We start from the raw sequence: 230,686 nt of genomic DNA on the forward strand, positions 1-230,686 counted from the left end.
TTATAAAAGAAATATATCAGCATTTAGGTTACAAACCTATGATTCATATCCTAAACACTTCTGGCGTTGTTAATTACCCACAAGCTCAGTTTGATATGGTTCGTATAGGCATCGGCTTGTATGGTTTTGGAAACAACGAATATGAAACTTCTCAATTAAAAAATACCCATACCTTAAAATCTATTATATCGCAAATACATATAGTTCAGCCTGGTGAAACTGTTGGTTACAGTAGGGCTTTTGTTGCTAGTAAACTAACTCGTAGCGCAACTATTCCTATCGGACATGCAGATGGTATTTCGCGAAAACTAGGAAATAAAGAAGGCTTTGTATTTATCAATAATCAACCTGCTCCTATCATCGGAAATGTTTGTATGGATATGATTATGGTTGATGTTACAAAAATTGACTGTAAAGAAGGTGATGAAGTTATTATTTTTAACCATCAAAAACACATTCAATATATTGCTCATAAGTGCGAAACCATTTCGTATGAAATACTTACAGCAATATCTCAACGTATAAAAAGATTGGTTAAAAGCTAAATTTTATTTACTTTTCCACTCAATTAACTATTAAAACTCAAAAATATGGGAATGCTTAAAGAATTTAAAGAGTTTGCAATGAAAGGTAACTTAGTCGACATTGCTGTTGGTTTTGTTATGGGTGCAGCTTTTAAACAAGTAGTAACTTCTTTTACTGGCGGTATAGTATCTCCTTTAATTGGCTTATTATTTAATGCCGATTTTAAAGATTTAAAATACATTGCTAAAGAAGGTATAGCAGACGAAGCCGGAAAAATAACAGGTCAAGTTGCTATTTTATATGGTGAGTTTCTAACCAATGTTATCGACTTTATTATCGTAGCTTTTGTAATGTTTATGGTGGTAAAAGCGATAAACGCAATGAAAAAGAAGGAAGAACCAACTCCTGCTGCTCCAAAAGGACCGAGTCAGGAAGATTTATTAGGCGAAATTAGAGATTTGCTAAAAAACAAATAACAGCTAATTACAAATACAAAAAATCCGGTAAAATTAAATTTACCGGATTTTTTTATTTTAAATGTGTTTCCCTTTTTCCCAACCATGTTTTCCTAAATATTGATCTCCGCTTTCTACGGCTCCTTCTTCGATCGAAGTTCCCATAGAGTCGTTCCACCTATTTAAATATCCGAAGAGAGAAATAACACCTAACATTTCTACAATCTCTCCTTCATCCCAATATTTATACAATTCGGTTTTTATCTTATCATCAACCATATTCGGAACCATAGAAGCAGCTAATGAAAAATCTAACGCAGCTCGTTCTGCTTCAGAAAAAGCAGTGTGTGTTTTATATTCCCAAATATTATCTAACTGCTCTTGTTCTGCCCCGTAACGTTCAGCAGCTCTAATAGCATGCGCTTGGCAATACCTACAACCTGTAGCGTTACTAGAAACCCAAGCAATCATTCTTTTTAAAGCTGATGTTACCTTGCCTTCATTTGCCATAACTGCTTTATTTAAGTTGATAAAAGCTTTTGAAATGGCAGGACGTCTTTGCATTGTTAAAACCGAATTCGGACAAAACCCAAGTGTTTCATTAAAAAATTCGGCTAATTCTTTTGTTTCTTTATCATGATCGGCAGATAATGGTGTTACTAATGGCATATGTTTTATTTTTTGATGATTTTTTACTGTAGTTTTGTAAAAGAGCGCAACATCTCGTTGCTTCTTTTTTAAATTTGCATACGCAATAAACAAAAAAATAATCAAATTATGGCATCACATACAGTTACAACAGTTTGGAAAGAAAATATGCAATTCGAAACTGATAATCCAAGCGGACACAAAGTTTTAATTGATACTTCTGAAGAAAACGGAGGAAACAATTCTGGTTTAGGACCAAAGGCAATGATGTTATCTTCGTTAGCAGGTTGCTCTGGCTTAGATGTAGTTTCTTTACTAAATAAAATGAGAACTTCTGTCGCCGATTTTAAAATGGACGTTACTGGCGAGTTAACAGAAGAACATCCTAAGTATTATAATAAAGTTTCGGTTGATTATCATTTTTACGGAACAGATTTAGATGAAGAAAAAATTAATAAAGCAGTAAAATTATCAGTAGATAAATATTGTGGTGTTATGGAAATGTTTAGAAAATTTGCGGAGATAAAAACTACAAATCACTTTCATAAGCAATAAATATTCGCTTTAATTTATAATCTTTACGTGATTCTGAATTTATTTCATAATCAAATACTTACAATAAACAACTGAGGATTAATTCATGTAATCCTTTCGTTTTAAATTAAAAATATGCGTTGGACTTTAAAACCAGCACCCGATTCTAAAAAAGTAAATCAATTAGCTAAAGAATTATCTGTCGATAAAACTTTGGCTAAAATTCTTGTGCAACGAAATATTGACACTTTTGATAAAGCAAAACAGTTTTTTAGACCTTCATTAAACGATTTACACGATCCGTTCTTAATGAAAGACATGCAAATAGCGGTTGAACGAATTGAAAAAGCAATTGCCAACAACGAAAATATTTTAGTTTTTGGCGATTATGATGTTGACGGAACCACTGCCGTTTCTTTAATGTCGTCTTATTTAAAAACAATTCACCCAAATATTGCCACTTATATTCCCGATAGATACGCCGAAGGTTATGGTGTTTCCTACATGGGAATTGACTTTGCACAAGACAATGATTTCTCGTTAATTATTGCTTTAGATTGCGGAATAAAAGCTATCGATAAGGTTGCGTATGCGTCTAAAAAAAATATCGATTTTATTATTTGTGATCACCATAAACCAGGAGTAGAACTTCCAAAAGCTGTTGCCATTTTAAATCCGAAGCAAGTAGATTGTTCGTATCCGTATGATGAATTATGTGGTTGCGGAGTTGGTTTTAAATTGATTCAAGCATTGGCATCAAAAAGAAATCAAACTATTGATGATTTAGTAGGTTATTTAGATTTGGTAGCCACCGCAATTGCAGCAGATATCGTTCCGATGACGGGCGAAAACAGAACGCTAGCTTATTGGGGTTTGCAGGTAATTAATTCGCAGCCAAGAAACGGAATTAAAGCAATTATTCATCAATTAGATAAAAAAGTATTAACCATTACCGATGTTGTTTTTATTATCGCTCCGCGGATAAATGCTGCGGGTAGAATGAAGCACGGTAATCATGCTGTTGAACTCTTAACTGAAATGGATTTTGAGGCTGCTGTTGATTTTGCCTCCTCTATAGAAAAATACAATTCAGACAGAAAAGAACTCGATAAAAAAATTACGCAAGAAGCCTTACTTCAAATTGAAAAAAACGAAGAAACTGAAAAATTTACTTCTGTTGTTTTTGATGAAAGTTGGCACAAAGGTGTTATCGGGATTGTAGCTTCTCGCTTAATAGAAACTTATTACAGACCAACCTTAGTTTTTACTAAAAGTGGCGATAAATTAGCTGCTTCTGCTAGATCGGTAAAAGGGTTTGATGTATATAATGCGCTAGAACAATGTGCGGAGTTTATTGAACAATTTGGTGGCCATAAATATGCCGCGGGCTTAACTTTATTGCCCGAACAATATGAAGGTTTTAAAAATAAATTTGAAGAAGTAGTTGCAGCAACTATCGATAAAGATTTATTGATTCCTGAAATTAGTATCGATGCTGAATTAGATTTATCTGAAATTTCTCCAAAATTTTATAGAATATTACAGCAAATGGCGCCTTTTGGTCCGTTAAATATGAAACCTACTTTTTCAACCTCATCAGTTAGAGATAATGGCTACGGAAAACAAGTTGGAGCAGATAAAACACATTTAAAACTAAATATTATTTACGGTTCAGATAAAAGAACATACAATGCTATTGGTTTTAATTTAGGTAAAAAATTAGCTGTTGTTCAGAATGAATTTGATATTGTTTATGCATTAGATGAAAATACTTGGAACGGTAATACTACAATTCAATTAATGCTAAAAGATTTAAAATAATTTATTTAGAATTATTCTAAATAAATTATATATTTGTTTCCATAATACGATTGAATATGGAAAATATTATTAAAATATACGACAACAAAATTGGTGTTTCATTTTGCTGGAAAGACACAAGTACTAATTTAATTCAGATTATATTTCGAGATACAGGCTTTCATTTAAATGAAAACGAAATTGAAAGTTTTTTAGAGAAAGTAGTTGATTCAAAAAGTCAAAAAAATTGCCCTACCTGCATCGAAGGAGAAAATTGCAAATCTATTTTATTACAAACACCCTCTAACAAAGTAAGCATGGCTGTATCAATGGTAGAATTATCTCAAATAGATGATTTACTTAAGGGAACGTTGTTTCAAATACGCATGAACAACTATCTAGATGATTTGTGTAAAAATTAAAACTATTTTTTAATTTAATTTTTCTTTTATCAAATACATATAAACGGGATAATGATCGCTATAACCACCCGTATATTTTCCGTAAGAGAAACTACGAAAAGGGTATCCTTTATAGCGTCCTTTTTTCTCGGTTAAAAACTGTTTATTAAAAATTGCTGCTTTAAACATTTTAAAAGAAGAATACTCTTTTTTCCCTTTATCTAACAACGATGAAGTTATTACAATTTGGTCAAACAAATTAATATTATCACGATACATTAAAGTATTAAATCCGCGACGAAACATGTTTTCATACGGGTTGTAAAGATCATCTTTTGTAACATCACTCTTTTTCGCTTTAGTTTTTAAAACCGTTTTAAAACTCGAATTTATAGGATCATCATTAAAATCACCAAGAACTAATATCTTCGGGTTCGGATCGTTTTCTTTAATGTTTTTAATAATCTGAGTTACTTTATAAGCTGCTTTTTCTCGTAATGGTCTACTTTTTTTCTCACCGCCTCTTCGCGATGGCCAATGATTTACGATTACATGAATTAATTCATCATCTAAATAACCAGAAACCCATAAGATATCTCGCGTATACACCTTTTTATTTTCCTTATAGATATTCGGGTTAAATACTTCGAAGTGAATTGGTTTAAAATATTTTTTTTGATATAATAAAGCAACATCAATACCTCTTTTATCAGGAGAATCGAAATGGATAATTCCGTAATCTTTGTTTTTTAATTTATCAGTATCTATTAAATCTTCTAATACTTTTTTATTCTCAACTTCAGCAACACCAATAATAGCGGGACTCGTTTTTGTTTTTTCTGAACCAAGTTGTGATATAACATCAGATAATTTTTCTAATTTATCTTTATATACTTCCTCCCTGTTTTCTTTAATTTCCATCATCGGGCTGGCTTCATCATTCTTCTCAACATCATCAACGGTGTCAAAAAGATTTTCAAGATTATAAAAACCAATCGTCCTTATTTTATATGTTTTTTGTGCATATGAAGATGCTGTAATAAGTACTATAAATATAAGAGTTGCTACTTTTTTCATTTTACAATATTTGTTGGTAAAAGTAAAACAAATTCTATACCTAAAAATAGTATCCGAAGAAAAAAAACCTAAATATTGATTTAAAATAAAAACATTAACTTTATATAAAATGCTATAATAAAGATAGTTACCCTATTTTTTAACTAAAATTCTATGAAAAAAATCACAATAACAATGTTGTTGGTGCTTTGTAGTTTGTTTGCTATGAATGCTCAAAACAATGTAAAAGGAACCGTAATTAATAGTAACTCAGAAGAACCCCTAAAAAATGTTTTAGTAAATGTAAAAGGTATTAATACTTATAGTTCAACCAATGTTACTGGCACTTTTTTATTAAATAACCTACCTGAAGGAAAGCAAGTTGTAATTGTTTCCTTAAAAGGATTTGTAACTCAAAGTTTCCCTGTTAATCTGGCTGGGTCTACCATCGATTTAGGCACTATATTAATGTATGAAGCCATTTCTGAATACCAAGACTTAAGTATTATTACGCTTACTGATGATGAACTAAATGATGAATCTAACAGTGCTGATAATATTTCTGGCTTGCTACAATCATCGAAAGACACCTATTTACGTGCTGCAGCTTTTGAATGGAGTTCCTCCTTTTACAGAATTAAAGGACTGGATTCTGATAACGGAAAAATACTAATTAACGGAATTGAAATGAACAAGCTCTACAACGGTCGTCCACAATGGAGTAATTGGGGTGGTTTAAATGACGCTTTAAGAAATCAGGAGTTTAGTAACGGTTTAGCACCTTCTAATTTTACTTTTGGAGGAGTTTTAGGAGCTACAAATATGAATACGCGTGCTTCGGAATATAGAAAAGGGGCAAGAGTATCCTATGTTTCATCTAACAGGAGTTACTCTCACCGTTTAATGGCGATGTATGCAACTGGACTCATAAAAAACGGTTGGGCGTTTACAGGTTCTGTAAGTAAAAGGTATGCCGATGAAGGTTTTACAGAAGGGGCTTCTTATAATGCATTCTCGATGTTTCTCTCTATTGAAAAACAACTTAACGAAAAACATAGCTTAAATATTACCGCTATTAAAGCTGAAAATAATAGAGGTAAATCTGCCGCAAATACCCAAGAAGTTTATGATATTAAGGGAATTAAATACAATCCTTATTGGGGATATCAAAATGGAAAAATCAGAAATTCCCGTATAAAAAGAGTCGACGAACCCATAATTATGTTAAATCATTATTGGAATATAAGTGATAAAACTACTTTAAATACAGGTATTACTTATCAGTTTGGTGAAATAGGTAATAGTAGAATTGATTTTAATGGCGGTAGTGATCCTAGCCCAACTTATTACAGAAAATTGCCTAATTTTTTTCTAAACGATTCCTACGGTCCCGATTATGAAAATGCCTATAAAGCCTTAACCAATTTTCAAAACGACGGACAATTAAATTGGCTCGATTTATATATCGCTAATGAAAATAGAGGCGACAATGGTTTGTTTGTTTTATATGAAGATCGTAATGACGATAAACAAATAAGTATGAACACTATTTTAAATTCTCAGTTAACCGAAAACATTACTTTAAGTGGTAATTTAGAGTACAAAACATTGGCTTCAGAAAATTTTGCTAGTGTAATAGATTTATTGGGCGCTACTGGCTATTTAGATATTAATAAGTTTGGTAATCCGCTTGAAGATGATTTTCAAAACGATTTATTAAATCCTAATAGCATCGCAAAAAAAGGAGATCGATTTAAATATAACTACAAATTAACATCGAGTGTTTACGGTGGTTTTGCGCAATTATTATTTAAGTACAATAAAATAGATTACCACATTAGTGCTTCTGTAAATAACACCACACACCAAAGAGAAGGCCTCTATAAAAACGGAATTTTCCCTGGTGATGATTCTAATTCTGAAATACCTAATTCTTTTGGGAAATCTAAAAAATTATCCTTTTTAGGTTATGGCGTTAAAGGAGGACTAACCTATAAAGTTACCGGTCGGCATTTAATCGATTTTAACGCAGGCTATATTAGCAAAGCGCCTTTTATTCGTAATTCTTTTGCCAACTCAAGATCTAACAACTTAACTGTTGCTGATGTAAGTAGCTTATTGAATGAAAAAATGATGTCTTTTGATGCTAGCTATATTTTAAGAACACCTTTTGTAATGGCAAAATTATCAGGGTATTTCACAAAAATACAAGATGCTACAGATATTGCTTTTTATTTTACGGGTGCAGACAACCTTTTTATCCAAGAAATTGTAACAGGAATCGCTAAAAAACACTTTGGTGCAGAATTAGGTATCGAAGCACAAGTATTATCTACATTTAAATTAAAAGCTGCAGCTAACGTCGGGCAATATACGTATGATAATAATCCTAATATATCATTGGCTTCAGAAATTAGTACCGAATCTAATAATGCTGGATTTGATGAAAGAGGAATAAAAGATTACGGCACAGCAAATCTTAAAAATTATAAAATAGCTTCAGGACCACAAACAGCCTATTCCTTTGGTTTTGAATATCGAGATCCTGATTATTGGTTTGTAAGTGTAACGGGAAATTATTTAGACAATGCTTATGTTGATCCTTCCCCTATAAAAAGAACAACTTCTTTTATTTCTGATGATGGCCAGCTTTTCCCAAATTTCGATCCCGATGTAGCGCGACAATTATTAACTCAAGAAAAATTTGATGGTTATTTCACCTTAAATGCTATTGGCGGTAAAACCTGGCGGATTGGCAAAAACAAATACATAGGCTTCTTTGCTAGTGCAAGTAATTTACTTAATAAAGAATATAAAACTGGAGGATACGAGCAAGGACGAACTGCTAATTACGGATTAGAAAGTGAAGATAACGCAAACGGAACTCCAAATTTTGGCAGTAAATATTGGTACGCTAGAGGTGCTACCTATTTCTTAAACGTTAATTATAGATTCTAAAAAACATTGAAAATGAAAAATATATTTAAATTCGGAGCAATACTTTTTATCTTCTTCTCTTTTTATGCATGTGTAGAAGATGGCGATTTTACGATCCCTACATTGGGAGACGATAAAGAATATACAACTATAAAATCGTTAACAGAAATTGCTGATTTATACCAAGGCAGCTTAGTTGATTTTGAAGAAGGCATTACAACCTTCGGATATGTGGTTTCTAATGATAAAGAAGGTAATTTTTATAAAAGTATTATTATTCAAGACTCACCAGAAAATCCATCCATAGGATTTGAAGTTTTAATAGATGATTTTAACTTAAATGCAAGATATACTGTAGGTCGAAAAATTTTCATCAAATTAAAAGGCTTGTTTTTAAACAGAAAGAACGGAGCTTATCAAATCGGCGCTCAAAACACTTTTCGAAATGGCGTTACTCAAATCGGGCCAAACGATTATGTTTATTTTATTGATAGGTCTTCTGAAATTGCAACTGTTATTCCAACCGAATTAAAAACAACTCAATTAACAGACGCACATATTAATACCTTAATAAAAATTAACAACCTACAATCAGAAACACAAGGATTAACCTACGCGAATTCTTCTAATACCGATCCTGTAGATAGAATTTTTACTAGCTGTGATTCTTTCGAAACAATAACATTAACAACAAGTGGTTTTGCTGATTTTAAAGCGTTGCCTATTCCAGATAAAAAAGGAAGCATAACTGCTATTTTAAGTAAATTAGAAAATGATTATCAACTATTTATTAGAGGTACAAATGATGTTGATTTAACAGAAGAATATGGCTGTTATCAAAATCCAACAGAAACATCTTTAACTGATATTAAAGCGTTGTTTACTGGAAGTGAAACTACGATTACTCAAAATTCAAAAATAAAAGTAATTGTTACTTCCGATCTCTCTAAAGGAAACATTTCTAATCAAAATGCTTTTGTACAGGACAATTCGGCCGGCATATCGTTAAACTTTAGCGATACACACAATTTAAACTTAGGGGATGAAATAGAAATTGCAGTAGGCGGATTAAAGCTAAATGAAAATAACGGATTACTACAATTAAACTTAGCTAGTTCAAATATATTAACTACTGTAAGTGGCACTTTACCTACACCTGAAATAATTAGTTTTTCTCAAGCATTATCGGGCGACTACGAAAGCAAATTGGTGCAAATTGAAGACGTTCAGTTTAAAGATATTACAAAAGTGTATGTTGGTGCCAATACGTTAACCTCGGATTGTGCGAATGAACTAAAAATACTTCCCGTTAAACCAGAAGCTATATTTTCTAACGACCAAGTAAGCGATAAAAAAGGAACAATTACAGGTGTTATGACACAAGCAAACGGAGTTTATCTATACATTAGAGATGAAACTGATGTAAACTTTACTGAAACCTATGCTTGTACTCCTACCGGCGGAGGTGGTTCTGGCAATGATTTGTTTTTTTCTGAATATGCAGAAGGTTCTAGTAATAATAAGTACATAGAAATATATAACGGAACTGGTGTATCGGTAGATTTATCAACTTATAAAATTGAGTTGTATGGTAACGGTGCTGTTACAGCTACTAGAAATTTAGATTTAAGTACACTTCCAAATACAACTTTAGCTAACGGCGAAATATTGGTCATATATAATGCTAGCGCGAATGATGTTATTAAAAATGAAGGTGATTTTGCCTCTGGTGTTATTTTTTTTAATGGTGATGATGCTATTGCACTATTAAAAAATGATATGATAATAGATGTTGTTGGTAAAATTGGTGAAGATCCCGGAGTTGGTTGGGAAGTTGCAGGTACTACTGAAGCAACTAAAGATCATACCTTAATTAGAAAATCAGCCATTATAAAAGGAAATACCGATTGGACAGTAAGCGTAGGTACAAATACTTCTAATTCGGAATGGGAAGTTAAAGACAAAGATGATTTTTCATCCGTAGGAAATCGATAAATTATTTCTTTATGAAGAACCGAGTTTTATGAGCTCGGTTTTTTTACGCATATTTACCCTATAAATAGCATATATGTCGTCAAACAGCAGAATTACTAGGGCTTTTAATCAAGCTAAAAAACTACTTTTAAATCAGGATTCTAAATATATCTTATTTTCCGATTGTCATAGAGGAGACAATAGCTTTGCTGATGATTTTTCTCACAACCGCAAGGTTTTTCATTATGCTTTGTCACAGTATTTAGAAAAAGACTTTACTTATATCGAACTAGGTGATGGAGATGAATTATGGGAAAACAAATTTGTAAATATTTTTAAGGCTAATAAAGACGTGTATCTTCTTTTAAAGCAATTTCATGATAAAAATCGACTACATTTAATATGGGGAAATCACGATATGGATTATCGAAACCCAAAAAAAGTATGTAAAAACTTAAATTACTATTATGATGTTACCGATGGTAAAGAAAAAGAGTTCATGATAAATATTTCTTTTTCTGAAGCGATTAAATTAGAGCAAGAAAACGGGAAATCTATTTTTCTTTTACACGGCCATCAAGCAGATTGGTTTAATTACACTTTTTGGAAATTAAGTAGGTTTTTAGTGAGAATTTTATGGCGTCCGTTACAACTAATAGGCATAGATGATCCAACAAGTCCTGCTCAAAATTTTAAAGAGTTTATAAAAGTCGAAAGCCGTCTTGAAAAGTGGATAAAAGCAAATAAAAATCAAATGATGGTTACAGGTCATACACATCGACCAAGGTTTCCTTCTGAAAACGAATTACCTCACTTTAATGATGGTAGCTGTGTGCATCCTCGCTGCATTACAGGTCTTGAAATACAAAGTAATGAAATTACTCTTATTAAATGGCACGTTGTTACAAAGGAAGATGGAACAATGCGAATTACTCGTACTATCTTAGAAGGACCAAAACCTCTGTCTTTATTTATTTAAGTTTATATAACAGTTTATTAAAACGTTCTTAATATTAAAATAAACATCAATGAATACTTTTGATAAATATTATCATGAGAAGTAAAGCCATTAGATAACTATTAGTTTTTGTCAACTATTTTATTAGGCTAACTGCCTCTTTACGAGGCAGTTTTTCTAACTTAACATCCTATTAACAATAAATTAACATTAGTGTTGGTTATTTGCAGCGACAAAAACTAATAAATAACAACTAATGAATCTTAAAACTGCACTTACAATTGTAAGTATGTCTGTGCTATCCTATACATACGCACAGCAAACAAATGCTCCTAAATTCGGTAAAGGATTATTTAACTTAGTAGGACAAGACAGTACTTGGGCTATGAATATTAGCGCTAGAATGCAATTTTTAGGTACTCACCAATGGGATTCTAATAGTGACGGGCTTTCTAACCCAGAAACTTCATTTTTAGTACGAAGAGCTCGTTTAAAATTTAGCGGTTTTGCGTATTCTCCTAAATTAAAATACAAATTAGAACTAGGCTTAACGAATAGAGATATTGGTGGTGCTTCAGAATTTACAAACAATGCTCCTAGGTATATTTTAGATGCCGTTATAAAATGGAATTTTCACGAAAACTTCGAATTATGGGTAGGGCAAACTAAACTACCAGGAAACAGAGAACGAGTAATTTCTTCAGGTAACCTTCAAATGGTAGATAGATCTTTATTGAATAGTAGATTTAATATCGATAGAGATATGGGCTTACAATTAAGACACCATTTTAATATATCTGATAATTTTATTGTTCGTGAAGCTTTATCAATTGCGCAAGGTGAAGGAAGAAATGTAACTACAGGAAATCTTGGAGGTCACGAATATACAGCCCGAATAGAATTTTTACCTTTTGGTAACTTTACAAGTAAGGGTGATTATAAGGGAAGTGATTTAAAAAAGGAACAAACACCAAAATTAGCCATTGGTACTAGTTATGATTTTAACAATAATGCTGTTAAAAACAGAAGTAATCAGGGTTCTTACATGAAAAATGATACTGGCTTTTATCAAACAAATATTACCACCCTTTTTGTAGACGCGATGTTTAAATATAAAGGATTTTCTTTTATGGTAGAATACGCATATAGAGATGCTAAAGACCCTATCGCAAAAAATTCTGATGGAACTTTAACAGGAGACGTTGTGCAAGTTGGTAACGGATTAAACCTACAAACAGGTTATTTATTAGGTAAAAGCTGGGAAGTTTCTGGCCGTTTTACAAACATCAACTTAGATAAAGAAATAACAAATAAATCAAGAGAAAATCAATACACTTTAGGATTATCAAAATACATTGTGGGGCATAAATTAAAAGTACAAACCGATGTAAGTTACTTAGAATTAGTTGGTGGCACTAATGAATTAATGTATCGTTTGCAAGTTGATATTCACTTTTAAAAAAAATAACGTAAACCTAACATGAACACTAGAATAGTGTTTGTAGATTTGCAAAAAATTAAAAAACAATAAAATGGGAGATCCATATATTTTAATGCTTGTTGCCTTAGCTATTTTAGCTGTTGTAGATTTAGTTGTTGGTGTTAGTAATGACGCTGTTAACTTCTTAAACTCGGCTATTGGTTCTAAAGCAATTAAGGTTAGAAACATTATGATTATTGCGAGTGTAGGTGTGTTCTTTGGAGCCATTACCTCTAGTGGAATGATGGAAGTTGCGCGTAAAGGTATTTTTAATCCAAATATGTTTATGTTTCAAGACATCATGTTCATATTTATGGCAGTAATGATTACTGATATTTTATTATTAGATATCTTTAACTCATTAGGTATGCCAACCTCTACCACAGTTTCAATTGTATTTGAATTATTAGGAGCTGCTGTTTGTATCTCTTTAATTAAGATCTCTTCTAGTGATACGCAATCAATTTCAGATATTTGGAATTATATTAATCATAAAAAAGCAATTCAAATTATAAACGGAATACTACTCTCTGTAGTAGTTGCGTTCTCTGTAGGTGCACTCGTTCAGTTTGTATCTAGATTAATTTATTCTTTTAATTTCGAAAAAAGAGCTACTTATATCAATGCTTTATTTGGTGGCTTTGCTATTACAGCAATTACATATTTTATTATTATAAAAGGAATGAAAGGAACTCCTTTTTATAAAGATATTAAACACTTAATTGAAGGAAATACATTATTAATTATTGCAGGTAGTTTTGTTGCTTGGAGTTTAATTTCTCAAGTATTAATAAGTGTTTTTAAAGTAAATGTTTTAAAATTAATTATTGGGGTTGGTACATTCTCTTTAGCAATGGCCTTTTCTGGTAACGATTTAGTAAATTTTGTTGGTGTACCAATTGCTGCATGGAATTCTTACCAAGCATGGGAAGTATCAGGTGTTTCTGCCGATGCTTTTTCTATGGGTATTTTAGCTAAAAAGGTACCTTCAAATGTTTATTTATTATTATTCGCAGGTGCTATTATGGTAGTTACCTTATGGACTTCTAGTAAAGCCCAGAACGTAATTAAAACAGGTATTGATTTATCTAGACAAGGTGAAGGACATGAAAAATTTCAACCAAATCCTTTATCTAGAATCGTAGTAAGAACTGCCATGGGAATTAATGTTGGTATTCGTAAAGTTTTCCCTGCAAAAACATTGGCTTTTGTAGATGCTAAATTTCAGAAACCTGTAATTGAATTACCAAAAGACAAAACCTATGAAATGCCTGCTTTCGATTTAGTAAGAGCAGCCGTTAACTTAATTGTTGCTGGTATCTTAATATCTATTGCAACATCTATGAAATTGCCTTTATCAACAACTTATGTAACGTTTATGGTTGCTATGGGTACCTCTTTAGCAGATAGAGCTTGGGGACGTGAAAGCGCTGTTTATAGAGTAGCTGGTGTAATTAATGTTATTGGTGGATGGTTTTTAACTGCCTTAACGGCATTTTTAGCTTCTGCAGTAGTAGCTTACTTAATTAGCTTTAACATGGTTATGATTCCTGTTTTATTATTAGTGGTTGCACTTTTAATAGGAAGAAATACATTAATCCATAGAAAAAAATCAAAAGAAGTTAAAAAACAAATGCATTTCGAAAGAGCTGAATTAATTACGATTAATGGAGTTATTGAAGAAAGTGCAGATCATATTGCAGAAGTTGCAACGCGTGTAAATAAATTATACACAAGTGTTGTTAACGATTTAGCTAATCATGATTTAAATAAATTACGTAAAACAGATAAACACGTAGGAAAGTTAAATGATGAAATTGACGGCTTAAAAGATGGCGTTTTCTACTTTATTAAATCTTTAGATGATACTTCGGTACAAGCAAGTAGATTTTATATTTTAGTTTTAGGATACTTACAAGATGTAGCACAATCTATTAGTTATATATCTAGAGCAAGTTTTAAGCACGTAAATAACAATCATAAGAATTTAAAGAAAGGTCAGTTAAAAGATTTAAAACATATTGACAACACACTTTCTAAATTGTTAGATGATATTAGTAGTACTTTCGAAAACAGAAGTTTTGATAATTTAACACCTATTATTAACGAAAAGAAAGAGTTATTAAAAGATGTTGCTACTTCTATCGAAAAACAAGTTGCTCGTATTAGAACAGACGAAACAAGCCCTAAAAACACTACTTTATACTTTAGTGTACTAATTGAAACACAAGATTTAGTTTCGGCTCTTATGAGTTTACTAGAAACTTATGAAGAGTTTCATATAAGTAGTAAAAATGCGTAACATTACTTAACAAAACAAAACCCCAAGTGAAATTCACTTGGGGTTTTTTATTTATAATAATTAATTTACTTTTTCATTGGGCGCATTAATCCTTCTTGTGCTACTGAAGCTATTAACTTACCTTCTCTCGTATAAATATTACCACAAGCAAAGCCACGTGCACCAAAGGTATTCGGGCTCTCTATAGAGAATAACATCCAATCGTTAAAATCAAAATCACGGTAAAACCACATTGAGTGATCTAAACTTGCCATTTGAGTATTGCCAAAATTAGCAACGCTCGCATTTGGATTTAAACAGGCTGTTAAAATATTGTAATCAGATATATACGTAAGAATTTGCTGTTTTAACGCTAAAGATAAATCAACAGGATCACCTTTTAGTCGAAACCATACATCTACAAACGGTTGTACATCCTTTTTTTCTAGAGGATTTACAATTTCAACAGGTTTAAACTCTATTGGTCGCTCCACACTTAAAAAAGCTTTTAACTTTTTAGGTAAAAAATCGCCAAACTGAACTAACATATCCGTCCAACTAAATAACTCTTCTGGTTGTTTTATATGCTTTTTAATAGGTATTTGATGCTCATGTCCTTCCTCTTCCTTATGAAAAGAACACGATAAAATAAAAATATTTTTATCATTTTGATGCGCCGTTACTCTACGCGTAGAAAAACTACCTCCGTCACGAATAACCTGTACATTATAGGTTATGGGCAAATCTAAATCTCCTGCTTCTAAAAAATAAGAATGTAACGAGTGTAAAATTCTATTGTTTGATATAGTTCTATAAGCTGCATTTAAAGATTGCGCTAAAACTTGACCTCCAAATACATTCGGACTTCCAATATCTTTACTAACGCCGTTAAAGTTATTATTACCTAAATCTTCTAAGGTTAGTATGTTTAATAATTCTTGAGTATTTTTCATTATTACAAATTAACTTATGCTATTAATTTTTTATTTTTAAACGGATGTTTTTGTTTGAACTCTGATGGTTGAATTCGCTTTAAAAACAAACTTAAAATACGGTTTGGTATTGTCTTCTTATGACGCAAATAAATAGTTAAACTTTCTGGAATGGCACCAACCGAACTTTTTATTTCACTCGCTGTTCTTCCGAAATTTATTGTTTTTACTTTCTTTTGTATCCCTAAAGCTATATAATCATATAACATACGCTGATATATTGCGTACTCTCTATTGTGTACATAATCTATACCTACAAAATGAGCATCTAACGATTCTTGATTAAAAATACCTGATAAAAAACCTACCAACTTATCTTCTAACCAATATGCTTTTAAAAAATAAGCATCCCCTAAATTATCTTTCAACGATTTATAGGTTTGTAAATTAAAATCCCCTAAATTAAAACTCGATTTTGCTGATACAGTTTTGTAAAGAGCTGTCATTTCTGGCAATAAATCTTTAAGTCTACTCGCTGTAATATTCTCTACCTGTAAGACTGCACTAAGCTTTAGAGCTTTTCTTGCTTTTACTCTAAACTTTGTTTTTAAAGCAGCTAAATAATCATCTAAACTATACCAATCACTCTCTAAATGTAACACCATATTAGGTTCTACATTAAATGAATTATAACCTTCTTCATAAAGTTTATTGGTTATGAATAATGATTCATTTTCAAAATCTTTTAACATAAATGCATCTACATCATTTATCGAATTCGATAAATCCACTACAGCTTTAGCAATTCTAGCTAAAATTAACTTCTTATTTTGATTTTTACTGATAAAAATTCCATGTTCGCCACTAACAAAAGTGTTTCCACAAGTAAGTACTTTAAACACTTTTTCTGGTGTTATAACTCGTAGTTTTCTTCCCAAACACTTTACCCATTCTACAACAGATTGCATTTCATTCTGAACACTATCTAAATAAAAATCGACTATTTGAATTGTTGCCAAAGCAATTGCTTCATCATTATCATTAAACAAAACAATATAAGCGAATTGTATTTTCGGATTATTTTGTTGCAATGCTTTTAAATACTGCGGATGGAAATACAAATTATGTGTACAATTTAACTGTTGCCAAACATCATTTGATATTTCACTAACCGTATTAAAATATGTAACCTTTAAAGTATGTTTATTGCAAGATGAAAAAACCAAATTCCCTTTTATTTTGGGTCTAAATTACTAAAAGTTTATGTAAACGTAATTATACAACTCCGTTATTCCAAACTGGCACTTTTAATATTTTACTTATTTTCATCATATCACTTAAAATATACATCTTATCTCCATGGTTTAGTAAATTGAATCGATCTCCTTTATTTGTTATCAAATTTAACTCATATGAAAAATATCCGCTTGAAGAACTGCCTCCCGACGAAAACTTTTCTAATACCTGCAAAGCATATACTTGCTGATATTGCAAAGTTTCACCGCCAATAATAATTTTTCTTTTTCGAACATGTATAAATACTTTAGGAGAAAACACAAATAATAAAACCAACCCTATTAATAAAAAAGGTCCTCCAGAAGTAAAAAACAACTTTCCTCCTTTCATAAAAGTAAGAGGAATATCATAAACTTGATAGTATTCGTAAAATGAAATTACTACATAATTTAAGCCCATTAAGAAAAAACTCCAAGCAAATACTTTGGTTAACGAGCTAGCCGTTATTTTGTAACCTTGTGCTGTTTTTTTTAAAACTTCGCTTGCAAAATTACTCGCAGAATTCTCTAGAGCTCCCCAAGATATTTTTTGCCCAATTACATCAGTTGTTGGATCTTCAAAAACAAAATCTACTTGTTTATTTTTTGGTGAAGTTTTCTTTTTATTAGATATATAATTTGTTGCAACCATACCAACACCCATAAATACTAAAACAACAAGCATTCCACCTGTTTTATAGAACATAAATTTCTCACCACCATAAACCTTTGTATGAATTGGCACTGTGATTTCTAATTTTTGAAGTAAATGTTTCCCTTTTGAGCTTAGTTTTTCTGATTGCTTTAAAGAATCTAAAGTATGAATATCTTTTTGAAGTGTAATCTGGTGATTATTATATCGCTCATAGTTTTTTTCAATTTCTGGTATTACCACAAAAAACACAACACCGAAAGGAATTAATAAAAAAAGCCAGAAGCTTTTAAAAGGTAATTTTTTCATATTCTTTTTATTACAAATTTGCGTTTTTTTTTGATTTTTAACCAAAAAAACACCCTTATTTATTTACAATAAACAAGGGTATTAATTATATAATTGATAAAAAACTATCCTACAATATTAATAATTTTTCCTGGTACAATAATTACCTTTTTAGGCTCTTGCCCTTTTAATTGTGCAATTGTACGTTCATCTGCCATTACTATTTTTTCGATTTCATCTTTACTTAAATCTAAAGACAACTCTAGCGTAAAACGCATTTTTCCGTTAAAAGAAACTGGGTACGTTTTAGAACTTTCTACTAAATGAGAAGCTTCAAACTTAGGGAAATCAATAGTTGCTATTGAACCTTCATGTCCTAACTGACTCCATAACTCTTCTGCGATATGCGGTGCATACGGTGAAATTAATGCTAATAAAGGCTCTAAAATTGCACGTTTATTACACTTTAAAGCAGTTAATTCATTTACTGCAATCATAAAGGTAGAAACCGATGTGTTAAATGAGAAATTCTCAATATCTTCTTCTACTTTTTTAATTGTTTTATGTAAAACTTTTAACTCCTCTTTCGTTGGTTCAGCATCAGTAACAAGTACTCCTTCTTCGCCAATATATAATTTCCATAATTTCTTTAAGAAAGAATATACGCCTGAAATACCTGAAGTTTTCCAAGGTTTTGTTTGTTCTAAAGGCCCTAAAAACATTTCGAATAAACGCAATGCATCTGCACCAAATTCTTCACAAATTAAATCTGGATTAACAACATTGTATTTAGATTTAGACATTTTCTCAACCTCTCTATGACACACAAATTGTTTGTCTCTTCCAAAAACAAACTCTGCTGTTTCAAATTCGCTTCTCCAAGCTTTTAACTTCTCTATATTTACGTTTACATCTCCTTCAAGCGTGCTTACATCAATATGAATAGGTCTGTAAGATAAAGTACCTTCGTTTTCTTCAGTAAGACCTGCTTCTCTTAATTTTTTATCTAAACGAGTCCATAACTTATCGTCTGCGGCTATTTCTTGTATTTGATTTTCTCCTTGAAAATAATCAGATGATATATATAAGTTATTCTTTTTTCCGTCAAACAATGCTTCATAAACAAGTGCTGAAGTTCCTAAAATCATTCCTTGGTTGATTAGCTTTTTTGCAAACTCATCAACAGGAACAACTCCTTTATCAAATAAGAATTTTTGCCAAAAACGAGCATATAGTAAGTGCCCTGTTGCATGCTCAGAACCACCAATATATAAATCTACTTGTTGCCAATAATCAGCAGCTTCTTTGCTTACAAATTCACCGTCGTTAGTAGCATCCATATAACGGTTAAAATACCATGAGCTACCTGCCCAACCTGGCATTGTATTTAGCTCTAACGGATATACTGTTTTATTTTTTAACTTATCATTCGATACAACTTTCTTTGCGCGAGAATCCCAAGCCCATTCTGTAGCGTTTCCTAAAGGCGGTTTCCCATCTTCTGTAGGTAAATACTTTTCTACTTCTGGCAAAACGATTGGTAAGTGCTTAGCATCAATCATTTGTGGCATTCCGTCTTTATAATACACCGGAAAAGGTTCTCCCCAATAACGCTGACGGCTAAATACTGCATCGCGTAAACGGTAGTTTATTTTACCAAAACCAAAACCTTTTTGTTCCATTTCATAAATCGCTAATTTCATCGCTTTTTTGTACGATAAACCATTTAAGAAATCAGAATTTGCAATTTTAGTTCCTTCTTTATCTGCATGTGCAGCTTCAGAAATATCTACATTCTCAAAAACATTAGGAATCTCTAATTCGAATTTCTTTGCGAAATCATAATCACGCTGATCTCCACAAGGAACCGCCATAACAGCACCTGTACCGTAGTTTGCTAACACGTAATCTCCAATCCAAATTGGTATTTGTTTTCCGGTAAACGGATGTAAAGCATACGCACCTGTAAAAACTCCTGAAATTGTTTTTACATCTGCCATTCGTTCTCTTTCAGAACGTTTTGCAGTTGCTTTAATATAATCGTAAACCGCTTTTTGTTGCCCTTCGCTTGTAATTTTAGCTACTAATTCGTGCTCTGGAGCTAGGGTCATAAATGAGACTCCGTAAATAGTATCAGGTCTCGTTGTAAAAACATCGATTTTATAATCGTTTGCTATTGCTGTTTCTACTACCTCAACAGTTGTTTTTTCTATAGGTTTTGCAAACTGAATCGTGTTATTAATTTTAGATACCGCACCTAAAACATTTTCTAACACCTCATCATTTGTAAAACGCACTACATGAAATCCTTCACTTGTAAAATAAGCATCTCTTTTTGCTTCGTCTTCTTTACCAGAAAACTCCACAATTATATTTTTTGCTAAGCATACATAATCTACTAAAAATGTACCAATGGTATATTTTTTCCTGAATTTTGCAGCTCCTTTTTTATTTTTTAATTCATTCCAAAGTACTTCTTCAGCCTTCGAAAGGTTTAAACGCATTTCTTTTAACGCCTCTAGCTCTTTATAAGATAAACGTACGCCAGCTTCTGGAGCTTCTAAAGCATCTACCTTAAAAGTTACCATAGCTCCTTGCGAACGACCAATCCAATTTGTTTGGCTATCTTTTAAAGGTTGCGGCCAATCAATTGTTTCTAATCCGTCTAACAAACGTTGTGCATATGCAGAAATTCGCATAGACCATTGGGTCATTTTCTTACGCTCTACAGGGTGACCACCGCGTTCTGAAACTCCATTTATTATCTCGTCGTTTGCTAATACCGTTCCTAATTCAGGACACCAGTTTACTTCGGTATCCGACAAATAGGTTAAACGATATTGTAACAAAATTGCTTCTTGTTCTGTTGTTGAAAAGGCTTTCCATTCATCTGCAGAAAAAATAGTAATATCTTCTTCTGAAACAGCATTTACAGTTGCATTTCCTGATTTTTTAAATACCGAAATTAATGTTTTAACATCTTCTGCTTTATCAGAATCTTTGTTGTACCAAGAGTTAAAAAGCTGAATAAAAACCCACTGTGTCCACTTATAATATTCTGGATTAGAAGTACGTACTTCACGAGACCAATCGAAAGAAAAACCAATAGTATCTAACTGTCTTCTATATGTTGTAATATTTTCTTCAGTAGTTTTTGCAGGATGTTGTCCTGTTTGAATTGCATATTGTTCTGCTGGTAAACCAAAAGAATCATACCCTTGTGGATGCAATACATTAAATCCTTTATGACGCTTGTAACGTGCATAAATATCTGATGCAATATATCCTAAAGGATGCCCAACATGTAAACCTGCTCCTGACGGATAAGGGAACATATCTAAGACATAGTATTTAGGTTTCTCCGATTCATTACTGGCTTTAAATGTTTGGTTGTCTGCCCAAAATTGTTGCCATTTCTTTTCTATCTCTTGATGATTATATTGCATTTTGTCTCTTTTTAAGAAGTTGCAAATTTACGGTTATTTTAAATACTATTTTTATTTCTTTTTATCTATAAAAATGGAGTTTATTAAAAACAAAATAGGCTTAGAAATCATATGATTTCTAAGCCTATTTATGAGAAATATTTTTATTTATTTTAAACAATCCTTATAATTAGAATTTCTTTTATATAAGGTATCAGCTAATTCATCATCTTTAAAGAATTTAATAATATTATTATCACATGAAAACTCTACATTATAAGTGTAAACATTCCCAAAATAAAAATCCATGGTTAACAAATTTTCTTCAGCCATATAATTCGCAGAAGATGTTGTGCTTCCTTCATGCCAAACACCTTCACTTTTGTAGGAATTAAATCGTTTCCCTTTAGAAAACGTATACATTACATTTGGCTCATTATCTCCATTTTCACTGAGCCATTCGCCACTTTCTAAGAATTCTATTTTTTCTTGAATCGATAATTCATCTGGCATATTTTCTGAAGAGTCATTGCAACTCACCAATAAACCGATTACCATTAAAACTACAATAAAAATGTTTAATTTACTTTTCATAGAATTTATATTTAAACTTAATTATAAACTTAATGAATTTCAATAGATTACACAAAAATATTAATTTTTAAAAGAATTATCCTTTAACTGGTACAGACACAATTATGTCTCCCCAACCTATAAACATTGTAGCGTCATTATCTTTACCATCAAAAGCAATTGAAAAAGCTTCAATCGATTTTTCTGATTTAGATTTTGATGCCATTACGCGAACCACATCTTCACCTTCGTTATAAAAGTAAGAACCCCATACATTTTTAGCTGTGCTTAAAATAACTGTCCATTCTTTATCTCCTGGCATTGTAAATAATGTATAAGTTCCTGCTTTTACATCTTTTCCTCCAAATTTTACATCTTTATAAAACGTAATTTCTGGCGCTTCATTTGCACCTGTTCTCCACACTTTTCCTGCAGGAGCTAACTTAGCCACATTTCTTCCTTTTAATTGTGGACGACTATATGTTATTTTCACTAATTTATCTGATACTCTATAGCTACTTGGGTATGATGCAGCATCCATAGGGCTTTTATCTAACCCTTTAAATTCTTGCGCCATTGCTTCTGTAGAGAATAATACAGCGACCATTAACATTGCTAATACTAAAATTCTTTTTTTCATTTTTTACTTAATTTTAAGTTAGTTTATCTTTTATTAGTCATCAAAACTACAAATCCTTACATAAAGTTACTATTAATAATAGTACATAAATTCTAAAATACCAAAGGTATTCGTAGTTACAGTATCTAAAATTACATTGAATACTGTAAACCTAAAGTGATTGTTTGTTTTTGCTCTAACTGAATTCCGTTTAAATCTTGATAAATTGGCAATGCATATTCAGCACCAAAACGAACATTTCTTAAAGATCCTTTAAAAGCATAAATATTAAAACCTAATCCAGTATTTATATAATTACCCCCTGAATTTTCAGTATTTGCTGTAGTAACCATCATAGGTGTTAAATTTGGATTTTCACCATTTGTTTTAGCTACAGATAAGATTTCCATTCGTACCGAAATACTAAGCCAATCGGTTGTTTTTACTGCAAACCAAGAATTTAAACTGTAACGGTTTCCTAAAGAATAATCGTATTCATTGCTGCCAAAACGATACGTAGCTTTTAATTGAGAACCCCAAGAAACATGATTAGTTTGACCTAAATATGTCAAACCTAAATCCATATCATAAGTTCCGCTACCAACTTGCATTGGATAAGGCAATATTATTTCATTTGGAGAAGACATTGGTGTTTGATCTGTAGCTTCTAAATTTCCTGTTGGAATAGAAAAATTTACCAAACCATGTAAAGATTGACGGTTCTTGTTAATGAATTTATATAAGACTCCTAATTTTACATCTCCAAAACCAGATGATGCTGTTGAAAATTTAGTTTTCATCCCCATCATTCTCATCTGTAAATCCATATCATTAGTAATATAGTTTGCCATGGCCATTAAAGTTATTTTATCCGTTGGCGCATACATAATACCTAACATATGCATGTTCATTGGCATACTTAAAGGTGTTACCATATAACCAGCATCATGAGCTGCATCATTAGTAATAGTAGTACCATTTTGCTCTAATCCTTTCATGTACATATTCATGTATCGGTAAGAAAACATTAAATCTCCTTTCTTATGATAATGATCTCCCATTACACTAATTGGGGCATGCCCATCTGGTCTACTAGATTTCCACTCGTTATTTTGTGATGTTATTTTTTGCGCGTTTACTACTTGAAATAAGAACATAAAAATTCCTATAAAGATGATTTTTGATAATTTCATCAGTTTATTTTTTTTAAAATTTTACACTATTGTTTTATACAGTTTAGTTTTAAACTGTATTCTTAATTATCTGTATGTAAAATTTAAAAATTTGGTGGATGAAAAATAGCTATTGAAAATAGGAAAGAATAATTTTTTGTATAAAAATATGTTTTTTTTACATATTTATTATAGCTGTTTTTTGCGTTTACAGAAAGTAACTCTACAAAACCAATTGGATAATCTTTTATAACAATACTTAATGATTTAAAATCATCTTCTTGTTGCTGTTCTATCTTTTGCATTAATTGACATTTACCATTACATTGAAGCGCTGGTTTGTCTTTATTAATACATAATACTTTTGATATATAATCATAATTTACGGCATACTCAACAAACGGTGCAATTGGCCTAAGCATAGCAACCATGTAAAGTAGAATAAAAAAATAAACGCTTATTTTTTGCAGCAAAACTTATTCTTAAAATAGATGAGACAAAGATAGCTTAACTATCTTTTTTAAAGAAAAAAATCACATTAAATATTATTTTAATTTATTCTAAATAAAGTATTATATTTGCATCGAATTACACAAGTTATGATCATATTTTATATTGAAAATAAAAAGGCGATTCCTGTTGTTTCGATGCAACAAGAAGCTGTATGCTCTTCTGTTTGCACATCAAATTGTATAAAACCAAAAAATAAGTGTTGTAATAAATACCAAAAAAAAGGCATCAACTGTAAGCGATGCCCTTTAACTTTTAATATTAAAATAGCTTCTTAATTACGCTACTTTTAATAAGAAATAACTCTTTTTTCCGCGTTGTAATAACACGTATTTATCAGCTATTAAATCTTTTACTGTAATTGTAAAATCTTCTTTTACTTTCTCTTTATTTACCGAAACAGCATTTTCTTTTAACGCTCTTTTTGCATCTCCGTTAGATTTTAAAAAGCTAGTTTTTCCTGACAATGCATCAATCATTGATAGACCTTCTGAGATATCTTTTTTAGAAACTTCCGCTTGCGGCACACCATCAAAAACGTCTAAAAATGTTTGCTCATCTAAACCTTTTAAATCTTCTGAGGTAGATTTTCCGAATAAAATATTAGATGCTGCAATTGCTTTTTCTAACTCGTCTTTAGAGTGAACGAATGTTGTAACCTCTTCTGCTAATTTTCTTTGAAGTGCTCTTTCGTGAGGAGCTTCTTTATGAGTTGCTATTAATTCCTTAACACTTACTTCATCTAAAAATGTAAATATTTTAATATATTTTTCTGCATCTTCATCCGAAGTATTTAACCAAAATTGGTAGAATTTATATACTGATGTTTTAGCTGCATCTAACCATATATTTCCTCCTTCTGATTTTCCAAACTTCGATCCGTCTGCTTTTGTAATTAACGGACAAGTCATTGCATACGCCTTTGCTTCTTCGCCTACATTCATTCTACGCACTAACTCTGTACCTGTAGTTATGTTACCCCATTGATCTGAACCACCCATTTGTAATAAACAGTTGTGATTTTTATACAAATGGTAAAAATCGTATCCTTGAATTAATTGGTATGTAAATTCTGTAAAACTCATTCCGCTATTAGAATCTCCAGAAATACGTTTCTTTACAGAGTCTTTAGCCATCATATAATTTACCGTAATACGTTTACCAACGTCTCTTGCAAATTCTATGAATGAAAAATCTTTCATCCAATCGTAATTATTTACCAACAAAGGAGCATTTGTTTTATCGCTCTCAAAATTTAAAAAACGCGCTAAAGTTCTTTTAATTCCGTCTACATTTTTAGCTAACGCCTCTTCATTTAATAAATTACGCTCGTCTGATTTTCCTGACGGATCACCAATCATTCCTGTAGCTCCTCCTACTAAAGCAACTGGTTTATGCCCTGCTTTTTCAAGATGTACAAGTAATATAATAGGTACTAAACTACCAATGTGTAATGAATCAGAGGTTGGATCAAAACCAATATATGCCGCCGTCATTTCTTTTTGCAATTGCTCTTCTGTCCCTGGCATCATGTCGTGAATCATTCCACGCCAACGTAATTCTTCTACTAAATTTTTGGTCATTTTTATGAGTTTTAAAGAGACAAAGATACATTTATCGTTCAAAAAATTCTATTTTCGTTATATGATTTTAGTTACAGGAGGAACAGGATTGGTAGGATCACATTTATTATATCATTTAACGCAAGAAAATGATACAATACGTGCTATTTATAGAACGGAAAAAAAGAAAGAACACGTCAAAAAAATATTTTCTTATTATACAAATGATATTGAACTCTTCTTTACTAAAATAGAATGGGTTAAGGCTGATATTACTGATATACCGTCTTTAGAACCTGTTTTTAAAAACATAAGCAAAGTATATCATTGTGCTGCATTGGTTTCTTTTAATCCGAAAGATTATAGACAAATGCGTCAAGTAAATATTGAAGGTACTGCCAATATGATTAATCTTTCTATTGATGGCAATGTTGATGAATTCTGTTTCGTGAGTTCGATTGCTGCCGTTGGAAGCTCTATTAATGAAAAACCAATTGACGAAGAAAATGAATGGTCTGACGAAGACAATAATAGTGGTTATTCTATTACAAAATATGGTGCCGAAATGGAAGTTTGGCGAGGTAGCCAAGAAGGATTAAATGTTGTTATTATAAATCCGGGAGTAATATTAGGAAGTGGCTTTTGGAATGAAGGACCTGGTAAGTTATTTACAAAAATAAACAATGGGTTAAAGTTTTATACTGAAGGGGTTACTGGATTCGTCGGCGTTAAAGATGTTGTAAAAACAATGGCTTTATTAATGAACTCTGATGTTAAAAATGAACGCTTTGTTTTAGTTTCAGAGAATAAGTCGTTTAAAGATGTTTTAGTTGCTATAGCTGATGGATTGCACAAAAAAAGACCCTATATAAAAATTGGAGAAATTACAACTGGTATATTATGGAGAATTGATTGGTTATTAACTTTACTTACTAGAAAAGAAGCTTTATTGACTAAGAACTCAGCAAAATCTTCACACACTAAATCATTTTATTCTTCAAAAAAGATAGAAAAAGAAACAGGTTTCGAATTCGAATTAATTGACAATGTAATTAATAGTGTCTGTGAAAAATTTAACGCTTAAATTACTTAACTGCTTTCGGGTTCTTTACTGGTTTTTGTAATTTTTGGTTTTTATCACTTAGTTTTAAAGATAACTCTTCGTTTAATATTTTCTTTTTTCTAGGCAATGAATCTTTTTTGATTTTTTTAAATCTGTAAAAACTCTCTAGAGAATCTAAATTAGTTTTCACTTCTTTTAAAATCTCTGCATACTCTTCAGATAAAGAGGTGTAATATAGGTTAGAACTTTTAAAACGCGTACTATCTATTTTATATTTACGATACACTAACCCTACATAATTTTTTTCTTTTTTCAAGAATTTATTCTTCACATTTTTAGCAGAAGATGCTATGTACATATCTGTCAACAAAGTAACCATCGAATCTTTCGGAATTAAATCTTTAGGTGCTTTATAAAACGTGTTACTTGTACATGAAACAAATAACGTAAAGAGCGCTATGTAGAAAAATTTTTTCATCTATTTTTTAAATTCTAATCGTTTTCCTTTGGTTTCTTCATCAAAAACACCGTTTACAAACATTAAGTTTCCGTTTACAAAAGTATGTGTTATTTTATGTGAAAACTCAACGCCTTCAAAAGGAGACCATCCGCATTTATATAATATATTTTCTTTGGTAACCGTCCAATTATCATTCGTATCTATCAATACTAAATCAGCAAAATATCCCTCTTTAATAAATCCGCGATTTTCTACTTTAAATAATTTTGCAGGATTATGACACATTTTTTCAACTGCTTTTTCAATTGATAAAACTCCTTCTTTTACTTTTTCTAAAACGGCAGGAATCGCGTGTTGCACTAATGGACCACCACTTGGTGCTTTCATATACACATTATCTTTTTCTTGTAAAGTATGAGGTGCATGATCGGTAGCAATTACATCAATTCGATCATCTAATAACGCTTTCCATAAACCATCTTTATCTTTTTGAGATTTAACAGCAGGGTTCCACTTAATATGCGTCCCTTTTTTGTCGTAATCCTTATCTGTAAACCATAAATGGTGTATACAAACCTCGGCAGTAATTTTCTTTTCTTCTAACGGAATATCATTTCTAAATAAATGCGTTTCTTTTTCTGTTGATAAATGAAAAACATGCAACCTTGCCCCAGTTTTCTTAGCCAATTCAATAGCTCTTGAAGAAGATAAGTAACAAGCCTCTTCACTTCTAATAACTGGGTGGTATTTTAACGGAATATCATCGCCATATTTAGCTTTATATTCTTTCGTATTTTTTCTAATCGTTGCTTCGTCTTCACAATGTACAGAAATTAACATATCTGTTGATGAGAATATTTTCTCTAAAACTTCTTCATTATCAACTAACATATTTCCTGTTGATGAACCTAAGAACAACTTAATTCCAGCTACATTTCTAGGGTTTGTTTTTAACAACTCATCTAAATTATCGTTTGTTCCACCAAACATAAACGAATAGTTCGCATAAGATGTTTTTGAAGCAATCTTAAATTTGTCTTCTAATAATTGTTGAGTCGTTGCTTGCGGTACCGTATTGGGCATTTCTATAAAAGATGTAATTCCACCCGCAATTGCTGCCTTACTTTCGGTTGCTATATTTGCTTTATGAGTTAAACCTGGCTCTCGAAAATGCACTTGATCATCAATCATACCCGGAATTAAATATTTACCTGTAGCATCAATAACTTCTACATTTGAAGTTGTCGAAATTTCTACTGAAATTTCTTTTATATAATTTCCTTCAATTAAAACATCACCTTTAAAAACCTTGTTTTCGTTAACGATGTTTGCATTTTTAATTAAATATGATTTCATAATTATTTTGGTAAACCTTTTAATCTCATTTTTATAACTCCGAATACTGCTTCTTTTATAATACCAGAACTTAGTTTCGATTCTCCTAAAATCCTATCAGTAAATATAACTGAAACTTCTTTTATATTAAATTGATGCTTCCATGCCTTAAATTTCATTTCTATTTGAAAGGCATATCCTATAAATTTAATTTTATCTAATTTAATAGTTTCTAAAACTTTTCTTTTATAACAAACAAAACCAGCTGTAGTATCGTGAATTGGCATTCTTGTAATTAATCGCACATATTTTGATGCGAAATAAGACAGTAAAACTCTACTCATTGGCCAGTTAACAACATTTACTCCAACAGAATAGCGAGAACCTACAGAAACATCTGCACCATGAATTGCACAAGAATTGTATAACTTAATTAAATCGTTTGGGTTGTGCGAAAAATCAGCATCCATTTCAATTATAAACTCGTAACCTTTATTTATAGCCCATTTAAACCCATGAATATATGCTGTTCCTAATCCGTTTTTGCCTGTTCTTTTTTCAATATAAAGTCTATTCGGATATTCTTTTTGCAGTTGCTCTACTATAGCGGCTGTGCCATCAGGAGAGTTATCATCAACAACTAAAATATCAAACTCTTTTTCTTGCTTAAAGGTTGCTTGTATTATCGCCGCTATGTTTTCTTTTTCGTTATAAGTAGGAATTATAACTAAAGCGTCTGATTTCATGTAATTTTCATCTAAATCTAAGCAAATATACACTAAATTATCACTAATTTTGTGTTAATTAAAAGCATTAAAAAAATACATTTGCAAGCAATTGAACGTCTTATATCTAATAATAATTGGATTACTTTAGTAATTATATTTGCGGTAATTTTATTAGTAATAATGAAATCACTTAAACCAAATAAGTTATTAGGATATGCCCTTGCGCCCTTTACGCCTGGTTTTTTTAAAAAAAAAATAGAAAAAAACGCTTCTTTTTACACTCCTTTTTCTTTAACACTTTTCTTTTTCTCTGCAATTGTAATTTCTTTATTTTTATTTTTAATAATAATTTCTACCACGAGCAATCATAAATTTTTAAGTTATTTAGTAGTACTAATTTTTACTGTTTTTTACTTTGCTTTTAAATACTTTTTAGACTTTTTATTAGCTAACATAATGGGGATCAATACCATTGCTAAATATTTCATTCATATAAAATCAGGTTATTTAAACAGTATTGCTTTATGGTTGTTTCCTGCTTTAATACTCTATTTATTTAGTTTTAACAACCGCGCGTTTCTATTAACTGTTTTTGGTATCTTATTTATTTTCAGGGCTTTTTTAATCATTAAAAACAACAAAAAAATAGTTATACGTAAGTTCTTTTATTTTATTTTGTACTTTTGCACCCTTGAAATAGCACCGCTATTAATTGTTTATAAAATAACAACGACTACGTAAAGAGAAAAATATATGAAAGTGAAAACTATTTTAGTCTCTCAACCTGCTCCTAAGACGGAAACGTCTCCTTACTTTGACTTAGCTGAAAAACAAAAAGTGAAAATTGATTTTCGCTCTTTTATTCACGTTGAAGGTATTGATGGAAAAGAAGTTAGATCTCAAAAAATTGACTTAAACAACTATACTGCAATTATTTTAACAAGCAGGAATGCTGTAGATCATTTTTTCAGAATTGCTGAAGAAATGCGTTTTACTGTTCCCGACTCTATGAAATACTTTTGTCAATCAGAAGCTGTTGCTTATTATTTACAAAAATATGTAGTGTACAGAAAACGTAAAATTTATGTTGGTACTAGAACTTTCCCTGAACTAACTAAATTGATAAAAAAGCATAAAGACGAGAAGTTTTTATTACCTTCTTCGGATAAATTAAAACCTTTAATTCCTGAGGAGTTAGATAAATTAGGTGTTGATTGGAAACGTGCAGATTTATATAGAACTGTAGTTAGTGATTTATCTGATTTAGAAGATGTTTTTTATGACATCTTAGTCTTCTTTAGCCCTTCGGGGATTGATAGTTTATTTGAAAACTTTCCAGACTTCAAACAAAACGAAACAAGAATAGCTGTTTTTGGTAACACAACTATTAAAGCTGTTGAAGATAGAGGTTTACGTGTAGATATTGCTGCACCAACACCCGAAACGCCTTCAATGACAATGGCTTTAGATAAGTATATTAAAGATTTTAATAAAAAGTAACAACTACTTTTATTCACATAAAAAAACCCATCAAAATAAAATTTGATGGGTTTTTTATTTGCAACAGTAAGTACAAAGTAGGTAAAACGTCTAAGCCATAGTATTTAAAAATTTAACTCAATGATTTTACTACTCTTGTTTATTGCTGCTTGTTTTTTAGCATATAGTAATGGTGCAAATGATAATTTTAAAGGTGTTGCAACCTTATTTGGCTCCGGAACTACGAATTACAAGAAAGCAATTAATTGGGCTACAATTACTACTTTTTCAGGTTCTATTGCTGCTATTTTTTTAGCAGAAGAACTCGTTAAAAACTTCTCAGGAAAAGGTTTAGTTCCTAACGAGTTAATACAAACACCTATTTTTGCAATTTCAATTGCCCTAGGGGCTGCTTTAACTGTTTTTTCAGCAACCAAAATTGGTATGCCAATTTCTACTACTCACAGTTTGGTTGGCGGTTTATTTGGTGCCGGCGTAATGGCTGTTGGTACTGAATTCAATTTCAACAAACTTGGTAGTACTTTTCTAATGCCTTTAATTGTAAGTCCGCTTATAGCTGCAATTTTAAGTTTACTTGCTTATCTATTATTTAAGTTTTTACGAAAAAAAGCACCCTCTTTAAATAAAGAAAATCCAACCTTATTCACGATTAACTTTTCTAAACTTTTAGATTCTTTACACTATTTAAGTTCTGGTGTTGTAAGTTTTGCTAGAGGATTAAATGACACGCCTAAAATTGTTGGTTTACTAATAATCATTAATACTATTGATATTAAATGGAGTATGATCTCTGTTGCCATTATAATGGCACTAGGGGGTTTATTAAATGCAAAGAAAGTAGGAGAAACAATGAGTAAAAAAATCACAAAAATGAATCCTAGTCAAGGTCTTACAGCAAATATGATTACCGGTTTACTGGTAACTACCGCCAGTGTTCATGGCTTACCTGTTTCAACAACACATGTCTCTGTAGGTTCTTTATTTGGTATTGGTACAGTTACCAAAAAAGCAAATTATAAAGTAATCGGGAAAATTATTTTATCTTGGGTACTTACTTTACCTATTGCTGCATTTATGAGTGCGATTATTTTTAAAGTATTAGAAACAATAGCGTAAAAATCATTACTTTTATTTCATATATTTTAAAACAATCTTATTTTATATTTGATGGATAAATACCTCAAAATCATAAAAAATTCTTATTCCGATTATTGGAATTACCTCAAACAATCTGTATTTATGGAATTGAATTGGGAAAATTACTTTTACGGATTAATTACAATCTCCTTGGTTGTTTGGATCCTTGAAATGGTTTTTCCTTGGCGTAAAAATCAAGCAATATTTAGAAAAGATTTTTGGCAAGATGTATTCTATATGTTCTTCAATTTTTTCTTATTAAACCTAATTGTTTTAATTGCTTTATCTAATTCAGCCGCACAAATTTTTAACGACTTCTTAGGGTTTTTTGACTTATCTATAACAAGTTTTCAACTTTTTAACGTCAACGAATTTCCTTTTTGGCTTAGAATTTTCACCTTTTTTATTATTATTGATTTTGTACAATGGTTTACACATACACTATTACACAAGTATGAGTTTTTATGGAACTTTCATAAGGTACATCATTCTGTAAAAGAAATGGGATTTGCTGCGCATCTAAGATATCACTGGATGGAGCCCGTTGTTTATAATTCAATGAAATATATTCCGTTGGCTATAATGGGTGGATTCACGGCACAAGATGTTGCCTTGGTTCATTTTTTCAACATTACTATTGGCCATTTAAATCATGCTAACATTAATTGGGATTATGGTTTTTTAAAATATATTCTAAACAATCCGAAAATGCATATTTGGCACCATGCTAAAGAACTTCCCAAAGAAAGAAGTAAAGGTGTAAACTTCGGGATTACATTAAGCATTTGGGATTATATTTTTAAAACAAACTACATTCCTCATTCTGGTAGAGATATTGAAATTGGTTTTGATGGAGATGAGTATTTTCCTAAAAGTTTTATTGGGCAAGAAATATACCCTTTAAGTAAAAAGTAATTCGTTTAGTTGTAATTTATTGAGCATATAATTCTTTTAACAACCTTTCTGCTGGTTTATTTTGAGGTGTAAACCTATTATTATCTTCTCCTCCAACTTCATTGTGTTTATGAAACCATTTCCACACAAATCCGCCAGCAAACCATTCTTCTTTCCAAAATTGATTATAAATAGCTTCTGTTGCATTTCTTTGCGCTTCTAAATTTACTTTCTCTACTACTCTGTTAGATTCCCACGGTTTTATTCCGTTATAATCAACACTTCTGTAGCCATATTCTGTAAATAAAACAGGCTTGTTAACCTGTTCTCTAACACTTATAATTTCTTTTTTATGTACTTGCCAACCCTTTTCAAAATCTTGTGTAGTTGCAGATTTTTTATCACTTAACGGAAAATAAGCATCAATACCAATATAATCTAATTGCGCCCAAAAAGAAACTCTTTTATATTCATCCCAATTTGCAGCATAGGTAAGTTTACCGCTATAAACAGCTCTAATATTTTTAATTAATTGCAACCAAAAAGCAGGTCTGTTTTGAACAAAACGCTCTAATTCTGTTCCGATACAAAAAATATCAGCTTTTAAATTCTGCGCTGTTTTTGCATATGTTAAAATAAATTCTGAATACGAATCTTCTAAAATCTTCCAATTTTCTTCTGATTCCATTTTTATATTCCCTGTAAACTCACCCTTCCAAACCCATATTTGCGGTTTTATCATCAATTTTACATTGTTTTTCTCAAATTCTTTTCCATATTGCAGGATTCCTTTTTCAGTTTCGCCAAACCACTGTCTATTGGTATTATGAATTATTTTTGGAGATGACAAATCTTTAATAAATCCAAAAGGCATTAAAGCCACGTAATTAGCTGAAACGTTTAAAACAGGAGTAACATGTTCATTGGTGATTTTATCTGGAGAAGCCACAAAACTAAGTCCGTTTATTTTTTTTATTTGACTTTTACAAGACAAGCATAAAAGACATATTATAAAAAATTTAACTACTTTCATAACTCCTAAATTAGTGTTTTTTTAAACAATTAACATCTTTAGAGGCCAATTATTAGTTTTTTTAAAACCACATATTAGAATTCTTACCGTATTTAAACTCATTCTAAATTAATTCAACCTATTAAGTTATTAACTTTAACCTCGACCAAACTGCAAATCAACTTTTATGGAACACGTTGTTATTATTGGTAATGGAATTTCTGGTGTTACAGCTGCAAGGCACATTAGAAAATTATCAGATAAAAAAATTACCATTGTTTCTGCGGAAACAGATTACTTTTTTTCTCGAACTGCTTTAATGTATGTATACATGGGGCACATGAAGTTTGAACATACACAACCTTACGAGTCTTGGTTTTGGAAAAAAAACAACATTGACCTTAAAAGAGGATTTGTTACAGAAATAAATTCTGCTAATAAAGAACTTGAATTTAAAGACGGTGAAAAACTTTCTTATGACAAATTAATTATAGCAACCGGTTCTAAACCTAATAAATTTGGTTGGCCTGGCCAAGATTTAGATGGTGTTATGGGAATGTATCACAAACAAGATTTAGAAAAACTTGAAAAATATGCCCCCAATAATAAAGCATGCAAAAGAGCTGTAATTGTTGGTGGTGGATTAATTGGTATTGAGCTTGCCGAAATGTTACATAGTAGAAACATACCTGTAACGTTTTTAGTTCGTGAAAAGAGTTTTTGGAACGGTGTTTTACCTTCCGAAGAATCAGAAATGATTAATAAAGAAATTTTAGACAATCATATAGATTTGCGTTTAGGTACTAACTTAAAAGAAATTAAATCTGATGAAAACGGACAAGTAAAATCGATTATAATTGCAGAAACTAATGAAGAAATTGAGTGTAATGTTGTTGGTTTAACCGCAGGGGTTTCTCCTAACGTTGATTTTTTAAAATCTTCTGAAATAGAAATTGATAGAGGCGTAAAAGTAAATCGCTTTTTAGAAACCAATATTAAAGATATATATGCGATAGGTGATTGTGCAGAACAACATTTAGCTATTGGCCAACGAAGAGTAATAGAAGCCGTTTGGTATACTGGAAGAATGATGGGCGAAACAGTGGCCCAAACTATTTGCGGAAATAAAATGGCTTACAAACCGGGCCATTGGTTTAACTCTGCTAAATTTATAGATATAGAATACCAAACCTACGGTTGGGTTTGGGCGCAACCAAAAGAAAATGAAGCCCGCTTTTATTGGGAACATGAAGATGGTAAAAAATGTATTCATATAAATTATGATAAAAATACACACAGGTTTATTGGCATAAATAACTTCGGAATTAGAATGCGTCACGAGTTTTTTGATAAAATATTAAACGAAAAACGATCTATAGAATATGTATTAGAGCATTTATCTGATGCCAATTTCGATCCTGAATTTTACAAACTACACGAGCCAGCAATAATTGCCAAATTCAACAAAGAAAACAACACTAATATTCAGCTGAAAAAGAAAAGTTGGAAACGAATTTTTAGTAAAGCATAAAAATATGAAAATAGTAAAACAATCAGGTTTAATCATTTTTTTAGTAGGATTAGCCATCTTTATAGGAACTATTTTCACAGGTTCTTTCAGTTTAACAAAAGGAGAATTAGATACTTTTTTAAAAGAACAAAATTATAAAAGTACCGTTATAGCTGACGAATTAACAAAGGCTGTTGTAACCTCAGAAGATTTAAATATCTTTCAGTTTTCGAGTCGTGTTATACAAGCTTATGAAAACTCTAATAATTATTATGATGCCCTTATAGCAAAATACGACGCTGAAAAGAATTGGGACAAAAAAGGGGCCCAATTTCAATATAAAATCTCCGGAAAACTGCATAGTTTAAGTTTTACACTTGCTAAAAAATCAGGAAAAGGGTTTGCTGTTGAAAACACAGGTTTAGCATGGTTTTTAACTTTTGGCTTGGGTATTCTTGGAGCTTTGTTATTTATAGTTCCTGATGTTATTATACTAGGAAAGCCAGGAATAAAAAACAATGGAATATTTTTAAATGCAGCTACCAATCGTGGTTGGATAGGTTGGTTTGCTTTTGTCTTTTTGGTTACTTTTTATGTGCTACTTTATTTTTATCCTGATTTTATTGTAAACTGGGTTTATTTGGTAGATCCTATTAGCCAATCTATTAGTAATAATCCGGCAAGTCAATGGTTTTTATATGGTTTTTTATATTGTGTAGTTATGACTGTTATGGCAGTAAGAATGTACATAAAATACCGTCATAATAAATATCAAATTTTAAGAACTACTTCTGTTTTATTCTTTCAAATTGTATTTGCTTTTTTAATTCCTGAGGTTTTAGTTCGTTTCGAAAAACCTTGGTATGATTTTAAAAATGCCTTTCCTTTAGATTATGATTTCTTTTTTAAATGGAACTTAGATGAACTTCTTTCTAGTGGCGGTTTTGGTTTATTTATTTTAGTATGGGGAATTGTTTTAACTATTGTAGTGGTACCAGTAATGGTATATTTCTTCGGGAAAAGATGGTACTGTTCTTGGGTATGTGGTTGTGGTGGTTTGGCTGAAACTTTAGGGGATCCTTACAGACAACTTTCTAGTAAAACATTACTTTCTTGGAAAGTAGAGCGTATTGTAATTCACTCTGTACTTGTTTTTGTTTTAGTAATGACCGGTTTTGCCTTATATACTTTCTTTTATGGTGCCGACCAGGTTTTAGGTATTAAAACACAAACAATTCAAGATATTTATGGCTTTCTTATCGGTGCTATTTTTGCAGGTGTAATTGGAACTGGATTTTACCCGATTTTTGGTAATAGAGTTTGGTGTCGTTTTGGATGCCCGTTAGCAGCGTATTTAGGTTTTATCCAACGTTTTAAATCTCGTTTTAGAATTACAACTAACGGTGGTCAATGTATTTCTTGTGGAAACTGTTCTACGTATTGCGAACAAGGAATTGACGTAAGAGCTTATGCTCAAAAAGGAGAAAACATTGTACGATCTAGCTGTGTTGGTTGTGGTATTTGTTCTGCTGTTTGTCCTAGAGGAGTTTTAAAATTAGAAAACGGACCAGAAGAAGGAAGAATAAACCCTACGGATGTATTATTAGGTAACGATGTTGATTTAATGGAGTTAGTTAACAAGAAATAATACTCCGTTTTAATCAAATAATAAAAATATTCGACACTTTCGTTGAACATAATATAAGACATTTTTTAGCCCTTATGAGAATTCTCATAAGGGCTAAAAAATGTCTTATAGATTAATTTTCTGCAACAAACTATAATAGAATATTTTAATAAACAACCTTTTTTAAAAGAATAAAGAGTAATCATTTACTTATCAAATTAGGCATCTATTTTCATCTAAAATGATAAAAACGTCTCTAAAACAGTTTTTAAATTAAGAATTTAACAACCTGATAAGCTCTTATATTTAACACGAAGTTATATATGATTTTATAAAAATATAAGCGTTTAAAATCAACTATTACATCAGTAAACAAAACCTATATTATATGTTGTTTGTAATTCGGGATACTTATGTTATCTAATTTTTACCTTATTAAAGTTATTGATTTTTTAAATTACCTTTTCTTCTGCGCTTATATTGATACTTTTATAAATGTTTTACGCTTTCAGGCAGATAATAAAACATCAATTTTAGTAATATCTATTGTCATATAAATAAATAAAGCCACAGAAATAAATCTGTGACTTTAAATATCAAATTAACTAACACTAATTTTTATAAATTCGGTAATAATACTCTGTCTATTACGTGAACGATTCCGTTTGTAGTTTGCACATCTGGAATAACCATATTTGCTGCATCAGCACCATTTCCTGCTCCAGTAACTGTAAGAACACCATCAGTAAAAGCACCTAAAGTTAATGCGTCTCCACCAAGCGGAGTTACTGCTCCTTGATTTAATTCTGAAGTAAATTTTCCATCATTCGCTATTACGTGGTTTAAAAGTACAGCTGTTACCACATCTACAGGTAATTGACGAATATCAGATGGTTTTGTAAAAGTTAATCCTAATGCAGCACCTAAATCAACAAAAGCCTGATCTGTAGGAGCAAATACTGTAAATGAAGGGCTACCTGGCGAAGCTGAAAGTGCACCAACTAAATCCGTATAAACTACAGCCTCTACTAAGTAAGTTAATTCTGGAGCTGTAAAAACCTGAGCACTTTGAAGCGCTAAAGCTGTTTGTACAATATCTGCACCAGAAGCAATCATAACTTTATCAATTACATGAACAGTACCATTACTTGCTGAGATATCGGTTGCTAATATTTTAGAACCATTAATATAGGTATCTCCATCACGAGAAACAAAACGTCTATCAATACCAAGAGCTGATGTTGATGAAACATCTTCTGAAATATCAGCCCCTAATAAGTTTCCGTTAGAAACGTGGTATAATAATGTATTTGTTAAAAATGATTTTTGAAGAGCTCCTAAAGTTTCACTATTTAAACCCAATCTAGCGAAAGCATCGTTCGTTGGCGCAAAAACCGTATAATCTCCAGAAGGATCATTAGGATTAGAATTACTTAACACTCCTGCGACACCTCCTGCTACAGCGGCAGATTCTAAAGTACTAAAAGCTGGGTTTGTTACTGCTATATTAGCAATTGATGGTGTAATATCCTCATAACTAGATGATGATTCACATGAACTTAATGTACCAATGGCAATTGCTGACACTAGCATATATTTAAAAATAGATAAATTTTTCATAATTGTATTTCTTTTATTTATTAAAATGAGTAAACTAATCCACCATAAAAACCAGTAGATTTTCCAATGTTTCTACCAGTAAGGTAGCTATTAACTCCTGCTGTTAAACCTACACCTCCGTATAAAGGAGCATAACCATTAACACCTACTCTTGTGTAATTTACACGTGTTGCAGGGAAAAAACCTACAAAACCTTCACCTAAAATATCTACACCTTCTTTATCTGATAATTGATTAGCAACAAATGCATCTACATAAAATTTTGATGCCGCGTATCCTAACTTTAATTCAGTTATTAAAGCGTTTGGCACATTACTAGCTCTAAAACTATAACCAGCCTGACCTGTTACAAAAATCCCTGAATTCATTTTAAAAGTTGCAATTCCTAAAGCAGTAAATCTAAAAGACTCATTACCTATAGCAATAATAGATTGTAAACCTTCATTTGCACTGTAATCACCTAAAGGAGTTTCTACACCTACTGACCCAATAAAGTCTAATGAACTTTTTTCGAAATCGATAGTATGAAATTTATACTTTGCATAGATTTTTAAATCTTGCAATCCTTTTCTTTCATTTTCAAAGCCATTGTTTGCTAATTCTGCACTACTTGCATTACCTTCTGATTTAATATAAGGTACGTTTAAAACAATATTAAATTTATCTGTAACACCTATTTCTCCATAAAAAGAAATACTTGTTGTTGTTACATCATTAAATACTGGTACTCCATCGGCCTCATTAGGCACTAAAAATACTTTATCATAAGACTCGTGAGAATAAGATAAGACTAATGCGCCTTCTCCTTTTTTCTTCATAAATCCACTTACTGGGCTCTGAGCCATACAAAAAGTGGTTAACAACATGCATACTGCTGCAAGTGTTATAACTCTATTGTTTTTTTTAATTGTCATAATTATATTGTTTTATGTGTTAGTGACATAAATACATACGGAAAAAAAGTAATGTTGGTTTTCTTTTTTTTAAAAAACTTTAATTTAAAAAATTACGTACATATAATAGGTACTAGAATAAGTTACTCAATTAAAAAAATAAAGTAATTTGTTAATTAACGGTTAGCTATTCGACTATCTAATTTTAAATCAATACAAAGCAACATATAAAAACTACATTTTATGATTCTTAAATATGCCTTATCCCTTTTTTTAGTTATAACCTTAACACAAGAAGAGAAAGAATTTGTTCGAATTTTTGATGCGCAAGAAAATTTACAATCACAAGGCTGGATGTTAAACAATCAAAAGGTAGATTTTTGGACTTTTTATCACCCAAATGGTAATATTTCAAAAAAAGGACATTATAATCACGATAAAAAAACCGGATATTGGTACTTTTACAACGAAAATGAGATGTTATTAAAAGAAGGCGCTTTTACAAATGATAACGCTAACAATTGGTGGATCTTTTATACCGATAAAGGAAAGAAAAAAATTCAGTACAAAAACGGAGTCAAAGAAGGTTATGCTTTAGTTTACAAAAACAACTCTCTTGAAAAAGCAGAACGTTACTCTGAAAATGAAAAAACTGGAGAATGGACTTCTTATGTAATATTTAAGAAGGATAATCCAAATATAAAATTTTAATGAATCAATTAATTAAAGTTATTATCCCTGCTTACAACGAGCAAGATTCAATAGCAAATGTCATTAACGATATTCCATCAATTATAGATGAAATAATTGTTATCAGCAACAACTCTACAGACGCAACAGAGCTAAATGCCAAAAACGCAGGAGCTACAGTTTTAAAAGAAAACCGAAAAGGCTATGGCTATGCTTGCTTAAAGGGAATGAATTATATTGCTGAACAAAAAAACAAACCCGATATTATTGTTTTTTTAGATGGTGATTATTCTGATTATCCTGAGCAATTAATGGAACTTGTTCATCCTATTATAAACGACAACATCGATTTTGTAATTGGTGCCCGTGTAAAAGAACTAAGAGAAAATGGCTCTATGACTCCACAACAAATATTTGGTAACTGGCTAGCTACTTCATTAATGTCTTTATTTTTTGGAGCAAAATTCACAGATCTCGGTCCGTTTAGAGCTATTAAATACAACAAACTACTGGACTTAAATATGGAGGATAAAACTTATGGTTGGACGGTAGAAATGCAATTAAAAGCATTGAAACAGCAATTCACATATACAGAAATTCCTATGAAATACAGAAATAGAATAGGTGTATCTAAAGTTTCAGGTACTGTAAAAGGTAGTATATTAGCGGGCGTTAAAATATTAAGTTGGATATTTAAATACAGTTTTAAATAATGGTTGTAGAGTATATTATAATAGTGATTTATGCTATTTCGTTAATTTTAATTTTTATGTATGCTTTGGCGCAATTAAACTTATTGTTTAATTACTTAAAGGCTCAAAAAAAAGAAGATAACTCTCCTAAGTTCGATTTCTCTAAATCCTCAGAAGTTCCTTTTGTAACCATTCAATTGCCTGTATTTAACGAGTTATATGTAATGGAACGTTTGTTAACTAACATTGCAAAAATTAAATATCCGAATGAAAAATTAGAAATTCAGGTTTTAGATGATTCTACAGATGAATCAGTAATTTCTACTGCTAAGCATATTGCTCAACTTCAAGAAACCGGATTAGACATTGTACACATCCGAAGAGAAAATCGCCAAGGATTTAAAGCAGGAGCTTTAAAAGAAGGTTTGGAAGTTGCCAAAGGAGAATTCATTGTTATTTTTGATGCTGATTTTTTACCACAAGAAAATTGGTTAGAACAAACAATTCCGTATTTTAAAAACCCTGAAATTGGCGTAGTACAAACTCGCTGGGGGCATATCAATAGAAATTATTCAACATTAACTAAAATCCAAGCATTTGCCTTAGATGCTCATTTTTCTTTAGAACAAGTTGGTAGAAATAGTAAAGGTCATTTTATTAACTTTAACGGAACAGCTGGTGCATGGCGTAAAGAATGTATTTTAGATGCCGGAAACTGGGAAGGAGATACCTTAACCGAAGATATTGACTTGAGTTATAGAGCACAGCTTAAAAACTGGAAGTTTAAATATTTAGAACATGTTGAAACTCCTGCAGAACTTCCTGTTGTTATTAGTGCAGCAAGAACCCAACAATTTCGTTGGAATAAGGGTGGCGCAGAGAATTTTCAGAAAATGGGAAAACGCATTATTTTAAATAAAAACGTTTCTGCAAAAACTAAAATTCACGGACTTTTACACTTATTAAACAGCTCTATGTTTACCTGTATTTTTTTAGTTGCTGTTTTAAGTATTCCGATGTTATACATTAAAAATGAATATACTCATTTAAGACCTTTCTTTTACGTGATGAGTTTTTTCGTTTTAAGTTCTATCATATTTTTTATCTGTTATTGGTTTATGTATAAAAAAAATAACGGAGGCGGATTTAAAAATTTTATAAAATACATTGGTGCTTTCTTTACATTTTTTACCATTGTAATGGGCTTTTCTTTACACAATACCATTGCTGTTTTAGAAGGTCATTTTGGTAAGAAAAGTGAATTTGTTCGTACACCAAAATTTAATATAAAAACACTTAAAGACGGTTGGAAAAACAATAAATACGTAAGAACAAAAGTTTCTTTAAACGTAATTATTGAGGGATTATTAACATTGTATTTTATCTTTGGTATGTATAGTGCTTTTGTTGTTGGTAACCAAGATGGTGATTTCGGTTTATTTCCTTTTCATTTGATGTTAACTATCGGATTTGGATACGTTTTTTTTAAATCACTTTTTTCTAAAGCCTAATGCTTTTCTGGAAAAAATATAGCTCGCTACTACTAACTTTTATTAGTGGTATCCTTTATTTTTTATTTGCTTATTTTTTAGAAAGAACTGAATTTTCGAAGTTACTTTTTTTGTGGTTTTCTTTATTTTTGATCACCTACTTTTTATGGAAAAAAAATAAAAACAACTTTATACTTTTAGCCAGTATTTCAATTTTATTTCGATTGATCTTTCTTGTTGCTACTCCAAATTTATCACAAGATTTTTATAGATTTATTTGGGATGGAAGAATGATTTTAGAAGGATTAAATCCGTATTTATCATTACCCAAAACATTTATAGAACAACAAACATATCCTATAAACCAAGCTGTTGATTTATACAAAGGAATGGGCACAATGAACGGAAGTCATTTCACCAATTATCCACCCATAAATCAATTATGTTTTTTAATTGCGGCTATTTTCGCTAACAAAAGCATTTTAGGCAGTGTAGTTATAATGCGTGTTATTATAATTTTGGCTGATGTAGGAATACTTTACTTCGGAAAAAAACTATTAGAAAAACTAAAATTACCAATTCATAACATTTTTTTATACATTTTAAATCCGTTTATAATTATTGAGATGACGGGCAACTTGCATTTTGAACCTGTAATGTTGTTCTTTTTAGTGTGGAGTTTATACAAATTACAACAACGAAAATGGATTTGGGCTGCAATACTGCTAGCTTGTTCGGTTTCTGTAAAATTAGTTCCTTTACTGTTCTTACCATTGTTTTTACAGTGGTTTATAAGCCCTTTACACACAAATAACAAAAAAATTATTAGATGGATTGGCTTTAAATTTCGTCCAAAAGAATTACTAAAACTAATTTGTTTTTATCTGGTAGTTATAACAGTTACACTTTTATTGTTTCTTCCTTTTTACACCTCAGAATTAATTACTAACTATTCTAATTCTGTAGGGTTATGGTTTAGGAATTTCGAATTTAATGCTAGTTTGTACTATATAGCTAGAGAGATTGGGTATCTATTTAGAGGTTATAATGAAATTGCCGTAATCGGTAAAATAATGCCGATTTTAACCATTTTATTTTTAATTAGTATCACTTTTATCAGAAATAATAAAACGTTTACACAATTACTAACAGCCATGTTATTTGGCTTGTCTTTTTATTATTTTACAGCAACAACAATGCATCCTTGGTATATTGCTACACTTTTAATTTTATCACTATTTACAAAATATCGATTCCCTGTAATTTGGAGTATCGTAATTATTTTTAGTTATCAAGCATACGCAAATCAACCTTGGAAAGAAAACCTTTGGTTTGTTGCTTTAGAATATATAGTTGTATACAGTTTTTTGTACTGGGAATTATACATAAAAAAACCCACTCAATAAATTGAGTGGGAAAAATTGCTATGAAAAAGAAAAAGTAGTGGTTTTAAAGCCACTAATCAAATATAGATAACTTGTTTCTTTTAAACAAATACTTTTTAATAAAAATTAACCTTTAATTTACATTTAAGTTACACTCTTATTACTTTATTATTTTTTAATTTATATTGTTGTTTACTTTCTATACATAGCGCATCTCCATTATCATTAAATTCTAATCGATGCCCGTATTCACTAACCCAACCTATTTGCTTTGATGGATTACCAACAACCAGCGCATATGGTAACACTTGCTTTGTAACCACAGCTCCTGCACCAACGAATGCATATTCACCAATATCATTACCACAAACTATAGTTGCGTTAGCGCCAATACTAGCGCCTTTTTTAACCGTAGTTTTTAAATACTGATCTTGCCTTTTAATAGCACTTCTAGGGTTAATAACATTTGTAAAAACCATCGATGGACCTAAGAAAACATCATTTTCGCAAATAACACCTGTGTAAATAGATACATTGTTTTGAACCTTTACATTGTTTCCTAAGACTACCTTTGGTGAAACTACCACATTTTGACCTATATTACACTTATTACCAATTTTACAATTTGACATGATATGGCTAAAATGCCAAATTTTGGTTTCTGAACCTATACTACAGTTATCATCTATTACCGCTGTTTCGTGCGCAAAAAAATTTTTTGTTGTATTCATACTAACAAAAATAAAAAACTCAACCTAAATAGTTGAGTTTTTAACTTTATTCTACATTAAAAGTAATAGGTAAAGTATATTTTACTTTAACAGGAGTATTATTTTGCTTTCCTGGTGTAAATTTTGGAATTTTACGCACCACTTTATTTGTTTCTTTTTCTAATCTTTTATGTGGAGCTCTAATTTTTACATCAGATATAACACCAGATTTATCAATTATAAACTGCGTAAATATTTTATATTTCCCCGACCTTAACCCTACATCTTGTGCTAATTCTACATTAAAATAACGCTGAACATGTTGTTGAATTTTCTTCTCAAAACATTTTTTATTTTCTTCTTCGGATAAACCTTCACAACCTTTAAAAACGGGTCTGTTTTGAACGTTATTTATAGACATCGTATTTTCAACTGAAGGAATTACTGTTGGAGCTGTTTTTTTTGGAACTACAACTGTCTCTGGTTTATCATCAACTGGTATTTTTATTAATGTTTCAACAAGCTTCTCAGTGTTTTTTACAATTTTGGGTGGAGCAATTGTTTTAATAACTTGTTTCTCTACCACTTTCTTTACCTTCTTTTCGATTTTTTTAATAACAACAGGTCGCGAAAATGTAAATACGGTTTCTAATGTATCATAATTTGTAAAGATTGCTACATTTAAATCTTTCTCTGTTTCATGTTCTAATGAAACAAAAACTATAAATAATGTAAGTACTAAACCTAATTGCGTAAAAATTGATGAGAATTTTTCTAATTGTTTTCTTGGATTCTTTTTTTCTTCTTTCATAGTTCTTAGTTTTTTAAGTTAATACTATGTTAAAACCAAGAAGTGTGCCAATAAAAAAAGCAATCCAAATCGGATTGCTTTCTTTATTTTTATTTTGTAAGTTAACTTACTCTACATTAAAAGTAATAGGTAATGTATACCCTACTCTTACTGGTCTACCTCTTTGTCTACCTGGTTTCATTTTAGGAATTTTATTCGCTATACGAATAGCTTCCTTTTTTAACCTTGGGTGAGGAGCTCTTGCGTTTACACTAGTAATAGAACCATCTTTATCAATTTTAAATTGAACATAAATTCTTTTTTTACCTGGTGCTAAACCTAACTCATTTGCTAATTCTGCATCAAAATAACGCTGAACGTGCTTTCTTAATTGTTTGTTTAAACAAGCTTTCTTTTCTGCTTTTGAACCAGTACATCCTGGGTAAATTGGCACTTCTTCAATAATAGAAAAAGGTACATCCTCTACGAAAACTTCTTCTTCAACTGCCTCTTCAATGTCTTCAACTACAATTTCTTCAGATTCATCTGTTTCAGTAGATTCGATAATAGTTTCTTCAACTTCCTTCTCGTCTTCTACGATTTCAATTTTTTCTGGTGCTGGTGGTGGTGGTGTATTTGGCTTTGGCTTTGGTGGCTCTACAATAAGCTCTATTGTTTCTTCTTCAATTTCAGAAGCCATATTAGCCATTCCTAAATCTCCGTATTGCTTATCATATGTTTTGTTTTCAATTGCAACATATGTTATAAATAATGCTAAAACCAAACCTAACTGCATAAACAGTTTACTATAATTCTCTAAGTTTGACTTTGGATTTTTCTTAATTTCCATCGTAAATATTTTTTAATAGTTCGCTAATTTAATTAAATTATTTTAACTTTTACAAGCTAATTCTTTAAATAGCTATATTTTTCTTAAAAAAAGAAAGTAAACAATATAAGCTATTAAAATACCCGTCGTATTTGCTACAATATCTAAAACATCACCTGATCGGTATGTTGTTACTGTAACTTGAAGAGCTTCAATAATTATGCCGTAAATAAAGCAACAAAAAACAATACTATATTCATTGATTTTTGTTTTTTTAAAAGCTATTAAACAAATAAATGTTAAAATAAAATAAGCAAGTGCATGCTCGTATTTATCCAAATTATTTATTTGAATTGGTTGCTTTCCAATGTTTATTAAGCTAAGAATAGCAATACTAATTGCTATTAGTATTGCTATTCTTACTAAATTATCCCTTAATAAGTTCTTGATACGCTTCAGCACTTAATAAATTTGCTATTTGTGAATCATCCGATAATTTAACTTTTATCATCCATCCATCACCATAAGGATCAGAATTTACTAATTCTGGTTCGTCTTCTAAAGCTTCGTTAAACTCAATTACTTCTCCAGATAAAGGCATAAAAAGATCAGATACTGTTTTAACAGCTTCTACTGAACCAAAAACCTCTTCAATATCTAAAGATTCATCTAAAGTATCAACGTCTACATATACAATATCACCTAGCTCTCCTTGTGCAAAAGAGGTAATACCAATTGTAGCTACACCTTCTTCTATCTTAACCCATTCGTGGTCTTTCGTGTATTTTAATTCTGATGGAATGTTCATTGTACTATTTTTATTGTGTTTGTTTTAATTTCCTAAATTGTAAATAATATTTATCCCTGCATTGATTGACTGTCTTGGAAAAGTAGTTGAAACAGCATATTGAAACGTTTGATGATTGTAATAAAACGATGCTGTTAAACTGCTACTTAAATTATAATCGGCTATAAATTTTAATCCGAATAATTTTTCTCCTCCTGTTATTTGACTATTTTCTTCATCAACGCTACGTATTAAGGTTAAATTATCCCTCAAAGATACGTCAGCTCTTAGGTTTATATCTCCTTTTAATGTTTCTTTTTTTCCTGTAAATCGCGTTACAAATTTAACATCTCTAATCTTATAACCAAAACCTACAACATATTCTGTTCCTCTAATATCAGTTAAGGTATTGTTATTAAAGTTTAATGTTAAACTTCTATCTCTTCTTATTTCCCCTTTAAATGAAAATGAATTTTTCATCCTAAAATCAACTTTCATTAATGGTGAAAACTCATCTATTAAAGTTGCCGACGAAAGTAATAGTTCTGGCTGATAATTACCAGAAGTATTTGTATTTGTTGCTAAATTTGTTGAATCGTACTGTAAATTATTAGTATAGTTACCTATTGTATAAGACGATTTGTAACCATGTGATAGTGTAAAAGAAGAAAAAGTCTTTTTAAACCACTTATACTTCATAAAACCATTAAAACGCATTGTCCAATTCGGAATTGGTATATTTTTAAAAATACCTGTACTTACCGAATTTGCATCGTTACCTGAATATGCTGCAATAAAGGCTGGCAACATTGCTTGCTGACCGTTTTCTTTAAATCCGCTTACGGGTTGATCTGTAGTTGCTAACCTATTAGCAATTGTACTCCTGTTTGATAAGAAATTTTGATATAACACCTCGCTATCTGTAAAAACAGTACCCAACATAAAGTGACTAATGCTATAATTACCTGTTTCAAAAGCTTTAATGTTCGGGTCTTGCTCAAATCCTCCATTCCCATCAGAAATGATATCTAATTGCTGATTTAAATTACTTGTTTGAATCCTAGTTCCAATTAAATCTATCGTTAAATTTTTAAAAGGTTTTACAGAAACATTATAATCTAATTTTTTGAATCTTGTTTTACCATAATTCTTGTTATAATAAGGTTGATTTTCGTCAGTCTGACTTGTTCTTGTAACCAACCATCCGTTTTCGATAGCTGTATTTAAAATATCTGTTTGACTACCAAATACAAATCCTAATGAAGGTGCTGTACTACCGTCATAACTATTTCTACCTAAAAACCCTACCGATGGTTTGTATCCTTGTAATAAAGTTCCGTTGTTTTGAGTATAACTAATTTTTGCTCTCTTTACCGATGTTAATACATCATACATTCCCTTCATTACTTTATGACCAAAAGAAGCGTTCTTCTTTAATTTGGCTCTTCCTTTAGATGTTTTATCAACCCCTAAAGTTGCTGTTCCTTTTTTAACAGGTTTCTTTTTGGTTCCTTTTAGTAATAGCTTATCTAACTTTAAGGTTTTATAAAAACGACCAAAATCTATATTTGTATTTAAATTATGGGTGTTTGCATTCTGAATCATATTACCAACCACATCTACATAACTTACATTATCTCCGTTTGGTAAATCTAAATTACTTTGTGAACTCGCTTTCCAATCAAAATCTGCTGTATAACTATAATCTGCACTTAAAAAATTTAAATATGGTAACTTACTAAGTGGCAATTTATACGTTGCATTTAATTTTTGATGATAGTTATCAGGCCTACCAACAGTAAAAAATTGATCATAAATCTCTAACTCTTCATCATCTCCAAAACTATCGTAAATATAATTGTTAGTTGCATTAAAGTTTAGCTGAAGCGATTTTGTTAAATCAAATCCAATCGTATAATCCCAATTAAATAAAAACCTACGTTGCACTAATTCTGGTTGTGCTGTTAGTCCTTCAATTAAATTTCTAGATTGTTGCGAGTTATAATTTCTATTAATTCTCGAATTAAGTGCTATCGTTTTAGGTACTGGATTAAAATTAAGATCTTTTATAAATCGCAAGTATTTATTATTAAATTTTTTTGATTTTTTAAAGGGTTCTATAACAAAAGGCTTAAAGTTAAAATTATAACTTGCTCCCGCCATTACATTTTTATTTTCGAATTTTTCGATATTATAATCCTTATGAAACTCTTCATTATGAGCATATGAAGCAGAAAAATTTTCTACATCATAAAACTTTGGTGTTTTTTTGCTCTTCGGATTTTTATTCTTTTTTACATTGATAAAACTAATGCTTTTTCTTCGTGTATAGTCTTGTGCATTTTCACTGTTAGGATTTTTATCTAAAGCATCTTCTAATTCCACATCCTGAAACTGAGGATCGTATTTAGGGTCCCTAAATTCTTCACCATAGCTATAACTCATAGGTATTTGCATATTCCAATCTTGCGGCATCATTTTACCTAACTGAATATTGGTTGCAACACTATATTGTTTAATTTCCTCTATACTTCTTTGCTGAACTCTATCTTCAACATTACCAAAACCAATGGTAGACATTCTTCCTGCTAAAGACAAGTCCATTACATCGGCAAGATTTGCATCTGCATTTACAACAGCTGCCCAACCACCTTTATTATCAAAACCTACCGCACGTAATTCATTAAACCAAACCTCTACTGTTTTATCTGAATTAGATACGTTTTTAACACCCAGCATTACAGTTCTTACTTGCGCCAATGTTGGGTTTCCTTTTACTGATATTTTTAAACCATTAGAACTTGTTGCTGAAAATATATCTGTTATACTTGTTCCAACACCTGTTGGCCTTTCTATTTTTAAATTTGCTAATTCTTCTAAAGGCACTTCTAAATTATTTGCCTCAGGCCAAACATCTAAAGAGGTTGCTCTAGAGGTTGATAATGTTAATGGTTTTTCAATTTCGTAATAGTTATCATTTAAATCGGTTCCTAAACGAATTACAGCAACCATATCTCCATCTTGAGTAGCTTCTGTTGTTGGTTTTTCTGCATGTAAAAACATTCGTAGTTTTTTATACCTACGCATATCTATACTTATGTTTTTATAGATAGTTCTTACGTCATCGGCTGCTAAATCTGTTACTTTTAAAGTTACCGACTGCTCATTTTGACGTTGAATTCTGTTTGTTCCTTGTAATTCTTCTCGCTGAATTCCTGGAGGTAATTTATATCTTTCCGAATTTTGCTCTATACTTACAACACCTACCTCAAAATTATTAAGTTCTGTATTATCTAAATTTACCGGCACACCTGTATTCGGTAATGTTTTTGTATATCTACGCCAATCTCCTCTTACTAATTCTAACTCTCCGAATCGTAAAACAACTGGCATTTTAAATTGCGAAAGAAACATTCTAATAAAACGAATACTATTAAAATCGGTAATTCCGTTTATTCGCTGAGCATCTGTTACATTTCTAACCGGAATTCTAAATTGATACCAAGTAGTACTTCTTGTAGATCCGTTTGCCAAAGTAATTGGCTCATTTTTTACATCTATAATATTATTTTGTCCTAATTGTAAATCGCTTCTATTTAATGAAACCTCGTACTCAAAATAACTATTTACCGGGTTCATTGTTTGATCTTTATTAATATCTTCAACATCAGGATATGCTGTTGATGAAGTAGGAAAAGATTCGTTTGACTGACTAGCTGTTGGTGAATTTCCCTGCGTACCGTTAAAGTTTTTATAACGTGTTAAAACCGATGCATTTGTGTTTTCTATAGCACCTCCTCTAAAATATTGAAAGTTATCTCCTGCCGGATCATCTAAGGATGCGAATGCTGGGAACTTTATTCTTTCATCTTCATCCGTTAAACCGTCTAAACCAATATCTTGATTTGCACGAGCTTCGTTGCTAGAGTCAAAAGCATATAATATTGATGGATTTATTGGCGTATTTCCCCAGTTGGTTGCATTTACATTTGTTCCATCTACTTTATTTCCATCCGCAGGTAAACCATTTTCATATTGTTTTCTACCATCCTTTAAAATATCTTCAGAAACGTTTCCTAAATTTATAAATAATTTTCCTACTTGATTTCCTGGATCTTGCGGGTTTATTCCTGCCGATAATCCTTCTGCTTGTGTGATAGAGTAATTTTCATAAGGATCCATTAACCAAAACTGAATATATTCTACATTGGCTTGTTCAAAATTATTAGTTGTTAATGGTCGCATAATTCCTCCCCAACGTTCTTCTGAAGTTACTGTACTTGCATTTTCGTTGTAATTATAAGGACCTCTTTCTGAGGGATAATAAGCCAAATCTAATGTTCTAACTAAATTTTGCTGCGTAATATCTAAATCGGTGTTCGGAAATAATTCGTTGTAACGTATCTGACGAATTTCGTTTCTAGACAATTCATTTTCATCAATATTGTTAGGTCTGTTTCCACTACCATAAAATAATTGATCAATATTATACCATGCAATTTTACCTCTTTTGTAATTGTAAGATAAATCGCTTGCGCCACCATCAAAACCTTGCGATTCTGGTGTACTTGCTAAAAACCATTGTTGTGGAGAACTTAAATTAATAGGTATTTGCGAAGCCTCAAAATCATCTAAATACGAAGTTGCTGTTCCGTCTACATTAATTCCGCTTGGCGAACCTGGCAATAAATAAGCCATATCTGCTCTTACAGATACATTCGAAGGGACTTCGGTTTCTACAAACGGTAATCTGTTTGCTAATTTTGTTAAGTAAGGAACTTCAGCAGAATAATCTAAATTAAAACCTAACATTACATTATCTATAGGCTCTCCTCCAAAATTTACTTTAGGTGTAATTGGTTTTTCACTTACATTTAAGTAAGTTCCTCCTATGGTAAATTTATCCGAAAAACGATGCTCTACATCAATACCTATAAATGTTTTTCGTTGCTGACTAAATAAGGTATTACTTTCAGTCGTTGCATTAATAGGAATTCCTGATGCTTCTAAACCTGGATCTAAAATTTGTACGCGACCTAATTGATAATCTACCACATAATCTATACCTTCAACTAACTGTCGTCCTCCGGCAGTTACACGTACCGAACCTCTAGGAATATTAAACCCTCCTAAAGAAATACCTCTACTTGTTTCTGATTTAAAGTACCCTTTTAAAAAGAATTTGTCTTTATTCTGATACTCGTTTTTTGCTTGAATTTTTGTTGTTAAATACAGTTCTTCAAAAAGATATTTATCCTGATCTGAAGTGTTGGTAAGCTCATCTCTTAAATCTTCACCAAAAGGTTCTGGTTCAGGAAACAATACATATCCTCTTTCTGAATTCACAGTTATTCCGTCTACATAATCAAAAAAACCATCTCCGTTTGGCACGGCATACTCACTTTGATCTAACTTATCTAAGTTTAAAATACGCAATAATGGTTTATCTGTAATTCCAGGTGTTAGGGCTTTTTGTAACGTATTTTGTAAAGTTCCTGTTTCATCATCACGATATAAAAGTTCAAAACGAAACCCTTCACGTTGCAAAGGAAAAGCACCTAAAGCATACACGTTTTTCATCATTAATCGCCATGTAGGAAAACCTTCATCTTCATTCGTTACCGCATTTTTCCTTGTGGTATTTAAAATTTCACTACGCAATAGCTTTACCACTAAATTATCTGGGGCAACTACACCGTCGTTAGAAAATTCTCCTACTTTAAAAACAGTTTCTCCACCTGATGCTCCAACCGCAGTATATTCATAAGCAACTGCTAAAACCTCTCCATCATTTAATCTTCTGTTTAAAGATATAAAACCTAATTGCGGATGTACTCTAAATTCATTTGCTTGTAATTTTCTTGCATTTTGAAGGTACGAATAGTTAAACCCTTGACGTGCTGGCATAATATTGTTAATCGCCGCATCTACTGTAGCTACATCTCTAATACCACCTGTAGTTGTTGCTAATAATGGACTTAAGTTGTTAACTCCGTTATATGGTAACACTTTAGAGTTCGCTGAGATAGGGCTAGGAACAGTATTTACTTCATTTGGATTTACTTTGTTTGCATTATTAGATTCTCCTAAATCGGCAAGACCTACAATACTTCGATAATCAGTAACATTTTGAGTTCTATTCGTTATCCAAACTTCAACTCTTGTAATGTTTACTGGACTACTTACCAAAGGGTAGTTACTTAAGGCATCTGTATAACTCTCTCTAAAATATTGTGATAAAAAAAAGTGACGATCATTATCATAGTCAGAAGCTCTTAACTCAAACTCCTCAATAGTTGCTCCTCCTTCTGCAATAACTGTTTTAGATTGTGAATTTTGCTGTGAAAACGCTGCGGTTATATAGGTTTTACCAAACTGCAATTCTGTTTTTACACCAAATAATGCTTGTGCCCCGTTTATTAACGAGTTTTTAATTGGCATACTAATATTACCTGCTTCTATATTTCGTATAATATCGTCTTCAGTAGGCGTATATTCTAACTTAATGATGTTTTGAAAATCGAATGTAGATTGTGTATCGTAATTTGCCGTTACCGTTAATCGTTTACCAACTTTTGCTTGTAAACTTGTACTTATTTGTTGATCAAAATCAAACGTAAAACTACTCTGGTTTTCTATTGATATTTGCGGATTCTCATTGTTTTGATAAATTCCTCCGAGCTTTATATTTACCTGACCTGTTGGATTTACCTCAACACTATTACCTCCAAAAATAGACTCGAAAAACTTAGAATTTACATAATATTTAGGTAACAAGTTTTTTCTTGCTTTACTATTTCCTTTTTTTCTTGAGTTTGTTGCATCAACCTTTTCTTTAAAATAATCTTTTACATCATTTTTTAATCGATACTTGTCATACTCATCGGGAGTCATAAAAACAGGTGTTCCAATATAGTAATCGCCTATTTTCTCCACCAACATAAACTTATTTAAAGTCTTATCAAAGGTTATGGTTATCTCTGTTGGGTTGCTTAAAAAAAGAGTTCCGTTTTGGTTATTACTAAAATTATATTTTAGCGGAATAACAGTGTCTTTTTTTATAGTATTACCTTTATTACTCTGAGTGTTTTGTGAAAACGAAACAACACTTACCAGTATAGTAAGTGTTGTTAGTAATCTATTAATAATTGCTTTTTTCAACCTGTTTTATAAATTTTTTAACGCCTGTTTTATCAATGCCTCAACACTAGCATCAGGTGTTTCTTTTAATATATTCCCTATAACTTTATCTGCTTGCTTTCTTACAAAACCAAGAACTTCTAGTGCAGATAACGCTTCTTCTTTATTTGTATTGTTTTGAGCAATTGAAACTTCATCTAAATCAAAGATTTTTAGAATTTTATCTTTCAGATCTACAATAACACGCTGTGCTGTTTTTACTCCAATACCCTTAACAGACTGTATTGTTTTTACATTTTCTGAAGCAATAGCTTGTTGTATTTCTTCAGACGTCATTGACGACAACATTGTTCTTGCAATACTCGGACCTACACCTGAAACTGACGTGAGTAATCTAAAAATTTCTCTTTCAACTTTATTAAAAAACCCATACAATGTATGTGCGTCTTCACGAATAGATAAATGTGTATACAACAACACATTTTCATCATTAGGTAACGACGAATAAGTGTTTAAAGAAATATGCAATAAGTAGCCTACTCCATTACAGTCTATTACTGCATACGTAGGATTTTTCTCCACAAGTTTCCCCTTAATTTGTGTTATCATTCAGTTGAATTTCGATTTGCCTAAAATAGGCAAATTATTTAGTTTTAAAAGTCTTAGCTTTTATTTTTTAATTCTTTATTTTGAGCATCAACAACAGCTACTGCCGCCATGTTTACCATCTCATCTACACTTGCCCCTAATTGTAAAATATGAACAGGCTTACTCATTCCTAATAAAATAGGTCCGATAGATTCAACTCCATCAACCTGCTTCATTAATTTATACGTTATGTTAGCCGACTCTAAATTCGGGAATATTAAAATATTTGCTCTTTTACCATTTAATTTAGAAAAAGGGAATTCTTTTGCTAATAACTCAGGGTTTAAGGCAAAATCTGCTTGTAACTCACCATCAACAATTACATTAGGATGGTAACGATGTATATACGATACTGCTTCTCTTATTTTTACTGAACTTTCGGCTTTTGATGACCCAAAGTTAGAAAAACCTAGCATGGCAATATGTGGCTTCATTCCAAACATTTTTGCTAAGCCAGATGTTAATTGACTAATTTTTGCTAGTTCTTTAGCTGTTGGATTAATGTTAATCGTTGTATCCGCTAAAAACATTGGTCCTTGTTTGGTCAGCATCATATTTGTTGCTGCCACTCTAGTAACACCTTTTTCTTTCTCTATTAACTCTAACATTGGTTTTACAACCGATGGATATGACCTTGAATATCCTGTAATTAAAGCATCTGCTTCACCAGTATTCACCATCATTGCTGCAAAATAATTACGCTCACGCATCCATTTTTGAGCCTCTAAAAAAGAAATACCTTTACGCTGTCTTGTTTTCCAAAAAGCTTCTGCATATCTGTTTCTTCGATCTGTTTCTTCATCCGTTTTAGGATCAATAATAACAACATCTGCGTCGAATCCTAATTCTTCTTTTAATTCAAGAATAATATCCTTTCTACCTAATAAAATAGGTATCGCTATTTTCTCATCATAAACACGCTGTGCTGCTTTTAACACATCTAGATGATCTGCCTCTGCAAAAACTACTCGTTTAGGGGCTTTTTTTGCTCTGTTATGTAATAATCTTATCTCTTTACTTCCCGTTCCAGATCTATCCATTAATTCTTCACGGTATGCATCCCAATCTGTAATTGGTTCTTGCGCTACGCCCGACTCCATTGCTGCTTTTGCAATAGCTGGTGGAATTTCATAAATTAATCTCGGATCAAATGGTTTAGGTATAATGTATTCTTTTCCGAATGAAAGACTCACTTCATCATACACTATATTTACTTGTTCTGGCACTGTTTTTTTAGCCAAATCAGCTAAAGCATGTACAGCTGCCATTTTCATTTCTTCATTAATTTTAGTTGCCCTAACATCTAAAGCCCCTCTAAAAATAAATGGAAATCCAAGTACATTATTAACTTGATTAGGATTATCCGATCTACCCGTTGCCATAATAATATCATCACGAGTATCTACCGCTAATTGGTATTCTATCTCAGGATCTGGATTTGCCATTGCAAAAACAACAGGGTCTTTTGCCATCGATAATAACATCTCTGGCGTTACTACATTTCCTTTTGATAATCCTATAAAAACATCTGCATTATGCATTGCCTCCTCTAAAGTATTAATGTCTTTATCAGTTGCAAATTCTTCTTTTTGTGACGTTAAATTACCTCTATCTCTTCTAATAACGCCTTTACTATCGCACATTACTACATTTTCTCTTTTAGCACCAAGTGCTAAGTACAACCTTGTACATGAAATTGCAGCCGCTCCAGCTCCGTTTACTACGATTTTAATCTCCGATATTTTTTTATCAATAATTTCTATCGCATTTTTTAAGGCTGCTGCAGAAATAATTGCTGTTCCGTGCTGATCGTCGTGCATTACAGGAATATCTAATTCCTCCTTTAATCTTCTTTCTATCTCAAAAGCTTCAGGAGCTTTTATATCTTCTAGGTTTATTCCACCAAAAGTTGGAGCAATGGCCTTTACTGTTTCTACAAATTTATCAACATCTGTAGCATCTACTTCAATATCAAAAACATCAATATCAGCAAAAATTTTAAACAACAAACCTTTCCCTTCCATTACTGGTTTTGATGCTTCAGGACCTATATCTCCTAGACCTAAAACAGCAGTTCCGTTAGTAATAACAGCTACTAAATTACCTTTAGCGGTATATTTATAAACATTGTCTTTATCTTTAGCAATTTCTAAACAAGGCTCTGCAACTCCAGGAGAGTATGCTAACGACAAATCGTGCTGTGTAGCATATTTTTTAGTTGGTACTACTGCTATTTTTCCTGGTTTTGGCTTTGCATGGTATAACAAAGCTTCTCGCCTTTTTCTAGAATCACTCATAGATTAGTTTTATTTGTTTGAACTTACAAATATACGTTTTTGTTACTTAGTGAAAAACCTAAAACATGATTTTAGTCATGTTTTATAATCAGCCGACCGTATAAATTTGCGTACATTTTAATTTTAAATCAAATCATGAAAACACCACCTATTCAAATAATTAATGAAGAAATAAAATGGGACAAATCTCAAACAATTGTTAGCAAAACAGATTTATTTGGCACAATTCTTTACGCTAACAAAGCCTTTGTTTTAGCCAGCGAATACACTGCTATAGAATTAATGGGAGAGCCTCATAATATTATTAGACACCCAGATATGCCAAAGGTTGCTTTTAAAGCCTTATGGGAAGCTTTAAAAAAAGGGGAAAATTACCACGCTATTGTAAAAAACCTAACTAAAACTGGTAAATACTATTGGGTAATTACTGATTTTACAATTGATAAAAATGAAAAAGGGGAGCCTATCGGTTACACTGGACGAAGAAAAGCTATACCTAAAAGTGTTATTGATAAAATTGAACCACTTTATAAAACTCTTTTAGATATTGAAAAATTAAAAGGAGAAAAAATTAGTGAATTATACTTTGAAGGTTTTTTAAAAGAAGAGGTTGGTAAAAGTTATAACGAATATGTAGTTGATTTATTTAAAGAAGAATCTTTGAAAGTTTCCGAAACACAAACCGAAGTTAAAGAAAAGAGTAAAATAAAAAAAGGCCTTAACTGGTTTTTCTTTGGCGACACAGACCCTAAATAACAACTTAAAAAAGGCAAATTCTTAAAAGTATTTGCCTTTTTTAAGTTGTTATGAATCCTAATGTGATTTTTAACTAAAACTTTATATTTTAATCTTCTTATTATTCTAAATATTTACAGAAATTTGTTAAATACATTTTAAAGTTAATTTTTAGTTATGAAAAAAATATATAAAATACTCCTAACCATAATAATAACATTATTTGCTTTACTAATTTTAGCTCCGTTTTTATTTCAAGGAAAAATCATTAATCTGGTAAAGAAAACTGTAAATAATAACATTACGGCTCAGTTAGATTTTACAGATGCTAACCTAAGTTTATTAAGAGATTTTCCGAATGCCTCTTTGCAACTTTCTAATGTTTCTATTATTAATGGTAAACCTTTTAAAGGCGATACTTTACTATTTTCTAAAGAAATTAATTTAGAGCTAAGACTTACTGAATTACTTAAAAACGCATCAGAACAATTAAACATTCAATCTTTTTCTATTAATGATTCTAAAGTAAATGTTTTAGTTAACGAAATTGGTATCGCTAATTACGACATTACAAAACCGTCTGATGTAAAAGTTGATAGCACAAATGTGTCGGTATCTGATTTTGGCCTTTCTGTAAATTCTTATGAAATTAATAACGCTACAATAAAATACATTGATAAAAAAGGTAAAATAAATCTTACTTTATCTGATTTTAATCATAGCGGTAGTGGAGATTTCTCTCAAACTAACTCTGAATTAAATACCAAAACAGCGACATTAGTTTCTTTTGAAATGGATAGCGCTTCGTACTTAAAAAATCAGAAGATAGAATTAGATGCTGTCTTAGGCATGGATTTAGTAAACATGAAGTTTTCGTTTCTAAAAAACGAAGCAAAACTTAATAATTTACCTTTAATTTTTAATGGATATGTTCAAATAAACGAAAACAACCAAGATGTTGATATTAGCTTTAAAACTCCGTCATCAGACTTTAAAAACTTTTTAGGTTTAATACCCGAAGCTTATACCAAAAGTATTGAAAACGTAAAAACATCTGGTGAATTTAGCCTTTCAGGAACCGTTAAAGGTTTAGTTACTAACAACACAATTCCGCTGTTAGACATTAACTTAAAATCTAAAAACACTTCTTTTAAATATCCTGATTTACCAAAAAGTGTTCGTAATATTAATATCGATGCTCAATTAAAAAACACCACAGGTTACCTAGATAAAACTTTTGTAGTTATTAACGGCTTATCTTTTAAAATTGATGAAGATACTTTTTCTGGTAGCGGAAGTGTTGCTAATATTGTTAACAACCCAACCATAAGCGCAAAATTAAAAGGAACCTTAAATTTAGCCAACATAAACAAAGCCTATCCGGTTGATTTAAAAAGTGAGTTAAGTGGTATTTTAAAAGCCAACTTAACTACTGATTTCGATTTAAACGCAATTAAAAACGGCACCTTAAGTCGTATTAAAAATAATGGTGAAATAACAGTAAACAACTTTGTTTTTTCTTCGGATGACATTGCCAATCCACTTAAAATAAAAAGCACCAAAATAAACTTTAAACCAACAACAATTACCTTAAGCGAGTTTGATGCTACTACAGGTAAAAGTGATTTAAATGCAACAGGAGAAATTAAAAACTTATTAGGTTTTTTGCTTTCAGGTAAAAAATTACAGGGAACTTTTAATGTAAATTCAAACTCTTTATACATGAGTGATTTCATGCAAGAAACCACTACTACAGATAAAAAAGAGACGAATAAAACAGAAAAACCTACAGAATCTTTAAAGATTCCTGCTTTTTTAGATTGTAAAATTATAGCGGATGCAAAAACTGTTTATTACGATAATTTAGCTTTAAAAAACGTAAAAGGTACATTATTGATAAAGGACGAAAAAGCGACTTTACAAAATGTAAATGTTAACATATTTAAAGGTACTATTGCTTTAAACGGTGAAGTAAATACACAACAAAAAACGCCTTCTTTTAATATGGATTTAGGCATAAAATCGTTTGATATTTCTGAATCTTTTAATGGCTTAGATTTACTTAAATCAATCAGTCCGATTGCTGCTGCAATGAGCGGTAAATTAAATTCTGACATTAATTTATCTGGTAATTTAAACAACGATTTTACACCAAATTTAACCTCATTAACCGGTAAAGCTTTAGCGGAATTATTAACCACGAAAATAAATCCTAAAAAGACCAAAGCTTTAAGCTTATTAAGTGAAAAACTATCATTTATTGATTTAGATAAATTAGATTTATCTGATATAAAAGCAAACTTATCTTTCGATAACGGTCAAGTATCAGTAAAACCATTTAAACTAAAATATAAAGACATTGGTATTAACATTGGTGGTAATCATAGTTTCAATCAAAACATGAACTATAATTTAACTTTAGATGTACCTGCAAAATACTTGGGTAGTAAAGTAGAAGAGTTATTATCTAAATTAAGTGAAAAAGATCAAAATGTTACCGTACCCATTACCGCAAATATTACAGGTAGTATGTCTAATCCATCTGTAAAAACGGATTTATCTTCTTCTGTTACAAAGTTGAGTCAAAAATTAATAGAACAGCAAAAAGACAAACTAGTAAAAAATACACTTGGTAAATTATTGGGTGATAAAAAGAAAGATTCAACTAAAACTGAAGACACCAAAAAGAAAGTAAAAGATGTTTTAGGTGGTTTATTTGGCAAGAAGAAAAAAGGAGGGAATTAATTCTCAGGCAACCTTTTAGTGAATTTACAAGTCTTATATTTTAAGAATTCATTGTAAATTATTTAACAGCTTTTAAACATAGTCGAAAAATTACTTCGGCTATGTTTGTTTTTTTATTTCAACAAAACCAACTATGAAAAAAAACTACACACTATTTCTTCTATTTATTACCTCAATTTCTTTTTCTCAAGTTAAAGGGAGCGTAACCGACACAAACAACAAACCCTTATCTTTTGTTAGCGTATATTTAGAAAACTCTATTACAGGAACTACTACAAACGATAATGGAGATTATGAATTAGCCATAACAAAAAAAGGAGAACACACGCTTATTTATCAAATTTTAGGATTTAAAACAGTGAAGAAAAAAATTACTGTTTCTTCTTTTCCTTTTGTTTTAAACATTGTTCTTTCTGAAGAAGAAGTTGCGTTAGATGAAATTTTAATTTCTTCGAATGAAAACCCTGCTGATAAAATTATTAGAAATGTAATTGCTAATAAAAATAAAAACACCGATAAATTTTCTGAATATAAAGCCGATTTTTACTCTCGGGGATTATTTAAAGTAAAGGATTTACCTAAAAAATTTTTGGGGCAAGAAATTGGCGATATGGGCGGCGGTTTAGATTCTACAAGAAGTGGAATTGTATATCTTTCTGAAACAATTTCTAAAATTTCTTTTCAAAAAAAACCAGCCAATTTTAAAGAGCGTATCGTTGCTTCAAAAGTTTCGGGTAGCGATAACGGAATTAGCTTTAACCAAGCTAAAGAAGTAAATTTCAATTTTTATGAAAACTCTTTTAAATTAGCCGATGCAGAAATGATTTCACCTGTTTCTAACGGTGCTTTTGGTTATTACAACTATAAATTAGTAGGAACGCTTTATGATAAAAATAATAAATTAATTAGTAAAATAAAACTACTACCAAAGAGAAAAAACGATCGTGTTTTTAGCGGTTTTATTTATATTGTAGAAGATGATTGGGCTATTTACGGTACCGATGTTGTAGCTACAGGTGCGCAAATAAGCATGCCAATGATAGATTCTTTAAAGATTAAACAAAACTTTAATTACTCACTTAAAAACAACGCCTGGGTACCAGTTACGCAAACAATAGATTTTAAGGCTGGTATGTTTGGTTTTAATTTTAATGGTCGCTTTTCGGCAGCGTATTCAAATTATAATTTTACACCTAACTACACCAAAAAATCATTTGGTAACGAAATTTTGTCTTTTGCTGAAAATGCAACTGAAAAAGACAGTTTGTATTGGACCAAAATTCGTCCTGTTGCTTTAACCACTGAAGAAGTTTCTGACTACAAATTAAAAGACAGTATTAAAACGATACGAAAGTCTAAAAAATATTTAGATTCTATAGATACCAAACAAAATAAATTTAACCTTTTAGATGTTATAACCGGCTATTCTTATAACGACACTTATAATAAGTGGGGACTAAGTTTGTCATCTCCTATTTTCGACTTAAACTTTAATACCGTACAAGGCTGGAACTCTTCAGTTGGATTAAATTATTATAAATCTATAAATGAAAAAGGAGAGAGGTTTAATATTGGTGGTAAATTAAACTACGGACTCTCAGACAAAAAACTGAGACCAACTGGTTACTTTTCTTACAAATGGAATAATACAACCAAACCAATTTTAACACTTTCAGGAGGTGTTACAACCGCTCAATTTAATGCAAAACAACCTATTTCAAAATTATGGAATACCATTAGCTCTGTTTTATTTGAAAGAAATTACTTAAAAATATATGAGAAATCATTTGCTAAAGTATCTTTTTCAAGAGAGGTAATTAATGGTATTCGCATGTCTTCATCTTTAGAATACGCAGATAGAAAACCATTATTTAACACTACAGATTATGTAATGTTTCCGAAAAGCGATGCTAATTATACATCAAATAATCCGCAAGAGCCTACTAATTTCAACATGGGATTTACACCTAATAAAATATGGTCGTTTAATTTAGGAACTACTATTAATTTTGATCAAAAATACGTGTCTTATCCTGATGGAAAATATAATGTAAGTAGTAATAAGTATCCGTCTTTATTTATCGGTTATAATAAAAAATTTGGCGCTGATAATGCCGAATGGAATTCTGATGTAGTATACTCACAAATAACTCAAAATATATCTTTAGGTAATTGGGGGAATTTTAAATACAAGGCCAAAGGAGGCATTTTTTTAGAGAAAAAAGATATTGAGTTTATAGACTATGCCCATTTTAACGGAAATCGCTTGTTAATTGCTCCTAATGACAATTATTTAAACAACTTTTACATGTTGCCTTATTATCAGTTAAGCACGAATGATAAATACGGTGAGTTGCATGGAGAATATAATTTTAAAGGCGCTTTGCTTAGTAAAGTTCCGTTAATAAATAAATTAAATTTTCACTTGGTAACCGGTGCTAAAGCATTGTTTACAGCAGGCAACAAACCTTACTCTGAATATTCAGTTGGATTAGATAATGTTGGTGTTGGAAAATGGCGTTTTTTACGTGTAGATTTTGCTCGATCTAACTTTAACGGAAAGAATGAAAACAGAGTGCTATTCGGATTTAAATTGTAATTTTACTTTATGAAGATAAACGTATTACTTTTTGGTATTGCTACAGATTTAATAGGAAGTTCTTCTTTAACAATAGAACTTCCTATTAGCTGTAATATTACTTCTTTTAAAGAGTTACTTACAAAACAATATCCAGAGTTAAAACAAATGAGCTCATATGCCATTGCCATTAACGAAAGTTATGCAACTGATGAAACAATTATTAAAGAAAACGATATTATTGCTATTATACCGCCTGTTAGTGGTGGGTAAAGAGATTACTTCGTCGCGCCTTCTCGTAATGACGTAATAATTGTCATTGCGAACGAAACACAGTGGAGTAAAGCAATCTGTAAAATAGTAGTTCTTAACTTAAAGATTACTTCGTCATTCTTCCTCGTAATGACATATGTTCTCCTGTTTCGTCATTGCGAACGAAACGCAGTGGAGTGAAGTAATCTACAAAATAGCAATTTTTAACAAAGAGATTATTTCGTCGTGCCTTCTCGTAATGACGTAATAATTGTCATTGCGAACGAAACGCAGTGGAGTGAAGTAATCTACAAAATAGCAATTCTTAACAAAGAGATTATTTCGTCGTGCCTCCTCGTAATGACGTAATAATTGTCATTGCGAACGAAACACAGTGGGGTGAAGTAATCCATAAAATAGCAAGAGATTACTTCTTCGTTCCTCCTCGTAATGACGTAATAATTGTCATTGCGAACGAAACGCAGTGGAGTAAAGTAATCTACAAAATAGCAATTCTTAACAAAGAGATTATTTCGTCGTGCCTTCTCGTAATGACGTAATAATTGTCATTGCGAACGAAACGCAGTGGGGTGAAGCAATCCAGATTACTTCTTCGTTCCTCCTCGTAATGACGTAATAATTGTCATTGCGAACGAAACGCAGTGGAGTAAAGTAATCTACAAAATAGCAAGAGATTACTTCGTCACTCTTCCTCGTAATGACGTTATAATTGTCATTGCGAACGAAACGCAGTGGAGTGAAGCAATCTGTAACTTTAACAACAGGAATTTTTCTCGTAATGACAAATGTAAACCCTTATAACTTATAACCAATACTAAACAATAGTACTCTTGGCATTACATAGGTTTTAGTATCAGAAATTAAATAATCTGAAAAGCTATTACTTTGTTTAAAAGTAGTATCAAATAAATTCTGAGTCGTTAATTTAAACATCCAAGGACTATCTTCTTTTTGATACGATAAAACTGCATTGGCAACATTATATTCCGTGTCTATATTTTGTGCTTTATTTTGATAATTATAATGTGTATAATCAAAATTAAAAACAAATCCGTCTAAAAAATCATAATCGATATTTACATACGGCTCGTTGGTTGTAAATTTAGATGTTGAATTACTAGACGTGTATTTACCAATACTTCTTCTAAAACCAGCTTCTATTGTTGGGAATTTATCAAACAAGGTTTCTATACCAACATCAAAACCGTAATTGTTGCTTTTATTGGTTACAAAACTATTATTGATGCTTTGTTTAAAATTAGAAGCCTTATAATTACCTTCTATGTTGTATCTGATGTTTTTAATTTTCTTACGTAACGAACTTCTAACTCCCCAACTTTCATTCGGATTATCTAACATATCAATGGTTAAAAAACGATTTACACCATCAAAATTTACGGCACTTCTAAATCCTTTTACTTTTTTCGTGTAATTTGCGTTTGCAAACAACATTAAACCGCGATACAAACTAAAACGACTATAACGAATACGTGCTGAATGATACAATTCGTTTTCTAAATTAGGATTTCCTTTAAATACCGAGTTATAGGATTGTAAATAAAAGCGGTTTGCCAATTTAGAAGCGTTAGAGAAATTGGTTTTTAAATTATAATTCAACTGAATTTTCTTTGACTTGTTAAATTCAATTTTCACTAGAAAATCTGGTAAAACTACCCATTTATCTTTTTTAATTGAAGTTGATTGGTTTACACGCCAATTATAATTGTGCGCATACGCACCTTGCTTAAAAGTAAATATTCCAGTTCTGAATTTATAATGCACACCCGCAAAAAAGTCGTTGTGCTTTAAAACCGTAGTATTGTTAAATCCGTTTGATGAAAAATCGTTTTCGGTAGCATCATCTAACAATTGAAAATCGTTACTGATAAATTTTTCTTGTTGATGTGTATTTCCTATCGTTGTATAAATATGATTATCATTATTTATCACCCAAAAATCCTTAAAAACGGTGTACAAATGATGCTTTTCATTTTCATTTAACTGGTTAATTCTTAAAGAAGCTTGATTGGTATTTAAAGGCTCAATAATTGGTTTAATCCTATCTAAAAACGATTGTGAAGCATTCCAAAAAGCAGTTGGATTATTTTTATCGAACGTATAATTTGCGGTAGCTGAAAAAGTATGTTTTTCAGACTGATCTTTGTGCCATTCTATATTCTGATTTACATACCAAATATCATTTTCTTTATTTGTATTGATATTATCTAGTTGAGTATTTATAGCAGTAGTGGTTAAATTACCTCTTTCTACAGCCGATTTTTTAACCTGTGTTCGTACATACCATTGCTCTTTGTTATTGGGCGCATACTCAATATTAAACTTACCAATAGCCAATATGTTTTTTGAGTTAGTTTTACTTTCCTTTTCTTCTAAAAAAGTAGTGTATTGATTGGTTGCTTCGTTAAAACTTTGGGTATTATTATGAGAAAAAATAGCATAACCAGAAACATCTAACTTACTAGCTACGGTTTTTGTAATATTTAAAGCGCCAAAACGCTGTACGCTTTGCAAAACATCTTTGTTTTCTAAAAACTGTGAAAAATCGCCACCTCGCCAATTAAAATTACCGTTAAAAACGGCATTAACGCCACCCTGAAAATTCATATAATCTTTAAACGTAAAGGTTTTTTCGCCAATATTATTTAAGTTACTAATAAAATTAACATTTGTTTTGGGTGAGTAATAAAACAAGTTTGCGTTGGTTTTGTAAAAAGAATCATAACCAACGTTTGAACCTGCTTCAACATCACCAAAAAGAAAACGTTTTTTGTCTTCTTTTAATTTAATATTCATTGCCATTTCATCAGAATCTGAAAGACCTTTTAAAAATGAAACTTCATTGTAATTGTCTATTACCTCAACTTTATCAACCGCATCTGCAGGAATATTTTCAACACCTAACTTAGTACCACCGCCAAAAAACTTTTTACCATCTACCAACAACTTGGTTACTTTTTTACCTTGTACCGTTACACCCCCGTTTTTATCAACCTCAACACCTGGTAGTTTTTTAAGTACATTTTTAAGCTTACGTTCGCTACCATTTACAAACTTATCCGTATTGTAAATAATCGTGTCTTGCTTTACCGTTACGGGGAGCTCAATAACCACTTCATCTAACTGATTTTTGGCTTCTTTTAGCACAAAATCTTTTGTAGTGTTTGTTATTGGTGCTATTTCAAGCTCAACTTTTTCATAGCCCAAATAACTTATACTTATGGTGTATGTTTTATTTTTAGTAAGCTCTAATCGGTAACGACCTTGCTCGTCTGTAATGGCAAAACTCATGTTTTTGCTCACATCTTTAGGCTTGGCTATAATATTGGTATACGATAACGGATTTTGCAAACTATCTTTTACAGTACCTTTAAACACTACAGTTTGCGCACTACAAAAACTACTAGCAATAAAAACTAGTAACGAAAATATAATTCTTTTTAGCATTTTTATTTTCTTATATTTTAAAGAAATTTTTACTCATTTCTACATACGCTGCATTTGTCATTCGTTTTCCTTTGGTTGGTTTTTTTATAACAATTTTCTCTTTAGGATTTAAAACAATTTTTGTTGCTTTTATATTTATTCTATTGTAAGAAACCTCTAAAATTAACCCTGGCAAACCAAAATAATCAATAGGGCCAAAGCTTACTGGTATAGTTGGTGTAAACCATGCTGCTATTTTTATAAGTGGTTTATTATCTCTTACTTTTTTAACTGCAACCGCCTTAAAACATAGGTAATCTCCAATCTTTTTTGTTTCTTGAGTTATTGCCCATTTAATTGGCAGTATATCTACACGTAAAGGTTCTTCACGATTAAACTGTTTATAATAATCTTTTTTACCACTGTTTGTATAGTATATCGTATTACCTCCAGCGATTGTAGCAGTCATGTTGAAATTTTTATTAGCTTCATTCTTTAATTTGCTTTCAACGTCATACAACGATTCATTTTTAGAAAATCTTAAAACGCTGGTAACATCTTTAGTATTCTTAAACATTTTTATAAGATATTGTTCTGCGAATTTTGTTGTTTTTTCTTTTTTAAAAATAGAATCGACATATTGTTCATTATATGCTTTTAATGAAACGGTATAAAACACTTTACCTTGCAACCCACTTTGTGCTGAAAGTATGGTTGTGAATACAATACATAAAAATAATAAGAGGTGTTTTTTCATAGTTTGCTATTTCAGTAAATAACGCTACCTGTTTTCAAAAACTTTTTTGCTAATATCATCAAATTCTTTTTTAGTTACCCTTTGACCCCCACCTTCTCTTTCTTTTAATTTCAAAGAAATTTGATTCAGTTTTATTTTTTGAGCATAGAAAGTTAAACTCCCTTCTGTTAACTCAAGAATTACTCCAGGTAAACCTGAATATTGTTTTGGCCCAAACCTATATGGTAAATCTGTAGTAAACCAAGCAATTACAGGTATCGTTTTTTCACCCCATCTCCCTTTTTGCACTACCTCTGTTGTTGCTTTATAACAAATAAACTTTCCTATCTTTTTTGTTTGTTGAGCTATACTCCATATACTCTGTGGATAAACAACTTCAAAATCACTTCCAAAAGAATTCTTATGGTTTATTATTTCTGATTTTATATTATCTGTAAAAAACGTTCCTTTACCAACTTTTATCTCTGTTATATTCCTTTTTTTTCTTCCTTCGGAATTCATTTTATTATCAACATAAAAAACTGACATATTCTTGTCAAAATCTAAAAAACAAGATAAATTATCATTATTTTTTTTTAACAATTTTATTTTCTCTTTAAATCTACTAGACACTTCTTTTGATGTTTTTTCCATATCCGGAAAACTATACTCAGCAGCATAAATAATTCTATGTACTTGTGAAAAAGAAGATTGGTAAATAATCACACATAAAATCATTGTTATTATTTTTTTCATTGTTATGATATTTAAAACAAGTTTATCTATAATAGATAAACTTGTTATTGTTTTATATTAAATTAGTTTTCCATACACCAAGTAAACCATTCATGCTCCTCTTCATAACTCAATTCAAGATAATCACCTGCAAAAGTTGCGAAACCATCACATTCGTCAAATTTAGATGGTGGTAACTCCGAATAATTATTAGTATTCGCATTCACTAAACCACTTGTAGCAAATACCATTGCTACCATTAAAATTACTTTTTTTATTTTTTAAAAATTTTAAATTTGTTAATTAATTTTTACGGCTTCTTTAATATAAAAGAAGCTTACCTGTTATCTTATTTTTTTACAAATAAAACAGTTTTAACGTTAAAAAATTAAAAAGAAAAATGCGCGCAATTTATAAACATCGTTCTTCTTTTTACTAGCTAGCAAATAATAAAAAGTGATCAACTATTTTATTACATCTCAAAACTAAATCTTTGTAATTTAAAAAATGTTAACGTTTTAAGGGTTAACCCTATTTGGAATTAGGGTTAACCCTAATTTTTTGTTAAAAAAATGTTAAATAAAACAACCTTAACTACTCGTTATTAATGATTTATATTTTTAAAGGAAAACTCAAAAAAAAAAAATACTCTTTTTAAATAAAATAAAAAATTAAACATATTTTATTTTTTTGTTTGTTTTTAAACTATTAGACATAAAATAACACAAAGAAACCTGCAATTAAAATTGCAGGTTTCTTTGTGTTATTTTATGTAATTATTATTGGTTACTTTAAATACTTGCCTACAAAGAAGGTTCCGAAAGGTAAAATAGATAATAAGCAAACGATTCCGAATGTTTTACCGCTCCAGTTCAATTCGAATTTTAGCATAATTGCTATGATTATATAGGCAACAAATAGAATACCGTGCGGCATTCCGAAAAGTTTTACAAAATAAGGATCGTTCCCTAAAGCCTCTAAATACTTATAAGGCATGCCTAAAAACATTAATAGTAAATAAGAAACTCCTTCTAATAAACTTACAATCTTAAATAGATTTATCATTTGTATATTTTAAAAATTGGTTAGTAACGATACTGAAACATTGCGCCCCGGCGCAGAAACACCACTTGCAAATTCTTTATAATGTTCGTCAAACAAATTCGTAAGCTGTGTTTGTATTGTTATGTTAGCGTTTACTGTATACTTTGCAAATAAGCCAACGGTCATCCAACTTGGTGTACCATAATACTTATTAATATCTTGGGTAGCAGCCGAGTTAACAATTGGTGTTTGTTGTTGATTATCTATTCCTTCGTCTAAATTATAATCAGCGATATCTTTTTTGGCGTTAAAAACAAAATTAGCGCCTCCTTCAAACTTATTATTTGAATAATTTAATTCAAAACGACCAAATAATGGCGGAATTGAAGACATTGGTAAATTGGTATCATAGGCCTTACCTTTTGTATAGGTTAAAAACCCCGAAGTACTCCAATTATTAAATATTTTACCTTGATAACTAACTGTTGCACCTGTAATATAAGCAGTACCTTTATTTACATTTGCTACAATATTACCGTCTTCACCATCGTAAGAAACAGTATTACTACCGTTTAACTGAAAGTTTTCACGATAAATATAATTATTTAACAACGTATAATATACATTGGCACCAACTCTGAATTTTCGATTATTAAAATATTTTTGAAAACCTACTTCGGCATTGTAAGCATGTTCTGGTTTTAAAGTGATATTTGGCACAGTTACATCTCCGTTTTTTTCTCTTACTTTACCTACGTCATCAATATTTGGCGATCGAAAACCTGATGATAATACTGCATTCAACTGCAATGTTTTAACAGGTTTAAACACATAACCAATAGTAGCAGTAAGCGCTGTATTGTTTAAGCTTATATCATTACTTGGTAATTGTATAAATGTTTCATCAATCCACTTTGCATCTAGCAATGTATTTGTTAATCGAATACCTGTATTTAAGGTTGATTTAGGCGTAATATCTTGGCGATAATCTAAATACATTGCCGAACTAAAATAACTACTTCCTCCATCAGGATAACGAGATTGTACTGCAAAATCTGCATCAAAACCATCAATTTCGTTATTATTAATTCTTAACGTTTTACCGTAAGAATTAGATTTAACATCGTTGTAAGCTGCTTCAAAACCATACCCTAAATTACGTTTTTTAGCTAACGGAACTGTAAAATCACCATTTACACTAAAAACATTTACATTTTCTTCTCTGTAAGACCTTTCTAAACTTCCGAATTTTCTTTGAATACGACTTTCTTCAATATTCTGATAAGCAGTTGTAATTGTACCTTTATTTAACCATTTTTTATTTGGATTGATTTCTAATTGAGATGAAACTAACAACCTGTTTTGAGGACCGTATTGCCATTCTGCAAACTTTAAATCACCACTACCTTTAAGCTCACTTAATTTATCAAACCTTGGTACATCTGATGATGTTGAGTATTGGATATTTACTTTTAAGTCGGTTTTTTTTGATAACGGAATAAAAAATTTCTGCAAAAAATCAGTCTGACTAAAACCTGTATTTTTTTGCAAATTAACATCTTCGTTTGCTATTGGGTTCTCAGCATAATTACCATTTAAATTATCAGAATAAAAAAACGTTTTTCCCCAATCATCAAAACCATGAGAACGATTTTTACCCATTTTTAAATCACCAAAATTACTATGTGTTACACTGGTAAGCGATGCCCAATTTTTAAACTGTAATTCTGCCGATACCGAATTGGTAACTTCATTATTTACCGAACTGTAACGTAAAAAACTACTTCCTTTAATTTTATTTTCTTCAGATAATTTTGGCGTTTTTGTGTAATAATGAATTACACCACCAAGTGCATCAGAACCATAAATAACAGACGACGGCCCAAAAACAACTTCTGTTCTATCTAACAAAGTAGGGTTTACAGTTATAGAGCTTTGTAAATGTCCTTTTCTGTAAATTGCATTGTTCATTCTAACTCCATCAACAACCAATAAAACACGGTTACTTTCCATTCCTCTTAAAACAGGACTTCCACCACCAAATTGTGATTTCTGCACTTTAATTCCGGGAATTGTAGCTAATAAATCTGCTGATGTTTGCGGCGATACTTTTTGAATATCTTTTAAAGAAACCACTGCTATTTGCTCTGCAATACGGTTTGCTTTTTCTTTATTCTTAAATACAGAAACAACTATCTCATCTAATTGCTCTGATTGTTTTGATAAGAAAACTTGGTAATTATTTTGTTTTAAAACAGCTTTTTTTTCTTGAAATTTCGCATAAGATACATGTGAAAAAATAAGAATTTCGTTATCATTAAACTTCGTAATATCTACAACACCATCAATAGTACTAATTGATGATATTGTTTTGTTTTTATTAAAAACCGCAACTTCATCAATTCTCTTGCCAGTTTCGGCGTCAATTATAGTAAGGTTTTGCGAAAAAATAGCGGTAATTGTCAGTAAAAAAAATAGGGTAATAACTTGCTTCATCTGTTAACTAAACACGGTTTCTAAAATATTTAATGATCTTGGCTCTTTAAAACCCTCCAAATGTAATTCAAAATATCGAACTATAATTCTGAGAATTATTTGCCTTTCGTTTTTATTGTACGAAATTGTATTTATACTATCAAAATTTATGCCCAACAGCCTTTTAAAAAGAATTAATTCACTACCTGTAATAACAAGTTTTTCATAGGACGCATCTGTAAATCTTCCGTCTAATAAATTAAAAGTCATTTTGTTTGATTCTGAAACGTCTGGATAAAACCCTAAAAACCGCGATAAATTCAACAAAAACAGTAAATGAAAATTAGCAACAACATCGTGAGTATCTAACCAAATTAAGCTAGTTTCGATAAATTCATATAGTACTTCATTTTTTTCTTCCTCTTTAATAATAGTAGAAAGTATTTCTGATAAAAATAATACGATTGACTGCTTTATCACCGAAGTATAAATACTCTCATAAGGATGAATTACCTGAGCTTCCCTTATTGAGTTTAAAGAGTTTCTATTATTATGGTTAGCCTCAATTATTAATTGTGTTAATGGTTGAAAATAGGCTTTTTTCAACTTTCCTTTTCTCGATTTTAATACACCTCTTATCATGTAAGATCGAATACCATCTTCTAAGGTAAAACACTTAACAATTAAACTTGTATCGCTGTACTTAATAGCACTAATAACAATTGCTTTTGTTGTAATTAACGCCATTAAATTAAAGTTTTAAATAATTAATAGTATCAAAGATATTTAATAATAACTACAAAAATGATACATTCGTACAAATTTGATTCAACTTCTTATGACTTTTGAAATAGAACGAAAATTCTTGGTAATTTCTGATCAGTACAAACAAGTAGCTTATAAAAAAAGTTACATCAAGCAAGGTTTCTTAAACTCTAAAAAAGAACGCGTAGTAAGAGTTCGTATAAAAGATGATACCGGTTTTTTAACCATTAAAGGTGCTTCTAATAAAAGCGGAACTACCCGATTTGAATGGGAAAAAGAAATAGATTTAAAGGAAGCTCAAGATTTATTTAATTTATGCGAGGAAGGAATTATTGAAAAATACCGCTATTTAGTAAAGGAAAACAACCATACTTATGAAGTTGATGATTTTTTAGGTGAAAATAAAGGCTTGGTTGTTGCCGAAATAGAGTTAAAAAATGAAACCGAACAATTTTCTAAGCCAAATTGGCTAGGAAAAGAAGTAACCGGAACTGTTAAATATTACAATTCGAACTTAAGTAAAATTCCTTTTTCTAAATGGTAAAAACTATATGTATTTATAGATTGCCCAAAAATGACTAAAACTTCCCAAAAGTACAAAAACATGAAAAATAGCGTGGTTGTATGGCACTTTTTTAATTGAATATAAGATTGCCCCAATTGTGTAAAAAACACCGCCAGCTATTAAATAAAATAATCCGTCGTACGACAAATTATTCATTAACGGTTTTATTAAAAAAACAACTTGCCATCCCATTATTAAATATAATGCCGTTGATAGTTTATCGAACCTACCAGTAAAAAACAACTTCAATATAACACCCGTAAGTGCGAATAACCAAACAAAAATAAACATATACCAACCTGTTTGTCCTGGTAAAACTACTAAACAAAAAGGCGTATAACTTCCGGCTATTAAAACATAAATAGCAGCATGATCAAAAATATTAAGTTTGCGACGAAGTTTAGGTTTTTTAGCAGCGTGGTAAAAAGTAGATGCTGCATATAAAATAATTAAACTCAATCCGTAAATAACAAAACTAATTGTTTGCCAAAACTCTTGATATGTTAATGATTTTAAAACTAAAAAAGGTAAAACGATGATAGATAGTAATAGCCCAAAACCATGTGTTAACACATTTAATTTTTCCTCAGTATTACTATAACGGTGATTTAAATTCTCGCTCATTGTTTGGTCGGTTTGTGTCTTTCATATATGATTTATCATTCGCTAATTCATTATATAACAAATCAAAAGATTGTTTTTTTAAAGCATCTTTATCTTCCATTGTTAAACCCTTTGTCTCTAAAAATTTTAATTGTTTTGCTCTAAAAACACCTGGACGTCCTTTAAAGAAATCCCAAGAAAAAAAACGCTTTGCATCAAAATATAATTGTGGTACAATTGGCATTTGATATTGTATAGCTAAACTAAAGGCCCCGTTATTAAAAGGTGCTAAAACTACGTCTTCTGTTGGTACTAATCCTTCAGGGAAGATTGCAATACTTAATCCTTTATCTAATCGCTTTTTTATACGGGCATACACTTTTTTTCTACTCTCTGGGTCTTTTCTATCTACCATAACAACAGCTTTTTTATAAAAGAACCCGAAAACTGGTAATTTTACCAATTCCTTTTTCCCTACAAACAAAATCGGATTTTTACTAGATGCAATCATAATCCATGGATCTAATAAAGAAGCGTGGTTTGCAATGAATACATAACTTTTTTCACGATCAAGCTCTTGTTCTCTATCGATTTTTAATATGAAACCCATTCCGTAAATTAAAAAATACGACCACCCCCTCATTAGTTTCCAAAAAGGGCCATAGTATTTTTCATCAGACAGCAGCACCAATATAAACGGAGACATAACAATTATCGAAGTAATCATTAATAGGTAAAACCAAATGCGCCAAATTAAGCGAAGCGGGGAAAATAGGTATTTCATAACTGCGAATGTAGTAATTTCTTTTGTTTGAACAATTTTAAGCTTATTTTTGCTATCATCAAGCAGTCGTAAGCGCTGCTTATATAATTTTTCAAAACAGAATATGTCAAGAATTTTAACAGGAGTACAAAGCACAGGAACTCCGCATTTAGGTAACTTATTGGGAGCTATTTTACCAGCCATTGAAATGGCTAACGACTCTAAAAACGAAGCTTTTATCTTTATTGCAGATATGCATTCTTTAACACAAATTAAAGATGGTAACGAATTAAGAGAAAACACCTATAGTGTTGCTGCTACTTGGCTTGCATGTGGAATTGACATTAACAAAACTGTTTTTTATCGCCAAAGTGATATTCCTCAAGTTGCAGAATTGTCTTGGTACTTAAGTTGTTATTTTCCGTACCAACGTTTAACATTAGCGCACGGTTTTAAAGATAAAGCCGATCGTTTGGCTGATGTTAACAGTGGGTTATTTACATACCCGATGTTAATGGCTGCCGATATTTTATTATACGACGCAGAAATTGTACCGGTTGGAAAAGACCAGTTACAACACCTAGAAATGGCTCGTGATGTAGCTAGTAGATTAAATAATGTTGTGGGTGATACTTTAATTTTACCACAAGCTAAGATTAGCGAAAACACGAAATTAGTTCCTGGAACTGATGGTGAAAAAATGAGTAAATCTAGAAATAATTTCATCAATATTTTCTTGCCTGACAAAAAACTACGCAAGCAAATTATGGGAATTCAAACCGATAGTAAAGCACTTGAAGATCCTAAAAACCCGGATACAGATAATGTTTTTGCTTTGTATAAATTACTAGCTTCGGATGCTCAAATTACTGAAATGCGTGCAAATTACGAAGGTGGAAACTATGGTTACGGTCATGCTAAACAAGCTTTATACGAGTTGATTATCGATAAATTTGTTGACGTTCGTACAAAGTACAATCATTATATGGAAAACCGTACTGAAATTGACGAAGCTCTTGCTGTTGGTGCAGAGAAAGCGCGTACAGTTGCTACAGATGTTTTACAAAGAGTTCGTAAAAAAATAGGATACTAATCTCAAAATTTAAAAATCAGATGAAAAATTTACTTTTTATATTTTTATTCGGAATAATAGCTTGTTCACAACCAAAAGAAAAAACGTTTATAGCCGATGCTTCTTGCGGTCAATGTAAATTTGGTTTAGAAAGTCAAAACGGATGTGATTTAGCCATTAAAATTGATGATAAAGCCTATTTTGTTGATGGCGCTCATATTGATGATTTCGGTGATGCGCACGACAAGAAAATTGGCTTTTGTAATGTTGTTAGAAAAGTAGAAGTAACTGGTAAATTAGAAAATGATAGATTTAAAGCTACCGCTCTTAAAATAGTTGAGTAGTTTTCGTAGATAAATAATTGCAAAAAAATCCGAAGTAAATAGTACTTCGGATTTTTTTTATTTTGATATGTCAAGCCTTAAAATTTATGGTGCAGGATTCGGAATTAAACTATGAACCGATTCTATTTCTGCCAAAATTTCTTCTGATAAATCAATATTAATAGAGTTGATATTTTCTTTTAACTGACTCATTTTTGTAGCTCCAATAATATTACTAGTTACAAAGGGCAACTGATTTATGTATGCTAATGACAATTCAGCCAATGTTAGTCCGTGTTTTTCGGCTATTTTCAAATATTCTCTAACTGCTTTTAAAGAATCTTCGCTCATATAACGAGCTATAAACCTCGGAAACAAAGTTCCTCTTGCTCCTTCAGGCGTTTTACCATCTAAATATTTACCTGATAAAACTCCTTGTGCTAAAGGCGAATATGCTAACAAACCAATGTTTTCTCTCATAGAAACTTCACTCATACCTACTTCATAACCTCTGTGAATTAAAGAATATGAGTTTTGAATAGTACTCATTCTTGGCAAATTATGTTGCTCGGCAGTTTGCAAATACTTCATGGTTCCCCAAGGCGTTTCGTTTGATAAACCAATATGTTTTATCTTTCCTTGTTTTACTAAAGCATTCATTGTTTCTAAAATCTCTAAATGATTTTCAGCTTCTTTGGTTGCTGTTTTATACGGATAATCACGAACACCAAAACAATTTACACCACGAGAAGGCCAATGAAACTGATATAAATCGATATAATCGGTTTGTAGACGTTTTAAACTACCTTCAACCGCATCAATAATATTTTGTTTTGTAAAGCCACCAGTTCGAATGTGTTTTGTATAGTCGCCACCACCAGCAATTTTACTCGCCAATACTACTTTATCACGATTTCCGGTTTTTTTAAACCAAGAACCAATTATTTTCTCAGTTGCACCATAAGTTTCTGGCGTTGCTGGTACTGAATATAATTCGGCTGTATCCCAAAAATTTACGCCTTGCTCCAACGCATAGTCCATTTGCTCGTGTCCATCCACTTCAGTATTCTGATTTCCCCATGTCATGGTTCCTAAACAAATTTTAGAAACTTTTATATCGGTATTTGGTAGTTTAGTGTACTTCATTTTATCAATTTAATTAACAATTATTTCTCGACTGCGCTCGAAATGACATTTTATTTTAAAACCGCTTCAATTCCTGGTAATGTTTTTCCTTCTAACATTTCTAACATTGCTCCACCACCTGTAGAAACATAACTTACTTTATCTCCAAAACCAAATTGCTTTACTGCTGCTACAGAATCTCCGCCTCCTACTAAAGAAAATGCTCCGCTTTCAGTTGCTTTAGTAATAGCATTTCCTAATTCGATGGTTCCTGTTGCAAACTTTTCCAGTTCAAAAACTCCTAAAGGTCCGTTCCATAAAATAGTTTTAGATTTTGCAATTACTGCTGCAAATTTCTCAGATGTTTTTGGCCCGCAATCAAGTCCCATCCATCCATCAGGAATTTTAGTTGTATCAACTATTTGCGTATTTGCATCATTTGAAAAAGCATCAGCAATAATAGCATCTACTGGTAAATGTATTTCAGTGTTTTTTTCTTTTGCTAATTTTAAAATTGACAATGCCAATTCTAATTTATCATCTTCTACTAACGAATTACCAATGTTTCCGCCTAAAGCTTTAATAAAAGTGAAGGTCATTCCTCCACCAACAATAATATGATCTACTTTTTCAATAATATTTTCTATCACTCCAATTTTAGACGATACTTTTGCGCCTCCTAAAATTGCAGTTACTGGTTTTTCAGAATCATTTAAAACCTTGTTGATACTTTCAATTTCGGTTGCCAATAAATTTCCGAAACATTTATTTTCAGCAAAAAATTGTGCAATAACTGCTGTAGAAGCATGCGCTCTGTGTGCAGTACCAAAAGCATCATTCACATAAACATCACCTAATTTTGACAATTTTTCAGCAAAAACTACATCTCCTGCTTTTTCTTCTGGATAAAAGCGTAGGTTTTCTAATAATAAAATCTCTCCACTTTTTAAATTTGCAATCGCTTCGGTAACTTTATCTCCAATACAATCTTCAACAAACTTAACCTGAACCCCTATAACTTCTATAACTTTAGCTATAATATGACGCAATGAAAATTGATCTTCTTTTCCTTTCGGACGACCTAAATGCGACATTAACACACAACTACCGCCATCTTCTAATACTTTGATTATTGTTGACTTTGCTGCCTTAATTCGTGTAACATCAGTCACCTCTAAACTGTCGTTTAAAGGCACATTAAAATCTACTCGTATTAATGCTTTTTTATTTTCGAAATTAAAATCGTTGAGTGTTTTCATATTTTTTGTTAAAAAGTATCTTCTTTTATGTTGCTTACAAAAATAAATATTTAAATCTGATTCGTTTATACTATTTACATTTTCAAACTTATATCTTTGTTAAAGTTTATTATTTAAAATGAAAATAACTTCGATAAAGGTAACTTCAGAAAAACTAAACTTGCAAGAATGCTATGATTTTGTAGTAGATACTTCTTGTGGCGGAATCTCTGTTTTTGTTGGCACCGTAAGAGATGCTACTCAAAATAAAAGTGTTACTCATTTAGATTTTTCTACTTACAAACCAATGGCCATTAAAGAAATGCAAAAAATTGCTGAATTGGCTTTAGAAAAATTTCCTATAAAAAAAATAGCGATTCATCACGCTGAAGGTTTACTGCAAATAAAAGATGTTCCTGTAATTATTACAGTTTCTTCTCCGCACCGAAAAGCGGCTTTTGATGCTTGCCAATTTGCAATAGATACTTTAAAAGAAACTGTTCCTATCTGGAAAAAAGAATATTTTGAAGATGGTGAGGTTTGGGTAAATGCGCACCCATAAAAAATCATTACGATTATTTACAGTTTTATGCTTCTATAAATTTATATCTTCGAAATGTCAATATGTTTCTGGGTGGGAACATATTGATGATTTACAAATAAAGGTGCAAAAGGATAAAAATTTAATTTTTATCCTTTCTTTTTTATAAAAACCACACTATATGCTAATAAGGTAAATCTGCTGGTTCGATAAAATCAATTTTAGAATTATATACCTCTTTTAAAAACACTTTTATTTCATCCATAAAATCATTCAGTTTTTCTTCTGTTACTTCATTATCTGGAGTACGATAATTAGATGAAAAATTCATTTTTAAGAACCCGCTTTTTAAATTTTTAAACGAAATAATACCCGCTTCTAAATTATTAGAAAAATCAAATTTATTGTTTTGAGTATACAAAAAAGCATACAGCATAACCTGAATTGCTTTATGGTGTTTTAAATCTCTAATATTTTCAAAATCTACCACTTTTAGTTTATTGGCATCTACCATTCCGGTTTTATAATCTATAATTCTAACAACACCATTTAACTCATCAATTCTATCAACTTGTCCGTGAATTTTTATAGGAAAATCAATACCTTCAACCGTAATTTCAGCGGCTAAATTTTGTTCTGTTCCAATTATTTTTAATTGATTATTTTCATCTTTTAACAACTGTTTTTCATTTGCTAAAAAATTTTCTACAAATCGATTCGCAACTTCAAAAACTAGCCTATTTTTCCCCGTAGCAATATCTCCGTTTTTAAAATGTTCTGAGAAATAAAAAGTAACCAGTTCTTTTGTTTTCTGTTTCATGTTAATAATATCATCAACAGATAAAAACTTACCTATAAACGGTTTATATAACGCCTCTAAAGTATCATGAACCACTGTTCCCATAGTATTTGCGGCAACGGTTTCTTCTACATTTTCGAACTCATTAATTTTTAAAACTTTCTGTTTGTAAAAAGCAATCGGGTTGTATAAGTAATTGGTTAATGCTGATGGTGATATTCCTTTTTTAGCCAACTCTTGTAAGCGTTCTAAAACTTTCTCATCTTTTTGAATCTCCTTTAATTTTGTAGCCGACGTTACTACTTTCGGACTAATTATCTTCTCAGTAATGTCGTCTCGCATCATTTCTAATTGCGTAACAAAACGGCTTTTTTCTCCACTTCCAAAAACATCATGCTCTGTATTATATAAGATAAAAATATTTTTTGCTCTTTGCAATAACCTAAAAAAATGATATGAAAAAAGTGCATCTTTTTCTTTATATGTGGGCAATCCGAATTCAATTTTTACATCAAAAGGAATAAAAGTATTTTGTTGGCTACTTGCGGGTAAAACACCCTCATTTACCGATGTGATAATTACGTTTTCAAAATCTAACATTCGTGTTTCTAAAACACCCATTAATTGTAAACCTTGCAACGGTTCTCCTTGAAAAGACAAACTTTCAGACTGAATTAATTGCCTAAAAAACTGGTGCAATGTTTTTAGATTTTGCACGTAGTTAAACTCAATATGTAAATTTTGTAATTGTGTAAATGCCGTGTAAAAACGGAATAAATATTCTTTTTCTAAATCGTTGGCTGTGTCTTTTAAAACATTAATTAACTTTAGTATTCTTGATAAAAATTCTGCTATTGTAGAAAACGGATTAAAAATAAGACAAACAACTTCTTTAATTTCCTCGTCTAAAGGAGCAAGAAACTCAGCGATATTTGTTTGATTGATAAAAGTAGTATTCTCTTTAACAATCGTTGCCGAAATAATATCTGCAACATTTGTTTCAGCATCAATTTGTAATAATTTATAAATTGATGCATCTTTTACAAACCGAACAACATCTTTATGATAAAACTGTTTATCTTTTTGTTTTTGTAGTTTTTCTTGATTGTTAAATAACTGAAAAATAGCAAAAATTAAACTCGTTGTAGGAATATCTTTTAACGGATATCCCATGGTAATGTTTATTGCCTCTACGCTTTTAGGTAATGAATTTAAGGTTATTGGCAACAATGTTTCATCGGCCAATACCAAGGCTGTATTATTATGATTTGGTAATTTTGATAAAATTTCTCCCGCATGTTTTATTTGTGTAATATTTTTTGATGCTCCTATAACCTGAATATTCTTAGATTCAGAGAAATAATTTTTAATCGTTTGAATTGGGTTTTTTTCATAATATTTCCACTGCTTTTTATACTTTCTAAGAAAACTACCCGCTTGATGATTTCCTTCATAAAAAGTTTTATCAATATCCCAATAAACCTCACTATTTCCTGCAGATAAAAACTCTTGAAATAAAAATTCTTCCGCTGTATTTAGAGCATTAAATCCGATGAAAAAATATTTTTTATGTTGATTTTTACTAATAAAATTTTCAACATTCTTAGTTGCTTCACGATATAAAACACCTTGATATCCAATTTTATTTGAAATCAAAAATTGATAAAAAACAGCATAAAAATCTTCTAATTTCTCCATAAAAGAGAAATGATCTTTCATTAGCTCCGTTTCTTTAAACTCTCCTTTTACCGACCATTTTTGTAAACGATGAATATCGCGTAAATACACAAAAATATCCTTCGGATTAATTAAGTGTTGGTCAATTTCATTAAAATCTTGTAAAACAGTAAAAGCCCATGTAGAGAAAACATCAAACGTATCTGGATTTTCTTCAATATCTTTATAAATAGTATAAAAATGAAATAGCAGTTGTACTGAATCAGCTTTATTAATTTCAGAAATTTCTTCAACAAAATCGCCAATATTTAAAATTTGAGGTAAAAAACCTGCTAAAATTTTATTTTTAAATGTTTGCTTTACAAACACTCCTGCCCTTTGTGACGGCAAGACAAATACAACATTTTCAAACGATTTGGTGGTTTGTAAAATAGTATCTAAAGTTTCTGAAATAAAAGAGTTCATAGCGGTTTTTTAATCTACCCAAAGTACAATATTTATCTTATTTTTGAGAGGATAATTAACTTCATTTCTTTGCTAATGATTACAACAAACAAACTTAAAACTGCACTTATTCAGGCTGATTTAATTTGGGAAAAACCAGCTGAAAATAGAAATCATTTTAAAGAAAAAATAAACAAGCTTCCTTTAGGTATCGACTTAATAATTTTACCCGAAATGTTTAGCACTGGTTTTACTATGAACGCACAGCATTTAGCAGAAACGATGACTGGTGATACTATTATTTGGATGCAAGATGTAGCTAACAAAAAGCAAGCAGCAATTGTTGGAAGTATTATTATTAAAGAACCGTGTTTAGATGCTGATAAAGATTACAATTATTACAATCGATTACTTTTTGTACATCCTTCAGGTAAAATTGATTTTTACGACAAGAAACATTTATTTACATTGGCGAGAGAACACAAGGTGTTTTCTGCAGGAAAAAACATTGTTTTAATCCATTATAAAGATTGGAAGATTTGTCCGCTAATTTGTTATGATTTACGCTTTCCTGTTTGGGCCAGAAACACTCATAATTACGATTTACTATTGTATGTAGCTAATTGGCCTACACCAAGAATTGAAGCCTGGAATGCACTCTTAAAAGCGCGTGCTATAGAAAACATGAGTTATACAATTGGTGTAAATAGAATTGGTACTGATGCTAACGGTTATGAGTACAGCGGTAATTCCGCTACGTATGATATGTTAGGAAAATGTTTAACTAAAAATAAAGGAGAAGAAATCTCTTTAGTTATTGAGCTAGATAAAGAAATACAGTGTAAAACTCGCGATAAGTTTCGGTTTTTAGAAGATAAAGACGTATTTACTTTTCAATAAAAAAAACGTCATTGCAATAATAGAAGATTACTTCTCTTTATCGTAATGACGTTCTTTAATTATCTTTCTAAGATGGAATCATCCATTTAAAATTGAATTTGGTATCAGGAACCACAATACGTTCTGTAATACGATACATTCTATCTGGTAATTTCATTAAGTAATCACGTGCTTTCTCAGCCTCTGGAGTTAAACCTGTAATCTTATCTATCTCCCAAGTTGTATTTAGTTTTTTAATAATATCAACATAGTCAAAACCTGTGTATACCCCAACTCTTTGCGCTACTGTAGAGAAATCATCAAATAAAGTTCCTTTTGCTCCAAAAGACTCTCTTAAGTGCATTGCAGGCATTACTATTTTGTATTTCATCATGTATTGAAATGCTAACATCATTTCGCTAGGATCAATTTTAAATATCTGCTTCACAAATTCTGTATATGCTTGGTGATGACGCATTTCATCTCCTGCAATAATTCGAGACATTTTTGCCAACGCTTTGTGTCCTTTTTTCTTTGCAATTTTAGCTACGTTTAAGTGAGAAACATACGTTGCTAATTCCTGAAAACTCGTGTATATAAAGTTTTTATATGGATCGCTTGCAGTACCAATATCAAAACCATCAGTAATTAAATGTTGCGTGGTAATTTCTACCTCACGCATATTTACACGTCCTGAAAGATATAAATACTTGTTTAAAGTATCTCCATGACGATTTTCTTCCGCCGTCCAAGCACGAATCCATTTTGCCCAACCGTTATCTGGGTGTTGTGTTATTCCATCTAAATCCAACAACCAAGACTCGTAAGTTGGTAGTGCTTCTTCTGTAATTGTATCTCCTACCAATACCACCCAAAAGTCATCATCTAATTCTTTAGATAATTCTCTAATTTCTTCAACTTCAGAAATAAAAGTATCTTTTTGTGAGTTTGGTAAAAAATCTGTTGGTTGCCAAATTTTTTCCGCGGGTATTAAAAATTTTTCTACGAAACTATCGATATTCTTCTCGAGCGTTTTCATTACTTCCTTTCGGATATTTTGTACTGACATAATTTTTTATAATTTATAAGCGATTATAAAATTGATTCTTTAATCGTATTTTCTACTGTTGCCACCAATTCATTAAACGGTAAACTGTTTACCTTTATTGGCGCGTGTGTCTTAATTTTTATTGGACTTCCCAAACCTAACGGAAATTTACCATACTTGAATACTTTCCATGAATTATTTATGGTTAGTGGCACAATATAAGCTTCAGGATTGTATTTTGTAATCATTTTTAAGCCATTTATTGAGAATGACTTTGGTTTACCTGTTCTACTTCTTGTTCCTTCAGGAAAAATAACCGCAGACCATTTGTTTTTATTTATCTTTTTTGAAAAACTTGCCAACTCAGTTAATGCTTGTCTTGCATCTTTACGATCTATTAAAGCAGCGCCACCGTGTCTTAAATTAAAAGAGATACTTGGTATTCCTTTTGCTAGTTCTTTTTTAGATACAAATTTCGGAAAGTGTTTTCTAAAATGCCAAATAATTGGTGGAATATCAAAAGTACTTTGATGGTTTGAAACGAATATTAAAGTCGTGTTTTCTGGTAAATCCTGTTCATTTTCTACCTGAACACGAACTCCTAAAATCAAAAGTGATTTTATTAATACCCAATTCATAATATTTACTACATTCTGATGACCATTTTGACCGAACAATTTTAACCCTAACCATTGCAATGGTTGAAATATGATTAATAGTAAAAAAAACACCAATGCGAATATTGATGAAACGATATAACTTATGAATTTCATTTTAAAATATTTAATAGCTTACAAAAATAAAAAATCCCGCGAGAGCGGGACTATATTTTGTAATTAAAACCAATTACTCCAAGGAATTCTTGATAATATTAGTAGCAATGCGATTCCGTAAAAAATTGCAAAGGTTTTAAATTTAGCCTCACTTTTCACTTGTTTCTTATGTTTAGACCATCCGATGGTTATTAAAACAATCGCTAAGATCATCATTAATGGATGCTCTAAAGCTAAAAGTCTTACAGGAGCATCTTTCATATCTCCCAGTCCTTTTTGAAAACCTCCTATGAAATACACCAAAAACCCTAACAACAACTGAATATGTATTGTTATTAAACTAAACAACCCCAAACGGAATTCTTTATGGGTAAATTCTTTTTTTTGGACTAAACCGACAATAGCATTAATTACTGTAAAAATTAATACAACTAGTACAATATATGCCCAATAAGAGTGCAATGTTTTCATCATAATATCAATGTTTTTAATAACAGTAAATGTACTAATTTTTATGCATAAAAAAACCACCTCAAGTGAGGTGGTTTTATTTTTTTTATCAAAATATAACTTATTGCTTAACGTATTCTGCGCCTACTTTAATAACCGCTAAAGACCATACTGCATTAGAACCATTATAAATGTTATAAGAAACTATATATTTTTGCCCTTCTTCATCACTAGGGAAGTTGTTTAATAAAATTGTATTTATTTTTGCCAATCTAACAGACTCCTCAAATTCGTCTTTTCCTGATCTAACATCAAAATTGTTATATCTATCATTACCAACTAAAGCATAATCTGCAGACGTTAAAGTGTACTTAATTGTATTATCTGGAACCCAAGTGATACCATCATGACCAAATTGGATGCTTTTATTTACAGTGTTTTCATATTTTTCCCAGTCTGAACCGTTAAAAATAAAATAAACAACATAACTATTGGTTTTACCTCCACCTACATACAACTTGTACATAATAGCTTCAATATCTCCTTCTGATTTACTTTCGTATTTAAATTTATCTTGTAAAAATACAGGAATTTTCTCTAAGGCTTCATCTTCGCTTGAAAAGTTAGGGTAACTCTCACCCATCGCATTGTACTCATCATCAGTAAAACCTGTTATCATTTCCCAGACACCATTATTAAAAAGAAAACCGTTATTAAGTGTAGAAACGCTTCCTGAATAGTACTTATAAGTTAATGATACTAATAACCTGTTTGTTGGTGATGTGTATTTAGTATCTAAAAATTCTATAATATCAGAATAACTACTAAAGTTACCATATGTGTGACCTCCTGCAGCATAATCATCTGAAGTTACTTTATATACTTCTAAGCTTTTTTCATCATTTTTTTTACTATATAATTTATAAGTAACTAAAGCCGATGATTGATTCCCTAAAACAGGGTATTTACTTGTTAATAGTTCTGGAATCATTTCTTTAGCATCGTCTTCTGAACTAAAATTCCCATAAGATAAATTTAACGCGTCATAATCGTCATCTGACATTGTAAAAGCAACATCACCTACAATTGCACTTTCTTGAGCGTCAATTTCTTCATTGATATCTGCCAGTGGTTCGCATGATGCAAAAACCATTGTAAAAACTGTTAGTAATAAAAATATTTTTTTCATGATTATATTTTTTAAAATTTAACTTTTAACCCTAAACTAAATGTTCTACCTGTACCATAATAAACTGTAGCATCACTAGAAGTATGAGTAGAACCATCTCTAGCGTCTGATATATACTCAGTGTCTAAAATATTATTTAACTTTCCTGATAAGGTAGAATCAAAATCACCAATTTTAAAACCGTGAGAAAAACCTAAATCAAATAAGTGAAAATTAGGTAATTTCCATGTATCATTTCTATCAGCTGGATTTGTTCTTCCATCGATGTCCATCGTAGCATAGTTTTGCCCTGCATAGTTATAATCTACAAAGAAAGAAGTTCTTTGAGCTGGCTTATAAGCTAAACCTAGAGCCCAAGTTGTTTGAGCTGCATCAGACACTCTTAAACCGTCTGCATAAACAGTTGTTTCTCTTATTAAATTACCTCCACCATCAAAAAGTTCACCTGAAGCATCACTAGCCCATTTCCAATCTCCTAAAGAAACCATACCTGTAAGTTTTAACTGCTCGGTCATTTTATAAATAAAATCTAACTCGACTCCTTGATGTAAAGCATCTAATCCTGAAAGGTTTGCTACTGGAATTTCACCAGAAACTAGATCAGGTTGTCCTGAAACAGTTAACGATCTATCTAACCAAGAGGTTCTATAAACATTTAAATTAGCAGAAAATTTTTCGCTTCTAAATCCGTATCCAATTTCTGCTGAAAATACTTTTTCATTTACTGCATCTTCATTTATACTAACAGATTCAACATCTGTAAAAACAGTTCCTGTTAAAAAAGGAGCTCTAGAGAAGTAACCTGTATTTGCAAAAACATTATGGTTTGCATCAATATTAAAATTTGCACCTCCTTTTAAACTATAACCTAAAAAGTTAACATTATCTGAATTTCTTCCGTTCGGGTTTTTCTGATCATCTAAATAACTTGACTTATTATATCTTGTATTGGACATTGATGATGCTAAAAACAAAGATAAATCATTACTAGAGTACTCTAACTGAGAAAAATAACCATATCTTAAAACTCTACCAACATAGTCTCTATTTAAACGATCACCAACTTTTAAAGCTTGGTTAGCATTATTATCGTTGCTATAAGGGTTAATTAAAAACTGTCCTCCTAATAAATCTGCTACTTCATAATAGTGAGCTCCTTCATAATATCTCCCGTCTAAACCTCCAGAGAAAGTAAGATCTTCAGTTAAATCAGTTTTAAATGTAGATAAAACACCATACCATTTATGTGAGTTTCTTGAAGATAAAAATACATCAGAAGATCCATTAATTCCGTTTGCTTTATTTTCTGCTACAATTCTATCGAAGTCAATAGGTTGATCGACATCTCCTAACCTATAATCATCATCTTGAAATTTTGTAGAACCTCTATTGGTTCTTCTTCCACCACCACTACCGAAAGAAGAATATAAAACAGTCGTTAAAAATGTTTTATCAGAAATAATCCAATCATGATTTAACGAGATTTGTGGTTTATGATAAAAGTTAAAAGAAGTATTTTCTATTTCTCCATTTCTATATCCCCAATCTGGATTAAATCTTTTACCTCCTTGTTCCGTAGCTCTATTTTGAGCTATTGTTCTTCTATTAAATCTTTGTCCGTGCTCTTGTTGCGCTCCAAAAACTGTAAAAGAAAGCTTGTGATTATCATTAAATTTTTTAGCTACGTTTAAGAAATAATTAAACCCATCAAACCATAAACCATCTACATAACCATCACCTTTAATAGTAGCTGCAGATGCTGTAATAGCCAATCCGTTCTCCATTAAACCTGTTGATAATGTCATTCCGTATTTTTGATAACCGTCATTAGCTGTTGAAGCTCTTACCATACCTCCTTTTTCAGCGTCAGTAGATTTTGAAAGAATGTTAATTGTACCCCCAACAGAAGGAACAGCTACTTTAGAAGCACCTAAACCTCTTTGAACTTGCATTGCAGATGTAACATCTGATAAACCAGCCCAGTTAGACCAATATACGTTTCCGTTCTCCATATCATTAACAGGAACCCCATTAATCATTACGGCAACGTTCTGAGATCTAAACCCACGTAAGTTGATTCTTGAATCTCCGTACCCACCACCTGCTTTTGTCGCATATACACCTGGTGTAGATTTTAAAATTTCAGGAAACTCTTGTGTTCCTAACTTAGTTTCAATTTCAGATGCTTTAATTGTAGAAACTGCTACTGGTGTTTTTCTATCAATAGCAAATGACGTTGCTGTTACCACTATTTCGTTTAAAACGTTTGAAGGCTCTAACTCGATAGTTCCTAAATTTGTTTTTGAAGCTGAATAAGCTACTTCTTTATTGTTGTACCCTATAAAAGATAATACAACAGTACCTGAAGTAGATTTAGCGTTTAACATAAACTTACCGTCAAAATCTGTTGCCGTTCCGTTTGATGTTCCTTTAACTACAACTCCAGCTCCTGGTAATGGCTCTCCCATTTCGTCAACAACTGTACCTGTTAGTTTAGTTTGCCCTAAAACAGTAGCTGTTACAATGAACAGTGCTACTAGTAAAACATTTTTAAAATTTTTCATTTTTAATCTAATTGTTATTAAATGCGGCGCAAAGGTCTTGCTTTTATAAGTTGCTAATATTAATTTAATGTTAAGCTTTTTAACATTACCTTAACAAGGTAAGTTCAATAAAACCACATTAAAAAAAGATTTCTTAATTATTTAACATTTTTTTAGCCAGTTCCTTACCTAACTCCACTCCAAACTGATCAAAAGAATAAATATTCCATATAACACCTTGTGTAAATATTTTATGCTCATAAGTAGCGATTAACATTCCTAAAGATTTTGGTGTAAGTTTTTTTAAGAGCAGCGAATTAGTTGGTCGATTTCCTTTAAATGTCTTATAAGGCAGTAGTAAATTTATTTGATCTAATTTATTTTCAATTTTTAACTCTAAATGTATTTCTTCTTTTGTTTTACCATAAGCTAAGGCATCCATTTGAGCATAATAATTAGCCATTAATTTTTTATGTGAATCTACCAAACCATATAATGACTCTTCAAAACCAATAAAATCAGCCGGAATTAGTTTTGTTCCTTGATGCACTAATTGCATAAAAGCATGTTGCATATCTGTACCCGCTGCTCCCCAAATAATATTTCCTGTTTGATAGTTTACTGCTTCACCATTTCTATCAACACTTTTTCCATTGCTTTCCATAACAGATTGCTGCAAGTAAGAAGGAAACTTTGACAAGTGATAGCTATATGGTAAAACTGCTTCTGTCTCGCATTTAAAGAAATTATTCATCCAAACACTTAACAAAGCTAATATTACAGGAATGTTTTCTTTAAAATTAGCATCTTTATAGTGTTCGTCAACTTCTTCTGCTCCGTTTAATAATTCTTTGAAATTATCATACCCTATAGACAAACTAATAGACAGCCCTACGGTTGACCATAATGAAAACCGTCCTCCAACCCAATTCCACATTGGAAAAATATTCTTTTTGTCTATCCCGAAATTAACTGCTTCTTCAATATTAGAAGACACAGCAACAAAATGTTTAGCTACATCAAAAACAATGGCCGATTTTAAAAACCAATTTCTAATGATATTTGCATTCGTTATAGTTTCATCTGTAGTAAATGATTTTGATACAATTACAAATAAAGTGGTTTCAGGATTAAGCTTACTTAAAATTTCAAATACATGATCTCCATCTATATTAGAAACAAAATGTGTGGTTAATTTATTTTTATAAAACTGCAATGCCTCCACAACCATACGCGGACCTAAGTCAGAACCTCCTACTCCAATATTTACAACATCTGTAATTGGCTTACCTGTAAAACCTTTCCATTTCCCTGAAATAACTTTATTGCTAAAGCTTTTCATTTTTCTAAGAGCGGTTTGTATTTTGGGTCTTATATCTTTTCCATCAACTAAAAGAGGACTATTTGAGTTACTCCTTAAAGCTGTATGCAAAACAGCTCTATTTTCTGTAACATTAATTTTATCGCCCGAAAAATATTTATCAATAGCGTCTTTTAACTTAGTTTCTTCTGCTAATGAAACTAATAAATCAATTGTTTCCTGAGTAATGTGGTTTTTAGAATAATCAACTTTAAAATCACCTAAAGAAATAGAAAATTGTTCTTTTCTGTTTTTATCTTTGCGAAACAATTCTTTCAACTCATATTTTTTTGCTTCACTAAAGTGGTCGATTAACTTTTTCCACGCTTCGGTTTGAATTGGATTTATATTTTCTAAAGCCATAGTTTAATGTATCAGTAATAGTTCTTTCTCAATTAAAGGCTTAGAAATTGTATCCTTTTTAGTCAATTCAATTTTATCTAACTGCTCTTTAAGCGGCTTTATAAATTCAAAATACGCTGGTTTCATGTTCGGGTCTAAAGGTTCTGCTGATGGTAATTTTTGTTTAAAAGGATCTACTTCTTTACCGTATTTCCAAAAACGATAACAAACATGTGGCCCACTTGTATTTCCCGTCATACCTACATACCCTATAATATCTCCTTGCTTAACATAATCACCTACTTTAACGTTTCTTAGCTTCATGTGTAAATATTGCGTACTATAAGTGCTGTTATGCTTTACTTTTACATAATTTCCGTTACCACCACGTCTTGCTGATTTCACTACGGTTCCGCTAGCTGTTGTCATAATTGGAGTTCCGTATCTTGCTGCAAAATCGGTTCCTCTATGTGCACGCACCCTACCATAAAGTGCTATTTTTCTCCTTAAATTATAACGTGATGAAATACGATATTGAAACTTAATTGGTGATTTTAAAAATGCTCTTCGCAACATATTTCCTTTTTCATCATAAAATTCAGGAATCTTATTTATTGTGTCTCCAACAAACTTATAGGCATGTAAATCATCTCCTTTATGATTAAAAACCGCTGCTTTTACTTCACCATATCCTACAAAAACAGAATCGTTGATGAATTTTTCTTCATAAATTAACTTAAAACGATCTCCTTTTTGCAAACCATAAAAATCTAAAGTCCACGCATAAATATCAGCAACAGTATTTGTTAAGGTTGGTTTTAAACCTAAACTATCCATAGTAACTGATAAGCTAGAAAAAATTTCTCCTGCAATTTCTTTTTCTAGAATTTTAATTTTTTTCTTAACTCTATATGCCGATATAACAGAATCTTTAAAATTGATTACTGTAGCGTCAACTTTGTTGTGTTTATATATAAAAACTTGTGCTTTTTCAAGAGAATCTTTAGAGGTAAGTATCGTATATGCTTTACCTGAACGAACTCGTCTAACATCAAAAGTATCTTTAATTACTGTTGCTATTTCGTTTATTTTAGGATACATAACATGATGCCTGTCTAAAATAACCCCAAAACTTTCTCCACTTTTTATGGTATCGTTTATCAAATTGTAGTTATCTAAATTAAAACCAAAGGCAAAAACAGGTTTTGGCTTTTCTATTTTAATCGGAATTTTTATAGGATCTTTCTTTTCTTCTTTACAAGATAAAAAAAAACAAAAAAGAAGAAGTGGGAAAATAAATTTTTTCAAAAAAAGTGGTTTAAATTTGTGTTTATCTGCAAAAATACAAATAAAAAATATTGTTTATGACACTTTAACGATAAGTAAACTATCTATATTATTTTTTAATCAAAAACTATTTCAAAAGGATTTGCTAATCCTTTATACGCATCTAACTCCGCTCGAAGAGAACCTACAGATAATGAAGCATTTATTTTTATTGGTATTTTATTATCATCTGCAGTAATCCATACTGTTACACTTTCCTCTGCTTTAAATACTCTACCTGACTGAACGATTGGTCTAAACTTTTGCGTTTTAACTTTACCGAACTTTGTTTTTAGAGTTTCATTACCTAAAAAGCGTAATTTAAAAGGATAACTTTTATTATCAAAAAACATATCTATACTTATTTCCTCTCCCTTTTTCATTCCTTTAGTATTATAACTTCTTAAAAAGTAGAAAGTCGAAATCATATCCTGAGGTTCGTTTACTGAAATAAGTGTATCTGTTTTTTTTCTAAAATCTTCTACATATGCAGTATTATCTTCTTGATTAAATGTTATTTGTTTATTTTTCTTGTAACCGCCTTCGTTAATTTTTCTTTTAAACAAATATGGTTTACCGGTTTGAATATCAAAGTATGATTGGTAATTATCATTTACCTTAAAAAACCACTTAATCATTCCTGTGGTTTTTCCTTTTCCTGTTGCATGTAATATTTTTTTACCATTTAAAACTTCTTCTTTTACTGATAATGTAGCTTCGCCTGCTTTTAAAAAACCGCTGTAACTCATTTTAAACTTAAGCCATTCGCCATCTTTAAAAGCTACTGGTTTTTGTTGACCAAAAGTAATTATGGTAAAAAATAGTACGGAAATAAAAAATAGTTGTTTCTTCATAGTATTCAAACTTATGAAAAAAGTAAGACAATTACTGTTCCAAACTAAAAAAAGCCGCTTGATTTTAAAATTAAGCAGCTTTTTTACTATTGTTAATCAGGATTAAAATGTTCCCCAATTTTTTAGTTCTTCTTCACTCCACAAATACGGAAAAAATATTCTGCGTTGGTATTTCGGATGCATATATTTACGCCAATTACTTCCACCTGTAGCTTCTAAATCTTTATCTCCGCCACCTAAATATTTCCCCGCAGCGTTATAATGTGCCATTACCCATTTTACATTTACCGTGTAATCGTAATGACGCATTGCTTTAACTAATTCTTCATTTTTTTGAACGCCCTCTGGAAGCTGTTTAAATTTTGTAGATAAGTTACAGTCATTATAATCTTCCATAAAATCGATAAAATCCCCCATATACTTTTTCTCGAAAAGTTTAATTAAGATTGATTTATTACCTGTTTGATGATTTTTACCAGCTGCTTGCCAATACAAATGGTCGAAAGCATTTTTAAAAGACGAGTTCCTATCAATCGTATCTCTATAACGAGCATCAATTAAATTAATTAGTTCTGTTGATGCAAATTCAATTTTTCGATATTGCGCACTTTGAAATCCGCTTGCAGGCGCCAACGTATTTCTAAACTTTAAATATTGCTCTACATCCATTCCGTCTTGCATAACGGTAAACGAATTACACAACATATCAAAATACCTACTGATACGCATTAAGTGTTTTGAGAATTTATCTGCAGTAATTGCTTCTTCAGAAAGTGAAATTTGATCAATTTCCCATAACACCATTTTAAACAACAGCTCATTTACTTGATGATACATAATAAAAACCATTTCATCAGGCTCTGTTGTTCTTGGTATTTGCAATCCTAATAGTGCATCGGTTTGAATATAATCCCAATAAGTTATTGGTGTGCTATGCAACAAACCTTCTAACATTGTTTCTAACGGAACACCTAACTTTTCGTACTTATTTTCTATTGCTTTTAGCAATTCGTCTTTATTCATTTTTCTTTTTTAGAAGAGAGAAAAAAGAGTCAAGAAAAAAGACAAACCTCTCTTAACTCTTGACTCTAACCTCTTGTTTCTATATTTCTACAACGTTCCTCTTTTTTCTTGTTCTCTCTCAATAGATTCGAACAATGCTTTAAAGTTACCTGCTCCAAATCCACGAGCTCCCATTCTTTGAATAATTTCAAAAAACAAGGTTGGCCTGTCTTCTACTGGCTTTGTAAAAATTTGCAATAAATACCCTTCTTCATCTGCATCAATCATAATACCTAAAGACTTTAACTTTTCGATATCTTCGTTTAACTCATGACTAAACTCTTCTAACCTTCCAGGAACTGACTTGTAGTATTCGTCTGGTGGTGTTGATAAAAACTCTACTCCATTGGCTCTTAATTGCGATACTGTTTTTAAAATATCATCAGTCGCCACAGCAATATGTTGTACCCCTGCACCTTCGTAAAAATCTAAATATTCTTCTATCTGAGAACGCTTTGCTGCTTTCGCTGGTTCGTTAATAGGGAATTTAATACGGCCATTTCCGTTAGACATTACTTTACTCATTAATGCCGAATATTCTGTGTGAATTTGCTTATCATCAAAAGATAAAAAGTTTTCAAACCCCATAACATCTTCATACCATTTTACCCAAACATCCATTTGGTTCCAACCAACATTACCAACCATATGATCGATAAATTTTAAACCTGCACTTGGCGGATTGTAGTCTGATTCCCATTTTTGAAAACCTGGTAAGAATGCACCGTTGTAGTTTTTACGCTCTACAAACATGTGCACCGTTTCACCGTACGTATAAATTCCTGCCCTTACAACTTCACCATGTTCATCTGTTTCTACAGTAGGTTCCATATAGGATTTTGCGCCTCTTGATGTTGTTTCCTCGTATGCTTTTCTTGCATCTTCTACCCAAAGAGCTACAATTTTTACACCATCACCATGTTTTACAATATGGTCGTTTATTGGCGATTTACTATTTAACGGAGTTGTTAGCATCAACTTAATTTTGTCTTGTGTTAACACATAACTCACAGAATCTGTTGACCCTGTTTCTAATCCGCGATATGCGTGTGATTGGAATCCGAATGCTGTTTTATAAAAATGTGCTGCTTGTTTCGCATTACCTACGTAAAACTCAACGTAATCGGTGCCTAGTAATGGAAGGAAATCTTGTGCTCCTTCAAATATTTTTTCTAAACCGTATTCTACTGATTTTATATCTTTTTTGCTCATGTTTATGTTTTATAGAAAAGAGAGAAGAGATGCAAGAAAAAAGACTTTTACAGCTTATTTTGAAAGCCCATTGTCATCTTTTGAAATTCTTGAATTTTTACTTCAATCTTTGTTAATTGTTCTTTATTTATATAATTTCTATTGCACGCTATTATTAATTTTGTTTCAAGTTCGAAAGAAGAACCAAGAGAAATATCAATAAAATGTGAAAAAGATTTATCTGTTCTTGATGAACCTTCTGCAATATTACTTGGAATAGAAATAGAACATCTATTAATTTGTGATACTAATCCAAATTTTTCTTCCTTTGGAAAAGAATTAGTGATTTTAAAAACATCATCTACAATATCAATTCCGATTTTCCAAATCTTTAAATTCTTGTACTTATGTCTTTTTCTATCGCTCAATTCCTCTATTCTTTTTTCTAATTTCTTTTATCTTTTTTACTCCAACCAAGATTTATAATAGTCTTCATCGGCAATTTTCATTGCTTCTTCAGTAACTTGTAAAGGTTTAAATGTATCTACCATTACTGCTAATTCTTCGGTTTTTGTATGCCCGATACTGCGCTCGGTTGCTCCTGGGTGCGGACCATGAGGTATACCTGCCGGGTGCAGTGAAATATGACCTTGATCGATATCATTTCTGCTCATAAAATCACCATCTACATAATACAAAACTTCATCTGAATCGATATTACTGTGGTTGTATGGAGCAGGAATTGAATCTGGATGGTAATCGTACAAGCGAGGTACAAAACTACAAATTACAAATGCGTTTGTTTCGAATGTTTGGTGCACTGGTGGCGGTTGATGAATACGACCTGTTATTGGCTCGAAATCGTGAATTGAAAAAGCATACGGAAAATTATAGCCGTCGTAACCAACCACATCAAAAGGATGTGAAGCATAGACCATTTCTATAATTTCTCCTTGCTTTTTTACTTTGATTAAGAAATCGCCTAACTCGTTATAAGTTTCTAATTCTTCTGGTCTTCTTAAATCGCGTTCACAAAATGGTGAATGTTCTAAAAGTTGCCCAAAGTAGTTTCTGTAACGTTTTGGAGTGTAAACCGGACTGTAAGATTCTACTATGAAAAGTCGGTTATTTTCATCATCAAAATCTAATTTATAGATAATCCCACGTGGAATTACTAAATAATCTCCGTATTTAAAATCGATATTTCCAAGGTGTGTTCTTAGTTTACCGGTTCCTTTATGGATGAAAATTACCTCATCAGCATCGGTGTTTTTATAAAAATAATCGGTTGTAGATTTTTTTGGCGCCGATAAAATTATATTACAATCTGAATTCGTTAAAACAACCTTTCTGCTTTCTAAATAATCGTTTTCTGGCTTTACTTGAAATCCACGAAAACGATACGATTGAATATTATTTGCTTTCGCTATTTTGGGTGCAACAGAGTATTGCTTGCGAATTTCTTTGACCATTGTAGGTCTGTGTTCGTGATATGAATTAGTAGACATTCCGTCGAAACCAATCGTACCAAACAATTGTTCGTAATACAAACTTCCGTCTTCTTTACGAAATTGTGTATGTCTTTTGGGTGGAATATTTCCTAACTTATGATAAAAAGGCATATTGCTTAATAGTTTAATAAATTAATATAATAATGTAACAAATAAATATTGCTACATTTTAACATTGATAGATTATTCCATTAATTATTCGGGATTGCGTTTTATCAAAAATTTTAAATGTGATAGTAAGTCTAAATACATTGTTAGAACTTTTAGTTGCTTGTTCTACAAATATACAGAAAGTTTCAGTTATTATTTAACTTTCAGGTGCTAGTTCAACCTCTAAACCATCAAGTGCTGGAGTTATTGCTAGTTGACAGCCTAAACGGCTATTATCTTCTACATAAAAAGCTTCTGCTAACATTGCATCTTCATCATCGCCCATTTCTGGCAATTCATGTGCTGATTTTATATAACATTGACAAGAAGCACACATTGCCATTCCACCACAAATTCCAATTGTTCCTTCTGGCGCTAATTCGTACGAACGTACAACCTCCATTAAATTCATTGCCATATCTGTTGGCGCTTGAATTTCGTGTAAAACACCTTCTCTATCAGTTATTTTTAGGGTGATATCTTGTTCCATATTACAAATTCATTTTTTTACGTAATGTTTTTGCTCGTTTATCCTCTCCATCATGCGTCCAACCTGGTGAGTTGAAAATATAATTTAACTTGTCAGAAAATTTACGAGCTCTTTTTACATCTTTTAAAATTGCCGAATATTCGTGTGTTGCAACTTTTATTGGATTATACGTTTCAATATTTACTGTTAAACCGTAAACGGGATGTTCTATATCTTTTAATTCTTCAGAAAAAGTACCAAAAATACGATCCCAAATAATTAAAACTCCAGCATGATTACAATCTAAATAACGAATGTTAGATGCATGATGTACTCTATGATGCGAAGGTGTGTTAAAAATAAATTCAATCGGTTTTGGTAGTTTATCTACCAATTCGGTATGAACAAAAAATTGATAAATTAAACTTACAGACATCATTACAAAAATCATTAATGGATCGATACCTAATAAAGGAATCCATATCCAAAAGAAAAATTTATGAATACGCTCACCAACTCCTTGACGCAGAGCTGTACCTAAATTCATGTGTATTGATGAATGATGCGGCACGTGACCTGCCCAAAACAAACGGACTTCATGGTTTAAGCGATGAAACCAGTAATAGGCAAAATCATCTGCAAAAAACAGCAATATCCACACCCACCATTGTCGTTGTACAATGTCTTTTAACGGACTTAACTCATGTAAATAGAAGAAAACAACAAAAGCTATTATCTTAGGAAAAAACTCTACAATTGCAGAGAAAACCATCATTAAGATTGATATCCCTGTGTCTTTTGCATTGTATTTTTCTTTTGATATTTTATACTCTACCAACATCGAAATTAAAAATATTGGCAATGCAAAATACAAGAGTTTATCTTGTGATAATTGTTCTATGTAATCTATTAACGTCAAATTTTATCTATTTATAAGCCAGCTAAAGTTAGTTAAAATACTACTCTATTTTTTTAACTACTGCTTTCGGAGCTTCTTTACGTGTACCATCAAAACCATCTATCCCACCAACTGTAGTATATTTCATTACGTATTTTTTATCCGGAAAAATACGCTGAAAAGCACTTTGACACATTAACGTTGCTTCGTGAAAACCACAAAGAATCAACTTTAATTTACCTGGATATGTGTTTACATCGCCAATCGCATAAATACCAGGAATATTCGTTTGATAATCTAATGCATTATTTACTTTAATGGCATTTTTTTCAATTTCTAACCCCCAATTTGCAATAGGTCCTAGTTTTGGTGATAATCCAAAAAGCGGAATAAAATGATCACATTTTAACGTGTATTGCTCTTTATCTTTTTGTTCGATTAAAACACCTTCAACATTATTTTCACCAACGATTCCTTTAACCTCAGCTGGTGTAACTAAATTAATTTTACCGGCATCTTTTAATTCCTGTACTTTATCAACAGAATCTAACGCTCCTCGGAATTCATTTCTACGGTGCACTAAAGTTACAGATTTAGCTATATCTGTTAAGAAAATAGACCAATCTAATGCCGAATCTCCACCTCCTGCAATAACCACATCTTTATCTCGGTAAAGCTCTGGCTCTTTAATCATGTACTCAACTCCCTTATCTTCATAATCTGCAATACCAGGAATTGGAGGCTTACGTGGCTCAAAACTTCCTAAACCACCTGCAATTGCTACTACAGGTGCTTGGTGTTTTGTACCTTTATTAGTGGTTACTATAAAATTACCATCTTCTTGTTTTTCTATTGTCTCAGCGCGTTCTCCTAAGGTAAATCCTGGTTCAAATTGTTTAATTTGTTCCATTAATTTATCGGTTAAATCGCCTGCCAAAATCTCTGGATACGCTGGTATATCGTAAATAGGTTTTTTAGGGTAAATTTCTGAACATTGCCCTCCTTGTTGTGGCAATGCATCAATTAAGTGACAACGTAATTTTAATAATCCTGCTTCAAATACGGTGAACAATCCTGTTGGACCTGCTCCTATAATTAGTATATCTGTTTGTATCATTTTAATGACAAGAATTTTCTTTTTTATACTGATATTCCTGTCTTTTTTTGAAGACAGGAATATATGCGTTAGTGATTGAGCGGCTTGTTTGAGCTCTTTTTAAAAATATTTTTCTATTTTTAAAAAAGCGAGTAGCGAAAGCGCGCTCGAACGCCCAAAAATAATAAGTTTGTAGTTATTAAAACCTGATAAAAATCAAGTTTTAAGCTACATTAATTACTTCTTCTATTGATGGAACATATTTTTTTATAGTTGCCTCAACGCCGTTTTTTAACGTCATTTGATTTACTGTACAGCCACTACAAGCTCCTTCTAACTGAACTTTTACTTTATTATTTTCGATAGATAATAACTTAATGTTTCCTCCGTCACTTATTAAAAAAGGACGAATTTCTTCTAAAGCTTTTTCTACGTTATCTTTTATTTCTGTTGCTGTCATAATCTTTTAACTATTTAGTACTACAACCGCTCATTGTAGTAATACGAACTACTTCGGTAGCTGGCAAATTAGCATTTCTTTTTAATAATTGAGAAACCATTTCTTTGGTTACATCTGTAAATGCTTTTTGTAAAGGGCTGTTTTCTTGTAATGCCACTGGATGACCTACATCACCTGCTTCACGAATACTTTGCACTAATGGTATTTCACCTAAGAAACTAGTTTCGATATCTTCCGCTAAATTCTTAGCACCACCTTTACCAAAAATGTAATATTTATTTTCTGGTAATTCTTCTGGTGTAAAATACGCCATGTTTTCTACGATACCTAATACTGGTACATTAATACTTTCTTGCTTAAACATTGCAACACCTTTTTTAGCATCAGCTAAAGCAATGTTTTGCGGTGTACTTACCACTACAGCTCCGTTAATTGGTACTGCTTGTACGATTGATAAATGCACATCTCCTGTTCCTGGAGGTAAGTCGATCAATAAGAAATCTAATTCTCCCCAATCTGCATCAAAAATTAATTGATTTAACGCTTTTGAAGCCATTGGCCCACGCCAAATTACTGCTTGGTTAGGGTCTGTAAAGAAACCTAGAGATAATAATTTTACGCCGTAATTTTCAACAGGTTTCATTTTAGAACGTCCGTCAACTTTTACTGCTAATGGTTTTTCCTTCTCTACATCAAACATTAAATGTTGAGATGGTCCGTAAACATCAGCATCTAAAACACCAACTTTAAAGCCCATTTTAGCTAAAGACACTGCCATGTTAGAGGTAATTGTAGATTTACCTACACCTCCTTTACCAGACGCTATTGCAATAATATTTTGAATATTAGGAATTGATTTTCCTTTTATTTCATTCGGATTTTCTTTCTCCTTTACCTCAACTTTTACATTCACCTTTACATCGATTGCTTTATCAACGTGCTCGTGAATTGCTTTCGTAATTTCTACTTCTGCCTTCTTTTTAGCTTGTAAAGATGGGTTTGAAATTGTTACATCAACAATAACTTCGTTACCAAAAGTAACGATGTTTTTTATGTTTTCGTTTTCAACTAAACTCTTACCTTCTCCTGGTGCAGTTATAGTTTCTAACGCTTTGTATATATCTTGTTTTTTAAAACTCATTAGAGTGTTTAATTAAATTAATTAATACCTAACTGCAAAGATACGTTTTAGACGTCAGAAAATAAAGAGAGTTAGATTGTGATTATTTATGAAGTGATAATTCTATTTTATGGCATATTTTTAATCCAAAAAAACGAAGATAAACGCCTTTATTTAGAAGCTAAAGGTCTTCTTCAGGTCGCAGTTCGTTTATCGGATTCCAAAAAACAGTTTTAAAATCTTGTATCTGATTTTCAAATACAACAATACCTTCATTTTCTAAAAGCTGTTGCATTAAGTTTGTACCATCGAAATGTTGTTTCCCTGTAAGTAGGCCTATTCGGTTTACTACTCTATGAGCTGGTATGTTTTTAGAATGAGAATTATTCATTGCCCAACCAACCATTCTTGCAGATCTTGCAGCACCTAAATAAGTTGCAATAGCACCATAGCTAGTTACTCTTCCGTATGGAATTAGCTTTGTAACTTCGTAAACTCTTTCGAAAAAATTTTGATTTTTACTCACCGAGTAAAATTAGTAATTTAATTTAAATCGGATATAAGTAATTGGCTTCCCTACTTCTAAATATTGTTTTTCATAGAAAGTTTGGGTAGAAGTTACCTCTTCTGGTGCGCCTTCGTTTTTATACACATTATGATTTGCGTGTATAATCTCATGACCTTCACCATGCAACAAACCTAAAGTATAACCGTGCATAAATTCGCTATCGGTTTTTAGGTTCATGATTCCGTCTTCTTTTAAAATATGGTGATATCTTTTTAAGAATGCTGTATTGGTCATTCTATGCTTTGTACGTTGATATTTTATTTGTGGATCTGGGAATGTTATCCAAATTTCATCAACTTCATTTTTAGCAAAAATGTAATCTACCAACTCTATTTGTGTTCTAATAAAGGCAACATTTTGCATGTCGTTTTCTATTGCGGTTTTTGCACCACGCCAAAAACGAGCTCCTTTAATATCAATACCAATAAAATTTTTATCTGGGTTTTTCTCTGCCAAAGCAATAGTATACTCCCCTTTACCACATCCCAACTCTAAAATAATTGGATTGTCGTTTTTAAAAAAAGTATGCCATTTTCCTTTTAAAGAAAAATCACCAACTACTTCTTCTCTTGTAGGCTGAAGTACGTTAGCAAACGTTTCATTTTCTTTGAAACGTTTTAATTTATTTTTGCTTCCCAATGTGTATCTAAATTAAGCTTTATCTTCAGTTCCTTCTTTTAAGAAAGTTGCCGATTGCCACATCCAGTATCCAAATAAAACGATTAACACCAATACAAATAGCCAGTTTACAGCATTTGATGTCCACCATCCATAATCTCCTTTAGCAACTTCTAGTCGCAACCATTTGAATGGAATTAAAATGTATTGAAATAAATCTCCAATTAATCTAAAAATATTTAATCCTAACATAACTTGATTATCTTTACGTTTGCAAAAGTATAAAAAGAAACCATGTTAGCCAATTTTTTCGGTAAATCAAAACCTGTAAATTTCATAGTGCTGTTTGCGCTGTTTTTAATTTACTTTTCTTTCAGTTTATTTTCTAAAGAATTATCTCTTAATCTCTTTAAAGAATTGCTTGGGTTTATTGTTGTTTTTTCTATTTTCAACTTTATTCTTGCTAAAAATCAATTAACATTCGATAATTCTTTTGCTTTTTTATTTTTCGTAATACTTATCGGATTTTTTCCTGATGTAATAATTATTAATAGTACGTTTTACGCATGCTTAACTGTTTTGCTGTTTTTACGTAAGGTGTATAGTTTAAAATCACAAAAAAACATTCTGCATAAATTATTTGATGGGGGTTTATGGCTAGGTGTTTCTTTTTTAATAGAGCCTTACACGGCTTTATTTTCCGTACTTCTATACATATCTATATATCTGCATCAACAATATACTTACCAAACACTTTTAACGCCTTTAATAGGTTTTGGAAGCGTGGTGTTTTTATTTTTTACCTATTGTTTTTGGTATGATAAGTTGACTGACTTCTACCTTCTTTTCGATTGGAGTATTCACTACGACTTTAACTTATACTTAAGTACCAAGTATTTATTTCAGAATACATTTATTACTTCTTTGGTTATTACTGCGGTTGTTTTAAAAAGCCCTAAGACATTAGCAATACTTAATACTTTTAGGAAAAACTGGATTTTAACTATTATTCACCTAATAATTTCTCTACTAATTATCCTTTTAATGAGCAACAAAGCGAGTAGTGAATTATTATTCGTGTTTTTTCCTGTAGCGGTAATATTAGCAAACGGACTAGAATTATATCAACATAAATGGATTGCCAATGTATTGTTGTTGTTGTTTTTAGCTATATCGATTATCACAAACTTTATATAAGGCTACATTTTAGCTCCAAAAGCCAAATCACCTGCATCTCCTAAACCAGGAACAATATATCCTTTGTCATTTAATTCAGCATCGATATCTGCAATCCATAAATTGGTGTCTTCAGGAAAAAATTCCTCAATATACGCTACACCTTCTGCTGAACCAATTACCGATACTATCTCAATTTTTTTTGGTGTTCCGTGTTTTTTAATTGCTTCATAAACCGCCACAATCGATCTACCTGTAGCTAACATAGGGTCAACTAACAATAATGTTTTACCATCTATTGATGGAGAGGCGAAATATTCTACAATAATATCAAACTCTTCATCATTATTCGGGTGATGGCGGTAAGCTGAAATAAAAGCATTTTCTGCATCATCAAAATAGTTTAGCAATCCATTATGTAAAGTCAATCCCGCTCGAAGAATTGAGCACAAAACTACATCGTTAACTGGAGTTTCTATAGACATTGCACCTAAAGGTGTTTTAATCTCTTTGTTTTCAAAAGATAATTCTTTACTTAATTCATATCCCAAAATCTCGCCAATTCGCTCAATATTTCTACGAAAACGCAGAGAATCTTTCTGAACATCTACATTTCTTATTTCTGCTAAAAATTTATTTAAAATAGATTTCTCTGTGGCTAGGTGATGAATTTTCATAAGTATCTTTTTTACATTGCAAAGTAACAGAAAATATTTAGCCTTTAATAAATTTCTTTAAAGAAGCTATTAATTCATCCTTATCCTCTATGTGACTCATATGACCTCCAGATAATTTTATTAAAGATGTTTTTGTTCGCTTAGCCTCTTTAATAATCGAATTAAAATGTGTTACAGGGTCATTTTCACCAGCAATTATAAGCCTTTTAGGAATAGTTTGTAAAACAGCTTCTTTATTTTCTCTTAGTTGCATTCCTTTTGTTGCGGCAATATACCCTTGTACAGAAGTTTGTAATGCTTCTTTTTTTATCTGTGCTATTTCTGAAGTAAAAATCGCTTTAGTTTCAGTTAAAAATAAATTTGAGATAGACATTCTTACCAAATTACTATAATTCTTTTTGGCCATTTCACCTACTCTAGTACGCAACTCTTTTCGCTCTTCAGAATCTGCTTGTGCAGATGAATTTAACAAACACAATCCCTTTATGTTTTTTAAATATTTTTCTGCAAATGCTAGAGAAACATACCCTCCCATTGAATGACCAATTATATAAAATTTTCTGAGGCGTAAAAAATTTAAAACTTCTTTCACTGCTTCTGCCATATCGTTCATCGTATGAACATACCCTATACAGTCTGATTTTCCATGACCCAAAAGATCAATACAAATTACTCTATTTGTTTTAGATAACTCTTTTACTACGCTACTCCACATAGTCGCGTTTTCTAAAAAACCATGAAGCAAAACTATCGTAGTTCCTTTTCCAACATCTAAATATGCTATTTTACTATTTTTATAACTGATAAAGTTCTGCATCCTGCAAAAATATGTATCTTTCGCTTGTATTTTTATAAAATTATGTTAAGCTCTCCATTTTCTATATTAGATAATAAAACTGAAAAAATAGTCACCTTTTTTTTGGCCATTATGACTATTTGTATTGGATATGCTATGCTAAGCATTGATTATTTTTTAATTAATGATATTTGTGAAAACGGAATTATATCTTTTGAGTTAGCCAAAGATATTCGCATATCTCAAGCTATTCTAAATTCTTGGGATGCAAATGCAAAAATTAATGCAGGTATAAGTTTAGGTCTCGATTTTTTATTCTTAACTATTTATCCAGCCTTAATAGCGTTGTTAATTCATAAACTCAATAAAATACTTTGGCACGGAAAACCATTTTATTTAGTTGGACTTGTCTTATTGTTTTCTCAATTTTTTACCGCCCTTTTTGATGCTATTGAAAATATAGGATTAATACATATATTATTAGGTAGTACTGATAAAAATTTAGCTTTAATGGCTTACTACTTTGCTACTATAAAATTTACACTAATTATTGTTGCTCTTTTATACTTATTTATAAATTTTATCATCTATATAATTACAAACACAAATAAGAATGAATAAAACTAAAGATATATACATCACCGGTTTCGCCTTGTTTTCTATGTTTTTTGGAGCAGGAAACTTAATTTTACCTCCTTTTTTAGGTAAAAATTCGGGCGATTTATGGAGCTGGGTTACAATTGGTTTTTTTATTACCGCAGTATTCATTCCTATATTAGGAATTTTAGCACACGCCAAATTACAAGGTACTATGTATGACTTTGGTAAAAAAGTTTCCCCTACCTTTAGCCTTATATATTGTTTTGTTATCTATACAATTTGCATTGCGTTACCAGCGCCAAGAACTGCTTCGGTTACTCATGAAATGGCTATTGCTCCTTATTTTAATAATGTTAGCTCTTTAATCACCAGTAGTATTTATTTTGGATTTGTTTTTTTGTTTGCCATGAACCGATCTAAAATACTAAATCTTATAGGTAAGTTTTTAACTCCGCTTATAATATGCATGTTACTTTCTATTATTTTTATTGGAATTTTTACTGCTCCAGATGCCATAAACACAAGTACTCTTAAAACACCTTTTGTTGATGGATTGTTAGAAGGCTATCAAACTTTCGATGCCATTGCTTCGATAGTAGTAGGTGGTGTTTTGGTTATCTCTATGAATTTTAACAAAGAAGCAACTTTTAACTACAAAAAAGAACTGATAACTAAAGCTGGTTTTATTGCTGGTTTAGGACTCTTAATTATTTATGCAGGCCTTATTTATAATGGAGTTTTGTTTAGCTCAACTTTTCCTGAAGAAGCTAATAGAACAGAAATTTTAAAATCATTAAGCAACCAAACTTTAGGTAATATAGGTAGTATTTTCTTAAGTGTTTTAGTTGCCTTAGCTTGCTTTACTACTGCTGTAGGAATTATTACTGGTACTGCTGATTATTTTAAAGGAATTAGTAACAACTCTCAAAAAGTGTTTACAATTACCGCGGTAATTGGATGTATTCTTGGCGTTTTAGTTGGTCAGTTTGATGTAACTTATATTATAAACATTGCGCTACCTGCATTGATGTTTATCTACCCAATAACAATTATTTTAATTATTTTAAATGTAATTTCAAGTAGATACACATCAAGTTTCGTTTTTAAAGTCGCTGTGATCGTTACATTTCTATTCAGTATCCCTGATTTTTTAGGATTCATTATTCCGGGTGCATACTTAACAACTATCAAAAACTATATTCCTTTAGCTAATCATAGTTTAGGTTGGGCTATACCAGCCTGTATAAGTTTTATTTTAGCTAATATTATACAAACAAAAAAGCTTGCATAACGCAAGCTTTTTAATCATTTTATTTCAGTTTTACACTAAAATCTATATCCTACATTAATACCAACTCTTGGCACTACAGAGCGCGATTCTGAAGAAAACATATTTCTTCCTAAACCTGCATGAACATCAATAACAAAACCTCCTGATGACACATATTTAGAACCAAAAGCAATACCTAAAGCTCCGTCTGTATATTCTTTATACTGTTTTATTGTGCTACCTTCTACTTCAATTTCTTTTTCGCCTGTATTAATCCCCATAAAAACTTCACCAAAATAATTCCAATTAGTATTATTTGTAAAATAATGACGAAAATAAGGTGTAATCATTAGCTCTTCATTGTATCTAAAATCCGATGATTTTTTCTCAAAATTAAACAAGGCAGAAATACCTATAGATGATTGCTCACTAGTATAATATTCGTAAGAAACCTCTACTGTTTTTAATGCCAGAGCATCTAATATATCTACTTTTACCTCTTGTTGTGCTTGTGCAAATGAGCTGATAAAGATAACAGCTATTAAAAATGCTTTTTTCATATTTATATTTTAAATCAATTATAGATGTAGGTTACATCATCAATTACAATACCACAAACATACATTAATTGCCTAAAGTGTTACAAATAAAAAATATATTATTTATTGATTAAGAACAATTGCAATCCGTACTACAACCTTTGTTATTTTTTTTAATAAAAAACTTTTTCACTAAAAAAAACACTGCTAAACCTACTGCGATATACGTAATAATTTCTTGCATTAACTTAAAGTTTGATATGCTATAAATGCCGTTAAATATGCCAATGCTCCCATACCTATAAGTTGTATTATTGGCCATTTCCAACTTTTCGTTTCTCTCTTTACTATGGCTAAAGTTGCCATACATTGCATTGCAAATGCATAAAACAACAACAAAGATATTCCGGTAGCAAAATTGTATCGTTTTTCACCTGTTTCACGGTTTATTTCAGCCGCCATCTTTTGTTTAATTGTCGAAATATTTTCATCATCGTTTTCAACACTATAAATTGTTGCTAACGTACCTATAAAGACTTCTCTTGCAGCAAATGAAGCTATTAAACCAATTCCTATTTTCCAATCGTAACCTAATGGTTTCACGGCAGGTTCTATTGCTTTACCAGCAATACCTATATAAGAATTTTCTAGTTTAGCGGATGCTATTTTTTGCGATAATTCAGCTGCTGATAATTGTTGATTTGCAACATTCTCTATTACATTTTTCTCTGCGTTCTCAAAGGCTGATGGCCCGTTCGAAGCTAAAAACCATAATACAATTGAGATGGCTAAAATTATTTTTCCGGCTCCGAAAACAAAGGCTTTCGTTTTTTCTAACACATCAAAAAATACATTTTTTGCTGAAGGCAGCTTGTAATTAGGCATTTCTACTACGAAAAACGAAGTGTTGTTTATTTTTAATGTTTTATGTAAAATGTAAGCACCTATTATTGCTGCTGCAAACCCTATAAAATATAACCCTAATAATGTTAATCCTTGTAAACTTAATATTCCGAATATTTTGGTATCTGGAATAATCAGGGCTATTAAAATAGCATATACAGGTAAACGTGCCGAACAGGTTGTAAAAGGCGTTACTAAAATGGTTATTAAGCGCTCTTTCCAACTAGAAATAGTTCGTGTTGCCATTATTGCGGGTATTGCACATGCAGTACCAGAAATTAACGGAATTACACTTTTACCGCTCATTCCAAAACGACGCATAATTTTATCCATCAAAAAAACAACTCTGCTCATGTAACCTGTTTCTTCTAGAATGGCAATAAATAAAAACAGAATGGCTATTTGCGGAATAAAAATAACAACACCACCTATTCCCGGAATAATTCCCTCCGTTAATAAATCGGTAAACATACCGGCTGGTAAGTTTGTTTTAGTTAAATCAGCAATATTTGCAAATAAGCCGTCTATTAAATCCATTGGTGTTGATGCCCAATCGAAAACTGATTGAAAAATCAACAATAATAATCCGAAGAAAATAATATAACCGAATATTTTGTGTGTAAAAACACGATCTAACTTTGCACGTAAATCTGTTGCTTTAGAGGCATCAACTTTATATGTTTTATTTAAAATCGAATTTATTTTCTGATATCGATAAATTGTTTCTTTATGCTGATATTTTTTTTGCTTAACACCTGCGTCGTTAAAAAATAGTAACTGCTCTTTTTCTTTATCAGAAAGCAAAGAAATATGCTGCTTTGTAAGCATCATCCATAATTCATATGATGAAAAATTTGGACTTATTTTTTCTAGCTCACTAAAATAAGCTGCATCTATTTTAGTAGAAATCTCATTAAAATTAGAGTGTGGTTTTAATACGCTATAATTCTCAATTTCTTTTTTTACGTCGTTTATTCCTTCGTTTTTTCTAGCAGATATTAAAACTACTTTTGTGTGTAGTTCTTTTTCTAAACTCTCAATATCTATTAAAATACCTTTACGCAGCATTTGATCTGCCATATTTAAGGCTAAAATCGTGGGTATTTCTAAATCTTGAATTTGAGAAAAGAGTAATAAATTTCGCTTTAAATTCTCTACATCTGCAACCACTACAATTACATCTGGCTTTTCATCTTCCTGAGAACTTAAGAGAGTTTTTAAAACAATACTTTCATCAATAGAGGTTGGATTAATGCTGTACGTTCCTGGTAAATCGGTAATAATTGCGGTATTTTTACCTGATAACTTACAAGTTCCTTGTTTTTTATCTACCGTTACACCAGGATAATTACCAACTTTTTGGTTTAAACCCGTTAATTGGTTAAATAATGATGTTTTTCCCGTGTTTGGATTTCCAACCAAAGCTACTTTAATACGCTTATCCATCAATTATATTTTGGTAATTACAATTTTGCTTGCCGTTTCTTTTCGTATTGCCAAGTGACTGCCGTTTACACAAATGTATAACGGATCTTTAAAAGGAGCTATCTGCAACAACTCTACTTCTGTTCCTGGTAAGCAACCCATTTCTAATAATTTTAAAGGAATAACATCTAAACATTGTTCAGATATAATACCTCTTTCTCCTAGCTGTAAATTTGCGATTGAATTCAAATGAGACGTATAAATTGGGTCACAAATATACTAAAATAGAACCGTTCTAAACAATTAGCCTCAAACAATCTGTTCTTTCTTTTTATTGGTTGTTCTCTATATTTGAAATCTTATATTTGTTGCATGACTTTCGATAAAATTATAGGACAGGAACATATTAAAAAGCATTTACAGCAATCGGCTGAGAATAACCGAATTCCGCATGCGCAACTTTTTGTTGGTAAAGAAGGTTCTGGTACTTTGCCAATGGCAATTGCTTATGCTCAATTTTTATTATGTAAATCATCAAGCAACGAAGAAGCTTGTAATATAAAATGCAATAAATTACAACACCCTGATTTACATTTTGCCTTTCCTGTAACCACAAACGATGCTGTAAAAAAACACCCTGTTAGCAATTTGTTTTTAAATGATTGGAGAAGTTTTATAGAAACGCAACCTTACGGAAGCATTTTCGACTGGTCTAAACATATTGGTGTAGAAAATAAACAAGGTCAAATAGGTGTTGATGAAGCCTTAGATATTGTTAAAAAGCTACAATTAAAATCTTACGAAGGTGGTTTTAAAGTGATGATTATTTGGATGGCTGAAAAAATGAACATTGCAGCTTCTAATAAATTATTAAAATTGATTGAAGAACCGCCAAACAAAACCATTTTCTTATTAATTACTGAAGATGAAGAGCAAATTATAAACACCATAAAATCTCGCTGTCAAGCATTAAATTTCCCTTCTTTAAGTGATGCCGATATTGCTAATACTCTAGTTAAAAACGAGAATGTTGCAGAAAATGAAGCTATAAAAATAGCGCATCAATCTGAAGGGAATTACAACAAAGCATTACGTATATTAAACAACAACTCTAATGATTTAATTTTTGAAGAATGGTTTATTACATGGATTCGTGCTGCCTTTAAAGCCAAAGGAAATGCTGCTGTAATTCAGGATTTAATAAAATGGTCTGAAGCTATTGCTAAATCGGGTAGAGAAACACAAAAACAATTTTTACAATATTGTTTGCAGTTTTTTAGGCAAGCCTTGCTATTAAATTACGGAACACCAGACTTAGTTTTCCTAGAAACAAAATCTGCTAATTTTCAATTAGAAAAATTTGCACCTTTTATACACAGTGCAAATATTTTAGTTATTGAAAAGGAGGTAAGTGATGCTCAATATCACATTGAAAGAAACGGGAATGCTAAAATAATCTTATTAGATTTATCAATTAAATTAACTCGCCTTTTACACAGTAAAGAAGACAAAATTAAATCTTGATTATGAAAATAAAACTAGCAGCTATTATAAGCTTTGGAATACTTTTTGTAAGTTGTAATCAACATAAAAAAACTACTTTAAGTAATTACCTAGTTGGTAATTGGGAAACCACTTATTTAAAAATTAAAATGATTACCGTAAACAAAACTGATAGTACTTCTGTTTTTGAAGATGATTTTAACAAACCCAATTCAGGTAAGGCGCAATCATCTTACAAAAAAGACGGAACATTTTCTGCATGGTTTAAACAACCTAACGGAGAAAAATTAGACCAGACTAATGGTAAATGGAAGATGAAAAAAGATAGTTTATTTATTGATTATTTTTATATGGGTAAACAAGTACAGGCTTGGTATAAAATACAACAAATAGAAAATGGTTTTAAAGGAACATCAATATACGATTGGGATAATGATGGTCAAGCCGACGACACCTTAATTATGAATACTAAAAGAATAAAATAATAAATTTGCTAAATATTAAAAATATATCACTACGAATTAGAATCTTTTTATCAATGATACTTTTAGTATTGTTGGCCTCTATTTTAATTATTAGTGTTACCATATTTCAATATGGCGAGCAGACAGATGATTATAACAAACTACGTTTTAACAGAAAAGAAAGTGCTACCAAGCACGATATTGAAATCGAATTAAAGCGCAAGACAACCTACCCTATTACCACAAATAATTTAGCTAAAATTTTTCAATATCGTATTTATGATATTGCATATGTTCATAAACTTACCGTATCTATGTATGATATGGATGGTAACTTATTAAAATCATCCATTCCTTATAACTTTGATAAAAAAGAAGGTGAAAATTTACCTAGAGAAACAATAAAGAGCCTTGCTAATAATTCTGATCATAGGCATTCAGATGAAGATTATCAAGAGGGTGTTACATTTCAGTCATCGTATACTTATATCACGGATTCTCGATTTAAACGAATTGGGATTTTAAAACTACAAATAGCCCAAGATAACGAAGAACAAAAACATGAATTACGGGAGTTTATATCTCGTTTACTACTCGTATACTTACTAATGTTTATTATAGCCATTGCATTAGCTTACTTTTTATCTAGTTACATCACAAGGTCTATTCAAACAATTTCTAAAAAAATTAAAGAAACTCGTTTAAATCAACGGAATGAAAAAATTACGTTAAACTCTGCTAGTTCAGAAATAAACTCTTTAATTGATTCTTACAATAATATGATTGATCAGTTAGAAGAAAGTGCTGTAAAACTTGCTAAAAGTGAACGTGAACAAGCTTGGAGAGAAATGGCCAAACAAGTAGCACATGAAATAAAAAATCCGCTTACACCAATGCGTCTTTCAGTTCAAAGCTTCGAAAGAAGGTTTAACCCAGAAGATCCGACCATAAAAGAAAAATTATCTGAATACAGTGAAACACTAATTCAACAAATTGATGTAATGAGCTCTATTGCTTCTGCTTTTTCAGACTTTGCAAAAATGCCTACACAACGTCGCGAAAGGTTAGATGTCGTTGATATTGTTAAACATTCTTTAGATATTTTCTCTGAAGATTACATACATTACATTCCGCAAGAAACCGAACTATTTGCTAATTTAGATAAGACTCAATTAATTAGAATTTTAACTAATTTAATAAAAAATGCAACGCAGGCAATTACAGAAAATACAGCTACTCCTAGAATTGAAGTAAAGGTAACTTCTGAAGGGAATAATGTTAAAATTACTGTTTCCGATAACGGAAAAGGAATCATAGAACAAAATAAAGAATTAATTTTCGAGCCTAAGTTTACCACCAAAACAAGCGGAATGGGCTTAGGTTTAGCCATGATAAAAAATATAATTGAAGCATATGACGGCTCTATCAGTTTCACCTCAACAGAAAACATAGGAACCGTTTTTACAGTTATTTTACCTAAAAATTAAAAATTTACGCCTAGAGAATTTTCGCCAGGCCTTAAAAAACTCAATCAAATGAATTTCGAAAACATCTTAGTGTCTATCACTAACCAATTAGCAACAATTACTATTAACAGACCAAAAAAGTTAAATGCTTTAAATAGCGCTACAATTGAAGAGTTAAGTACAGCTTTTGAAGACTTAGAAGATGATGCAAATGTAAAAACAATTATTATTACTGGAAGTGGTGAAAAGGCATTTGTAGCTGGGGCAGATATTTCTGAATTTGCAAACTTCTCTGTAGAAGAAGGTGGTAGATTAGCTAGATTAGGACAAGAGTCGTTATTTAATCTCGTAGAAAACTTATCAACTCCTGTAATTGCAGCTGTAAATGGTTTTGCTCTTGGTGGCGGATTAGAATTAGCAATGGCTTGTCATTTTAGAGTAGCATCAGACAGTGCTAAAATGGGCCTACCTGAAGTATCTTTAGGTGTAATTCCTGGTTATGGTGGTACACAACGTTTACCTCAATTAGTTGGTAAAGGAAAAGCAATGGAATTAATTATGACAGCAGGAATGATATCTGCCGAAGATGCTAAACAATGGGGATTAGTAAATCATGTTGTTTCTTTAGAAGAATTAATACCTTTAGCAGAAAAACTAGCTGGTAAAATAATGCGCAATTCTTCTGTAGCAATTAGCGCAGCAATTAGAGCCGTAAATGACAACTTTAAAGACGGTGTAAATGGTTATGAAACAGAAATAGCTGAGTTTGGTGATTCTTTTGGAACAGAAGATTTTAAAGAAGGAACAACCGCTTTTTTAGAAAAAAGAAAACCAAATTTTCCTGGATAATAATTTATGGCACCTAAAAAAACTCTTCTTTTTTTTCTTTTTTTATTAACTATTAATCTTTCTGCACAAGAGATTAATAAAGATACTTATAAAGAAAAAATACTTAGTTTTTCGAATATCTTAGAAACTGAAAGTGAAGCAAGAAATCAGGTTGTTATAATTCAAAAAATGCTAAACCTGTCTAAAAAGAATAAAGATACTTTTCAGACAATTAGATTACTACATCAAATGGGACGGAAGTCTCAATTCCTTAACGAATATCATGTTTCAATAAAATCTTTTGAAAAAGAATTAGTATTATTTAACGCTTATAATTTAAGTAAACAAGAAAAAGAGATTATAGATTCTTTAAAAATTACACCTATCGAAATAATAGTTCAGCTAGGTAATAGTTATGCTGCTGTTGGTGAAACGAAAACGGCTTTAGCTTTTTATTCTAAAAGTGAACTTATTGCTAGTCAAGAAAATTTACAGTTTTACAAAGCTGTTATTCCTGTGCTTATTGGGGCTATGAATTATTCTGCAGGAGATTACAAGAAAGCTTTATTAAACTATAAAAAAGGATTAAATAGATTACAAACTACAACGGAAATTGATGAACGAAACAGAAATTTTAATAGTGCAATAACCATAACAAGTATTAGCGATACCTACATAAAACTTAAAAATATAGATTCTGCAAAATTAGTATTAAAAAAAGCTATCAAACAAGGATTAGATACACTTAATAATTTTATTCGGATAGGTTTTTATAGTCAAAATGCTAAAATTTTAATTGAAGAAAAAAAATATTCTGAGGCTTTAAATAAAATTAAGCAACTAAGTATTTTAAGCCACAAACATGACCCTAATTCTGGAAACTATTATTATTACAAAGAATTAACAGCAGCTTATACTGGATTAAAAAAATACGACTCAGCTATTGCTGTTATGGAAAAAGGGATTGAAATTGGATTAACAAAAACTAAAGAATTTTATTTAGTTGATGATTATAAAACTCTTGCAAAGACTTACAAGAAATCTGGCAATATTAAAAAATCAAATGAATATTTCGAGAAATATGTTTTGAACCAAACAGCATTAGAAAAAAACAAAAAAAACATTATAAATTCTTTTCATAATAAAGAGTTATCTAGTTTAGAATCTGAAAAAGAAAATCAAAAAAAAACAACTAAATATTTAATGATTACAAGTAGTAGTATTATTTTGTTACTTGTTTTATACTTACTTCGTTTATCTAGCAGAAAGAAAAAAGATTCTGATCGTTTTATTAAATTAATAAACAAGATAAACTCACTAGAGCAACAACAAAAAATAATAGATACAAAAGATAAAATTTTAGAGGAAAAATTATCTATAGATATTAATAAGGAAACATTTAATGAAATTTTAGCCGGATTACATAAAATAGAAGAACAACACTATTATTTAAAACAAGAATGTAATTCATATAACATTGCAAGAAAAATAAAAACAAATACCTCTTATTTATCTAAAGTTATAAACACACATTATCAGAAGAATTTTAATACTTATATAAATGATCTCAGGATAAACTATGTGCTATTAAAACTAAAGAAAGATTCTAAATTTAGAGCCTATGCTGTTCAATCTATCTCTGAAGAAATAGGTTATAAAAGCACAGACTCATTTACCAAATATTTTAGAAAAAGAACAGGGCTGCTACCTTCTGTTTATATTAAAAAATTGAACTCTATTAACTAAATAATTTTACTAATATATATATGAAGCCCTAAATTTATAAATTTAGGGCTTCATATATATAACAATTCATTAAAGACAAAAAAACAACCAAAAGCCTTGTTAACAAAGAGTTAAAATATTTTTTTTAACACCCTAATTTTCTAAAACTAGGTTTACTTTTCTTTTATAAAGGTATATTATGTATAATATTTGTTTCAGGAAATTAATCCTAATAAATAAATCAGAAGCATGGAAAAATTAACGAAAACAATAGTAAGAGCAACTTTATTTTTATGTCTTGGCGGGTTATTTGGTTATACAGTTACAACTACAATAAAAAGCATAGATAAATCAAGTGATATTATAGAGGTATTAAAAGACAATTGCGATTGTAAGGAAGTAAACCAAATTATATATGCAAAAGGAATTCAGGTTGGTAAAAACGGATTAAGTACTGAAAAAGGAGAATATCAACTAATTGACTGTAAGTTTGAATCAATAAAAAAAGAAACGGGAAAAATTCAAAACCTATTAAAATCAAAGATTAAAGGTTATGAGAATATTGATTTATTAGAACTAGAATTCGTAAACGGACAAAAAACTGAAACTGTAGTTATTAAGGATGGTATAATTCAATAAAAATATTATGATATCAATAATAACAAAAATAGTCATAAAGAGTATAATTATAATTGTTACTTTCTTAGCTGTAATATTTTAATAAAATATCTCATTATTTACAAAGCTTAGATATAATTTTTTCATATTCATTTAATATTAAAAACCTTAAAACCTAAACAATAAAAAAGCATCTAGAAATCTAGATGCTTTTTTAACAATTTAGGGGATTGTTATAGTTAATAAAGGGGAATTACTAACTCTTAAAACAAATATATATTATTTTCAAACACTCACAACTTATATTGCGGTTTTTTTATTTAAAATAAAAAATAAATAAACTATTCTTAAATAAACCACTATTTAACACCATTAAACTCATCGTAAAACTGTTGTAAAAAACCTTTCATATAAAAATGTCTTTCCTTAGCAATTTTTTTACCAGTTTCCGTATTCATCTTATCTTTTAAAAGTAATAACTTTTCATAAAAATGATTAATTGTTGGTGCTGTAGATTTTTTATACTCTTCTTTTGTCATATTTAAATTCGGAGCTATTTCTGGATCATATAAAGCTCTATTTTTAAATCCTCCATAATTAAAGCAACGTGCAATTCCAATCGCTCCAATCGCATCTAACCTATCTGCATCCTGAATAACACTTAGTTCTGGTGAGCTAAATTTTTCTCCGTTCGTCAAACTTGTTTTAAAAGAAATATAATTAATAATATTTTCTATATGTATAATAATCTCTTCAGTAACTTGCTCGCTTTCTAAAAAATCTCGTGCCAACTTTGGCCCAACAGTTTCATCTCCGTCATAAAACTTAGCGTCGGCAATATCGTGTAATAAAGCACCTAGCGATACAATAAATTTATCAACATCTTCATCAGCGGCTATTAATAAAGCGTTTTTATACACCCGCTCTATATGAAACCAATCATGTCCTCCTTCTGCTCCTTGTAATGTTTCTTTTACAAATGCTATAGTATTTGTAATTATTTGTTCTTTATTCATTCTTCAAAAATAAAAACCCTGTACTAATTAGCACAGGATTGTATACATATAAAATTACATTTTAAACTGTAATCGATTTTTTAATCAAGTTATTAGCAACTAAATATTCAGCTATTTGTACCGTATTAGTTGCAGCTCCTTTACGAAGGTTATCAGAAACAACCCAAAGATTTAAGGTGTTGTCTTGAGATTCATCTCTACGAATCCTTCCTACAAAAACTTCATCTTTATTGTGTGCTGTTATTGGCATTGGATATAAGTTATTCGCTACGTCATCTTGCACTATAATTCCGGCAGTATTATTTAAGATTTCACGAACTTCCTTTAAATCGAAATCATTTTTAAACTGTACGTTTACAGCTTCTGAATGCCCTCCTGCAGTAGGAATTCTAACCGCAGTTGCAGTAACAGAAAAAGAATCATCTCGTAAAATTTTCTTTGGCTCTTTTACCAATTTCATTTCTTCTTTGGTGTATCCGTTTTCTAAAAAAACGTCGCAATGCGGTAAAGCATTTCTTCCTATTTTATGAGGATACGCCATTTCACCGTCAATACCAGCCTCTTCGTTGGCTAATTGTTGTACTGCTTTTATACCGGTTCCTGAAACAGATTGATAGGTAGAAATTACCACACGCTTCATCTTGTATTTTTTATGCAAAGGCGCTAATGCCATTACTAGCTGAATCGTGGAACAGTTAGGGTTTGCAATAATTTTATCTTCGGACGTTAGCACATCTCCGTTAATTTCTGGAACCACTAATTTTTTGGTTGAATCCATTCTCCAAGTAGAAGAGTTATCAATTACCGTGGTACCAATTTCTGCAAACTTTGGTGCCCAAATTAAAGAAGTTTCGCCTCCTGCAGAAAACAATGCCAAATCTGGCTTCATTTTAACGGCTGTTTCTAAACCAACAACAGTATATTCAGTTCCTTTAAAATCAATTTTATTACCAACTGAACGTTCAGAAGCAACAGGAATTAATTCTGTTACGCCAAAGTTACGTTCTGCTAATATTTGTAACATTACATTACCTACCATTCCGGTGGCACCAACAACTGCTACTCTCATTTTTTATTATTTAGTTCTGTTAATCTATAATGATACAAAGGTTTAAAAAAATTGAATTAGTTGTATCTGTTTTTATTGATATTTTTAGTTAAAGTTCAAAAAACATCAAATTAAAGTAAAAAGTGTGGTTTTAAACAAAAAAAATCAAAAAAGAAGTACATTTGCAAAGATTTTATAAAAATCAACAAATATTTTGACTAACTAAAAAAAGTATAGCATGCAACTGTACAATAAGTTAAGCGCAAAAGAACGCGCTGCATTAATTGACGAAGCCGGTAAGGATCGTTTAACAATTTCTTTCTATCAATATTTTAAGATAGAAAATCCACAATTATTTAGAGATAAATTATTCCTAGAATGGAATGATTTAGAGGTTCTTGGTAGAACATACGTTTCTTACGAAGGAATTAACGCCCAAATGTCTGTTCCCGCTGATAATTTCTTACAACTTAAAGAACAATTAGATGCTATTTCTTTTTTAAAAGATATTAGATTAAATGTTGCAGTTGAACACGATAACAAATCATTTTTAAAATTAAAAGTAAAGGTTCGTAACAAGATTGTAGCCGATGGTTTAAATGATGATACTTTTGATGTTACCGATAAAGGTGTGCATTTAAATGCGAAAGAGTTTAATGAAATGTTAGCCAACCCAAACACTGTTTGTGTTGATATGCGTAATCATTACGAAAGTGAAATTGGGCATTTTAATGGCGCAATTACACCTGATGTAGATACTTTTCGAGATTCTTTAGATATTATTGAAGAAGATTTAAAAAACAATAAAGAAGATAAAAATTTATTGATGTATTGTACTGGCGGAATTCGTTGTGAAAAAGCTTCTGCTTATTACAAACACAAAGGTTTTAAAAACGTTTTTCAGTTAGAAGGTGGAATTATAGAATATACGCGTCAGGTAAAAGATGAAGGTATTGAGAATAAATTTATTGGTAAAAACTTCGTTTTCGATCACCGAAGAGCGGAGCGAATTACAGACGATGTAGTTTCTAATTGTCATCAATGTGGTAAAGCTTGCGATGAACATACTAACTGCGCAAACGAAGGTTGTCATTTATTATTTATTCAGTGTGATGAATGTGCAGAAAGAACAGAAAACACATGTTCTTCTGATTGTCAAGAAATTATTCAACTATCATACGAAGAACAAAAAGAATTACGAAAAGGCACACATGCCAGTAATAAAATATTTAAAAAAGGGCGATCTGAAGTTCTTAAATTTAAAAAGTAAATCAATTTAAAAGCACTCTTTCGAGTGCTTTTTCTTTTTAAATGCCTAATTTTATATTCTAATTTAGCATCCTAAAAATGTCTCTTCAACCACCATATCGTAAAATTATTCATGTAGACATGGATGCCTTTTATGCTTCGGTTGAGCAATTAGATAATCCTGACTTAAGAAATAAACCTCTTGCTGTTGGTGGTAATGAAATACGCGGTGTGGTTTCAGCTGCTAGCTACGAAGCTCGAAAATTTGGCGTTAGATCTGCTATGAGTGGTTTTCTCGCTAAAAAAAAATGCCCTCATTTAATATTTGTTCCCCCTAGGTTTGATCGTTACAAGGAAATATCTTCTAAGATTAGAGCAATTTTTTATGATTATACCGATTTGGTTGAACCTCTTTCTTTAGATGAAGCTTATTTAGATGTTACCGAAAATAAAAAAAGTAATTTATCGGCTAGTTTAATTGCCGAAGAAATTCGTGAACGTATTTGGAACGAACTCGAGTTAAGAGCATCCGCAGGAATATCAATTAATAAATTTGTAGCTAAAATTGCTTCTGACATTAACAAACCTAATGGTCAGAAAACTATTAATCCTGATGATGTTATTCCCTTTTTAGAACAGCTGTCTGTCAATAAATTTTACGGCGTAGGTAAAGTTACCGCTGCTAAAATGCATAATTTAGGTATTTTTAAAGGGCTAGATTTAAAGAAAAAAACACTAGAAGAACTTACTCTTTTATTTGGCAAATCTGGACTACATTATTATAATATTGTAAGAGGAATTCATAATAGTGAGGTAAAGCCAAATAGGATTCGAAAATCAGTTGCAGCAGAAACTACTTTTAATGAAAATTTATCTTCGGAAATTTTTATGCTACAACCTCTCGAAAAAATAGCAGATGAGTTAGAACGAAGAATGAAAAAATCGAATACAAAAGGAAAAACGATTACTTTAAAGATAAAGTACAGTGATTTTACACAACAAACTAGAAGTAAAACTACTGATAATTATATTCAGGATAAACAAGATTTTTATCCTATTATTAAAAAACTATTATATCAAGAATCTTTAAAAAACTCTGTTCGGTTACTTGGTATTTCTTTTAGCAACCTAAATACCGAAATAAAAGAAGCAATATGGGTACAATTAAAGTTTGATTTTTAAATTAAAGGTAGTTTTAAAGATACTTTTGTTCCTTTAACATTACCACTTTCATCAAGTAAATCGACATAAACTAATGAATAATCGTTTTGAAACTGAGAAGAGAAATTCATTAATCTTTCTTTCGTTAAATCAATGCCTATTGATTTTCTATTTAACGTTTTGTTACTTTTAATTCTAAAAGCTTCTTTACGACCAATTCCATTATCAACTATATCTATTTGAACAAATTCATCAGATATTTTCTCAACAGATAATACAACTTTTTTATCTCCCTTTTTTGAAGAAAGTCCATGCCAAATAGCGTTTTCTAAAAATGGCTGTAAAATTAATGGCGGTATTTTAATAACTTCTAAGTTAACAATTGAGCTTATTTTTTCTTCATATACTATTGCATTTGAAAAACGAATATTTTCAATACTCATATATAAAGTCATTGTTTTAAGTTCTTCTGCAAGGTTAACTTCTTTTACCGTACTAGATTCCAGAATACTTCTAATTAACTTTGAGAATTTATTTAAATATCGAACTGCATTTTTTTGTTCGTTATTTATAATATATAGTTTAATAGAATTCAACGCATTAAACACAAAATGAGGATTCATTTGTATTCTTAAAGCATCTTGCTCTAAAAGTAATATTTGTTTATCATTTTTTAACAAACGTTGTCTGTATATCGAGTATAATAAAACTCCAAATAAAGCAATCGATACCAGCGCGATAATTAAAATATTACGATTTCTTAGCAGTTTTAATTTAGTAATTTCATTTTCTTTTGCTAAGTCTTTTATTTTATTAGTATTTACTTCGCTATCATACCTATCTATAAGACTATTTACATACCTAACATTTTTATTGTTGTAAGTTCTTCTTTCTACATCTATAGATTTATGATAGTATTCTAAGGCTTTTTTATAATTCTCTTTTTTTTGATTTAACTCAGATAAGTGTGCATATGATAAAGTTAAGCTTGAAAGAATATTATTTTCTAAGCCTATTTTAAGTGCCCTTTCTAAATAGTCTTCAGCATCCTCATCTTTATTTAATTTTATTGAAACCCAACCATATGTATTGTAAACTTCAGACAAGTAATATCTATTACTTATTTCTTCTGCAGAAGCAACAACCTCTGCAATGTATTGGTATGCTTCATTATATTTTCCTTTTTGAATTAAAACATCAGCGATACTATTATGGCAAATTACTTTTCCTAATTTATCATTATTTAAGGTGTTATATCTTAAAGACTTTTGGTAATTTTCTAAAGCTAAATCTAAATCGCCAATATTTTTATAAGCGTATCCAATATTTTGATGATTAATTGCTAAACCTCTTTTATCATCTAAGCTATCCTGAATAAGAATAGATTGGTTAAACTTTTCTAAAGCTCTTCCATATTGTTTTAAAGCCAAATAAATATTCCCAATACTATTTATAGTAATACTATTACTCTTTTTAATATCTTCATTTGGACTTTCTATTTGAGTAACAATCTCTAAAGCTGCTTGATGGTTGTTTAATGCAGATCTAATTTTATCTTGACGCCTGTAAACAACCCCTAACTGATTTAATATTACGATTTCAGCCTCTTTACTTTCTATTTCTTTAGCGAGTCTTAGCGCCTCGTTATAGCTTTCTACTGCCTTATCATACTCTGTAATATTTCTAAATAAACGCCCTTCTACTTTTTTTGCAAATATTTCTCCTATTACATAATTACTCTTTTTGCTTTCCTCTAAAAGATTTTTTATCTGATTATCAGTAAACCTAGCTCTTTTAAAATGCTGTTGGAGTTTAAAGTAACTAGTTTCTTTTTTCAATAAAGCGCCAGTGATTAAACTGTCAACGTTATTTTGTGATAGGCAGGTGATAGTAGTTAAAAAGAATAAGATTGTTACAAGGAAGAATTTCATTTTTAAAATTTTTCTAGAAAATCAGATTTTCTCTGACGTGAAACTGGTATTTTATGATTGTCCTCTAAAACCACATAACCATCCGACCTTAAAAATTCTTTAATCTTGTTTAAGTTGATAATAAATGAATTATGTATTCTAAAAAAATGTTCTTCTGGGAGTAATAAATTAATCTCTTTTAACTTTTTTGTTATTACAATTTTTTTATTGTTGACTGTATGAATAGAACAATAATTACCGTCAGATTCAACAAATAAAATTTCCGATTCTTCTAAAAAAATTAATTTACCATCGGTATTTATTGTTATTTTTCTTTTTTTGAATTTTTTATTAAAGTTTGTTAGTATTTGCTCGAATTTTTCGTGGTTATTATTTTTAACATGATGACTTTTAACTCTGTTTAATGTTTCCTCTAAATCATCAGAATCTACAGGTTTAAGCAAATAATCGATCGCTTCATTTTTTAAAGCCTTTATTGCATACTCATTATAAGCTGTTGTAATTACAATTGCAAAATCTTTTTTATCTAATCTATCAAGTAATTGAAAACCATCCATTGTTGGCATTTCAATATCTAAAAAAAGACAATCGATGGCATTACTATTAATATATTTAATAGCCTCTTCTGCCTCCGTAAAGGTTTCTATAACCTCTAAATCAGTATCAAAATTAGACAATTCCCAAGTAAGTCCCTGTATAGCTTTAGGCTCGTCATCAACAATTACAGCTTTTAACATATAGTAGTATTTCTATCAAATGTAACTGATATTAATGTAATAATAAAACGTTAAAAATGAAGAAACGATCTAAAGAACATAAAAAATTACCTAAAAAAACAATACAAAAACCATCTACACACAAATTAAGACCATTTACACATTAGTAACTTTTTAAAATATATTTACGCCATATATTTGTTATATAATACACAAGGGAATCGTATTGATAAATTGGGGGATTAATCAATAAGAAATTAAAAAAACAAGCATTACTTTATAGTAGTGTTTTTTTTTGCATTAAATTTAATTTCGTTTTAAAACATAAAAAAGCTCAAACAACAAGTGTTTGAGCTTTAATTTATTAAATCAAAAATTTCTTAAGCCTCGAAAGGAACTATAGAAACGTATGACCTGTTGTCTCTTTTCTTTCTGAATTCAACTACACCATCAACTCTAGCATGTAAAGTATGATCTTTTCCCATGTAAACATTTTCACCTGGGTTGTGAGTTGTTCCTCTTTGACGAACAATAATGTTTCCTGCAATTGCAGCTTGTCCTCCAAAAATCTTTACTCCTAGTCGTTTCGATTCTGATTCTCTACCGTTCTTCGAACTACCGACACCTTTTTTATGAGCCATCTCTCTAAGTTTTTAAAGTTAATTATTTGCTTAACGCTTCAATTAATTCTGCTTTCTTTAAAGAAGTATATCCTGAGATACCTTTTTCTTTAGCTAAAGCTTTTAATTCAGCAACAGTCATTGAACTTAAGTCCTTAGATTCAGCTTTTGCCTCAACCTTAGGAGTTTCTTTTTTAGTTACTGTTTTTTTAGCACCAGATGCAGCAATTCCTTCGATTTGAATCTCAGTTAAATACTGTCTGTGTCCGTTTTTCTTCTTGTAACCTTTTCTTCTTTTCTTCTTGAAAACGATTACTTTATCACCTTTTAAGTGACGTAATACCTTTGCAGTTACTCCTGCACCTGTTATAGCTGGGGCGCCAATAGTTACGTTCCCTTTGTCTTCAATTAGCATTACATTATCAAAAATTACTTCTGATCCTTCTGCGTCTTGTAAACGGTGTACGAATACCTTTTGGTCTTTTGCTACTTTAAATTGCTGCCCTGCTATCTCTACGATTGCGTACATACTTTTTGTTTTGCGTTATACTTATTTTACACTTTCTTAGTGAAAATGCGGATGCAAATATACATTTTTTACAACAAACAAGCTTTAATTCAGTAAATTAATATTCAGTTTGTAAAAAAATAATTTATTCTACCTTTTTTAATGTAACGAATATCCTAATTTCACGTCACATATAATAAAATCAGTTAAAACTAAAATTTTATCAATGAAAAAAAGTATTATAACTCTTAGTGCTGCTTTGTTTATTGGCTTTGCTGCTAATGCACAAAAAGTAGCCTTTGAAGAGTACGATTTAAGTAATGGAATGCATGTGATTTTACATCAAGATAAATCTGCACCTGTAGTAACAACAGCTGTAATGTATCATGTTGGAGCAAAAGATGAACAGCCAGATAGAACAGGTATGGCTCATTTTTTCGAACACTTATTATTTGAAGGAACTAAAAACATTAAAAAAGGAGATTGGTTTAAAATTGTTTCTTCTAACGGAGGTAAAAACAATGCAAATACAACCGATGATAGAACATATTACTACGAAGTCTTTCCTTCTAATAATTTAGAGTTAGGTTTATGGATGGAATCTGAACGTTTATTACACCCGGTTATTAATCAAGGTGGAGTTGATACTCAAAATGAAGTTGTAAAAGAAGAAAAAAGATTACGTGTAGATAATCAGCCTTACGGTAGCTTTTTAGAGAACGTTAAAAAGAACATCTTTAAAAAACACCCTTATAAAGGAACTACTATTGGAAAAATGAAACATTTAGATGACGCTACTTTAGCTGAATTCTTAGCGTTCAATAAAAAATTCTACGTTCCTAATAATGCAACTTTAGTTGTTGCTGGTGATATTGATATTAAAACAACCAAGAGAATGGTACAAGATTATTTTGGCCCAATTCCTAAGGGTGCAGAAATAACCAGAACCTTCTTAAAAGAAGATCCTATTACTAAGCAAATAAACGCAAAGGCATACGATGCTAACATTCAAATACCTGCTATAGTTAATGCCTACAGAACTCCATCTATGAAAACAAGAGATGCTAGAGTTTTAGATATGATTTCTACTTATTTAAGCGATGGTAAAAGCTCTGTTTTATATAAAAAATTAGTAGATACTAAAAAAATGGCATTACAAGTTGGAGCTTTCAGTTCTAACCAAGAAGATTACGGAACCTATATTGTTTATGGTCTTCCTTTAGGAAAAACATCTTTAACTGATTTAACTAAAGAAATTGATGAAGAGATTGCAAAGATTCAAACGAATTTAATTTCTGAAAAGGCATATCAAAAATTACAAAACAAATTCGAAAACAATTTTGTGAATGCGAACGCTAGTGTTGAAGGAATTGCGAATTCATTAGCTCGCTACAATGTTTTATATGGTGATACTAATTTAATTAACACAGAAATTGACATTTACCGTTCAATTACCCGTGAAGAAATTAAAGAAGTTGCTAAAAAATATTTAAATCCTAATCAACGATTAGTTTTAGAATATTTACCAAAAAAGAAATAAATCAAAAGACAATAATATATTATGAAGACAAAAATAGTATCACTTATCGCAATTTTAGCAATGTCTTTTGCTACAACTGCACAGATAGATAGAAGCGTACAACCCAAGCCAGGACCAGCACCAAAAGTACAGTTAGGTAAAGTTGATAAATTCACATTGCCAAACGGGCTACAGGTTATAATGGTTGAAAACCATAAATTACCAAGAGCTTCTGCAAGTTTAACTATTGATAACAAAGCTGTTGTTGAAGGAAACAAAGCAGGTTTATCTGGTATGATGGGAAGCTTATTAGGCCGCGGAACTACAAATATTACAAAAGATGAATTTAACGAAAAGGTAGATTATCTTGGTGCTCGTGTTAACTTTTTTAGTTCTGGAGCTGCTGCTGCATCATTAAAAAAATACTTTCCTGAAGTATTAGGGTTAATGGCAGACGGAGTTAAGAACTCTCAGTTTACCCAAGAAGAATTCGACAAAGAGGTTAAAGTTACTTTAGACGGATTAAAATCAAATGAAAAAAGTGTAACAGCAATCGCAAGAAGAGCTGAAGGTGCTTTAATTTATGGTAAAAATCACCCTTTTGGTGAATTTACAACCAAAGAATCTATCGGTAACATTTCACTTACAGATGTTCAGAATAATTTTAATACCTACTACAAACCAAATAATGCTTACTTAGTAATTGTTGGAGATATTGATCCTTCAGAAACTAAAAAAATGGTAACAAAACTATTTGGTGACTGGAAAAAAGGAAATGTACCTGCGGTTGCTTTTTCTAAGCCAGAAAACGTAAATACTACCGAAATTAACTTTATCAACATGTCTAATGCAGTACAATCAGAAATTGTAGTTGCAAATAACATCGATTTAAAATTAGGTGATAAAGATTATTATGCTGCTTTATTAGCAAACAGTATTTTAGGTGGTGGCGGAACTGCTCGTTTATTCATGAATTTACGTGAAGATAAAGGGTATACTTATGGTTCTTATTCTAGTGTTAGACAAAGTAGAGATGCTGCAACATTTAGAGCAACAGCAAGTGTTCGTAATGCTGTAACAGATAGCTCTGTTGTAGAAATACAAAAAGAAATCAACAAAATTCGTTATCAAAAAGTATCTGCTGAAGAATTAAAAAATGCAAAAGCTAAATATGTTGGTAATTTTGTAATGGAGGTTCAAAAGCCTGCAACTGCTGCTCGTTATGCTTTAAACATTGCACTTTATAACTTACCTGCAGATTTTTATGAAAACTACTTAAAAAATATTAACGCTGTAACTTTAGACGATGTTCAAAATGCAGCAATTAAATATTTTAGAGGTGATAAAGCGCGTATTATAATTACTGGTAAAGGAATTGAAGTTTTAAAGAATTTAGAAAAAAATTCTGATTATAAAATCAACTATTTCGATACTGAAGGAAACCCTACTACTAAGCCAGCAATGACTCTACCTATTCCTGCAGGAATGACTTCTGCAAATGTTGTAAATAAATATTTTACTGCAATTGGAGGGAAAGACAAAGTTAAGGCTGTTAAAACAGTAACTATAGTTTCTAACGCAACAATTCAAGGAACTCCGTTAGCGATGACTGTTAAAGCTGCTGCACCAAACAAAACGTCTCAGTCAATTGCTGTGATGGGTAATGTAATGCAGAAATCTGTTTTTGACGGAACTAAAGGATATTCTGAAGCTAGAGGTCAGAAAACAGCTATGACGCCAGAGCAAGTTGAAAAAGCAAAAAATAGTAATGCTCTTTTTAGTGATTTAAAATACACTGCAGGTAAATTATTAAGAGTAGAACCAATAGAGGGTAAAAATGCTATTGTTTTAAAATATAATGACACTGAGGTTTATTATGATATGACTTCTGGATTAAAAGTAAAAGAAGTTAAAACAGTAAAAACTCCAGATGGTAAAGAAACTAAAGTACCAACTGTGTTTTCTGACTATAAAGAAGTAAACGGAATTAAATTCCCACATTCAATTGGATTAAAATCAGGACCAATGAATTTAAACTTCGTAGTAAAAGAAATAAAAATTAACGAAGGTGTTTCTGATGCTGATTTTCAGTAAATAGAAAAACGTTAAAATAAGTAAGAGAGCCAAAGCGAAAGTTTTGGCTCTTTTTTATTTTGATCTATTTGTAATCCAAACCCCAAATAAGATAACTCCACCAGCAAGCAATTGAGTTACACTTAATTGCTCTCCGTCTATAATTCCCCAAATTACCGCTATAATCGGAATTAAATAAGTTACCGAAGAAGCAAAAATTGGTGAAGAAATATGCACTAAATCATTAAATATCACCTTTGCAATTGCTGTTCCTAAAATTGATAAAACAATTATATATAATAACGCTGGCTTAGTTTCAGAGTTTAATTCAAATTCAGTGAAAAAACCTGTCCAACCTAATATTATTAAAACAGGAATTATTACTATTAAAAAATGCCCTGTAGTAATAGTAAGTCCGTCTAAATCATGTAAATGTTTCTTTATAATATTTACATTAAACGCATAACCTACTGAAGAAATAATTGGCAACAAAGCATACCAATAATTCTGATTTGGATTTAAGTCTGCTCCTTTTAAAATTAAAATTATCGTTCCAACCAAGCCTATAAAAATTCCTATAAACTGCCTTTTCTTAAAGGCAAAACCAAACACTAAAGCACCAATAATAAAAGTATTAAATGGTGTTAGTGAATTTAATATTGATGCTATTGAACTATCGATTCCTTTAATTGCGTAGGCAAACAAAAATGCCGGAAAAAAGGTACCGACTAAAGTACTTATGAAGACATATTTCCAATGTCTCTTTTTTATTTTTCGTAAACTTTTAAAACCAACTATAATCACAAAAATAGCAGCAAAAAAAGTTCGTAAAGCAGCCACATGTATAGGCGATATACTTATTAATGCTTTTTTCATTAAAATAAAAGAACTTCCCCAGACTAGTGAAAGAACTACTAAATAGAACCATTTTCGTTGTTGATTATTCATTACCAATTCATTTAAGCACAAAATTCGTTTATTAATATCTATAAATTTGATTTTATTAATAACTTTGCTAAATAACTCAATAAATTAAAATGATGAAAATTCAAAAAATAATATTCGCTTTAACTCTTGTTAGTTTTTTAGCCGTTGGATGCAAAAACGAAGCAAAGAAAGATGACGCTACTAAAGAAGAAAAAACTGAAGTTACTGCAAATACAAAAGAGCTTTCTTTAAGTATTTCAGGAATGACTTGCGAAATAGGATGTGCTAAAAAAATAGCATCTGATTTATCTAAAAAAGAAGGTGTATTAGAAGCTAACGTAGTATTTAACGATAGTATTGCTAACGTAAAATATGATGCAAACATTACTAATAAAGCCGATTTAATTGCTTTTGTTGAAGGGATTGGTAGTGGTGATATGTACAAAGCTTCAGAAACAAGTAAAAAAGAATGCAAAGAAGGTTGTACTATGACTTGTTGCGCTAAAAAAGACACAGAAAAGAAAACCTGTGATGCTGACTGTAAAAAAGAATGCTGTACAAAAGGTGATGCTGAGAAGAAAGCATAAATTTTATCTTAAAAATAAAAATCAAGCTTCTCTTTTGAGGGGCTTTTTTTATGCGTTTATATTATCTTTGTAAAAACATTTCTTCTGATGAAAAAACATTTTCCTCTCATAGTAAAAATTTCGTTAATTGCTGTATACCTTATTTTTTTAGCAGGATCTGTAGTTCGTATGACAGGATCCGGAATGGGCTGCCCAGATTGGCCAAAATGTTTCGGATATTACATTCCGCCAACTTCTGAAGAGCAAATTACTTGGCAACCCAATACTACATATGAAGAGGGAATGATAATCGTTAAAAACGAGGTTTTATTCGTTGCTGAGAATGATTTAAAAACAACAACAGAGTTTAACAATAATAACTGGGTAAAATATACCAAACACAGCTACGCAAAATTCAATAAATTTCATACTTGGACAGAGTACATTAACCGATTAGCTTCTGCTTTGGCTGGAATTCCGTTTTTGTTTTTAATTTTCGTTTCCACCAAATTCTGGAGAGAAAAGAAAATTATTACCCTTTTATCATTCGGAGCTTTCTTTTTAATGCTTTTTGAAGCCTGGCTAGGTAAAACTGTGGTAGATTCTAACTTAAAACCTACTATTATTACCATTCACATGGTTGGTGGTTTAGTTATTGTTGGCTTGCTATTATGGTTACTATTTATAGTTTCTAAAAAGCCGTTAGATGCTACTCAAAATAGTAAACCTACTGCATACAATTCGCTTTTTAATAAATTGTTAATCATTTCAGTAGTATTTTCTTTAGTTCAAATTGCACTAGGAACTCAAGTTCGTCAGTTTATTGATGAGCAAGTCAAATTATTCGGATTCGACAACAAGCAATATAGTTTGCTAAACCCTAGTTTTAAATTTTACTTTCACCGTTCATTTACAATTGCGATTGTATTAGTAAACATGGGGATATTTTACTTAAATCAAATTAAAAACTTAGGGTACAAATTGGTAAACTGGATTGTGTTTTTGATTTTTCTAGAAACAATGACAGGTATTTTAATGTATTATGCTGATTTTCCTATCGGAACGCAAGCAATACATTTACTTTCTGGAGCTATTTTATTCGGATTACAATTTTACTTATTACTACAAAATAGAAGTGTAAAAGAATAAGTTTATGGTAACAAAACTTCATGAAATTTCTAGCCCCGATTGTAGCATTTGTTTGAGCTCCCCGCAGAGAGCGAGTGCGGAAAGCGGGAAATAGCTTCAACAAAAATTAATCCTCCCACTCTAAGGTTTCCAACATATGAATCATATCTTTTTTGATATATTCAACTGCTGGTAAAATAGAATCGTAATTAGGTTTTGTATAAAAAAACAGCGATCCTTTTAAAAAATGACTTGTACTGTCAGTAACATGAAATTGAATTTGTGAGGCCGCATTTCCTGAGATTTCACACATTTTACCATATATTTTTTTATCGGTATCTGCATAATCTCTCCATGAAATATGATCGGCTTTTACGGTATGTTCTAGCACTAATTTTTCAGCTTCAACCAACAATTCTTTTAAATTATCATTTACAGGTCGGTACGTAATATCTACCGAAGCCTTTAATTTAGGATATTGAATTTTTAACCAATTTTGCGGCAAAGTTTTAACAGTCGCATTTTTAGCAATATCAAAACGGTAAGGTCTTGTTTTATTCAACTTGTTATATCCTTTTTCTGGATATTCAAGACTTAAATAACCTTTAGGTTTTGGTAAACTTTCTTCACCACAACTTAATAATAACATTGCTGATATCAACAATAAAAATTTATGCATTTCGTGTTGCTTTTACTTGTTTTATACGCTTCTTATCTAACGCCTCTATAGTAAACGTATAAATGTTAAAGATTATTTTCTCACCCTTTTTAGGAAACTTACCAGACACTTCTAAAATAAAACCTGCTATGGTTTCACTTTCTCCTTTTAGTTCTTCAAACTTCTCTTCATCATCATCTTCTAATACGCGACAAAAATCTTTGATGGTTGTTTTACCTTCAAAAATATAATTATTTTCATCTATTTTCGAATATGACAAATCTTCATCATCAAATTCGTCATTTATATCTCCTACAATTTCTTCTATAACATCTTCTAAGGTTACAATTCCGCTTGTTCCGCCATATTCATCTACAACAATTGCTAAGTGTTTTTTCATTTCTTGAAACTCGCTTAACAAATCATCTAATTTTTTGTTTTCTGGTATAAAAAAAGCTTCGCGTAATAGTTTTTGCCACTGAAAACTCTTCTTATTTAAATATGCTAATAGATCTTTTGCATATAAAACACCTTTAATATTGTCTATATTTTCGTGATAAACAGGAATTCTTGAATACCCGTTTTTTAAAATCATCTTTAAAACCTCTTCATACGAAGTATCGTCTGCAATTGCACAAACATCGGTTCTTGGTTTCATAATTTGTACTGTTTCTGTATTACCAAAACTTACAATTCCTTCTAATATTTTTTGTTCTTCCTTTGTTGTAGCTCCGCTTGATGTTAATTCTAAAGCTTGTGATAAACGCTCTACAGAAAGGTTATTATTCTTGTTTCCAAGCTTATTTTCTACAATACTGGTTAGCTTTATAAGAGGCGTACTTAAAGGCGTTAAAAGAATATTTAAAACCTGAATAGGCTTCGCCATAAAACTAGCAAATTGCATCGATTTTCTGGTCGCATATACTTTTGGCAAAACTTCCCCAAACAATAGAATTAAAAAGGTTACTAAAACAACTTCTATTAAAAACTTTATTCCACCAGAAAGTCCGCTAAAAAAAACCTCACCTAAGGAGGCAAATATTAGTACAATAAGAATATTTATAAAATTGTTTGTTATTAAGATTGTTCCTAATAATTTCTTCGGATCCTCTAGAAGCGACACAACGGTACTTTGTCCTTTTGATGAAGATGAAAGTTCGTCTATTTGAGTTTGTGATATTGAAAAAAAAGCCACTTCGGTTCCTGAAACCAAAGCTGAGCAAACTAATAAAAAAAGTAATGCAAAACAGTTTATTGTGGTTAACCAATTAATGGTTGATAAGATTAAAAACAAGGAGTTGGGTTCGGTATCCAATTTTTATAATTTAAGTAAACTAGAATGGTAAATCATCATTATCTGCTGGTGCTACATTAGGTACAGCATTATTTTTTTGCGGTATTTCTGTATTAGAACCTCCGTTAGTTAGGTCTTTTTTTGTTGACAGAAAGGTCATTTCTTGTACCTGAATTTCTGTAGCATAACGTTTTTGTCCGTCTGCTTCATACTGACGCGTTTTAATTCGTCCTTCGCAATACACTTTATCTCCTTTTGTTAAATATTTTTCACAAATTTCTGCTAGTTTATTACGTACAACAATATTATGCCATTCTACATTGGTGACTTTCTCGCCTGTTTGGCGATTTGTATACGTTTCGTTTGTTGCCAATGGAAAACGACCAATAGCATTACCGCCTTCAAAATAATGCATTTTTACGGCATCACCTAAATGACCTATTAAAATAACTTTATTAATTGTACCTGCCATAACTTAGTTGTATAAAATCAAATATACAAAATTTACTATTTGTTATCTGAAAATTCGTTTAAAAACTTATCAATCAAAACAGGCACCGGATATTGCTTAATGTCTTGCCATAAAATAGTTTTCTCTTCGGAATTTGAAATTTTAACAATCCAAAATTTTGTAAATAAATGCTGATGTGATAATTTATGAACAATATCTTCTTTATTAAATAAAGACAACAACGTTTCTTGAGGGAAAAGAGTTAAAAACTGTTCATTATCAACAAGTGCTGTTTCAGCTATTGGCTCTTTTGTTTCAATTAACGGAAATTGATACATTCCTTGCCAAATACCTTTACCTATTCTTTGCTCGATAATTGTTTTTTTATCATCTGTAACAACTACCAAGAAATTAAAATAACGCTTTTTTATTTTGATTTTCTTCTCTTTTACTGGAAGTTCTTTAATTTGCTTTTTAGCCAACGCAATACAGCTTTCAGATAACGGACAAGAATCACATAGCGGATTTTGTGGTTTGCACTGCGTTGCTCCGAAATCCATTATAGCCTGATTATAAGTTCCTGGCTGAGAAACATCAATTAATGTTTGTGCTAATTCTTTAAACTCCTTTATTCCTTTTAATGAGTTTATTGGCGTGCTGATTCCGTAATAACGCGCCAAAACTCGGTACACATTTCCATCAACAACTGCCACAGATTCATCATAACAAACAGAGGCTATTGCAGAGGCTGTATAATCTCCAATTCCTTTTAATTTTAAGAGCTCTTTATAGTTTTTTGGAAAAACTCCGTTAAGTTCATTTGCAATGTATTTTGCGGTAAAATGTAGGTTTCTTGCCCTTGAATAATACCCTAAACCTTGCCACAATTTAAGCACCTTGCTTTCATCAGCCTTTGCCAAGTCAAACACTGTTTCAAACTCTGTTGTAAAGGTCGTAAAATATGGCAATCCTTGTGCTACTCGTGTTTGTTGTAACATAATTTCACTTAACCAAACCAAGTAAGGGTCTTTAGTTTTACGCCAAGGCAAATCTCTTTTGTTTTTTAAATACCAGTAAATAAGTTGGTTAGCAAATATCATTTATGTAAATTGAGCCAGCGAAAGTACTCTATTTTATTTACATTTTTTTATTCTTATTATTTTCGGAATAGATTAATTATCATATATTTGCACCCTCATTTTTAAAAATAAATTCAAAATATATATAGAATGACAAAAGCAGATATCGTATCTAAAATTTCAGATAAGAGTGGAATTGAAAAAGCAGATGTTTTAGCAACTGTTGAGGCGTTTATGGACGAGGTAAAGGATGCATTAGAGAGCGGAGATAATGTATATTTAAGAGGTTTTGGTAGTTTTATCATCAAAACTAGGGCAGAAAAAACTGGTAGAAATATTTCAAAAAATACGACTATTAAGATTCCTGCACACAACATACCTGCTTTTAAACCATCAAAAGTGTTTACAGAAGGTGTGAAAACTAAAGTTTCTGTAAAAGAATAAAATTATTAATCAGAGGTCTTTAACTTCTAAAGACTTTATAAAACATTTAAAATTATGCCAAGCGGTAAAAAAAGAAAAAGAGCTAAGATCTCTACACACAAAAGAAAGAAAAGAGCAAGAGCAAATCGTCACAAGAAAAAGTAAGCTAACGCTTACTTTTTCGTTGCTTTTATAAGCTTATTAAGTTCATTGACATTAAGGTTTAAACACCTTAAAATGGTATAAAAATTATACCTGTTTACAAATTTTAATCCGTCTTCGTAAAAATTATTACGTTGGCACAAAACTATATTCAGAATGAAAACAGAATTAATAATTCGTTCAAATTCTTCTGATATTGATTTCGCCTTACTAAGAGATGGTAGACTTATTGAATTAAACAAAGAAACAAGCGATAATAAATTTTCAGTCGGAGATGTTTTTCTAGCAAAAATAGGAAAAGTGATGACTGGTTTAAACGCCGCTTTTGTAAATGTTGGTTACCCTAAAGATGGTTTTTTACACTATCATGATTTAGGGCCACAAGTACAATCTTTAAACAAATTCATTAAGAAGGTAAGCACAGGTAATTATAAAGAATTCACTTTAAAAAACTTTCGCTCTGAGAATGATATCAATAAAGACGGGAGTATTAATGATGTACTAAAATCAGGTCAAAATTTATTAGTACAAATTGTAAAAGAACCAATATCTACCAAAGGTCCGCGTATTAGCTCGGAACTATCAATAGCTGGTAGGTTTTTAGTTTTAGTTCCTTTTTCTAACAGAGTATCTGTATCTCAGAAAATAGCAGATCCAAAAGAAAAAGAACGTTTAAAAAAATTAGCAAAAAGCATCAAACCAAAAGGGTTTGGGCTTATTTTACGTACTGTTGCCCAGAATAAAAAGGTAGCAGAACTAGATAAAGATTTACAAAATTCACTTGAACGTTGGGAGAAAATGTGTAATAGCATCGCTAACAAAAACACGCCAACAAAAATATTAAGTGAGTTAAACAGAGCATCTTCTATTTTAAGAGATGTAATGAATGATTCTTTTACAAGTATTGTAACCAACGATAAAGATTTAATGGTTGAGATTAAAGAGTATTTACAAGAAATATCTCCTGAAAAGGAAAGTATTGTAAAACTTCATAAATCTGACACTCCAATTTTCGAAAAATTCGGTATTGAACGTCAGATAAAAACATCGTTTGGTAAAACAGTTTCTATGAGCAAAGGTGCGTATTTAGTTATTGAACACACCGAAGCTTTACATGTTATTGATGTAAATAGTGGTAATCGCTCAAACAAAGCTTTAAGCCAAGAAGAAACTGCTTTAGAAGTTAACTTAATTTCTGCTACAGAAATAGCACGACAGTTACAACTGCGTGATATGGGTGGAATTATAGTGGTTGACTTTATTGATATGAAGAGTACTGAAAATAGACAGAAGTTATATCAGCATTTAAAAGATGCAATGTCATTAGATCGTACAAAACACAAAATTTTACCTCCGAGTAAATTTGGTTTAGTACAGATTACAAGACAACGTGTACGACCTGAATTAGAAATAAAAACACGTGAACCAAACCCGAATAAAAACGGAGAAGTTGAGGCTCCTATTGTTTTAATAGATAAAATAGAAGCTGAATTAGAACGCATATTAAATAGCGGTAAAGACTACAAGGAAATTACATTAAATACACATCCTTTTATAGCTGCTTATTTAACTAAAGGCGTAAACTCTATTCGTTTTAAGTGGTATGTTCAACACAAAAAGTGGATTAAAATATTACCTAGAGATGCATACCAATACTTACAGTATAAATTCTTTTTGAAAAAAAAGGACAAGTAAGTAAGGCAATCTTATTATGAAATAAAAACCCGTTTCTTTCGAAACGGGTTTTTTTATGCGCTAAAACCAAAAACCTAAATTAAATAACCAGTATTTTTCTTTATGATCTGGCGACCATGTATATTTTAATTCTACTGGACCTAAAAAAGTTTCAACACTATACCCTAAAGCATAGCCCGATTTGGTGTTTTTAAACAGATTTGGGTCAGAAAAAACATCTTCATCTACTCTAGCGTAATTGGCAATAAAAGAAGCATAATGCTTCTCTATAACCTGATACCTAAAATTAAACTCTGATTTTAAAAAAGACTGATCACTTAAAACCCCTGTTTCATATCCATAAAAGGGTTTAAAATTATTAATATAGTTTTGGTTATAACCTCCCAAACGATAATTAAACATTAAAGATGTTTTATCACCCAAAGTATAACCTGCTTGTGATGTATATTGAAATGTAAGTTTATTGTAAAAAGTGGTTGCGAAACCTAATGTTCCACCTGCTTGAGAAAATTGCTGAAAAGGTTCGCTATCTGGCACTAATCTTGATAATTTATCATTTCTATCTGACCAAACAAACCACTTTAAACCAACGTCTGCATAAAAACCTTTTGTAGGAAACATCTCTTTATTATAAGTATCTAACTTTAAAAAGGCATATGTATTTATATAATTACTATCATCAAAAAATGTTTCCTGACCGTTACTTAATACATTACTAGATTTTATTTCTATCTTCTTTTGTTCAACACCTACGCCTATTGCAAACTTTTTATCCATTGTTGTTTGCAAAAAAAACGAGTTTGTAAAATCGGCATACCTCACATTTATTAAATCAGCATCATACAGAAAATCGTTGTTAAATGTATTGTATCTAGATTTTACACCATAGCTTGGTAATAAGCCATTATCTATAAAATACTGGAAATCATACCTTATTTTATCTCCTATTCCTACGTCTAGAGATAACTCATCATTTTGAGTTAGTAATTTTTTGTGATTATAATTTAATAACACAGCCGACTTATATAACAAATCGTAATGCAATCCGAATCTCAAATAAGATTCTACATCATCTTCTTTTACTACTAATTCAAGTTTTTTTCCTTCAAATGATTTTCTGAAATGATAATCTATTCTTTTAAAATTTTTAGAAGCTGTTAGTGTATTTATTTTTCTTGAAATATCACTATATGAAATACTATCACCCTCCTTTAACTGCAGTTTACCTAAAATATAATTATTTGTGTATTTTTTATTTCCCTTTATAATAATTCTATCTACTAAAAATTTATTTTTTTTAACTTCTATTTTTTTAGGTTTCTTTTTATTGTATTGAAGTTTAGAGATGCTATCAAAAACATTCTTAAAAGTTTTAGCTATTTTTTTTCCTTCACCAATAATTTCCTCTTTTTTATCGAAAGAAATCACATTATACTCTTCAACTTTTGGTTTAATGTAAACATTTAACAACTTAACTTGATCATCTGCTTTTTCATACATTTTAAAATTTACAATTTGCATTAGTAAAGACGCTACAGATGATAGTTCTTCTCTTTTAAGCAACTCTCCCTGAACACTAACTCCAATTATAATGTCCATATTTTTTTCCTTCATAATATCAACAGGAAAGTTATTTACAACACCACCATCTACTAATAATTCCCCATCAATTTCAACAGGATTTAATAACGATGGAAAAGAACCACTTGCTCTTAACGCTAAAGGCAAAGAACCTTTATCTAAAAGAACCTCTGCGCCTGTTTCAATATTTGTTCCTAGACAATAAAATGGAATTGGTAGTTGAGAAAAATCACGAATATTATCTACAGGAGCTAGCAACTCTGTTAAAAAATTTAATATGTTTTGCCCTTTCGATAACCCTAACGGAAGTCCTATTTTACCTTCTTTTATAGGCAAGCTAATAGCATATTTTTCTCCATTTTCTTTATTAAAAAGAGGTTTTTCTCTCCTAGAAATTTTATCTCTTATAATTGTTTCAAAATCGGTGTTTAAAATAATCTCTTCAATTTTATCTGCAGAATATCCAGCAGCATATAAACCACCAACAATGGCTCCCATACTTGTACCGCCAATATAATCTATTTGCACTCCTGCCTTTTCTAATTCTTTTAAAACGCCAATATGAGCAAAACCTTTAGCCCCACCTCCACTTAAAACTAATCCTACTTTAGGTTGGTTTTGTGCCAGCATAATTGCAGGTAAAAACAATATAATTAATAGTTTTTTCATTCTTTTTCTTTTTGATAAAATTGATATACTTTTTGAGCTCTTGAGAACCCAACAATTTCTTTTAATTCTTCTAACGTAGCTTCTTTTACTCTTTTTGCTGATTTAAATTTACGTAATAAATTAGTAATGGTTTGTTTACCAATATCAGGAATTTGTTCTAATTCTGATTGGATAGCACTTTTACTTCGCTTATTTCTGTGCAACGTAATTCCGAATCGATGGGCTTCGTTTCTTAAAAACTGAATTATTTTTAAACTTTCTGATTTTTTATCTAAATATAAAGGCACAGAATCTCCTGGATAATAAATTTCTTCTAATCGTTTTGCAATTCCGATAATAGCTATTTTTCCTCTTAAACCTAAAGCGTCTAAACTTTTTAAGGCTGATGATAATTGTCCTTTTCCTCCATCAATAACAATTAACTGTGGTAACGGTTGCTTTTCTTCTAACAAGCGCCTATAACGACGAAAAACTACTTCTTCCATCGATGCAAAATCATCGGGTCCTTCAACAGTTTTAATGTTATAATGACGATATTCTTTTTTACTCGGTTTTCCATCTTTAAAAACCACACAAGCCGCCACAGGATGCGTTCCTTGAATATTCGAATTATCAAAACACTCTATATGGCGTGGCTCTACATGCAAACGTAAATCTTTTTGCATTTGACTCATGATTCGTTTTACATGACGATCTGGATCTACAATTTTTATTTGCTTAAACTGCTCCATGCGATAATACTTCGCATTTCTTTCTGATAAATCTACAATCCGTTTTTTGTCTCCTAATTTAGGGGTGGTTACTTTTATTTGCTCTCCTAAATTGACTTTAAAAGGCACATAAACTTCTCTTGACAACGAGTTAAATCGGTTTCGAGTTTCTATGATAAACAACTCTAATAATTGCTTATCAGTTTCTTCTAGTTTCTTTTTTATTTCTGTGGTGTATGATTGCACGATTGCGCCATTCATCACTTTAAAAAAATTTGCGTAACCGTGAGTTTCATCAGAAATAATAGAAAAAACATCTACATTATTAATAGACGGATTTACAATAGTAGATTTTGCTTGATAATTTTTTAAAGAATCTAATTTATCTTTAATTTTTTGAGCTTCTTCAAATTTCATATCCGAAGCAAAATCGAGCATTATTTGTTGTAATCGCTCTAAAATTTCTTTAAAATTTCCTTTAAGAATATTTCTAATTGCCTTAATTTCTTCTAAATAATTATCTTCATGCTGATGCCCTTCACAAGGCCCTTTACAATTACCTAAATGGTATTCTAAACAAACTTTATACTTGTAAGAATCTATTTTTTCTTGACTTAAATCGTATGTACAAGTTCGCAGCGGATACAACTCTTTAATTAAACTTAAGAGTGATTGCACCATTTTCATGTTGGTGTAAGGTCCAAAATATTCAGAACCATCTTTAACAACTCTTCGAGTAGAAAAAACTCTCGGAAAACGTTCTTTTTTTATACAAAGCCACGGATAAGATTTATCATCTTTTAATAAAACATTGTAACGCGGTTTATACTTTTTAATTAAGTTATTTTCTAGCAATAATGCATCCGTTTCTGTGTCGACAACAACATGCTCTATCCGAACAATTTTTTTGACTAAAATTCGCGTTTTACCATTCTCATGAGTCTTCGTAAAATAAGAAGAAACACGTTTTTTTAAGTTTTTAGCCTTTCCTACATATATAATCACCTCATCTTTATCAAAATATTGATAAACTCCTGGTGAAGAAGGTAGTGTTTTTAGCTGAAGTTCTAATGAAGTTGGCATACAACGAAAATACAATTTTATAAAGATATGTAAGTTGCTATATGTACATTTACACTAATATTTATTTACTACACAATGCAACAACCAATTCCTTTTTATAAAGAAGAAATCAATAGTTTAAATACCCTTTTAATTGCGTTAAAAAAACGATTACTAATAACTCGTGTTTTACGTCTTTTGGCTTTCTTAACCATTTCTTTTTCAGCCTATATAGCTATTACAAAAAACAACTTATTTTTTATTGCAAGTGTTATCGCTTTAATTGCTTTTGTTTATTTAGTAACAAAACACTTACGTTTAAAACAAACAAAAAGTCTTCTAGAAGCAAAACTGACTATTAATAAAACAGAAATAGCTGTTTTAAATGGTACATTTTCTGATTTAGAGAGTGGAAAAGAATTTACAAATCCCGAGCATTATTTTAGCAATGATATCGATTTATTTGGTGTTGGTTCTTTCTTTCAATACATAAACAGAACAGCAAGCAATGAAGGAAAAAAACTATTAGCTACTATTTTAACAAGCAACGATATTAACAGTATTGAAGAAAAACAAAAAATAACACAAGAACTTGCGTCAAAAGTAAAATGGCGTCAACACTTTACGGCTGTTGCTAGTTTAATAAACACAAAAACGGCAATACCTGTTATTGTAAAATGGGTGCATTCTTATGAGCAGAAGCTACCATCTTTCTTAGCACTTTTTTCGTATGTTTTTTCTGCTATTTCAATTGTTTTAATTGGCTTATTAAGTTCTGCTATTATTCCGTTTTCTATACTTTTAATATGGTTTATTATTGGTTTAGTAACGACTGCTTTCTTTTTTAAAAATATTCAAGAATTAGCGACTGAAACCACCAAAGCAAAAGAAACTTTTAATCAATACCACCAGTTATTAGCACAAATAGAAAATGAGGAATTCACCAATTCAACATTAAAAAACAAACAAGCACAAATTAAAAAAGAAAACAAAAAGGCATCTACCATATTTAAAGAGTTTTCTAAAAAACTAGATGCTTTCGATCAACGTAATAACATTATTATTGCTGTTGTTGGTAACGGACTTTTTCTTTGGGATATTCGCAACACTATTAAAATAGAAAAATGGATTACTACCTACAAAAGCACTGTTGAAGAATGGTTTAATGTTGTTTCTTTTTTTGATGCACAAAATTCGTTAGCAAACTTTGTTTTTAATAAACCCCAGTATATATTTCCTACTATAAATAACGAAAAATCAGTTTTAAACGTAGTGAATTTAGGACATCCTTTATTGAATACGACAAAAAGGATAGACAATGATTTTGTAATAGATAATGAAGCATTTTTTATTGTTACTGGCGCAAATATGGCAGGAAAAAGTACTTTTTTAAGAGCTGTTTCGTTAGCAATTGTAATGTCTAATACTGGTTTACCAATATGTGCTGAAAAGGTAAAATACAATCCGGTTAAATTAATTACAAGTATGCGTACTTCAGATTCTTTAAGCGATGATGAATCTTACTTTTATGCCGAACTAAAACGTTTAAAGTTTATCGTAAACGAAATTAAAACAGAAAATTATTTTATCATTTTAGATGAAATTTTAAAAGGAACAAATAGCATGGATAAAGCAATTGGTTCTAAAAAATTCATTGAAAAACTAAACAAATCAAACTCTACCGGAATAATCGCCACACACGATGTTAGTTTATGTGAATTATCATCAGAATATACGACCATTAAAAACTATTATTTTGATGCTGAGATTATAAATAACGAGTTGCATTTTGATTATAAAATGAAAAACGGCGTGTGTAAAAACATGAACGCTTCCTTTTTATTAAAGAAGATGGAAATTGTTTAATACCTTTACAATATGAGCAAACTTATTGATAATTTCGGCAGACAAATTAGCTATGTTCGATTGGCAGTAACCGATCGTTGCAACCTTCGTTGCCAATATTGTATGCCTGCTCATGGTATTGATATTGTACCACGAAAAGAGCTATTAACCTATAAAGAAATGTACCGTCTTATTCGCGTACTTACCGAATTAGGTGTAAACAAAGTTCGTTTAACAGGTGGTGAGCCTTTTGCTCGTAAAGATTTTATGTCGTTTTTAGACATGCTATCTTATAACGATTTGTTAGATGAAATTAATATTACTACAAACGGAGCATTAGTTGCTAATCATATTCAAACTTTAGAAAAGTTAGAGAAAATAAAAAACATCAATTTAAGTATTGATAGTTTAGACACTCATAAATTTGCGAAAATTACACGTCGCGATGTGTTTCCTGAAGTTTATAAAACTTTCGAATTATTAGAAAATAGCTCGTTAAACTTAAAGTTGAATGTAGTGGTGCAATCTGGTTTTAATACTGATGAAATAAACGATTTTGTAGCCTTAACCAAAGATAAAAATATTGCAGTTCGTTTTATTGAAGAAATGCCGTTTAACGGAAAAGGGCAACGAGAAATGAAAGAAAGCTGGAATTATAATAAAATTATAGCAGAAATAAAATCTGAATATACTGTTGCGCCTATTGTTTCAGAAAAATCATCTACATCACGTAATTTCTCTATCGAAAATCATCAAGGAACCGTAGGGATTATTCCTGCATTTACACGTACTATTTGTAACGATTGTAATCGAATAAGAATTACCTCAACCGGTACTTTTAAAAACTGTTTATTTGATGATGGTGTTTTTAACTTGCGTGATTTTATTCGTAAAGGTGCAAGTAACGACGATTTAAAAGAACTTTTTTTATCTCTGATAAAAGAAAAGCCCGAAAACGGATTTATAGCAGAAGCAAATCGTAAAAAAGGAAATGTTACTGAAAGTATGAGCACAATTGGTGGGTAATAATATATTAAAAAGCTGATATATTCACAAATAAAAAGAGATTGATAGTTTAAAACTACCAATCTCTTTTTATTAAAAGCAAGTTAAAAAACTACTCTTAATTTTTATTCATAAAATAAAGAATATTATTTCTCTAAATCATCAGCTAACTTCTCAAAGCTATTCTCTACATCTTTATATGCTTTTTCAAAGCCATCTTTTACATCTTGCCAGTTATCCTCTGTACTGTTACCTAATTTATCAAAACTTTCCCCTAATGCAGCTCTTTTAGCTTTTAATTCAGCCAACATCTCATTATTTTTCTCTTTCGTTTCAGCTTTAGCTTCGTTAAAGTTATTCTCTAAACTTTCAATTTCAGCATCTAGTTTTTTCATACTTTTATTAACCTCTGTTTCTAAATCAGATTTCTTAGCGTATGTATAATCACCTAAATTATCAAAACCCTCTTCAATCTCATCTGCAACATTTTCCATGCTTTCTTTAACATCTTCTACTAATTCTTTAGTATCTTCAGTTATTTGCTCTTTTTTGGTTTTATTGTTATCACAAGACACTAATACTAATGATAAAACTAATGTTATAGCTGTTAATTTAATTAATTTCATTTTTTTGTTTTTAAAGTTGATGCCTACTATTTTAAGGATGTTCGGCTTTAATCCTTATGCTGGTACAAAACTAAACAGATAAAAAGCATAAGTATTGCTCAAATAAGAATAAAATTAACTCATTTAAAAAAGTATTATTAAAACCTACTGATAATTAAACATCATTATATTTAATAAAACAACTACTAAACACATATAAAATATACAAAAATGCAAACCTTATATTTTCGGACTAATTAAATTCATAACTTTGATTTTTAACAAAAGAGACATCATTATTAGATCTCTGATAACTTAAAATATGATTTCTGTAAAAGAAGCTAAACACCTAATTTCACAAAGCACTCAAGATTTCGGTACAGAAGAAATTCCGTTTATAAAATCTGTAGGCCGAATTTTAAAAGAAGATATTATTGCCGATAGAGACTTCCCTCCTTTCAATCGTGTTGCTATGGACGGAATTGCAATTAACTATTCTTATTTTAAAAACAAGCAGCGTAACTTTAAGGTTGAAGGAATTCAGCCTGCGGGAAGCGAGCAATTATCTATGCAAAATTCAGAAAATTGCATTGAAGTAATGACAGGTGCTGTATTACCTAATAACTGCGATACCGTAATTCGTTATGAAGATGTTATTATAGAGAACGGAATTGCAACGGTTACTGTTCACAACATAAATGAAAATCAAAACATCCATCCAAAAGGAAAAGACAAAGCACAAGGGGTTGTTTTAATTAACAAAAACACTGTTATTTCTCCTGCCGAAATCGGTGTGATTGCGACTGTAGGTAAATCGACTATTACTGTAGCCAAACAACCGAAAGTTATGATTATTTCTACTGGTGATGAATTGGTTGATGTGCATGAAACTCCTTTAGACTATCAAATAAGAAAATCTAATGTATACTCATTGGTTTCGTTATTAAATGAACTGAACATTCCTTCTGAAACAGCACATATTACTGATAATAAAACTATTTTAAAAGAGAAGATTGCTGGCTATCTACAAGAATATGATGTGCTTTTATTTAGCGGAGCGGTAAGTAAAGGTAAATTCGATTTTTTACCTGAAGTGTTAACTGAGTTAGGTGTAAACAAGCTTTTTCATAAAGTAGCACAACGCCCCGGAAAACCTTTCTGGTTTGGCATCTCAGATGCTTTAGATATTAGTGAGCAGCATGTTTATCAGAGTAAAAAAAACAAAACAGTTGTCTTTGCTTTCCCTGGAAATCCGGTTTCTACTTTTGTAAACTGTTTAGTTTATTTTTATCCTTGGTATTATAAATCAGCAGGTATAAAAGCAAATGAAAAAACAGCTATTTTAGCTCATGATATTGAATTTAAACCTAATTTAACTTATTTTTTACAAGTAAAATTAAGTTATCCTTTTGGGCATTTAATTGCAACTCCTATAAAAGGAAATGGTTCTGGAGATTTAGCAAGTTTAGTTGCTGCTGATGGTTTTATTGAAATTCCGAAAACAACACAAATTGAATTTAAATCAGGAAGTACTTTTCCTGTAATTAGATATAAAAAATAAAATCTCGATACTAATTTGATTTTCCTATTGGACATCAAACTCACTCGATATGACAATACTATTCGTTTATTTTATTAAATTCAACCTGTCTTTTCGAGTGGTTTTATTAAAGTGACAATGGAAATAAAAGTGTATCGAGAACTATTATACAATCAATATGAAAATCTATTATGTTTACATCTTAAAATGTTCTGACAAATCATATTATACTGGTTTTACTTCTAACCTTGAAGAAAGATTAATGGAACATAAAGAAGGAAAACACATAGGTAGTTATACGTTTAAAAGAAGACCTTTAAAATTAGTTTTTATTGTGAGTTTACAAATGTAGCATTAGCGATTGTAAAAGAAAAACAACTAAAAAATTGGTCAAAAATTAAAAAAAAGGCTTTAATAAATGGTGCTTTTGAAAATCTTCCTAATTTAGCAAAGAAGAAGTTTAAATAACTTCTCGATACAATTTTCTCATAAAATCGAAAATTACTCGAAGTGACACTATCATATTAAAATGAAATAACAATTCAACATGTCAGTTCGATTGGTTTTATTGAAATTCCGAAAACAACACAAATTGAATTTAAATCAGGAAGTACTTTTCCTGTAATTAGATATAAAAAATGAACAAATTCACGCACATAAACGAGCAGAATCAACCTAAAATGGTGAATGTTTCTGATAAGAAAATTACCAAGCGAACTGCGGTTGCAAAAGCTACGATGTTTTTAGGAGCTGAAATTATTTCTCATTTTAAAAATGAGGACTTAATTACTAAAAAAGGACCCGTTTTTCAAACAGCAATTATTGCTGGCATTCAAGCTGTAAAAAAAACATCTGATATTATTCCTATGTGTCATCCGTTATTAATTAACGGTGTAGATATTGATATAAATATTGTTGACGATGAACAATTAGAGGTTTTTTGTAAAGTAACTATCGAAGGAAAAACAGGTGTTGAAATGGAAGCTTTAACGGGCGCTTCTGCAACTTGTTTAACTATTTATGATATGTGTAAAGCCATCAATCAAAAAATGGTGATTAAAGAAGTAAAATTAGTAGAAAAAACTGGCGGTAAATCAGATATTAAAAATGGGTAAAAAACATCAAAAACACGCAAATATCACTAAAAAATTCAACGATAATTTTGCTGCCAATGAAGTTGCTATTTTGGGAACTAAATGTGGAGTTATTGCTGATTTAGTTAAAAAGGTTTCAACTAAATTATCGAACTATAACTTAGCGTATTTCGATGCTTCTCACGCAAAAAATCTTGATAAAAACATCGTAACCGAATACATCTTTCATCATGAAGGTAATTTACAAGTAAACACAACCTCAAGCGTTAATAAGTTTGAGCAACGTTTACAGTTTATTAATCATGATTTTGTGTTTATAAACGGGAATCATTACGAAGGTGCTAAACAAATTCTGATTCTAGATGATGAAAAAGAAGCTTCTATCAAAAAACGTTTAGATCAAATTACAAACATCCAATTTATTGTAAAACTAAATTCGGATACTAAGATTTTTGATTGTTTAATCGAAAAATTTCCACTGATAGAAAATACAACTTGTTACACGATTCATGATGTTGATAAAATTACAAATCACATTCATAATTTAATCAAAGAAAATATTGCTCCTGTTAAAGGGTTGGTATTAACTGGTGGAAAAAGTACCCGAATGGGAACAGATAAATCTGAATTAGATTATTATGGAAAACCTCAAAAAGAATACACAAAAGAGCTCCTAGAAAACAATGCTTTAGAAACATTTTATTCTGTACAATTACCTTCTAAAAAACCAACTGAAATTCACGACACTTTTTTAAATCTTGGTCCTTTTGGCGGAATTTGTTCTGCCTTTCAAAAAGATCCTAATTCAGCTTGGCTGGTAGTCGCTACAGATCTTCCTTTTGTAAATGATGAGTTAATTCAGTTATTATTACAAAAACGAAATCCGAGTAAAATAGCAACAGCAATTAAAGGGAAAAGCAAAGAATTTCCTGAGCCTTTAATTACCATTTACGAACCAAAGGCGTATACTAAATTACTACAATATTTAGCACAAGGATATTCATGCCCTCGTAAAGTGCTAATTAATTCTGATGTTGAAATTATTGAAATAGATGACCATTTGATTAGAAACATCAATACACCAGAAGAGTTTGAAACTGCTAAAAAGGAGATTAGTAAGTATGAATAAACTCATAATAATAAAAGGTGGCCAAAAACATTTTATCTTTAGGTTTATGGCTGCTATTCTTTATGCTTTTGCTGTTTTTATCCTAGTGAAGTTTTTTATCAACACCTCAGTATCAACTGTCGAAAATTATACCATTTCCTTTTTACATATTCTAGAAATGGAAATTTATATTATAACACTTGCACTATTAGCTTCTGTTGTTAATAATCATCACTTTAATCTTAAAGAAAGTATATATCGTAAATATTACTCTGTTGGTCCTTTTGGTTATGGAAAATGGCAAACTATAAGTAAACTCACTTACACATCAATTTATTTAAATAGTAATGATGTTTACGAGGTAATTATTTGGGATGAAAGTAATGACCGTTTTAAAATTTCATTTCATAACGAAGAGAATAATGCCATTGAAACTGCAAAATATGTAGCAGATAAGTTAAGTATCGACTATTATACTAGGAATGCATAATATTATAAATCGCTCATTTTATGTAAAATGAGCGATTTACATGAAGTAATTATTTTTTAGCTTTAAGCTTCTTTTCGATGGCTTCAATCATAATATTTGCAATATCTAAACCTGTTGCTCCTTCAATACCTTCTAAGCCAGGAGAAGAATTTACCTCTAATAATAACGGGCCTTTATTAGAGCGAATAATATCTACACCAGCAACTGGCAGGTCTAAAATTTTAGCCGCTTTAATTGCTAACTTTCGTTCATCAGATGTTATTTTTATTTTAGATGCAGAACCTCCTTGGTGTATGTTTGCCCTAAACTCACCTTTTTCAGCTTGCCTTTGCATTGACGCCACTACTTTACCATTTACCACAAAACAACGTATATCTTGTCCGTTAGCTTCCTTAATAAATTCTTGAACAAGAATGTTTGTTTTAACACTTTTAAAAGCATTAATTACACTTTCTGCTGCCTTAGTTGTTTCTGCTAAAACTACACCTTTACCTTGGGTACTTTCTAATAACTTAATTATTAATGGCGCTCCGTTTACCATTTTAATAAGATCTTTTGTATCTAAAGGAGAGTTCGCAAAACCTGTAATAGGAACTTGTATATCGTTTTTAGCAAACAGCTGTGTAGCCAACAGTTTATCTCTTGATTGATTAATTGCATCTGCAGAATTTAAACAATAAGTTCCCATAGCATCAAACTGCCTTATTAAAGCACAGGCATAAAAAGTAACAGAAGGCTTAATACGAGGTATAATAGCATCAAACTCATCTATAATATTTCCACCACGGTAACGTATTTGAGGCTCTTTAGCATCAAATTTCATGTATGCTTGTTGCACATTAAGAAATACCATTTCATGACCTCTTAAACGACCAGCTTCCATGATACGCTTATTGCTAAAAAGATTTGGATTACTTGCTAATAAAGCTATTTTTAAACCTGTTTTTTCTTTCTTAAAAGTCGCATATTTTTCATCTAAATCTTCTTCACTAAAAGTTCCTGATAAATACGTTTCTGAAGCATTTACTAAGTAACCGTTTGACAGTGCTTCACGCCCCAACAACATTCTAAACTCCATAGAATCTCTGTTAGCAAGCGTTAATTCAATCTCAAAAGTTTCTGCACCTATAGTTATAGGTGTTTTTATTACAATACGTGGTTCTGAAATACCTGTTGAACTTTTTATTGAACGTTTTGAATGAATTTTAGATTCGCATGTTATACTAATACTTCTATTTTCTTGCAATGGATTAACATCAAAACGCACCCACTCTTCAGTATCTTTTAAAAACCTAGTGATATTATTAGCTTGTATTGATGATGTTTTTGCACCAGAATCTACTCTAGCTTTTATGGCTGGTATACTGAAAGATTTAAACGAACACCATTCTTCACTTCCTATTATTTTTAAATTATTCAATATTATATTTTTATTTAATGTAAAGGTTAAATTTATTCTTCTGCAAGCTAACCGATTTATAGCATAAACATTTCATTCTCTTCAATAAAACTTTTAAACTCTATTGTATAACCGTTAGGGTCTTTCACAAAAAAAGAAACATGTTCACCGTTTTTATCTTTTAAGAATGTTTTTGTGATAATAGTTTCTGACGACCAATGGTTAATTCTGTCATGCATTTTTTCCCATTCCTCAGCATCTAAAACAACCCCGAAGTGAAAAGATGGTAAAACATCTTTATCAAAAGTATAATTAGGTGATTCGAAATTAAATTTTTCTACTAAAACATATGTCAATTGGTTGTTAAATAAATTTATATCTAACCAATCACTGGTTTCCCTACCACAGTTTAAACCTAAATCTTCGGTATAAAATTTTTTAGTTTCCTTAATGTTTAAACAAGGAAGCGATAAGTGGAATATAGATGCCATAATTTTAAGCTTTTTTTTGGATACTCTTTCTGTTTTATAAATATACTATTTTAGCTATTTACTAAGAAGTAGACTTATTTCGAAAAATACAAATTATTTTTGATTTTGTATTAACTCAATACTTTTATAAAGTATTACTGTATTTGGTATTGTTATTTTTCTATTTCCCTCAGGAATATATAACATCACATAAAAACCAGTAATGTTTTTTACTTCACCTGTTAAATCATATTCTTTGTCTATAATTTTTATAGTATCACCGATACGCATTGGATGGTAAAAAAACAAAATTACACTAGCTGTTAAGTTAGATAAGATAGACCATTGTGCAAAAAAACCAACACCTAACACTGCTAAAATAGAAGATGCAAAAACACCTATTTGCTTAAATTCTATTCCTAAAATTATAAGAACTAAAAAAAATGCAAACACATAATAAATTAAGTAAAAAAGGTTAAGTATTATTTTTCTTCTATGCGGCTCTATAGCATTTTTAATTACATAACTTTTAGTTATTTTTTTAGTAAAAATAACTAACACAGAAAGCATTATTAGTAATATTAATAGCAGAATGTATTTGTTCAATAAAAAATTACTCATTATTGTTTTAATTGCAAAATTATGTTTTTATTTTTTTTTATAATTGATTTTATTTTAAAAAAAATTACATTTGATAAACCAACTCTAATCAACTTGTTATGAAGAATATATTAATTCCATATAATTTTTCTGAAGAAGCTATTAATGCTTTAAACTATACTAAAAAACTTTTTAAAGGCTTAGATATTTGTATTTACTTATTAGATGTTTATATCGCTGAAAAGCCGCATTTATTAAGTTCTGAAAAAAGTGAAGAATGGTTTAATGAAATGGACAATGAGATTGAAGAAGAATCAAAGTACTTAATTGACATTCTTAATAAAGAAACGGAAAATTTCGAATATCAATTTATAATTAACTCAACTTCGTTAATAAAAGCAATTAAAGAGGTTGTTTCTGAAAAAAAAATAGATTTGATAATCTCTGGTACAAAAGGAGCCAAAAGTTTAAAAGAAACTTTTATTGGCACAAATACTATGAAAATTATTAACACTATTAATAACTGCCCAATATTAATGGTCCCAACCGACTACAAATACAAATTATTACATCAAATAGTATTTTCAACAAATTATAAAAGACCTTTTAATAATAAAGAATTAAAATCGTTACTTCAATTAAGTATTTTAAAAGATTGCCCGATTGAAGTTATAAACCTTTCTGAAGAATACACCTTAAATAGTAAACAAAAAGCACACAAAGTACAGTTAAGAGAAATTTTTAAAGACTTAGGCGTAGAATATAAAAAAATAGATTGGGATGATTCTGAAACTACAACTTTAGAAAATTATATAAAAGAAACTGATAGCGAATTATTAGTTTTAATAAATCATAAACATAATTTTTTTAATCGCCTATTAGAAGAAAATGTGATTAAAAAATCTGCTTTTCACAGTAAAATTCCTTTATTAATTTTGCCAGAGCTATAAATGACTTAATCATTAAAAAAACTTCCTGCTTTTTCCTCCACTGATCAACAATATTAATGAGTAAAAAAAAACTTGTAGCGTTTTTTTATTTTTATTGCGTCTTAATTAAAATTTAAAAAAAAAGCATATATAATCATATGTTAATATTTTTTACAAAAAATGGCTTTAAACGGCTAAAACCCTAAAAAAAGCTAAAATACTCATCTTCAATAACAATTATGCAATTGCATTTTCCTTAAAGAAAAATAGGTATAAAACAATATTGTGCTATGATTTAATATTATTGTTCAATATATCATTATTAACTATGCCATAACTTTGATTTCTCTCAATAAATAGAGAAAAAAATTGGAGCTAGAAAAACTATTAGAAGAAACAAAGTCAAAAGCAATTTTCCTTTTAAAAGATAACGGAGAAACTATTGATTTTTACCCTAAAGAAAATAATTTGGGTGATTTACAAGACAAAATAACAGTGTTTAAAGCCACTATATTTAATATGAGTAATCACTCTTTTTTAGTAATTATTTTAAAACGAACCTGAAAGAGATTATACTTAAATCTGACAATGAAAACATTCTAATTATTAAACATAATGAATATATATTATGTTTCTTATCTGATAAAAACATAAACATAGGATTGCTTGAACTTATTTTGAAAAAAGAATTTAACTACTAACTATAAAACAAACAAAAAATGCAAGAAATTTTAGACAAATTGGTAACTAATGTAAAAGAAAATATCTCAGGATATATAGGAATCAGCGTTGCTGAAATGGCATCCGGTGAATCACTTATATCAGATTCTGCTTTAAGTGGTTTTGACCCTGCCTTAGCATGTGCATATAATGTAGAAATTATTAATGCAAAACGTAAAGCTATGAAATCTTTAGGCTTAAATGAACAATTAACTGATATTCATTTTAATCTAGAAACTCAAATACATATCATTAATATCTCTCCTAGCGGTGAGTATTTTGTTTATTTAGCTGTTGATTCTAAAAAAGCGAATTTAGCGCTTACTAGGACACTTTTAAATAAGTACAAACAAGATTTAAATAATGAGCTATAATGAGATTAGTTTAACTAATTATAATTTTGAGAACACATTTATTGATTTTATAAACTCTTACCAAGAAACTTATAAAACCAAAGTTCTACAAAATGCACCTGCCCCCCTAGAAGTGCAAAATAATACTTCAGAGAAAAGAGATATTAAAACAATACTTGAAGATTTCTTTTTTTCTCCAAAATATGACAACGTTTTAGATGTTATAAGATTTGGAAATAAAAAAACTGTAGATGGCTAAAAAAGCAAGAAAAAATTCTTGCTTTTTTTATTCAAATTTATAAATCCAGTTTTTAAGTTATTAAAAAACCTCAACTATAAAGTTGAGGTTTTCCTTTGTGTACTCGAGGCGGGAATCGAACCCGCACTCTCGAAAGAACTGGATTTTGAATCCAGCGCGTCTACCAATTCCGCCACTCGAGCATTAAGTAGTGTGCAAATCTATAAAATATTTTAATTAATTCGTTTAAAAATAAGTTTTAAACTCTTAAAATAGTTTTACTTTTGCTGTAACAACAACACTAACTATAAATACATTTTTTTAAATGCCTGAAAATCAATTAATACCAAAAATTTTTGCTTGTTCTCAAAGTACTGACCTTGCTGAAAAAATTGCCAAAGAATACGGAGTAGCACTTGGTAATATAGAAACAACACATTTTAGTGATGGTGAGTTTCAGCCAGCTTTTGAAGAATCAGTAAGAGGTCGAAGAGTTTTTCTTATCGGATCAACATTTCCTTCAGCAGATAATTTAATGGAAATGCTATTAATGTGCGACGCTGCTAAGCGTGCTTCAGCAAGACATATTACAGCTGTTATGCCTTATTTTGGATGGGCTCGGCAAGACAGAAAAGACAAACCTCGTGTGGCTATTGGTGCTAAATTAGTAGCTAAGTTATTAGAAACCGCAGGTGCCACAAGAATTATGACCATGGATTTACATGCTGATCAAATACAAGGTTTCTTTGAAAAACCTGTAGATCATTTATTTGCTTCTACTATTTTTCTGCCATACATAAAAAGCTTAAACCTAGAAAACATAACAATTGCTTCTCCTGACATGGGAGGCTCTAAAAGAGCATACGCATACTCTAAATATTTAGAAAGCGATGTAGTAATTTGTTATAAGCAGCGTGAAAAGGCCAATCTAATTTCTCATATGGAGTTAATTGGTGATGTAGAAGGTAAAAACGTAATTCTTGTTGATGACATGATTGATACAGGAGGAACACTTACTAAAGCTGCTAACTTAATGATAGAAAGAGGCGCGTTAAGCGTTCGTGCAATTTGTACACACCCAATCCTTTCTGGAGATGCCTATGAGAGAATTCAGAATTCTCAATTAACAGAGTTAATCGTTTCAGATACAATTCCTTTAAAAAAGAGTGTATCTAAAATAAAAGTGGTAACTTGCGCCACTTTATTCGCTGATGTGATGCATAAAGTTCATGACAATACATCTATTAGCGGACAATTTTTAATGTAAATAAATTTAATAAATAAAGAAGTAATGAAATCAATTACAATCAACGGATCACAAAGAGAAAGCGTAGGTAAAAAAGCAACTAAAGCCTTACGTAATGCTGGAAAGGTTCCTTGCGTATTATACGGAGGAAAAGAGGCAGTACACTTCTCAGCAGAAGAAAAATCATTCAAGCCTTTAGTATTTACTCCAGATGTATTTACTGCTACGATTGAATTAAACGGAACAAAATACAGTGCTGTTTTACAAGACATCCAATTTCACCCGGTAACAGACAGAATTTTACATGTAGATTTCTACCAAATCTTTGAAGACAAAGAGGTTACTATGGAAATCCCTGTACATTTAGTAGGTACTGCAAAAGGTATTATGTTAGGTGGGGCTTTACGTCACAACTTACGTAAGTTAAGAGTAAAAGCTTTACCAGCTAACTTACCTGACTTTATTGAAGCTAATATTACTAGATTAGAAATTGGTAATAAATTATATGTTACTGAGTTAAGAAATGATAACTACGCTTTATTACACCCAGACAACACAGTAGTTGCTCAAGTACGTATGTCTCGTAACGCAGCGAAAGCAGCAGCAGAAGGAGACGATGCTGAAGCTACTGCAGAAGCATAAGAAATTATACTGCATTTTTATAAAAGCGTTACCTTTGTGTAACGCTTTTTTTTATTTTTGTAATATTAGGTTTTAATACCTTTTTTTTTAAAATAATTAAAATACACTCAACAGACACAGCGCAACATTCAATGAAAAAATTTTTAATTGTAGGTTTAGGTAATATTGGTGATAAATATGATAATACACGTCATAATATAGGTTTTAAAATAGTGGATGCCTTTGTAAAAGAGCATGATGCTAGTTTTGAAACTGAAAAACTAGGTGATATTGCCAAGTTAAAGATCAAAGGAAAAACAGTAATCGTTTTAAAACCTAATACTTATATGAATTTAAGTGGTAAAGCGGTAATGTATTGGATGCAACAAGAAAATATTCAGGTTGAAAACTTATTGGTAATTACCGATGATTTAAATATTGATTTCGGAAAACTACGTATAAAACCAAAAGGTAGTTCTGGCGGACATAACGGATTAAAAGATATTCAAGATAAATTTAACACCGGTGCGTATCCTCGTTTTCGTTTTGGTGTTGGTGCTGATTATGGCAGAGGTCGTCAAGTAGATTATGTATTAGGCGAATGGAACAAAGATGAAGAAAGCGAAATGATTGAACGCATACCAACTTCTATTAACGCTATTACTTCTTTTATTACAGCCGGAATGGCAAATACAATGAATGAGTTTAACGGAAAGTAATTCTTTATAAAAACATAAAAGGCTCAGCATTAATTTAACGCTGAGTTTTTTTATTTTATTCTTTTCAAATACTAATTATCACTTGCAAACCACTCTGCAAAACTTGTATCAGTTTCTTGTAGTTTTATAGCATGGAGCTTAATGTTTTCTGGAAGTCTGTTTTTAATTTTTGCAGCAAAATCAATCACCATCATTTCACTTGTTGGTTGATAATCTACCAAAATAACATGATGATCCCTTTCCTTTAATTCTTTAGCCAACTCAATATGAGGTGTGTTTTTATTAAATACGGTAGCATGATCAAAAACATCAACAATCTCTTCTTTTACAATTTTCTTTAAATCTGTAAAATCAATTACCATTCCGTATTTCACATTCGAGTTATCAGTAATAGGTTGCCCCATTACAGTTACAGAAAGCTTATAACTATGACCGTGAACATTTTTACATTTACCATCATAACCATATAAAGCATGGCCTGTTTCGAAACTAAATTGCTTTGTGATTCTAATATTACTCACTATCTTTTGTGTTTTTTATTACCTCTGTATTTATTGTAAAAATATACAATTGCTACTCCTGCTGCTAAAATGGCAAATAAATAATCTCCACCCATAATTTACGTTTTTTATTCGCCAAAAGTACGAATTTGTTTTGCAATTTTTGTTAATAACCATACGAAACCTATAGAAATAACTACTCCTACGGCTATTGATAATATCGGATTATGATAGATCCATCCACCTAATTCATATCCTATTTTATAACTTTCTGTTTCTTCCATCTGTTTACTTAAAAAAGATTTTTATTTTTTGAACTTTGCCAATGCTTTTTTAGTGAAGTCAGATAATACTAACTTACCCGACGTTTCGGCTCTTTCTATTAATAATTCTTGCCAGTGTTCAGTTCCTTTCCACAATGCACTTTTCATTTCTGATAATGCTTCTGGATTATAAGAAGCCAATTTTTCAGTGAAAATTACTAACTCATTATCTAAATCGGTAATTGAATCAAAAACACGAGCATATAAGCCTTTCTCTTTTGCCCAATAAGCATTTTTCCAATTAGAAGCATCTAATGTTAATTCCGCCAAACCACTCACGCTAATTTTACGCTCTACGGCAGGCGCAATTACAAACGGACCAATACCTATTGTAAACTCAGATAGTTTAATAGAAGCATGCTCTGTTGCCAATACGTAATCACAAGCTGCTGCTAAACCAACGCCGCCTCCAACAGTTTTTCCTTGCACACGACCTACAATTAATTTAGAACAACGACGCATTGCATTTAGCACGTTTGCAAAACCCGAAAAGAATTGTTTTCCATCTTCTAAATTATCAATTGCAACGAGTTCATCAAAAGAAGCACCTGCACAAAAAGCGCGACCTCCTTCTGATTTTAACACCACAATAGCCACACCTTCATTGGCTGATAATTTATCAAATTCATTTGCTAAACGTGCTAATAACTCGCTCGGAAACGAATTACTTGCCGGATGCCCGAATTCTATAGTTGCTATTTTATTATCTATATGCGTATATAAGCTTCCGTTTTCTCTTGTTGTAGTCATACTTAATTATTTTAATTTCAAAATTACACTTTTTGTGAGCGTGATAAAAACGTATTTCTAAATTTAAAAATTAAGGGTACTCCACGAGCAATTATCCAAGCAAAAAAAGCTATCCAAATAGCATGCAATTTATAGTCTACCGAATCAAAAAATAATAAAACCGGAATAAAAACTAATCCTGTTGAAAGTAATAATACATTTCTTAAATATTTCATTTCTCCCATTCCCTTAAACATTCCGTCATAAATAAAGGCTATCGAACAAATTGGCTGCATTACTAAAATAATCCAAAACGTATTATAAAACTCTGTTAACACCTCTTGTTCTTGCGTAAAAATATTTCCTATAAAATTATAAAAACCGAATCCTACAAGTGCCAAAAAACTACCAAATGCAAAACCATAAATAATAAGCTTATTACCTAATTTAACCAAATTCGTATAATCCTTTGCGCCTAATAATTTTCCTGATAATATATTTCCTGCGGATGAATAACCATCAATCATAAAGGCGCCCATTAACCATAAATTAAGTCCGATTGTATAAGCGGCGATATATTCTTTTCCGTAAGAAGCAGCATAAGAAGTCGCAAAATACAATGCTGTATTTAAAGCGATTGTACGCACAAATAGGTTTAAAATCATGTTTATAAACCTCGGAATTTCTTTGTTAAAAGGCAATTTTAGTTTTAGTGAAATTTCGGTTTTTGTTACTAATAAATATCCAGAAATAAGTGCCATAACAACTTGTGCAATTACACTTGCATAGGCAGCTCCTGTAATATTCATTGCGGGGATATAACCATCAATACCGTATACCAAAACAACATCAAATATTATATTTACACCAGTACCAATAATGGCAATTAACATCGGGTAATAGGTGTTTTGTAAACCTCTAAAAGTACCAAAAACAGCAATTACAAATAGCGTAAACGGAAAACCAAAAACACGTATTTTGTAATATTCAATCGCATATTCTAAAATAGTACCTGAAGCATTGTAAAACTGGAATATTTCTTTCGTAAACGGATAACTGATTCCTAAAATAATTAAACTAGTAATTAATATTATAACAATAGCTTGTGCTGGTAAATTTTTAACCTCCTCTAATTTATTTGCCCCAACATATTGTGAAATGATAGACGAAATTCCGCTACGAGCTTGCCCGAAAACCCAAATAAGCATCGATAAAAAAGCACCTACAATTCCGATTGCAGCAATACTTTCTGTAGCATTGAAATCAATATTTCCTACAATTGCCAAATCTGTCGTAGATAATAAAGGCTCAGCAACTCCTGCTATTAAAGCCGGAAAAGCTAGTTTATTTATTCTTTTAAAACTTATATCGTAACTCATACTTTTTTATTATCAGCAAAAGAACAGCTATTATAGTACATAAAGAAGCAAATTACTTAAATTAACGTATTTTAAATATCTTTGTATATTACTAACCATATCAACACTTTAAAACTACTAAAAACATTTTATGAAACATCTATTAGTTCCTATTGACTCAACAGACAACTCAATAAACACCTTGCAATATGCCATAGATTTTGCTGAAGCTGTGAATGCAAAAGTATTTGTAATGCGCGCTTATAAAGTATTATCTAAAGCGGGTACGTTTGTAAATGCGGATGACACCATGCAGCGAGAAACCAATTTATATTTACGCACAATGATTAATGCTGTTGATAGAAAAAATGTAACTATAAAAATGATTTCTGCTAAAGGAAATGTGTTAGAAAGTATTACTTCTATAAACAGAGAATTAAATATCGATTTAATTATTATGGGACCTAAAAGTAATTCTATTAAAGAAGAAATGTTTTTAGGTAATACATCTGGTAGTGTTTTAAAACAAACTGACATTCCTATGCTAGTTGTTCCTGAAGGTTATAAATTCATACCTATAAAAAATGTATTAACAGCTTTTAAATCGGGGGTTATGAATAAAAAAAATGTATTAGATCCGTTGCATAAAATTTTAGAAACTTTTGTTGCTTCATCTAATTTATTGTTGGTAAAAACACCTGATTATACCGAAGAAGATTTAGTTTTAGATAGCGAATTAAAAAGAGGCCAAAATAATTTAACAGTTACAGAAAACGCAACTACTTTTCTAGGAGTTTTAGAGCATTTTCAATCTCATAATCCTGATTTATTATGTGTTTTTAGAAGAAAACGAGGTTTTTTTCAAAAACTATGGGAAAAAAACTCAATTCAAAAAAAGGAATTTCATTGTAATATTCCTGTTTTAGTTTTAAGAGGGAAGTTATAACATTAACAAACTGTTTAGAGATTTTTTAAACCGTCATTCTGAACTTGTTTCAGAATTAAATCATACCGATAACCAATTTGTGTGAGAACCTGAAATAAATTCAGGTTGACGGAAATTTATCTTTCTAAACAGTTTTATTTTTTCACCAACATTCGCTTAATTTCATTCAGCTTCATTAAAGCTTCTATTGGCGTAAGAGTATCAATATTTGTCGCTAAGATTTCGTCACGAATATCTTCTAACAAAGGATCATCTAACTGAAAGAAACTCATTTGCATATCTTCGTGTTGGCTATCTTTTAAAACCTCTTTCACTTCTTTATGAGCGTTATTTTCTTCTAATTTTTTAAGAATTTTTTGCGCTCTACTAATTACCAAATTAGGCATTCCTGCAAGCTTCGCAACATGAATACCAAAACTATGATTACTACCACCCGCAACCAATTTACGTAAGAAAATAATACTATCTTTTAATTCTTTTACTGATACATTAAAGTTTTTAATTCGCTTAAATGTAGTAGTCATTTCATTTAATTCGTGATAATGCGTAGCAAATAATGTTTTTCCTTTTGATGGATGCTCATGTAAATATTCGGCAATAGCCCAAGCAATTGAAATTCCGTCATAAGTAGAAGTTCCTCTACCAATCTCATCTAACAATACTAAACTACGTTCAGAGATATTATTTAAGATTGATGCTGTTTCGTTCATTTCAACCATAAAAGTAGATTCTCCCATCGAAATATTATCACTCGCTCCTACTCTGGTAAAAATCTTATCAACAATACCAATTCGAGCATTCTGAGCCGGAATATAACTTCCCATTTGTGCTAACAAAACTATCAAGGCTGTTTGGCGTAATATTGCCGATTTACCCGACATATTGGGACCCGTAATCATGATTATTTGTTGCTGATTACGATTTAACACCACATCGTTTGCAATATACTCTTCGCCAATTGGCAATTGTTTTTCTATTACTGGGTGACGTCCATTTTTAATTTCGATATCTGTGCTGTCATCCATCATCGGACGCACATAGTTGTTATCTATCGCCAATTGAGCAAAAGACAATAACACGTCTATCTTTGCAATATTTTGAGCATTTTGTTGTACTGGCTTTACAAAGCCAATAATAAACTGCACCAATTTCGCAAAAATATCTGCTTCTAATTGCTGAATTTTTTCTTCGGCTCCTAATATTTTTGTTTCGTATTCCTTTAACTCTTCGGTAATATAACGCTCGGCATTTACCAAAGTTTGCTTACGAATCCACTCTTCAGGAACCTGATCTTTAAACCTATTTCGAACCTCAATATAATAACCAAAAACGTTGTTAAAAGCTATTTTTAAACTCGTAATACCCGTTCGTTCTATTTCACGAGCCAACATTTCATCTAAATATTCTTTACCTGAATTAGAAATACTTCGTAGTTCATCTAACTCGGCAGAAACACCTTTTGCAATAGCGTTTCCTTTACTAATATTTACAGGCGCTTCCTCTAAAACTGAAGTTGTTATTTTATCAATTAATAGTTTACAATCGTGTAATTGCTTTCCTATTTCTTGTACTGTTTTGTTATTCGTTTTTTCTGCGGATGTTTTTATCGGTAGAATAGCTTTTAATGAGTTTTTTAATAAGATAACCTCTCTCGGAGAAACCTTACCCGTGGCTACTTTCGAAATCAACCTTTCGATATCTGAAACCTGATTTAATTGATACGCAACGGTTTCGAAAAAAGCATCATTATCTATTAAAAACTTTACCAACTCATGGCGTTTTTTAATCTGCTCTAAATCTTTTAACGGTAATGCTAACCAACGTTTTAACAAACGCCCTCCCATAGGAGAAATTGTTTTATCAATTACGTTTAATAACGAAACAGCATTTACATCGTTTCCGCCGTACAACTCTAAGTTTTTAACGGTAAAACGGTCCATCCACACATAATTATCTTCAGCAATTCTGCTTATCGATTGAATATGCTCTATTTTATTGTGTTGTGTTTCTGATAAATAATGCATCGCCGCCCCACCCGCAACAATACCTTGTTCTAATTCTTCAACTCCAAATCCTTTTAAGTTTTTAACCTTAAAATGATTGCTTAATAATTCGTTTCCGTATTCCTTTTGAAAAACCCAATCTTCTAAATAAAAAGTATGAAAACGATTGGTGAATAATTCTAAAAATCGCTGTTTATTTTTTTTCTCAACCAAAACTTCACTTGGCGTAAAGTTTTGCAGCAGTTTATCGATATACTCTTCGTTTCCTTGCGCAATTAAAAACTCTCCTGTAGAAACATCTAAAAAAGAAACACCTACTAATTTTTTGCCAAAATGTATTGCAGCTAAGAAATTATTTGACTTCGATTGTAATACCTCATCATTTAAAGCAACACCAGGAGTAACCAATTCGGTAACACCACGTTTTACAATCGTTTTTGTCATTTTAGGATCTTCTAGCTGATCACAAATAGCAACACGTAAACCCGATTTTACTAATTTAGGCAAATAGGTATTTAACGAGTGGTGTGGAAAACCAGCCAAAGCAGTTTCGCTTTCGCTACCGGCACCTCTTTTTGTTAAAATAATTCCTAAAATCTTAGATGCTTTTACTGCATCTTCACCAAAGGTTTCGTAGAAATCTCCCACTCTAAACAGTAACATTGCATCCGGATATTTAACTTTAATTCCGTTGTATTGTTGCATTAGTGGAGTCACCTTTTTTGCCTTTGTTTTTGCCAACTTTTTAGATTTTTTCAATTAGTTTTGCGAAGATAAATATTCGATTTTAAAGTTAACATTATTTATGAGAAAACTAAAAAATAGTGAGTTAGGTAGAATTACGGTTGATGAGTTTAAACAAACCGAAAAAACACCCATCATTGTCGTGTTAGATAACATCCGTAGTTTAAATAATGTGGGATCGGTTTTTAGAACTTCGGATGCTTTTTTGATTGAAAAAATATATCTCTGTGGTATTACCGCTACCCCACCAAATAAAGAAATTCATAAAACAGCGTTAGGAGCTACTGAATCTGTTGCTTGGCAATATGTTGAAAATACAATTGAATTAGTTGAAAAACTTAAACAAGATAACGTTAAAGTATTGGCCATTGAACAAGCTGAGAACAGTACAAAACTAAATAAATTCACTCCCGAAGCTAACCAGAAATACGCTGTAGTAATGGGTAATGAAGTAAAAGGAGTACAACAAGATGTGGTTTCTGCTGCTGATTTTTGTATTGAAATTCCGCAATTAGGCACCAAACATTCTTTAAACATCTCTGTTAGTTGCGGCGTTGTACTTTGGGATTTATTTAATAAGATGACTTCATAGTATGTCATTACGAAGAGGAACGAAGTAAACTCTGTAACTAGAACTCAAAAGTTACAGATTGCTTCGTGCCTCGCAATGACGTGCCAAGGTTAAAATCGCAATGACAAAAATACAGCACGTCATTACGAAAGAGGTATGAACGAAGTAATCTCAACATTCAGAACTCAAAAGCCTAAGATTACTTCGTGCCTCACAATGACGGTAATACAAAATCATAGCACGTCATTACGAGGAGGAATGACGAAGTAATCTCACAATTTAGAATACACAAACTAAAAATTGCTTTATACTTTACAATAATGTAAATTGTAAAGCATGAAAAACCCGTATGTTTATTTTCTAACCAATAAAAACAATACCGTTATTTATATCGGAGTAACATCAAACTTAATAAAAAGAATTCAAGAGCATAAAACAGGAAAGCATAAAGGGTTTTCATTCAAATACAATTGCAATAAACTAATTTATTTCGAAGAACTCACTTCTATAAACGATGCTATTGCAAGAGAAAAACAATTAAAATCAGGGAACAGGAAAAGCAAAGAAGATCTAATTAATGAGGAAAACCCTAATTGGTTAGATTTATCCGAGGATTGGCTGTTTAATTTCTAACGTCATTACGAAGAGGAACGACGAAGTAATCTCTCCGTTTAGAACTCAAAAGTTAAAGATTGCTCCGTGCCTCGCAATGACATGCAAAGATTAAAATCGCAATGACGAAAACACAAAACACAGCACGTCATTACGAGGAGGAACGAAGTAATCTCAACATTCAGAACGCAAAAGCTACAGATTGCTTCATGCCTCGCAATGACGTAAAAGGTTTAAATCGCAATGACGAAAACACAAAAAAGCACGTCATTACGAAAGAGGAACGAACGAAGTAATCTCATCATTCAGAACGCAAAAGCTACAGATTGCTTCGTGCCTCGCAATGACGTAAAAGGTTTAAATCGCAATGACGAAAACACAAAACACAGCACGTCATTACGAGGAGGAACGAACGAAGTAATCTCATCATTCAGAACTAAAAAGTTAAAGATTGCCTCGTGCCTCGCAATGACGAGGAAAATTAAATTCGAAATGACGGAAATACAAAATAACACGTCATTACGAGGAAGAATGACGAAAGGTTAAAAAACAATGACGAAAACACAAAACACAGCACGTCATTACGAGAGAGGTACGAACGAAGTAATCTCTTCATTAAAAACTCCTAAGCTAAAGATTGCTTCGTGCCTCGCAATGACGTAAAAGGTTTAAATCGCAATGACGAAAACACAAAAAAGCACGTCATTACGAGAGAGGTACGAACGAAGTAATCTCAACATTCAGAACGCAAAAGCTACAAATTGCTTCGTGCTTCGCAATGACGTAAAAGGTTAAAAAACAATGACAAAAACACAAAACACAGCACGTCACTACCAGGAAGAATGACGAAGTAATCTCTTCATTCAGAACGCAAAAGTTACAGATTGCTTCGTACCTCGCAATGACAAAAGGTTAAAAAGCAATGACATAAACACAAAACACAGCACGTCATTACGAGGAGGAACGAATGAAGTAATCTCAACATTCAGAACGCAAAAGTTAAAGATTGCTTCGTGCCTCGCAATGACGTAAAAGGTTTAAATCGCAATGACGAAAGGTTAAAAAACAATGACGAAAACACAAAACGCAGCACGTCACTACCAGGAAGAATGACGAAGTAATCTCTTCATTCAGAAAACATAACTAACAGATTGCTTCGTGCCTCGCAATGACAAAAGGTTTAAATCGCAATGACGAAAACACAAAACAGCACGTCATTACGAGAGAGGAACGAATGAAGTAATCTCTTCATTAAAAACTCCTAACCTAAAGATTGATTCGTACCTCGCAATGACGAAAGGTTAAAAACGCAATGACACACAGAAGACAACATCATAAAAAGCAGTTAATTCTTTGTGTTTTTATTTTAAACATCTTAATTTAGTTGCCTTAATTAGTTCCCCACTAAAATTTTAAATTAAAAACTATTACTATGGAAAACAAAAATTTACAAGAAGTGGCAATGACTTTAAGCCCAGATACAGATAACCCAAAAACAGGTGGAGGAAACGATACTGGTGGCATTGGCAGTGGAGGAACAGGAGGCACCGGTGGTGGTGGTGGTGGTAGCCAAGGTGGCGATGGTAAATAAACTTATTTATAACACCCTGTTTTAAACAAGGTGTTTTTTTTATTTTATGACTAAAAATTTTATCTTATTTTCTCTTGTTCTCTTTATTCAATTTTCTTTTTCACAAAATAGAGAGATAGATTCTGTTAATTTCTATTTAAAAAAGGTAGATAATGTTTATGGTCCTAAAAACATTCCTTTGCTTAAAAAAGCCGTTTTTTATGCTAATCAATCTGATGTTGATTCTTTAATAAGAAAAACTAATTTTCTATTAGGTATTAATTCTTATTTTAGTAAATCAACTGAAGATCTTCTTTTTGCTAATAAAAACATTAATAAACTTTTTTTAAAAACCAAAGATTCTACTTTACTAGCAAAACACCTACATTTTAAAGCTTTAGAACAAAAAGTTAAACTAAATATTGATAGTGCTTTTTTTTATTATCATCAATCTAAAAACATTTATAAACAATTAAAAGACTCTTTATCTGTAGGAAATCGCTTACTAAGCCTTGCTAATTTGCAACGCCAAGCAAGAGATTATTTAGGTGGTGAAATAAGTGCTATAGAAGCCTTACAATATTTAGAACCTATTAAATCTAATAAATATTTAGAAAGAAATTATAATATTTTAGGTTTAGTCTCAGATGAACTAAATCAAAAAAAAGAAGCTTTAATTTATTATAATAAAGCTTTAATTTATAATAAAATAAACAATAACAGTATTGGGTATTTATATATTATAAATAACATAGGTCTTCTTTATCAAAATCAAAACAACCACCAAAAAGCTATACCATATTTTAAAAAAGGATTAGCCTTTGATAGTATTAAAGAAAAACACCCAATACAATACGCTTTACTATTAGAGAATTTAGCCTATAGTAGTTATCAATTAGGAAATAAAAAAAATACTTTAAATCAATACAAAGAAGTATTAAATATTAGAGAAAACAATAATAATCTTAGTAATGCCAGTATGACCCTTATAAACATAGCTAACTATTACAAAGATATTAATCAAAATAAAAAAGCGCTCTTTAATTCAAATAAAGCATTGAAATATGCCGAACTTACCCATAACAATGAAAAATGGCTAGAAGCTTTAAAGAATCTTTCAAACTTAACAACAGGTAAGCAATCAACAAACTACTTACAACAATACATTAAACTTAATGATAGCTTGTTTACTAAAGAGCGTCAACTAAAAAATCAGTTTGCTAAAATTAGGTACGAAACTGATAAAAAAGAAAAAGAAAACACTGTTTTAAAGTCTGATAACGAAAAGAAACAGGTAGAAATCACTTATCATAAACAACAAAAAACTATTGGCTGGTTGGCGGCTGCAAGTGGTTTATTATTATTTGGGGTGAGTATCTTGTTTTTCTTTTTCAGAAAAAGAAAACTATTATACTTGGCGCAGTTAGAAAGAGTACAAGCAAGAGAACACGAGCGACAGCAAATTGCAAAGTCACTGCACGACGAAGTTGCTGGAGATTTGCGTTTACTACATCAAAAATTAGAAAAATCTAATTTATTAGAAGAAGCGAAAAAACTTGATGCCGTTAAAGAAAACGTACGTAATTTATCGCATCAATTAAGTAGTATTAGTTTTGGTAAAGTTTCTTTTAAAGATCAAATAATTAATTTAGTAAGCGATTATTTCGAACTAGATTTTAGAATAACTGTTGCTGGGTTGCAAGAAAACGAATGGCACACTATAAATGATGCTATTAAACGCTTACTATATTTAAGCACTCGTGAAAGTATACAAAACAGTAAAAAGCACGCAAAGGCAAGTAAAATAAGTATCGATTTTACAGTACATAAAAAATATGTACATTTGACTATTACTGATAATGGTATTGGTTTTGATACTAATATCAGTAAAAAAGGAATTGGTTTACAAAACCTACAAGAGCGTGTTGAAGAGTTAAATGGAACTCTAAACATTGAAAGCGAAATAGGTAACGGAACCAAAACTAGCATACAAATCCCCATAAATGTCTGGACAAACAAAAATACTTTTAGTTGATGACCATCAATTAATTATCGAAGGAATTATTTCTTATCTAAAAGATATCGATAATTTAGAAATAGAAACCGCAAATTCTTGTGATGAAGCCTTTTCTAGAATAAAAACAACACTTCATAGCAATCCATTTCATATTGTTTTTACCGACTTAAGTTTTGATAACAATAACGGAAACGTTATTTTAGATGGCGGTGAGGCTTTAATAAAAGCGATTCAGCAAGAAGGAATCAATATAAAAACTGGAGTAATTACTGGTCATTCAGAAACCAATCGTGTTTTTAATGTTATTCATAATTTAAATCCGTCTGCTTATATTTTAAAAGGAAATTGCAGTACAGATGAATTAACCTTTGCCATTCAAAAAATGTTAAAGGATGAAATATATTATACACATGAAATACATCAAAAACTTTTAAAAAGAGCATTAGTTGAAATTCAAATGGATGATGTTGCTATTCAAATTTTAAAAGAACTGCCAAACCATGCTAAAATTGCAAATTTAGAGGGTGTTGTAAAAAAAACTGACGGTTCTTTAGTTAAAGTTCGCTCTATAGAAAGTAAACTAGCAAAACTTCGAACCGATTTACAAGCACATAACAATACCGACTTAGTACTAAAAGCTAAGGAATTAGGTATTGTAGATTAATTTTTGCGGTAATTTACACTTTTTACTGCGGTAATCCCCTACACAAAGCAAAATAAGCAATATATATTTGCTGTAGAATTTAATATTCTATGGGAAGATTCTGAAAAAGAAACAATTTGTAAAAAACACCTATCACTGCTATTGATAGGTGTTTTTATTTTTAATAAGTAACAAAAATAGCATTGCGGTAATACACATTTTTTATTGCGGTAATCCCTTTTATAGAATAAAAAAAGCACTATATATTTGTCACATCAGATTTCGTGAATATGGGGATATAACGAAAGATGGTATTTAAGGGATAAACTAAACCTTCTAGAAAACTCTAGAAGGTTTTTTTTCATAAACAACTAAAAAACAACTACTTATTCGGAAAACCACATTTTTTCTTACGGTAATCCCCTTTCTAAAATAAAATAGCCACTATATATTTGTAATGTTCTTTTGAACAAAACTTAAGGGGTATTAATTAATAACTTAAAAAAATGGGGATTTTTTTACTTAAAAAAACTACAGTGATTTTAAACGACTTTTTATCAACTTTATCTGAACTAGGTAAAGGTGCTGGGTATGCTTTAAAACATTAGTAACAATTAAAAATGGGATAAAAACCTTCTTGATAAAATTATCAAGAAGGTTTTTTATTTGCCAAATTTTAAATTGTAAATTGCTTCCTTTAACTACTCATTACAATTTAAATGGCAAAATACATTGTTGCGTTAGATCAAGGTACAACGAGCTCTCGTTCGGTAATTATTAACGAGTCTGGAGAAATAATTGCAATGAATCAGCAAGAATTTAAACAAATTTTCCCACATTCTGGCTGGGTAGAACACAATGCTGAAGAGATTTTAGAAACTCAATTATCAACATTTAAAAAAGCGATTAAACAAGCTAAAATTCTTCCTTCTGAAATTGTAGGTATTGGTATAACCAACCAAAGAGAAACGACTGTTGTTTGGAACAAAAAAACAGGTAAACCTATATACAATGCTATTGTTTGGCAAGACAAACGAACTGCTAATATTTGCGAGCAATTAAAGAAAAAAGACTTAGAAAACTATGTACGTAAAACTACGGGCTTAGTAATAGATAGTTATTTTTCTGCCACTAAAATAAATTGGATTTTAAATAACGTTAAAGATGCTAAATTAGAAGGCGATAAAGGAAATTTATTATTCGGAACTATTGATACTTGGTTACTTTGGAATTTAACCAACGGTAAAGTTCATGCTACAGATTACAGTAATGCTTCTCGCACCATGCTGTATGATATTAAAAATTTATGTTGGGATGAAAAATTATTAAAAGAACTCAATATTCCTATCAAAATGTTACCTGAAGTAAAACCCTCTTCACATCATTTTGGAAACTATGAATTAGATGGATATCAAATTCCGATTGCAGGAATTGCTGGTGACCAACAAGCTGCACTTTTCGGACAAGCATGTTTTAGTAAAGGTGAAGCTAAAAACACTTACGGTACCGGCTGTTTTATGTTGATGAATACTGGTGAAAACCTTGAATATTCTAAAAACGGATTGTTAACAACCATTGCTTGGGGAATTGATAATAAAATATACTATGCTCTTGAAGGAAGTGTGTTTGTTGCAGGCTCAGCAATTCAGTGGTTACGTGACGGATTACAAATTATTAGCAATGCCGAAGAAAGTGAAGCTTTAGCCAAAGAGATTAAAGGAGAAAACCCTGTATATGTCGTTCCTGCTTTTGCTGGTTTAGGTGCCCCATATTGGGATATGTATGCACGTGGTGCTATCTTCGGATTAACCAGAGACACAGGTAAAAACCATTTAGTAAAAGCTACTTTAGAATCTCTTGCCTACCAAACTAAAGATATTTTAGAGGTAATGCAAAAAGATAGTGAAGTTGAATTAACTTCTTTAAAAGTTGATGGCGGTGCTTGCGCTAATGATTACTTAATGCAATTTCAAGCAGATATTTTAAACACAAAAGTTGAACGACCAGCAATTATTGAAACCACCATTATGGGAGCCGCTTATTTAGCTGGTATTTCTGTTGGTTTATGGAAACAAGAGGATATTTTAAATAGGCGAAAAATTAACAACACCTTCGCTCCTACTTTTCCTTCAGAAAAAAGAGAAAAATTATATGCAAAATGGCAAAAAGCTGTTGAACGTACTAAAGACTGGGAAGAATAATAAAAAATTATGGCTAAATTTTACAATAAAATTACTTCTAGAATTCAAAAATTTATTGAAGCACAAAAAGTTTTTTTTGTAGCAACTGCTGCTAAAGACGGACGCATAAACCTCTCTCCTAAAGGAATGGATTCTTTTCGGGTATTAAACGAAAATCGCGTTGCTTGGCTAAGTGTTACGGGAAGCGGAAATGAAACCTCAGCTCATTTATTAGAGAACGGAAGAATTACTATTATGTTTTGTGCTTTTGAAGGCGCTCCAAACATTTTACGTTTGTATGGAAAAGCAAAAGAAGTATTGCCAAATGATAGTGACTGGAATGAATTAATTAGTCAATTTCCTAAACTATCAGGAACTCGACAAATATTTGATGTAACTATTGAAAGTGCACAAAATTCATGCGGCATGTCAATCCCTTTTTACGAATACAAAGAAGAACGCAACGAACTGTTAGATTGGGCAGATGACATAGGAGAAAGTGGTATTGAGCAATACTGGGAAGATAAAAACCAAACTAGTATTGACGGATTAGATACTAAATTTAAAGAATAATCCTAATTATGATTTAACTATTGTATTGGCCCATGTTTATGGTAACTTTGCATAAATTTTTAGAAATGGATGTGTTTTTTCTAATCTTATCACTAGTTCTTATTTTTTTAAACCTATTGCCGTTTGTAAAAAATCAGCATTGGGCTTTTCGTGTTCCTGAATTTATTAAAATACAACTATTAATTCTTCAAATAATTGTAAGTATTGGTCTTTTTGTTTTTTCTGATAGAAACAAGTGGTTTTGGTTAATTTTAATATTTCAAATTATTTTAATTATTTACAACATCTATCTTTTAGCTCGTTTTACTAAGTTTTATAAACGCGAAAAGAAAAGCATGACTGATTCACAAAGATTTAAAGTAATTTCTGCTAATATTTATCAGTTTAATACTCAGTTTAAAAAGTTTAAAGAATTTATCCGAAGTGAAAAACCTGATTTTTTTGTTACCATCGAAAGTAATAAAGATTGGGAACTTGAAATGCGTAGCCTAGAAAGCGATTATCCTTATACCGAAAAAATAACGCTAGAAAACACCTACGGAATGCATTTTTATGCAAAAATTCCTTTTCAAGAAATAAAGACACACTATTTTATTGCAAATGACATTCCGAGTATTGAGGCTCATTTTAAAACAAAAAATGGAGAAGGTTTTGTTGTTTTTTGTGTGCATCCACCGCCGCCGAGTCCAACCGAAGAAGAAACTTCTAAAGAACGTGATGGCGATTTAATGTGTATTGCAAAACGAGTTAAAGAAATTAAAAAACCAACGCTTGTTGTTGGTGATTTTAATACTGTTTCTTGGTCTAGAATTGCCGATTTGTTTCGTAAAAATAGTGGCTTAATTGATGGTAGAAATGGTAGAGGTATTCTTGCTTCTTATCATGCTAAATATTGGTTTTTTAGAGCTCCTTTAGATTTAGTTTTTCACAGCACTTCTATTATTATAAAAGAATTACGCCTTTTAGGGTATATAGGTTCTGATCACTTTCCTATTTGTTGTGTTTTTAACATCAGTTCTTCTGTCATTAACAATATAATTGAAACAACTACAAAAGAAGAAGATAAAGAAACTGCTGAGCTAATTTATAATGGTAAAAAAGAAAATAGCAACAACCGATCTAAATAATATTTTTGACTGATTAAATTAGAAACAATATAATTACATTTTTTTCTTTAAAACTTCATAAATCATCATTAGAAATAAAACTATTTTCTAATCAACTACTTCTAAAACCTGATAAAAATCATATTTTACAGTTAATCTTATCTTTATTTTTGAAATAAATATAAATAACTATGATACAATTAGTTAATACCCCTTTAGTTTCTTGGACAAACGGCACCTTTATGATTGCCATTTTTGGTCTTGTTTGCCTAGGTTTAGTTATAACTCTTTTAATACTTATAAGCAGTGGTAAGAAAAAAGAATAATTTTTTGTAGCAATAATTATAATAGTTAATTATTAGAAGGAGTGCTCTATTTATATGTTGGTGGTTAAACTTTTAGGGTACTTCTTCTTATTTTATAATAGTTAATTTAAAGAGAGGTGTTCTGGTTATATTCTGGGGAGAATTAGTAATTAGAACATTTCTTTTTTTATTTAAACGCATTTAAACCTGTAATATCTAAGCCAGTAATTAATAAATGAACATCATGTGTTCCTTCATAGGTAATTACGCTTTCTAAATTCATAGAATGCCTCATAATAGAATACTCTCCTGATATTCCCATAGCTCCTAAAATTTGTCTTGCTTCTCTTGCTATCTTTATAGCCATATCAACATTATTACGTTTTGCCATAGATATTTGAGCCGACGTTGCGCGTCCTTCATTTTTTAAAACACCTAATCGCCAAGTTAAAAGTTGTGCCTTTGTAATTTCGGTAATCATTTCTGCTAATTTCTTCTGTTGCAACTGAAATTGCCCAATAGGCTTACCAAATTGTGTGCGTTCTTTTGCATAACGCAAAGCAGTATCATAACAATCCATTGCGGCACCTATTGCTCCCCAAGCAATTCCATAACGAGCAGCATCTAAACACAACAAAGGTGCTCCTAATCCAGATTTATTAGGTAGTAGGTTTTCTTTAGGAATTTTTACATTATCAAAAATAAGTTCTCCTGTAATTGAAGCTCTTAATGACCATTTATTGTGTGTTTCGGGTGTAGAAAAACCTTCCATACCTCTTTCAACAAGTAAACCATGAATGCGTCCTTCTTCATTCTTTGCCCAAACCACGGCAACATCACAAATTGGCGCGTTAGAAATCCACATTTTTGCACCATTAAGTAAATAATGATCTCCCATGTCTTTAAACTTAGTTTCCATTCCTGCCGGATTACTTCCATGGTTTGGCTCTGTTAAACCAAAACTACCCATCCATTCACCAGAAGCTAATTTTGGTAGATATTTTTTTCGCTGTGCTTCGTTTCCGTAATTATAAATTGGCCCCATTACTAACGACGATTGTACCGACGCTGTTGAACGAATACCACTATCGCCGCGCTCTAACTCTTGCATTATTAATCCGTAAGAAATTTGATCTAATCCTGCGCCACCATATTCCGTTGGAATGTAAGACCCAAAAGCACCAACCTCAGCTAAACCTTCTAATAATTGTATTGGAAACTTTGCTTCTTGCGCTGCATCCTCTATTATTGGAGATAAATTTTTCTTTACCCATTCACGAGCAGTATCTCTAACAAGTTTGTGTTCATCGGTTAACAAATCATCAGTTTGATAATAATCTGGGGCTTGAAATAAATCGGCTTTCATAGGTTTGTGTTAAAGTTAATTACTAATGCGAGTAAATATCGATGAATCGAAAATTAATTACAGTAGTTTTATTTAAAAGTATTGATTCAAAAATACTCAAAAAAATGGTTTTTAGTATCGATTTATGTATGTTTGTAATAGATGAGATTTACGCTAGGACAACAAGAACGATTAAAGAGCAAAAAGCTAATAGAAAAGCTATACGAAGAAGGGAAATCTATAAAAGTTTTTCCACTACGAATGGTGTATATACAAACTGAACATACTTCAAAATTTCCTGTTCAGGTAGGAGTTTCTGTGCCTAAAAGAAATTTTAAAAGCGCTGTGGATCGAAACCGCATAAAACGATTATTGCGAGAAACCTACCGAAAAGAAAAACATACTATTTATGACGCTGTAAATCAACCTCATGTATTTATGATTTCTTATATTGCAAGAGATGAATGGACGTATGCTGATATAGAACGTAAAATGCAGAAATTATTAACACTTTTTGTTGCAGAAACTACCAAGGATGAAAAATAGAAAAGTACTTTTTTTTAGCGCTCTTATTATCATTTCATTGTTATTCTCATTTCAATCTCGTTTTTTTGAAATAGCGAAGCAAATAGAGATTTACAACAACTTATTTAAGGAGTTAAACATTAATTATATTGATGAAATTAACCCTGGTGAGTTGACTAATAAAGCCATAAAAAATACTTTAAAAAGTTTAGATCCTTACACTAATTTTTACGACGAACAAGAAGTGGAAGATGCACGAATTCGCCGTGAAGGGGAATATGGTGGCATCGGAATTACTACTTTTTATACAAAAAAAGGAATTGTTATTACCGAGGTTTACAAAGGTTTTTCTGCGGATAAAGCAGGTTTAAAAGCCGGTGATATTATTACCACTGTAAATGATCAAAAATTGGTTGAATTAGAGAAAAGTCAATATTCTCAAATGATAAAAGGAACCCCTAATAAAGAGCTTTCTTTAATTATTCTTAGAAACAATATTGTTAAAAAAATCAGCTTAAAGCTAGATAAAGTTATTGTAAATCCGGTGCCTTTTTACGATATGATTGATGCCGAAACCGGATACATTATTTTAACACGATTTACAAGCCAGAAAGCAACACAACAGGTTTCTAAAGCTTTTAGCGAATTAAAAGAAAAGGGAATGAAAAAATTAGTTTTCGATTTACGTAGTAACCCAGGTGGCTCTTTATTCGATGCTGTAAATATTACTAATTTATTTATCCCAAAAGGATTAAAAGTAGTTGATACTCAAGGAAAAATTAAAAAAAATAGTAGAACTTATAAAACGAATCAAGAACCTTTAGACACTGAAATTCCTATTGTTGTTTTAATAAATGGGCGTTCTGCATCTGCTTCAGAAATTGTTTCTGGCGCTTTACAAGATTACGATCGCGCTGTAATTATGGGTGAACGTTCTTTTGGTAAAGGCTTAGTACAACGTTATTTTAAGCTAAATTACGGAACGCAAATGAAGGCTACTATTTCTAAATATTATACACCAAGTGGTCGTTGCATTCAGGAATTAGATTATGCTAATCGCGATGCTAAAACAGGTAAAGTACCGAAGTTTTCTGACGGAGCAGTAAATTTATTTACCACAAGAAATGGGCGAACTGTTTATGAAGGTGGCGGTGTTACTCCCGATATTAAAATGGACTTTTCTAAAAAAAATACAGCAACAAAAAAATTATTAAAATCGAGAGCTATTTTTAATTTTGCTACCGATTTTACAAATGAAAATCCCAATTTAAATACTGAAAATTATCTTTTTAAAACTACCGATTTCAATAACTTTAAAGAGTATTTATTAAACAAAGACACCGTTTTCGTTACTAAAGAAGAGCAATTATTTAAAACAGCATATCTTTCAGTAAAAAATAACGTTACTATTTTACCAGAATATAATGCTATTTCTCAAAAATTAAAAGAAGAAAAAGTTAGTAAAATAGCGTTAAACGAAGATGTTTTATCAAAAGAGATACAAAACGAAATTATAGAGCGATATACTTACAAAGAAGGCGTTTTTAAACATCAACTTAAAAATGATGAAACGATAAGTAAAGCAGTAGATTTACTTAAAAATCAAAAAAAATATAATACTATTTTAACCAAATAATATCCACAACATATTTTGTATATTTGTGCTTTAAAAACAAATATGTCAAAACCCAATCATAAAGAACGTACCAGAGCCCAAGAATCTACCAATGCCATAGAAAAATTATATATTTCTATGCGTCATTTATTTAGTCGTGGTTTTTATAAACCAATGGGTATTTCTGGAGAAACATTACGTAAATCATTATTACAATTAAGACCTGAAATTTACGGATCGATTGCTGAAGACAAAACCGAATTAAACGGTTTAGTGTATATTATAGAGCGATTACCAGAAGGAATTGAAGAGTGCCAGTTCATTTACCTTACAGCTGATGAAGGTTATAGAAACTCTAAATTTAAAACAATTGTTCCTCCTAAAAGAAGAAGAAATTGTTACCGTATCGATAAAGATCAAATGAATATTGAAATTACACGTGGTCGTTCTGAAATTTACGATATTCTTACACACCTTACTTTCTTATTTATAGAATCTCATAAAATTAAAGATCGCGTTGTTATTGATAATGGCGAAGGTTTTATTAGAGAATGGGTTCATTTAGAAGAGGTTGTTTTATATAACAAAACCCTTACAGACGAAGAAAAAGATGTAATTGTTGTGCACCTTGGTAATATCTTAGGAAGAACGTACGACGAGGTTTACGATGCTTATAATACGTTTGCTACTGAAGAAAATCCGAATCGTTTTTTCCACCTTATTTATTGGTTAGGTAAACTAGCTATAAACGAAGCGCTTTTAGAACAAAAACGCTCTGTAAAATTTAGTTCTGTTTTAATTGAAGAAATTGGACATCATTTTTATGGTGAAATCTGGGCTAACAACATTAAAAAGAATCTTTTAGATAATAATTTACTAGAACGCCCTATTCATATTATTAGTGCCAATATGCACAGTGTTATGAATAGTATTTACGCACAAAATGCCTTACCAAAAGAAACGAAAAAGCATAAAGGCTTTGAGCTTTTTGAAGTATTAAGTAATGCGAATAGCCAACCTTTACAAAAGGCTGTTAAAAATTACGCATCAGAAAACGGATTAATCTATTTAAAAGATACTTCAGGAACCAATATCAACGTTCAGATTATTGATACTGATAAAATCGATTTCGATACAACTTCATACGACAAAGTAAATTCTGTCGGCGAAAAACCAGTAATTATTGTAATGGATTATGCTTTCGGAGAACAAGCATTTGAAACAATGGATGAATTATTGAAGCCATATAAATCAGGAAACACATCTACTCACTTAGATGTTCTTTCGGTTTCTATTATGGGTAAAGCTGGTATTTTAGAAGGTGGTAAAGGAGATATTATGATTCCTTCTTCACATATTTTTGAAGGTACTGCTGATAATTATCCGTTTAAAAACGAATTAGCAAAAGAAGATTTAGAAGACTTTGGTGTACAGGTTTTTGATGGAACGATGGTGAGTGTACTAGGAACTTCTTTACAAAATAAAGACTTACTTAAGTTCTTCCATGATTCTACCTGGAATGTTATTGGTTTAGAAATGGAAGGCGCACATTATCAAAAAGCAATTCAATCTGCTTCTAAAATTAGAGGAAACGTACGAGAAGATATTAAAGTAAGATACGCATATTATGCTTCAGATAACCCCTTAGAAACAGGTGCAACACTTGCTTCTGGAGGGTTAGGAATGAGCGGAGTAACACCAACCTATGCTATTACTCAAAAAATATTAGAGCAAATATTTTAGTAACAGTACAATCACAAATAAATTTTAAAAAGCCTTCTTTTAAGTAAAAAGAAGGCTTTTTTTGTTTTTTAGCTGATTTTTGAGAGTTGTTTTGCCTATAGCCTTTTTTCTTACTTTATATTTGCAATTACAACACAACAACACAACAACAATGAATATCTTAATTTTAGGATCTGGAGGTAGAGAGCATGCATTTGCTAAAAGCCTTTCAGAAAGTAACAAAACAAAAAAACTTTTTGTAGCACCTGGTAATGCAGGTACAAGTAAAGTAGCTACAAATATTACTATTAATCCTACTGATTTTAACAAAGTAAAAGAAGTTGTTTTAAAACACAATATTACGATGGTAGTTGTAGGCCCTGAAGCTCCTTTAGTTGCGGGTATTCACGATTTTTTCTTAGCAGATAACGACTTGAAAAACATTCCTGTAATTGGCCCTAAAAAAGACGGGGCTTTATTAGAAGGAAGTAAAGATTTTTCGAAGCAGTTTATGATAAAACACAACATTCCTACTGCAAAATACGAATCGTTTACAGCCGAAACTTTAGCTCAAGGAAAAAAATTCTTAGAAACTTTAGCACCTCCATACGTTTTAAAAGCTGATGGATTGGCAGCAGGGAAGGGAGTTTTAATTTTAACTGATTTAGCAGAAGCAAAATCTGAATTAGAAGAAATGCTTTCGAATCAAAAATTCGGAGAAGCTTCGTCTACAGTAGTTATCGAGGAGTTTTTAAACGGAATTGAACTCTCTGTTTTTGTTTTAACTGACGGAAAAAATTATAAAATTTTACCCTCTGCAAAAGACTACAAACGTATTGGTGAAGGTGATGCTGGCTTAAATACAGGCGGAATGGGCGCTATTTCTCCCGTTCCATTTGCTACAGATGATTTCTTACAAAAAGTAGAAGAACTCGTTGTAAAACCAACTATAAACGGCTTACAAAAAGACGGAATTGATTATCGCGGATTTATTTTTATAGGATTGATGAACGACAACGGAAATCCATCTGTAGTAGAATACAATGTGCGTATGGGAGATCCTGAAACAGAGGTTGTTTTACCTAGAATTAAATCTGACTTGCTAGATTTATTTGAAGGTGTTGCAAATCAAACTTTGCATGAAAAATCATACGAAGTTACTTCTCAAACAGCTACAACGGTAATGTTAGTTGCTGGCGGTTACCCTGAGGCTTATGAAAAAGGGAAAGAAATTACTGGTTTCGAATCGGTAAATGATTCTATCGTTTTTCATGCCGGAACTACCCAAAAAGACGGAAAAGTAGTTTCTAACGGAGGAAGAGTTATGGCAATTACTTCTTTTGGATATTCTATTAAAGAAGCGTTAGAAAAGTCTTATAAGAGTATTGATAAAATTTCTTTTGAAGGTATGAATTACCGAAAAGATATCGGGTTCGATTTAATGTAAAAATAAAACATATATATCTAAAAAAGCGTCACTTTAAAAGTGACGCTTTTTTTATATTTATTGATTAATCCCCCAATTATCAATATGAATTTCTTTGTGTGTTACACTGCAAATATCAGCAGAAAAACTAGTTAAATACATAACATTTGTACAGATTGCTTAAAATTTTGTGTCCCTGACAGAAACTACTATTTGTTTGTTAAAAGAGCTACTAATAATTAGGTGAAAATTCTTTTATATTGCTTTTTCTAAAGTAAAAGAAAACTCAGAACCTCTACCGTAATCACTTTTTAGCAAAATAGTTTCGTGATGTGCTTCGATAATATGTTTTACGATAGATAAACCTAATCCTGAACCACCTTGTTCACGAGAACGACTTTGATCTACTCTATAAAAACGTTCGAATAAACGAGAAATATGCTCTTGTTTAATTCCCTCTCCATCATCAATTATTTTAATGATAAATTTATTAGGGTTATAGCTTTCAATACTTATTTTTGTAACACCACCTACTTTACCATATTTTATAGAGTTTACTACTAAATTAATTAAAACCTGCTCTATACGCTCTACATCTCCTTTAACAAAATGAGGAAAATCATATAGTTTATCAAACATTAAAGTAATATTTCTCTTCTTTGCCTTCATTTCAAAAAGATCAAAAACATTCTGAATAAGCTCTAAAATATTAAAGGTTTCTATATTCATTTTCATCCCCTCAGTTTCTAACTTAGCAATCATATCTAAATCTTTAATAATTGAGGTTAATCGCTCTACTCCTTTATTAGCTCTATTTAAATATTTTGTACGTATTTCTTCATCTTCAGCTGCGCCCTCAATCAACGTTAAAATATAACCTTGTACTGTAAAAAGTGGTGTTTTTAACTCGTGAGCTACATTTCCTAAAAAATCTCTTCTAAAACTATCTCTTTGGGTTAATACAGCTATTTCTTCACTTCTTTCCTCAACGTATTTTTGTACACTGTTAGTTAGTGCTTCAACATCTGTTGTTACATTTTTTCTTTCTAAATCGTTAACATCAAGAATAGATATATTTTCATATAATTTTTTTACTCTTTGATATATAAAATATTCGGCTCTGTACTGAATTATAAAAAATGAAATAACAAACATTACAATTCCGAATACAATAACGGCTCCAATACCTAATAAATTAATTAGAAGAAAGTAAGATAGTAATGCTATTACTACTGAAATTGAAGTAGAATATAGTGCTGACCAGAGTGCATATCGGTATGTTTTTTTAATTTTCTTCATTATAAAAAAATAGATTGCTTACTAAGCAATCTATATAATTTTTTTGGTTTATTAATTATTTTTCTTCCTCTAAAACAAACTTATACCCAACTCCTTTCACAGTTTTAAAGAAATCATCTCCTATTTTTTCTCGAAGTTTACGAATGTGAACATCTATAGTTCTTCCTCCTACCACAACTTCATTTCCCCAAACACTATCTAAAATTACTTCTCTTTTAAATACTTTGCCTGGCTTTGATGTTAATAATGATAATAATTCGAATTCTTTTCGTGGTAAAGCTATCTTTTTATCACCTTGAAAAACTACATATTCATCTCTGTTTATAACAATATTGCCAACTTTCGTTGTAGCATCTTTTTCATCTGCTGTTTTTAAACGTCTTAAAAGAGATTTTACTTTACTTACTAATATTTTTGGTTTTACAGGTTTTGTAATATAATCGTCAGCGCCAGCATCAAAACCTGCCATTTGTGAGTAATCTTCTCCACGAGCTGTTAAAAAAGAAATAATTACATTCTCTAAAGATTTAATACTTCTTATTTTTTGACACGCTTCAATACCATCCATCTGAGGCATCATTATATCTAATAAAATTAAATGCGGACTTACTTTTTTTGCCAATTTAACTCCTTCTGCACCGTTGTTGGCTGTAAAAACTTGATACCCTTCTGATTTTAAGTTATATCCTACTATTTCTAAAATATCAGGCTCATCATCAACAAGTAAAATTTTAACATCATTCGTATTCATAGGTCATTTTATATTGTGTTACCCAAAAGTAACTATAATATTATAAATCTTGTACACTACTACTTAACTTAACATTCATTTAATCATTCATAAACCTTTGCTTAAATACTAATGTAACTAACAACTACAAGTTTTTCTTTTATAAGGAGGTTTTGTATCTTTAAAAAAAGAAATAAAAAATGCTAGATAAAATTAACTTACAGGATATCTTGTTTTTAGATATTGAAACGGTTCCTGAAGTAGAATTATTCTCTGATTTATCGGATGAAAAACAAAATTTATATGCTTTAAAAACACAATATCAACGGAAGGATGAAATTAATGTTGAAGATTTTTATTATCGTGCGGGTATATGGGCTGAATTTGGAAAAATAATTTGTATTTCTGTCGGTTATTTCGTTGAAAATAATGGAACAGAACAATTTAGGATTACTTCTTTTTCTTCGGATGATGAAGGCGTTATTTTAAATGATTTTAAAGAATTGCTTGATAAACATTTTAATCAAAATAAACATTTATTATGCGCACATAATGGTAAGGAATTCGATTTTCCGTACATCGCACGCCGAATGATTATCAACCGAATTAACTTGCCTAAAAAACTAAATTTATTTGGTAAAAAACCTTGGGAGGTTCCGCATTTAGACACTTTAGAATTATGGAAATTTGGTGATTACAAACACTACACTTCTTTAAAATTATTAACCTCTATTTTAGGAATTCCTTCACCAAAACAAGATATTGATGGTAGCGAAGTAGCCAATGTGTATTACAAAGAAAAAAACTTACCGCGTATTATTCAGTATTGTGAACGTGATACCGTTGCTGTAGCGCAATTAGTTTTACGATTTTTAAATAAACCAATGCTCACAGAAAAAGCTGTTGTTAAGGTTTAAGTTCTTATTATCTATTTTGATAAAACGCTGTCAATTCGAGTGAATTTTAAGATTGAAATGAGTAAAGTTTGTATCGAGAATAGGACTTTAGCTACATAACGAGTTCTCGATACGATTTTTTGCCAAAAAATCACTCGAACTAACATTCTAAAAACCTAGACTGTTATATACAATTAGTATTGCACTTTTTTAATAAACCAATGCTCGCTAAAACAGCTATTGTTAAGCTTTAGAATTACATCTAGTTTTTATAATAAATCTTATAAAAAAAGACTACTACCCTTCTATTTTCATAGAAAGTTCTAACCAACGTTCTTCTTTAGTTTCTAAATCATCTGATATTTGCTGAAGCTCTATTGATTTATCATTAATTTCCTCGGGTAAAAATTCAGCGTTATTAAATTTACCTTCAATAACTTCTTTCTTCTTTTGCAACCTTTCGATATCTTTTTCAAGTAAACCCCATTCGCGTTTCTCATCAAAACTTAAAGCTACTTTCTTAGCTGTTTTAACAGGCTTTACAACTTCTTTTTTTACTTCTCTTGCTTCTGTTGCCTTAGAATCTTCATAAGCTCTAAAATCAGAGTAATTGCCAGGGAAATTTTCAATTTTTCCTTCTCCTCTAAATACAAATAAGTTATCTACAATTTTATCCATAAAATAACGGTCGTGAGAAACCACCATTAAGTTACCAGGATAATCTAGTAAGAAATTTTCTAATACATTTAGCGTTACAACATCTAAATCGTTGGTAGGCTCATCTAAAATTAAAAAGTTCGGATTCTGAATTAAAACCGCACATAAGTACAAACGTTTTTGTTCTCCTCCACTTAATTTTTCTACAAAATCGTATTGCTTTTTTTTATCAAAAAGAAAGCGCTCTAATAATTGACTTGCAGATATTTTTCGTCCTTTAGATAACGGAATATATTCTCCGAATTCTTTAACTACTTCAATTACTTTTTGTCCTGGTTTTATTTCAATTCCGTTTTGGGTGTAATATCCAAACTTTACAGTTTCTCCTACAGTTACTTTTCCGCCATCTAATTCGATAGCTCCAGTTAACATATTTAAAAAAGAAGATTTACCTGTACCGTTTTTACCTATAATACCAATACGTTCTCCGCGTTTAAAAACATAATCAAAGCCATCTAAAATTACTTTATCATCAAACGATTTTTTCATTTTATGAAGCTCCAAAATTTTGCTCCCTAAACGCTCCATGTTAATTTCTAACTGTACTTCATGCTCGTTACGTCGCTGGTGAGCTTTATCTTTAATTTGATTAAAATCTTCAATACGAGATTTAGATTTTGTAGTACGTGCCTTTGGTTGGCGACGCATCCAATCTAATTCTTTTTTAAATAAACTTTTAGCTTTTCCTAAATTGGTAGCTTCCAGTGCTAAACGTTCTTCTTTATTTTGAAGGTAATATGAGTAATTACCTTTATATTTATATAATTTACCTTCATCTAATTCGATAATCTCATTACACACACGTTCTAAGAAATAACGGTCGTGCGTAACCATAAATAAGGTTATTTTTTCTTTGGCAAAAAAGACTTCTAACCATTCAATCATTTCTAAATCTAAATGGTTAGTAGGTTCATCTAAAATTAATAGATCTGGTTTTTTAATTAGTACGATAGCTAAGGCTAAACGCTTTTTTTGTCCACCAGAAAGTTTCCCTACTTTTAACTGTAAGTTATCTAACTTTAACTTCGATAATATTTGTGTGTATTGCGTTTCAAAATCCCACGCATTATATTGCTCCATTAACTCGAAAGCTTCTTGAAATGCATCTGCATTATCAGGATTTTCTACTGCTTTTTCGTATTGCTTTATTACTGATAAAACTTTGTTATCCGTAGAAAAAATAGTTTCTTCTATCGTTAAGTCTGGATTTAAGTTATCCGCTTGTGATAAATAAGCAATATCAATGTCTTTTCGACTAACCACTTGCCCCGAATCAGATTCATCAACTCCTGCTATAATATTTAAAATAGAGGTTTTACCACTACCGTTTTTAGCAACAAAAGCTATTTTTTGATCTTTATTGATTCCGAAAGAAATATCTTCAAATAATACTTTTTCTCCGTAAGCTTTTGCAATGCCTTCAACCGATAGGTAATTCATATTCTATATTTTATGCAAAGAAACAAAAAACCCGAGCAAATGCTCGGGTTTTATTTATTTAATCGCAAGGAGATAGCTAAGGTTTATATTCCTTAAACTTTCCTCGAAATAAAAAGCTCTATTATTTCTTCATTAATTTAGTTGTTAATGATTTCTGACCATCATTTACTTCTAAAATATACATTCCTGTATTTAAGTTAGACACGTTAATGTTCGAAGAATCTAAACGACCTTTCTGTACAACTCTACCAATTACATTTACAATTTTGTATGTCATATTATCAGCTTTAGAAGCTAATTTAACTTGTACAAAATTTGTAGCTGGATTAGGATATGCCATTAAACTTAAGCTTGCTTCGTTTCCTAAAGCATCTCCTTTTACATCTGTAAAAGTGGTGTTAAAGTTAGATGCTGATGCCGTAATATTTACAGTATAGTCTTCTACTTCACCGTCTGCGAATGTTTCACAAGCCGTTTGTGCTGCATTGTATTTCATTGAAACACGCATTCTTGTTTGACCTAATGTTGCATTAGATGGTACAGCAACTGTTGCTGTTAAGTTATTTGCGCTTGATGATGATCCTGAAACCACTTTCTCGCTATCTGCAAATGTTCCGTCTTGGTTAAAGTCAATCCATACTGCCCAGTGCTCTGTATATGCTGTTCCTGAAAAACCTGCACTTACAATCATTGAGTTTGAACTTCCTTGACCTAATGTTGCTACTTTAGAGGTAAAATCTCCGTAACCACCATTTCCTGCAGTTGCGTTAGTCATTCCTCCTAATTCTACATTATCAATCCACTCATAAGAAGATCTGTTTCCTTTTGATGCACAATAAGAAACTTGGTTTGATAAAGTAGTTACGCTTACAACATTACTTGATGCTGATACATTATCTGCAGCATCTTTTGCTCTTACAGAGAAAGTATATGCCGTTGCTGCTGTTAAACCAGTAATATTTGTAGATGTTCCTGTAGTAGAGCCTAATAAAGTTGCTCCTTGGTAAACATCATACCCAGTTACTGCTACATTATCTGTAGATGCTGACCAGTTTAATGTTAAAGTAGTTTGTGTTACACTTGATGCTGCTAAACTAGCTGGCGCACTTGGTGCAGTAGTATCTGCTTGTGACCCTCCAATTACAACCGTATAATCTTCTACTTCTCCATATTCAAAAGAAGCCTCACATGCTGTTGGTGTTGCATTGTACTTTAATACTACACGCATTCTTGTTTCTCCTGTTGTTGCTGATGTTGGTACGGTAAAAGAGCCAACTACAGGTGTAGTTTTCGATTTTGCTTTTGTGTACACTGTTTCTCCTGCATCAGAGAAATCTCCATCTTGGTTATAATCAATAAATACACCATATCCTTCATCATAAACAGTACCTGTCCATTTTGGAGTAATTGTAATTGTATTAGATACTCCTTTTGCTAAAGTAGTTGAGATTGATGTGAAATCTGAATATCCGTTTCCTCCTGTTGAAGTATTACTTATGGTTCCTAATTCTACTTTCTGAATATATTCATCATTTACACTTGCTCCTTTTGAGGTACAATAAGAAATTGTAATTGCTGGAGTTGTAAAGTTTACAGACGCACTGTAAGCTGAATTCCCTGAAGAACACTTACTGCGTACTTGTACTTCGTATTGTGTAGAAGCTGCTAAACCACTTATTGCTTTTGTAGCTGTAGAAACTGCACTTGTTGACCAAGTAGAAGATGTTGTTGCTTTATATCTTAAATCATATGTTGCACCTGTTACAGCTGCCCAGTTTACTGTTGCATCTGCTGAAGAAACTCCGCTTATAGAAACTCCTGTTGGTACAGTTGCATTACATACAACTGGTGTACCAGTAATACCTGTTACTATTAATGTATAATCTTGGCTACCTCCGGTTAAAGAACCTTTATTTGTAACTGTAATTGTATATGTTCCTGAAGCTCCAGAAACATCTACTCTTTCAAAAGGATCAACATTGTTGTCTCTTTTTGCACTGCTTGTTGCTCCTGTTAATTCATATGGTAAATATGATGTTCCTCCTTTAGTAACTCTTAAATCTAAATCGTTTACTAATACAGGTGTAGTTGAATTTACACTTGAAGTTGCAACCCCTGGTCTATCCGTCCAAGAAATAGATGCTAATAATGGATTAACTCCATCAGCATTTACAGTAATTGTATATGTTTGACCTGATGTTAATGTTAATTCTTCAATCTTAGATGTATTCCCTTTATTTGAAATTGCCTCTGCTGCTTTTTTAGTATGTAATAATCCCCATCCAAAAACTGCATCTGGTCCAGAAACTCCTGCATCATCTGCAGTATGTAGCGCTAAACCTTTTAAGGTAGCTGCTCTCATAAAAGTTCCATTATTTAAGTTTTTGTGGTGCTGTTGTAATAATAACAATGAACCTGTTACGTTAGGCGAAGCCATAGACGTACCTGTAATAGAATTATAAGCGGTGTTACTACTCTCATAAGTTGAGTAAACATTTGTTCCGTTTCCAGTAATATCTGGCTTAATTCTAAAATCATCAGTTGGTCCTTCACTACTAGAGCTATTGATAGAAACAGAAACTAAATTTCCGTTTGAATCAATATTTGCATCTTGTGCATTTGCTACAACTAAGTTATTTTTAGATGTTGAGTGCCCGGTTAATTTATCGAAACCAGAACCTCCTGTTGGATTCGTGTTTGCTGTATTGTCGTTACCGTCGTTACCCGCAGCTACAACCATTAAGTAGTTAGGTGCGTTAAACATAATTTCATCCCATCCTCTAGATTCGTCAATATATCCTCCAAAGTAATTTTGTGGTAATTGAACTTGTCCTTGTTGGTTTCTAGTTGCGTAACCGTATGAGTGATTAGAAATTAACATTCCGTTAGATGCTGCAGAAATTGCTTCTGATTTATCATTGTTCCAGTCACTTCCTCTTACTTTTGAATGTGGTGCCATTCCTTTAGCTTCTGCTCTTACACCAGATGCCATAATAGTTCCTGTTACGTGAGCAGCGTGAAAGTTTAATGTAGAACTACCATCAAAAATAGAAAAACGATTTGTCCCTCCTGCACCATCATACTCTTGGTGAGATGCTCTTGCAAGACCTCCATCCCATACATAAGCAGTCATTCCCTGCCCCATTAAGTTAAGTCCTAGGGATCCTCCAGCATTTAAATGGTTTGCTCTTGTAGATTTTGCTGCAGCTGCATTAGAAGTGGTGTAATATATTGGTTTACCATTTACAACTCTTTGTAATTCAACTAAACTACCATCTTTAGTAGTAAATTTAGTTTTCCAACCTTTTTGTTTTGCAATTTGTTTTGCTTGTTCTTTTTCTGTTTTTGCAATCTTTTGAAAGTTTCCTTTCATTGTTTGAAGTTTTGTCAAATTGTATTTACTACGAATTTGTTGTACTTCACTTTTGTCTTGAGCTTGTGCCTGAAAATTTAATCCAAAGACAACACCAGCCAATACAAGGCCTTTAAGGTACTTGTGATTCATTTTTGAAGGGTTTAAGTTAGTTATTCGTAAATGACTTTATTATTAAAAAATTCTTAATATTTAATCATTAACACCCCAAATATAGTAAAAAAATGAAATATTCGTAATCAAATGATCAAAAAATAAAGATATTAACAAACAAAGGGAATAAAAAAACCATTAAACCCAGTATATTACTGGCTTTAATGGTTTTAAAAAAATAATTAGTGTTTTATACTTCTATTTTTTCATTAATTTAGTTGTTAATGATTTCTGACCATCATTTACTTCTAAAATATACATTCCTGTATTTAAAGTAGATACGTTTATATTAGAAGAATCTAAACGACCTCTTTGTACAACTCTACCAATTACATTTACAATCTTGTAAGTAATGTTATCACTCTTAGATGCTAACTTAACTTGAATATTGTTTATTGCTGGATTAGGATACGCCATTAAGTTTAATGATTTTTCATTTCCTAATGCTTCACCACTTATACCTGAATCAATTGCTCCTGAGTTAGGAGTTGAACCCACAATATTTACAGTATAGTCTTCTACTTCACCGTCTGCAAAAGTTTCACAAGCCGTTTGTGCTGCATTATATTTCATTGAAACACGCATTCTTGTTTGACCTAATGTTGCATTAGATGGTACAGCAACTGTTGCTGTTAAGTTATTTGCGCTTGATGATGATCCTGAAACTACTTTCTCGCTATCTGCAAATGTTCCGTCTTGGTTAAAGTCAATCCATACTGCCCAGTGCTCTGTATATGCTGTACTTGCAAATGCTGCACTTATTACCATTGGGTTTGAACTTCCTTGACCTAATGTTGCTACTTTAGAGGTAAAATCTCCGTAACCTCCATTTCCTGCAGTTGCGTTAGTCATTCCTCCTAATTCTACATTATCAATCCACTCATAAGTAGATCTGTTTCCTTTTGATGCACAATAAGAAACTTGATTTGATAAAGTTGTTACATTTATAACATTACTTGCTGCAGATATATTATCTGCTGCGTCTTTTGCTCTTACAGAAAAAGTATATGCTGTTGCAGCTGTTAAGCCTGTAATATTTGTAGATGTTCCTGCTGTAGAAGTTAATAAAGTTGCTCCTTGGTAAACATCATAACCTGTTACCGCTACATTATCTGTAGATGCCGACCAGTTTAATGTTAAAGTAGTTTGTGTTACACTTGATGCTGCTAAACTAGCTGGTGCACTTGGTGCAGTAGTATCTGCTTGTGCCCCTCCAATTACAACCGTGTAATCTTCTACTTCTCCATATTCAAAAGAAGCTTCACATGCTGTTGGTATTGCGTTATACTTTAATACCACACGCATTCTTGTTTCTCCTGTTGTTGCTGATGTTGGTACTGTAAAAGAACCAACTACTGGTGTAGTTTGTGATGGTGCTTTTGTATAAACTGTTTCACCTGCATCAGAAAAATCTCCATCTTGGTTGTAATCTATAAATACTCCATATCCTTCATTATACTTAGTTCCTGTCCACCTTGGAGTTATAGTGATCGTATTTGATGCTCCTTTTGATAAACTAGTTGAAATTGAAGTGAAATCTGAATACCCATTTCCTCCTGTTGATGTATTACTGATGGTTCCTAATTCTACTTTCTGAATATACTCATCATTTACACTTGCTCCTTTTGAGGTACAATAAGAAATTGTAACTTCTGGAGTTGTAATGTTTAAGACTGAACTTGCAGCTGATTCATTTCCTGCGGCATCTATAGCTTTAACAATAAAAGAATATGCAGTTGTTGCATTTAACCCTGTAACATTATATGTATTACTAGTTGCTGTTCCTATTTTGGTAGTCCCTCTATAAACATCATATCCTACAACACCAACATTATCTGTTGAAATTGTCCAGTTTAAAGTTAAACTAGCATCAGTTACGTTTGATGCTGCTAAGTTCGATGGTATTGTTGGAGCTTCAGTATCAGCAACTGCATTTGCAGTAAATGAACCTGTAAAAACTCCTCTACCATAAGTTGAAGCTATAATTTTATTCTCTGAATTATCTCCACTAACATTATAATAATCGAATGAAGTTACACTAACATCACTCATACCATTATACGCTTGAGACCAAACAGGGTTTGTATCGTTAAAATTAGAAGTAGACCATACCCCTAATTGTGTTGCTAAAATAGCTTCATTTCTATCTAATGGGTTTTGTAAAATATCTCTTACTGGTATGTTTGGTAAATTACCTTCTTTACTCGTCCAGTCATTACCTCCGTTTGAAGTTGCCCAAACACTTGTTACACCGTAATTATGAATTGTAACGAAAATATCGTTTTCTGTTGCTCCTAATCTAACTGATGAAATAGCACCGACAAAAGGTGTATTTATAGCCGCCCAAGTTGCACTTGAATTATTAACATTAGATAATTTTACTAATTTACCATTTGCTAAACCTACAAACCATCTGTTATTCGTAAAAGATGACGGTAAAAATGCTGTTGGTTTTGCATCTAATAAAGCATTTGTTAAAGTACCATTATTATTTGCCGCTACATTAATACTCATAATAGCATTTGCAGAAGCTGTAGATTTATTTGATAATAATCTATTAGCATTACTATCATACCCCATTTGATTTACAAAATCTCCTGTTGCTTGATCACTTGCTAATGTTCCTGAAGAACCTCCTTGTCTTCTTCCTAAACCATTCCATGGTAAATTAAACTTATATATCACATTATTAACATAAGTTGCGATCATATACTGACCATCTTTATCAACAAATGTGTAAAAACCATCACCATCACTTAACTCTGTAGAGCTATTTACTCCTGGAGATGCATTTTTAAATGCTTGTGTACCGTTATCTTGTGCTCCTGCTGTTAATATTAAGTTAGAACTTCCAGGTCCATCAGGTCCAATTCCTGCTTTCACAAACTGAGTTACATTGTAACCTTTATTACGTGCACCAATTGTTCCACCTGCATTACCAGAATAGTAAACTCCACCATCGTTACCAAATAACATTCTAGACGAAGAATTGTTTCCAAAAGCAATTGAATGTTGATCCGCATGTACATTGTTTGGTTGACCAAAGCCACCATACCAGTGAGATAATTGAGACCAAGAGTTCCCACCATTACTTGTCTTAAACAAGTCAATTCCTCCAACATAAACAATGTTATCATTATTAGGGTCTGCTTCAATTACTAAATCATAAAAAGCTTGTCCTCTTGTAAAATCATTAGCAGCAATACCTGTATCGGCATCGTTTGGTAAAGGTGTTGCAGCGACAGAATTAAAACCGTTTGTTGTTTTATATATAAGAACTGGAGCAGCTGATGTTGAACCCTGTGATAAGACATATATTTTATTACCGTTTGTTGCAGATGGCTCTATTTCAACTCTGTTTGCATTTGCTAAAGGAGAAGCTGCAGTTTCTGTCCAAGTAGCACCATTAGTAGAACCATAAACTTTACCACCACCTTCACCTAAGGCAGAATTTATAGTACCCATCCATAATCTATTATCTGCTCCTACTTCTAAATCATTTGGTATATGATAATATGAAACACCGTCTCTTTCTGAACGCATGTTGGCAGATTCAATTCTATTCCATGTTCCTCCATTATCAGTAGAACGATATAAACCTGCTGATTGCAGTCCTAACCAATTTGATGGACTAGCAGCTGCTCCGTAACGAAAAGCACCTACTGCTACAAATAATTCTGTTGATCCTCCATTATCCCAAGCTAAAACATCATTTACATAATGAATTCCTGATACAAATAAATTTGAAGCATTAAAATTAATATCTCCTCCTCCTGCTGCAGGAATATTTAATGCTGTCCATGTAGTACCTCCGTTAATAGTTCTATATACACCATTACCAACAACATCACCTCCTGTATATTGTTCTCCTGTACCTACATACCAAATATTAGAGTTTCTAGGGTCTACTGTTATAGAAGTTACTGATAAATTACCTGGCACATTTTCTACTCTTTGCCATTGTGAATTTGCGCTACTAATATTATTATTAACCCATAAACCTCCACTTACACCACCAGCATAAACTTTATTATTTGAAGTATCATTAGGGTCAAACATAATAACTCTAGTTCTACCTCCTACATTATTTGGGCCTCTTTCTGCCCATGAGTTTCCGCTATCTCCAGGAGATCTTTGAGCCTGTCTTTTTTGTACTAATTCGTTTCTTAATTTATTTAATCCATCTTGTTCTAATTTACCTGTTGATGGATTTATCGTTAATTCCCACATTTGCTCGAAATACCTATTTGGAGGTAAACCAAAATGTTTTCTCTTTTTTTTATCCCATTTTAAAGTTTCCTGATAAGGACTATTCTTTAAAAATTCTGAATACGTTTTTCTCTCTTTTTCAAGAGATAAAGCATTGTTTTCTATAGAAAATTGCTTGTAACCTATTGTCGCAACAAGGGCTACAGAAAAACTTCCAACTAATAATTTTAGCTTTTTGTTCATTCTGAAAGGTTTTATTTGAATTAAAATAGAAAAAACCTGAGCAGGATTTGCTCAGGTTTTTATTATGTAAATTTTTAAAAATTATTTTTTCATTAATTTAGTTGTTAATGATTTCTGACCATCATTTACTTCTAAAATATACATTCCTGTATTTAAGTTAGATACGTTTATGTTAGAAGAATCTAAACGTCCTTTTTGCACAACTCTACCAATTACATTTACAATTTTATAAGTAATGTTATCAGCTTTAGATGCTAACTTAACTTGTACACTATTTACTGCAGGATTAGGGTATACCATTAGGTTGATGTTATCATCGTTTCCTAATCTTTCACCACTTACTGGGTTTTCTTCTCTAGCACTAGATACAATATTTACAGTATAGTCTTCTACTTCACCGTCTGCAAAAGTTTCACAAGCCGTTTGTGCTGCATTATACTTCATTGAAACACGCATTCTTGTTTGACCTAATGTTGCATTAGATGGTACAGCAACTGTTGCTGTTAAGTTATTTGCGCTTGATGATGATCCTGAAACTACTTTCTCGCTATCTGCAAATGTTCCGTCTTGGTTAAAGTCAATCCATACTGCCCAGTGCTCTGTATATGCTGTACTTGCAAATGCTGCACTTATTACCATTGGGTTTGAACTTCCTTGACCTAATGTTGCTACTTTAGAGGTAAAATCTCCGTAACCTCCATTTCCTGCAGTTGCGTTAGTCATTCCTCCTAATTCTACATTATCAATCCACTCATAAGTAGATCTATTTCCTTTTGATGCACAATAAGAAACTTGATTTGATAAAGTTGTTACATTTACAACATTACTAGACGATGATACATTTCCTGCAGCATCTTTTGCTCTTACAGAAAAAGTATATGCTGTTGCTACTGTTAAGCCCGTAATATTTGTAGATGTTCCTGTAGAAGAACCTAATTTAGCTGCTCCTTGGTATACATCATAACCTGTTACCGCTACGTTATCTGTAGATGCTGACCAGTTTAATGTTAAACTTGTTTGAGCTATACTTGATGCTGACAAACTAGCCGGTGCACTTGGTGCAGTAGTATCTGCTTGTGCCCCTCCAATTACAACCGTGTAATCTTCTACTTCCCCATATTCAAAAGAAGCCTCACATGCTGTTGGTGTTGCATTGTACTTTAATACTACACGCATTCTTGTTTCTCCTGTTGTTGCTGATGTTGGTACGGTAAAAGATCCAACTACTGGTGTAGTTTTTGAAGGTGCTTTTGTATACACTGTTTCTCCTGCATCAGAAAAATCGCCATCTTGGTTATAATCTATAAACACTCCATATCCTTCATCGTATGTAGTTCCTGTCCACCTTGGAGTAATAGTAATCGTATTAGACGATCCTTTTGCTAAAGTAGTTGAGATTGATGTGAAGTCTGAATATCCGTTTCCTCCTGTTGAAGTATTACTTATTGTTCCTAAAGCAACTTTCTGAATATATTCATCATTTACACTTGCTCCTTTCGATGTACAATAGTTTGTTCCTGTTGGTGGCGTTGTTCCTCCTCCAAATTTATCTGATAAAGCTAAAGCTCTTCTAGAACCACCTGCCAATAATACTGCACGCATTCTATTTTTTTGTCCTGTTGTAAATAAATTCATACATGAATCATCTGAGTAATCCATATAGTTCTCTACCATATCCAAAGAACCACAAGAAGAATGTGTTGATGCACAACCGTAGTTTGCTGCGTCCGATTCTGGTGTATCAGATACGAAATCATCAACTCCACAACCACCGTCACCCCAAATGTGACGTAAGTTTAAATAGTGACCTACCTCATGAGTAGTTGTTCTACCACCATCAAACGGAGCTTGAGCTGTACCTGTTGTACCAAAATATTGATCTGCCATTACAACTCCGTCTGTAGAAGCTGCTCCTCCAGGAAATTGTGCATATCCTAAAATAGTACCTCCTGTTGGTCTTGTAATGTTATCAACAATCCACATATTTAAATACTCTGCAGTATTCCATGGGTTAACACCTCCTTGAGATGCTCTTTTCATTTTATTTTCTCCTGTAAGCCAAGTAGAAGTTCCAACCTGCGTTCTGGTAATACCAGATGTTGCATTTCCATTTGGATCAACAGTTGCTAATTTGAATTCAATTTGTGAATCGGCAGCTTGAGACCATTTGTTATTTCTATCAGAATTAGTTCTTCTGAAATCTTTATTTAATACATCTAATTGAGATTGAATTTGAGCTGTACTAATATTGTTAGATGAGTTTGTGTATAAAATATGAACAACTACAGGAAGGGTTATAATGTTACCTGACACTTTACTGTGACGGCTTTCCATTTCTTTTACTCTTTTTTGAGTAAATTCTTCTATCTGTGCCATTCTTTTTTCAAGACCTGGATCTTGAGCCATCCTTTCCTCTAAGTCTTCCATCGCATGACAGGTTCTTTTTTCCTGTGCAAAAGATGCTGTTATAAAAAATACGCACATAAGTGCCAAAGTAATTTTTTTCATATTGAAGGGTTATTAAGTTAGTTAAAATAGATTTAAATAGAAATGATACATTCACAATAAAAATCCATTTTTTTAAATAAATGAAAGGCAAATATATAAAAAAACATAAATAATCCTACTTTTATAGTGGTTTTTGTATATTTTCTATAAATTAAACAAGTATAAAAATCACATAAACCCAGTGATGCTGTAGGTTTTTAATTTTTTATATATTTAATATTCAAAAACACTTAATAGCTCATAATTATTATATTTAGCAAAAATTAATTGTATTTTTATTAAAAATTTACAAAAATGCTTCAAGTTAAAAATTTAGAAATAAGTTTTAAAAACGCACCTCCTGTTATTCAAAATATTACTTTTAGTTTACAACAAACTGAAATACTAGGTATTGTAGGAGAAAGTGGAAGTGGGAAATCGGTAACTTCGTTAGCTATTTTAGGTTTATTACCTAATTTTGCTGCTATTAAAGGTGAGGTGTTATTTAATGATCAAAATTTATTGACTTACACCAATAAAGAATTTCAAAAAATTAGAGGTAGTAAAATAGGAATGATTTTTCAAGAACCGATGAGTTCTTTAAATCCGACTTTATCTTGTGGTTTTCAAGTTTCTGAAGCTTTACAACAACACACAAGTTTATCAAAAGATGAAATAAAAGAAGAGGTAATTTCTTTATTTAAAAAAGTAAAACTACCAAGGCCTGAAAGTATTTTTAATTCCTATCCACATCAAATTAGTGGTGGTCAAAAACAACGTGTAGTTATTGCAATGGCAATTGCTTGTAAACCAAAAATTTTAATTGCTGACGAACCAACAACAGCTTTAGATGTTACGGTTCAGAAAGAAATAATTTTACTTTTAAAAGAATTACAAGAAGAATATAAAATGGGAATTATTTTTATTTCTCATGACTTAGCCTTGGTTTCTGAAATTGCAGATAATGTTATTGTTATGCATAAAGGTAAAATTATCGAGCAAGGTAAAGCTGTTGATTTATTTATCCATCCAAAAGAAAATTATACCAAAGCGCTTATAAACTCTAAACCGAATACTAAAAAACGTTTTAAAATATTACCAACTGTTACTGATTTTATTAACGACACTGTAAATACTTCTTTATATAGTAATGAAGAACGTGATGAGTTTCATCAAAAAATATATAACCAACCGCCATTATTAGAAATTAAAAATCTTCATAAAAATTTTATTTCTAATGCTTCTTGGTTTTCCAAACCTACTGTTGTAAAAGCGGTAAATAATGTGTCTTTTAAAATTTATGAGGGAGAAACTTTAGGTTTAGTAGGTGAGAGTGGTTGTGGAAAAACCACATTAAGTAGAACTATTTTACAGTTAGAAAGCGCCACTTCTGGAGAAATTATTTATAACGGAGTAGATATTACCAAGCTATCAAAATCAGCATTTAAAAAATTACGAAAAGAAATTCAAATTATATTTCAGGATCCTTTTTCATCTTTAAACCCAAGAATTACTGTTGGTAATGCGATTCTCGAACCCATGAAAGTTCACAATATTTTAAGCTCATCAAAAGAAAGAAAAGAATATGTGTATAATTTACTGGAGAAAGTAGGTTTAGAGCAAGCACATTTTAATAGATATCCTCACGAGTTTTCTGGCGGACAACGCCAACGAATTGGTATTGCGCGTACAATTGCTTTACAACCAAAGTTAATTATTTGCGATGAATCGGTTTCAGCTTTAGATGTATCGGTACAAGCGCAAGTTTTAAACTTACTAAATCAATTAAAATCAGAATTCAACTTCACTTATATATTTATTTCCCATGATTTATCTGTTGTAAAATATATGGCCGATCAATTGGTGGTTATGAATAATGGTAGGATAGAAGAAGTTGCTGATGCTGATGAAATTTACAACAATCCGAAAACCAATTATACCAAAACATTAATAGCAGCAGTACCTATAGGACTCTAACTTTTTTTGATGCTTTATTAATAGTATATTGCAGCGTTAAAAACGAAAAGAAAAATATGAAAATTATAGTTCCAATGGCAGGAATCGGGTCTCGTTTAAGACCTCATACATTAACAACTCCAAAGCCATTAACAGTTATAGCTGGTAAGCCAATTGTACAACGTTTAGTTGAGGATATTACTTCGGTTGTAAACCAACCAATAGAAGAAATAGCATTTATAATTGGTACTGCCGCAAAGGGGTTTCCCGCAAATACTAAAGATAAGTTAATTGCAATTGCAGAGAGTTTAGGTGCCAAAGGTTCTGTATATGTTCAAGAAGAAGCGTTAGGAACTGCTCATGCAATTTATTGTGCAAAAGAATCATTAACTGGTTCTTGTGTTGTTGCTTTTGCTGATACTTTATTTAAAGCTGATTTTACCTTAGATGCAAATGCTGATGGTGCTATTTGGGTAAAACAGGTAGCTGACCCAAGTGCTTTTGGTGTTGTAAAATTAAAAGACGGAATTATTACTGATTTTGTTGAAAAGCCAAAAGAATTTGTTTCTGATTTAGCAATTATTGGAATTTACTATTTTAAAGATGGTGATAAAGTTCGTGAAGAAATAAAGCATTTAATTGATAATGATATTCGTCCTTCCGGAGAGTTTCAACTAACAGAAGTGTTAGAATCTTTAAAGCAACAAGGTGCTAAATTTATTCCTGGTAAAGTAGATGCTTGGATGGATTGTGGTAAAAAAGATCCAACTGTTGATACTAACAAACAGGTTCTAGGTTTCGAACAAGCTGATGGCAACAATTTAGTTGCTAACGATGTTGTGTTAGAAAATTCAAAAATTATTCAACCTTGTTTTGTGGGGAAGAATGTGGTTTTAAAAAACACTAAAATCGGACCTTTTGTTTCTATCGGTGAAAATAGTGTTGTTGAAAATTCAACAATCATAAATTCATTAATTCAAACAAATGTTCATATTTCTAATGCTAAATTAGACAATGCAATGATTGGTAATCATGCCAAATATAATGCTAATTATACATCAGTAAGTATAGGTGATTATACAGATCTTACATAATAAAAGAAGCAATCAAGAATCAAGAATTAAGGTGTTTTTATCTTTTTTCTTGATTCTTTATTCTCTCTTTATCTACTCTCAAGACAGCATTCCTGCTGCCGTAGGTGTTATTGAAAAAAATGACATCCAGTTTCAAGATAACTTTTTTAAAGCACTCTCTCAAAAAGCAGTTTATAACTACAAAAAAGCCATTGAGTATTTAGAAAATTGTAATGAACTAGTACCAAATAATAAAGCCGTATTATTTGAACTTTCTAAAAATTACCTAAAACTAGGTAGAAGTAATGAGTCTTTAGAATATATACATTTAGCCCTGCTTAAAGAGCCAAATAATTTATGGATGCTAGAGCATAAAGTAACTATTTTAAGAAGGCTTGCAAATTTTAATGATGCGATAGTTACCCAAGAAAAAATTGCAGAAAAACATCCAAAGAAAAAACAATTATTAGTTTTTTTACATTTACAGAATAGAGATATTCCTGCTGCAAAAATAGTTTTATCGGAGTTAAAAGGGGATAAGCTATTAAACGCTAGACTTCGAAGAATTGAGGAAAAACTTTATGAAACTGAAGTTAAAAAAATCAAAAAGAAAACAGAAAACACAGATTTACGTGCAACTTTCGAAAAAGAAAAAACATATCGTAGCTTACAGCTTTTATTAAACGAGCTAACAACAAGCAATCATGTTGATTTATTAAAATACAGTGAGCAAGGTTTAACGTTGTTTCCGGCGCAACCATTTGTTTATTTAATGAACGGTAAAGCGCTTAACAATAATAAAAAATATAAAAAAGCATTACAAAGTTTGCAAAACGGCATTGATTTTGTAATTGATAACAACGAAATTGAAGCAAAATTTTATATAGAAATGGCAAAAGCTTATCAAAAATTAAATGACCCTAAAAAGGCGGATTTATTTAAAAGCAAAGCCAAGAAAATTCTAAAATAATTGTCTTTCTACTTATAAATTATATGAAATACTTTACAGTACTTATTGTCTTATTTATAGGATTTACCTCGTGTAAATCAACTAAAATAGCCACCAATAATTTGGTTGAAATTAAAGAAATGTCTGCCAGAAAAGTGGCAAAAAAACATATTTCGGCTAATTTTGATAAAAAAACAATTGATGCCCGTTTAAAGGTTAATTATAAAAACGCTAAAGATGATGTAGGTTTTTCTGTACGAATGAAAATCAAAAAAGATGAAGTTATTTGGCTAAAAGGAACCAAGATTATTACTGTTTTTAAAGCTAAGATTACTCCTACAAAGGTGCAATTTTATTCTTCTTTTTATAAAAATTATTTCGATGGAGATTTTTCGATGTTAAAGGATTTATTAGGAACAGATATTAACTTTCAACAATTACAAAACATGTTGTTGGGCCAATCTTTATTTAACGTAAAATCTGAACGTCACGAGGTAGAAATTATTGAAAAATCATATCAACTATCACCTAAAAAGCAAGCTATTTTATTTGATTTGTTTTTTAATATAAATCCGCTTCATTATAAACTAAACAAACAATCGGTTGTAAACTCAACAAAAAATCAGCGTTTAGATATATCATATCCTACATATTTGAATAAAAAAGGAGTTTTATTTCCTGAAAAAATTAATATTAATGCAAAACAAAACAATAAGTTTACTGTTATTGATATTACAACACGCTCGGTAGAGTTTGATACAAAATTGAATATTGATTTTAGAATGCCTAACGGTTATAAAGAAATTAAATTATAATGAAAAAAACTGTTCTTTATCTCTCATTTTTATGTCTTTTTTTAATAAGCTTTTCTTCGTTTAGTCAAGAGCGAAAAACGCTGGAAAAAAAACACAAGGCAATTAAAAATGAAATTAAGCAGATTAATAGTTTGTTGTTTAAAGCTAAAAAAGACAGAGGAAATGCTTTAGACGACTTAAAAGATTTGAGTCAAAAAATTGGTGCAAGAGAGCGTTTAATTGAAGTGATTGAATTAGAATCTAAAAAGCTATCTGATGAAATAGCTTTAAATGAAAAACAACTAGCAACCTATAACGATCAGTTAAAAAAATTAAAAGAAGAGTATTCTGATATGGTTGTAAAAACCCATAAAAGTAAATCTCAACAAAGTAAAACAATGTTTTTGTTGTCTTCTGAAAGCTTTTATCAAGCTTATAAGCGATTAAAATACATGCAGCAATACAATGAGTATCGAAAAAAGCAAGGAGAAGATATCGTTGTAAAAACAACAGAAATTAAAGCATTTAATAACTCTTTAATCGAGAAAAGAAAAGCTAAAGAAAAATTAATTTTTGATGAAAAATCTCAAAAAGAAGAAATAGAATCTGATAAAAAAAATCAAGAAAAATTAATTTCTAAAGTTAAAAAGGAAGAAAAAAAATACAAACGAGATTTACAACAAAAATTAAAAGAAGAACAACGTATAACAGCTCGTATTGATAAATTAATTAAGGCTGCTATTGCAAAAGCAAATAAAGGTAAAAAAACATCTAAAAAAGGAGGTTCAGGATTTGTTTTAGATGCTGCTGAAAAGAAATTGTTAGCAAATTTCGAACAAAACAAAGGAAGTTTACCTTGGCCTGTAAGCGGAATTATTACCAGAAAATATGGTATACAACCGCATCCAACTTTTTCAGGAATAAAAATAAATAGCCCAGGATTACATATAGTAACGAAAGCAAAAACAGACGCTAAAAGCATATTTAATGGCAAGATATTAGCACTTCAATCTCATTCTGGAGGGAAGAAATCAGTCTTAATTCAACACGGTAGTTATATATCATCTTATAATAACCTCGAAAGTGTTTATGTAAAAAAAGGAGATATTATAAAAACCGGAGATAAAGTAGGTAAAGTTTTTACTGATAAGATTTCTGGTAAAACTACATTACTTTTTATTTTATCAAAAAATATTAATCGTTTAAATCCTGCAAAATGGATACGTACTAACTAATATAAATCAATGAAAAACCCTGCAAATTTCATCATAGTTATTGTTGTAATTATAGCCGCATTGGTTATTGGTAAAGGAATTTTAATTCCTTTTGTTTTTGCTTTACTTTTTTGGTTTTTAACACGTGAAATACGTAAAACTATATACAAAATACCACTTGCTAAAAAGTATATACCTATTTGGTTAAGTAATATATTAGTATTTACTTTTATTGTTTTAAGCTTTGGTTTTGTATCGGGAATTATTACAAATAGTATATCTGATTTAACAACATCTTACTCTAAATACGAGCCCAATATTGATGCTATTATTAATAGTTTAGATGCCTATTTTCATATTGATATTATTAAATCGGTAAAATCTGTAATAGGTGATTTTAATTACGGCTCTTTTTTAGGGGATATTGCAAACGGAATTAGTAGTTTATTAGGTGATACTTTTATGATAATAATTTACGCTTTATTTATCTTTTTAGAAGAAAGTAGTTTTAAAAAGAAGCTTGTAAAAGTTTTTAAAGATAAAGACGATAAGTACACTAACATGAAATTTATGTTAGATAAAATTGAGTTTTCTATTTCTAATTACCTTCGCTTAAAAACATATGTAAGCTTACTTACTGGTTTTTTAAGTTATACTGTTTTGCTAATTGTTGGTGTAGATAGTGCGCCGTTTTGGGCATTTTTAATCTTTTTACTAAATTATATACCAACAATAGGCTCGTTGGTAGCTACTATTTTTCCGGCAACTTTTAGTTTAATTCAGTTTGGTGAATTTACACCATTCTTAATTGTATTAATTGCTGTAGGTTCTGTACAAGTAGTGGTTGGTAATATTATAGAACCAAAATTATTTGGAAAATCACTAAACTTAAGTCCGCTAGTAACAATAATATCTTTAGCTTTTTGGGGAAAAATATGGGGCGTTACAGGTATGATTTTAAGTGTACCAATTACCGTAATTATGATTATTATCTTTTCGCAATTCGAGAAAACAAAAGCAGTCGCCATTTTCTTATCCGAAAACGGCGAAATAGATGAGATTTAAGCTGTTTTTATCCTAAAAACAACGCCTTAAGCTCAGTAGCGTCTTTAGGGTCTAATTTACCCGCTAAGACCAAACTTAATTGCTTTCTACGTAAAGCGCCATCGTAACGTTTTTGCTCTAATTCAGTTTCTGGATTAATTTGAGCAACCGGTACAGGCTTACCTGTTTCATCTACAGCAACAAACGTGTAAATCCCTTCATTTACCTTGGTTTTTTCACCAGATTGACGATCTTCAATCCAAACATCAACATATATCTCCATTGATGATTTAAAAGCTCTCGAAACCTTTGCTTCAACCGTAACAACACTTCCTACAGGAACCGATTTGGTAAAAGCAACATGATTTACAGAAGCGGTAACCACAATTCTTCTAGAATGACGACGTGCAGCAATACTACAAGCTCTATCCATACGAGCTAATAATTCTCCACCAAAAAGATTGTCTAAATAATTAGTTTCTCCTGGTAAAACAAGGTCGGTAAGTACTGTTAGTGATTGTTGTGGTGTTTTAGCTGTCATCAGTTAAATTTTGATGCAAAGATATAAATAAAGCTAAAAACAAGTTATTTAAAAGCCGATTATTTAATCAATAACCAAGCATCGGCGCTTACAGTTTGCTGAATCAACGCTAACTCTTTACGAGCTTCCTCTTTAGAGTTAAAACTTGTAAATGTAACCTGAGTTAATCCAAATTTATTTAGCCCTATTATTTTAGCATCATAACCAAGTTGTTGTAATTCTGCTAATTTATTTTCGGCATTTTTAACTTCCTGAAAAGCACCTGCAACAATATGAAAATTATTTTCTTTAGATTTTGATACATTTAAATTAATAGCCGGTAATGGGTTGTCGATTACAAAAGTTGCCGACTGTATTTTCTTGGTCGCTAATTTTTGTTGATCTGCTAATAATTCATTTTCAGATTGATACTGAATACCATTCCAACCAGCATAACTAACTCCTAATAAAATTACGGCTGTTGCTGCATATTTTAAAAATACTGGAATTTTATTTTCCTTTTCTTCAACAATAGGCAATGGTTTAACTTCTTGTTTAAACCTTGTTACTGAATTACCTTCAACTTCTGATAACCCAAAAGATGCTACTAAAAAGTTATGTGTAGCATTTGGTTCAAAAACAACCTGTTTTGCTTCGTTTAAAGATAATGTTCCTACAGAAGCAACTGTAATAGTACTAATTGCTATTTCTTTTTTCCACTCAACAACTGCATTTGCAATGAAAGCTGTCGCTTCTTCAAAAGAAATATTTTTACTAGAAGCAATATGATTTGCCAATAAACCATCATTATGTTGCAAGTACGCATTAAAGGTAATTTGCTTTTTAGGCGGGTAAAATGTGTGCGTAGCATCGTTCATTTTAGCACCTATTTTGTTGGTTACAAAACCTCCAAATTCAGGAACAATTACGCAATCGTATCTGTATAATAAATCGTTTATGTAGTTAGCTAATGTCATAATAACAAATATAGTTTTTTTGCTGAGTAGTTTGTAATTTATACATAATTTTTATCAACAGTTTTTTTGTATATTGATAATCAAATTATTGCTTCATGAAATCAACTAAAATCTTAGCTATTCTTAGATTACAAGCCACTAAAAACGTGGGTGATATTTTAGCTAAAAAGTTAATTTCTGCAACTGGTAATGTAGAACAGGTGTTTAAAGAAACCGCAACTTCTTTGCAAAAAATAAACGGAATAGGATCTCATGTTACCAATCAATTATTTGATATTACTAACTTAAAAAGGGCAGAGGAGGAGCTGCAGTATATTCAAAAAAACAACATTAAATATTCTTATTTTTTAGATGATGATTATCCTCAGAACCTAAAACAATGTATCGACGGACCTATTTTATTTTTTCATGATGGCAATATAAATCTTAATAGTAAAAAAATTATTTCGATTGTAGGTACACGAAAAATAACTTCTTATGGTCGTGATTTCTGCAAGCAATTGATAGATGATTTATCAGCATACAATCCGATAATTGTTAGCGGATTTGCATACGGTGTAGATATTTGTGCCCATAAGGCAGCTATTAAAAACAACCTCCAAACTATTGGTGTTCTAGCGCACGGATTTGAACAAATTTATCCGAAAACACATAAAAAATATATGAGCGAGGTTCATAAAAACGGCGGATTTATAACTGAGTTTTGGCATGAAGAACAACCACTACGTGAAAATTTTCTAAAACGAAATCGTATTGTTGCGGGTATTTCTAAAGCTACAATTATATTAGAATCTGCAGAAAAAGGAGGTTCTTTAGTAACTTCAGACATCGCAAATTCTTATAATCGTGATGTTTTTTCATTGCCTGGCAGAACAACCGATTTGTACAGCAAAGGCTGTAACAATCTTATTAAAAATAACCAAGCGCATTTATTAACCTCAGCAAATGATGTTGTAAAAATGTTAAACTGGGATATTCAACAATCAAAAACAGCAGATTCTGTGCAACAACAATTATTTGTTAATTTAAATGAGCAAGAGCAAAAAGTATATGATTTTTTACAACTAAGAGGAAAACAACTGTTAGATGTAATTGCTTTAGAGTGTGATATTCCTGTTTATAAATTATCTTCTTTGTTACTTGAAATGGAACTTAAAGGTATTATTAAACCTTTGCCCGGTAAATTGTTTGCCATTTAGTACCTTTGACGCATGTCTGAAGAAAAATTAATATCCCAAAGAAAACCTGCATATCCTATTAATAAAAAGCTAGCTCTTTATTTAAAAAGGCATAATAGAACAATTCAAATTCCTATTTTTTATGATGATTTGTTGCGTTTTCAAGGAGCAATATCTGTATACGATAAAGATGATAATGACACTTTGTGGGTACGTGTGTATTACAATGAATTTGAACGAGAAGAAATAGATTTAAGTTTAAAAAAAATATATAATATCTTACACTCAAATGGTTCTGATGCAGGTATTAAACACTTAAATATTGATGCTGTTGATTTTTGCACCTTTGGTAACTCTCAGCCATTTAGAGTAAAAGTCCGTAATATTTTAAACGATAACTACACCTATTTTTACGTTAAAAAAACCGATGCTTCTCGTGTTTATGGTTTAGAGATTGAAGATATTTTATCGCCATACAATTTAAACTTCTTGGTATATAAAGACACTTTAATTGAAGAGCATATTTCAGGAATTCCTGGTGATGTTTTTATAAAAGATTATTTAGATGATTGTTTAGAAATTGAAAAAACACAATTAGCAAAAGAGTTTGTAAAGTTTAACGAACGTTGTATGATTCGTTTATTAGGTGATATGCGTTCTTACAATTATGTTGTGGTGCCCACGCACGATTTTGAAAATGTAGTGTATAAAATACGTCCGATAGATTTTGATCAGCAATGTTATGAAGGCAAGTTTAAAGTGTATTATCCACAGTTTTTTAAAGAGAACTTAAAGATGGTGCAATTGGTTACTAAAAAATTAGATTCTGAATCGGTAGAGCAATATCAATTAGAAGAAAGATCTATTGTTGCAAAAAGAATTTTAGCCACTCGTTCTCGCTTAAATAGATTACTTGCTGCAATGAAATCAGATAACATTTCGATTCCTAAAAATATCGAAAAATTAAAATCTGAAATTTTTGAACTTACTGGCGATATAAATTTTAGAGATAGTGACGGTATGGGTGAATTACTAGACAATGCCTTAACCTTTATTCGTAGAAATTACGAAGATGTAACTATGAAAAGTATTATACAGCAACAGCAAAAATTATATTAATAAAATTTTCATTAAAAAGTTGTGACTTCCGTTTTTTTTTTTAGGTTTGAGGACATGTTTTTGAAGAAACTTGCTACTTCTTTAAAAATTGCTAGCAACCCCTAATAAAGAAAATAAAAATTGCGCAACTTTCTTTTATTAGTTTTTTAAGATCTTATAATCAAAGTTAAAACGTGGTACTACGTTTTAATGCTTTATTTATTAACTTTTTAAACATAAACAATGAAAAAAATTATTAGTAGTAATTGCCGTTGTATTTACAACCAATGCTTTTTGCTTAACTAACAATGTTGCACCTCCTCATACCATACTTACTTCTTGTGGAACCACTTATGAATATGATGATACTGGAATGTCTGTAGACGAAACTTTTGATGAAGCTGAATTTGTAGAATGGTTGGATTGTGAAGGCGGAGCTGAAATATTAGAAGAATTGTTAGTATTTTAATTAAAAAATAATGTTTGATATGTGAATCACATACCAAACATTTATACCTAAAATAAATAATAAAAGTTATGAAAAAATATTTTGCTACTTTACTGTTTTTTGCTGTTTTTATATGCTTTGCGCAACAAGAAAACTATAATTATAAGTTTACATACAGTGTTTCTGTACAGCCTGATGCTAACAACAGTAATTTGACTGATATAGAGAACATGAGTTTGTTTGTTGGATCAAAAAGTAGCATTTACATAAGTCCCACAAAATTAATTATTGACTCTGCTAGAGTCGCTATTAAAAAAAGAGGTGGCAGTTTTTACGAACTTACCGATATTAAACAAGCACATCCTAAAAACAAAATACAAGCATCTATTAAAAAAAATTATAGAAACAAAGATTTTATCTTCCAGAACAATTTAATGTTAAAAACATTTGAGTTTCCAAGAACAAAACTACCTGTTTTTAATTGGAAAATTACCAATACAACCAAAACCTTATTAGGTTATAAATGCCAGTTAGCTACCCTAACATATAAAGGTAGAGATTATAACGCTTGGTTTAGCACAGCAATACCTATACAAGATGGTCCTTGGAAATTTTATGGTTTACCTGGCTTAATTTTTAAAATTGCCGACACCCAAAATCATTATTCTTTTACCTTAAAAGAAATTAAAAAGGAAACTAAAAAAATGCCACAACAAAAAGTTGGTAAAAAAGTAATTAAAGTTACTTCAAAAACCTATTTAAAAAGTGTAAAAGCCATTTTTAATAAATTTACAGAAAGAGCAATAGGTGAATCAAGAGTTCGTTTGAAAAAAACTGCAAAAAGTATTGGCACAAAAAAAGGAAACCCAATTGAGCTTGAATAAAAAATTATTCTATCTTTTTATTTTTATAAGTCATTTTTGTGTAGCACAAACTACTATTAATGGACGTATTGTTGATGAACAAAACACACCTTTAGAAAACGTTACTGTAATCGTTGAAACTATTACAAGTGCTACAATTTTAAGTTATACAGCTACTAATAGTAAAGGCATGTATACATTAAGCACTAATAGTAAATCTGACTCCTTAAAAATTAAGGTTTCTTACATGGGGTTTCAATCACAAGAAAAAATAATACCTAGCAAAAATGCCCAAATCAACTTTACTTTAAATGAAAGTAACGAGCAATTAAAAGAGGTTATTATAAAAAACAAACCCATTGTACAACGGGGAGATACCATAAACTACTCTGTAAATAGTTTTAAAAATCAAAAAGACCAAGTTATTGCTGATGTTTTAAAAAAAATACCTGGTATTGATGTACAATTAGATGGTACAATTTTATATCAAGGTAAGCCTATTCAAAAATATTATATCGAAGGATTAGATTTACTTGAAGGTAAATACAATTTAGCCAATAATAACCTACCTGTAAATGCTGTTTCAAGAATTCAGGTATTAGAAAACCATCAACCTGTAAAAGTATTAAATGATGTTATTTTTTCTGATAGAGCTTCTTTAAATATTAAGTTAAAGAAAAAAAATGTACTTATTGGTACTGCAAAAATCGGTGCTGGTGCATCACCTTTTTTATGGGATGTAAATAGTACGCCTATGTTTTTTTCTAAAAAAAAGCAAACTATTATAAGTTATCAAAGTAATAATACGGGTTATAATGCAAAAAGAGATTTAAAAGCATTAACTTTTGATGAATTTATACAACAGTTAAAAAGTAAAACAAAGCCTATAAATTGGGTAGAAATTTCTCCGATATCTAGACCACCTTTTTCAGAAAAAAATTGGTTAGACAATTCTATTCATTTAATAAGTATAAATTACTTAGAAAGATTAAAAAATGAGTATCAATTAAAAACCAATATTTCATACGTAAACGATTTGCAAAAGCAAATAGGTACAGTAAATACTGATGTTTTTACGCCAAATGACACCATTACAATTCGTGAAAACAAAAAAAATGAACTAAAATTTAGTGAATTAAAATCAAAGTTTATTTTAGAAAAAAATACTGACAAAGGATATTTTAAAAACACGTTAGATTATAATATTTCTTGGAACTCAGAAACAGGAAACATTAACAGAAATCAACTAAATCAAGCTGTTAATAAACCAAATTCTCAAATAAACAATAGCTTAAAATATATATTTCCTTTTAAAAAGAATTTAATAACCGCTAACTCTCAAGTGTTTTATAATACCAATTCAAATACTCTTAGCATACAACCTGGGCAATTTGAAAGTTTGTTAGCAAATGGTAATCCATATAACCAATTAACGCAAAATGTAGCGCACCATAATTTTTACACAAATAACTCCTTTGCATTAACAAAATCATATGAACGTTTTACTTTACAGCAAAAAATAGGGGTTAGTTATCAAAATCAGCAATTAAATAGCGGAATTTATATTGATGATTCTTCTGATAAAATTATTGATAATGCCTTTATAAACAATACTAAATTTAGTGAAAAGAACCTTTATAGTTCAACATCCATTTTATTTGAAAACAACTTTTTTAAAGCTAAGATCGGATTGCCATTTCGATATTCAACAGTTAATAGAAAGGATAAAAACAATCTTCAAAATACCAAAAAAACTGAATTAATCTTTGAACCTAGCATTAATTTATCAAAAGAAATAAATGCGTCCTGGAATATCAGTACTAGTTTATCAAGAGAAAAAAGTTTTGGTAATTTACAGGAATTATATACCGGATATATTGTAAATAATTATAGAAATATAAAAGCATCTACTTCACAAATTCCTACAAATACAAAAATTAAAAGTAAATTTAATATTGCTTATAAAAATCTTGTAAGCGGTATTTTTATTGATGGTTATTTTATGAATACTTATAATACATCAAACTTAATATATCAGTATGATTACGATAACAATGGAACTGTTTCAGTTTCTTCTATTGAAAAAGAAAACACTCGTAAAGGCAATAATTATAGCTTAAAAATAAGTAAATATTTTGCCAATTTAAATACTACTATTTCTTTAAAAGGTAGTTTATTAATTTCAAAAAAAGAACAATTTTTAAATAACATTTTTACCGAAGTAAAAAATCAACAAAAACAACTTAAAGCAACTTTAGATACCGATGTTATAAACTGGTTAAATATTAGTTCTAACGCAACTTTAGCATATACTGATAATTCTTATAGCAATAATCAATTGCAAGAAACTAAGCGCTTTAATTTAAGTACTGATGCTACTTTTTTTATAAATGATAAACAACTGCTTACTTTAAGTATTGAGCGTTATTCAAATAACTTACTTGCCAATCAAAACAATAATTTTTTTAATGCAATTTACAGGTATACTTTTTCTAAAAAAGGAATGAGTTTTGAATTAAAATGGAATAATATTTTAAACACATCTGTATATGAAAATGTATTTATTTCAAATTTTTCGACGCTAAGAACAACTTATAATATAAGACCTTCACAAATATTAGCAAGTTTAAAATTTCGTTTTTAATTTACTCTTCAACAACTTGCATTGGAGAGTATATTTTTACCGCATTCTTTAAAACCTCAGCTTTATTTAAAGTCATTTTCTTTAGCTTATAATTGGTAAAATCTTCCATTTGAGAAGTTGCATGTTTATCGCCAATATTTGCGTTAGACCCATATGAATTTATGGTTTCTATTTCTGTACCTTTATCACTAAAACGAATTAATTCTATATGAGATTCACCTGCAAAAGCTCTATATGTTTTGTCGGTTTCATTTACTTTTTTAGAATAGATTGCTGCTAAAACATCTGGCGCTCCACCTATTGGTAAATTTACATCTCCTCTTGTATGCCTTTGCAATTCGCCTAATTCTATTTGTAAAGAACCGTAGTTTTTTAACAACTCTTCTTTTGCTTTTGTAATTCCGAATACACAATCTTCTAACGTAACAGAACCTCGCCTAACATCACGCCCTTCTTGTTTTCTTTTTTCATTTAAGTGCATCCAAGTTAAAATATACAAAGCTGCTGTTTTATTGGTTTTATCCGTTTTTCTATCCCAAGTATTTAATAATAAAATTGCATCAGCTATATCTGGATAGTCAGACGGATTTAAATTCATTAAATCTTCTAAATTTAACGCAGTTCTGGTCATCATTTTCTTCGGATATTGATTATCGTATTTAATGGTTTTAAAATCTTCATACGAAATAGAATCATATTCTTGCATCAACTCTAAAAAACGAGAACTTCTATTATTTTCCATTCCCGTAATTTGATAGCCCATTTGTTTATTCAACAGTGTTTCTTTAAAATTATTGACAGAATCCGTAGCCGAAAAAGGGGAGTTGTTAGTATTAAAAACCCAACCACTCGACGGATTTAAAACTTGTGGCAAACTATCAAACGGAACCAACGTATCACCCCACAATGTTTTTGACGTGTTTCCTGGCAATACTTTACTCCAATCATATGCCGGGTCTCTTACCGGAAAACTACCGTTACTTACATAATAAATATTGTCTTCTTTATCTGCATACACAATATTTAAGGCAGCAATTCCACGCATTTCTAAAGCCTCTTTAAACTCTTTAAAGTTGCTAGCTTTGTTCATTTTAAACCATTGCTCTGCCATTTTTATTGATTTCCCAACTACAAATCGCCACGCAAAAACACCATCATCGGTTTTAAAAGTTGGGCCGTATTTACTTTCGTAAATAGTTTTTGAGATTGGCACTTTTATAGGACCAAATTTTAACCACGACCAGTATGTTTTTTCTTTTAACTCAACCCACTCATCATCAAACTTATAAAAATCATCTTTTTCTGGATGCATTTCTAATTGATATACATCAGAAAAATCGGCATGATTTACGGTATGTGCCCAACCTAAATTCTCATTTGCTCCATGAAAAATACAAATCCCGCCAGCAAATGTTCCACCTAAAATATTCATTCCCTCTTCAGAAATTAAGTGCGCTTCGTACCAAGAATACCAACCCTCTAATGGTTGATGAGAGTTTACGGCTAAATACGTTTTACCGTCCGTCGTTTTATTTTTAGAAAAGGCAAAAGCATTAGATCCTTTAGGAACATCACTTTTTAAATCTTTAATAATAGTACCACCTAAAATCTTTTTTAGATCGTCTCCTGCGTGCGAAACTTCTAAATTACCCAATAGGTAGCCAGTAATAATATCAGCGCCTGTAAGCGGAAATAAATCGTCTAACAACACTTTTTCTGGATGCAACGTTGCATACGCGTTTACACCAGCAACAAAACTTTCTAAATATTTTTTAAAATCGCCAGTAACATCAGTATGGTATTTTTTATCAGCGATTTCTTTTAATCCCATGAATTTAATTCCGAAATCTGCCACCAAGCCATCTTTTCCTTTTATTTCCCCCAACATTCCTTTACAAGCTGCCATTAATTCTTGTAGCGTTACAAAATCATCTTCACATTGTGTCCACGCTAATCCGTAGGCAACCTCAGCATCAGTTTTTGCCATAATATGTGGCACTCCGTATACATCTCTCGCTATTTTAATGTTTGATAATTCTTTTCCTTCGGGTGTTGAAGAGCAGCTAATTAAAAGTGTTAAAAAGAAGAAATAGAAAAGAGTACGCATGTTAGTTGTTTTTTTGTAAATATAAACAATGTTATTTTTTACTACGGATACTTTCGATAATAACCGTTGCTAAAATTAAGCTTCCGCCCATAAAAGTGTTCCACGTAGGAATTTCATTTAAAAAGATAAAAGCTAAAATGATTCCGAATATAGGTTGTACACTACTAATAATACTTGCAGTGGATACTGAAAAAAACTGTAGTGAATGTACCATTAAACTATGGCCAATTGCTGTGGTTAACAATGCTAACAATAATACATACGGATATTGGCTTTCAAACCCAGAAACATCCATAAAAAACAACACAGGTACTAAACATATTGTAATTATTAAGGTTTGATAAAACATTAATAATACACCGTTGTATTGCAATACATATTGTTTTAAAATTAAGATTCTAATCGAGTAGCATAGGGCAGAGAGGAGTCCGAATAATATTCCTTGAACATTCTTACTTTCTAAATTAAAATCTGGCGCTAATGTATAAATCCCTAATAAAACCATGCAACCTAAAAGAAGATATATAGGGTTAAATTTTATTTTTAAAAACAAGGGTTCTAAAAAAGCAATCATTACCGGAAAAGTATATAAAGAGAGCATTCCGATAGCTACATTCGATCGTTTTAAGGCATAGAAATAGGTAATCCAATGAAGTGCCATGAAAATTCCGCTAATAATAAACGGAACCACATGTTTGGTTGATTTTAGCTGAATATCTATTTTTTTAAATCGACAAAAACCATATAAAAATACCATGGCAAAAGCAGAGCGAAACCATACAATTACTTCTGATGGCATGGCTATATATTTACCTAAAACACCCGATGTACTTATAAAAAGTGTTGCTAAAAGTAAACCTGATATATTTTTTAGATGATTGTTTTGCATTAGTTATTTTTTGCTTCTCTTAAAATAGCTTGTAATTAACATATAAATTATAATCGGAATTCCAATCCAAATAAACTCACTCATAAGCACTTTAACACCTCTTTCACCAAAGAAACGTTCAATTCCAATAGGCGATACTTTAATTGGTCGCCACGGAAAAAAATACCGACTCGTATCGAAAGGAGAAAAAAATGCAACTCCTAAACCACCAGTTGTTAAAGCATCTAAAATAGCATGTGAAGCGGTACATATTGTAAAAAATAAAATGAGAACTGCACCTTTTTTGGTGAATATTTCTTTTCTGTAAAATATTAAGGTGATTAAAATCCCTAAAATGAACGCAAATAAAAGTGAATGCGAAAAGCCGCGGTGTCCCCAAAAACTGCTGTATTTAACTCCGAAACTAAAGCCTATTACATCAGCATCTGGTACTATTGCACAACAAATGCCTAGTAAAAGGAATTTACAATTTACAATCGATTTAGAAAATCCTTTTCCGATAGCAAACGATGCTAATGCGTGACCAAATATTGAAGCCATTTTATATTTTTTCTTTATTACGAATAGTAAAATGATGAAATAATCTTTTATTTAGATATAGATTGCTTCGTTCCTCACAATGACACTTTTTATATTCTAGTTCACGTCATTACGAACAAAGTGAAGTAATCTGTGTATTTCTTATAGAGATTGCTTCGTGCCTCGCAATGACGTTCGTTTTATACTTTTTGTAATATTTTTAAAGCTGTATTTACCGAATCAATTCTAATAAAAGTGATTAATAATCGCAATCCGTTTTTGGTTTTCTTCTCTTTCATAACACAACTTTTCGAGTTCTTTTGAACATACTGTAACATTTTAGTAAATGCTGGTGTTTGATAAAATCCGCTTTGTTGATCAGAAACAAAATAACCAATCATACGTTTTTGTTTTAAAATAACTTTCTCTAAACCAAGTTCTTTGGCCAACCATTTTATACGAACACTGTCTAATAAATCTTGTACTTGTGTTGGATATTCTCCAAAACGATCGGTAATTTGACTTTCAAATTCTACCAATTCTTTTTCTTCGGTTAAGGTTCCTAATTTGTTGTATAAACTTAATCTTTCGGTTACAGAATTTACATAATCATCAGGAAAAAGAATTTCAAAATCGGTATCAATCTGAACTTCTTTTACATATTCTTTCGGTACATTTTCGTCTACCGGATATAAATCTTTAAATTCATTTTCTTTCAACTCAACAATAGCTTCTTGTAATATTTTCTGGTAGGTATCAAAACCAATATCATTTATAAATCCGCTTTGTTCACCACCTAATAAATCACCAGCACCACGAATTTCTAAATCCTTCATGGCAATATTTAATCCGCTTCCTAAATCAGAAAATAACACCAATGCTTCAATACGTTTACGTGCATCATCCGTCATCATATGAAATGGTGGCGTAATAAAATTACAGAATGCCTTTTTGTTCGATCGCCCAACACGACCTCGCATTTGATGCAGGTCTGATAATCCGAAGTTATTGGCATTATTTATAAAAATAGTGTTGGCATTTGGTACATCTAATCCGCTTTCGATAATAGTAGTAGACACCAATACGTCAAACTCGTTGTTCATAAAACCAAGCATTAATTCCTCTAGTTTTTTACCTTCCATTTGTCCGTGCCCAATGCCGATTTTAGCATTCGGTACCAAACGTTGTAATAAACCTGCAACTTCTTTAATATTTTCGATTCTATTGTGGATAAAAAATACCTGTCCACCTCGAGAAATTTCATAAGAAATGGCATCACGAATTGTTTCTTCGCTAAAGCGGATTACACTAGTTTCGATAGGATGACGATTTGGAGGTGGCGTTTTTATTACCGATAAATCACGTGCTGCCATTAAACTAAACTGTAACGTACGTGGAATAGGGGTAGCAGTTAAGGTTAACGTATCTACATTTTCTTTAATCGTTTTTAACTTATCTTTTACAGCAACACCAAATTTTTGCTCTTCATCAATAATTAACAATCCTAAGTCTTTAAAATTGACTTTTTTGTTAGTTAATTGATGTGTTCCTATCACAATATCTACACTTCCGTTAGTAACACCTTCTAAAACTGTATTACGCTGTTTTGTGGTTCTAAAACGGTTTAGATAATCTATGGTAACCGGAAAGTCTTTTAAGCGCTCTGTGAAGGTTTTAAAGTGCTGAAAAGCCAAGATAGTAGTTGGAACTAAAACAGCCACTTGCTTTCCGTTATCTACTGCTTTAAAAGCAGCTCTAATAGCAACTTCTGTTTTACCAAAACCAACATCACCACACACCAAACGATCCATCGGCTGTGCTTTTTCCATATCTGCTTTTACATCTTGTGTTGATGTAAACTGATCAGGCGTATCTTCATAAATAAAACTTGCTTCTAACTCGTGTTGCATATGCGTATCCGGACCAAAAGCATAGCCTTTTTGTAATTTACGCTTTGCGTATAACTGAATTAAATTAAAGGCAATGTGTTTTACTCTTGCCTTGGTTTTTTGTTTAACTTTTTTCCAAGCATCTGAACCTAATTTATATATTTTAGGTGGTTTTCCGTCTTTACCATTAAACTTCGATATTTTATGAAGTGAATGAATGCTAACATATAAAATGTCACGATCGCCATAAATAAGTTTAATGGCTTCTTGTTTTCTATCTTCAACATCAATTTTTTGTAATCCTGCAAACTTTCCTATTCCATGATCGATATGCGTTACATAATCGCCAATTTCTAACTTAGTAAGTTCTTGTAAAGTGATAGATTGTTTTTTCTCGTAACCGTTTTTTAAGCGGAATTTATAATAACGCTCAAATATTTGATGATCGGTATAACAAACAATTTTATTTTCTAAATCAACAAATCCCTGATATAACGGAAACACAATAGTTTCATAAGAAACCTCAGCTTCATTATCATCAAAAATATCGTGGAATCGTTGTGCTTGTTTATCGTTAGAACAGAATATGTAATTGGTAAATCCTTTTGCTGAAAATTCATTGAAATTCTGAATTAACAAATCGAATTTTTTATTAAAAGATGGCTGAGGATGGGTGTTAAATTTTATTTCCGAGACATCTCTCGAATTTGCTCGAGATGACATTTCAACCAATGTAAAATCTGCTAACTGTTCTTTTATTATAGCACCATCACAAAATAATTCTGATGGTTTTGAGTGTTTTATATCTGTAGATAGTTCATTAAACGATAACTCTGCTTTTTTATAGAACTTATCTAAATTTTCGGTAAGAATATCGCTGTTTTTTACAAAAATCGCTGTTTTAGAAGCGATGTATTTTAAGAAGCTCTCTCTACTTTCTTGAAGTGTTTTGTTTTCTACATTCGGCATTATAGAAACTTTCTTCAGTTTTTCTTTAGAAAGTTGAGTTTCTACATCAAAAGTTCGAATACTATCTACCTCATCACCAAAAAACTCCATTCGATAAGGCTCATCATTAGAAAATGAAAACACATCGATTATTCCCCCACGCACGGAAAATTCACCAGGTTCGGTAACAAAATCTACACGATTAAAATTGTATTCGAACAATACTTCGTTTACAAAATCGGGAGATACATTTTCGCCAACCGTAATTTTTAAGGTGTTTTTTTCGAGGTCTTTTTTAGTAACTACTTTTTCAAATAGGGCAGTAGGATAGGTAACAATTATTGCTGGTTTTTTTTGCGAATTAATTCGATTTAAAACCTCAGAACGCAACAATACATTGGCATTATCGGTTTCTTCTATCTGATAGGGTCTTCGGTAAGATCCCGGATAAAATAACACGTTTTTATCGCCTAATAATTGTTCTAAATCGTTTAAATAATAGGCCGCTTCTTCCTTATCGTTAAAAATTAACAAATAGGGTTTATCAGCTTTTTTAAAACTTTCAGAAATAACAAAAGACAACGAAGAACCAACCAAATTCGCTATTTGAAAATGGTGTTGTTCTTGTTGAAGTGCATTTACAACCTGCTTTACGTTGCCTGATTGTTGGTAATGATTTACAATAGTTTGCTTGCTCAACCTTAAAAAATTTACGCAAATATACGAGTATTATTTCTTTGTATTTAGTGCGTTTTATTCTTTATCTGAATGCTATTATACGATATCAACAACACTTATTCCGTTGCTTTTTTTGGTGATTTTAATTTGAGTAGGAATACGTTCTTTTAAATTTTCTACATGCGATATAATTCCGATCATTTTGCCTTGCGCTTGTAAAGTTTCTAAGGTAGAAATTACCGTTTCTAAGGTATTGCTATCTAAAGTACCAAAACCTTCATCAATAAATAAGGAATCTATTTTTACATTTTTACTTGCCAAGTCAGATAATCCTAAGGCCAGCGCTAAACTAATAATAAACTTTTCGCCACCACTAGAGGTATCTACCAACCTTGCTTGATCTGTTTGGTAATGATCAATTAAATTAAAATTAAGTTCTTCTTTAGGTTTGTACGCTTCTTCCATTTTTAATGAATAGCGCTTATTCAACTTATACAAATGCACATTGGCAAGATCTAACAAATGTTTTAAGGTTAAACGCTGTACGTACACATTAAACGCATCTTTAGAGTTTCCTATAACTTTAAATAATGCAGCCCAAACACCGCAAATTTTTGCTTGTGCATCTATCTTTTTAGATACTTCTTTATTTCGATTTCTTATTTCTTGATCTTTTCTAAAAGCTTCAACTATTTTACCTTTTTCGGTTAAAAATCCTTTATTTTTTATTGATAAATCTTCTAAAACAGCGTTGTTTTCTATTACTGAAATTTCAAAATCTCGTTGTTTATTTAAGTTTTCAAAAGCTTTTAAATTACTTTCTTTTTTGGTTTTAAGAGTAATCTTATTTTCTTTAATACGCTCTTTATTTTGCGTGTATTTTTCTATATCTTCTTTAGGTAATAGTGCTTTTTCAATTTCCTCTTTAGTAGTGAAATCACTTAGTTTTAAATCACTCGTTAAATTTGATGTTAAGCTGGTTAAAACTTTAATTAGCTCCGTTTGTTCTTTAACTGTATTTGTTTTTAAAGCTACCGTTTCAGTTTTTATGTCCAGATGCTTTTGTAAATCTTTTTTATGATTTTCTAATTTTTCTGTAAGTTGATTAACAACCAACTGCAAATGCTCTCTTTTATCAGTAACCGTAACATTTAATGGTAAAATAGCGATTCTTTTTGTAGTAAAATCTTTTATTTTAACATCATTTCCCTCTTTATTTTTATAGTATTCTTGGTAAGTTTTACCATCTTTTACTTGCAGGTTTTTATTGTTTTTTAAATTATTATTTAAAACAGTAAGTGCTGATGTTAGTGTATTTAAAACTTGAGCTTCTTTATTGTAATTACTAATAGATGCTTCTATATTTTGAATAAAAACATCTATCGTTTCAACAGATGGTAATACATACTTATATTTTGCTAGTTTTATTCTTAAATCATTTTCTATATTACTACAAGTTGTATTTAAACGCGCTATTGCTTGCTCTTTAGTTTCAATCTCGGTAGTGCTGTTTTTAATATGCTCTTTTTGGGTAGCAACCGATGTTGTTAACGTACCTAAACCTTCTTTTAAAATATTTATTTTCTCTGAAGCTTCATTTTTTGCTGTTTGTAATTTTTGAGCAATTTCTATGTTTTTGTTTAAAACTATCAACGCTTCTGAAGTTGATTTTAACGTTGATTTTATTTTATCAACATCGGTTAATTCACCCTGAATATTAATTTTACTTGCTGATAATTTAAAATCTTCAAGCGATAAAACAATCGCTTTTCTTTGTTTACTTAATCCGTCAATTGCAGTTATTGTTTGTGCTTTTTTCACCTCTAAACTACTCTTAGAACTTGAAAGTTCCTGTAGTTTTGTTGTTCTTGAATTAAATTCTAATTCGGCTTTAGAAACCTCATTTATTTTGGAATTATCTACAAACGGATGTTCTTTAGATCCGCATAAACCACAAGGTTCTCCTGATTTTAATCGCAAGCGATCACTTTCGTAATTTGCAATGCTTTTTTCTAAATCTAAAATTTTTGAAGCATCACTAACTGCTTTTTCTTGATTTTCAAAAGCTATTTTCACCAACTTCAACTCTTCTTCTATTAATTTCGAAGCGTTTACTAATTTGTGTTGCTCGGCTTCTATTTCCGTTTGTGCAGCTTTGGTTTTAAGGGTTTGTTCAGAAATATTTTTAAACTGTTCCCAATTGTCTTTTTGTATCAGTAACTCTTCTTTATTCTTTAAAAGTTGCTGAAAATCTTTTTTCACTAATTCATCTGAAATGCGAACATATTCTTTTTCTACCGTTGCAATTTCTGTTGATTTTTTGGCCAATAATTCAACATCAGTAGTTAAAAGATGCGTGTTTTTTAGAACTTCTTTCTTTTTAAGCGCTACAAAATCTGCATCTTCCTTTAAAGATTGTTTACTAGCTTTTAAGGTTGTTAATTCTTGTGTCCAATTAGAAATTTTATCAGCAACCTCTTTTAAAAACTTGTTTTCATTTAAAAACAAAGCTATTTCTTCTACTTTAACCGTCGTTACTGTAATTTCTTTTAGTATGCTTTTTTCTTCTTCTTTTAAACGCTCTACTTGTTCGGTTAATCCTTTAAGTTGTTGCGTATTTTTTTCTTTTTGAGCTACTTCATTTTTTAATTGTCCGTCTAGTTTTGTTATGAATTCGAACTTTGGCAGCCATTCCGAAAATTCTTTATTTGCTTTTTCAAACAGCAATTTTTCTGTGAAAACCAATTTTTCTAAACCATCAATTGTTGGTTTTAGTTGTGCTAATTGGTTATCAATATTTTTTAATGTTGCTATTTTTTTAAGTTGTTCTTTTTCTGTTCTATTTAAATCCTGAATAAGTTCTTTAAACGGTGCTGCTTTTTCATTTAAAGCCAAAGCATCTAGTTCTGTTTGATGCTTTTTTATATAAAGATCAATGCTTTTAACAGCTTCCTCATACTCTTTGGCCTCTTTAGTTAATTTATCAAACTGAACATACCAATCTGCTATAGCTTGCGTAGCTTTTAACTCTTTTTCGATCGTATTAATATCCGAAGTAAGTGCCGTATCTTTTTGTTTTAGCGCTGTTTTTTCTTCTGTTGATAAAACATCATCGGCATTAATTTTAGCTTGAATATCTTTTAATTTTTTTTCTTCTTTCGATTTTCTATCTAAAACACCTTGGCCAATTTTTTTATAAATTTCTTCACCCGTAATTTGCTCTAATAATTTACCTTTATCTGGCCCTTTAGCCGATAAAAACGACGCAAAATCACCTTGAGCCAGCATTACAGATCGTAAAAACTGATTATAATCTAATTGAGTTACCTTATTAACTTCTATAATTAAAGCTCGTTTTTGAGTGGCAATAATAACATCGTTCGTTAAGTTTTTTAAACTTACTTCTTCTTTGGCATTCTTATATTTTTTTCCTAATTTATCAGCAATTCTAATTCCCCAAAAAGCTTCATAAATAAAATTATTGTTTTCGAAAGTAACTCTACTAAAAGCATCATTTGCACTGTGACTTACCACATCTATCAACGAACCTTTTGTACCACTAAAACGTGGAACATTATGATATAATGCAATCGTTATAGCGTCTAAAATAGTCGTTTTTCCTGCACCAGTAGAACCTGTAATGGCAAATAAACCAACATCCTTAAATTGCTCATTTTCAAAATCGATTACAATAGGTGCATCTGATTTTAAAGAATTTATATTTTGTAATTCTATTTTTAATATTTTCATATCAATATATAATTATTGATTTTTAACAACTTGTAATACTTCATTAAAGGCATCCCAAACTTCCGGATTTTCCTTTAAATCAAAATCCATTTCTTCGCATTTTAACCTAAAAACTTCGGTTGGTAATAATTCTTTAATCGATTTTGTATTTTCTAGCAATTCTTCAATTCCTTGTGTTTTTCGTTGTTTTTTTAAAGAGGTTTTTAATATTTCGAAGCAATATTTTTCAGCAGCTGTTTTTAGCTCTTCTGTATTTATGGTGTTATTTTCATTTAAAACAATTTCTAGCCAAGGTGTTAATTTATAAGGATTAGAAGTAATACTCGAAAACCCATCAATACATTCGGTCATGGTTCCCGTTAATTTATAAAACTCTCTAAAACGTGGAACCAAAACATCTTCAATAGCATTTATTTCATTGTTTTTGGTAGTTAAAACCAGTACTTTTTTATCGTAGTTAATTTCACTAAAACTTAAAATATTTGGAGAACCAGAGTATCTTACTTTGTCATTTCCACCAATTATTTGTGGTCTATGTAAATGCCCCAAAGCGATGTAATTAAAATATGTAGGGAAATCTGCTGCACCAATATGTCCTAAAGTACCAACATAAATATTTTGTTCACTATCAGAAACCGAACCACCTGTTGCAAATAAATGTCCCATTGCAATAACGGGTGCATTGCTTGTATTTATTAATTCGCATTGTGCTGCAACTAACTGATAATGGTTAATTAAAGCTGTTTTATACTTATCTGTAAGCTCATTAAAAGATTCTCCTGCTACGGCTCTTCTAATATCTCCATCACGCAAATAGGGTACTGCACCAACGATAATTTTTTCATCATTTATATCAATTTCGAAAACTTCATCTTCAATGTTTTCTGTTGCTTTACCAACAACTTTTATAGACAATGCATCTAATATATGTTTTGGTGCATTTAAAGTTCCTGGAGAATCGTGATTACCGCCAGTAATAATAATAGATTTACAACTGGTTACTTTTAATTTTACCAAAAAGCTGTAATACATCTCTAAACTTTGGTTAGATGGTGAACCGGTATCAAATATATCTCCTGAAATTAATAATACATCAATTTTTTGATCGATAATATAGTTTTCAATCCAATTTAAAAACAAGGTTTGTTCTTCTAATTGTGATTGTTCATGTAATCTATGACCTAAATGCCAATCGGCAGTATGAAGTATTTTCATTTAATATGTTTTTAAAACTTAAAAGCAACTTATAAATTAAGAAGGTAAAAACTTTATCATTTATAATTTGTAAAAATAAAGACTAGGAATAGTAAACCATTACTTTTTCAGTTTTTCATTTCTAAAACTACACATAAATTAAAAAATAATTTTATTGTTTTATGAATTTCCATATTTATTAACTTCATGTTAAAATTACATGTTTAAATCATGTTTTAACAGCTCTTTATGTCTCATCCAAGCGATCCGTAAGGTTGTTTTTTTTAATGTATTAAAACCGTTTATCTGACGCTGTTTTTAATTGATATTAATTATATAAACACTTAAAATTATAAAAAAAAATAATAGTAAGTTTTATCTTTATTTCTTAACTTTCGTAAAAGGTTTATCGTAACTTTTTTTTCATCTTTGCCCTATAAAAGAGTAAAGGTTATTTTTAATTATTAAAACATAAAAAATGTCAATATCAGATTTATATTCAAGTGGAAAACACAAACAAGAAATTGGGCAATTTGCCAGCGTTGTAAAAATTGCTAAGTCAGATGGTATTATTGCTGAAGGTGAACAAAAGTTATTAGATAGGGCTGCAAAAAGATTACATATTGATGAAACGGAATATGCAATCATTTTAAAAAATCCAGAAAAGTTTCCAGTTAATCCACCTGCAAGTTACGACGAACGTATTGAGCGTTTATACCGTTTAACTAAAATGGTTTTTGCTGATGAACATATAGATATGGCACAAATAAAATTAATGCAAAAAACTGCCATTGCCTTAAATTTTTCTTCAGATAATGTAGAGAAAGTTTGTGATGAAGCTGTTCACCTAGTTATGAACGACAATGATTTGGATACATTTACAATTGCAATTAAAAAAGTAAATGCTATTTAAAATACCTATACTAAATTGCAGTTAATCAAGTTATTATTATAAACGCTCCCACTTATGAAAAATAAAATTTTACTAATTACAATCCTTTTTTGCTCGATAAATTTATTTTCACAAAATTTAAATGATTCTTGGCAAATAGGAATTGGAATGGGAGTTACTAAGTTTAATGAGAGTGATGTTGCATTTATTGGAGATCAGTATCTTTTTCAAACACCTGTTATTAGTATAACAATGCCAATTGGTGAACGTTTATCTATTGACGGAGCAATGTCTTTTAATACAATTAATGACATTGGTGTGATTAGTAATTCTGTTAACTATTTTTCTATGGATGGTTCGTTGCGTTATAACTTTAATGCAGTGTTAGATAAATTTAGTCCGTATGTATTTGTAGGTGCTAGTATTGTTGATTCTGAACGCAAAATGACGCCTACTGCTAATATAGGTGCTGGGGGTATTTATTGGTTAACTGATAAAATAGGGATAAACCCACAAATATATTATAAACACTCTCTTGAAAGTTACGAAAGTATGCGTTCACATATTCAAGGAACTTTAGGGTTGGTTTTTAAATTAAATTGGAATAATGCCGGAAGTGTTAATCGTGGAGGAAACTCTTCTTCTTGTTATTATAATCAGTTTTAAAAATAATAGTATATAAAACAAAAATCCCGCTTTAATAAAGCGGGATTTTTGTTTTTATGATAATTTCGCAATCGCGTTGTTAATTCGTTGTAGTGTATTCTCTTTACCAATCATTGTCATAATATCAAACAAATCAGGTCCTGCTAATTTACCTACAAGACTTAAACGTAATGGTTGCATTACTTTACCAAAACCAATTTCTTTAGCCGTTATCCAACCTTTAATATCAGTTTGAGCATTTTCTATCGTAAAATCTTCAATCTTATCGATAACTGTGGTTAATTCTTGCATTAACTCGCCAGTAGTATCTTTCCATTGTTTTTTTGATGCTTTTTCGTCATATTCTGAAGGATTCACAAAGAAAAAACTTGATAAATCCCAAAAATCAGCAACAAACGTAGCTCTCTCTTTTATTAATGAAACTACTTTTTCAGTAAAAACTGCATCTGTATTGATTCCTTTTTCATTTAGAATAACAGTATATAATTCCGTTAATTCTTTATTTGATTTCTGTTGTAAGTATTGTTGATTAAACCAGTTTGTTTTATCTGGACTAAACTTAGCGCCAGATTTACTAACTCTACTTAAATCGAAAGCTTCAACCAAACCTTCTAAAGAGAATATTTCTTGTTCCGTACCAGGATTCCATCCTAATAAAGCTAACATATTTATAAATGCATCGTTAAAATAACCATCTTCTTTATACCCACGAGAAACATCACCTGTTTGCTCGTTTGTATATTCTAAAGGAAATACAGGAAATCCTAATTTATCGCCATCACGTTTACTTAATTTTCCTTTACCTACTGGTTTTAAAATTAATGGTAAATGTGCAAATTTTGGAGCTTCCCAATCAAATGCACGATATAATAAAGTGTGAAGTGGGAGAGAAGGTAACCATTCTTCACCACGAATAACATGGCTTATTTCCATTAAATGATCATCAACAATATTTGCTAAATGATACGTTGGCATTCCGTCTGACTTAAATAATACTTTATCATCTAACGTATTAGTATCAATTTTAATCGTTCCACGGATTTCGTCTTGTAATAACAAGGTTTCATCTTGCGGGGTTTTAAAACGTACAACATATTTTGTACCTGATGCTAATTTATTTTTTATTTCGTCATCAGAAAGATTCAATGAATTATCTAACGTAGCACGATTGTGCCAATTATAAATAAACGTTTTTCCGTTTTCTTCATCATTCTTTCTTTGTGCATCTAATGCATCTGCTGTATCAAAAGCATAATAAGCCCAGCCTTTTTCAATTAATTCAATTGCATATTTTTTATACAATTCTTTACGTTCTGACTGACGGTATGGTCCGAACTTCTCATTATTTCCTGGTCCTTCATCAAAAGGAATATTACACCATTTTAAAGCATCAATTATATATTGTTCAGCATTTGCTACATAACGAGTTTGGTCGGTATCTTCTATACGTAACACAAAAGTTCCGTTATATTTTTTAGCAAATAAGTAATTGAATAAAGCAGTTCTTACACCACCAATATGTAAAGGTCCTGTTGGGCTAGGAGCAAAGCGTACTCTTACGTTGTCAGTCATTTTTTATTAATTTGAAAGCGCAAAGATAGTTTTAATAAAAAGAGAATAGAAATTAGATAAAAGAAAAAAGAGAAGCTTTTATAAAAGCTTCTCTTTGTAATTAAATATAGTATATGATAGTTTAAAACTTGTGATATAAACCAAAACTAATTGCTGGTGCTTGTGCAACATTTCTACCTGCAAAAGCTCCACCAAAAGCAACGTTTGCTCCAAAATTAGCATTAACTTCTCCTATTAATTTTAATCCGAAGGCTGCATAACTTTGGTTATTAACATACAAACCTGTGTTTAAATTTTCTGATGGTAATACAATATCTCCATTATCTAAAGATGCTACACCATCTAAAAAACCAGCAATCCAAAGCCAGTTTAATGTTTTGTAACCAATCTCACCACCTAATTTATAATTGCTACTATAATCGTTTGTGCGAATATCAAAACCTGTAAAAGCTTGTACGTACCAATTATTAAAACCTCTACCAGCAATAAATAATGGTGTAAAACTCCAAGCATCATAACCTGTTCGTAAACCTGTTACCGCATCATAATTACCTGTATTGGCCTCAACATTTAATTGCCCTGTTAACAACCATTTTTTATTACTAAAGTTATGTTTTATTCCGAATTGAAGGTTACCTAATGAATTATTACTTGGTGCTGATGTTGCATTTGATGATGTTAGTTTAAACGGAAAATTTAAAACTAAAGTTGTTTTGTCTGATATACCGTATTCGGTATATAATTGTAGTGTGTTATCTGAAATTTTTTGACTTAGATTTATTTCTGGACTTCCAAATAGTTTATCATAATTAGAAATCGATGTATATGATAATTGCACATAGGTTTCGTTCTTCTTTTTAGTCCACGGACTTTGAGAAAAAAGGTTAAAAGAAATAAATAATAGTAGTAAAGTAGTTAGTTTTTTCATCCGATAAATAGTTATTAGTAAAGTTTAAAATGAAATTTCAACTGTTTAGTAGTTAAAAATAAATGAATCTTACAGAAACCTTTAACTTAAACTTACTTTTAAATATAGTATTTTTATAGACTGATATGGAGAATTTTAGCAAAATAGAAAAAAAGTTACAACTGTTTAGTAAAAAATACTACACAAATGAATTGATAAAAGGTGTTATTTTATTTATTTCATTAGGTGTTTTATACTTGTTTTTTACCTTATTTATAGAATATTTTTTATGGCTTAAACCTACTGCCCGAACTTTATTATTTTGGTTGTTTTTAGTTGTTGAATTATTTTTGTTTTTCCGTTTTATATGCTTTCCTGTTTTTAAAATTATAGGCTTACAACGAGGAATTTCTTTTGAAGAGTCTTCTAAAATTATTGGAAATCATTTTCCAGAGGTAAAGGATAAGCTTTTAAACATATTACAATTAAAGCAAAATAGTAATCAATCTGATTTATTATTAGCTAGTATAGAACAAAAATCGAATGAGATTCAGCCAATCTCATTTAACAAAGCAGTTAATTTTAACAGCAATATTAAATACTTAAAATACGCTGTGATTCCGGTTTTTATTTGGCTATTATCATTTGTAACAGGAACAACACAAAAGCTATCCGATAGTTTTAATCGTGTAGTAAATCATACGGTTGCTTATAAAGCTCCTGCACCGTTTTATTTTAATTTAACAACCACCGATTTAACCGTTATTAAAGGAAAAGATATTACAATTTATATGCAAACAACGGGAGAAATTATTCCCGAAAATGCAAAAATTCATTTTAATAAACAACAATATTTTTTAAAAAATGAAGGCAATGGTTTGTTTTCATATACATTTATTGAAGTACAAGAACCTATTAATTTTTACGCTAGTGCAAACGGTATAGAATCTATAGCCTTTAATTTAGCTGTTATAAAAACACCTTCTATTCAAAATATTTCATTGAATTTAAAGTATCCTAGTTATACTAAAAAGAAAAACGAGACTATAAATAATACCGGAAACCTAAATGTTCCACAAGGAACAATTGTAGAATGGCAAGTTAAAACAACTGAAACAGATAGTGTTAACTTAGTATTAAATGAAAAACGTTATAATTTTATCAATACTAAAACTGATGAATTTCAACTTAAAAAGCAGGTTAAAAAAGCTACTAATTATAAAATTACCACTTCTAACAGTAGTTTAAAAGATTACGAACAGCTACAATTTTCTATAGCGGTTATTACGGATGAGCATCCTTTAATAAATGTAAATTCTAATATAGATAGTATTGCAAGAGGAAATGCACAGTTTGTTGGACAAATTTCTGATGATTATGGTTTTAATAAATTAGAGTTGGTTTACTACGATAAAAATACTGGTGCTGCTTTAGATTCAAAAAAGATTGCTATAAATAAGAATAATATTCAAACTTTTTTCTTTGAGTTTCCTGGGGATTTAGATCTTAAAAAAGGAGTTGATTATGAACTATATTTTCAGGTATTTGATAACGATGCGGTAAACGGAAATAAAAAAATAAAGAGTCAGAAATTTTCTTATCGACAGAAAACAACCAATGAGATAGAGCAGGAGCTTTTACAAGAACAACGTAATTATATTGATAACTTAGAAAACTCATTACATAAACAAGAACGAAGTAAAAAAGAATTGGAGAAAATTCAATTTGAGCTACAAAATAAGAAAAATGTTAATTGGAATGATCAGAAAAAAATTAAGAATTTAATTAAAAGACAAGATCAGTATAAGCAAATGATGCAACGTCAAACCGAAAATTTGCAAAACAATTTTACTGAGAAGAAAGAAAAAAACGAAAGCTTACAAGAGAAAAAAGAAGCATTAAAACAGCGAATAGAAGAACTTAAAAAGCTAGATAAGCAACAGAAAATATTAGATGAACTAAAAAAATTAGCTGAGAAACTTAACAGGGAAGATTTAATAAAAAAGACAAAAGAACTAGCTGAACAAAACAAACAACAGGAAAGAAGTTTAGAACGTATATTAGAAATGACTAAGCGTTTTTATGTTGAACAGAAAATGCAAAAAGTAGCGGATAATTTAAACGAGTTGTCAAAAAAACAAGATGAATTATCAAAAAAGGAGGCAACAAACGACGAACAAAAGGCAATAAATAAAGAGTTTAAGGAAGCTAAAGAAGAACTTAATGAGTTAAAAAAAGATAATAAAAAATTAAAATCTCCGATGGAAATGCCTTCAATGGAAAAGTTATCTGATGAAACCCAAAAAGAACTTAACAAAGCAGAAGAAAATATAGCAAACAAAAAGCAATCTGAATCAAAAGAAAATCAGAAAAAAGCAGCGAAAAAAATGCAAGAGATGAGTCAGAAGATGCAAGACTCCATGCAAGAAATGAGTGCTGATATGGAGGAAGAAAACATGGAAGGTTTGCGCCAGGTTTTAGAAAACTTAATTACATTTTCTTTTGATCAAGAAGCATTAATGAATGTGTTTTCATCAACCAATTCATCACATCCAAACTTTGGTAAAAACCTACAAAAGCAATATTTACTTAAGAGTTATTTTGAACATATAGACGATAGCTTATTTGTTTTATCAATGAAAAACCCTAAAATATCATCTAAAGTACAAGAACAACTTTCGTTAGCACATTACAATTTAAGTGAATCTTTAGAGAATTTTGCCGATAATAAATTTCAAAACGGAATAACAAATCAGCGTTATATAATGACATCTGCAAACACTTTAGCAGATATGTTAAGCAATACGCTAGATGCTATGCAAAACCCAAAACCTGGTAGCGGAAAAGGGAAAGGAAAAGGGAAATCTTTTAGCTTGCCAGACATTATTAAAAAGCAAAGTGATTTAATGAAGAAGATGCAAGAGGGTATACAGAAGAAAGAAGGCGGTAAACCTAAAGATGGAAAAGACGGTAAAAAAGGTGGGGAGAAAGGAAAAAAAGAAGGTGAGAGCGGTGAGCAAGGAGAAGGTTTAAATGGTGACTTGTATGAAATATATAAACAACAATCGGAATTAAGACAGCAATTAGAAGATGCCATTGGTCAAGGCAAAAGCGGTAATGGTAAAGCCAAAAAAGCGCTTAAGGAAATGGAACAATTAGAGAACGATATTTTAGAAAAAGGTTTTACTCAGCAAAGCATTAACCGAATGCAACAATTAAACTATGAATTGCTAAAATTAGAGAAGGCTACATTCGAACAAAATCGTGATAAAAAACGTAAATCAAATACCAATTTACAAGAGTATAATAAAGAAAGGGCTAAGGAATTAAAGTTTAAGAAGTTGTTCTATAACCAAACAGAGATATTAAACAGACAATCATTACCTTTGCGCCCTGATTATAAAAAGAAGGTTCAAGAGTATTTTAACCTTCCTAAAAACAACAAGTAATAGATTTAAATTATTTTTATTACAACATAAATTAAAGAATGATTGTATTTAATTACGAAACCGAATTTCAATTAGAAAATGAAGATAAAACTTCTAAGTGGATTCAGAACTGTATAGAGAAAGAAGAATTTGAATTAGGAGAAATCAACTATGTATTTTGTGATGACACTTATTTACATAAAATGAACGTTGAATTTTTACAACACGACACCTTAACCGACATCATTAGTTTTGATTATACGTTAGGTAAGTTAGTAGGAGGAGACATCTTTATTTCTATCGAACGAGTAAAAGAAAATGCAAAAGAGTTTAATGTTTTATTTGAAAACGAACTGCATCGAGTTATTATTCATGGTGTTTTACATTACATGAAATACAAGGATAAAACTGATGAAGAGAAACAAATAATGGGTAGTAAAGAAAACGATTCTTTAAAAATTTTAAACGAAAACTAAAATCGTTCCACGTGGAACAGCATATAAAAATGAGTTTATTTAATACAACATACGATGTAATTGTAGTAGGTGGTGGACACGCTGGTAGTGAAGCTGCAGCAGCAAGTGCCAACATGGGTGCACATACATTATTAATAACAATGAACCTTCAGAATATAGCTCAAATGAGTTGTAATCCGGCAATGGGTGGTATTGCTAAGGGACAAATAGTTCGTGAAATTGATGCATTAGGTGGTTACAGTGCTATTGTAACCGACAAGACTGCTATTCAGTTTAAGATGCTTAATAAATCTAAAGGACCTGCAATGTGGAGTCCGAGAGCACAGTCAGACAGAATGCAATTTGCAGAGTGCTGGAGAAATATGTTAGAGAAAACTGATAATTTAGATTTTTATCAGGACTCTGTTAACGGATTAATTTTTGATGACAATAAAATCGTTGGTGTAAAAACAGCTTTAGGATTAGAAATAAAAGCTAAGACTGTTATTATTACAGCAGGTACTTTTTTAAATGGATTGATTCACATAGGTGAAAAAACATTTGGTGGTGGTAGAGCAGGTGAGGGAGCATCAACAGGAATAACGGAAGATTTAATTGCTAAAGGATTTGAATCAGGAAGAATGAAAACAGGAACTCCTCCAAGAGTTGATGCTCGTTCTTTAGATTTCTCTAAGATGACTGAACAACCTGGTGATGAAAACCCAGAAAAGTTTTCTTATTTACCAATTACCGAAAAACTTGTAGAACAACGTTCTTGTTATTTAACTCATACAAATCAAAAAGTACACGATGTTCTACGTGCCGGTTTTGATCGTTCACCAATGTTTAATGGTAGAATTAAATCTACCGGACCACGTTATTGTCCGTCAGTAGAAGATAAGATTGATCGTTTTGCAGACAAAGATCGTCATCAAGTTTTTGTTGAACCAGAAGGATGGAATACCGTTGAAATTTATGTAAACGGATTTTCTACTTCTATGCCAGAAGATATACAAGACGAAGCAATTCGTCATATTCCTGGATTTGAAAATGTAAAATTCTTACGTTTTGGATATGCAATTGAATATGATTTCTTTCAGCCAACACAATTAAAACATAGTTTAGAAACTAAGTTAATCGAGAATTTATTCTTCGCTGGTCAAATTAACGGAACAACAGGTTATGAAGAAGCAGCTGCACAAGGTTTAATGGCTGGTGTAAATGCAGCGTTAAAAACGCAGAATAAAGAACCTTTTATATTAAAAAGGAGTGAAGCTTATATTGGTGTTTTAATTGATGACTTAATTACCAAAGGAACAGAAGAACCATATAGAATGTTTACTTCTCGTGCTGAATACAGAACTTTATTAAGACAAGATAATGCCGATTTAAGATTAACCCCAATCGGTCATAAATTAGGATTAGCTTCTGATGAAAGATTAGAGAGAGTATTAGAGAAGAAAGAGAAGACAGATAAATTGATTCACTTTATTACAAACTTAAGTGTAAAGAAAGAAGATATAAATCCGATTTTAGAAGATAAGGGATTATCGGTTGTTAATCAAACAATGAAATTAATAAAGATAGCAACACGTCCTCAATTAAGTTTAAATGATTTTAATAGTATTGAAAAATTACATAACTATATTAAAGAAAACGAAATGAATGCTGATGTAATAGAACAGACAGAAATTCATTTAAAATATTCGGGATATATAGATAAAGAAAAGAACAATGCTGATAAACTAAATAGATTAGAGAAAGTTGTAATACCTGCAAATTTCGATTATGATAAAGTACATTCATTATCGATTGAAGCAAGAGAAAAATTAGTAAGTATTCAACCTACTTCAATATCTCAAGCAAGCAGAATAAGCGGTGTTTCGCCAAGTGATATTTCTGTACTTTTAGTTTATATGGGTAGATAACAATATCAATTTAATAATAAAAAGAAAAACGTTCCATGTGGAACGTTTTTCTTTTTTACGTAATTTTGCAATAACATTATAGCATGTTCCACATGGAACATCATAAAAAGAAAAAGAAATTGAATACAGAAAAAGCACTTTACAAAAATCTAACTCCGTTATTAAACTGTATAGATTATACTGTTTCTGATGAGAGTTATGAAGTAATGCATAATAAGGAATATGATATGCTTGTTACTTCACCTGTGCCGGTTAATTTAGAAAGTTATTATGCGAGCGATTCATACATATCTCATACCGATAGTAAGAAAACACTTTTTGACCGCGTATATCAATTAGTAAAAAACCATACCTTAAATCAAAAACTGAAATTGATAAATTCTTTTAATATAAAAGATAAAACCATTTTGGATGTAGGAGCGGGGACAGGCGATTTTTTAAAAGTATGTAAAAATAATGATTGGAAAGTTAATGGAATAGAACCTTCTGATAAAGCAAGAAAATTTGCTGAAGAAAAAAACATCAATCTTAAAAATGATATTTCTGACTATGAAGGAAAACAATTTGATGTAATTACACTTTGGCATGTTCTAGAACATGTACCCAATTTAATAGAATATACGCATCAATTAAAAAAATTACTAAAACC

The 230,686-nt window shown here is 30.9% G+C and carries 192 protein-coding genes, 1 tRNA gene and 1 pseudogene (2 of these 194 only partly in view); 92 read left to right on the forward strand and 102 right to left on the reverse strand.

All coding sequences use genetic code 11. The annotated features are described in order from the left end of the window. Window positions 1-545, forward strand: partial view of an alanine racemase gene (alr, locus tag P2G10_RS01945; protein ID WP_218771651.1) — the 3' portion only. Its footprint begins 556 nt before the window's first position; only the last 545 of its 1,101 coding nucleotides appear in the window; its start codon lies beyond the left edge, outside the window; the stop codon is at window positions 543-545. Window positions 546-590: 45 nt separating this feature from the next. Then, window positions 591-1,001 (forward strand): large-conductance mechanosensitive channel protein MscL, encoded by a 411-nt coding sequence (gene mscL, locus P2G10_RS01950; RefSeq protein ID WP_275315001.1) that lies wholly within the window; start codon window positions 591-593, stop codon window positions 999-1,001. Window positions 1,002-1,058: 57 nt separating this feature from the next. Here the strand turns inward: mscL and P2G10_RS01955 are convergent, their stop codons facing one another. Then, entirely contained in the window at window positions 1,059-1,649 is a 591-nt protein-coding gene (locus tag P2G10_RS01955; RefSeq protein ID WP_275315002.1) for a carboxymuconolactone decarboxylase family protein, read from the reverse strand. A gap of 108 nt (window positions 1,650-1,757) precedes the next feature. On the opposite strand from P2G10_RS01955, the gene P2G10_RS01960 reads away from it, so the two are divergent. From P2G10_RS01960 to P2G10_RS01970, 3 genes are all read left to right on the forward strand, one after another. Then, on the forward strand, window positions 1,758-2,183 hold the full coding sequence (locus P2G10_RS01960) for an OsmC family protein (RefSeq protein ID WP_275315003.1): 426 nt from the start codon (window positions 1,758-1,760) through the stop codon (window positions 2,181-2,183). A gap of 114 nt (window positions 2,184-2,297) precedes the next feature. After that, window positions 2,298-3,983, forward strand: coding sequence for a single-stranded-DNA-specific exonuclease RecJ (gene recJ / locus P2G10_RS01965; protein WP_275315004.1), 1,686 nt, complete (start codon window positions 2,298-2,300; stop codon window positions 3,981-3,983). A 56-nt stretch (window positions 3,984-4,039) separates the two neighbouring features. Beyond that, window positions 4,040-4,384: a hypothetical protein gene (locus tag P2G10_RS01970; RefSeq protein WP_275315005.1), complete on the forward strand. Its 345-nt coding sequence runs from the start codon at window positions 4,040-4,042 to the stop codon at window positions 4,382-4,384. 9 nt (window positions 4,385-4,393) lie between these two features. On the opposite strand, the gene P2G10_RS01975 is transcribed toward P2G10_RS01970, so the two are convergent. Further along, complete coding sequence (locus P2G10_RS01975) at window positions 4,394-5,440, reverse strand: endonuclease/exonuclease/phosphatase family protein (protein ID WP_275315006.1); 1,047 nt, start codon at window positions 5,438-5,440, stop codon at window positions 4,394-4,396. 153 nt (window positions 5,441-5,593) lie between these two features. On the opposite strand from P2G10_RS01975, the gene P2G10_RS01980 reads away from it, so the two are divergent. The 5 genes from P2G10_RS01980 (at window position 5,594) to P2G10_RS02000 (ending at window position 15,070) form a co-directional block, all read left to right on the forward strand. Further along, entirely contained in the window at window positions 5,594-8,377 is a 2,784-nt protein-coding gene (locus P2G10_RS01980; RefSeq protein ID WP_275315007.1) for a TonB-dependent receptor, read from the forward strand. A 12-nt stretch (window positions 8,378-8,389) separates the two neighbouring features. After that, window positions 8,390-10,351, forward strand: coding sequence for a DUF5689 domain-containing protein (locus P2G10_RS01985; RefSeq protein WP_275315008.1), 1,962 nt, complete (start codon window positions 8,390-8,392; stop codon window positions 10,349-10,351). Between the two features lie 73 nt (window positions 10,352-10,424). Continuing rightward, window positions 10,425-11,309 (forward strand): metallophosphoesterase, encoded by an 885-nt coding sequence (locus P2G10_RS01990; RefSeq protein ID WP_275315009.1) that lies wholly within the window; start codon window positions 10,425-10,427, stop codon window positions 11,307-11,309. A 235-nt stretch (window positions 11,310-11,544) separates the two neighbouring features. Next, window positions 11,545-12,747: a porin gene (locus P2G10_RS01995; RefSeq protein WP_275315010.1), complete on the forward strand. Its 1,203-nt coding sequence runs from the start codon at window positions 11,545-11,547 to the stop codon at window positions 12,745-12,747. Between the two features lie 73 nt (window positions 12,748-12,820). Further along, window positions 12,821-15,070 (forward strand): inorganic phosphate transporter, encoded by a 2,250-nt coding sequence (locus tag P2G10_RS02000; protein ID WP_275315011.1) that lies wholly within the window; start codon window positions 12,821-12,823, stop codon window positions 15,068-15,070. 65 nt (window positions 15,071-15,135) lie between these two features. Here the strand turns inward: P2G10_RS02000 and P2G10_RS02005 are convergent, their stop codons facing one another. The 9 genes from P2G10_RS02005 to tyrS all read right to left on the reverse strand — a co-directional run bounded on the left by P2G10_RS02005 (window position 15,136) and on the right by tyrS (window position 26,077). Continuing rightward, entirely contained in the window at window positions 15,136-16,002 is an 867-nt protein-coding gene (locus P2G10_RS02005; RefSeq protein WP_218771662.1) for an acyl-CoA thioesterase, read from the reverse strand. 14 nt (window positions 16,003-16,016) lie between these two features. Further along, window positions 16,017-17,207 carry a GNAT family N-acetyltransferase gene (locus P2G10_RS02010; RefSeq protein WP_275315012.1) on the reverse strand — a complete coding sequence of 397 codons (1,191 nt, stop codon included), beginning with the start codon at window positions 17,205-17,207 and terminating at the stop codon, window positions 16,017-16,019. A 49-nt stretch (window positions 17,208-17,256) separates the two neighbouring features. Then, entirely contained in the window at window positions 17,257-18,216 is a 960-nt protein-coding gene (locus tag P2G10_RS02015) for a hypothetical protein (protein WP_218771664.1), read from the reverse strand. A gap of 104 nt (window positions 18,217-18,320) precedes the next feature. Beyond that, the gene (locus tag P2G10_RS02020; protein ID WP_275315013.1) at window positions 18,321-21,641 is read right to left on the reverse strand and encodes a leucine--tRNA ligase; all 3,321 of its coding nucleotides are present in this window, start codon (window positions 21,639-21,641) and stop codon (window positions 18,321-18,323) included. 147 nt (window positions 21,642-21,788) lie between these two features. Further along, a complete protein-coding gene (locus P2G10_RS02025; RefSeq protein WP_218771666.1) occupies window positions 21,789-22,214 on the reverse strand; it encodes a hypothetical protein in 426 nt (141 codons plus the stop codon). Window positions 22,215-22,290: 76 nt separating this feature from the next. Next, entirely contained in the window at window positions 22,291-22,833 is a 543-nt protein-coding gene (locus P2G10_RS02030; RefSeq protein ID WP_275315014.1) for a DUF2911 domain-containing protein, read from the reverse strand. A 131-nt stretch (window positions 22,834-22,964) separates the two neighbouring features. Then, entirely contained in the window at window positions 22,965-24,005 is a 1,041-nt protein-coding gene (locus tag P2G10_RS02035; RefSeq protein WP_275315015.1) for a transporter, read from the reverse strand. A gap of 83 nt (window positions 24,006-24,088) precedes the next feature. Further along, window positions 24,089-24,406 (reverse strand): hypothetical protein, encoded by a 318-nt coding sequence (locus P2G10_RS02040; protein WP_275315016.1) that lies wholly within the window; start codon window positions 24,404-24,406, stop codon window positions 24,089-24,091. Between the two features lie 366 nt (window positions 24,407-24,772). Next, the gene (gene tyrS / locus P2G10_RS02045; protein ID WP_275315017.1) at window positions 24,773-26,077 is read right to left on the reverse strand and encodes a tyrosine--tRNA ligase; all 1,305 of its coding nucleotides are present in this window, start codon (window positions 26,075-26,077) and stop codon (window positions 24,773-24,775) included. Between the two features lie 61 nt (window positions 26,078-26,138). Between tyrS and P2G10_RS02050 the strand changes: the two genes are divergently transcribed. After that, a complete protein-coding gene (locus P2G10_RS02050; RefSeq protein ID WP_275315018.1) occupies window positions 26,139-27,140 on the forward strand; it encodes an NAD-dependent epimerase/dehydratase family protein in 1,002 nt (333 codons plus the stop codon). Between the two features lies 1 nt (window position 27,141). Here P2G10_RS02050 and P2G10_RS02055 read toward each other — a convergent pair whose 3' ends face one another. From P2G10_RS02055 to P2G10_RS02065, 3 genes are read right to left on the reverse strand one after another with little or no spacing between them, the layout of a single operon-like run. Next, the gene (locus P2G10_RS02055) at window positions 27,142-27,597 is read right to left on the reverse strand and encodes a DUF4296 domain-containing protein (protein WP_275315019.1); all 456 of its coding nucleotides are present in this window, start codon (window positions 27,595-27,597) and stop codon (window positions 27,142-27,144) included. After that, a complete protein-coding gene (locus P2G10_RS02060) occupies window positions 27,598-28,935 on the reverse strand; it encodes a dihydroorotase (protein WP_275315020.1) in 1,338 nt (445 codons plus the stop codon). 2 nt (window positions 28,936-28,937) lie between these two features. Next, window positions 28,938-29,660: a polyprenol monophosphomannose synthase gene (locus P2G10_RS02065; protein ID WP_275315021.1), complete on the reverse strand. Its 723-nt coding sequence runs from the start codon at window positions 29,658-29,660 to the stop codon at window positions 28,938-28,940. 51 nt (window positions 29,661-29,711) lie between these two features. On the opposite strand from P2G10_RS02065, the gene P2G10_RS12755 reads away from it, so the two are divergent. The 4 genes from P2G10_RS12755 (at window position 29,712) to P2G10_RS02080 (ending at window position 33,194) form a co-directional block, all read left to right on the forward strand. Next, window positions 29,712-30,383, forward strand: coding sequence for a DUF4271 domain-containing protein (locus P2G10_RS12755; RefSeq protein WP_420833277.1), 672 nt, complete (start codon window positions 29,712-29,714; stop codon window positions 30,381-30,383). Between the two features lie 12 nt (window positions 30,384-30,395). Next, entirely contained in the window at window positions 30,396-31,142 is a 747-nt protein-coding gene (locus P2G10_RS02070) for a uroporphyrinogen-III synthase (RefSeq protein ID WP_218771678.1), read from the forward strand. Between the two features lie 120 nt (window positions 31,143-31,262). Next, on the forward strand, window positions 31,263-32,258 hold the full coding sequence (locus P2G10_RS02075; protein WP_275315022.1) for an inorganic phosphate transporter: 996 nt from the start codon (window positions 31,263-31,265) through the stop codon (window positions 32,256-32,258). A 51-nt stretch (window positions 32,259-32,309) separates the two neighbouring features. Beyond that, complete coding sequence (locus P2G10_RS02080) at window positions 32,310-33,194, forward strand: sterol desaturase family protein (RefSeq protein WP_275315023.1); 885 nt, start codon at window positions 32,310-32,312, stop codon at window positions 33,192-33,194. A gap of 16 nt (window positions 33,195-33,210) precedes the next feature. Here the strand turns inward: P2G10_RS02080 and P2G10_RS02085 are convergent, their stop codons facing one another. Beyond that, window positions 33,211-34,206, reverse strand: coding sequence for a glycoside hydrolase family 113 (locus P2G10_RS02085; protein WP_275315024.1), 996 nt, complete (start codon window positions 34,204-34,206; stop codon window positions 33,211-33,213). 166 nt (window positions 34,207-34,372) lie between these two features. Here P2G10_RS02085 and P2G10_RS02090 point away from each other — a divergent pair, with 166 nt between their 5' ends. Both P2G10_RS02090 and P2G10_RS02095 read left to right on the forward strand, forming a co-directional pair. Further along, window positions 34,373-35,716: an NAD(P)/FAD-dependent oxidoreductase gene (locus P2G10_RS02090; RefSeq protein ID WP_275315025.1), complete on the forward strand. Its 1,344-nt coding sequence runs from the start codon at window positions 34,373-34,375 to the stop codon at window positions 35,714-35,716. Between the two features lie 4 nt (window positions 35,717-35,720). Further along, window positions 35,721-37,343, forward strand: coding sequence for a 4Fe-4S binding protein (locus P2G10_RS02095; RefSeq protein ID WP_275315026.1), 1,623 nt, complete (start codon window positions 35,721-35,723; stop codon window positions 37,341-37,343). Window positions 37,344-37,940: 597 nt separating this feature from the next. On the opposite strand, the gene P2G10_RS02100 is transcribed toward P2G10_RS02095, so the two are convergent. Together P2G10_RS02100 and P2G10_RS02105 are read right to left on the reverse strand one after the other, a co-directional pair. Further along, window positions 37,941-38,942 (reverse strand): fasciclin domain-containing protein, encoded by a 1,002-nt coding sequence (locus P2G10_RS02100; RefSeq protein WP_275315027.1) that lies wholly within the window; start codon window positions 38,940-38,942, stop codon window positions 37,941-37,943. 20 nt (window positions 38,943-38,962) lie between these two features. After that, complete coding sequence (locus tag P2G10_RS02105; RefSeq protein ID WP_275315028.1) at window positions 38,963-39,856, reverse strand: hypothetical protein; 894 nt, start codon at window positions 39,854-39,856, stop codon at window positions 38,963-38,965. 222 nt (window positions 39,857-40,078) lie between these two features. On the opposite strand from P2G10_RS02105, the gene P2G10_RS02110 reads away from it, so the two are divergent. From P2G10_RS02110 to P2G10_RS02125, 4 genes are read left to right on the forward strand one after another with little or no spacing between them, the layout of a single operon-like run. After that, complete coding sequence (locus P2G10_RS02110; protein WP_218771685.1) at window positions 40,079-40,546, forward strand: toxin-antitoxin system YwqK family antitoxin; 468 nt, start codon at window positions 40,079-40,081, stop codon at window positions 40,544-40,546. Continuing rightward, a complete protein-coding gene (locus tag P2G10_RS02115; RefSeq protein ID WP_275315029.1) occupies window positions 40,546-41,238 on the forward strand; it encodes a glycosyltransferase family 2 protein in 693 nt (230 codons plus the stop codon). Before P2G10_RS02110 ends, P2G10_RS02115 begins: the two co-directional genes overlap by 1 nt. Next, on the forward strand, window positions 41,238-42,728 hold the full coding sequence (locus tag P2G10_RS02120; RefSeq protein ID WP_275315030.1) for a cellulose synthase family protein: 1,491 nt from the start codon (window positions 41,238-41,240) through the stop codon (window positions 42,726-42,728). The genes P2G10_RS02115 and P2G10_RS02120 overlap by 1 nt, the downstream gene beginning before the upstream one ends. Further along, window positions 42,728-44,113 carry an MptA/MptB family glycosyltransferase gene (locus tag P2G10_RS02125; RefSeq protein ID WP_275315031.1) on the forward strand — a complete coding sequence of 462 codons (1,386 nt, stop codon included), beginning with the start codon at window positions 42,728-42,730 and terminating at the stop codon, window positions 44,111-44,113. The genes P2G10_RS02120 and P2G10_RS02125 overlap by 1 nt, the downstream gene beginning before the upstream one ends. 128 nt (window positions 44,114-44,241) lie before the next feature. On the opposite strand, the gene P2G10_RS02130 is transcribed toward P2G10_RS02125, so the two are convergent. The 8 genes from P2G10_RS02130 to P2G10_RS02160 all read right to left on the reverse strand — a co-directional run bounded on the left by P2G10_RS02130 (window position 44,242) and on the right by P2G10_RS02160 (window position 57,293). Beyond that, on the reverse strand, window positions 44,242-44,823 hold the full coding sequence (locus P2G10_RS02130) for an acyltransferase (protein ID WP_275315032.1): 582 nt from the start codon (window positions 44,821-44,823) through the stop codon (window positions 44,242-44,244). A 46-nt stretch (window positions 44,824-44,869) separates the two neighbouring features. Further along, the gene (locus P2G10_RS02135; RefSeq protein ID WP_275315033.1) at window positions 44,870-45,613 is read right to left on the reverse strand and encodes an energy transducer TonB; all 744 of its coding nucleotides are present in this window, start codon (window positions 45,611-45,613) and stop codon (window positions 44,870-44,872) included. Window positions 45,614-45,719: 106 nt separating this feature from the next. After that, window positions 45,720-46,442: an energy transducer TonB gene (locus P2G10_RS02140; protein WP_218771691.1), complete on the reverse strand. Its 723-nt coding sequence runs from the start codon at window positions 46,440-46,442 to the stop codon at window positions 45,720-45,722. Between the two features lie 72 nt (window positions 46,443-46,514). Then, a complete protein-coding gene (locus P2G10_RS12760) occupies window positions 46,515-46,883 on the reverse strand; it encodes a VanZ family protein (RefSeq protein WP_420833278.1) in 369 nt (122 codons plus the stop codon). After that, window positions 46,849-47,229, reverse strand: a complete 381-nt coding sequence (gene gcvH / locus P2G10_RS02145) for a glycine cleavage system protein GcvH (RefSeq protein WP_275315034.1) — start codon at window positions 47,227-47,229, stop codon at window positions 46,849-46,851. Before gcvH ends, P2G10_RS12760 begins: the two co-directional genes overlap by 35 nt. Before the next feature lie 24 nt (window positions 47,230-47,253). Then, window positions 47,254-54,369 (reverse strand): T9SS outer membrane translocon Sov/SprA, encoded by a 7,116-nt coding sequence (gene sov, locus P2G10_RS02150; protein ID WP_275315035.1) that lies wholly within the window; start codon window positions 54,367-54,369, stop codon window positions 47,254-47,256. 6 nt (window positions 54,370-54,375) lie between these two features. Continuing rightward, window positions 54,376-54,957, reverse strand: a complete 582-nt coding sequence (gene ruvA / locus P2G10_RS02155) for a Holliday junction branch migration protein RuvA (RefSeq protein WP_275315036.1) — start codon at window positions 54,955-54,957, stop codon at window positions 54,376-54,378. 53 nt (window positions 54,958-55,010) lie between these two features. Next, window positions 55,011-57,293, reverse strand: coding sequence for an NADP-dependent malic enzyme (locus P2G10_RS02160; RefSeq protein ID WP_218771695.1), 2,283 nt, complete (start codon window positions 57,291-57,293; stop codon window positions 55,011-55,013). Between the two features lie 135 nt (window positions 57,294-57,428). On the opposite strand from P2G10_RS02160, the gene P2G10_RS02165 reads away from it, so the two are divergent. The 4 genes from P2G10_RS02165 (at window position 57,429) to P2G10_RS02180 (ending at window position 63,624) form a co-directional block, all read left to right on the forward strand. Beyond that, a complete protein-coding gene (locus P2G10_RS02165) occupies window positions 57,429-58,049 on the forward strand; it encodes a PAS domain-containing protein (protein WP_275315037.1) in 621 nt (206 codons plus the stop codon). Window positions 58,050-58,205: 156 nt separating this feature from the next. Then, window positions 58,206-60,773: an AsmA-like C-terminal region-containing protein gene (locus tag P2G10_RS02170; RefSeq protein ID WP_275315038.1), complete on the forward strand. Its 2,568-nt coding sequence runs from the start codon at window positions 58,206-58,208 to the stop codon at window positions 60,771-60,773. Window positions 60,774-60,906: 133 nt separating this feature from the next. Beyond that, window positions 60,907-63,372, forward strand: coding sequence for a DUF5686 and carboxypeptidase regulatory-like domain-containing protein (locus P2G10_RS02175; RefSeq protein ID WP_275315039.1), 2,466 nt, complete (start codon window positions 60,907-60,909; stop codon window positions 63,370-63,372). 9 nt (window positions 63,373-63,381) lie between these two features. After that, a complete protein-coding gene (locus P2G10_RS02180; protein WP_275315040.1) occupies window positions 63,382-63,624 on the forward strand; it encodes a MoaD/ThiS family protein in 243 nt (80 codons plus the stop codon). A 795-nt stretch (window positions 63,625-64,419) separates the two neighbouring features. On the opposite strand, the gene P2G10_RS02185 is transcribed toward P2G10_RS02180, so the two are convergent. From P2G10_RS02185 to recO, 7 genes are all read right to left on the reverse strand, one after another. Beyond that, the gene (locus tag P2G10_RS02185; RefSeq protein WP_275315041.1) at window positions 64,420-67,089 is read right to left on the reverse strand and encodes a carboxypeptidase-like regulatory domain-containing protein; all 2,670 of its coding nucleotides are present in this window, start codon (window positions 67,087-67,089) and stop codon (window positions 64,420-64,422) included. 10 nt (window positions 67,090-67,099) lie between these two features. After that, on the reverse strand, window positions 67,100-67,825 hold the full coding sequence (locus P2G10_RS02190; RefSeq protein ID WP_275315042.1) for a GLPGLI family protein: 726 nt from the start codon (window positions 67,823-67,825) through the stop codon (window positions 67,100-67,102). Window positions 67,826-67,849: 24 nt separating this feature from the next. Then, window positions 67,850-68,560 (reverse strand): GLPGLI family protein, encoded by a 711-nt coding sequence (locus P2G10_RS02195; RefSeq protein WP_275315043.1) that lies wholly within the window; start codon window positions 68,558-68,560, stop codon window positions 67,850-67,852. Between the two features lie 62 nt (window positions 68,561-68,622). Beyond that, window positions 68,623-68,799, reverse strand: a complete 177-nt coding sequence (locus P2G10_RS02200) for a hypothetical protein (RefSeq protein WP_275315044.1) — start codon at window positions 68,797-68,799, stop codon at window positions 68,623-68,625. A 526-nt stretch (window positions 68,800-69,325) separates the two neighbouring features. After that, window positions 69,326-69,604 carry a DUF3817 domain-containing protein gene (locus tag P2G10_RS02205; RefSeq protein ID WP_275315045.1) on the reverse strand — a complete coding sequence of 93 codons (279 nt, stop codon included), beginning with the start codon at window positions 69,602-69,604 and terminating at the stop codon, window positions 69,326-69,328. Window positions 69,605-69,613: 9 nt separating this feature from the next. Beyond that, window positions 69,614-72,079, reverse strand: coding sequence for a TonB-dependent receptor (locus P2G10_RS02210; protein ID WP_275315046.1), 2,466 nt, complete (start codon window positions 72,077-72,079; stop codon window positions 69,614-69,616). 3 nt (window positions 72,080-72,082) lie between these two features. Next, a complete protein-coding gene (recO, locus tag P2G10_RS02215; RefSeq protein ID WP_275315047.1) occupies window positions 72,083-72,805 on the reverse strand; it encodes a DNA repair protein RecO in 723 nt (240 codons plus the stop codon). Between the two features lie 91 nt (window positions 72,806-72,896). Between recO and P2G10_RS02220 the strand changes: the two genes are divergently transcribed. Further along, window positions 72,897-73,367 (forward strand): CYTH domain-containing protein, encoded by a 471-nt coding sequence (locus P2G10_RS02220; RefSeq protein WP_218771708.1) that lies wholly within the window; start codon window positions 72,897-72,899, stop codon window positions 73,365-73,367. Window positions 73,368-73,370: 3 nt separating this feature from the next. Here the strand turns inward: P2G10_RS02220 and trhA are convergent, their stop codons facing one another. Both trhA and P2G10_RS02230 read right to left on the reverse strand, forming a co-directional pair. Further along, the gene (gene trhA / locus P2G10_RS02225) at window positions 73,371-74,012 is read right to left on the reverse strand and encodes a PAQR family membrane homeostasis protein TrhA (RefSeq protein WP_218771709.1); all 642 of its coding nucleotides are present in this window, start codon (window positions 74,010-74,012) and stop codon (window positions 73,371-73,373) included. Beyond that, on the reverse strand, window positions 73,984-74,697 hold the full coding sequence (locus P2G10_RS02230; protein ID WP_218771710.1) for a lysophospholipid acyltransferase family protein: 714 nt from the start codon (window positions 74,695-74,697) through the stop codon (window positions 73,984-73,986). Before P2G10_RS02230 ends, trhA begins: the two co-directional genes overlap by 29 nt. A 181-nt stretch (window positions 74,698-74,878) precedes the next feature. Here P2G10_RS02230 and trpS point away from each other — a divergent pair, with 181 nt between their 5' ends. Together trpS and P2G10_RS02240 are read left to right on the forward strand one after the other, a co-directional pair. After that, on the forward strand, window positions 74,879-75,847 hold the full coding sequence (gene trpS / locus P2G10_RS02235) for a tryptophan--tRNA ligase (protein ID WP_275315048.1): 969 nt from the start codon (window positions 74,879-74,881) through the stop codon (window positions 75,845-75,847). A 20-nt stretch (window positions 75,848-75,867) separates the two neighbouring features. Continuing rightward, entirely contained in the window at window positions 75,868-76,170 is a 303-nt protein-coding gene (locus P2G10_RS02240; RefSeq protein WP_218771712.1) for a DUF6370 family protein, read from the forward strand. A gap of 84 nt (window positions 76,171-76,254) precedes the next feature. On the opposite strand, the gene P2G10_RS02245 is transcribed toward P2G10_RS02240, so the two are convergent. Further along, window positions 76,255-77,295, reverse strand: a complete 1,041-nt coding sequence (locus P2G10_RS02245) for an NADP(H)-dependent aldo-keto reductase (RefSeq protein WP_218771713.1) — start codon at window positions 77,293-77,295, stop codon at window positions 76,255-76,257. A gap of 50 nt (window positions 77,296-77,345) precedes the next feature. Continuing rightward, window positions 77,346-78,533: a phosphoglycerate kinase gene (locus P2G10_RS02250; protein WP_275315049.1), complete on the reverse strand. Its 1,188-nt coding sequence runs from the start codon at window positions 78,531-78,533 to the stop codon at window positions 77,346-77,348. Between the two features lie 118 nt (window positions 78,534-78,651). Here P2G10_RS02250 and P2G10_RS02255 point away from each other — a divergent pair, with 118 nt between their 5' ends. Beyond that, on the forward strand, window positions 78,652-79,074 hold the full coding sequence (locus P2G10_RS02255) for a molybdenum cofactor biosynthesis protein MoaE (RefSeq protein WP_218771715.1): 423 nt from the start codon (window positions 78,652-78,654) through the stop codon (window positions 79,072-79,074). Between the two features lie 163 nt (window positions 79,075-79,237). Here P2G10_RS02255 and P2G10_RS02260 read toward each other — a convergent pair whose 3' ends face one another. Continuing rightward, entirely contained in the window at window positions 79,238-81,994 is a 2,757-nt protein-coding gene (locus tag P2G10_RS02260; RefSeq protein ID WP_275315050.1) for a PD-(D/E)XK nuclease family protein, read from the reverse strand. Window positions 81,995-82,069: 75 nt separating this feature from the next. Between P2G10_RS02260 and P2G10_RS02265 the strand changes: the two genes are divergently transcribed. Next, the gene (locus tag P2G10_RS02265) at window positions 82,070-82,873 is read left to right on the forward strand and encodes a nitrilase family protein (protein WP_218771717.1); all 804 of its coding nucleotides are present in this window, start codon (window positions 82,070-82,072) and stop codon (window positions 82,871-82,873) included. 67 nt (window positions 82,874-82,940) lie between these two features. Here the strand turns inward: P2G10_RS02265 and P2G10_RS02270 are convergent, their stop codons facing one another. The 20 genes from P2G10_RS02270 to P2G10_RS02365 form a co-directional block, all read right to left on the reverse strand. Then, window positions 82,941-83,921, reverse strand: coding sequence for an acyl-ACP desaturase (locus P2G10_RS02270; protein WP_218771718.1), 981 nt, complete (start codon window positions 83,919-83,921; stop codon window positions 82,941-82,943). A gap of 23 nt (window positions 83,922-83,944) precedes the next feature. Continuing rightward, a complete protein-coding gene (locus tag P2G10_RS02275; RefSeq protein WP_275315051.1) occupies window positions 83,945-84,673 on the reverse strand; it encodes a lysophospholipid acyltransferase family protein in 729 nt (242 codons plus the stop codon). 63 nt (window positions 84,674-84,736) lie between these two features. After that, window positions 84,737-85,144: a hypothetical protein gene (locus P2G10_RS02280; protein WP_275315146.1), complete on the reverse strand. Its 408-nt coding sequence runs from the start codon at window positions 85,142-85,144 to the stop codon at window positions 84,737-84,739. Window positions 85,145-85,244: 100 nt separating this feature from the next. Then, window positions 85,245-86,312, reverse strand: coding sequence for a hypothetical protein (locus tag P2G10_RS02285; protein ID WP_275315052.1), 1,068 nt, complete (start codon window positions 86,310-86,312; stop codon window positions 85,245-85,247). 11 nt (window positions 86,313-86,323) lie between these two features. Next, a complete protein-coding gene (locus tag P2G10_RS02290) occupies window positions 86,324-88,876 on the reverse strand; it encodes a TonB-dependent receptor (RefSeq protein ID WP_275315053.1) in 2,553 nt (850 codons plus the stop codon). Between the two features lie 133 nt (window positions 88,877-89,009). Beyond that, entirely contained in the window at window positions 89,010-90,578 is a 1,569-nt protein-coding gene (gene pgi, locus P2G10_RS02295; protein WP_275315054.1) for a glucose-6-phosphate isomerase, read from the reverse strand. 3 nt (window positions 90,579-90,581) lie between these two features. Continuing rightward, window positions 90,582-91,865, reverse strand: a complete 1,284-nt coding sequence (locus P2G10_RS02300; RefSeq protein ID WP_275315055.1) for a M23 family metallopeptidase — start codon at window positions 91,863-91,865, stop codon at window positions 90,582-90,584. A gap of 95 nt (window positions 91,866-91,960) precedes the next feature. Continuing rightward, window positions 91,961-92,737 (reverse strand): DUF3108 domain-containing protein, encoded by a 777-nt coding sequence (locus P2G10_RS02305; protein ID WP_275315056.1) that lies wholly within the window; start codon window positions 92,735-92,737, stop codon window positions 91,961-91,963. A 102-nt stretch (window positions 92,738-92,839) separates the two neighbouring features. Beyond that, a complete protein-coding gene (locus tag P2G10_RS02310) occupies window positions 92,840-93,760 on the reverse strand; it encodes a tryptophan 2,3-dioxygenase family protein (protein WP_218771725.1) in 921 nt (306 codons plus the stop codon). Between the two features lie 87 nt (window positions 93,761-93,847). Further along, entirely contained in the window at window positions 93,848-95,011 is a 1,164-nt protein-coding gene (gene hppD, locus P2G10_RS02315; RefSeq protein ID WP_275315057.1) for a 4-hydroxyphenylpyruvate dioxygenase, read from the reverse strand. A gap of 47 nt (window positions 95,012-95,058) precedes the next feature. Continuing rightward, window positions 95,059-95,418 carry a four helix bundle protein gene (locus tag P2G10_RS02320; protein ID WP_275315058.1) on the reverse strand — a complete coding sequence of 120 codons (360 nt, stop codon included), beginning with the start codon at window positions 95,416-95,418 and terminating at the stop codon, window positions 95,059-95,061. Window positions 95,419-95,454: 36 nt separating this feature from the next. Next, on the reverse strand, window positions 95,455-96,612 hold the full coding sequence (locus P2G10_RS02325) for a homogentisate 1,2-dioxygenase (protein WP_275315059.1): 1,158 nt from the start codon (window positions 96,610-96,612) through the stop codon (window positions 95,455-95,457). A 196-nt stretch (window positions 96,613-96,808) separates the two neighbouring features. After that, window positions 96,809-97,141: a 2Fe-2S iron-sulfur cluster-binding family protein gene (locus P2G10_RS02330; protein ID WP_218771728.1), complete on the reverse strand. Its 333-nt coding sequence runs from the start codon at window positions 97,139-97,141 to the stop codon at window positions 96,809-96,811. Between the two features lies 1 nt (window position 97,142). Beyond that, entirely contained in the window at window positions 97,143-98,039 is an 897-nt protein-coding gene (locus tag P2G10_RS02335) for a sterol desaturase family protein (RefSeq protein ID WP_275315060.1), read from the reverse strand. A gap of 40 nt (window positions 98,040-98,079) precedes the next feature. Then, window positions 98,080-99,135 carry an NAD(P)/FAD-dependent oxidoreductase gene (locus P2G10_RS02340; protein WP_218771729.1) on the reverse strand — a complete coding sequence of 352 codons (1,056 nt, stop codon included), beginning with the start codon at window positions 99,133-99,135 and terminating at the stop codon, window positions 98,080-98,082. A 202-nt stretch (window positions 99,136-99,337) separates the two neighbouring features. Beyond that, entirely contained in the window at window positions 99,338-99,574 is a 237-nt protein-coding gene (locus P2G10_RS02345) for a NifU family protein (protein WP_218771730.1), read from the reverse strand. A gap of 10 nt (window positions 99,575-99,584) precedes the next feature. After that, window positions 99,585-100,715, reverse strand: a complete 1,131-nt coding sequence (locus tag P2G10_RS02350; RefSeq protein ID WP_218771731.1) for an Mrp/NBP35 family ATP-binding protein — start codon at window positions 100,713-100,715, stop codon at window positions 99,585-99,587. A 160-nt stretch (window positions 100,716-100,875) separates the two neighbouring features. Then, on the reverse strand, window positions 100,876-101,220 hold the full coding sequence (locus P2G10_RS02355; protein WP_275315061.1) for an MGMT family protein: 345 nt from the start codon (window positions 101,218-101,220) through the stop codon (window positions 100,876-100,878). A gap of 9 nt (window positions 101,221-101,229) precedes the next feature. After that, window positions 101,230-101,901, reverse strand: a complete 672-nt coding sequence (gene trmB, locus P2G10_RS02360) for a tRNA (guanosine(46)-N7)-methyltransferase TrmB (RefSeq protein WP_275315062.1) — start codon at window positions 101,899-101,901, stop codon at window positions 101,230-101,232. A gap of 12 nt (window positions 101,902-101,913) precedes the next feature. Beyond that, window positions 101,914-102,132, reverse strand: a complete 219-nt coding sequence (locus P2G10_RS02365; RefSeq protein ID WP_218771734.1) for a DUF6341 family protein — start codon at window positions 102,130-102,132, stop codon at window positions 101,914-101,916. Between the two features lie 42 nt (window positions 102,133-102,174). On the opposite strand from P2G10_RS02365, the gene P2G10_RS02370 reads away from it, so the two are divergent. Continuing rightward, window positions 102,175-103,077 (forward strand): hypothetical protein, encoded by a 903-nt coding sequence (locus tag P2G10_RS02370; RefSeq protein WP_275315063.1) that lies wholly within the window; start codon window positions 102,175-102,177, stop codon window positions 103,075-103,077. Between the two features lie 2 nt (window positions 103,078-103,079). Here the strand turns inward: P2G10_RS02370 and upp are convergent, their stop codons facing one another. Both upp and P2G10_RS02380 read right to left on the reverse strand, forming a co-directional pair. After that, window positions 103,080-103,733, reverse strand: coding sequence for a uracil phosphoribosyltransferase (gene upp, locus P2G10_RS02375; protein ID WP_275315064.1), 654 nt, complete (start codon window positions 103,731-103,733; stop codon window positions 103,080-103,082). Between the two features lie 37 nt (window positions 103,734-103,770). Continuing rightward, window positions 103,771-104,550 carry an alpha/beta fold hydrolase gene (locus P2G10_RS02380; RefSeq protein ID WP_275315065.1) on the reverse strand — a complete coding sequence of 260 codons (780 nt, stop codon included), beginning with the start codon at window positions 104,548-104,550 and terminating at the stop codon, window positions 103,771-103,773. A gap of 42 nt (window positions 104,551-104,592) precedes the next feature. Here P2G10_RS02380 and P2G10_RS02385 point away from each other — a divergent pair, with 42 nt between their 5' ends. Together P2G10_RS02385 and brnQ are read left to right on the forward strand one after the other, a co-directional pair. Then, on the forward strand, window positions 104,593-105,150 hold the full coding sequence (locus tag P2G10_RS02385; RefSeq protein WP_275315066.1) for a hypothetical protein: 558 nt from the start codon (window positions 104,593-104,595) through the stop codon (window positions 105,148-105,150). Then, a complete protein-coding gene (gene brnQ, locus P2G10_RS02390; RefSeq protein WP_275315067.1) occupies window positions 105,143-106,420 on the forward strand; it encodes a branched-chain amino acid transport system II carrier protein in 1,278 nt (425 codons plus the stop codon). The genes P2G10_RS02385 and brnQ overlap by 8 nt, the downstream gene beginning before the upstream one ends. 35 nt (window positions 106,421-106,455) lie before the next feature. Here the strand turns inward: brnQ and P2G10_RS02395 are convergent, their stop codons facing one another. The 3 genes from P2G10_RS02395 to P2G10_RS02410 all read right to left on the reverse strand — a co-directional run bounded on the left by P2G10_RS02395 (window position 106,456) and on the right by P2G10_RS02410 (window position 109,515). Continuing rightward, entirely contained in the window at window positions 106,456-106,959 is a 504-nt protein-coding gene (locus P2G10_RS02395; RefSeq protein ID WP_218771740.1) for a DUF3575 domain-containing protein, read from the reverse strand. Window positions 106,960-107,181: 222 nt separating this feature from the next. After that, window positions 107,182-109,287 (reverse strand): ferrous iron transport protein B, encoded by a 2,106-nt coding sequence (gene feoB, locus P2G10_RS02405; protein ID WP_275315069.1) that lies wholly within the window; start codon window positions 109,285-109,287, stop codon window positions 107,182-107,184. A 3-nt stretch (window positions 109,288-109,290) separates the two neighbouring features. After that, window positions 109,291-109,515 (reverse strand): FeoA family protein, encoded by a 225-nt coding sequence (locus P2G10_RS02410; protein WP_218771742.1) that lies wholly within the window; start codon window positions 109,513-109,515, stop codon window positions 109,291-109,293. 123 nt (window positions 109,516-109,638) lie between these two features. On the opposite strand from P2G10_RS02410, the gene P2G10_RS02415 reads away from it, so the two are divergent. The 6 genes from P2G10_RS02415 (at window position 109,639) to P2G10_RS02440 (ending at window position 115,891) form a co-directional block, all read left to right on the forward strand. Next, a complete protein-coding gene (locus P2G10_RS02415) occupies window positions 109,639-110,790 on the forward strand; it encodes a DNA polymerase III subunit (RefSeq protein WP_275315070.1) in 1,152 nt (383 codons plus the stop codon). A gap of 2 nt (window positions 110,791-110,792) precedes the next feature. Further along, window positions 110,793-111,254, forward strand: coding sequence for a hypothetical protein (locus P2G10_RS02420; RefSeq protein ID WP_218771744.1), 462 nt, complete (start codon window positions 110,793-110,795; stop codon window positions 111,252-111,254). Between the two features lie 53 nt (window positions 111,255-111,307). Continuing rightward, a complete protein-coding gene (locus P2G10_RS02425) occupies window positions 111,308-112,720 on the forward strand; it encodes a sensor histidine kinase (RefSeq protein ID WP_275315071.1) in 1,413 nt (470 codons plus the stop codon). Window positions 112,721-112,768: 48 nt separating this feature from the next. After that, window positions 112,769-113,548 carry an enoyl-CoA hydratase/isomerase family protein gene (locus P2G10_RS02430; RefSeq protein WP_218771746.1) on the forward strand — a complete coding sequence of 260 codons (780 nt, stop codon included), beginning with the start codon at window positions 112,769-112,771 and terminating at the stop codon, window positions 113,546-113,548. A 6-nt stretch (window positions 113,549-113,554) separates the two neighbouring features. Further along, the gene (locus P2G10_RS02435; RefSeq protein WP_275315072.1) at window positions 113,555-115,273 is read left to right on the forward strand and encodes a helix-turn-helix domain-containing protein; all 1,719 of its coding nucleotides are present in this window, start codon (window positions 113,555-113,557) and stop codon (window positions 115,271-115,273) included. Window positions 115,274-115,501: 228 nt separating this feature from the next. Continuing rightward, a complete protein-coding gene (locus tag P2G10_RS02440; RefSeq protein ID WP_275315073.1) occupies window positions 115,502-115,891 on the forward strand; it encodes a hypothetical protein in 390 nt (129 codons plus the stop codon). 338 nt (window positions 115,892-116,229) lie between these two features. On the opposite strand, the gene P2G10_RS02445 is transcribed toward P2G10_RS02440, so the two are convergent. After that, window positions 116,230-116,886, reverse strand: coding sequence for an HD domain-containing protein (locus P2G10_RS02445; protein WP_275315074.1), 657 nt, complete (start codon window positions 116,884-116,886; stop codon window positions 116,230-116,232). A gap of 61 nt (window positions 116,887-116,947) precedes the next feature. Continuing rightward, complete coding sequence (locus tag P2G10_RS02450) at window positions 116,948-117,955, reverse strand: aspartate-semialdehyde dehydrogenase (RefSeq protein WP_275315075.1); 1,008 nt, start codon at window positions 117,953-117,955, stop codon at window positions 116,948-116,950. Window positions 117,956-118,172: 217 nt separating this feature from the next. On the opposite strand from P2G10_RS02450, the gene trhO reads away from it, so the two are divergent. Together trhO and dinB are read left to right on the forward strand one after the other, a co-directional pair. Next, the gene (gene trhO, locus P2G10_RS02455; RefSeq protein WP_218771751.1) at window positions 118,173-119,204 is read left to right on the forward strand and encodes an oxygen-dependent tRNA uridine(34) hydroxylase TrhO; all 1,032 of its coding nucleotides are present in this window, start codon (window positions 118,173-118,175) and stop codon (window positions 119,202-119,204) included. Window positions 119,205-119,281: 77 nt separating this feature from the next. Further along, window positions 119,282-120,364 (forward strand): DNA polymerase IV, encoded by a 1,083-nt coding sequence (gene dinB / locus P2G10_RS02460; RefSeq protein ID WP_275315076.1) that lies wholly within the window; start codon window positions 119,282-119,284, stop codon window positions 120,362-120,364. Here the strand turns inward: dinB and P2G10_RS02465 are convergent. The 4 genes from P2G10_RS02465 to rplU all read right to left on the reverse strand — a co-directional run bounded on the left by P2G10_RS02465 (window position 120,361) and on the right by rplU (window position 124,139). Beyond that, complete coding sequence (locus tag P2G10_RS02465; protein WP_275315077.1) at window positions 120,361-122,274, reverse strand: tetratricopeptide repeat-containing sensor histidine kinase; 1,914 nt, start codon at window positions 122,272-122,274, stop codon at window positions 120,361-120,363. The genes dinB and P2G10_RS02465 overlap by 4 nt on opposite strands. A gap of 2 nt (window positions 122,275-122,276) precedes the next feature. Then, window positions 122,277-123,011, reverse strand: coding sequence for a LytR/AlgR family response regulator transcription factor (locus P2G10_RS02470; protein WP_218771754.1), 735 nt, complete (start codon window positions 123,009-123,011; stop codon window positions 122,277-122,279). A gap of 359 nt (window positions 123,012-123,370) precedes the next feature. Further along, on the reverse strand, window positions 123,371-123,631 hold the full coding sequence (gene rpmA / locus P2G10_RS02475; protein ID WP_218771755.1) for a 50S ribosomal protein L27: 261 nt from the start codon (window positions 123,629-123,631) through the stop codon (window positions 123,371-123,373). 22 nt (window positions 123,632-123,653) lie between these two features. Next, window positions 123,654-124,139: a 50S ribosomal protein L21 gene (rplU, locus tag P2G10_RS02480; protein ID WP_218771756.1), complete on the reverse strand. Its 486-nt coding sequence runs from the start codon at window positions 124,137-124,139 to the stop codon at window positions 123,654-123,656. A 205-nt stretch (window positions 124,140-124,344) separates the two neighbouring features. Between rplU and P2G10_RS02485 the strand changes: the two genes are divergently transcribed. Together P2G10_RS02485 and P2G10_RS02490 are read left to right on the forward strand one after the other, a co-directional pair. Continuing rightward, the gene (locus P2G10_RS02485) at window positions 124,345-125,658 is read left to right on the forward strand and encodes a M16 family metallopeptidase (protein WP_218771757.1); all 1,314 of its coding nucleotides are present in this window, start codon (window positions 124,345-124,347) and stop codon (window positions 125,656-125,658) included. Window positions 125,659-125,679: 21 nt separating this feature from the next. Continuing rightward, entirely contained in the window at window positions 125,680-127,731 is a 2,052-nt protein-coding gene (locus P2G10_RS02490; RefSeq protein ID WP_275315078.1) for a M16 family metallopeptidase, read from the forward strand. Between the two features lie 54 nt (window positions 127,732-127,785). Here P2G10_RS02490 and P2G10_RS02495 read toward each other — a convergent pair whose 3' ends face one another. Continuing rightward, a complete protein-coding gene (locus P2G10_RS02495) occupies window positions 127,786-128,658 on the reverse strand; it encodes a DMT family transporter (RefSeq protein ID WP_275315079.1) in 873 nt (290 codons plus the stop codon). Between the two features lie 89 nt (window positions 128,659-128,747). Here P2G10_RS02495 and P2G10_RS02500 point away from each other — a divergent pair, with 89 nt between their 5' ends. Together P2G10_RS02500 and P2G10_RS02505 are read left to right on the forward strand one after the other, a co-directional pair. Next, complete coding sequence (locus P2G10_RS02500) at window positions 128,748-129,224, forward strand: cation transporter (protein ID WP_275315080.1); 477 nt, start codon at window positions 128,748-128,750, stop codon at window positions 129,222-129,224. 87 nt (window positions 129,225-129,311) lie between these two features. Continuing rightward, window positions 129,312-130,352 (forward strand): COX15/CtaA family protein, encoded by a 1,041-nt coding sequence (locus P2G10_RS02505; RefSeq protein ID WP_275315081.1) that lies wholly within the window; start codon window positions 129,312-129,314, stop codon window positions 130,350-130,352. 106 nt (window positions 130,353-130,458) lie between these two features. Here P2G10_RS02505 and gldD read toward each other — a convergent pair whose 3' ends face one another. From gldD to mutY, 4 genes are read right to left on the reverse strand one after another with little or no spacing between them, the layout of a single operon-like run. Further along, on the reverse strand, window positions 130,459-131,010 hold the full coding sequence (gldD, locus tag P2G10_RS02510; protein ID WP_275315082.1) for a gliding motility lipoprotein GldD: 552 nt from the start codon (window positions 131,008-131,010) through the stop codon (window positions 130,459-130,461). After that, window positions 131,003-132,304, reverse strand: coding sequence for a gliding motility-associated protein GldE (gene gldE / locus P2G10_RS02515; RefSeq protein ID WP_275315083.1), 1,302 nt, complete (start codon window positions 132,302-132,304; stop codon window positions 131,003-131,005). The genes gldD and gldE overlap by 8 nt, the downstream gene beginning before the upstream one ends. 19 nt (window positions 132,305-132,323) lie before the next feature. Then, window positions 132,324-132,755, reverse strand: coding sequence for a single-stranded DNA-binding protein (locus tag P2G10_RS02520; protein WP_275315084.1), 432 nt, complete (start codon window positions 132,753-132,755; stop codon window positions 132,324-132,326). Window positions 132,756-132,790: 35 nt separating this feature from the next. Further along, the gene (mutY, locus tag P2G10_RS02525) at window positions 132,791-133,834 is read right to left on the reverse strand and encodes an A/G-specific adenine glycosylase (RefSeq protein ID WP_275315085.1); all 1,044 of its coding nucleotides are present in this window, start codon (window positions 133,832-133,834) and stop codon (window positions 132,791-132,793) included. 129 nt (window positions 133,835-133,963) lie between these two features. On the opposite strand from mutY, the gene P2G10_RS02530 reads away from it, so the two are divergent. Together P2G10_RS02530 and P2G10_RS02535 are read left to right on the forward strand one after the other, a co-directional pair. Then, window positions 133,964-134,257 (forward strand): HU family DNA-binding protein, encoded by a 294-nt coding sequence (locus P2G10_RS02530; protein ID WP_218771765.1) that lies wholly within the window; start codon window positions 133,964-133,966, stop codon window positions 134,255-134,257. Between the two features lie 297 nt (window positions 134,258-134,554). Then, window positions 134,555-136,093: an Rne/Rng family ribonuclease gene (locus P2G10_RS02535; RefSeq protein ID WP_218771766.1), complete on the forward strand. Its 1,539-nt coding sequence runs from the start codon at window positions 134,555-134,557 to the stop codon at window positions 136,091-136,093. 60 nt (window positions 136,094-136,153) lie between these two features. Here the strand turns inward: P2G10_RS02535 and P2G10_RS02540 are convergent, their stop codons facing one another. Further along, window positions 136,154-138,343 carry a patatin-like phospholipase family protein gene (locus tag P2G10_RS02540; RefSeq protein ID WP_275315086.1) on the reverse strand — a complete coding sequence of 730 codons (2,190 nt, stop codon included), beginning with the start codon at window positions 138,341-138,343 and terminating at the stop codon, window positions 136,154-136,156. Further along, window positions 138,340-140,136, reverse strand: a complete 1,797-nt coding sequence (gene uvrC / locus P2G10_RS02545; protein ID WP_275315087.1) for an excinuclease ABC subunit UvrC — start codon at window positions 140,134-140,136, stop codon at window positions 138,340-138,342. Before uvrC ends, P2G10_RS02540 begins: the two co-directional genes overlap by 4 nt. Before the next feature lie 75 nt (window positions 140,137-140,211). Between uvrC and P2G10_RS02550 the strand changes: the two genes are divergently transcribed. Both P2G10_RS02550 and moaA read left to right on the forward strand, forming a co-directional pair. Then, a complete protein-coding gene (locus P2G10_RS02550; RefSeq protein ID WP_275315088.1) occupies window positions 140,212-141,981 on the forward strand; it encodes a MutS-related protein in 1,770 nt (589 codons plus the stop codon). Window positions 141,982-141,993: 12 nt separating this feature from the next. Continuing rightward, window positions 141,994-142,986: a GTP 3',8-cyclase MoaA gene (gene moaA / locus P2G10_RS02555; protein WP_275315089.1), complete on the forward strand. Its 993-nt coding sequence runs from the start codon at window positions 141,994-141,996 to the stop codon at window positions 142,984-142,986. 125 nt (window positions 142,987-143,111) lie between these two features. Here moaA and P2G10_RS02560 read toward each other — a convergent pair whose 3' ends face one another. After that, a complete protein-coding gene (locus P2G10_RS02560; protein ID WP_218771771.1) occupies window positions 143,112-143,591 on the reverse strand; it encodes a sll1863 family stress response protein in 480 nt (159 codons plus the stop codon). 301 nt (window positions 143,592-143,892) lie between these two features. Here P2G10_RS02560 and P2G10_RS02565 point away from each other — a divergent pair, with 301 nt between their 5' ends. The 5 genes and pseudogenes from P2G10_RS02565 to P2G10_RS02585 all read left to right on the forward strand — a co-directional run bounded on the left by P2G10_RS02565 (window position 143,893) and on the right by P2G10_RS02585 (window position 147,802). Beyond that, a complete protein-coding gene (locus P2G10_RS02565; RefSeq protein WP_275315090.1) occupies window positions 143,893-145,131 on the forward strand; it encodes a molybdopterin molybdotransferase MoeA in 1,239 nt (412 codons plus the stop codon). 157 nt (window positions 145,132-145,288) lie between these two features. Beyond that, window positions 145,289-145,578 (forward strand): annotated as a pseudogene (locus P2G10_RS02570) (GIY-YIG nuclease family protein). Between the two features lie 170 nt (window positions 145,579-145,748). Beyond that, window positions 145,749-146,225 (forward strand): cyclic pyranopterin monophosphate synthase MoaC, encoded by a 477-nt coding sequence (gene moaC, locus P2G10_RS02575; protein ID WP_218771774.1) that lies wholly within the window; start codon window positions 145,749-145,751, stop codon window positions 146,223-146,225. Continuing rightward, entirely contained in the window at window positions 146,218-147,333 is a 1,116-nt protein-coding gene (locus P2G10_RS02580; RefSeq protein ID WP_275315091.1) for an NTP transferase domain-containing protein, read from the forward strand. The genes moaC and P2G10_RS02580 overlap by 8 nt, the downstream gene beginning before the upstream one ends. Beyond that, window positions 147,326-147,802 (forward strand): hypothetical protein, encoded by a 477-nt coding sequence (locus tag P2G10_RS02585; protein WP_275315092.1) that lies wholly within the window; start codon window positions 147,326-147,328, stop codon window positions 147,800-147,802. Before P2G10_RS02580 ends, P2G10_RS02585 begins: the two co-directional genes overlap by 8 nt. A gap of 49 nt (window positions 147,803-147,851) precedes the next feature. Here the strand turns inward: P2G10_RS02585 and rimK are convergent, their stop codons facing one another. From rimK to P2G10_RS02600, 3 genes are all read right to left on the reverse strand, one after another. Then, window positions 147,852-149,222 carry a 30S ribosomal protein S6--L-glutamate ligase gene (rimK, locus tag P2G10_RS02590; RefSeq protein ID WP_218771777.1) on the reverse strand — a complete coding sequence of 457 codons (1,371 nt, stop codon included), beginning with the start codon at window positions 149,220-149,222 and terminating at the stop codon, window positions 147,852-147,854. 56 nt (window positions 149,223-149,278) lie between these two features. Continuing rightward, window positions 149,279-149,692 (reverse strand): VOC family protein, encoded by a 414-nt coding sequence (locus P2G10_RS02595; protein ID WP_218771778.1) that lies wholly within the window; start codon window positions 149,690-149,692, stop codon window positions 149,279-149,281. A 93-nt stretch (window positions 149,693-149,785) separates the two neighbouring features. Then, window positions 149,786-150,124, reverse strand: coding sequence for a mechanosensitive ion channel domain-containing protein (locus tag P2G10_RS02600; RefSeq protein ID WP_255554368.1), 339 nt, complete (start codon window positions 150,122-150,124; stop codon window positions 149,786-149,788). A gap of 266 nt (window positions 150,125-150,390) precedes the next feature. Here P2G10_RS02600 and P2G10_RS02605 point away from each other — a divergent pair, with 266 nt between their 5' ends. From P2G10_RS02605 to P2G10_RS02620, 4 genes are all read left to right on the forward strand, one after another. Next, window positions 150,391-151,221: a universal stress protein gene (locus tag P2G10_RS02605; protein ID WP_218771780.1), complete on the forward strand. Its 831-nt coding sequence runs from the start codon at window positions 150,391-150,393 to the stop codon at window positions 151,219-151,221. A gap of 348 nt (window positions 151,222-151,569) precedes the next feature. After that, window positions 151,570-151,764 (forward strand): hypothetical protein, encoded by a 195-nt coding sequence (locus P2G10_RS02610; protein ID WP_275315093.1) that lies wholly within the window; start codon window positions 151,570-151,572, stop codon window positions 151,762-151,764. Between the two features lie 155 nt (window positions 151,765-151,919). Further along, window positions 151,920-152,294 (forward strand): hypothetical protein, encoded by a 375-nt coding sequence (locus tag P2G10_RS02615; RefSeq protein ID WP_218771782.1) that lies wholly within the window; start codon window positions 151,920-151,922, stop codon window positions 152,292-152,294. Then, window positions 152,284-152,532: a hypothetical protein gene (locus P2G10_RS02620; protein ID WP_218771783.1), complete on the forward strand. Its 249-nt coding sequence runs from the start codon at window positions 152,284-152,286 to the stop codon at window positions 152,530-152,532. Before P2G10_RS02615 ends, P2G10_RS02620 begins: the two co-directional genes overlap by 11 nt. Window positions 152,533-152,632: 100 nt before the next feature. Here P2G10_RS02620 and P2G10_RS02625 read toward each other — a convergent pair. Further along, window positions 152,633-152,714 (reverse strand) — tRNA-Leu (locus P2G10_RS02625). 122 nt (window positions 152,715-152,836) lie between these two features. On the opposite strand from P2G10_RS02625, the gene P2G10_RS02630 reads away from it, so the two are divergent. From P2G10_RS02630 to pth, 3 genes are all read left to right on the forward strand, one after another. Then, complete coding sequence (locus tag P2G10_RS02630; protein ID WP_218771784.1) at window positions 152,837-153,778, forward strand: ribose-phosphate pyrophosphokinase; 942 nt, start codon at window positions 152,837-152,839, stop codon at window positions 153,776-153,778. Window positions 153,779-153,802: 24 nt separating this feature from the next. Then, on the forward strand, window positions 153,803-154,399 hold the full coding sequence (locus tag P2G10_RS02635) for a 50S ribosomal protein L25/general stress protein Ctc (protein ID WP_218771785.1): 597 nt from the start codon (window positions 153,803-153,805) through the stop codon (window positions 154,397-154,399). A gap of 131 nt (window positions 154,400-154,530) precedes the next feature. Next, window positions 154,531-155,097, forward strand: coding sequence for an aminoacyl-tRNA hydrolase (gene pth, locus P2G10_RS02640; protein WP_218771786.1), 567 nt, complete (start codon window positions 154,531-154,533; stop codon window positions 155,095-155,097). A 71-nt stretch (window positions 155,098-155,168) separates the two neighbouring features. Here pth and P2G10_RS02645 read toward each other — a convergent pair whose 3' ends face one another. The 4 genes from P2G10_RS02645 to P2G10_RS02660 form a co-directional block, all read right to left on the reverse strand. Continuing rightward, window positions 155,169-155,618: a 6-pyruvoyl trahydropterin synthase family protein gene (locus P2G10_RS02645; protein ID WP_218771787.1), complete on the reverse strand. Its 450-nt coding sequence runs from the start codon at window positions 155,616-155,618 to the stop codon at window positions 155,169-155,171. 107 nt (window positions 155,619-155,725) lie between these two features. Continuing rightward, a complete protein-coding gene (locus P2G10_RS02650; RefSeq protein ID WP_218771788.1) occupies window positions 155,726-155,881 on the reverse strand; it encodes a hypothetical protein in 156 nt (51 codons plus the stop codon). Between the two features lie 21 nt (window positions 155,882-155,902). Further along, a complete protein-coding gene (locus tag P2G10_RS02655) occupies window positions 155,903-156,670 on the reverse strand; it encodes an enoyl-CoA hydratase/isomerase family protein (RefSeq protein ID WP_275315094.1) in 768 nt (255 codons plus the stop codon). Between the two features lie 23 nt (window positions 156,671-156,693). Continuing rightward, a complete protein-coding gene (locus P2G10_RS02660) occupies window positions 156,694-158,028 on the reverse strand; it encodes an MATE family efflux transporter (RefSeq protein WP_275315095.1) in 1,335 nt (444 codons plus the stop codon). Between the two features lie 130 nt (window positions 158,029-158,158). On the opposite strand from P2G10_RS02660, the gene P2G10_RS02665 reads away from it, so the two are divergent. Next, complete coding sequence (locus tag P2G10_RS02665) at window positions 158,159-158,953, forward strand: universal stress protein (RefSeq protein WP_275315096.1); 795 nt, start codon at window positions 158,159-158,161, stop codon at window positions 158,951-158,953. A 134-nt stretch (window positions 158,954-159,087) separates the two neighbouring features. Here P2G10_RS02665 and mutS read toward each other — a convergent pair whose 3' ends face one another. Continuing rightward, window positions 159,088-161,697, reverse strand: a complete 2,610-nt coding sequence (gene mutS / locus P2G10_RS02670) for a DNA mismatch repair protein MutS (RefSeq protein WP_275315097.1) — start codon at window positions 161,695-161,697, stop codon at window positions 159,088-159,090. A gap of 64 nt (window positions 161,698-161,761) precedes the next feature. Between mutS and P2G10_RS02675 the strand changes: the two genes are divergently transcribed. The 9 genes from P2G10_RS02675 (at window position 161,762) to P2G10_RS02715 (ending at window position 170,993) form a co-directional block, all read left to right on the forward strand. Then, entirely contained in the window at window positions 161,762-162,292 is a 531-nt protein-coding gene (locus P2G10_RS02675) for an RNA methyltransferase (RefSeq protein WP_275315098.1), read from the forward strand. A 315-nt stretch (window positions 162,293-162,607) separates the two neighbouring features. Further along, window positions 162,608-162,904, forward strand: coding sequence for a GIY-YIG nuclease family protein (locus P2G10_RS02680; protein ID WP_275315099.1), 297 nt, complete (start codon window positions 162,608-162,610; stop codon window positions 162,902-162,904). 222 nt (window positions 162,905-163,126) lie between these two features. Beyond that, on the forward strand, window positions 163,127-163,429 hold the full coding sequence (locus P2G10_RS02685) for a hypothetical protein (protein WP_275315100.1): 303 nt from the start codon (window positions 163,127-163,129) through the stop codon (window positions 163,427-163,429). 886 nt (window positions 163,430-164,315) lie between these two features. After that, window positions 164,316-164,474 (forward strand): hypothetical protein, encoded by a 159-nt coding sequence (locus P2G10_RS02690; RefSeq protein ID WP_218771794.1) that lies wholly within the window; start codon window positions 164,316-164,318, stop codon window positions 164,472-164,474. Window positions 164,475-164,520: 46 nt separating this feature from the next. Then, complete coding sequence (locus P2G10_RS02695) at window positions 164,521-166,488, forward strand: tetratricopeptide repeat-containing sensor histidine kinase (protein ID WP_275315101.1); 1,968 nt, start codon at window positions 164,521-164,523, stop codon at window positions 166,486-166,488. Then, window positions 166,457-167,134, forward strand: coding sequence for a response regulator transcription factor (locus P2G10_RS02700; protein WP_275315102.1), 678 nt, complete (start codon window positions 166,457-166,459; stop codon window positions 167,132-167,134). Before P2G10_RS02695 ends, P2G10_RS02700 begins: the two co-directional genes overlap by 32 nt. Window positions 167,135-167,832: 698 nt before the next feature. After that, on the forward strand, window positions 167,833-169,314 hold the full coding sequence (glpK, locus tag P2G10_RS02705; RefSeq protein WP_275315103.1) for a glycerol kinase GlpK: 1,482 nt from the start codon (window positions 167,833-167,835) through the stop codon (window positions 169,312-169,314). A gap of 9 nt (window positions 169,315-169,323) precedes the next feature. After that, complete coding sequence (locus P2G10_RS02710) at window positions 169,324-169,866, forward strand: pyridoxamine 5'-phosphate oxidase family protein (protein ID WP_275315104.1); 543 nt, start codon at window positions 169,324-169,326, stop codon at window positions 169,864-169,866. A gap of 116 nt (window positions 169,867-169,982) precedes the next feature. Next, window positions 169,983-170,993, forward strand: a complete 1,011-nt coding sequence (locus tag P2G10_RS02715) for an endonuclease/exonuclease/phosphatase family protein (RefSeq protein WP_275315105.1) — start codon at window positions 169,983-169,985, stop codon at window positions 170,991-170,993. Between the two features lie 471 nt (window positions 170,994-171,464). Here the strand turns inward: P2G10_RS02715 and P2G10_RS02720 are convergent, their stop codons facing one another. Further along, on the reverse strand, window positions 171,465-172,643 hold the full coding sequence (locus tag P2G10_RS02720) for an acyl-CoA dehydrogenase family protein (RefSeq protein WP_275315106.1): 1,179 nt from the start codon (window positions 172,641-172,643) through the stop codon (window positions 171,465-171,467). 141 nt (window positions 172,644-172,784) lie between these two features. On the opposite strand from P2G10_RS02720, the gene rnpA reads away from it, so the two are divergent. The 4 genes from rnpA (at window position 172,785) to purD (ending at window position 177,931) form a co-directional block, all read left to right on the forward strand. Beyond that, window positions 172,785-173,168, forward strand: a complete 384-nt coding sequence (rnpA, locus tag P2G10_RS02725; RefSeq protein ID WP_275315107.1) for a ribonuclease P protein component — start codon at window positions 172,785-172,787, stop codon at window positions 173,166-173,168. After that, the gene (locus tag P2G10_RS02730) at window positions 173,158-174,783 is read left to right on the forward strand and encodes a S41 family peptidase (RefSeq protein WP_275315108.1); all 1,626 of its coding nucleotides are present in this window, start codon (window positions 173,158-173,160) and stop codon (window positions 174,781-174,783) included. Before rnpA ends, P2G10_RS02730 begins: the two co-directional genes overlap by 11 nt. A gap of 42 nt (window positions 174,784-174,825) precedes the next feature. Further along, entirely contained in the window at window positions 174,826-176,505 is a 1,680-nt protein-coding gene (locus tag P2G10_RS02735) for a DUF6909 family protein (RefSeq protein ID WP_218771803.1), read from the forward strand. 151 nt (window positions 176,506-176,656) lie between these two features. Next, the gene (gene purD / locus P2G10_RS02740; RefSeq protein ID WP_275315109.1) at window positions 176,657-177,931 is read left to right on the forward strand and encodes a phosphoribosylamine--glycine ligase; all 1,275 of its coding nucleotides are present in this window, start codon (window positions 176,657-176,659) and stop codon (window positions 177,929-177,931) included. Between the two features lie 234 nt (window positions 177,932-178,165). Here purD and P2G10_RS02745 read toward each other — a convergent pair whose 3' ends face one another. Together P2G10_RS02745 and P2G10_RS02750 are read right to left on the reverse strand one after the other, a co-directional pair. Beyond that, window positions 178,166-179,209, reverse strand: a complete 1,044-nt coding sequence (locus P2G10_RS02745; RefSeq protein WP_218771805.1) for a sensor histidine kinase — start codon at window positions 179,207-179,209, stop codon at window positions 178,166-178,168. A gap of 55 nt (window positions 179,210-179,264) precedes the next feature. Beyond that, window positions 179,265-179,960, reverse strand: a complete 696-nt coding sequence (locus P2G10_RS02750; protein WP_218771806.1) for a response regulator transcription factor — start codon at window positions 179,958-179,960, stop codon at window positions 179,265-179,267. 179 nt (window positions 179,961-180,139) lie between these two features. Between P2G10_RS02750 and P2G10_RS02755 the strand changes: the two genes are divergently transcribed. Continuing rightward, on the forward strand, window positions 180,140-180,856 hold the full coding sequence (locus tag P2G10_RS02755; RefSeq protein ID WP_275315110.1) for a 3'-5' exonuclease: 717 nt from the start codon (window positions 180,140-180,142) through the stop codon (window positions 180,854-180,856). A gap of 276 nt (window positions 180,857-181,132) precedes the next feature. Here P2G10_RS02755 and P2G10_RS02760 read toward each other — a convergent pair whose 3' ends face one another. The 4 genes from P2G10_RS02760 to P2G10_RS02775 form a co-directional block, all read right to left on the reverse strand. Further along, the gene (locus P2G10_RS02760) at window positions 181,133-182,992 is read right to left on the reverse strand and encodes an ABC-F family ATP-binding cassette domain-containing protein (RefSeq protein WP_275315111.1); all 1,860 of its coding nucleotides are present in this window, start codon (window positions 182,990-182,992) and stop codon (window positions 181,133-181,135) included. 121 nt (window positions 182,993-183,113) lie between these two features. Beyond that, a complete protein-coding gene (locus P2G10_RS02765; protein ID WP_275315112.1) occupies window positions 183,114-186,497 on the reverse strand; it encodes a GEVED domain-containing protein in 3,384 nt (1,127 codons plus the stop codon). A gap of 219 nt (window positions 186,498-186,716) precedes the next feature. Further along, window positions 186,717-190,970 (reverse strand): GEVED domain-containing protein, encoded by a 4,254-nt coding sequence (locus P2G10_RS02770; RefSeq protein WP_275315113.1) that lies wholly within the window; start codon window positions 190,968-190,970, stop codon window positions 186,717-186,719. Between the two features lie 81 nt (window positions 190,971-191,051). Next, window positions 191,052-193,478: a GEVED domain-containing protein gene (locus tag P2G10_RS02775; RefSeq protein ID WP_275315114.1), complete on the reverse strand. Its 2,427-nt coding sequence runs from the start codon at window positions 193,476-193,478 to the stop codon at window positions 191,052-191,054. 294 nt (window positions 193,479-193,772) lie between these two features. On the opposite strand from P2G10_RS02775, the gene P2G10_RS02780 reads away from it, so the two are divergent. The 6 genes from P2G10_RS02780 to P2G10_RS02805 are packed head-to-tail and all read left to right on the forward strand — an operon-like array spanning window position 193,773 to window position 200,508. Then, window positions 193,773-195,434 (forward strand): ABC transporter ATP-binding protein, encoded by a 1,662-nt coding sequence (locus P2G10_RS02780; protein ID WP_275315115.1) that lies wholly within the window; start codon window positions 193,773-193,775, stop codon window positions 195,432-195,434. A 56-nt stretch (window positions 195,435-195,490) separates the two neighbouring features. Then, the gene (locus P2G10_RS02785) at window positions 195,491-196,507 is read left to right on the forward strand and encodes a sugar phosphate nucleotidyltransferase (RefSeq protein ID WP_275315116.1); all 1,017 of its coding nucleotides are present in this window, start codon (window positions 195,491-195,493) and stop codon (window positions 196,505-196,507) included. A gap of 49 nt (window positions 196,508-196,556) precedes the next feature. Then, complete coding sequence (locus P2G10_RS02790) at window positions 196,557-197,456, forward strand: tetratricopeptide repeat protein (protein ID WP_275315117.1); 900 nt, start codon at window positions 196,557-196,559, stop codon at window positions 197,454-197,456. A gap of 23 nt (window positions 197,457-197,479) precedes the next feature. Next, on the forward strand, window positions 197,480-198,250 hold the full coding sequence (lolB1, locus tag P2G10_RS02795; RefSeq protein WP_275315118.1) for a lipoprotein insertase outer membrane protein LolB1: 771 nt from the start codon (window positions 197,480-197,482) through the stop codon (window positions 198,248-198,250). Further along, a complete protein-coding gene (locus P2G10_RS02800; RefSeq protein WP_275315119.1) occupies window positions 198,250-199,464 on the forward strand; it encodes a murein hydrolase activator EnvC family protein in 1,215 nt (404 codons plus the stop codon). The genes lolB1 and P2G10_RS02800 overlap by 1 nt, the downstream gene beginning before the upstream one ends. 9 nt (window positions 199,465-199,473) lie before the next feature. Further along, on the forward strand, window positions 199,474-200,508 hold the full coding sequence (locus P2G10_RS02805; protein ID WP_275315120.1) for an AI-2E family transporter: 1,035 nt from the start codon (window positions 199,474-199,476) through the stop codon (window positions 200,506-200,508). A gap of 7 nt (window positions 200,509-200,515) precedes the next feature. Here P2G10_RS02805 and P2G10_RS02810 read toward each other — a convergent pair whose 3' ends face one another. Next, the gene (locus P2G10_RS02810) at window positions 200,516-201,028 is read right to left on the reverse strand and encodes an acyl-CoA thioesterase (RefSeq protein ID WP_218771817.1); all 513 of its coding nucleotides are present in this window, start codon (window positions 201,026-201,028) and stop codon (window positions 200,516-200,518) included. Window positions 201,029-201,087: 59 nt separating this feature from the next. Beyond that, window positions 201,088-201,984, reverse strand: coding sequence for an HU domain-containing protein (locus tag P2G10_RS02815; RefSeq protein WP_275315121.1), 897 nt, complete (start codon window positions 201,982-201,984; stop codon window positions 201,088-201,090). Between the two features lie 95 nt (window positions 201,985-202,079). Between P2G10_RS02815 and dprA the strand changes: the two genes are divergently transcribed. The 4 genes from dprA to P2G10_RS02835 all read left to right on the forward strand — a co-directional run bounded on the left by dprA (window position 202,080) and on the right by P2G10_RS02835 (window position 208,215). Next, window positions 202,080-203,183: a DNA-processing protein DprA gene (gene dprA / locus P2G10_RS02820; protein ID WP_275315122.1), complete on the forward strand. Its 1,104-nt coding sequence runs from the start codon at window positions 202,080-202,082 to the stop codon at window positions 203,181-203,183. A 12-nt stretch (window positions 203,184-203,195) separates the two neighbouring features. Beyond that, window positions 203,196-204,281, forward strand: coding sequence for a hypothetical protein (locus P2G10_RS02825; protein ID WP_218771820.1), 1,086 nt, complete (start codon window positions 203,196-203,198; stop codon window positions 204,279-204,281). Between the two features lie 516 nt (window positions 204,282-204,797). Continuing rightward, window positions 204,798-205,592: a GLPGLI family protein gene (locus tag P2G10_RS02830; RefSeq protein ID WP_275315123.1), complete on the forward strand. Its 795-nt coding sequence runs from the start codon at window positions 204,798-204,800 to the stop codon at window positions 205,590-205,592. Continuing rightward, window positions 205,585-208,215, forward strand: coding sequence for a carboxypeptidase-like regulatory domain-containing protein (locus P2G10_RS02835; protein ID WP_275315124.1), 2,631 nt, complete (start codon window positions 205,585-205,587; stop codon window positions 208,213-208,215). Before P2G10_RS02830 ends, P2G10_RS02835 begins: the two co-directional genes overlap by 8 nt. 1 nt (window position 208,216) lies before the next feature. On the opposite strand, the gene P2G10_RS02840 is transcribed toward P2G10_RS02835, so the two are convergent. The 6 genes from P2G10_RS02840 to P2G10_RS02865 form a co-directional block, all read right to left on the reverse strand. Further along, a complete protein-coding gene (locus tag P2G10_RS02840) occupies window positions 208,217-210,322 on the reverse strand; it encodes a penicillin acylase family protein (RefSeq protein ID WP_275315125.1) in 2,106 nt (701 codons plus the stop codon). Between the two features lie 31 nt (window positions 210,323-210,353). After that, a complete protein-coding gene (locus P2G10_RS02845) occupies window positions 210,354-211,211 on the reverse strand; it encodes a DMT family transporter (protein WP_275315126.1) in 858 nt (285 codons plus the stop codon). 3 nt (window positions 211,212-211,214) lie between these two features. Then, window positions 211,215-211,751: a metal-dependent hydrolase gene (locus tag P2G10_RS02850; RefSeq protein WP_275315127.1), complete on the reverse strand. Its 537-nt coding sequence runs from the start codon at window positions 211,749-211,751 to the stop codon at window positions 211,215-211,217. Between the two features lie 179 nt (window positions 211,752-211,930). Next, window positions 211,931-215,266, reverse strand: a complete 3,336-nt coding sequence (gene mfd / locus P2G10_RS02855) for a transcription-repair coupling factor (protein ID WP_275315128.1) — start codon at window positions 215,264-215,266, stop codon at window positions 211,931-211,933. Between the two features lie 75 nt (window positions 215,267-215,341). Continuing rightward, on the reverse strand, window positions 215,342-218,995 hold the full coding sequence (locus P2G10_RS02860) for an AAA family ATPase (protein ID WP_275315129.1): 3,654 nt from the start codon (window positions 218,993-218,995) through the stop codon (window positions 215,342-215,344). A gap of 12 nt (window positions 218,996-219,007) precedes the next feature. Next, window positions 219,008-220,210 carry an exonuclease SbcCD subunit D C-terminal domain-containing protein gene (locus P2G10_RS02865; protein WP_218771826.1) on the reverse strand — a complete coding sequence of 401 codons (1,203 nt, stop codon included), beginning with the start codon at window positions 220,208-220,210 and terminating at the stop codon, window positions 219,008-219,010. Window positions 220,211-220,667: 457 nt separating this feature from the next. Between P2G10_RS02865 and P2G10_RS02870 the strand changes: the two genes are divergently transcribed. Together P2G10_RS02870 and P2G10_RS02875 are read left to right on the forward strand one after the other, a co-directional pair. Beyond that, window positions 220,668-221,102 carry a tellurite resistance TerB family protein gene (locus tag P2G10_RS02870; RefSeq protein WP_218771827.1) on the forward strand — a complete coding sequence of 145 codons (435 nt, stop codon included), beginning with the start codon at window positions 220,668-220,670 and terminating at the stop codon, window positions 221,100-221,102. A gap of 54 nt (window positions 221,103-221,156) precedes the next feature. Further along, window positions 221,157-221,747, forward strand: coding sequence for an outer membrane beta-barrel protein (locus tag P2G10_RS02875; RefSeq protein WP_218771828.1), 591 nt, complete (start codon window positions 221,157-221,159; stop codon window positions 221,745-221,747). Between the two features lie 54 nt (window positions 221,748-221,801). Here the strand turns inward: P2G10_RS02875 and gltX are convergent, their stop codons facing one another. Both gltX and P2G10_RS02885 read right to left on the reverse strand, forming a co-directional pair. Continuing rightward, on the reverse strand, window positions 221,802-223,319 hold the full coding sequence (gene gltX / locus P2G10_RS02880; RefSeq protein WP_218771829.1) for a glutamate--tRNA ligase: 1,518 nt from the start codon (window positions 223,317-223,319) through the stop codon (window positions 221,802-221,804). Between the two features lie 121 nt (window positions 223,320-223,440). Beyond that, entirely contained in the window at window positions 223,441-224,247 is an 807-nt protein-coding gene (locus P2G10_RS02885; protein WP_218771830.1) for a hypothetical protein, read from the reverse strand. A gap of 125 nt (window positions 224,248-224,372) precedes the next feature. Between P2G10_RS02885 and P2G10_RS02890 the strand changes: the two genes are divergently transcribed. The 4 genes from P2G10_RS02890 to P2G10_RS02905 form a co-directional block, all read left to right on the forward strand. After that, window positions 224,373-227,675 (forward strand): DUF4175 family protein, encoded by a 3,303-nt coding sequence (locus P2G10_RS02890; protein ID WP_275315130.1) that lies wholly within the window; start codon window positions 224,373-224,375, stop codon window positions 227,673-227,675. A gap of 38 nt (window positions 227,676-227,713) precedes the next feature. Next, complete coding sequence (ybeY, locus tag P2G10_RS02895) at window positions 227,714-228,130, forward strand: rRNA maturation RNase YbeY (RefSeq protein ID WP_275315131.1); 417 nt, start codon at window positions 227,714-227,716, stop codon at window positions 228,128-228,130. A gap of 29 nt (window positions 228,131-228,159) precedes the next feature. Further along, window positions 228,160-230,037, forward strand: coding sequence for a tRNA uridine-5-carboxymethylaminomethyl(34) synthesis enzyme MnmG (gene mnmG, locus P2G10_RS02900; RefSeq protein ID WP_275315147.1), 1,878 nt, complete (start codon window positions 228,160-228,162; stop codon window positions 230,035-230,037). A 92-nt stretch (window positions 230,038-230,129) separates the two neighbouring features. Next, window positions 230,130-230,686: the 5' portion of a class I SAM-dependent methyltransferase gene (locus tag P2G10_RS02905; protein WP_275315132.1), read on the forward strand. Its footprint extends 328 nt past the window's final position; the window shows 557 of its 885 coding nt (coding positions 1-557); it begins with the start codon at window positions 230,130-230,132; the stop codon falls past the right edge of the window.

The organism is Tenacibaculum bernardetii, from assembly GCF_029125915.1.
In the GTDB taxonomy this organism is placed as follows: domain Bacteria; phylum Bacteroidota; class Bacteroidia; order Flavobacteriales; family Flavobacteriaceae; genus Polaribacter; species Polaribacter bernardetii.

Coding starts and splice junctions, on each gene's coding strand:
- mscL (WP_275315001.1), top strand. CDS start 591: ATGGGAATGCTTAAAGAATTTAAAGAGTTTGCAATGAAAGGTAACTTA.
- P2G10_RS01955 (WP_275315002.1), bottom strand. CDS start 1,649: ATGCCATTAGTAACACCATTATCTGCCGATCATGATAAAGAAACAAAA.
- P2G10_RS01960 (WP_275315003.1), top strand. CDS start 1,758: ATGGCATCACATACAGTTACAACAGTTTGGAAAGAAAATATGCAATTC.
- recJ (WP_275315004.1), top strand. CDS start 2,298: ATGCGTTGGACTTTAAAACCAGCACCCGATTCTAAAAAAGTAAATCAA.
- P2G10_RS01970 (WP_275315005.1), top strand. CDS start 4,040: ATGGAAAATATTATTAAAATATACGACAACAAAATTGGTGTTTCATTT.
- P2G10_RS01975 (WP_275315006.1), bottom strand. CDS start 5,440: ATGAAAAAAGTAGCAACTCTTATATTTATAGTACTTATTACAGCATCT.
- P2G10_RS01980 (WP_275315007.1), top strand. CDS start 5,594: ATGAAAAAAATCACAATAACAATGTTGTTGGTGCTTTGTAGTTTGTTT.
- P2G10_RS01985 (WP_275315008.1), top strand. CDS start 8,390: ATGAAAAATATATTTAAATTCGGAGCAATACTTTTTATCTTCTTCTCT.
- P2G10_RS01990 (WP_275315009.1), top strand. CDS start 10,425: ATGTCGTCAAACAGCAGAATTACTAGGGCTTTTAATCAAGCTAAAAAA.
- P2G10_RS01995 (WP_275315010.1), top strand. CDS start 11,545: ATGAATCTTAAAACTGCACTTACAATTGTAAGTATGTCTGTGCTATCC.
- P2G10_RS02000 (WP_275315011.1), top strand. CDS start 12,821: ATGGGAGATCCATATATTTTAATGCTTGTTGCCTTAGCTATTTTAGCT.
- P2G10_RS02005 (WP_218771662.1), bottom strand. CDS start 16,002: ATGAAAAATACTCAAGAATTATTAAACATACTAACCTTAGAAGATTTA.
- P2G10_RS02015 (WP_218771664.1), bottom strand. CDS start 18,216: ATGAAAAAATTACCTTTTAAAAGCTTCTGGCTTTTTTTATTAATTCCT.
- P2G10_RS02020 (WP_275315013.1), bottom strand. CDS start 21,641: ATGCAATATAATCATCAAGAGATAGAAAAGAAATGGCAACAATTTTGG.
- P2G10_RS02025 (WP_218771666.1), bottom strand. CDS start 22,214: ATGAAAAGTAAATTAAACATTTTTATTGTAGTTTTAATGGTAATCGGT.
- P2G10_RS02030 (WP_275315014.1), bottom strand. CDS start 22,833: ATGAAAAAAAGAATTTTAGTATTAGCAATGTTAATGGTCGCTGTATTA.
- P2G10_RS02035 (WP_275315015.1), bottom strand. CDS start 24,005: ATGAAATTATCAAAAATCATCTTTATAGGAATTTTTATGTTCTTATTT.
- P2G10_RS02040 (WP_275315016.1), bottom strand. CDS start 24,406: ATGCTTAGGCCAATTGCACCGTTTGTTGAGTATGCCGTAAATTATGAT.
- tyrS (WP_275315017.1), bottom strand. CDS start 26,077: ATGACCAAAAATTTAGTAGAAGAATTACGTTGGCGTGGAATGATTCAC.
- P2G10_RS02050 (WP_275315018.1), top strand. CDS start 26,139: ATGATTTTAGTTACAGGAGGAACAGGATTGGTAGGATCACATTTATTA.
- P2G10_RS02055 (WP_275315019.1), bottom strand. CDS start 27,597: ATGAAAAAATTTTTCTACATAGCGCTCTTTACGTTATTTGTTTCATGT.
- P2G10_RS02060 (WP_275315020.1), bottom strand. CDS start 28,935: ATGAAATCATATTTAATTAAAAATGCAAACATCGTTAACGAAAACAAG.
- P2G10_RS02065 (WP_275315021.1), bottom strand. CDS start 29,660: ATGAAATCAGACGCTTTAGTTATAATTCCTACTTATAACGAAAAAGAA.
- P2G10_RS02070 (WP_218771678.1), top strand. CDS start 30,396: ATGAAAGTGAAAACTATTTTAGTCTCTCAACCTGCTCCTAAGACGGAA.
- P2G10_RS02075 (WP_275315022.1), top strand. CDS start 31,263: ATGATTTTACTACTCTTGTTTATTGCTGCTTGTTTTTTAGCATATAGT.
- P2G10_RS02080 (WP_275315023.1), top strand. CDS start 32,310: ATGGATAAATACCTCAAAATCATAAAAAATTCTTATTCCGATTATTGG.
- P2G10_RS02085 (WP_275315024.1), bottom strand. CDS start 34,206: ATGAAAGTAGTTAAATTTTTTATAATATGTCTTTTATGCTTGTCTTGT.
- P2G10_RS02090 (WP_275315025.1), top strand. CDS start 34,373: ATGGAACACGTTGTTATTATTGGTAATGGAATTTCTGGTGTTACAGCT.
- P2G10_RS02095 (WP_275315026.1), top strand. CDS start 35,721: ATGAAAATAGTAAAACAATCAGGTTTAATCATTTTTTTAGTAGGATTA.
- P2G10_RS02100 (WP_275315027.1), bottom strand. CDS start 38,942: ATGAAAAATTTATCTATTTTTAAATATATGCTAGTGTCAGCAATTGCC.
- P2G10_RS02105 (WP_275315028.1), bottom strand. CDS start 39,856: ATGACAATTAAAAAAAACAATAGAGTTATAACACTTGCAGCAGTATGC.
- P2G10_RS02110 (WP_218771685.1), top strand. CDS start 40,079: ATGATTCTTAAATATGCCTTATCCCTTTTTTTAGTTATAACCTTAACA.
- P2G10_RS02115 (WP_275315029.1), top strand. CDS start 40,546: ATGAATCAATTAATTAAAGTTATTATCCCTGCTTACAACGAGCAAGAT.
- P2G10_RS02120 (WP_275315030.1), top strand. CDS start 41,238: ATGGTTGTAGAGTATATTATAATAGTGATTTATGCTATTTCGTTAATT.
- P2G10_RS02125 (WP_275315031.1), top strand. CDS start 42,728: ATGCTTTTCTGGAAAAAATATAGCTCGCTACTACTAACTTTTATTAGT.
- P2G10_RS02130 (WP_275315032.1), bottom strand. CDS start 44,823: ATGAATACAACAAAAAATTTTTTTGCGCACGAAACAGCGGTAATAGAT.
- P2G10_RS02135 (WP_275315033.1), bottom strand. CDS start 45,613: ATGAAAGAAGAAAAAAAGAATCCAAGAAAACAATTAGAAAAATTCTCA.
- P2G10_RS02140 (WP_218771691.1), bottom strand. CDS start 46,442: ATGGAAATTAAGAAAAATCCAAAGTCAAACTTAGAGAATTATAGTAAA.
- gcvH (WP_275315034.1), bottom strand. CDS start 47,229: ATGAACATTCCATCAGAATTAAAATACACGAAAGACCACGAATGGGTT.
- ruvA (WP_275315036.1), bottom strand. CDS start 54,957: ATGATAACACAAATTAAGGGGAAACTTGTGGAGAAAAATCCTACGTAT.
- P2G10_RS02160 (WP_218771695.1), bottom strand. CDS start 57,293: ATGAGTGATTCTAGAAAAAGGCGAGAAGCTTTGTTATACCATGCAAAG.
- P2G10_RS02165 (WP_275315037.1), top strand. CDS start 57,429: ATGAAAACACCACCTATTCAAATAATTAATGAAGAAATAAAATGGGAC.
- P2G10_RS02170 (WP_275315038.1), top strand. CDS start 58,206: ATGAAAAAAATATATAAAATACTCCTAACCATAATAATAACATTATTT.
- P2G10_RS02175 (WP_275315039.1), top strand. CDS start 60,907: ATGAAAAAAAACTACACACTATTTCTTCTATTTATTACCTCAATTTCT.
- P2G10_RS02180 (WP_275315040.1), top strand. CDS start 63,382: ATGAAGATAAACGTATTACTTTTTGGTATTGCTACAGATTTAATAGGA.
- P2G10_RS02185 (WP_275315041.1), bottom strand. CDS start 67,089: ATGCTAAAAAGAATTATATTTTCGTTACTAGTTTTTATTGCTAGTAGT.
- P2G10_RS02190 (WP_275315042.1), bottom strand. CDS start 67,825: ATGAAAAAACACCTCTTATTATTTTTATGTATTGTATTCACAACCATA.
- P2G10_RS02195 (WP_275315043.1), bottom strand. CDS start 68,560: ATGAAAAAAATAATAACAATGATTTTATGTGTGATTATTTACCAATCT.
- P2G10_RS02200 (WP_275315044.1), bottom strand. CDS start 68,799: ATGGTAGCAATGGTATTTGCTACAAGTGGTTTAGTGAATGCGAATACT.
- P2G10_RS02205 (WP_275315045.1), bottom strand. CDS start 69,604: ATGATAAATCTATTTAAGATTGTAAGTTTATTAGAAGGAGTTTCTTAT.
- P2G10_RS02210 (WP_275315046.1), bottom strand. CDS start 72,079: ATGAAGCAAGTTATTACCCTATTTTTTTTACTGACAATTACCGCTATT.
- recO (WP_275315047.1), bottom strand. CDS start 72,805: ATGGCGTTAATTACAACAAAAGCAATTGTTATTAGTGCTATTAAGTAC.
- P2G10_RS02220 (WP_218771708.1), top strand. CDS start 72,897: ATGACTTTTGAAATAGAACGAAAATTCTTGGTAATTTCTGATCAGTAC.
- trhA (WP_218771709.1), bottom strand. CDS start 74,012: ATGAGCGAGAATTTAAATCACCGTTATAGTAATACTGAGGAAAAATTA.
- P2G10_RS02230 (WP_218771710.1), bottom strand. CDS start 74,697: ATGTCTCCGTTTATATTGGTGCTGCTGTCTGATGAAAAATACTATGGC.
- trpS (WP_275315048.1), top strand. CDS start 74,879: ATGTCAAGAATTTTAACAGGAGTACAAAGCACAGGAACTCCGCATTTA.
- P2G10_RS02240 (WP_218771712.1), top strand. CDS start 75,868: ATGAAAAATTTACTTTTTATATTTTTATTCGGAATAATAGCTTGTTCA.
- P2G10_RS02245 (WP_218771713.1), bottom strand. CDS start 77,295: ATGAAGTACACTAAACTACCAAATACCGATATAAAAGTTTCTAAAATT.
- P2G10_RS02250 (WP_275315049.1), bottom strand. CDS start 78,533: ATGAAAACACTCAACGATTTTAATTTCGAAAATAAAAAAGCATTAATA.
- P2G10_RS02255 (WP_218771715.1), top strand. CDS start 78,652: ATGAAAATAACTTCGATAAAGGTAACTTCAGAAAAACTAAACTTGCAA.
- P2G10_RS02260 (WP_275315050.1), bottom strand. CDS start 81,994: ATGAACTCTTTTATTTCAGAAACTTTAGATACTATTTTACAAACCACC.
- P2G10_RS02265 (WP_218771717.1), top strand. CDS start 82,070: ATGATTACAACAAACAAACTTAAAACTGCACTTATTCAGGCTGATTTA.
- P2G10_RS02270 (WP_218771718.1), bottom strand. CDS start 83,921: ATGTCAGTACAAAATATCCGAAAGGAAGTAATGAAAACGCTCGAGAAG.
- P2G10_RS02275 (WP_275315051.1), bottom strand. CDS start 84,673: ATGAAATTCATAAGTTATATCGTTTCATCAATATTCGCATTGGTGTTT.
- P2G10_RS02280 (WP_275315146.1), bottom strand. CDS start 85,144: ATGAAAACATTGCACTCTTATTGGGCATATATTGTACTAGTTGTATTA.
- P2G10_RS02285 (WP_275315052.1), bottom strand. CDS start 86,312: ATGAAAAAAATATTTTTATTACTAACAGTTTTTACAATGGTTTTTGCA.
- P2G10_RS02290 (WP_275315053.1), bottom strand. CDS start 88,876: ATGAAAAATTTTAAAAATGTTTTACTAGTAGCACTGTTCATTGTAACA.
- pgi (WP_275315054.1), bottom strand. CDS start 90,578: ATGGCTTTAGAAAATATAAATCCAATTCAAACCGAAGCGTGGAAAAAG.
- P2G10_RS02305 (WP_275315056.1), bottom strand. CDS start 92,737: ATGAAGAAACAACTATTTTTTATTTCCGTACTATTTTTTACCATAATT.
- P2G10_RS02310 (WP_218771725.1), bottom strand. CDS start 93,760: ATGAATAAAGACGAATTGCTAAAAGCAATAGAAAATAAGTACGAAAAG.
- hppD (WP_275315057.1), bottom strand. CDS start 95,011: ATGAGCAAAAAAGATATAAAATCAGTAGAATACGGTTTAGAAAAAATA.
- P2G10_RS02325 (WP_275315059.1), bottom strand. CDS start 96,612: ATGCCTTTTTATCATAAGTTAGGAAATATTCCACCCAAAAGACATACA.
- P2G10_RS02330 (WP_218771728.1), bottom strand. CDS start 97,141: ATGGAACAAGATATCACCCTAAAAATAACTGATAGAGAAGGTGTTTTA.
- P2G10_RS02340 (WP_218771729.1), bottom strand. CDS start 99,135: ATGATACAAACAGATATACTAATTATAGGAGCAGGTCCAACAGGATTG.
- P2G10_RS02345 (WP_218771730.1), bottom strand. CDS start 99,574: ATGACAGCAACAGAAATAAAAGATAACGTAGAAAAAGCTTTAGAAGAA.
- P2G10_RS02350 (WP_218771731.1), bottom strand. CDS start 100,715: ATGAGTTTTAAAAAACAAGATATATACAAAGCGTTAGAAACTATAACT.
- P2G10_RS02365 (WP_218771734.1), bottom strand. CDS start 102,132: ATGTTAGGATTAAATATTTTTAGATTAATTGGAGATTTATTTCAATAC.
- P2G10_RS02370 (WP_275315063.1), top strand. CDS start 102,175: ATGTTAGCCAATTTTTTCGGTAAATCAAAACCTGTAAATTTCATAGTG.
- upp (WP_275315064.1), bottom strand. CDS start 103,733: ATGAAAATTCATCACCTAGCCACAGAGAAATCTATTTTAAATAAATTT.
- P2G10_RS02380 (WP_275315065.1), bottom strand. CDS start 104,550: ATGCAGAACTTTATCAGTTATAAAAATAGTAAAATAGCATATTTAGAT.
- P2G10_RS02385 (WP_275315066.1), top strand. CDS start 104,593: ATGTTAAGCTCTCCATTTTCTATATTAGATAATAAAACTGAAAAAATA.
- brnQ (WP_275315067.1), top strand. CDS start 105,143: ATGAATAAAACTAAAGATATATACATCACCGGTTTCGCCTTGTTTTCT.
- P2G10_RS02395 (WP_218771740.1), bottom strand. CDS start 106,959: ATGAAAAAAGCATTTTTAATAGCTGTTATCTTTATCAGCTCATTTGCA.
- feoB (WP_275315069.1), bottom strand. CDS start 109,287: ATGGATAAGCGTATTAAAGTAGCTTTGGTTGGAAATCCAAACACGGGA.
- P2G10_RS02415 (WP_275315070.1), top strand. CDS start 109,639: ATGACTTTCGATAAAATTATAGGACAGGAACATATTAAAAAGCATTTA.
- P2G10_RS02420 (WP_218771744.1), top strand. CDS start 110,793: ATGAAAATAAAACTAGCAGCTATTATAAGCTTTGGAATACTTTTTGTA.
- P2G10_RS02425 (WP_275315071.1), top strand. CDS start 111,308: ATGATACTTTTAGTATTGTTGGCCTCTATTTTAATTATTAGTGTTACC.
- P2G10_RS02430 (WP_218771746.1), top strand. CDS start 112,769: ATGAATTTCGAAAACATCTTAGTGTCTATCACTAACCAATTAGCAACA.
- P2G10_RS02435 (WP_275315072.1), top strand. CDS start 113,555: ATGGCACCTAAAAAAACTCTTCTTTTTTTTCTTTTTTTATTAACTATT.
- P2G10_RS02440 (WP_275315073.1), top strand. CDS start 115,502: ATGGAAAAATTAACGAAAACAATAGTAAGAGCAACTTTATTTTTATGT.
- P2G10_RS02445 (WP_275315074.1), bottom strand. CDS start 116,886: ATGAATAAAGAACAAATAATTACAAATACTATAGCATTTGTAAAAGAA.
- P2G10_RS02450 (WP_275315075.1), bottom strand. CDS start 117,955: ATGAGAGTAGCAGTTGTTGGTGCCACCGGAATGGTAGGTAATGTAATG.
- trhO (WP_218771751.1), top strand. CDS start 118,173: ATGCAACTGTACAATAAGTTAAGCGCAAAAGAACGCGCTGCATTAATT.
- dinB (WP_275315076.1), top strand. CDS start 119,282: ATGTCTCTTCAACCACCATATCGTAAAATTATTCATGTAGACATGGAT.
- P2G10_RS02465 (WP_275315077.1), bottom strand. CDS start 122,274: ATGAAATTCTTCCTTGTAACAATCTTATTCTTTTTAACTACTATCACC.
- P2G10_RS02470 (WP_218771754.1), bottom strand. CDS start 123,011: ATGTTAAAAGCTGTAATTGTTGATGACGAGCCTAAAGCTATACAGGGA.
- rpmA (WP_218771755.1), bottom strand. CDS start 123,631: ATGGCTCATAAAAAAGGTGTCGGTAGTTCGAAGAACGGTAGAGAATCA.
- rplU (WP_218771756.1), bottom strand. CDS start 124,139: ATGTACGCAATCGTAGAGATAGCAGGGCAGCAATTTAAAGTAGCAAAA.
- P2G10_RS02485 (WP_218771757.1), top strand. CDS start 124,345: ATGAAAAAAAGTATTATAACTCTTAGTGCTGCTTTGTTTATTGGCTTT.
- P2G10_RS02490 (WP_275315078.1), top strand. CDS start 125,680: ATGAAGACAAAAATAGTATCACTTATCGCAATTTTAGCAATGTCTTTT.
- P2G10_RS02495 (WP_275315079.1), bottom strand. CDS start 128,658: ATGAATAATCAACAACGAAAATGGTTCTATTTAGTAGTTCTTTCACTA.
- P2G10_RS02500 (WP_275315080.1), top strand. CDS start 128,748: ATGATGAAAATTCAAAAAATAATATTCGCTTTAACTCTTGTTAGTTTT.
- P2G10_RS02505 (WP_275315081.1), top strand. CDS start 129,312: ATGAAAAAACATTTTCCTCTCATAGTAAAAATTTCGTTAATTGCTGTA.
- gldD (WP_275315082.1), bottom strand. CDS start 131,010: ATGCATAAATTTTTATTGTTGATATCAGCAATGTTATTATTAAGTTGT.
- P2G10_RS02520 (WP_275315084.1), bottom strand. CDS start 132,755: ATGGCAGGTACAATTAATAAAGTTATTTTAATAGGTCATTTAGGTGAT.
- mutY (WP_275315085.1), bottom strand. CDS start 133,834: ATGATATTTGCTAACCAACTTATTTACTGGTATTTAAAAAACAAAAGA.
- P2G10_RS02530 (WP_218771765.1), top strand. CDS start 133,964: ATGACAAAAGCAGATATCGTATCTAAAATTTCAGATAAGAGTGGAATT.
- P2G10_RS02535 (WP_218771766.1), top strand. CDS start 134,555: ATGAAAACAGAATTAATAATTCGTTCAAATTCTTCTGATATTGATTTC.
- P2G10_RS02540 (WP_275315086.1), bottom strand. CDS start 138,343: ATGAAAAAACTATTAATTATATTGTTTTTACCTGCAATTATGCTGGCA.
- uvrC (WP_275315087.1), bottom strand. CDS start 140,136: ATGCCAACTTCATTAGAACTTCAGCTAAAAACACTACCTTCTTCACCA.
- P2G10_RS02550 (WP_275315088.1), top strand. CDS start 140,212: ATGCAACAACCAATTCCTTTTTATAAAGAAGAAATCAATAGTTTAAAT.
- moaA (WP_275315089.1), top strand. CDS start 141,994: ATGAGCAAACTTATTGATAATTTCGGCAGACAAATTAGCTATGTTCGA.
- P2G10_RS02560 (WP_218771771.1), bottom strand. CDS start 143,591: ATGAAATTAATTAAATTAACAGCTATAACATTAGTTTTATCATTAGTA.
- P2G10_RS02565 (WP_275315090.1), top strand. CDS start 143,893: ATGATTTCTGTAAAAGAAGCTAAACACCTAATTTCACAAAGCACTCAA.
- moaC (WP_218771774.1), top strand. CDS start 145,749: ATGAACAAATTCACGCACATAAACGAGCAGAATCAACCTAAAATGGTG.
- P2G10_RS02580 (WP_275315091.1), top strand. CDS start 146,218: ATGGGTAAAAAACATCAAAAACACGCAAATATCACTAAAAAATTCAAC.
- P2G10_RS02585 (WP_275315092.1), top strand. CDS start 147,326: ATGAATAAACTCATAATAATAAAAGGTGGCCAAAAACATTTTATCTTT.
- P2G10_RS02595 (WP_218771778.1), bottom strand. CDS start 149,692: ATGGCATCTATATTCCACTTATCGCTTCCTTGTTTAAACATTAAGGAA.
- P2G10_RS02605 (WP_218771780.1), top strand. CDS start 150,391: ATGAAGAATATATTAATTCCATATAATTTTTCTGAAGAAGCTATTAAT.
- P2G10_RS02615 (WP_218771782.1), top strand. CDS start 151,920: ATGCAAGAAATTTTAGACAAATTGGTAACTAATGTAAAAGAAAATATC.
- P2G10_RS02620 (WP_218771783.1), top strand. CDS start 152,284: ATGAGCTATAATGAGATTAGTTTAACTAATTATAATTTTGAGAACACA.
- P2G10_RS02630 (WP_218771784.1), top strand. CDS start 152,837: ATGCCTGAAAATCAATTAATACCAAAAATTTTTGCTTGTTCTCAAAGT.
- P2G10_RS02635 (WP_218771785.1), top strand. CDS start 153,803: ATGAAATCAATTACAATCAACGGATCACAAAGAGAAAGCGTAGGTAAA.
- pth (WP_218771786.1), top strand. CDS start 154,531: ATGAAAAAATTTTTAATTGTAGGTTTAGGTAATATTGGTGATAAATAT.
- P2G10_RS02650 (WP_218771788.1), bottom strand. CDS start 155,881: ATGGAAGAAACAGAAAGTTATAAAATAGGATATGAATTAGGTGGATGG.
- P2G10_RS02655 (WP_275315094.1), bottom strand. CDS start 156,670: ATGACTACAACAAGAGAAAACGGAAGCTTATATACGCATATAGATAAT.
- P2G10_RS02660 (WP_275315095.1), bottom strand. CDS start 158,028: ATGAGTTACGATATAAGTTTTAAAAGAATAAATAAACTAGCTTTTCCG.
- P2G10_RS02665 (WP_275315096.1), top strand. CDS start 158,159: ATGAAACATCTATTAGTTCCTATTGACTCAACAGACAACTCAATAAAC.
- P2G10_RS02675 (WP_275315098.1), top strand. CDS start 161,762: ATGAGAAAACTAAAAAATAGTGAGTTAGGTAGAATTACGGTTGATGAG.
- P2G10_RS02680 (WP_275315099.1), top strand. CDS start 162,608: ATGAAAAACCCGTATGTTTATTTTCTAACCAATAAAAACAATACCGTT.
- P2G10_RS02685 (WP_275315100.1), top strand. CDS start 163,127: ATGACGAAAACACAAAAAAGCACGTCATTACGAAAGAGGAACGAACGA.
- P2G10_RS02690 (WP_218771794.1), top strand. CDS start 164,316: ATGGAAAACAAAAATTTACAAGAAGTGGCAATGACTTTAAGCCCAGAT.
- P2G10_RS02695 (WP_275315101.1), top strand. CDS start 164,521: ATGACTAAAAATTTTATCTTATTTTCTCTTGTTCTCTTTATTCAATTT.
- P2G10_RS02700 (WP_275315102.1), top strand. CDS start 166,457: ATGTCTGGACAAACAAAAATACTTTTAGTTGATGACCATCAATTAATT.
- glpK (WP_275315103.1), top strand. CDS start 167,833: ATGGCAAAATACATTGTTGCGTTAGATCAAGGTACAACGAGCTCTCGT.
- P2G10_RS02710 (WP_275315104.1), top strand. CDS start 169,324: ATGGCTAAATTTTACAATAAAATTACTTCTAGAATTCAAAAATTTATT.
- P2G10_RS02720 (WP_275315106.1), bottom strand. CDS start 172,643: ATGAAAGCCGATTTATTTCAAGCCCCAGATTATTATCAAACTGATGAT.
- rnpA (WP_275315107.1), top strand. CDS start 172,785: ATGAGATTTACGCTAGGACAACAAGAACGATTAAAGAGCAAAAAGCTA.
- P2G10_RS02730 (WP_275315108.1), top strand. CDS start 173,158: ATGAAAAATAGAAAAGTACTTTTTTTTAGCGCTCTTATTATCATTTCA.
- P2G10_RS02735 (WP_218771803.1), top strand. CDS start 174,826: ATGTCAAAACCCAATCATAAAGAACGTACCAGAGCCCAAGAATCTACC.
- purD (WP_275315109.1), top strand. CDS start 176,657: ATGAATATCTTAATTTTAGGATCTGGAGGTAGAGAGCATGCATTTGCT.
- P2G10_RS02745 (WP_218771805.1), bottom strand. CDS start 179,209: ATGAAGAAAATTAAAAAAACATACCGATATGCACTCTGGTCAGCACTA.
- P2G10_RS02750 (WP_218771806.1), bottom strand. CDS start 179,960: ATGAATACGAATGATGTTAAAATTTTACTTGTTGATGATGAGCCTGAT.
- P2G10_RS02755 (WP_275315110.1), top strand. CDS start 180,140: ATGCTAGATAAAATTAACTTACAGGATATCTTGTTTTTAGATATTGAA.
- P2G10_RS02760 (WP_275315111.1), bottom strand. CDS start 182,992: ATGAATTACCTATCGGTTGAAGGCATTGCAAAAGCTTACGGAGAAAAA.
- P2G10_RS02765 (WP_275315112.1), bottom strand. CDS start 186,497: ATGAATCACAAGTACCTTAAAGGCCTTGTATTGGCTGGTGTTGTCTTT.
- P2G10_RS02770 (WP_275315113.1), bottom strand. CDS start 190,970: ATGAACAAAAAGCTAAAATTATTAGTTGGAAGTTTTTCTGTAGCCCTT.
- P2G10_RS02775 (WP_275315114.1), bottom strand. CDS start 193,478: ATGAAAAAAATTACTTTGGCACTTATGTGCGTATTTTTTATAACAGCA.
- P2G10_RS02780 (WP_275315115.1), top strand. CDS start 193,773: ATGCTTCAAGTTAAAAATTTAGAAATAAGTTTTAAAAACGCACCTCCT.
- P2G10_RS02785 (WP_275315116.1), top strand. CDS start 195,491: ATGAAAATTATAGTTCCAATGGCAGGAATCGGGTCTCGTTTAAGACCT.
- lolB1 (WP_275315118.1), top strand. CDS start 197,480: ATGAAATACTTTACAGTACTTATTGTCTTATTTATAGGATTTACCTCG.
- P2G10_RS02800 (WP_275315119.1), top strand. CDS start 198,250: ATGAAAAAAACTGTTCTTTATCTCTCATTTTTATGTCTTTTTTTAATA.
- P2G10_RS02805 (WP_275315120.1), top strand. CDS start 199,474: ATGAAAAACCCTGCAAATTTCATCATAGTTATTGTTGTAATTATAGCC.
- P2G10_RS02810 (WP_218771817.1), bottom strand. CDS start 201,028: ATGACAGCTAAAACACCACAACAATCACTAACAGTACTTACCGACCTT.
- P2G10_RS02815 (WP_275315121.1), bottom strand. CDS start 201,984: ATGACATTAGCTAACTACATAAACGATTTATTATACAGATACGATTGC.
- dprA (WP_275315122.1), top strand. CDS start 202,080: ATGAAATCAACTAAAATCTTAGCTATTCTTAGATTACAAGCCACTAAA.
- P2G10_RS02825 (WP_218771820.1), top strand. CDS start 203,196: ATGTCTGAAGAAAAATTAATATCCCAAAGAAAACCTGCATATCCTATT.
- P2G10_RS02830 (WP_275315123.1), top strand. CDS start 204,798: ATGAAAAAATATTTTGCTACTTTACTGTTTTTTGCTGTTTTTATATGC.
- P2G10_RS02840 (WP_275315125.1), bottom strand. CDS start 210,322: ATGCGTACTCTTTTCTATTTCTTCTTTTTAACACTTTTAATTAGCTGC.
- P2G10_RS02845 (WP_275315126.1), bottom strand. CDS start 211,211: ATGCAAAACAATCATCTAAAAAATATATCAGGTTTACTTTTAGCAACA.
- P2G10_RS02850 (WP_275315127.1), bottom strand. CDS start 211,751: ATGGCTTCAATATTTGGTCACGCATTAGCATCGTTTGCTATCGGAAAA.
- P2G10_RS02860 (WP_275315129.1), bottom strand. CDS start 218,995: ATGAAAATATTAAAAATAGAATTACAAAATATAAATTCTTTAAAATCA.
- P2G10_RS02865 (WP_218771826.1), bottom strand. CDS start 220,210: ATGAAAATACTTCATACTGCCGATTGGCATTTAGGTCATAGATTACAT.
- P2G10_RS02870 (WP_218771827.1), top strand. CDS start 220,668: ATGTCAATATCAGATTTATATTCAAGTGGAAAACACAAACAAGAAATT.
- P2G10_RS02875 (WP_218771828.1), top strand. CDS start 221,157: ATGAAAAATAAAATTTTACTAATTACAATCCTTTTTTGCTCGATAAAT.
- gltX (WP_218771829.1), bottom strand. CDS start 223,319: ATGACTGACAACGTAAGAGTACGCTTTGCTCCTAGCCCAACAGGACCT.
- P2G10_RS02885 (WP_218771830.1), bottom strand. CDS start 224,247: ATGAAAAAACTAACTACTTTACTACTATTATTTATTTCTTTTAACCTT.
- P2G10_RS02890 (WP_275315130.1), top strand. CDS start 224,373: ATGGAGAATTTTAGCAAAATAGAAAAAAAGTTACAACTGTTTAGTAAA.
- ybeY (WP_275315131.1), top strand. CDS start 227,714: ATGATTGTATTTAATTACGAAACCGAATTTCAATTAGAAAATGAAGAT.
- mnmG (WP_275315147.1), top strand. CDS start 228,160: ATGAGTTTATTTAATACAACATACGATGTAATTGTAGTAGGTGGTGGA.